Source organism: Ruegeria sp. HKCCA4633 (assembly GCF_013034605.1).
GTDB lineage: Bacteria > Pseudomonadota > Alphaproteobacteria > Rhodobacterales > Rhodobacteraceae > Ruegeria.
In genome coordinates this window covers 1-225,390 of sequence record NZ_WQGJ01000001.1, presented here as the reverse complement: position 1 = coordinate 225,390, position 225,390 = coordinate 1, and the positions used below count along the sequence as shown (strand labels likewise).

The 225,390-nt window shown below is 56.2% G+C and carries 225 protein-coding genes, 8 tRNA genes, 1 other RNA gene and 1 pseudogene (1 of these 235 only partly in view); 124 read left to right on the top strand and 111 right to left on the bottom strand.

Translation table 11 applies throughout. The features are described from left to right. Both GOV85_RS01170 and GOV85_RS01165 read left to right on the top strand, forming a co-directional pair. Positions 1-524, top strand: the end of a protein-coding gene (locus GOV85_RS01170) for a cytochrome P450 (protein ID WP_171174187.1). 826 nt of this gene lie to the left of the window's left edge; the window shows 524 of its 1,350 coding nt (coding positions 827-1,350); the start codon falls outside the window, past its left edge; the stop codon is at positions 522-524. A 73-nt stretch (positions 525-597) separates the two neighbouring features. Beyond that, the gene (locus GOV85_RS01165; RefSeq protein ID WP_171174177.1) at positions 598-1,479 is read left to right on the top strand and encodes a fructose bisphosphate aldolase; all 882 of its coding nucleotides are present in this window, start codon (positions 598-600) and stop codon (positions 1,477-1,479) included. A 127-nt stretch (positions 1,480-1,606) separates the two neighbouring features. Here the strand turns inward: GOV85_RS01165 and GOV85_RS01160 are convergent, their stop codons facing one another. Continuing rightward, a complete protein-coding gene (locus tag GOV85_RS01160; RefSeq protein WP_171174175.1) occupies positions 1,607-1,954 on the bottom strand; it encodes a hypothetical protein in 348 nt (115 codons plus the stop codon). Positions 1,955-2,350: 396 nt separating this feature from the next. Between GOV85_RS01160 and GOV85_RS01155 the strand changes: the two genes are divergently transcribed. The 3 genes from GOV85_RS01155 (at position 2,351) to GOV85_RS01145 (ending at position 6,455) form a co-directional block, all read left to right on the top strand. Beyond that, a complete protein-coding gene (locus GOV85_RS01155; RefSeq protein WP_171089876.1) occupies positions 2,351-3,319 on the top strand; it encodes a TAXI family TRAP transporter solute-binding subunit in 969 nt (322 codons plus the stop codon). A gap of 98 nt (positions 3,320-3,417) precedes the next feature. Next, positions 3,418-6,027, top strand: coding sequence for a TRAP transporter permease (locus tag GOV85_RS01150; RefSeq protein WP_171174174.1), 2,610 nt, complete (start codon positions 3,418-3,420; stop codon positions 6,025-6,027). Then, complete coding sequence (locus tag GOV85_RS01145; protein WP_171174172.1) at positions 6,024-6,455, top strand: universal stress protein; 432 nt, start codon at positions 6,024-6,026, stop codon at positions 6,453-6,455. Before GOV85_RS01150 ends, GOV85_RS01145 begins: the two co-directional genes overlap by 4 nt. A 22-nt stretch (positions 6,456-6,477) precedes the next feature. Here GOV85_RS01145 and GOV85_RS01140 read toward each other — a convergent pair whose 3' ends face one another. Genes GOV85_RS01140 through GOV85_RS01130 form a run of 3 tightly spaced genes read right to left on the bottom strand, consistent with a single transcriptional unit; the run spans position 6,478 to position 10,566 of the window. Further along, the gene (locus tag GOV85_RS01140; protein WP_171174170.1) at positions 6,478-7,518 is read right to left on the bottom strand and encodes a lipocalin-like domain-containing protein; all 1,041 of its coding nucleotides are present in this window, start codon (positions 7,516-7,518) and stop codon (positions 6,478-6,480) included. Continuing rightward, positions 7,508-9,922 (bottom strand): FtsX-like permease family protein, encoded by a 2,415-nt coding sequence (locus GOV85_RS01135; RefSeq protein ID WP_171174168.1) that lies wholly within the window; start codon positions 9,920-9,922, stop codon positions 7,508-7,510. Before GOV85_RS01135 ends, GOV85_RS01140 begins: the two co-directional genes overlap by 11 nt. Further along, entirely contained in the window at positions 9,919-10,566 is a 648-nt protein-coding gene (locus GOV85_RS01130) for an ABC transporter ATP-binding protein (protein WP_171174166.1), read from the bottom strand. Before GOV85_RS01130 ends, GOV85_RS01135 begins: the two co-directional genes overlap by 4 nt. Before the next feature lie 173 nt (positions 10,567-10,739). Here GOV85_RS01130 and GOV85_RS01125 point away from each other — a divergent pair, with 173 nt between their 5' ends. Continuing rightward, the gene (locus GOV85_RS01125) at positions 10,740-11,174 is read left to right on the top strand and encodes an ion channel (protein WP_171174164.1); all 435 of its coding nucleotides are present in this window, start codon (positions 10,740-10,742) and stop codon (positions 11,172-11,174) included. Here the strand turns inward: GOV85_RS01125 and cls are convergent. The 3 genes from cls to GOV85_RS01110 all read right to left on the bottom strand — a co-directional run bounded on the left by cls (position 11,171) and on the right by GOV85_RS01110 (position 15,263). After that, the gene (gene cls, locus GOV85_RS01120) at positions 11,171-12,583 is read right to left on the bottom strand and encodes a cardiolipin synthase (RefSeq protein ID WP_171174162.1); all 1,413 of its coding nucleotides are present in this window, start codon (positions 12,581-12,583) and stop codon (positions 11,171-11,173) included. The two genes, GOV85_RS01125 and cls, sit on opposite strands and share 4 nt — an antisense overlap. A gap of 21 nt (positions 12,584-12,604) precedes the next feature. Beyond that, complete coding sequence (locus tag GOV85_RS01115; RefSeq protein WP_171174160.1) at positions 12,605-13,579, bottom strand: HAD family phosphatase; 975 nt, start codon at positions 13,577-13,579, stop codon at positions 12,605-12,607. 73 nt (positions 13,580-13,652) lie between these two features. Continuing rightward, positions 13,653-15,263: an arylsulfatase gene (locus GOV85_RS01110; protein WP_171174158.1), complete on the bottom strand. Its 1,611-nt coding sequence runs from the start codon at positions 15,261-15,263 to the stop codon at positions 13,653-13,655. Between the two features lie 199 nt (positions 15,264-15,462). Here GOV85_RS01110 and GOV85_RS01105 point away from each other — a divergent pair, with 199 nt between their 5' ends. Beyond that, entirely contained in the window at positions 15,463-16,143 is a 681-nt protein-coding gene (locus GOV85_RS01105) for a Crp/Fnr family transcriptional regulator (protein ID WP_171174155.1), read from the top strand. A gap of 2 nt (positions 16,144-16,145) precedes the next feature. Here the strand turns inward: GOV85_RS01105 and GOV85_RS01100 are convergent, their stop codons facing one another. The 8 genes from GOV85_RS01100 to GOV85_RS01065 all read right to left on the bottom strand — a co-directional run bounded on the left by GOV85_RS01100 (position 16,146) and on the right by GOV85_RS01065 (position 24,581). Next, positions 16,146-17,369: a BatD family protein gene (locus GOV85_RS01100; protein ID WP_171174153.1), complete on the bottom strand. Its 1,224-nt coding sequence runs from the start codon at positions 17,367-17,369 to the stop codon at positions 16,146-16,148. Beyond that, positions 17,366-18,754 (bottom strand): VWA domain-containing protein, encoded by a 1,389-nt coding sequence (locus tag GOV85_RS01095; RefSeq protein WP_254442945.1) that lies wholly within the window; start codon positions 18,752-18,754, stop codon positions 17,366-17,368. Before GOV85_RS01095 ends, GOV85_RS01100 begins: the two co-directional genes overlap by 4 nt. 113 nt (positions 18,755-18,867) lie before the next feature. Beyond that, complete coding sequence (locus GOV85_RS01090) at positions 18,868-19,851, bottom strand: VWA domain-containing protein (protein WP_171174149.1); 984 nt, start codon at positions 19,849-19,851, stop codon at positions 18,868-18,870. Then, the gene (locus tag GOV85_RS01085; protein ID WP_171174147.1) at positions 19,851-20,324 is read right to left on the bottom strand and encodes a DUF4381 domain-containing protein; all 474 of its coding nucleotides are present in this window, start codon (positions 20,322-20,324) and stop codon (positions 19,851-19,853) included. The genes GOV85_RS01090 and GOV85_RS01085 overlap by 1 nt, the downstream gene beginning before the upstream one ends. Next, a complete protein-coding gene (locus GOV85_RS01080; RefSeq protein WP_171174145.1) occupies positions 20,321-21,268 on the bottom strand; it encodes a DUF58 domain-containing protein in 948 nt (315 codons plus the stop codon). Before GOV85_RS01080 ends, GOV85_RS01085 begins: the two co-directional genes overlap by 4 nt. A gap of 17 nt (positions 21,269-21,285) precedes the next feature. Beyond that, positions 21,286-22,263, bottom strand: coding sequence for a MoxR family ATPase (locus tag GOV85_RS01075; protein WP_171174143.1), 978 nt, complete (start codon positions 22,261-22,263; stop codon positions 21,286-21,288). A 116-nt stretch (positions 22,264-22,379) separates the two neighbouring features. Then, complete coding sequence (locus tag GOV85_RS01070) at positions 22,380-23,492, bottom strand: acetoin utilization protein AcuC (RefSeq protein ID WP_171174141.1); 1,113 nt, start codon at positions 23,490-23,492, stop codon at positions 22,380-22,382. 3 nt (positions 23,493-23,495) lie between these two features. Beyond that, positions 23,496-24,581, bottom strand: a complete 1,086-nt coding sequence (locus GOV85_RS01065) for an AI-2E family transporter (RefSeq protein ID WP_171174139.1) — start codon at positions 24,579-24,581, stop codon at positions 23,496-23,498. Between the two features lie 170 nt (positions 24,582-24,751). Here GOV85_RS01065 and GOV85_RS01060 point away from each other — a divergent pair, with 170 nt between their 5' ends. The 3 genes from GOV85_RS01060 to GOV85_RS01050 all read left to right on the top strand — a co-directional run bounded on the left by GOV85_RS01060 (position 24,752) and on the right by GOV85_RS01050 (position 27,789). Beyond that, positions 24,752-25,618, top strand: coding sequence for a YihY/virulence factor BrkB family protein (locus GOV85_RS01060; RefSeq protein ID WP_171174138.1), 867 nt, complete (start codon positions 24,752-24,754; stop codon positions 25,616-25,618). Then, positions 25,615-27,510, top strand: coding sequence for a cytochrome c3 family protein (locus GOV85_RS01055; RefSeq protein ID WP_171174136.1), 1,896 nt, complete (start codon positions 25,615-25,617; stop codon positions 27,508-27,510). The genes GOV85_RS01060 and GOV85_RS01055 overlap by 4 nt, the downstream gene beginning before the upstream one ends. Before the next feature lie 87 nt (positions 27,511-27,597). Continuing rightward, positions 27,598-27,789, top strand: a complete 192-nt coding sequence (locus GOV85_RS01050; protein ID WP_171174134.1) for a hypothetical protein — start codon at positions 27,598-27,600, stop codon at positions 27,787-27,789. On the opposite strand, the gene GOV85_RS01045 is transcribed toward GOV85_RS01050, so the two are convergent. Then, the gene (locus GOV85_RS01045) at positions 27,786-28,508 is read right to left on the bottom strand and encodes an RlmE family RNA methyltransferase (RefSeq protein ID WP_171174132.1); all 723 of its coding nucleotides are present in this window, start codon (positions 28,506-28,508) and stop codon (positions 27,786-27,788) included. The two genes, GOV85_RS01050 and GOV85_RS01045, sit on opposite strands and share 4 nt — an antisense overlap. Continuing rightward, positions 28,508-29,620 (bottom strand): Ppx/GppA phosphatase family protein, encoded by a 1,113-nt coding sequence (locus tag GOV85_RS01040; protein WP_171174130.1) that lies wholly within the window; start codon positions 29,618-29,620, stop codon positions 28,508-28,510. Before GOV85_RS01040 ends, GOV85_RS01045 begins: the two co-directional genes overlap by 1 nt. Positions 29,621-29,801: 181 nt before the next feature. On the opposite strand from GOV85_RS01040, the gene GOV85_RS01035 reads away from it, so the two are divergent. The 6 genes from GOV85_RS01035 (at position 29,802) to GOV85_RS01010 (ending at position 35,337) form a co-directional block, all read left to right on the top strand. Beyond that, positions 29,802-31,688 carry a PhoX family phosphatase gene (locus GOV85_RS01035; protein ID WP_171174128.1) on the top strand — a complete coding sequence of 629 codons (1,887 nt, stop codon included), beginning with the start codon at positions 29,802-29,804 and terminating at the stop codon, positions 31,686-31,688. A gap of 247 nt (positions 31,689-31,935) precedes the next feature. Next, on the top strand, positions 31,936-32,232 hold the full coding sequence (locus tag GOV85_RS01030; protein ID WP_171174126.1) for a virulence factor: 297 nt from the start codon (positions 31,936-31,938) through the stop codon (positions 32,230-32,232). A gap of 24 nt (positions 32,233-32,256) precedes the next feature. After that, positions 32,257-33,183, top strand: coding sequence for a methylenetetrahydrofolate reductase (locus tag GOV85_RS01025; protein WP_171174124.1), 927 nt, complete (start codon positions 32,257-32,259; stop codon positions 33,181-33,183). A 9-nt stretch (positions 33,184-33,192) separates the two neighbouring features. Further along, complete coding sequence (locus GOV85_RS01020; protein WP_171174122.1) at positions 33,193-34,245, top strand: methyltetrahydrofolate cobalamin methyltransferase; 1,053 nt, start codon at positions 33,193-33,195, stop codon at positions 34,243-34,245. A 121-nt stretch (positions 34,246-34,366) separates the two neighbouring features. Further along, complete coding sequence (locus GOV85_RS01015; protein ID WP_171174120.1) at positions 34,367-35,194, top strand: polyphosphate kinase 2 family protein; 828 nt, start codon at positions 34,367-34,369, stop codon at positions 35,192-35,194. Between the two features lie 69 nt (positions 35,195-35,263). Next, positions 35,264-35,337, top strand: a tRNA-Gly gene (locus tag GOV85_RS01010). 163 nt (positions 35,338-35,500) lie between these two features. Here the strand turns inward: GOV85_RS01010 and GOV85_RS01005 are convergent. After that, the gene (locus tag GOV85_RS01005; protein ID WP_171174118.1) at positions 35,501-36,535 is read right to left on the bottom strand and encodes a LacI family DNA-binding transcriptional regulator; all 1,035 of its coding nucleotides are present in this window, start codon (positions 36,533-36,535) and stop codon (positions 35,501-35,503) included. 136 nt (positions 36,536-36,671) lie between these two features. On the opposite strand from GOV85_RS01005, the gene GOV85_RS01000 reads away from it, so the two are divergent. The 8 genes from GOV85_RS01000 to GOV85_RS00965 all read left to right on the top strand — a co-directional run bounded on the left by GOV85_RS01000 (position 36,672) and on the right by GOV85_RS00965 (position 43,478). Next, complete coding sequence (locus GOV85_RS01000) at positions 36,672-36,857, top strand: hypothetical protein (RefSeq protein WP_171174115.1); 186 nt, start codon at positions 36,672-36,674, stop codon at positions 36,855-36,857. 23 nt (positions 36,858-36,880) lie between these two features. Continuing rightward, positions 36,881-38,026: a TRAP transporter substrate-binding protein gene (locus GOV85_RS00995; RefSeq protein WP_171174113.1), complete on the top strand. Its 1,146-nt coding sequence runs from the start codon at positions 36,881-36,883 to the stop codon at positions 38,024-38,026. A gap of 111 nt (positions 38,027-38,137) precedes the next feature. Continuing rightward, positions 38,138-38,650, top strand: coding sequence for a TRAP transporter small permease (locus tag GOV85_RS00990; RefSeq protein WP_171174111.1), 513 nt, complete (start codon positions 38,138-38,140; stop codon positions 38,648-38,650). An 11-nt stretch (positions 38,651-38,661) separates the two neighbouring features. Beyond that, positions 38,662-39,990: a TRAP transporter large permease gene (locus GOV85_RS00985; protein ID WP_171174109.1), complete on the top strand. Its 1,329-nt coding sequence runs from the start codon at positions 38,662-38,664 to the stop codon at positions 39,988-39,990. Positions 39,991-40,002: 12 nt separating this feature from the next. After that, entirely contained in the window at positions 40,003-41,310 is a 1,308-nt protein-coding gene (gene hisD / locus GOV85_RS00980) for a histidinol dehydrogenase (RefSeq protein ID WP_171174107.1), read from the top strand. Further along, on the top strand, positions 41,303-42,064 hold the full coding sequence (locus tag GOV85_RS00975; RefSeq protein WP_171174105.1) for an SDR family NAD(P)-dependent oxidoreductase: 762 nt from the start codon (positions 41,303-41,305) through the stop codon (positions 42,062-42,064). Before hisD ends, GOV85_RS00975 begins: the two co-directional genes overlap by 8 nt. Further along, positions 42,061-43,041 (top strand): zinc-binding dehydrogenase, encoded by a 981-nt coding sequence (locus GOV85_RS00970; RefSeq protein WP_171174103.1) that lies wholly within the window; start codon positions 42,061-42,063, stop codon positions 43,039-43,041. Before GOV85_RS00975 ends, GOV85_RS00970 begins: the two co-directional genes overlap by 4 nt. 23 nt (positions 43,042-43,064) lie before the next feature. After that, positions 43,065-43,478, top strand: a complete 414-nt coding sequence (locus GOV85_RS00965) for a universal stress protein (RefSeq protein WP_171174101.1) — start codon at positions 43,065-43,067, stop codon at positions 43,476-43,478. 81 nt (positions 43,479-43,559) lie between these two features. Here GOV85_RS00965 and GOV85_RS00960 read toward each other — a convergent pair whose 3' ends face one another. Then, positions 43,560-45,608 (bottom strand): ASKHA domain-containing protein, encoded by a 2,049-nt coding sequence (locus GOV85_RS00960; RefSeq protein ID WP_171174099.1) that lies wholly within the window; start codon positions 45,606-45,608, stop codon positions 43,560-43,562. A gap of 206 nt (positions 45,609-45,814) precedes the next feature. Between GOV85_RS00960 and guaB the strand changes: the two genes are divergently transcribed. From guaB to GOV85_RS00945, 3 genes are all read left to right on the top strand, one after another. Continuing rightward, positions 45,815-47,263: an IMP dehydrogenase gene (guaB, locus tag GOV85_RS00955; RefSeq protein WP_171174097.1), complete on the top strand. Its 1,449-nt coding sequence runs from the start codon at positions 45,815-45,817 to the stop codon at positions 47,261-47,263. A gap of 74 nt (positions 47,264-47,337) precedes the next feature. Continuing rightward, positions 47,338-48,495, top strand: a complete 1,158-nt coding sequence (locus GOV85_RS00950) for an RsmB/NOP family class I SAM-dependent RNA methyltransferase (RefSeq protein WP_171174094.1) — start codon at positions 47,338-47,340, stop codon at positions 48,493-48,495. A gap of 110 nt (positions 48,496-48,605) precedes the next feature. Beyond that, the gene (locus GOV85_RS00945; protein ID WP_171174092.1) at positions 48,606-50,897 is read left to right on the top strand and encodes an ATP-binding protein; all 2,292 of its coding nucleotides are present in this window, start codon (positions 48,606-48,608) and stop codon (positions 50,895-50,897) included. On the opposite strand, the gene GOV85_RS00940 is transcribed toward GOV85_RS00945, so the two are convergent. Beyond that, positions 50,898-51,491, bottom strand: coding sequence for a sulfotransferase family 2 domain-containing protein (locus tag GOV85_RS00940; RefSeq protein ID WP_171174090.1), 594 nt, complete (start codon positions 51,489-51,491; stop codon positions 50,898-50,900). Positions 51,492-51,683: 192 nt separating this feature from the next. Between GOV85_RS00940 and recA the strand changes: the two genes are divergently transcribed. From recA to GOV85_RS00920, 4 genes are all read left to right on the top strand, one after another. Next, positions 51,684-52,751 (top strand): recombinase RecA, encoded by a 1,068-nt coding sequence (recA, locus tag GOV85_RS00935; RefSeq protein ID WP_171174088.1) that lies wholly within the window; start codon positions 51,684-51,686, stop codon positions 52,749-52,751. A 181-nt stretch (positions 52,752-52,932) separates the two neighbouring features. Continuing rightward, positions 52,933-55,605 (top strand): alanine--tRNA ligase, encoded by a 2,673-nt coding sequence (gene alaS / locus GOV85_RS00930; protein WP_171174086.1) that lies wholly within the window; start codon positions 52,933-52,935, stop codon positions 55,603-55,605. Position 55,606: 1 nt separating this feature from the next. Continuing rightward, entirely contained in the window at positions 55,607-55,894 is a 288-nt protein-coding gene (locus tag GOV85_RS00925) for a DUF1330 domain-containing protein (protein ID WP_171174084.1), read from the top strand. A 347-nt stretch (positions 55,895-56,241) separates the two neighbouring features. After that, complete coding sequence (locus GOV85_RS00920; RefSeq protein ID WP_171174082.1) at positions 56,242-56,865, top strand: transglutaminase-like cysteine peptidase; 624 nt, start codon at positions 56,242-56,244, stop codon at positions 56,863-56,865. A gap of 186 nt (positions 56,866-57,051) precedes the next feature. Here the strand turns inward: GOV85_RS00920 and GOV85_RS00915 are convergent, their stop codons facing one another. The 6 genes and pseudogenes from GOV85_RS00915 to GOV85_RS00890 all read right to left on the bottom strand — a co-directional run bounded on the left by GOV85_RS00915 (position 57,052) and on the right by GOV85_RS00890 (position 62,602). Continuing rightward, positions 57,052-57,483, bottom strand: a complete 432-nt coding sequence (locus GOV85_RS00915) for a hypothetical protein (RefSeq protein ID WP_171174080.1) — start codon at positions 57,481-57,483, stop codon at positions 57,052-57,054. A gap of 465 nt (positions 57,484-57,948) precedes the next feature. Beyond that, a complete protein-coding gene (gene typA, locus GOV85_RS00910; protein WP_171174078.1) occupies positions 57,949-59,766 on the bottom strand; it encodes a translational GTPase TypA in 1,818 nt (605 codons plus the stop codon). A 76-nt stretch (positions 59,767-59,842) separates the two neighbouring features. Then, positions 59,843-60,178: pseudogene (locus tag GOV85_RS00905) on the bottom strand (multidrug efflux SMR transporter). A 359-nt stretch (positions 60,179-60,537) separates the two neighbouring features. Continuing rightward, positions 60,538-61,707 carry an HD domain-containing protein gene (locus tag GOV85_RS00900; protein WP_171174074.1) on the bottom strand — a complete coding sequence of 390 codons (1,170 nt, stop codon included), beginning with the start codon at positions 61,705-61,707 and terminating at the stop codon, positions 60,538-60,540. Next, positions 61,704-61,949 carry a hypothetical protein gene (locus tag GOV85_RS00895; RefSeq protein ID WP_171174072.1) on the bottom strand — a complete coding sequence of 82 codons (246 nt, stop codon included), beginning with the start codon at positions 61,947-61,949 and terminating at the stop codon, positions 61,704-61,706. Before GOV85_RS00895 ends, GOV85_RS00900 begins: the two co-directional genes overlap by 4 nt. Continuing rightward, positions 61,949-62,602, bottom strand: coding sequence for an alpha/beta hydrolase (locus GOV85_RS00890; protein WP_171174070.1), 654 nt, complete (start codon positions 62,600-62,602; stop codon positions 61,949-61,951). Before GOV85_RS00890 ends, GOV85_RS00895 begins: the two co-directional genes overlap by 1 nt. A 179-nt stretch (positions 62,603-62,781) precedes the next feature. On the opposite strand from GOV85_RS00890, the gene GOV85_RS00885 reads away from it, so the two are divergent. The 11 genes from GOV85_RS00885 (at position 62,782) to GOV85_RS00835 (ending at position 71,658) form a co-directional block, all read left to right on the top strand. Beyond that, entirely contained in the window at positions 62,782-63,240 is a 459-nt protein-coding gene (locus tag GOV85_RS00885) for an Rrf2 family transcriptional regulator (RefSeq protein ID WP_171174068.1), read from the top strand. 51 nt (positions 63,241-63,291) lie between these two features. Continuing rightward, positions 63,292-64,335 carry a cysteine desulfurase family protein gene (locus tag GOV85_RS00880; protein ID WP_171174066.1) on the top strand — a complete coding sequence of 348 codons (1,044 nt, stop codon included), beginning with the start codon at positions 63,292-63,294 and terminating at the stop codon, positions 64,333-64,335. 18 nt (positions 64,336-64,353) lie between these two features. Next, entirely contained in the window at positions 64,354-65,874 is a 1,521-nt protein-coding gene (gene sufB / locus GOV85_RS00875; protein ID WP_171174064.1) for a Fe-S cluster assembly protein SufB, read from the top strand. Between the two features lie 2 nt (positions 65,875-65,876). Further along, on the top strand, positions 65,877-66,647 hold the full coding sequence (locus GOV85_RS00870; protein WP_171174062.1) for an FkbM family methyltransferase: 771 nt from the start codon (positions 65,877-65,879) through the stop codon (positions 66,645-66,647). A gap of 47 nt (positions 66,648-66,694) precedes the next feature. Beyond that, positions 66,695-67,450, top strand: a complete 756-nt coding sequence (gene sufC / locus GOV85_RS00865) for a Fe-S cluster assembly ATPase SufC (protein ID WP_171176171.1) — start codon at positions 66,695-66,697, stop codon at positions 67,448-67,450. Further along, positions 67,450-68,730, top strand: a complete 1,281-nt coding sequence (locus GOV85_RS00860; RefSeq protein WP_171174061.1) for a SufD family Fe-S cluster assembly protein — start codon at positions 67,450-67,452, stop codon at positions 68,728-68,730. Before sufC ends, GOV85_RS00860 begins: the two co-directional genes overlap by 1 nt. Further along, entirely contained in the window at positions 68,730-69,215 is a 486-nt protein-coding gene (locus tag GOV85_RS00855; RefSeq protein WP_171174059.1) for a YIP1 family protein, read from the top strand. The genes GOV85_RS00860 and GOV85_RS00855 overlap by 1 nt, the downstream gene beginning before the upstream one ends. Next, positions 69,212-69,778 (top strand): YIP1 family protein, encoded by a 567-nt coding sequence (locus GOV85_RS00850; protein WP_171174057.1) that lies wholly within the window; start codon positions 69,212-69,214, stop codon positions 69,776-69,778. The genes GOV85_RS00855 and GOV85_RS00850 overlap by 4 nt, the downstream gene beginning before the upstream one ends. A gap of 11 nt (positions 69,779-69,789) precedes the next feature. Continuing rightward, positions 69,790-71,010: a cysteine desulfurase gene (locus GOV85_RS00845; RefSeq protein ID WP_171174055.1), complete on the top strand. Its 1,221-nt coding sequence runs from the start codon at positions 69,790-69,792 to the stop codon at positions 71,008-71,010. Positions 71,011-71,087: 77 nt separating this feature from the next. After that, positions 71,088-71,164 (top strand) — tRNA-Arg (locus tag GOV85_RS00840). A 5-nt stretch (positions 71,165-71,169) separates the two neighbouring features. Then, a complete protein-coding gene (locus GOV85_RS00835) occupies positions 71,170-71,658 on the top strand; it encodes a hypothetical protein (RefSeq protein ID WP_171174053.1) in 489 nt (162 codons plus the stop codon). A 62-nt stretch (positions 71,659-71,720) separates the two neighbouring features. Here GOV85_RS00835 and GOV85_RS00830 read toward each other — a convergent pair whose 3' ends face one another. Then, the gene (locus tag GOV85_RS00830) at positions 71,721-72,290 is read right to left on the bottom strand and encodes a DUF882 domain-containing protein (RefSeq protein WP_171174052.1); all 570 of its coding nucleotides are present in this window, start codon (positions 72,288-72,290) and stop codon (positions 71,721-71,723) included. 354 nt (positions 72,291-72,644) lie between these two features. Between GOV85_RS00830 and GOV85_RS00825 the strand changes: the two genes are divergently transcribed. The 4 genes from GOV85_RS00825 to GOV85_RS00810 are packed head-to-tail and all read left to right on the top strand — an operon-like array spanning position 72,645 to position 76,886. Continuing rightward, positions 72,645-74,252, top strand: coding sequence for a murein L,D-transpeptidase (locus GOV85_RS00825; protein ID WP_171174050.1), 1,608 nt, complete (start codon positions 72,645-72,647; stop codon positions 74,250-74,252). 34 nt (positions 74,253-74,286) lie between these two features. Beyond that, positions 74,287-75,378, top strand: a complete 1,092-nt coding sequence (gene lpxD, locus GOV85_RS00820) for a UDP-3-O-(3-hydroxymyristoyl)glucosamine N-acyltransferase (protein ID WP_171174047.1) — start codon at positions 74,287-74,289, stop codon at positions 75,376-75,378. Between the two features lie 32 nt (positions 75,379-75,410). Beyond that, positions 75,411-75,668: an acyl carrier protein gene (locus GOV85_RS00815; protein ID WP_171089997.1), complete on the top strand. Its 258-nt coding sequence runs from the start codon at positions 75,411-75,413 to the stop codon at positions 75,666-75,668. A gap of 9 nt (positions 75,669-75,677) precedes the next feature. Further along, positions 75,678-76,886, top strand: a complete 1,209-nt coding sequence (locus tag GOV85_RS00810; protein ID WP_171174045.1) for a beta-ketoacyl synthase — start codon at positions 75,678-75,680, stop codon at positions 76,884-76,886. A gap of 62 nt (positions 76,887-76,948) precedes the next feature. Here the strand turns inward: GOV85_RS00810 and GOV85_RS00805 are convergent, their stop codons facing one another. Beyond that, on the bottom strand, positions 76,949-77,557 hold the full coding sequence (locus tag GOV85_RS00805) for an invasion associated locus B family protein (protein WP_171174043.1): 609 nt from the start codon (positions 77,555-77,557) through the stop codon (positions 76,949-76,951). A 446-nt stretch (positions 77,558-78,003) separates the two neighbouring features. On the opposite strand from GOV85_RS00805, the gene GOV85_RS00800 reads away from it, so the two are divergent. Continuing rightward, complete coding sequence (locus tag GOV85_RS00800) at positions 78,004-79,551, top strand: helicase HerA-like domain-containing protein (protein WP_171174041.1); 1,548 nt, start codon at positions 78,004-78,006, stop codon at positions 79,549-79,551. A gap of 468 nt (positions 79,552-80,019) precedes the next feature. Here the strand turns inward: GOV85_RS00800 and GOV85_RS00795 are convergent, their stop codons facing one another. The 6 genes from GOV85_RS00795 to GOV85_RS00770 all read right to left on the bottom strand — a co-directional run bounded on the left by GOV85_RS00795 (position 80,020) and on the right by GOV85_RS00770 (position 85,629). Beyond that, on the bottom strand, positions 80,020-81,333 hold the full coding sequence (locus GOV85_RS00795) for a branched-chain amino acid ABC transporter permease (protein ID WP_171174039.1): 1,314 nt from the start codon (positions 81,331-81,333) through the stop codon (positions 80,020-80,022). After that, complete coding sequence (locus GOV85_RS00790; protein ID WP_171174037.1) at positions 81,330-82,340, bottom strand: branched-chain amino acid ABC transporter permease; 1,011 nt, start codon at positions 82,338-82,340, stop codon at positions 81,330-81,332. Before GOV85_RS00790 ends, GOV85_RS00795 begins: the two co-directional genes overlap by 4 nt. Next, positions 82,340-82,723 (bottom strand): hypothetical protein, encoded by a 384-nt coding sequence (locus tag GOV85_RS00785; protein ID WP_171174035.1) that lies wholly within the window; start codon positions 82,721-82,723, stop codon positions 82,340-82,342. Before GOV85_RS00785 ends, GOV85_RS00790 begins: the two co-directional genes overlap by 1 nt. A gap of 2 nt (positions 82,724-82,725) precedes the next feature. Further along, on the bottom strand, positions 82,726-83,556 hold the full coding sequence (locus GOV85_RS00780) for an ABC transporter ATP-binding protein (protein ID WP_171174033.1): 831 nt from the start codon (positions 83,554-83,556) through the stop codon (positions 82,726-82,728). Beyond that, positions 83,553-84,341, bottom strand: coding sequence for an ABC transporter ATP-binding protein (locus tag GOV85_RS00775; RefSeq protein ID WP_171174031.1), 789 nt, complete (start codon positions 84,339-84,341; stop codon positions 83,553-83,555). The genes GOV85_RS00780 and GOV85_RS00775 overlap by 4 nt, the downstream gene beginning before the upstream one ends. 106 nt (positions 84,342-84,447) lie before the next feature. Then, complete coding sequence (locus tag GOV85_RS00770) at positions 84,448-85,629, bottom strand: ABC transporter substrate-binding protein (protein ID WP_171174029.1); 1,182 nt, start codon at positions 85,627-85,629, stop codon at positions 84,448-84,450. A 155-nt stretch (positions 85,630-85,784) separates the two neighbouring features. Here GOV85_RS00770 and GOV85_RS00765 point away from each other — a divergent pair, with 155 nt between their 5' ends. After that, entirely contained in the window at positions 85,785-86,882 is a 1,098-nt protein-coding gene (locus GOV85_RS00765; protein ID WP_171174027.1) for a PQQ-dependent sugar dehydrogenase, read from the top strand. Here GOV85_RS00765 and GOV85_RS00760 read toward each other — a convergent pair. Then, entirely contained in the window at positions 86,879-87,883 is a 1,005-nt protein-coding gene (locus GOV85_RS00760) for a GlxA family transcriptional regulator (protein ID WP_171174025.1), read from the bottom strand. The two genes, GOV85_RS00765 and GOV85_RS00760, sit on opposite strands and share 4 nt — an antisense overlap. Positions 87,884-88,052: 169 nt before the next feature. Here GOV85_RS00760 and GOV85_RS00755 point away from each other — a divergent pair, with 169 nt between their 5' ends. Beyond that, a complete protein-coding gene (locus tag GOV85_RS00755; protein WP_171174023.1) occupies positions 88,053-89,423 on the top strand; it encodes a class II 3-deoxy-7-phosphoheptulonate synthase in 1,371 nt (456 codons plus the stop codon). 61 nt (positions 89,424-89,484) lie between these two features. Here the strand turns inward: GOV85_RS00755 and GOV85_RS00750 are convergent, their stop codons facing one another. Continuing rightward, a complete protein-coding gene (locus GOV85_RS00750) occupies positions 89,485-90,105 on the bottom strand; it encodes a PAS domain-containing protein (protein ID WP_254442943.1) in 621 nt (206 codons plus the stop codon). Here GOV85_RS00750 and GOV85_RS00745 point away from each other — a divergent pair. The 12 genes from GOV85_RS00745 (at position 90,089) to GOV85_RS00690 (ending at position 100,852) form a co-directional block, all read left to right on the top strand. Beyond that, a complete protein-coding gene (locus GOV85_RS00745) occupies positions 90,089-90,370 on the top strand; it encodes a hypothetical protein (protein ID WP_171173781.1) in 282 nt (93 codons plus the stop codon). The genes GOV85_RS00750 and GOV85_RS00745 overlap by 17 nt on opposite strands. 34 nt (positions 90,371-90,404) lie before the next feature. Continuing rightward, complete coding sequence (locus tag GOV85_RS00740) at positions 90,405-91,295, top strand: YicC/YloC family endoribonuclease (protein ID WP_171174019.1); 891 nt, start codon at positions 90,405-90,407, stop codon at positions 91,293-91,295. A 17-nt stretch (positions 91,296-91,312) separates the two neighbouring features. Then, positions 91,313-91,954, top strand: coding sequence for a guanylate kinase (gmk, locus tag GOV85_RS00735; RefSeq protein ID WP_171090030.1), 642 nt, complete (start codon positions 91,313-91,315; stop codon positions 91,952-91,954). Further along, positions 91,951-92,475, top strand: a complete 525-nt coding sequence (locus tag GOV85_RS00730) for a gamma carbonic anhydrase family protein (RefSeq protein ID WP_171174017.1) — start codon at positions 91,951-91,953, stop codon at positions 92,473-92,475. Before gmk ends, GOV85_RS00730 begins: the two co-directional genes overlap by 4 nt. A gap of 28 nt (positions 92,476-92,503) precedes the next feature. Next, a complete protein-coding gene (locus GOV85_RS00725) occupies positions 92,504-93,550 on the top strand; it encodes an ATP-binding protein (RefSeq protein WP_171174016.1) in 1,047 nt (348 codons plus the stop codon). 193 nt (positions 93,551-93,743) lie between these two features. After that, positions 93,744-94,784, top strand: a complete 1,041-nt coding sequence (locus GOV85_RS00720; RefSeq protein ID WP_171174014.1) for a substrate-binding domain-containing protein — start codon at positions 93,744-93,746, stop codon at positions 94,782-94,784. 93 nt (positions 94,785-94,877) lie between these two features. Then, on the top strand, positions 94,878-96,350 hold the full coding sequence (gene pstC / locus GOV85_RS00715) for a phosphate ABC transporter permease subunit PstC (RefSeq protein ID WP_171174013.1): 1,473 nt from the start codon (positions 94,878-94,880) through the stop codon (positions 96,348-96,350). Further along, positions 96,347-97,678 (top strand): phosphate ABC transporter permease PstA, encoded by a 1,332-nt coding sequence (gene pstA, locus GOV85_RS00710; protein WP_171174011.1) that lies wholly within the window; start codon positions 96,347-96,349, stop codon positions 97,676-97,678. The genes pstC and pstA overlap by 4 nt, the downstream gene beginning before the upstream one ends. A 12-nt stretch (positions 97,679-97,690) precedes the next feature. Continuing rightward, positions 97,691-98,488, top strand: a complete 798-nt coding sequence (gene pstB, locus GOV85_RS00705; protein WP_171090042.1) for a phosphate ABC transporter ATP-binding protein PstB — start codon at positions 97,691-97,693, stop codon at positions 98,486-98,488. Positions 98,489-98,504: 16 nt separating this feature from the next. Continuing rightward, positions 98,505-99,206 carry a phosphate signaling complex protein PhoU gene (phoU, locus tag GOV85_RS00700; RefSeq protein ID WP_171090044.1) on the top strand — a complete coding sequence of 234 codons (702 nt, stop codon included), beginning with the start codon at positions 98,505-98,507 and terminating at the stop codon, positions 99,204-99,206. Between the two features lie 12 nt (positions 99,207-99,218). Then, positions 99,219-99,908, top strand: a complete 690-nt coding sequence (gene phoB, locus GOV85_RS00695) for a phosphate regulon transcriptional regulator PhoB (protein WP_171090046.1) — start codon at positions 99,219-99,221, stop codon at positions 99,906-99,908. A 176-nt stretch (positions 99,909-100,084) separates the two neighbouring features. Further along, positions 100,085-100,852 carry an SDR family oxidoreductase gene (locus GOV85_RS00690; RefSeq protein WP_171174008.1) on the top strand — a complete coding sequence of 256 codons (768 nt, stop codon included), beginning with the start codon at positions 100,085-100,087 and terminating at the stop codon, positions 100,850-100,852. On the opposite strand, the gene GOV85_RS00685 is transcribed toward GOV85_RS00690, so the two are convergent. Together GOV85_RS00685 and GOV85_RS00680 are read right to left on the bottom strand one after the other, a co-directional pair. Further along, a complete protein-coding gene (locus GOV85_RS00685) occupies positions 100,849-101,718 on the bottom strand; it encodes an acyl-CoA thioesterase II (RefSeq protein WP_171174006.1) in 870 nt (289 codons plus the stop codon). The two genes, GOV85_RS00690 and GOV85_RS00685, sit on opposite strands and share 4 nt — an antisense overlap. A 52-nt stretch (positions 101,719-101,770) precedes the next feature. Next, positions 101,771-103,003, bottom strand: coding sequence for a serine hydrolase (locus GOV85_RS00680; RefSeq protein ID WP_171174004.1), 1,233 nt, complete (start codon positions 103,001-103,003; stop codon positions 101,771-101,773). Between the two features lie 195 nt (positions 103,004-103,198). Between GOV85_RS00680 and GOV85_RS00675 the strand changes: the two genes are divergently transcribed. Continuing rightward, positions 103,199-103,810: a 2-hydroxychromene-2-carboxylate isomerase gene (locus tag GOV85_RS00675; RefSeq protein ID WP_171174002.1), complete on the top strand. Its 612-nt coding sequence runs from the start codon at positions 103,199-103,201 to the stop codon at positions 103,808-103,810. A gap of 18 nt (positions 103,811-103,828) precedes the next feature. On the opposite strand, the gene GOV85_RS00670 is transcribed toward GOV85_RS00675, so the two are convergent. Beyond that, positions 103,829-104,863: a phosphotransferase family protein gene (locus tag GOV85_RS00670; protein ID WP_171174000.1), complete on the bottom strand. Its 1,035-nt coding sequence runs from the start codon at positions 104,861-104,863 to the stop codon at positions 103,829-103,831. A 14-nt stretch (positions 104,864-104,877) separates the two neighbouring features. Further along, positions 104,878-105,696, bottom strand: a complete 819-nt coding sequence (locus GOV85_RS00665; RefSeq protein WP_171173998.1) for an SDR family oxidoreductase — start codon at positions 105,694-105,696, stop codon at positions 104,878-104,880. Between the two features lie 149 nt (positions 105,697-105,845). On the opposite strand from GOV85_RS00665, the gene GOV85_RS00660 reads away from it, so the two are divergent. The 3 genes from GOV85_RS00660 to GOV85_RS00650 all read left to right on the top strand — a co-directional run bounded on the left by GOV85_RS00660 (position 105,846) and on the right by GOV85_RS00650 (position 108,172). Further along, positions 105,846-106,841: an NADPH:quinone oxidoreductase family protein gene (locus GOV85_RS00660; protein ID WP_171173996.1), complete on the top strand. Its 996-nt coding sequence runs from the start codon at positions 105,846-105,848 to the stop codon at positions 106,839-106,841. 129 nt (positions 106,842-106,970) lie between these two features. Next, positions 106,971-107,420: a type II 3-dehydroquinate dehydratase gene (gene aroQ, locus GOV85_RS00655; protein WP_171173994.1), complete on the top strand. Its 450-nt coding sequence runs from the start codon at positions 106,971-106,973 to the stop codon at positions 107,418-107,420. Continuing rightward, a complete protein-coding gene (locus GOV85_RS00650; protein WP_171173992.1) occupies positions 107,417-108,172 on the top strand; it encodes an autoinducer binding domain-containing protein in 756 nt (251 codons plus the stop codon). The genes aroQ and GOV85_RS00650 overlap by 4 nt, the downstream gene beginning before the upstream one ends. 379 nt (positions 108,173-108,551) lie before the next feature. On the opposite strand, the gene tsf is transcribed toward GOV85_RS00650, so the two are convergent. From tsf to GOV85_RS00625, 5 genes are all read right to left on the bottom strand, one after another. Beyond that, on the bottom strand, positions 108,552-109,427 hold the full coding sequence (gene tsf / locus GOV85_RS00645; protein ID WP_171173990.1) for a translation elongation factor Ts: 876 nt from the start codon (positions 109,425-109,427) through the stop codon (positions 108,552-108,554). Between the two features lie 76 nt (positions 109,428-109,503). Next, the gene (rpsB, locus tag GOV85_RS00640; protein ID WP_171173989.1) at positions 109,504-110,295 is read right to left on the bottom strand and encodes a 30S ribosomal protein S2; all 792 of its coding nucleotides are present in this window, start codon (positions 110,293-110,295) and stop codon (positions 109,504-109,506) included. 166 nt (positions 110,296-110,461) lie between these two features. Then, the gene (locus GOV85_RS00635; protein ID WP_171176169.1) at positions 110,462-111,241 is read right to left on the bottom strand and encodes a 1-acyl-sn-glycerol-3-phosphate acyltransferase; all 780 of its coding nucleotides are present in this window, start codon (positions 111,239-111,241) and stop codon (positions 110,462-110,464) included. Between the two features lie 62 nt (positions 111,242-111,303). Continuing rightward, entirely contained in the window at positions 111,304-112,059 is a 756-nt protein-coding gene (locus tag GOV85_RS00630) for a GNAT family N-acetyltransferase (protein WP_171173987.1), read from the bottom strand. A 103-nt stretch (positions 112,060-112,162) separates the two neighbouring features. Further along, positions 112,163-112,345, bottom strand: coding sequence for a DUF3553 domain-containing protein (locus GOV85_RS00625; protein ID WP_050602459.1), 183 nt, complete (start codon positions 112,343-112,345; stop codon positions 112,163-112,165). A 43-nt stretch (positions 112,346-112,388) separates the two neighbouring features. Here GOV85_RS00625 and GOV85_RS00620 point away from each other — a divergent pair, with 43 nt between their 5' ends. After that, complete coding sequence (locus tag GOV85_RS00620; RefSeq protein WP_171173985.1) at positions 112,389-112,985, top strand: histidine phosphotransferase family protein; 597 nt, start codon at positions 112,389-112,391, stop codon at positions 112,983-112,985. Here GOV85_RS00620 and GOV85_RS00615 read toward each other — a convergent pair. The 9 genes from GOV85_RS00615 to GOV85_RS00575 all read right to left on the bottom strand — a co-directional run bounded on the left by GOV85_RS00615 (position 112,982) and on the right by GOV85_RS00575 (position 120,431). Beyond that, positions 112,982-114,244 (bottom strand): glutamate-5-semialdehyde dehydrogenase, encoded by a 1,263-nt coding sequence (locus tag GOV85_RS00615; RefSeq protein WP_171173983.1) that lies wholly within the window; start codon positions 114,242-114,244, stop codon positions 112,982-112,984. The two genes, GOV85_RS00620 and GOV85_RS00615, sit on opposite strands and share 4 nt — an antisense overlap. A 33-nt stretch (positions 114,245-114,277) precedes the next feature. Next, entirely contained in the window at positions 114,278-115,384 is a 1,107-nt protein-coding gene (gene proB / locus GOV85_RS00610; RefSeq protein WP_171173981.1) for a glutamate 5-kinase, read from the bottom strand. Then, on the bottom strand, positions 115,372-116,406 hold the full coding sequence (obgE, locus tag GOV85_RS00605; protein ID WP_171173979.1) for a GTPase ObgE: 1,035 nt from the start codon (positions 116,404-116,406) through the stop codon (positions 115,372-115,374). The genes proB and obgE overlap by 13 nt, the downstream gene beginning before the upstream one ends. 38 nt (positions 116,407-116,444) lie before the next feature. Next, positions 116,445-116,981, bottom strand: a complete 537-nt coding sequence (locus tag GOV85_RS00600) for a GNAT family N-acetyltransferase (RefSeq protein WP_171090081.1) — start codon at positions 116,979-116,981, stop codon at positions 116,445-116,447. Next, positions 116,978-117,586, bottom strand: coding sequence for a LysE family translocator (locus tag GOV85_RS00595; RefSeq protein WP_171173977.1), 609 nt, complete (start codon positions 117,584-117,586; stop codon positions 116,978-116,980). The genes GOV85_RS00600 and GOV85_RS00595 overlap by 4 nt, the downstream gene beginning before the upstream one ends. A gap of 96 nt (positions 117,587-117,682) precedes the next feature. Continuing rightward, on the bottom strand, positions 117,683-117,952 hold the full coding sequence (gene rpmA, locus GOV85_RS00590) for a 50S ribosomal protein L27 (protein WP_039535512.1): 270 nt from the start codon (positions 117,950-117,952) through the stop codon (positions 117,683-117,685). A gap of 11 nt (positions 117,953-117,963) precedes the next feature. Further along, the gene (locus tag GOV85_RS00585; RefSeq protein WP_171173975.1) at positions 117,964-118,578 is read right to left on the bottom strand and encodes a 50S ribosomal protein L21; all 615 of its coding nucleotides are present in this window, start codon (positions 118,576-118,578) and stop codon (positions 117,964-117,966) included. A 210-nt stretch (positions 118,579-118,788) separates the two neighbouring features. Then, positions 118,789-119,589, bottom strand: coding sequence for a DUF2059 domain-containing protein (locus GOV85_RS00580; protein WP_171173973.1), 801 nt, complete (start codon positions 119,587-119,589; stop codon positions 118,789-118,791). Further along, the gene (locus GOV85_RS00575) at positions 119,589-120,431 is read right to left on the bottom strand and encodes a DUF2059 domain-containing protein (RefSeq protein WP_171173971.1); all 843 of its coding nucleotides are present in this window, start codon (positions 120,429-120,431) and stop codon (positions 119,589-119,591) included. The genes GOV85_RS00580 and GOV85_RS00575 overlap by 1 nt, the downstream gene beginning before the upstream one ends. 123 nt (positions 120,432-120,554) lie before the next feature. On the opposite strand from GOV85_RS00575, the gene GOV85_RS00570 reads away from it, so the two are divergent. The 9 genes from GOV85_RS00570 (at position 120,555) to GOV85_RS00530 (ending at position 129,298) form a co-directional block, all read left to right on the top strand. After that, positions 120,555-120,644 (top strand) — tRNA-Ser (locus GOV85_RS00570). A 246-nt stretch (positions 120,645-120,890) separates the two neighbouring features. Then, the gene (locus tag GOV85_RS00565) at positions 120,891-121,415 is read left to right on the top strand and encodes a hypothetical protein (protein WP_171173969.1); all 525 of its coding nucleotides are present in this window, start codon (positions 120,891-120,893) and stop codon (positions 121,413-121,415) included. Between the two features lie 195 nt (positions 121,416-121,610). Beyond that, positions 121,611-122,639 (top strand): alcohol dehydrogenase catalytic domain-containing protein, encoded by a 1,029-nt coding sequence (locus GOV85_RS00560; protein ID WP_171173967.1) that lies wholly within the window; start codon positions 121,611-121,613, stop codon positions 122,637-122,639. A 73-nt stretch (positions 122,640-122,712) separates the two neighbouring features. Beyond that, positions 122,713-123,588, top strand: coding sequence for a branched-chain amino acid ABC transporter permease (locus GOV85_RS00555; RefSeq protein ID WP_171173965.1), 876 nt, complete (start codon positions 122,713-122,715; stop codon positions 123,586-123,588). A 3-nt stretch (positions 123,589-123,591) separates the two neighbouring features. Continuing rightward, entirely contained in the window at positions 123,592-124,689 is a 1,098-nt protein-coding gene (locus tag GOV85_RS00550; RefSeq protein ID WP_171173963.1) for a branched-chain amino acid ABC transporter permease, read from the top strand. Continuing rightward, positions 124,686-125,450: an ABC transporter ATP-binding protein gene (locus tag GOV85_RS00545; protein ID WP_171173961.1), complete on the top strand. Its 765-nt coding sequence runs from the start codon at positions 124,686-124,688 to the stop codon at positions 125,448-125,450. The genes GOV85_RS00550 and GOV85_RS00545 overlap by 4 nt, the downstream gene beginning before the upstream one ends. Continuing rightward, on the top strand, positions 125,447-126,220 hold the full coding sequence (locus tag GOV85_RS00540; protein WP_171173959.1) for an ABC transporter ATP-binding protein: 774 nt from the start codon (positions 125,447-125,449) through the stop codon (positions 126,218-126,220). Before GOV85_RS00545 ends, GOV85_RS00540 begins: the two co-directional genes overlap by 4 nt. Before the next feature lie 5 nt (positions 126,221-126,225). Further along, on the top strand, positions 126,226-128,112 hold the full coding sequence (locus tag GOV85_RS00535) for a long-chain fatty acid--CoA ligase (protein WP_171173957.1): 1,887 nt from the start codon (positions 126,226-126,228) through the stop codon (positions 128,110-128,112). Positions 128,113-128,137: 25 nt separating this feature from the next. Then, positions 128,138-129,298, top strand: coding sequence for an ABC transporter substrate-binding protein (locus tag GOV85_RS00530; protein ID WP_171173955.1), 1,161 nt, complete (start codon positions 128,138-128,140; stop codon positions 129,296-129,298). 66 nt (positions 129,299-129,364) lie between these two features. On the opposite strand, the gene rpsI is transcribed toward GOV85_RS00530, so the two are convergent. The 3 genes from rpsI to GOV85_RS00515 form a co-directional block, all read right to left on the bottom strand. After that, positions 129,365-129,850 carry a 30S ribosomal protein S9 gene (rpsI, locus tag GOV85_RS00525; RefSeq protein ID WP_171090107.1) on the bottom strand — a complete coding sequence of 162 codons (486 nt, stop codon included), beginning with the start codon at positions 129,848-129,850 and terminating at the stop codon, positions 129,365-129,367. Positions 129,851-129,856: 6 nt separating this feature from the next. After that, positions 129,857-130,315 carry a 50S ribosomal protein L13 gene (rplM, locus tag GOV85_RS00520; protein WP_170354147.1) on the bottom strand — a complete coding sequence of 153 codons (459 nt, stop codon included), beginning with the start codon at positions 130,313-130,315 and terminating at the stop codon, positions 129,857-129,859. Positions 130,316-130,477: 162 nt separating this feature from the next. Continuing rightward, positions 130,478-131,881, bottom strand: coding sequence for a PLP-dependent aminotransferase family protein (locus GOV85_RS00515; protein WP_171173953.1), 1,404 nt, complete (start codon positions 131,879-131,881; stop codon positions 130,478-130,480). 99 nt (positions 131,882-131,980) lie between these two features. On the opposite strand from GOV85_RS00515, the gene GOV85_RS00510 reads away from it, so the two are divergent. After that, positions 131,981-132,208, top strand: coding sequence for a DUF1127 domain-containing protein (locus GOV85_RS00510; protein WP_171173951.1), 228 nt, complete (start codon positions 131,981-131,983; stop codon positions 132,206-132,208). 61 nt (positions 132,209-132,269) lie between these two features. Here the strand turns inward: GOV85_RS00510 and GOV85_RS00505 are convergent, their stop codons facing one another. Next, positions 132,270-132,713 (bottom strand): PaaI family thioesterase, encoded by a 444-nt coding sequence (locus GOV85_RS00505; protein WP_171173949.1) that lies wholly within the window; start codon positions 132,711-132,713, stop codon positions 132,270-132,272. Positions 132,714-132,771: 58 nt separating this feature from the next. Here GOV85_RS00505 and GOV85_RS00500 point away from each other — a divergent pair, with 58 nt between their 5' ends. The 4 genes from GOV85_RS00500 to gluQRS all read left to right on the top strand — a co-directional run bounded on the left by GOV85_RS00500 (position 132,772) and on the right by gluQRS (position 136,683). Then, positions 132,772-133,557, top strand: coding sequence for an enoyl-CoA hydratase (locus GOV85_RS00500; protein WP_171173947.1), 786 nt, complete (start codon positions 132,772-132,774; stop codon positions 133,555-133,557). 255 nt (positions 133,558-133,812) lie between these two features. Beyond that, a complete protein-coding gene (gene trmFO, locus GOV85_RS00495; RefSeq protein WP_171173945.1) occupies positions 133,813-135,153 on the top strand; it encodes a methylenetetrahydrofolate--tRNA-(uracil(54)-C(5))-methyltransferase (FADH(2)-oxidizing) TrmFO in 1,341 nt (446 codons plus the stop codon). Between the two features lie 37 nt (positions 135,154-135,190). Next, positions 135,191-135,805 (top strand): class I SAM-dependent methyltransferase, encoded by a 615-nt coding sequence (locus GOV85_RS00490; RefSeq protein WP_171173943.1) that lies wholly within the window; start codon positions 135,191-135,193, stop codon positions 135,803-135,805. Further along, a complete protein-coding gene (gluQRS, locus tag GOV85_RS00485; protein ID WP_171173941.1) occupies positions 135,802-136,683 on the top strand; it encodes a tRNA glutamyl-Q(34) synthetase GluQRS in 882 nt (293 codons plus the stop codon). The genes GOV85_RS00490 and gluQRS overlap by 4 nt, the downstream gene beginning before the upstream one ends. A 10-nt stretch (positions 136,684-136,693) precedes the next feature. Here gluQRS and hisI read toward each other — a convergent pair whose 3' ends face one another. Further along, positions 136,694-137,065, bottom strand: a complete 372-nt coding sequence (gene hisI / locus GOV85_RS00480) for a phosphoribosyl-AMP cyclohydrolase (protein ID WP_171173938.1) — start codon at positions 137,063-137,065, stop codon at positions 136,694-136,696. A 67-nt stretch (positions 137,066-137,132) separates the two neighbouring features. Here hisI and GOV85_RS00475 point away from each other — a divergent pair, with 67 nt between their 5' ends. Further along, positions 137,133-137,585 (top strand): iron-sulfur cluster assembly scaffold protein, encoded by a 453-nt coding sequence (locus tag GOV85_RS00475; protein WP_171173936.1) that lies wholly within the window; start codon positions 137,133-137,135, stop codon positions 137,583-137,585. 373 nt (positions 137,586-137,958) lie between these two features. Here the strand turns inward: GOV85_RS00475 and GOV85_RS21665 are convergent, their stop codons facing one another. The 5 genes from GOV85_RS21665 to GOV85_RS00455 all read right to left on the bottom strand — a co-directional run bounded on the left by GOV85_RS21665 (position 137,959) and on the right by GOV85_RS00455 (position 143,752). Next, the gene (locus tag GOV85_RS21665) at positions 137,959-138,081 is read right to left on the bottom strand and encodes a hypothetical protein (RefSeq protein WP_256368504.1); all 123 of its coding nucleotides are present in this window, start codon (positions 138,079-138,081) and stop codon (positions 137,959-137,961) included. Positions 138,082-138,193: 112 nt separating this feature from the next. Further along, the gene (recG, locus tag GOV85_RS00470) at positions 138,194-140,284 is read right to left on the bottom strand and encodes an ATP-dependent DNA helicase RecG (RefSeq protein WP_171173934.1); all 2,091 of its coding nucleotides are present in this window, start codon (positions 140,282-140,284) and stop codon (positions 138,194-138,196) included. After that, entirely contained in the window at positions 140,281-142,533 is a 2,253-nt protein-coding gene (gene ligA, locus GOV85_RS00465; RefSeq protein WP_171173932.1) for an NAD-dependent DNA ligase LigA, read from the bottom strand. The genes recG and ligA overlap by 4 nt, the downstream gene beginning before the upstream one ends. A 123-nt stretch (positions 142,534-142,656) precedes the next feature. Further along, positions 142,657-143,373 (bottom strand): response regulator transcription factor CtrA, encoded by a 717-nt coding sequence (gene ctrA / locus GOV85_RS00460; RefSeq protein ID WP_171173930.1) that lies wholly within the window; start codon positions 143,371-143,373, stop codon positions 142,657-142,659. A gap of 70 nt (positions 143,374-143,443) precedes the next feature. After that, positions 143,444-143,752 carry a DUF1153 domain-containing protein gene (locus GOV85_RS00455; protein WP_171173928.1) on the bottom strand — a complete coding sequence of 103 codons (309 nt, stop codon included), beginning with the start codon at positions 143,750-143,752 and terminating at the stop codon, positions 143,444-143,446. 130 nt (positions 143,753-143,882) lie between these two features. Between GOV85_RS00455 and mnmA the strand changes: the two genes are divergently transcribed. Both mnmA and GOV85_RS00445 read left to right on the top strand, forming a co-directional pair. Further along, positions 143,883-145,028 carry a tRNA 2-thiouridine(34) synthase MnmA gene (mnmA, locus tag GOV85_RS00450; protein WP_171173926.1) on the top strand — a complete coding sequence of 382 codons (1,146 nt, stop codon included), beginning with the start codon at positions 143,883-143,885 and terminating at the stop codon, positions 145,026-145,028. A gap of 70 nt (positions 145,029-145,098) precedes the next feature. After that, on the top strand, positions 145,099-146,166 hold the full coding sequence (locus GOV85_RS00445; protein WP_171173924.1) for a hypothetical protein: 1,068 nt from the start codon (positions 145,099-145,101) through the stop codon (positions 146,164-146,166). On the opposite strand, the gene GOV85_RS00440 is transcribed toward GOV85_RS00445, so the two are convergent. From GOV85_RS00440 to GOV85_RS00350, 19 genes are all read right to left on the bottom strand, one after another. Beyond that, positions 146,163-146,708, bottom strand: a complete 546-nt coding sequence (locus tag GOV85_RS00440; RefSeq protein WP_171173922.1) for a carboxymuconolactone decarboxylase family protein — start codon at positions 146,706-146,708, stop codon at positions 146,163-146,165. The genes GOV85_RS00445 and GOV85_RS00440 overlap by 4 nt on opposite strands. Positions 146,709-146,805: 97 nt before the next feature. Further along, positions 146,806-147,381, bottom strand: a complete 576-nt coding sequence (locus GOV85_RS00435; RefSeq protein ID WP_216598991.1) for a hypothetical protein — start codon at positions 147,379-147,381, stop codon at positions 146,806-146,808. Then, complete coding sequence (lpxB, locus tag GOV85_RS00430) at positions 147,374-148,540, bottom strand: lipid-A-disaccharide synthase (RefSeq protein ID WP_171173920.1); 1,167 nt, start codon at positions 148,538-148,540, stop codon at positions 147,374-147,376. The genes GOV85_RS00435 and lpxB overlap by 8 nt, the downstream gene beginning before the upstream one ends. Then, positions 148,540-149,334 (bottom strand): LpxI family protein, encoded by a 795-nt coding sequence (locus GOV85_RS00425; RefSeq protein WP_171173918.1) that lies wholly within the window; start codon positions 149,332-149,334, stop codon positions 148,540-148,542. Before GOV85_RS00425 ends, lpxB begins: the two co-directional genes overlap by 1 nt. Positions 149,335-149,338: 4 nt before the next feature. Continuing rightward, complete coding sequence (lpxA, locus tag GOV85_RS00420) at positions 149,339-150,124, bottom strand: acyl-ACP--UDP-N-acetylglucosamine O-acyltransferase (protein WP_171173915.1); 786 nt, start codon at positions 150,122-150,124, stop codon at positions 149,339-149,341. Then, positions 150,121-150,594, bottom strand: coding sequence for a 3-hydroxyacyl-ACP dehydratase FabZ (gene fabZ, locus GOV85_RS00415; RefSeq protein WP_050602398.1), 474 nt, complete (start codon positions 150,592-150,594; stop codon positions 150,121-150,123). Before fabZ ends, lpxA begins: the two co-directional genes overlap by 4 nt. Positions 150,595-150,666: 72 nt before the next feature. Further along, the gene (locus tag GOV85_RS00410) at positions 150,667-151,230 is read right to left on the bottom strand and encodes an OmpH family outer membrane protein (protein WP_245223198.1); all 564 of its coding nucleotides are present in this window, start codon (positions 151,228-151,230) and stop codon (positions 150,667-150,669) included. A 21-nt stretch (positions 151,231-151,251) separates the two neighbouring features. Further along, positions 151,252-153,570, bottom strand: coding sequence for an outer membrane protein assembly factor BamA (gene bamA, locus GOV85_RS00405; protein ID WP_371813561.1), 2,319 nt, complete (start codon positions 153,568-153,570; stop codon positions 151,252-151,254). A gap of 169 nt (positions 153,571-153,739) precedes the next feature. Beyond that, the gene (locus GOV85_RS00400) at positions 153,740-153,883 is read right to left on the bottom strand and encodes a hypothetical protein (RefSeq protein WP_171173909.1); all 144 of its coding nucleotides are present in this window, start codon (positions 153,881-153,883) and stop codon (positions 153,740-153,742) included. 79 nt (positions 153,884-153,962) lie between these two features. After that, a complete protein-coding gene (gene rseP, locus GOV85_RS00395) occupies positions 153,963-155,315 on the bottom strand; it encodes an RIP metalloprotease RseP (RefSeq protein WP_171173907.1) in 1,353 nt (450 codons plus the stop codon). Between the two features lie 4 nt (positions 155,316-155,319). Beyond that, the gene (gene dxr, locus GOV85_RS00390) at positions 155,320-156,492 is read right to left on the bottom strand and encodes a 1-deoxy-D-xylulose-5-phosphate reductoisomerase (protein WP_171173905.1); all 1,173 of its coding nucleotides are present in this window, start codon (positions 156,490-156,492) and stop codon (positions 155,320-155,322) included. Beyond that, positions 156,492-157,274 (bottom strand): phosphatidate cytidylyltransferase, encoded by a 783-nt coding sequence (locus tag GOV85_RS00385; RefSeq protein ID WP_171173902.1) that lies wholly within the window; start codon positions 157,272-157,274, stop codon positions 156,492-156,494. The genes dxr and GOV85_RS00385 overlap by 1 nt, the downstream gene beginning before the upstream one ends. Then, on the bottom strand, positions 157,271-158,002 hold the full coding sequence (locus tag GOV85_RS00380; protein WP_171173900.1) for an isoprenyl transferase: 732 nt from the start codon (positions 158,000-158,002) through the stop codon (positions 157,271-157,273). Before GOV85_RS00380 ends, GOV85_RS00385 begins: the two co-directional genes overlap by 4 nt. Positions 158,003-158,011: 9 nt before the next feature. Further along, entirely contained in the window at positions 158,012-158,575 is a 564-nt protein-coding gene (gene frr / locus GOV85_RS00375; protein WP_171173898.1) for a ribosome recycling factor, read from the bottom strand. Between the two features lie 182 nt (positions 158,576-158,757). Then, positions 158,758-159,753, bottom strand: coding sequence for an acryloyl-CoA reductase (acuI, locus tag GOV85_RS00370; RefSeq protein WP_171173896.1), 996 nt, complete (start codon positions 159,751-159,753; stop codon positions 158,758-158,760). 105 nt (positions 159,754-159,858) lie between these two features. After that, positions 159,859-160,962 (bottom strand): dimethylsulfoniopropionate demethylase, encoded by a 1,104-nt coding sequence (locus tag GOV85_RS00365; protein ID WP_171173893.1) that lies wholly within the window; start codon positions 160,960-160,962, stop codon positions 159,859-159,861. Then, positions 160,963-161,463 carry a DinB family protein gene (locus tag GOV85_RS00360; protein WP_371813574.1) on the bottom strand — a complete coding sequence of 167 codons (501 nt, stop codon included), beginning with the start codon at positions 161,461-161,463 and terminating at the stop codon, positions 160,963-160,965. Positions 161,464-161,489: 26 nt separating this feature from the next. Then, positions 161,490-162,194 (bottom strand): DUF1326 domain-containing protein, encoded by a 705-nt coding sequence (locus GOV85_RS00355; RefSeq protein ID WP_171173889.1) that lies wholly within the window; start codon positions 162,192-162,194, stop codon positions 161,490-161,492. A 4-nt stretch (positions 162,195-162,198) separates the two neighbouring features. Beyond that, positions 162,199-162,963, bottom strand: coding sequence for a DUF2182 domain-containing protein (locus tag GOV85_RS00350; RefSeq protein ID WP_171176165.1), 765 nt, complete (start codon positions 162,961-162,963; stop codon positions 162,199-162,201). Between the two features lie 115 nt (positions 162,964-163,078). Between GOV85_RS00350 and GOV85_RS00345 the strand changes: the two genes are divergently transcribed. From GOV85_RS00345 to GOV85_RS00305, 9 genes are all read left to right on the top strand, one after another. Next, complete coding sequence (locus GOV85_RS00345) at positions 163,079-163,810, top strand: FadR/GntR family transcriptional regulator (protein ID WP_171173886.1); 732 nt, start codon at positions 163,079-163,081, stop codon at positions 163,808-163,810. Positions 163,811-163,927: 117 nt separating this feature from the next. After that, positions 163,928-165,328 carry a selenium-binding protein SBP56-related protein gene (locus tag GOV85_RS00340; protein ID WP_171173884.1) on the top strand — a complete coding sequence of 467 codons (1,401 nt, stop codon included), beginning with the start codon at positions 163,928-163,930 and terminating at the stop codon, positions 165,326-165,328. Positions 165,329-165,341: 13 nt separating this feature from the next. Continuing rightward, complete coding sequence (locus GOV85_RS00335) at positions 165,342-165,995, top strand: hypothetical protein (protein ID WP_171173882.1); 654 nt, start codon at positions 165,342-165,344, stop codon at positions 165,993-165,995. Between the two features lie 59 nt (positions 165,996-166,054). Further along, positions 166,055-166,705 carry a TenA family protein gene (locus tag GOV85_RS00330; RefSeq protein ID WP_171173880.1) on the top strand — a complete coding sequence of 217 codons (651 nt, stop codon included), beginning with the start codon at positions 166,055-166,057 and terminating at the stop codon, positions 166,703-166,705. 17 nt (positions 166,706-166,722) lie between these two features. After that, positions 166,723-167,085, top strand: coding sequence for a DUF4345 family protein (locus GOV85_RS00325; protein ID WP_171173878.1), 363 nt, complete (start codon positions 166,723-166,725; stop codon positions 167,083-167,085). A gap of 36 nt (positions 167,086-167,121) precedes the next feature. Next, positions 167,122-167,469: a transfer-messenger RNA gene (gene ssrA, locus GOV85_RS00320) on the top strand. Positions 167,470-167,569: 100 nt separating this feature from the next. Further along, entirely contained in the window at positions 167,570-168,001 is a 432-nt protein-coding gene (locus tag GOV85_RS00315; protein WP_171173876.1) for an ester cyclase, read from the top strand. 235 nt (positions 168,002-168,236) lie between these two features. Next, positions 168,237-169,490 carry a chromate efflux transporter gene (chrA, locus tag GOV85_RS00310; RefSeq protein ID WP_171176163.1) on the top strand — a complete coding sequence of 418 codons (1,254 nt, stop codon included), beginning with the start codon at positions 168,237-168,239 and terminating at the stop codon, positions 169,488-169,490. Positions 169,491-169,566: 76 nt separating this feature from the next. Continuing rightward, on the top strand, positions 169,567-170,025 hold the full coding sequence (locus tag GOV85_RS00305; RefSeq protein ID WP_171173874.1) for an SspB family protein: 459 nt from the start codon (positions 169,567-169,569) through the stop codon (positions 170,023-170,025). 24 nt (positions 170,026-170,049) lie between these two features. Here GOV85_RS00305 and GOV85_RS00300 read toward each other — a convergent pair whose 3' ends face one another. Continuing rightward, the gene (locus GOV85_RS00300) at positions 170,050-170,613 is read right to left on the bottom strand and encodes a hypothetical protein (RefSeq protein ID WP_171173872.1); all 564 of its coding nucleotides are present in this window, start codon (positions 170,611-170,613) and stop codon (positions 170,050-170,052) included. A gap of 206 nt (positions 170,614-170,819) precedes the next feature. On the opposite strand from GOV85_RS00300, the gene fumC reads away from it, so the two are divergent. Genes fumC through GOV85_RS00285 form a run of 3 tightly spaced genes read left to right on the top strand, consistent with a single transcriptional unit; the run spans position 170,820 to position 172,608 of the window. Then, a complete protein-coding gene (gene fumC / locus GOV85_RS00295; RefSeq protein ID WP_171173870.1) occupies positions 170,820-172,214 on the top strand; it encodes a class II fumarate hydratase in 1,395 nt (464 codons plus the stop codon). After that, positions 172,214-172,390 (top strand): DUF4169 family protein, encoded by a 177-nt coding sequence (locus GOV85_RS00290; RefSeq protein WP_171173868.1) that lies wholly within the window; start codon positions 172,214-172,216, stop codon positions 172,388-172,390. Before fumC ends, GOV85_RS00290 begins: the two co-directional genes overlap by 1 nt. Continuing rightward, positions 172,387-172,608, top strand: coding sequence for a ribbon-helix-helix domain-containing protein (locus GOV85_RS00285; RefSeq protein WP_171173865.1), 222 nt, complete (start codon positions 172,387-172,389; stop codon positions 172,606-172,608). Before GOV85_RS00290 ends, GOV85_RS00285 begins: the two co-directional genes overlap by 4 nt. A 285-nt stretch (positions 172,609-172,893) precedes the next feature. Here the strand turns inward: GOV85_RS00285 and GOV85_RS00280 are convergent. Next, positions 172,894-172,979: transfer RNA gene (locus GOV85_RS00280), tRNA-Leu, on the bottom strand. Positions 172,980-173,127: 148 nt separating this feature from the next. On the opposite strand from GOV85_RS00280, the gene GOV85_RS00275 reads away from it, so the two are divergent. Further along, positions 173,128-173,706 (top strand): YqaA family protein, encoded by a 579-nt coding sequence (locus GOV85_RS00275; protein ID WP_171090199.1) that lies wholly within the window; start codon positions 173,128-173,130, stop codon positions 173,704-173,706. Beyond that, positions 173,703-174,170 carry a disulfide bond formation protein B gene (locus GOV85_RS00270; RefSeq protein WP_171173863.1) on the top strand — a complete coding sequence of 156 codons (468 nt, stop codon included), beginning with the start codon at positions 173,703-173,705 and terminating at the stop codon, positions 174,168-174,170. Before GOV85_RS00275 ends, GOV85_RS00270 begins: the two co-directional genes overlap by 4 nt. On the opposite strand, the gene GOV85_RS00265 is transcribed toward GOV85_RS00270, so the two are convergent. Then, positions 174,167-174,754, bottom strand: coding sequence for an HNH endonuclease (locus tag GOV85_RS00265; RefSeq protein WP_171090203.1), 588 nt, complete (start codon positions 174,752-174,754; stop codon positions 174,167-174,169). The genes GOV85_RS00270 and GOV85_RS00265 overlap by 4 nt on opposite strands. A 213-nt stretch (positions 174,755-174,967) precedes the next feature. Between GOV85_RS00265 and GOV85_RS00260 the strand changes: the two genes are divergently transcribed. Together GOV85_RS00260 and GOV85_RS00255 are read left to right on the top strand one after the other, a co-directional pair. Next, on the top strand, positions 174,968-175,573 hold the full coding sequence (locus GOV85_RS00260) for an rRNA large subunit pseudouridine synthase E (protein WP_171176161.1): 606 nt from the start codon (positions 174,968-174,970) through the stop codon (positions 175,571-175,573). 32 nt (positions 175,574-175,605) lie between these two features. Then, positions 175,606-176,031, top strand: a complete 426-nt coding sequence (locus GOV85_RS00255) for a VOC family protein (protein ID WP_171173861.1) — start codon at positions 175,606-175,608, stop codon at positions 176,029-176,031. Between the two features lie 45 nt (positions 176,032-176,076). Here GOV85_RS00255 and GOV85_RS00250 read toward each other — a convergent pair whose 3' ends face one another. Together GOV85_RS00250 and GOV85_RS00245 are read right to left on the bottom strand one after the other, a co-directional pair. Beyond that, positions 176,077-176,742 (bottom strand): alpha/beta hydrolase, encoded by a 666-nt coding sequence (locus GOV85_RS00250; RefSeq protein WP_171173859.1) that lies wholly within the window; start codon positions 176,740-176,742, stop codon positions 176,077-176,079. Further along, entirely contained in the window at positions 176,739-177,371 is a 633-nt protein-coding gene (locus GOV85_RS00245) for a DNA-3-methyladenine glycosylase (RefSeq protein WP_171176158.1), read from the bottom strand. Before GOV85_RS00245 ends, GOV85_RS00250 begins: the two co-directional genes overlap by 4 nt. A 97-nt stretch (positions 177,372-177,468) precedes the next feature. Here GOV85_RS00245 and GOV85_RS00240 point away from each other — a divergent pair, with 97 nt between their 5' ends. Then, positions 177,469-178,695, top strand: a complete 1,227-nt coding sequence (locus GOV85_RS00240) for an MFS transporter (protein WP_171173857.1) — start codon at positions 177,469-177,471, stop codon at positions 178,693-178,695. Here GOV85_RS00240 and GOV85_RS00235 read toward each other — a convergent pair whose 3' ends face one another. The 4 genes from GOV85_RS00235 to GOV85_RS00220 are packed head-to-tail and all read right to left on the bottom strand — an operon-like array spanning position 178,696 to position 182,726. Beyond that, complete coding sequence (locus GOV85_RS00235) at positions 178,696-179,472, bottom strand: squalene/phytoene synthase family protein (protein WP_171176156.1); 777 nt, start codon at positions 179,470-179,472, stop codon at positions 178,696-178,698. Between the two features lie 2 nt (positions 179,473-179,474). Next, positions 179,475-181,109: a citramalate synthase gene (gene cimA / locus GOV85_RS00230; RefSeq protein WP_171173855.1), complete on the bottom strand. Its 1,635-nt coding sequence runs from the start codon at positions 181,107-181,109 to the stop codon at positions 179,475-179,477. Next, a complete protein-coding gene (cysS, locus tag GOV85_RS00225; RefSeq protein WP_171173853.1) occupies positions 181,106-182,506 on the bottom strand; it encodes a cysteine--tRNA ligase in 1,401 nt (466 codons plus the stop codon). The genes cimA and cysS overlap by 4 nt, the downstream gene beginning before the upstream one ends. After that, positions 182,439-182,726: a hypothetical protein gene (locus GOV85_RS00220; protein ID WP_171173851.1), complete on the bottom strand. Its 288-nt coding sequence runs from the start codon at positions 182,724-182,726 to the stop codon at positions 182,439-182,441. The genes cysS and GOV85_RS00220 overlap by 68 nt, the downstream gene beginning before the upstream one ends. Here GOV85_RS00220 and GOV85_RS00215 point away from each other — a divergent pair. Continuing rightward, positions 182,725-183,069 (top strand): MmcQ/YjbR family DNA-binding protein, encoded by a 345-nt coding sequence (locus GOV85_RS00215; protein ID WP_171173849.1) that lies wholly within the window; start codon positions 182,725-182,727, stop codon positions 183,067-183,069. The genes GOV85_RS00220 and GOV85_RS00215 overlap by 2 nt on opposite strands. Positions 183,070-183,126: 57 nt before the next feature. Further along, on the top strand, positions 183,127-184,314 hold the full coding sequence (locus GOV85_RS00210) for a pyridoxal phosphate-dependent aminotransferase (RefSeq protein WP_171173847.1): 1,188 nt from the start codon (positions 183,127-183,129) through the stop codon (positions 184,312-184,314). Between the two features lie 3 nt (positions 184,315-184,317). On the opposite strand, the gene GOV85_RS00205 is transcribed toward GOV85_RS00210, so the two are convergent. Then, positions 184,318-184,812, bottom strand: coding sequence for an outer membrane beta-barrel protein (locus tag GOV85_RS00205; RefSeq protein WP_348540099.1), 495 nt, complete (start codon positions 184,810-184,812; stop codon positions 184,318-184,320). 435 nt (positions 184,813-185,247) lie between these two features. On the opposite strand from GOV85_RS00205, the gene GOV85_RS00200 reads away from it, so the two are divergent. Further along, complete coding sequence (locus tag GOV85_RS00200; protein ID WP_171173845.1) at positions 185,248-186,792, top strand: trimethylamine methyltransferase family protein; 1,545 nt, start codon at positions 185,248-185,250, stop codon at positions 186,790-186,792. A 43-nt stretch (positions 186,793-186,835) separates the two neighbouring features. On the opposite strand, the gene GOV85_RS00195 is transcribed toward GOV85_RS00200, so the two are convergent. Beyond that, entirely contained in the window at positions 186,836-187,081 is a 246-nt protein-coding gene (locus GOV85_RS00195; RefSeq protein WP_171173843.1) for a hypothetical protein, read from the bottom strand. Positions 187,082-187,622: 541 nt separating this feature from the next. After that, positions 187,623-191,243 carry a vitamin B12-dependent ribonucleotide reductase gene (locus tag GOV85_RS00190; protein ID WP_171173840.1) on the bottom strand — a complete coding sequence of 1,207 codons (3,621 nt, stop codon included), beginning with the start codon at positions 191,241-191,243 and terminating at the stop codon, positions 187,623-187,625. A 542-nt stretch (positions 191,244-191,785) separates the two neighbouring features. On the opposite strand from GOV85_RS00190, the gene GOV85_RS00185 reads away from it, so the two are divergent. Beyond that, positions 191,786-192,220, top strand: coding sequence for a hypothetical protein (locus GOV85_RS00185; RefSeq protein ID WP_171173838.1), 435 nt, complete (start codon positions 191,786-191,788; stop codon positions 192,218-192,220). 11 nt (positions 192,221-192,231) lie between these two features. Here GOV85_RS00185 and GOV85_RS00180 read toward each other — a convergent pair. The 4 genes from GOV85_RS00180 to pdxH all read right to left on the bottom strand — a co-directional run bounded on the left by GOV85_RS00180 (position 192,232) and on the right by pdxH (position 194,080). Continuing rightward, a tRNA-Pro gene (locus GOV85_RS00180) sits at positions 192,232-192,308 on the bottom strand. A 43-nt stretch (positions 192,309-192,351) separates the two neighbouring features. Next, entirely contained in the window at positions 192,352-192,819 is a 468-nt protein-coding gene (locus GOV85_RS00175) for a DUF192 domain-containing protein (RefSeq protein WP_171173836.1), read from the bottom strand. Positions 192,820-192,825: 6 nt separating this feature from the next. Beyond that, complete coding sequence (locus tag GOV85_RS00170; protein WP_174836485.1) at positions 192,826-193,332, bottom strand: cold-shock protein; 507 nt, start codon at positions 193,330-193,332, stop codon at positions 192,826-192,828. 142 nt (positions 193,333-193,474) lie between these two features. Next, positions 193,475-194,080 carry a pyridoxamine 5'-phosphate oxidase gene (pdxH, locus tag GOV85_RS00165; protein WP_171173832.1) on the bottom strand — a complete coding sequence of 202 codons (606 nt, stop codon included), beginning with the start codon at positions 194,078-194,080 and terminating at the stop codon, positions 193,475-193,477. 135 nt (positions 194,081-194,215) lie between these two features. Here pdxH and fabI point away from each other — a divergent pair, with 135 nt between their 5' ends. From fabI to trpE, 5 genes are all read left to right on the top strand, one after another. Next, positions 194,216-195,022: an enoyl-ACP reductase FabI gene (gene fabI / locus GOV85_RS00160; RefSeq protein ID WP_171173830.1), complete on the top strand. Its 807-nt coding sequence runs from the start codon at positions 194,216-194,218 to the stop codon at positions 195,020-195,022. Positions 195,023-195,026: 4 nt separating this feature from the next. Next, positions 195,027-195,536 (top strand): xanthine phosphoribosyltransferase, encoded by a 510-nt coding sequence (gene gpt, locus GOV85_RS00155; protein ID WP_171173828.1) that lies wholly within the window; start codon positions 195,027-195,029, stop codon positions 195,534-195,536. 64 nt (positions 195,537-195,600) lie between these two features. After that, the gene (locus GOV85_RS00150) at positions 195,601-196,776 is read left to right on the top strand and encodes an aminotransferase (RefSeq protein ID WP_171173826.1); all 1,176 of its coding nucleotides are present in this window, start codon (positions 195,601-195,603) and stop codon (positions 196,774-196,776) included. A gap of 80 nt (positions 196,777-196,856) precedes the next feature. Next, positions 196,857-198,698, top strand: a complete 1,842-nt coding sequence (locus tag GOV85_RS00145) for a peptidylprolyl isomerase (RefSeq protein ID WP_171173824.1) — start codon at positions 196,857-196,859, stop codon at positions 198,696-198,698. Positions 198,699-198,709: 11 nt separating this feature from the next. Further along, positions 198,710-200,221 carry an anthranilate synthase component I gene (gene trpE, locus GOV85_RS00140; protein WP_171173822.1) on the top strand — a complete coding sequence of 504 codons (1,512 nt, stop codon included), beginning with the start codon at positions 198,710-198,712 and terminating at the stop codon, positions 200,219-200,221. Positions 200,222-200,277: 56 nt separating this feature from the next. Here trpE and GOV85_RS00135 read toward each other — a convergent pair whose 3' ends face one another. Then, on the bottom strand, positions 200,278-201,696 hold the full coding sequence (locus GOV85_RS00135; RefSeq protein ID WP_171173820.1) for a divergent polysaccharide deacetylase family protein: 1,419 nt from the start codon (positions 201,694-201,696) through the stop codon (positions 200,278-200,280). A gap of 199 nt (positions 201,697-201,895) precedes the next feature. Between GOV85_RS00135 and GOV85_RS00130 the strand changes: the two genes are divergently transcribed. From GOV85_RS00130 to lexA, 6 genes are all read left to right on the top strand, one after another. Beyond that, the gene (locus GOV85_RS00130; RefSeq protein ID WP_171176152.1) at positions 201,896-202,477 is read left to right on the top strand and encodes an aminodeoxychorismate/anthranilate synthase component II; all 582 of its coding nucleotides are present in this window, start codon (positions 201,896-201,898) and stop codon (positions 202,475-202,477) included. Further along, complete coding sequence (trpD, locus tag GOV85_RS00125) at positions 202,474-203,493, top strand: anthranilate phosphoribosyltransferase (RefSeq protein WP_171173818.1); 1,020 nt, start codon at positions 202,474-202,476, stop codon at positions 203,491-203,493. Before GOV85_RS00130 ends, trpD begins: the two co-directional genes overlap by 4 nt. Beyond that, on the top strand, positions 203,490-204,302 hold the full coding sequence (trpC, locus tag GOV85_RS00120) for an indole-3-glycerol phosphate synthase TrpC (protein ID WP_171173816.1): 813 nt from the start codon (positions 203,490-203,492) through the stop codon (positions 204,300-204,302). Before trpD ends, trpC begins: the two co-directional genes overlap by 4 nt. Next, positions 204,302-204,775: a cyclic pyranopterin monophosphate synthase MoaC gene (gene moaC / locus GOV85_RS00115; RefSeq protein WP_171173814.1), complete on the top strand. Its 474-nt coding sequence runs from the start codon at positions 204,302-204,304 to the stop codon at positions 204,773-204,775. The genes trpC and moaC overlap by 1 nt, the downstream gene beginning before the upstream one ends. Then, the gene (glp, locus tag GOV85_RS00110) at positions 204,772-205,944 is read left to right on the top strand and encodes a gephyrin-like molybdotransferase Glp (RefSeq protein WP_171173813.1); all 1,173 of its coding nucleotides are present in this window, start codon (positions 204,772-204,774) and stop codon (positions 205,942-205,944) included. Before moaC ends, glp begins: the two co-directional genes overlap by 4 nt. Before the next feature lie 78 nt (positions 205,945-206,022). Continuing rightward, entirely contained in the window at positions 206,023-206,721 is a 699-nt protein-coding gene (gene lexA, locus GOV85_RS00105; protein WP_171173811.1) for a transcriptional repressor LexA, read from the top strand. Here the strand turns inward: lexA and GOV85_RS00100 are convergent. Continuing rightward, positions 206,715-208,763 carry a ComEC/Rec2 family competence protein gene (locus GOV85_RS00100; RefSeq protein ID WP_171173809.1) on the bottom strand — a complete coding sequence of 683 codons (2,049 nt, stop codon included), beginning with the start codon at positions 208,761-208,763 and terminating at the stop codon, positions 206,715-206,717. The genes lexA and GOV85_RS00100 overlap by 7 nt on opposite strands. 78 nt (positions 208,764-208,841) lie before the next feature. Here GOV85_RS00100 and gltX point away from each other — a divergent pair, with 78 nt between their 5' ends. Next, on the top strand, positions 208,842-210,242 hold the full coding sequence (gene gltX, locus GOV85_RS00095) for a glutamate--tRNA ligase (RefSeq protein WP_171173806.1): 1,401 nt from the start codon (positions 208,842-208,844) through the stop codon (positions 210,240-210,242). 122 nt (positions 210,243-210,364) lie between these two features. Continuing rightward, positions 210,365-211,660 carry a citrate synthase gene (gene gltA, locus GOV85_RS00090; RefSeq protein WP_171173804.1) on the top strand — a complete coding sequence of 432 codons (1,296 nt, stop codon included), beginning with the start codon at positions 210,365-210,367 and terminating at the stop codon, positions 211,658-211,660. A 134-nt stretch (positions 211,661-211,794) separates the two neighbouring features. On the opposite strand, the gene GOV85_RS00085 is transcribed toward gltA, so the two are convergent. After that, complete coding sequence (locus tag GOV85_RS00085; RefSeq protein WP_171173802.1) at positions 211,795-212,862, bottom strand: PA0069 family radical SAM protein; 1,068 nt, start codon at positions 212,860-212,862, stop codon at positions 211,795-211,797. 275 nt (positions 212,863-213,137) lie between these two features. On the opposite strand from GOV85_RS00085, the gene GOV85_RS00080 reads away from it, so the two are divergent. After that, positions 213,138-213,836 carry a B12-binding domain-containing protein gene (locus GOV85_RS00080; RefSeq protein WP_171090262.1) on the top strand — a complete coding sequence of 233 codons (699 nt, stop codon included), beginning with the start codon at positions 213,138-213,140 and terminating at the stop codon, positions 213,834-213,836. Positions 213,837-214,074: 238 nt separating this feature from the next. Then, complete coding sequence (locus GOV85_RS00075; protein WP_171173801.1) at positions 214,075-214,734, top strand: DUF1638 domain-containing protein; 660 nt, start codon at positions 214,075-214,077, stop codon at positions 214,732-214,734. Between the two features lie 2 nt (positions 214,735-214,736). On the opposite strand, the gene GOV85_RS00070 is transcribed toward GOV85_RS00075, so the two are convergent. After that, the gene (locus GOV85_RS00070) at positions 214,737-215,147 is read right to left on the bottom strand and encodes a SufE family protein (RefSeq protein ID WP_171173799.1); all 411 of its coding nucleotides are present in this window, start codon (positions 215,145-215,147) and stop codon (positions 214,737-214,739) included. A gap of 139 nt (positions 215,148-215,286) precedes the next feature. On the opposite strand from GOV85_RS00070, the gene GOV85_RS00065 reads away from it, so the two are divergent. Next, on the top strand, positions 215,287-215,817 hold the full coding sequence (locus GOV85_RS00065) for a hypothetical protein (RefSeq protein ID WP_171173797.1): 531 nt from the start codon (positions 215,287-215,289) through the stop codon (positions 215,815-215,817). A 6-nt stretch (positions 215,818-215,823) separates the two neighbouring features. Here the strand turns inward: GOV85_RS00065 and rnd are convergent, their stop codons facing one another. The 3 genes from rnd to purM all read right to left on the bottom strand — a co-directional run bounded on the left by rnd (position 215,824) and on the right by purM (position 218,735). Then, the gene (gene rnd / locus GOV85_RS00060) at positions 215,824-216,981 is read right to left on the bottom strand and encodes a ribonuclease D (RefSeq protein ID WP_171173796.1); all 1,158 of its coding nucleotides are present in this window, start codon (positions 216,979-216,981) and stop codon (positions 215,824-215,826) included. 114 nt (positions 216,982-217,095) lie between these two features. Beyond that, complete coding sequence (gene purN, locus GOV85_RS00055; protein ID WP_171173794.1) at positions 217,096-217,692, bottom strand: phosphoribosylglycinamide formyltransferase; 597 nt, start codon at positions 217,690-217,692, stop codon at positions 217,096-217,098. Then, positions 217,689-218,735: a phosphoribosylformylglycinamidine cyclo-ligase gene (gene purM, locus GOV85_RS00050; protein WP_171176150.1), complete on the bottom strand. Its 1,047-nt coding sequence runs from the start codon at positions 218,733-218,735 to the stop codon at positions 217,689-217,691. Before purM ends, purN begins: the two co-directional genes overlap by 4 nt. Before the next feature lie 107 nt (positions 218,736-218,842). Between purM and GOV85_RS00045 the strand changes: the two genes are divergently transcribed. Next, positions 218,843-218,919 (top strand) — tRNA-Ile (locus tag GOV85_RS00045). Positions 218,920-219,270: 351 nt separating this feature from the next. Here GOV85_RS00045 and GOV85_RS00040 read toward each other — a convergent pair. From GOV85_RS00040 to GOV85_RS00025, 4 genes are all read right to left on the bottom strand, one after another. Then, a protein-coding gene (locus tag GOV85_RS00040; protein ID WP_171173792.1) for an IS5 family transposase occupies positions 219,271-220,058 on the bottom strand; the annotation gives its coding sequence in 2 pieces (ribosomal slippage) (positions 219,271-219,719 and positions 219,719-220,058; 789 coding nt in all). Positions 220,059-220,218: 160 nt separating this feature from the next. After that, positions 220,219-220,860 (bottom strand): imm11 family protein, encoded by a 642-nt coding sequence (locus tag GOV85_RS00035; protein ID WP_171173790.1) that lies wholly within the window; start codon positions 220,858-220,860, stop codon positions 220,219-220,221. 297 nt (positions 220,861-221,157) lie between these two features. Continuing rightward, complete coding sequence (locus GOV85_RS00030; RefSeq protein ID WP_171173788.1) at positions 221,158-221,694, bottom strand: hypothetical protein; 537 nt, start codon at positions 221,692-221,694, stop codon at positions 221,158-221,160. 98 nt (positions 221,695-221,792) lie between these two features. Beyond that, positions 221,793-223,112 (bottom strand): ATP-binding protein, encoded by a 1,320-nt coding sequence (locus GOV85_RS00025; RefSeq protein ID WP_171173785.1) that lies wholly within the window; start codon positions 223,110-223,112, stop codon positions 221,793-221,795. Positions 223,113-223,156: 44 nt separating this feature from the next. Here GOV85_RS00025 and GOV85_RS00020 point away from each other — a divergent pair, with 44 nt between their 5' ends. Beyond that, on the top strand, positions 223,157-224,071 hold the full coding sequence (locus tag GOV85_RS00020; protein ID WP_171173783.1) for an MBL fold metallo-hydrolase: 915 nt from the start codon (positions 223,157-223,159) through the stop codon (positions 224,069-224,071). A gap of 76 nt (positions 224,072-224,147) precedes the next feature. Next, positions 224,148-224,222: transfer RNA gene (locus GOV85_RS00015), tRNA-Asn, on the top strand. Positions 224,223-224,352: 130 nt separating this feature from the next. Here the strand turns inward: GOV85_RS00015 and GOV85_RS00010 are convergent. After that, positions 224,353-224,946 carry a hypothetical protein gene (locus tag GOV85_RS00010; protein WP_348540097.1) on the bottom strand — a complete coding sequence of 198 codons (594 nt, stop codon included), beginning with the start codon at positions 224,944-224,946 and terminating at the stop codon, positions 224,353-224,355. 369 nt (positions 224,947-225,315) lie between these two features. Here GOV85_RS00010 and GOV85_RS00005 point away from each other — a divergent pair. Next, positions 225,316-225,390, top strand: a tRNA-Asn gene (locus tag GOV85_RS00005).

Sequence of the window (225,390 nt, the reverse complement as noted above, 5' to 3'; positions counted from 1 at the left end):
CGCTTTATCTGCTGGCGCTGTACCCCGACTGGCAAGAGATGGTCGCGGAAGAGGCACAGGCAAACCTGGACCCGTCCTTTTCGACCATGTCCAGGCTGAATGTCATCCGAGATGTGTTTCGCGAAGCGTTGCGACTTTATCCACCGGTGCCAATGATGGTTCGAGAAACGCAATGTCCTGAACAGTTTCGCGATCGAGAGGTTCCGAAGGGTGCACAAATTGTAGTCAGCCCGTGGCACCTGCATCGGCAAGAAAGGCTTTGGGACAATCCCGACGGGTTCGATCCCTCGCGCTGGAAGACAGAGAACGGCAAAACATGTCAACGCAATGCCTACATTCCGTTCTCTGCCGGACCAAGAGTGTGCACTGGGGCGGGGTTTGCGATGGTTGAGGGGCCCTTGATCCTGTCGATGCTGTTGCGCCAATTCAAATTCGAAACAATCCCCGGAAAAACACCGGTTCCGGTGGCGCATCTGACCGTTCGGTCCAAGGACGGGATATGGTTGAGGTTGGTTGAGCGCTAACAAACTACCATCGTCCATCGCCGTGCTGTATGCGAGGAATGAAATCGGAATCATTCTTGAACGGGAAATCATTATGTCCAAAGCAGAACAGCGCGCGCAGATGTCCAACGGAGCAGGCTTTATCGCCGCACTGGATCAAAGCGGTGGATCGACCCCAAAGGCGCTGGCGCTTTATGGGGTGGACGCGTCGGCTTACGCGTCGGAAGAAGAGATGTTCGGCGAAATCCAGAACATGCGCGCGCGGATCATTCTGGCGGACGATTTCACCAAGGACAAAGTGATCGGTGCGATCCTGTTCGAACGTACGCTGGGTGAAGAAATCGACGGCCGCAAGGTTGCAGATTACCTTTGGTCGGTCAAAGGCATCGTTCCGTTCCTGAAAATCGACAAAGGTCTGGAAGAGACTGCCAATGGCGTCCAGATGATGAAACCGATCCCGGGTCTGGCCGAAACGCTGGCCAAGGCAGAGGGTGTGTTTGGCACCAAGGAACGTTCGGTAATTCATGAAGCCAACGCCGAAGGCATCGCTGCCGTTGTGGCACAGCAATTTGACGTGGCCCGCGAGGTTGTTGCGGCAGGGATGGTTCCGATTGTCGAGCCCGAGGTCAACATCAACTCGGAAACCAAGGCCGAGGCGGAAGAGATCCTGAAGGTAGAAATCCTGAATAACCTGGATCAGTTGACCGAGGGGCAGGACGTCATGTTGAAACTGACGATCCCGAGCACGGCAAACCTTTATGATGAAGTGGCTGATCACCCGCGTGTCGTGCGCGTCGTTGCTTTGTCAGGTGGGTATTCGACCGAACAAGCGTGTGATCTGCTGGGTCAGAACGGCAAGATGATCGCGTCGTTTTCGCGTGCGCTGACTGAAGGTCTGTCGAAACAGCAATCTGATGCCGAGTTCAATACAGCTTTGGGTAGCAACATAGATAAAATCTTTAAGGCATCGGCCTAACATTCAGAAATAAAAGATAAAAGCGGCGCAGTTGCGCCGCTTTTTCTGTTTCAACCGTGCGTCTGAATTCCACCAGTTGAAATCAACACAGTGTAAGAGAAGTATAGACTTCGGCCTTGTGCGTGCTTCAGGACGCGGGGCAGGTGCCGCGATCAAATTTCTGGGCCGCACCTTTGACCATCATATCGTATTTCAAACTGTCGTAGTTCACCACAAATGTGACGACCTGTCCGTCCTGCATCAGCAGAAATGTCATCGATTCTCCGACAGGGTAAATTGCAGCCTCGCCTTCAAGATCACCTGTGGAAATGAAACCTTTGTCCGAACCGCCTGACCTTTTCAATGTAACGTTGCTGCCATCTACATCCGAGACACATTCCAACGAAAAATCATCGTTGTGTAGTGTGCTCTTGGCCAAAGCCGGAGTGGCCGCCATCGCTGTTATTGCGAGCACGCAGAGGTATTTCTTTGCCATTTCGAGTTCCAAATTTGGGGGTTTTCTGTTCACTCGGTCCGGCAAAATGGGCAATCATTATGACCGAACCTGGCGTGCAGGTGCCTGTTATTTGCGCCAGGAATGAGGCGTATGTTTGAACTTAAAGTGTTGCCAGGAAAACAGGATGGTTTCTGGCAGGCCGAAGGGGAAACTTTGGAAATTAAGCTCATATATGCGGATTGGCGGGATCAATCTTGGCGCTGGCCTTGACAATCGGTGTCTCTGAATGAAACCTCTTAAGGGTTGGGAGACAATGGAAAATTCAAAGAGTTGTACCTGTTGCGGGACGGGCCGGTTTGTATTATCGGCACGCTTCCCTGAGCAGGACGACTTATTTGGGTTCCAACTGCCAGATAAAAAAGTGGGAGTTAACACATGAAAAACAGCAGCAAACTGAGCCTCGGCGCGTTTGTGACCGCAGCCATGATGGCGCCGGCCGCATATGCGGAAGAGTTCATCACAATCGGCACCGGTGGCGTAACCGGCGTGTATTACCCGACAGGGGGCGCAATCTGCCGTCTGGTGAACAAGGGCCGCAAGGAACATGGCGTGCGCTGCTCGGTCGAATCGACCGGTGGTTCGGTCTACAACATCAACACCATCCGCGAAGGCGAGCTGGAGTTTGGTGTGGCGCAGTCCGACTGGCAGTACCATGCCTATAACGGCACCTCGAAGTTTGAAGAGGCTGGCCCGTTCGAAAACCTGCGTGCGGTATTCTCGGTTCACCCCGAGCCGTTCACCGTTGTGGCCCGCGCAGATTCCGGCATCACCAATTTCGAAGATCTGAAAGGTAAGCGCGTCAACATCGGCAACCCCGGTTCCGGTCAGCGGGGCACAATGGAGGTTCTGCTGGGTGAAATGGGCTGGACCACGGGCGATTTCGAACTGGCGACCGAACTGAAGGCGGCTGAACAGTCGGCCGCACTGTGCGACAACCAGATCGATGCGATGGTTTACACCGTCGGTCACCCTTCGGGTTCGATTCAAGAAGCCACCACCGCGTGTGACTCGGTTCTGGTGAATGTCAGCGGGGAAGCTGTGGACAAACTGGTCAACGACAACTCGTTCTACCGCACCGCAACCATTCCCGGTGGCATGTACCGTGGATCTGACGGCGACACGTCGACCTTTGGTGTGGGCGCAACCTTTGTGACTTCGGCGGACGTGTCGGAAGACGCTGTGTACGCGGTTGTCAGCTCGGTCTTCGAGAACTTCGATGACTTCAAAAAGCTGCACCCTGCATTTGCCAACCTCAAGCCTGAAGAGATGATCGCGGACGGCCTGTCGGCACCGCTGCATCCGGGTGCCGAGAAGTACTACAAAGAAAAAGGCTGGATTCAGTAAGCCAGACCTGACGCAGGGTGCCCTCGGGCGCCCTGCACGCAACCCGTGTTAAACGGGGTTCCAAAAGGCCGAAAAAGGCCGTGACGGGGAGACATTGCATGAGTTCCGACACACAATCCAATCGTCCGCTATCCGAAGAAGAGCTTCAGGATCTGGTCGCATCTTCCGACGCCGGTGGGCGTAATCCAGTCGGGAATGTAGGGATATTTCTGGCCATCGTGGCGGCGATCTGGTCGATTTTTCAGGTTGTTCTGGCCTCGCCGATTTCGAACTATGTTCTTCCCGGAAGCGTTGTGAACAACTCGCGTCAGTTCCATCTGGCCTTTGCGATGTTCCTGGCCTTTGCGGCTTACCCGGCGTTAAAATCAAGCCCGCGCGGTTATATCCCGATCCAGGACTGGATTATGGGTCTTTTGGGCGCGTTCGTCGCACTTTACGGCTATTTCTTCTATGACAAGATCGTCAATGCGGGCGGCCTGGCCGATGATACGGACAAGTGGGTCGCTCTGGGCGGTTTGCTGTTGCTTTTTGAGGCCGCGCGTCGTGCGCTTGGCCCAGCCATGGCGATCATCGCGACGATCTTTCTGGCCTATGTTTTCTTTGGTTCATCCGAATACGTTCCCGAGGTGATCCGCTGGAAGGGCGCGAGCCTGAAAAAGGCCATGAGCCATATGTGGATCACGTCCGAAGGCGTGTTTGGCATCGCACTTGGCGTTTCCACGAAATTCGTCTTTTTGTTCGTATTGTTCGGGGCCTTGTTGGATAAGGCCGGGGCAGGGAACTATTTCATCAAGATGGCCTTCGGGGCGCTTGGCCATCTGCGTGGCGGTCCTGCGAAGGCGGCTGTTGTGGGCTCGGCTGCTACTGGCCTGATCTCGGGTTCGTCGATTGCCAATGTTGTAACCACCGGCACCTTCACCATTCCGTTGATGAAACGGGTGGGCTTTTCCAGCGAACAAGCTGGCTCGGTCGAGGTTGCGTCTTCGGTGAATGGCCAGATCATGCCACCGGTTATGGGCGCTGCGGCCTTCCTGATGGTGGAATATGTGGGCATCTCGTATGTCGAGGTCATTACCCACGCCTTCCTGCCTGCTGCGATTTCCTACATCGCTCTGGTCTATATCGTCCATCTTGAAGCGGTTAAGCGGAACATGCCAACTCTGGGCGACCGGGATGTGCATTTGGCGCGGACCGTAGTCGGCATGTTGTCTTTCTTCTTGGTGTTTGCCGGTCTGTGCTATAGCTCGCAATTTCCGGTGGATGCGGTGACCAGTTGGGCACCTTCGGCGGCGGGATTGATCCTCAGCCTGATCGTTTGCGCGATCTATGTTGTGCTGCTTTATCTGGCCGCTCAGGTGCCGGATCTTGAGCCCGACGATCCAAACGCCAAAGAAGTCACACTGCCGGTCATTGCTGACATCTACAAGGCAGGTCTGCACTATCTGTTGCCGATTATCGTGCTGGTCTACTTCCTGATGATCGAACAGAAATCTCCCGGTTTGTCGGCCTTTTGGGCAACCGCGTTACTGTTCGTGATCCTGCTGACGCAAAAACCGCTCAAGGCGATCTTCCGCGGCGAAAGCGATGTGTACAATCGCTTTATCGACGGTGTGGCTGACCTGTGGCAGGGCCTGATCGACGGGGCGCGGAACATGATCGGGATCGCTTTGGCCACCGCCACGGCGGGTGTGATCGTGGGTACGGTGACGCTGACCGGTGTAGGACAGGTTATGGCCGATCTGGTCGAGTTCCTTTCGGGCGGCAATCTGATCCTGATGCTGATCATGGTCGGTATCCTCAGCCTGATCCTGGGCATGGGCCTGCCGACCACGGCGAACTATATCGTCGTCAGTTCGCTGATGGCGGGCGTTGTGGTCGAACTGGGTGCGCAAAGCGGGCTGATCGTTCCTCTGATCGCCGTCCACCTGTTTGTCTTTTACTTCGGCATCATGGCGGACGTGACGCCGCCTGTGGGTCTGGCCAGCTTCGCGGCCGCTGCTGTCTCGGGCGGGGACGCGATCAAAACCGGCTTCACGGCGTTCTTCTACAGCTTGCGCACCGTGGCCTTGCCGTTTGTGTTCATCTTCAACACGGACCTGTTGTTGATCGATGTGACATGGGTCGAAGGCATAATCGTCGCCATATTCGCGACCATAGCCATTCTGGTCTTTACCGCCGGTACAATGGGTTACTTCCTGACGCACAGCCGGATCTATGAAAGCATCGCGCTGATCTTTGTGGCCTTTGCCTTGTTCAGGCCGGACTTCTTCATGGACCGAATTTCACCTCCGTTCCAGACGGTTGAGCCTGCTGCGTTCGAAGAAACAATCGGTCAGGTTCCACCCGGAACAGAGATGCGGCTTGTGGTGTCCGGGCCAGACTTCGATACGCTTGAAATGGTGGATACAACCGTTGTCGTCACCGTGGGCGAAGAAGAAGGTGGTGCTACACGGGTCGAGGCGATGGGCCTGCTGCTGTTCCCCGAGGACGGTCTGGTTAAGTTGGAAGAACCGCTGTTTGGCACACCTGTTGCGGACGATTTGGGCAACTTCGACTATTATGGGGATGAGGCCGTGCGTTTGACCTCGGTCAGCCTGCCATCCAGCCAGCCACCTAAGCAGCTGATTTATATTCCCGCGATGGTTCTTCTGGGCCTTATCGCGCTGTTGCAACGCGGCCGCGCCGCAAGACAAGAGGTGCTTGCATGACACGTTCGGTTTTATGTGCCATTGACATCAGCAATGGCGAGATTGATGTGCCGGTCCTCCAAAAGGCGGCCGCGCTTGCGGATTTGGAAGGTGCGCAGTTGGATGTTGTGACTGTGTTACCGGATTTCGGTGAGAGCTGGGTGTCGGGTTTCTTTGAGCCCGACTTCCACGACAAAGCACTGGAAGAGGCGCAGACCACTCTGACCGCCCTGTGTATCAAGGCTCTTGGGGCAGAGCGGAATGAGCATATTCGCCACGTCGTCGCGACAGGAACGGCCTATCAGGAGATCCTGAAAACTGCTGAAAGCGCTGGATCAGATCTGATTGTGATCGGCGCGCATAAACCGGATTTCAAAGATTACCTTCTTGGCCCCAATGCCTCGCGCGTGGTGCGACATTCGACGGTTTCGGTTTACGTCGTGCGCTGAGCCGATTGCGTAGCTTGACGTTTCAATACCCTGTCATCTCAAGGTATCCGATACCTTCTTGACTGCCGGTTACGGTGACAGGGCCTTCCCAATACTCAAAGCGGGTTCCCATCCATGCGTTGGGGGTCAGGGCTGAGACCTCGATTTCGACACCTCGATCCGGCAATACGACGCGCCACTGTGTTGGAACCTCGCGCCCTGCGACCTGATCGGTTCGCAGTGGGGTCAATTGGACAGTGCCGTTGGGGATAGCTTCGGTGCTGCCATCGGCATTGATCCATGTGGCCGAGGTGAAATCCCCACGCCCCCCACGCAACCGAAAAGCCATCATCTTGTCGCCCCCCTCGAAGCTGAGCGAAAACCAATCCCATCCGCTTTGATCTGCGGCAAGCGGCTGCGAAGACCACTCGCGGTCCAGCCACCCCTGTCCGGTGACGCGTACATCACCGCCCTGCAGTCTAAGGACACCTTCAACCGCGTAAAAGGGCTGCGAATAATAATAGCTGGCTTGACCATCGGCTGACTTCACGGAATAGCCAGCATCACCGTGAAACACTAATGGCCCTTGAGCAGTCAGTGACAGGTCATAGCCAAAATCCTCTCCGTTGGCCGTGAGAGTCAGGGTGTCGAAATCTGGACCGGCCATACGCCATTCGTCGATCCACGCCTCAAAGGGTTGAGAAATTACGCCTGCCTGACCGATCCCACCGCGCGAAAGACGTTCGGCAAAGAAATGCCCGTCGGGCGTTGTTGTGGCTGCGTGACCCATCCAGATTTGTGGACTTTGCCAGTCATCCGTCTCAAACGGCTTCAGTGCTGACCGGAACAGGGTCCACTGAATTCCATAATCGCGCCCGTCCTCACCTTTGAGGTTGGCCGTCAGATACCACCATTCAATCCGATAAGAGGGGTGAGGTCCGTGATCTTTCGGGAAATCAAACGCATACCCCGCTTTGGGCACGTCAAAGCCCTCGGCGGACCCACCCAATCCGGCATACCCCTGGGCCCAGAGCGGTAGCGGGAAAAAGGTCATCAAGCAAAGTAGAAGGGTTTTAACGTTCATTCGCGAACACTCTCAGCAAATCAGCAGGGGGTAGGCGCAGCATTCGTAATGCGGGCAGGGCGGCAGCGATAAGCGCAGCCAGCAAGGTCAGCACGAACAGCCACAGCCAGTCCCAAGGGAACAAGAACATCGGCAGACGCCAGCCAAACGCTTGTACATTGATCACCGCCAGTAGAACCCAGGCCAGAACCAGCCCCAGCGGCAGGGCCAGACAGGCGGTCAGTGCGGCCAGCAGCACGCTGCGCAATAGCTCCAGCCGCGCCAATTGCGCCCGATTCAGCCCCAAAGCCCAAACCGGGGCGATTTGCGGCAGTCGTTGGGTCCATAGGGTCAATAGGCTGGTCAGAATGGCAAAACCAGCCACGCCAAGGGTCAGAACGTTAAGCGCCGAGGTCACAACAAAGGTCTTCTCGAAAATCGCACGTGATTGCGCCTTCATCGCGGCTTGTTGCACGACCACGCGCGGCGACAGGGCAAACTGTTCCCGTACGTTTTGAGCCATCGCAGTCGCGCCCTCTGGGGGCATTCTGACGCCAAACCGCCGCATCTCGGCCCCTGGTGCGATTTGGTCCAGCTGCGCCATTGACACGATCGCCTGCCCGGTTGGGTTGCCGTAATCGGAATAGACGCCAGCAATCGGCAGAAAGTGTTTAGAGGACAGTTTCAGTTCATCACCAGGCCAAAGAGACGCGCGGCGCGCCAGTTGTTCGTTGATAAGCACCGCGTTTCCGGCCATCACATCATCCCAAACGGAGGGGGTTGCGGCAATCAATGGCCAGTGCTGCCGGTACACGGGATCATCGACCACGCCGTATAAGAAAAGAGGGCCCGCTTCATGGGACAGTTCCACGTTTCGGATCGGCAGGATGGCATCGACTTGTGGGCGTAACCAAGTGGTGATCTCTCGCGCTTGGTCTTCATCTCGCGCGGTCACGTAGAGCTCGGCCGTCAGTCGTTGGTCCAGCCAACCTACAAAGGTTAACCGGAAGCTGGAAACCATTGTGCCCACGCCTATATTCGCTGCCAGCGCCAGCAAAAGCGCCATCAAGGCCAATGACAGACCAGGCAATTGCGCCCGCATATCGGACCAGACCCATTGCGCAACAGGACCGCGTGCCGTGCGTTCCAACGCAGACAGCGCCATGGCCAAAAGCGCGGGCAGCAACAGCGCGGCACCAGTCAGCAGCCCGGCCAGCAGCACGAACCCTGCAACCAGCCCTCCGACACTGATGTAAGCCAACGCCCCGCCGACGACCAGGATCAGACCAAGCGCAGCGGTGATGTGGCGTGCGCGGGAATTGCTCTGCCACGCTTGAACGCCCGGTCCTTCGAGCAAAGGCATGTTGGACAAGCGCCATAGCGCATGGCCGCTGGCCAGCAACGTCCCAAATGCGGCCATAGCGAGCCCGGCCAAAACCCATTTAGGTTGCAGCGTAAGCTGTCCTGTTACAGGCGCACCATAAAGCCCGCGTAGGGTGGCCGCGACGTCTGGCAGCAGCGCTCCGGCCAGAAAGAAACCCAACAGCAACCCAAGGCTGCCGCCAATCAGCGCCAGCATGGTCAGTTCCGTCAGGATCAGCCAAACCAAACGCCGCATCGAAACGCCCAACGCACGCAAAGTGCGGATCATCCCACGCCGCTGGGCAAAGGCCAGACCAACGGTGCCATTCACTATGAATAGACCAACGGCAAAGGACAGTAGGCCAAAGGCTGACAAGTTCAGGTGGAAACTGTCGGTCAGCCGTGCGGTGTCAACTTGTGTTGTAGGGCTAATCCGCTTTAGCTCGGGTGCGATCTGGTTCAAGGGCAAACGATCACGCGGTTGGTTCGGCAACACGACCAGCCTCGAGATTGCGCCCGGTTGGTTCAGAAGTCGCTCGGCCACGCCTATATCCGTCAGGATAACGTCCGGGGGCAGGGCCGATGTGATTAGAACAGGCGGAAGGTTAGTTTGCCCTCTCAGCAAAGGCTGTAATTCCGGGGATGCAAGTAGGCGACCTGGAGCGGTAAGCATGTCGGCGGGCTCGGTCGCTTCTGCGCTTTGTTCCGCTTCGGTCACGGCGGGTAAGGCCGGATAGGCTAGCATGTCCACGCCCATCAGGCGCAAGGTTCGCCCACCTACGCGGTAGGGGCCTTCAAGTACGGCGGCAACCTGCCAACCCGCACGACGCAGTTCGACATAGCGGGACATCGGAATAGGCCCCGAGGGGTCACGCAGTTCGTCAAATTGCCCAACAGCCAGTTGCGCATTGGCACGGGCATAGCTTGCGCGCGCCTCAGCATTGATGGCTTGGACGGCTGACCACAAACCGGTGGCCAAAGCGATGCCGATTAGCAAAGTCGCCAATTGCAAGCGATGTACCCGCCAATGGGACAGCAACGCCTGAACAGTGGCCCATGTCATTGGATACGCCCGCCACTCAGCTTGACCTGGCGATCCAATCGACCGGCAATTTTCTGTGAGTGCGTCACCAACAGAAGCGCGGCGCCGGTATCTGCCACTAGCGACAACATCAAGTCCAACACAGTTTCGCTGGCGGTTTCGTCCAGATTACCCGTTGGTTCATCTGCTAGCAACAAATTGGGACGCGCGGCCATGGCCCGCCCGATGGCGACCCGTTGTTGTTGACCGCCCGACAGGTTTTCGGGGAATCGGCCCAGCAAATCGGACAGGCCTAACCGTTCGGCGAGATGACTGTTCCAAGTGGTATCTTCTACACCGGCAAGACGGGCGTGAAACGACAGGTTTTGCGCAACGTTCAGAGACGGGATCAAATTGAACTGCTGAAACACCAGCGACACTTGATTCCGTCGCAAACGCGCCCTGCCAGCATCATCTAGCGTGGAAAATCGTGTGTCGCCCAGCGTGATCTCACCACCGTCAAAGCTGTCTAAAGCTGCGGCAAGGTTCAAAAGGGTACTTTTCCCGCTTCCGCTTTCACCGGTCAGGGCCAGCGTTTGACCTTGATCCAGATCCAGTGAAACATCGCGTAGCACCGGTCGTCCGCCGGGATAGGTTTTCTGGACACGGTCGATGGTCAACAACATGATCTGCTTTCTTTTCTTCCAAGAATTTGCGGCGGAAATCCAAACTGTCCAGTGCAGACCATCACCCGGTTCCATTCGCCGCAGGTGAACTTGGTATTGGCCGGGGTTGTGCCTTGTAACTCAAAAGGTCATTCTGCCCTGACGATCCACTGCCGTAAATCAGGATGAAAAACATGACGTTGCTGCATCAGATCATTTGGGGCAGTACCTTTCTGGGGCTCTGCTTTGTGATCGAAATCCTGTTGCTGACCTGGTGCACCGTCACGATTATCAATTGGGACAAAAAATGGGCGGACAAAGGTGTGTATATCGGAACCGCTGCGCCCATTGCAGTATCTTTGGCGTTCATCGTCGCGACGCACACGATACAGGTCTGGATTTGGGCGATCGTGTGGGTACTGCTTGAGGTGATGCCGGATTGGAATACGGCCATTTATTTTTCATTGGTGACATTCACGACATTGGGCTACGGCGACATCGTGCTGGGTGAAGGGTTGCGTATCTTTGGCTCTTTCGCGTCGGTCGCCGGACTGTTGGCCTTTGGTCTGTCGACGGCTTACCTGGTCGCAATGATGACACGGGTCTTTCAGGAAAAGTTCTTTTCCTAAAGGATCGGTGCAAACAACCGTGCCAGGGGAGAGCCAAAGCGAATGTGAGCAGGTTGCTGGGCCAGCGTGCGCGTCAGTTCATAACTGTTCTCGAAATCTGCTTGCAGCATGTCTGCGACCCGGTTCGCGGCCCTGACATCAAAGAACAGGGCCATCGCCTCGAAATTCAGCCGGAATGAGCGGTTGTCCAGATTGGTGGTGCCTACCGCCGCAAGCGTGTCATCAACCACAAAGGCCTTTTGATGCATGAAGCCGTCAGTATAGCGAAAGATACGCGCACCGCAGTCACGGACCTCGTCAAAATAGGCGAACGCGGCCAGCCAGGGTAAGCGGTGGTCGATCATGTCCGGTACCAGAATTCGTACGTCCACGCCGCGCATTGCCGCGTGTTGCAGGGCAGTCATTACGTCGATATCCGGAACAAAATAAGGCGAAGCGATCCAGAGCCTTTCCTTGGCTGCGGCAATGGCGGCAAAAAACATCATCGCACCGGTTTCCGTTTCATCACCGGGGCCGGTGGCAACCAATAAGGCGTTCATGTCTTGGTCGGCCTCTGAGCCCGCCCAATCCAATTCGTCGATCAAATCTTCGTTACGGGCCCAGTGCCAGTCTTCGGTGAAGATCAGCTGCAGTTGGCGGACGATATGGCCGGTCATTTTCAGATGCGTATCCCGCCAATGACCGAAATGCTTGTCTTGTCCCAGGTATTCCACGCCAACGTTGTGGCCGCCTATGAAACCGGTTTCCCCATCGATGACCACGGTTTTGCGGTGGTTTCGATAGTTGAGTTGAAATCGGAAATTGGGGCCGCGCTGATCCTTCGGATTGGCCACGTCAATCCCGGCCTCCTGAAGTGTTTCAAGATAATCCGAGGGGAGGCCGTAACTGCCCACTGCGTCGGCCATGAAACGGACGCGTACGCCGCGTTTGGCCGCAGCGATCAGCTTTTCCTGCAGCCTCAGCCCCAATTCATCAGCGCGCACGATATAAAATTGAATAAGGATATAGCTTTTGGCTGAGTCAATGGCGTCAAAAATCGCATCAAATGTGGCTTGCCCATCAATCAGCAGCTCGGCCCCGTTCCCGCGTGAAACTGGTAAATGCGCCAGAACTTCGAACGGGCGCGGGTTGATCGACATGCGCGACGGATCGGGTTTTGAATAATCGGCGAAGGTTTTGATGCCTTCGACAACGCGTTCGCTTTCCTGACGTGCGATGCGGTATCCGCGAAAGCGATGGTGGCCTAGAAACAGGTAGGCAGGCACTGCGATAAAGGGGGCTGAGGCCAGAAACACGACCCACCCAACGGCACCTTGAGGGGTCCGCGCTGTTTGCGCAGCGCGGACGACAAACACCGCTGCCGTCGCATAGAGGGCAAAGACGACGGCAGAAACAAGCAATGTCCACATAGGGTTAAGGCTCCGGGTTTGTCAGTTTGCCCCAGTGTAGACCCGAGTCCAATCCTGCGCCATATCCACAATGACCCAACCCATATTCGGGCCTTTGTCCAGCCCGTCAGCCAACTTGCCAACAAGGCCTTCACGATCATAAGCCCATTCGCGGTCTGCATCTGTGTGGTGGATCAGCACGCCCAGTCGGGGGCCGTCACCAGCGGTCACCCACTCCATCATCGCAAAATCACCGTCCGAGTTGCCCCCGGCCAGAATCGGGCGCTTGCCAATTGTGCGTTCGATGTTGATGGGTTTGCCTTCTTTGTCATCAATGAACGCGATTCCCGGCGCCTTGACGATCGTCGGCTTGCCATCAATCACCTCATAGCTGGTGTTACCATAAGTGCCCAAAACCTGATTGGGTGGAATGCCATAGGCTTCTTCGGCAAAGACACGCATGAAATGCAGGCCACCGCCTGAGACGATATAGGTAGTGAACCCTTCATCTCGCAAATAGCGCAAAAGTTCTACCATTGGTTGATAGGTCATCTGGTCATAGGGCAGGCCGGTATCCGGGTGGCGCTCGGTGGCCAGCCAGTTCGACACGGAAGATTGAAACGCGTCGACGCTGTTGCCTGAGTGCGAGGCGTTTACGACTTCAATCAGGGCGTCATGGCCGCCTTGCAGAACCGTGGCCAAATCCCCTTCGGCCGCAGCTTTCAAAGCAGGCGTTGACAGGATCGATGGGTCTTGCTCGGCCATTTCTGCAAGACGGTCCATGGCATAGATGAACTGGAAATATACCGGCTGCTCGGCCCAAAGCGTTCCATCATTGTCGAACACGGCAATCCGGTCGGATGGGGTAACATAGTTGGGACTGTCTTGGCTGGTCACGCCGTCAACAAAAGCGACAATCTGATCTTTGGCATGACTATTGGTCCAACTAGGCAGCGGGTCGGCAAGCAGTGACAGCGGGGCGAAGGCAAGAACTGCGCTGAGAACTAGGTATCGCATGAATTGCTCGTTTAGTTTCAAGAAAAAAAGGGCCGCCATCGAAGTGGCGGCCCGGTTTGGATTTACACGCGACTTAGTTGTTTGTCGGTGTCGTCAGCTTCTCCATAACCTGATCCAGGTTGAAGCTTGCCGCTTTCTGGCGCGGTGGGAATTCCTCGAAGGTTGAGAGGAAATTGCCCACGTATTGCTGTGCCGGCACTAGGAAATACGCGCGATCCAGCAGCCAGTCATAGTAGGTGTTGGACGTGCGATAGGCGCGCTCATACGGGTCGCGACGCAGGTTCACGATCAGCGGGATGCGCAACTCGGTCCAAGGTTCAATCCATGCGCGTAGCGTGGCCCAAGCTTTCTGCTCAAGGAAGATCAGCTTCCAGTCGTCGTAGCGCAGCGCTGTCAGGTCGCCGTCATCCGAGAAATAGAATATCTCGGCGCGCGGGCTTTCTGTCGTCTCACCGGTCAGCAGGGGCAGGATGTTGTAGCCATCCAGATGCACTTTGTAGTCACGACCCATGCCGGACGAGCTATAACCTGCTTTCAGCTTTTCCTTGATGTCAGGATCGCCAGCAACCGCCAGATAGGTCGGCAACCAGTCCATATGGTGCACGATCTCGTTCGTAACCGATCCAGCTTCGATCTGACCGGGCCAACGGACCATTGAAGGAACGCGCCAGCCGCCTTCCCAGTTGGTGTTTTTCTCACCCCAGAACGGTGTGGCCGCGGCATCTGGCCATGTGTTCATGTGCGGGCCGTTATCGGTCGAGTAGTGAACGATGGTATTGTCGGCAATGCCAAGTTCGTCCAACAGATCAAGCAGTTGTCCGACATGCATGTCGTGCTCGATCATGCCGGCGGTGTACTCGTCCGCAACGCCACCAAAGATTTCGTTGGCCTGTTGGCGCATTTCATCTTTGACGTGGGTGCGGAAGTGCATGCGCGTACCGTTCCACCAAACATAGAAGGGTTGACCCTGCTCATGCGCACGCTTGATGAAGTCGATTGCCGCAGCAACAGTTTCATCATCCACCGTTTCCATGCGCTTGCGAGTCAGCGGACCAGTGTCCTCGATCGTGCCGTCCGCCTTGGACTTGATCACGCCACGCGGACCATACGCTTCGCGGAACGTGCGGCCATCGGCCAGAACCTGATCGCCGGGATAGTCTTCGTTTTCCGGCTCTTCCTCAGCATTCAGGTGATACAAGTTCCCGAAAAACTCATCAAAACCGTGGTTTGTCGGCAGATGCTCATCTTTGTCACCAAGGTGGTTCTTACCGAACTGACCGGTTACGTAACCATGGTCCTTCAGCAGGCCTGCAATTGTTGGATCTTCGACTTGCATACCCAGATCGGCACCGGGCAAACCCACTTTCGACAGACCTGTGCGGAACACCGACTGACCCATGATGTACGACGACCGACCGGCGGTGCAGGACTGCTCGCCATAATAGTCGGTGAAGATCATGCCCTCTTTCGCAACGCGGTCGATGTTTGGCGTCTGGTAGCCCATCAGGCCCATTGTGTAGGCCGAGATGTTCGACTGACCGATATCGTCACCCCAAATAACCAGGATGTTGGGCTTTTGATCCTGTGCCCATGCGGGCAGGGCCAGTGCAACAGCGACCGAAGCTAAAGCGAATTTGCGTATTGTGCTGCGCCAACTTTCTGTAATCGAACGAGGTGGTGACATAGTTTGCTCCTGAACTGACCGGGTTTTAATGACCCGTTGAAGTAAAAGTAATGGAAGGCGATCATTATCTTATTAGATCGTCCAACAAGGTATTGATTCCCGAAAGGAAAAATTCGCATTACGTCGAGAATCGGATAGCTTTACCTTAGGCTATGACAATGTCTTGAAACCTATCATATGATGAGATTGAAGAATACTAATGTTTGATAATCCGCATGATAGACAGCGATTGTTGGGCTCTGGCTGGTTTGGTGCGCGTGGGGCGCGGTTTCAGGCGGATCTGCTGGCCTGCGGGATAGGAAGAAACTTCAAGGCGGACGAAGCGCTTTACCTGTATGGTGATTTGGCCAATGGGGTTTATGCGGTTCTGGAAGGTGCGGTTCAAATCACGGCCCCCGCTGATGATGGTCAGGAATTCGTTGTTCACAAACAAGGCGGTGGGTTCTGGATCGGTGATCTGGCTCTGTTTGCCGAAGCCAGCAGGCTTGTGAGTGTCGTGGCCACCCAAACCACGCGAACGCTGTTTTTCCCGTCGTCACGGTTGGACAGGCTGGTCGACGACAATCCCGATTACATCCGTGATTTTTACGCTTTGTCGCATGAAAACATGCAGACTGCTTTGCGTATCATGGCCAATCTTGCCGTGACAGGAACGGAAAAGCGTCTTGTTCTGCGCTTATTGCACTTGGACGAGGGGACGGCGAAGTCCGATGGGTGGATCGTGATATCCCAGGATGAGCTGGCCGCAATGGTGGCCGTGTCCCAACCGACGTTGCATCGCAACTTGCATCGTCTCGCGGATTTGGGGCTGATCGAGCTTGGGTATGGACGCGTGCGCCTGAAGGACCGACGGCAGTTGATTGCCTCATGTCAGTGCTAAGCTCAGGGGTTGAGCGGCGGTAACGGGTTCGTTGGCGATTGCGCGGATTGCTTCAATGACGCGAGCGCCGACAACGCCGCGGCCCAATCCTCGGTCTTGGTGTCGGGGTGCGCCGAGTATCTGGCGGCTCCAATCTGGGCGAGGTGTTGGTCCAAACTGGTGGTTTGACTGGCCATATCGCTGCGGGACTTCCACATTTCCAAAGCTGTGTAAGCCGCTGCAATATCACGATTTTGCAGTGATTTCTTGAGTTCACCCAACGCATAGTCGGGCGAAGCCAGGAACGCATCCCGACGAAGCTGGCGCCAGCGATCGATCCGCGGGCGCAGGAAACGGATAGTAAGCCATAAGAACAGCGCAAAAGCCACCAACCATACGACGAACCTAATAGTGGTTTCTGTGTCTGGCGGCTTCCATTTCGGTCGGGCCAGTGTCAAGTCGACCGGGGCAATGTCGATAGTTTCGACCTGGTCGCTGTCCAGATTGTACCAGCGGATCGAGACCGGAGGCAGCTGCGTCTGACCGCCTTCCTGAGCCAGGTAAACGACCTCATCCACACGCTGCCCGGATAGAACACCCCTGTCTTCATTTTCAGTAAAGCGTGGCTCTTTGGGATAGGCTCGCAGCAGCGATTGCGGGCTGTCCGGGATCAATTCGGGCACCAGAAAAGGCGTTGTTCCAGAGATCTTGGCGGTCAGGCGGCGCGTGATTGATCCACCATTCTCCATATTTTTGTCCCCGTCGATCTGCTGATCTACCGTAAGACCGGTTGCGATGATAAGCGGATCCAGGTCGCGTGCGCCCTCTGGGACCACGGCGTTTAGGGTCAAGTCCGGCAAGGGCACGCTGACCTGAACCGGCGCATTTGTTTCGGGGTCGGCAAAGGTGACCACGACGTCCTGCGCACCAAACGCAATTTCTTCTGCGCTCAGAGGATAGAGGCGATAACTGCGTTGAACGCCGGACCAAGTTTCGCCTTCGACGGTTTCACTCACTGGTCCCGAAGCACGTTCCGGCAGGCGCACCAGCAGGTTCTCTTGCTCAAGCGATGGGAACACCGGAGGCGAGGGCATGAATGTTGGCACTAGCACCTTGATGCGCACAATTGCGGGTTGCCCAACGATAACGGGTTCCGTAGGTGTTTCGGCGGTCACCTGTGGCTGGACGCCGGTCTGGGCGAACAGTTCAGTCGGAATTAGAAGCATGAGAAGAGCGAGGTATCTCATTGCTGCTGCTCCTGATTTTCCAACAGGAACCGGTTGCGAAGAAAATCCTGCATGTCGGTATCAATTGTGCTGATCCACTGGTCAGCGGACATGGCCTGCGATCCGTCTGTCGGAGCCTGAATTGTCGTCTGTTCACCACGCCCGGCGTCGTTGTCAAAGACCGTGTCATCAGCCCCGATCCCGGCTTCTTCACCTGTATCAGACTGTTCGCGCGTGGTTTCAACATAGTCGAGGATCGCTTTCGAGACCTCGAGGTTATGCTGCGCTTCTGGCCAATCCGGCCGGCGTTCCAATGCGGTTTCAAAGGACGCGATGGCTGGACGATACTCGCGGTTTCGTATGCGCGCCATACCTTCGGAAAACGCGGCTTCGGGCGTATCCAGCTCGGCAAAGATCGCAGCAGCTTCGGGATATTGCCCGGCCTTTAGGCGTGCATAGCCTTCCTGATACGGGTCCTGAAACAACTCGGCCGCTTCAGCATAGCGCTTTTGGTTCATCGCGATTTGGTCCTGTTGGTCCGGGGTCAAGAACCAATCCCGCCAGCCATCGGCATAAGCCGGGCCAGACGGGGACCAAATGCAGAAGGTGAGCAGTATCAACCGGATCACCCAACCTCTGCGAAACCAAAGCAATGACAGAAAGGCGGTTGGCCAGGCCAGCAACCATCCTTTGTCTTGCCAGTCTAGGCGGTCTTCATCATCCAGTGAGGCTGTGTATGCTGATTGAATGTGACGCTGTAAGCGATTGATATCCCGATCATCGCTTGAGAACGGAACCACAGTTGTCCCTTTCAAGCCGTCGAGTTGCGCGATGCTGTGACCATTTGGCAGCATGGTCAGAAAGAACACTGGCATGGTGGCGGTCTCGAAACCCGACAGTTGTGAGGGGTCGAGGTCGTCCAACACAAAAAGGACAGCGCCGGGCGTTTCGCTATCGTTCAGAACCGTCTCGGCCAGCGTCAGCGCATTAGCGGCTGCATCCCCCTGTTTAGGCATAATGGTGGGGGTGAGGCCCTCTAGCAGCGGGCGCAGGATATTGGCGTCTTCGGTCAAAGGTGCGACGCGATGCGGGGTACCGGCATATGCGATCAAGGCAGTTCGGGCACCCACGCGCGCATTGATCAGATCGGTGACTTTAAACTTGGCGCGATCCAGACGGGACGGGGCCAAGTCTGGTTCTTCCATGCTGTCGGTCACCTTCAGGGCGATCACCAATGGAGCGGCGTTCGCAACCAGCGGGTTGGGTGCCCGTGACCATGTTGGCCCCGCAGCAGCCAGTGTGACCAAAATCGCCGCAATAATCGCAACGTCAATTGGATAGAGGCGTCTCGCATTGTCAGCCCCCAACTCAAGCGCAGCGGCAAGGTGCGGTGCAATACCGGACATTGCTTGAGCACGGGTTTTTGGCGTGGGGCGGATCAACCACCACAGTGCTGCAATCGGTATGAGGAGCAGAAGCCAAGCCACTCGAATAAAATGGAAATCTGCAAAAACGCCAATCATGCTGCACCTCTGCGCCGTTGGGCAACGTGTTGGAAGGCCAGTGTCATCAGCATCAAAAATACGACCAGCCCAAGTGGATAGTGCGCAAGGCTTTCACGTGGTCGGTAGCTTTGCGTTTCCACAATTCTTGGGTTGAGCTCATCAATGCGGGCGTATGTTTCGGCCAGCGCTTCCTGATCATTGGCAAAGAAATACGCTCCACCTGTTCTGTCTGCGATATCCTTTAGCGCATCCAGGTCGACCCGATCCTCGCCCGACGCGTCTGGGTCGCCTACGCCGACCGTATAGATGACAACGCCTTTTTCCGCCGCGATAGCCGCCGCATTGACTGGCGTCATGCGGCTTGAGGTGTCAGCGCCGTCGCTCAAGACGATCATCAGACGTTGGTCAACCTCGCTGGATTCAAACGTGCGGATACCCAGTCCGATGGCATCCCCAAGGGCTGTGTTCGGACCGGCCATACCTACTTGAGTTTGGCCCAGAAAGCCATTCAAACTATTGAGGTCTTCGGTAAACGGGGCTTGCACAAAGGCGCGGGTGCCAAAGATGATCAGGGCCATCCGATCGCCTTGTCGTTCCGCAATGAACTGGCGCAAAACATCCTTAACCGCAGCAAGGCGTTGGGTCGGCACACCGTCGGACGAGGTGAAATCCTTCTGGTTCATTGAACCCGAGATATCCAAGGCCAGAACCACGTCTCGGGCAGACTTTTCAATCACGATCGGCTCTCCCAGTTTTTCCGGCCGGGCCATTGCGATGATCAGAAGGCACCAGATCACAACGACGGTCACAGTCTGGAATACTGCACGGCGCGGGATGACAGACCCTGGCCGGGGCTCGACGCCAGCAGCCTTTGCAACATGGCGGAAAAAAGGAATGCGGATCGAGCTGCTTTTCTCGCGGTGAGGCGGGGCAAGCCAGTACACCAACGCGGGAAGCGGCAGCAGGACGAAAACCCAAGGCGCGGCAAAGGAGAACATTACGTACTCCTTTCGCGTTTGTGGGACCTGATCCATTGCTGTGCCAGCTTCGTCAGTTCGGGACTGGCGGGTATGGTCGTGTAGGGTGCTGCAGTAAGTACGCGAGCCTCTACATCAGAAAAATGTGTATGGTCAGAGGTTTGCGTCAGAAAACTGATCCACTCGTCTCCATGCAGGGCAGCAACCCGGCTACGTGGAAAGGCAACAAGTGCTGCGCGGCGCAGAATCTCGGCGATCTTTGCGGGATTGTCTTTCGCCACCGCCAGTTCAGTCAGCGCCTCGCGCCGATAGGCATTCATCCGTCGATGGCGAAGATACGCATGAGCACCGAAAGCGATCAGCCCTGCAACAAGGACGCCAAGAACGACCCATCCCCAAGTCTGCGGCACCATGGAAACCGGGCCCGGTGCCGGAGCGGGTTCAAGCATGTCAAGCAGATCCACCAGTGATTTGCCTTCGACGTCAACACTCATCTGCGGCCTCCGGTATGACCAAACAGCATGAGCAACTGGTCGAGAGTTGGTTGCGCGGTTGTCAAAGGCACGATGGGAAAGCCATAGCGGCGCGACCAAGTTTGCAACTGTGCCAACCGATCTTCCATCGCTTGACGGATGCGGTCCGACAAACCCGTGTCCGCGCTGTCCAGTTCGATCTGCTTGTCTCCGTCCGATACAGTCAGCCTAAGGTTGGGAACCAATTCACGAGAGCTTGGGTCTGAAATATTGAACAAAATCAGATCATTTGACGCGGAAAGTTCACGTATCAATATCTCGGAGCTGTCATCCAGCCCATCGAAATCCGAAAAGACGCAGATCAGTGTGTTGGTATGCGTAATCTGGGCGGCCTGTTTCAGCACGGCGTTCAAAGTCACGGTCGCGTAGGCGCTCTGCGAGGCGCGCAGACTACTGTTCAGCGCACCCACGGATGCCAAAAAACGCATCAGCGCGGCAGGCCGCCGTTGCGGGCGATGTTCCGCCAGATCAGTGTCGCCAAAGACGAGCCCTCCGACCCGGTCGCCTTGGCCTAGCACACTGTGGGCGGAAATTGCTGCAGCCTCAGCCGCGATGACCGACTTCATATAAACTTGCGTGCCAAAAAACATCGAAACACGCTGGTCGACCAGCAAAAGGGCCGGGCGATCGCGTTCCTCGGTATAGACCCTAACGTAGGGTTTTCCTGTGCGAGCCGTGACTTTCCAATCGATGGTGCGGATGTCGTCGCCGGGCAGATAGTTGCGTAACTCTTCAAAGTTCAAACCGCGCCCGCGCAGGCGCGAGGCGTGCCGTCCGTTGAGAATAGAACGGGCGGGTTGACGCGGCAAAAGGCTGATCGCGCGCGACTTTGGCCCCAACCTTAGAAGGTGGTTCGCATCCACATGGATGCGCGGGTCGTCGCGATATGCGGCGGTCTGTGACACGCGGCGTTCCTTAGCTATCAGGGCAGCGCAACAAGCTGCAGGACTTCCGAGATTACATCGTCGGCGGATTTCGCGCCGCCTTGCGCCTCGAAGCTTAGGGTGATGCGATGTCGGAATACGTCATGGGCGATGGCGCGTACGTCGGCTGGGTCTACATAATCACGCTGGTTCATCCAGGCATGGGCGCGTCCGCACTTGTCCAGTGCCAGCGAAGCGCGCGGGCTAGCTCCGATGTCTATCCAACTGGCCAGTTCCTCGCTCAGCGCACCGGGGGTCCGTGTGGCTTGCACCAGATCGGCCATGTAACGGTCCATCGCGTCTGAAACGTGGATCTGCCCGATCTCGGCGCGTGCGGCAAATACGGCGTCCTGAGGGATCGTCGGCGGCGCATCCTTGGCCCCGCTTTGGCCCGCCGCAATCTCTTCTCCGCGCACTAGTCGGATTACTTCTACTTCGTCTTCGACTGGGGGGTAAGTGATCTGGACATGCATCAGGAAACGGTCCATTTGCGCCTCGGGCAAGGGGTAGGTACCCTCTTGTTCGATCGGGTTCTGCGTTGCCATAACGATGAACAACGGTTCCATTTTATGTGTGGTGCCTGAGACAGTTACCTGCCGTTCTTCCATTGCCTCAAGCAGTGCTGCCTGAACCTTGGCGGGTGCGCGGTTGATCTCGTCCGCAAGAACGATATTGGCAAAGATCGGGCCAGGCTCGAACCGGAAGGTTCCGCCATCGTCGGTTTGCTGAAAGACCTCGGTGCCTGTGACGTCCGAGGGCAAAAGGTCGGGCGTGAACTGGATGCGGCTGAAACTTGCGTCCAGATTGCGGGCCATCGCCTTTACCGCGCGGGTTTTGGCCAAACCGGGCAGTCCTTCGATCAGCAAATTGCCGTTGGCCAATATCCCGATCAACAAGCGGTCGATTACGTCTGTTTGTCCGATGATGGATTGCCCCATGCGGGCCTTGAGATCATTTATCTGATTAAGTGCATTCATTTGGCTGGTCCAATTGGCGTCCACTTTCGGCGTCAGCAGCGTGGTTGTTCAGAAAAGGGCTGAGAGCAGAAAAACTGTCGTGACGCCCGTAAGTTAGCAGTGTTCCTTCGGACGATCTACCGAGAAATCCGCGCGGTTAATCGGCGCAAGTCCTGTTTCAGTTCTTCTTGGATCGGCCCGAAATTAGGAGCGTCCCGCAGCGTGTCCAACCAGTGTGGGGGTGGGTTCCGGCCTGCCGACCGGTTCCAGGTCAACGCGCGCAGAATGGTTTGGGTGTCCGTGTCTAGTCTATCGGGAATATAGAACCCGTTCAGCGTCGCCCAAACTCCGGTCCACAACCGCCCGACGGACCACGGATTGTAACCACCGCCGCCCAACACCAGAAATCGGGGTGCGAGCTCCTTCAGCGCGGCGACCGCGTTCCAGTGCGAAGAGCTGGATAAGGTCAAACGCGACAGAGGATCCTCGGTCACGGCATCCGCACCGCATTGCAGGACGATGGCCTGCGGCTTGAAGGTTGCCGTGGCAGGAAGGATCAATTCGTCCATGATCGCGCTGAATTCATCGTCGTTCAGGCCTCGGGCAACCGGAAGGTTGAAAGCGGCCCCGCCTGCGTCATCGTCTAGTGTACCGGTAAAAGGCCATCGCCGCGCTTCGTGCATGGAAATCATACGCAGGTTTGTTGAACCATGAAACGCAGCTTCGACCCCGTCACAATGATGGGCATCAATGTCGATATAAACCACGCGGTCGAGACCAGAATTCAGCAGCGTCCGGATCGCCAGCACCGGATCGTTGAGATAACAAAACCCGTTGGCCCGATCAGCCAGCCCGTGATGCGTGCCACCGGCCGGGTTGAAAACGATACCGCCATCTCGGATGAGTTCCGCTGCAAGCATAGAACCGCCAGCCGCTGTGGCTGGGCGTCGGTACATTTCGGGAAATACGGGGTTCGGCAATGTGCCCAGCGCATAGCGTTCACGAGTTTCATCCGAGACGTATTGATCCTGTTCCGCCTTTTGTAATGCGGCGATGTAGTCCGGGGTATGAAATGTCTCTAACGCGCTGGGTTTGGCGCAGGGGCTGACACGATAGTTTTCGGGCGTCAACCAGCCCAACGCGCGGCAGAGGTCAATGACGGTTGAAACTCTTGGAATGGCCAACGGGTGCTTCGATCCGTAAGCCGAGTTGCGATAAATTTCTGATCCAATGAAAATTGGGCTCTGCATGGCTTAGCGGGCAGGGACCTGTTGATCATCTTCGCCCAATCTGCCGTCCAAAGACATCATGATGGCAACCGGGCGCAGCGCTGGAATATGGCTGAAGACTATCAAAATACACACTGTCATCGGCACGCTCAGGAAAGCGCCGATCAGACCCCAAACGGTTGTCCAGAAGGTCAGGGCCAGAATAACCAGAAATGTCGACATGTTCAGCGAACGGCCCAGCATGGCGGGATCCAGAAAATTGCCGATCAGGAATTGCAATGTCCCACAACCCAAGACGATGACCAGAAACGGACCGATGGTCTCGAACTGAACCAGTGCGATCATAGCAGGAAAGAACACCGCGATGATCGACCCGATGGAAGGTATGAAGTTCAAGGCAAAGGTCAGGACAGCCCAGGTTTCTGCATATTCCAGACCCAGGGCCCGGAACACGCTATAGCTGATGCCTGCGGTAATCAGGCTGATCAGGGTTTTGACGCCAACATAGCGCTGGAGACTAATCGAGATTGCGTCCAGCATGGTTGAAAACTCAGCACCGGTTTTTGGGTCACCTGCGGCCAGTTGTATCTTTTTGCGAAAGGCCAGACGCTCGGCCATCAAGAAGGCGACATAGAGGCTGATGAGAAAGAACTGGTTCAACAGCGATGTGGCGCTGCCCAAAAGCAGGCGACCGACGAAATTCATGTCGATATTGACCAGATTGTCCCGAATGAATCGGGTTACGTCATTGCCCACCAGCCCGGTGATTCGTTCAACCGCGCCGTCGAACTGGTTCTCATATGTGCTGATCGACCGTGCAAATTGTGTTGCCTGACTGCCAAGCACGTACATAATCATGAACAAACCGGCCAAAACCACAGTGACACCGGCAATATTGGCCACCCAAACGGGTGCGCGGGTCAGGGCCGACACCCGATCGCTGAGCGCAAGGATCAGGACGTTGATCAGCAACGCCATGGCCAACGGGATCAGAAAAGCCGCGCCCGCGTAGAGACCCACAACAATCAGCGTTGCAATGATGCATGTGTCGCGGACAACAGACAGACGTAGCCTGGGTCGAACATTGGTGTCATTATGATCCGGGGTCATTTACCTTCCTGCATGTTCGACGCTGATTGGGCCGTTTCGGTCATTAACCACACAATCCTGCACGCGGCGCTGTTCGGATGCAATGCGTTCCCGCTCGCGCCTGACTGCTTTTGTCAATTTGATACCGATGACGGGTTCTGTGTTTTATTTCGGCAGGTTAGGGTTGCAGGATGACCAATTCCGCGAATCCTCTGTTTGGCCGTCCTGTCCAGGCCCTGTGGCTGGCGCTCCGCCGCTTTGGCAACAAGAACGGAGCCGTCATGAGCAGTCATGTCGCCATGTCACTGATGATGGCGCTGTTTCCGTTTGTACTGTTTACAGTTGCCTTGGCCGGTTCTCTGTCGCAGGGCTATGTGACTGATGAGTTGATCGAGTTGATTTTTGGCGCTTGGCCCAAGGACGTCGCTGACCCCATTGTGGCCGAGCTGCGCGCGGTTCTGGCCGGGTCGGGCACGGGTGTCATTACTTTGGGTGGTCTTCTGGCAATCTACTTTGCCTCGAACGGCGTGGCAGCAGTGCGCGCCGCCATGAATCAAGCCTACCACGATCAGGACAGCTGGCCGTTTTGGAAAACCCGGCTGTTGTGTCTGGTGCTGGTTATCCTAGGGGGTGCAGCAATTCTGGTCATCGCCGCCGTGGAGGTGATACTGCCAGTCTATACCAACTTGGTGGCTGCACATACTGATGTGGCAGTGACGCAGTGGCTATCGGTCGATCGCCTGCGCTGGACTTTTACCGTGGGCGTTCCTGCAGGCACGGTCCTTTTGGCGCATCTCATACTGCCGACCCGTCGGCACAGACTGACGCAAATCCTGCCCGGTGTGATCCTGACGCTGACCTTGTGGGCTGCCGGAGGATGGGCGTTTTCGATCTATATCAGCCAGTTCGCCACCTATAGCGCCACATATGCAGGGTTGGTGGGTGCCATGACCGCGTTGATCTTTTTGTATCTTTGCTCGGCGTTGCTGATCCTTGGTGCTGAATTCAATGGTGCGTTGATGGATCTGAAAAACGCAGCAGATGGGGCCGTGACATGAGGCGTGTAGCTCTTTCAATTTGCCTGATGCTGGCAAGCGAGGCACAGGCCCAAAACTATGTTGGTTCGGAACAATGTGCTGACTGCCATCAAGCAGAAGCCGCAGCCTGGGCAAGTTCGCACCACGCGCTGGCCTGGACAGATGTGGATCACGGCGCGCTGGATGCAGATTTTGACGGTACGCGATTTGACCTTGATGGGATGACAGTCGCGTTCGCGGAAGATGCTGGCAGATATTCGGCCCGTGTCACCGAAAAGGACGGCGTAACAAAAGGCTATGACGTGCATTCTGTCGTCGGGATCGAACCGTTGCAGCAATACCTGTTCGAAACCGAAGCTGGGCGTCTGCAGAGCTTTGACGTGGTTTGGGATACCGAGCGCAAGCAATGGTATCATCTGTATCCTGATCAGGATTTGCCGCCCGATGACGGGTTGCATTGGACGGGCCCTTACAAGAATTGGAACAGCCGCTGCGCCGAGTGCCACGCCACGGGGTTTGAAAAGAACTATTCCGCGGAAACAAAATCCTATTCGTCGCAACAAGTTGAAATCGGCGTCGGGTGCGAGGCCTGTCACGGTCCCGGCTCAGCCCACATCGATTGGGTGAAGGGGCAGGGCGCTTCCGAAAATCTTGGACCTTCTGGTTTTTTGATCAGCTGGGGCAAAGGCCAGACCGAGGCAGAAATTCAGCAATGTGCCGGGTGCCATTCCCGGCGTGAAGCGCATGGCGATGGAAACCCTTTGCCCGGCACACCCTTTCACGACGCCTATAATCTAGCGCTGTTGAGACCCGGATCGTACCACCCGGACGGGCAGATATTGGATGAGGTCTATGTTTACGGCTCGTTCCTGCAATCCAAGATGTACGCGCAAGGCGTCGGTTGTATGAACTGTCATGAACCCCACAGCGCAAAACTGAAGGCGGAAGGAAACGGTGTTTGCACACAGTGTCATTCCCCGGCAGGGAACCCGGACTTTCCGACGCTTACAGCAAAGGAATATGATACGCCTGCACATCATAATCATCCTGAAAACAGTGACGGTGCACAGTGCAAAAGCTGCCATATGATCGAAAGGGTCTATATGGGCGTCGATGGGCGACGCGATCACAGCTTCCGCATCCCACGGCCTGATCTGGGGCTTGGCGTAGATGCCTGCACCGATTGTCATGAAGATCGGGATCAGGACTGGGCGGCCAAACTGATCGAAGGGTGGTTCCCGGATGACACTCATCGTGGCCCGCATTTTGGGACAGTTTTCAATGCCGCGGCTGAAGGCGGATTGGACACGCCCGAAGGTTTGCTGGCCGTTGCGATGGACCCCTCCAATGCCGGAATCGTGCGGGCGACAGCGGCCTACTTGCTGCAACCCTTCGCTTCCCCGGACTTGGCCACGGCGACTGCGTCATTGCTGCAAGACGACGACCCCCTTATCCGCGCCAACGCAGCCGCCCTGCAGCGTCAGGCCAACCCGGTTGAGCAGGTTCAGAGATTGGAGCCTTTGTTGTCGGACCCTCTGCGCAATGTACGTATTGCTGCTGCGAAAGAGTTTCTGACGATACCACCGCAAGCACTTACACCTCGGCAACAATCGCTGGCCGGGCAGGGCATGTCAGAATGGCAGCAGGCGATTGCGAACCGATTGGATTTCCCGGAAACCCACCTTGTTCTGGGGGGCATGGCTTTGACACTGCGCAATGCGCCTGCCGCCGAACAGGCCTTTCGCGAAGTCGTAACTTTGGATCCGCAAAGGGGCGAGGCGTGGCCCATGTTGGTGCAACTAGCGCATATCAACCGCGGTTCCGGCGCCGCGCGCGCTGTTCTGCGTGAGGCGCTAGAGCTGTTGCCCAACGACCCGAACCTTCAACAATTGTCGCAACAGCTTGGTCCCTGAGCCGGCACATCCCCGCCCGAATTGCTCCATTTTCACGGCAAAATTTCACGCTACGGACGGGATGAATGTGCTGTTCAGAGGTGAAACATGTCTAAAAATGCGAAAAAGCGACCAACTGCGGGTGTCAACTCGGTTACACTTGCCCAACGCATAGAAGAGCTGCGCGGGCGGGCACCGGTATACGTGTCACATGGTGAAGCGTTAATGTTGCAGGGTATGGCAAACGCCTCTTTCCGCGTTCAGTGCCTGACCGAAGAACGCATTCGTCTAGAGGATTAATCTCCGCCGCGAAACCCTGTTGCTACAACAAATTTTTCGGAACTGTCCGAGCGTGAAGCAGGCGGTTTCACGTTGGCGACTTTCTGGAATTTCTGCTTCAACAGCTTTTGCAAATCGCCCTCGGCGCCTCCGGCCAGAACCTTGGCTACGAAGGTGCCGCCGTCTTCCAACACATCAAACGCAAAGTAAGCCGCCGTTTCGCACAAGGCCATAATGCGCAAATGGTCCGTCTGTTTGTGACCCGAAGACGCGGCGGCCATGTCTGACATCACAACATCGGCCTTGCCACCCAGCCACTCTTTGACCTTTACGTCGGCGTCGTCTTCCATGAAGTCCAGAACATGGGCGGTTGCACCAGCAACGGGTTCGACCTCTTGCAAGTCTACGCCCAAAACTGTGCCGATCCGTTTACCGCTTTTCTCGCCCAGCGCGTTTACGCGTTTAACCGCGACTTGCAGCCAGCCTCCGGGCGCACAGCCCAAATCTACGACCCGCGCTCCCGGTACGAGAAACCTGAATTTATCGTCCAGTTCCAGTATCTTAAATGCAGCGCGACCGCGATACCCTTCGGCCTGTGCACGTTTCACATACGGATCGTTCAATTGCCGCTCAAGCCACCGGGTCGAGCTGAGCTTGCGCCCGCGCGCGGTTTTGACTTTGACCTTCAGGTCGCGCTGGCCGCGGCCTGAGGTGTTTTTTCCACTCGGTGTCTTCGCCATCAAAACGGTCCGTCTTCCAATACCCCGTCCGCGCTCATCTGCGCATAGAGCAGACCTTCACGCAGCCCACGATCCGCCACGGAAAGGCGGTCGGTGGGCCAGCATCTAAGTAAAGCCTGCAAAATGGCCGAGCCGGACATGATCAGAGCTTGCCGGTCATCTCCAATTCTGGGGTCCCGGCGTCGCCCGTGAGGGCCGAGTTCTAAATACCCGCGGATAACTTTGTCAATCTGATCGCTGGTCATGCGCAGACCGTCCACTTTAGTCCGGTCATACCGCTTGAGCCCAAGGTGCGAGGCTGCGACGGTCGTCACAGTGCCGCTGGTGCCGACGATCTGAAACCCCTCACGTGTCTGTTCGTCTTTGTAGGGTGCGAAGTCAGCAAGGTTTTCTTCAAAAAACCAACTCATCAGTGCGAAACGGGCCGCGTCGTCTTCAACGTCGTTGAATTGATCTCGTAGGGTGGCGACACCCAAGGGAACGCTGATCCAATCCACGACTTTCGCCGCTGGAAAAGGGCTGTCGGCTGTATGAAAACCATTGTGAAGCCGCATAATCGCCGCCGGACGATCACGGCGTGGGACGGACGAAATGTCGATCCAAACAAGCTCGGTCGAGCCACCACCAATGTCCACGACCAACAATTGTTCAGTCTTGGTCGAGACCAACGGAGCACAGGAAATCACCGCCAGGCGTGCTTCTTCTTCGGGTTGGATGATCTCAAGCGTCAACCCGGTTTCCCGCTTCACCTGCCGGATGAAGTCGCGCGAGTTCTTAGCGCGACGGCAGGCTTCGGTTGCGATCAAACGCATTCGATTGACCTTGTTGCGTTTCAGCTTTTGCTGGCAGATTCTCAATGCTTGTACGGTGCGAGCCATCGACGCCCGCGACAGCCGTCCGGTGCGTTCCAGACCCGCGCCCAACTGCACGGATTTGGAGAAGCTGTCGACCACATGGAACCCGCTCCCCTTGGGTTGGGCTATCAACATGCGGCAACTATTTGTCCCCAGATCCAGTGCTGCATAAAGGGCATCCGGATCGGGTCTTGCCGGCGCGGGGCTTTCGACCGCCTTCGGGAACGCGCCCGCACCTTTGGGACGCTTGGGCGCCATTCGTCACGCCCTCCGATTTTCGAGTTAACTTGACCCTAGGCGGGGGATTGCCGACGTGCAAGTGATTTCAATTTTGAAATTAACGTCAGTGTCACATGTCGTTCATACTGAAATGCGATTTGAGTGCCCGATCCCGATTTTGGGATTCTTTACTAGCTTACAGCCAGATACGGAGTCTGCCATGAATGATGAGCGTCCCCTTTCCTTTGACGAATTCGATGAAGTCGTAAATCCACGCCCTGAAGAATGCGAATTTGATCGTGTTGTCGAACGCGCATTGTCGCGTCGCGGTTTTCTGGGCGGCGTTCTTGCCATGGGAAGTTTTACGGCTGTTGGCGGTGCACTGATTCCTACGGGCGCACGCGCGGCAGCCGACCGGTTCTCGTTTGAAGCGATTCCGGTTTCCACTGCAGACGATGTTGTTGTTCCTGCAGGCTACAAAGCCGAGGTTATGGTGCGTTGGGGCGACCCGCTGTGGTCTGACGCGCCCGAGTTCGATCACGCGACCCGTGGCACCGCTGCCAGCCAAGAGCGTGCATTTGGCGACAACACTGACGGTCAGGACGTGTTCTTCCACGATGGCCACGTGCTGCTGGTCGTAAACAACGAATATACCAACCGTGACATCCTTTGGGGCAACAACCCTGATGCCAAGGCGGCCTCGGACGACGATGTGGCCAAGGGTATGATGGCGCACGGCGTGACTGTGGTCGAGATTGCCAACACGGACGGTACATGGGGCATCGTCAAAGACAGCCCGTACAACCGTCGTATTACACCGCAGACCGATATGACGATCACCGGCCCTGCGGCTGCTCATGACTTGATGAAAACCGCTGCGGACCCGACAGGCACCACCTCGAAAGGGACCTGGAACAACTGCGGCAATGGCATGACGCCGTGGGGCACCTACCTGGCCTGTGAAGAAAACTTTAACGGCTACTTTTCGGCAGAAGATGAAAACCACGAGGTTAGTGCAGAACTGAAGCGCTATGGCGTCTCGTCGAAAGATTGGGGCTATGGCTGGGCCAAGATCGATGATCGGTTCGACGTCTCGAAAAACCCCAACGAACCGAACCGCGCCGGTTATGTGGTCGAAATCGACCCGACCGACCCAACCTCGACCCCGCGCAAGCTGACCGCCCTTGGCCGTTTCAAGCACGAAAACGCCGAGTCGGTGGTGAACAATGACGGTCGTGTTGTCGTTTATATGGGCGATGACGAACGGGGTGAGTTCCTGTATCGCTTTGTTTCGGATGGCGTTTACGCCGCTGGCGTTGACACCGATGCCTTGCTGGAAAACGGCACCTTGTCTGTCGCCAAGTTCAACGATGATGGTACTGGTGAATGGCTCGATCTGACGCCGGAAACCACTGGTATGGCGTCACAGGCCGAGGTCAGCATCCACACCCGTCAGGCCGCTTCTGCTGTGGGCGCTACTACGATGGACCGCCCGGAGTGGGTTGCTGCAAACCCGAACGTAGCCGAGGTGTATTGCTGCCTGACCAACAACAAAAACCGTGGCGTGAAACCGAACGCGGGCGGTGATGATACTTCGATCAACGGCCCGAACCCGCGCGAGGCCAACAACTACGGCCAAATCGTACGCTGGCGTCCGGAAGGCGGAGATCACACCGCGTCGGGCTTTGCATGGGATCTGTACGTTCTAGCAGGTAACCCGACCGTGCATCAGGATGGGTATGGCGGATCTGACAATGTCAATGCAGACAACATGTTCAACTCGCCCGATGGTCTGAAATTCGACAGCAATGGCCTGCTGTGGATCCAGACCGACGGCAACTATGGCAACGAAGGTGACTTTGCCGGTCAGGGCAACAACCAGATGTTGGCCGGTGACCCGGTTACCGGTGAAATCCGCCGCTTCCTGGTCGGCCCGAATGAGTGTGAGATCACCGGCCTCAGCTGGTCACCGGATCGCCGTACCATGTTCGTGGGCATTCAGCACCCGGGTGAGGATGGCAACAGCCACTGGCCCGAAGGCGGTGATGCAGTTCCGCGTTCGGCGATCATCGCGGTGACTCGCGAAGATGGTGGTTTGGTCGGCTAAACCGCACTGACCTTTGAAATACCGCCCTGGACGGATAACTCCGTCCAGGGTTTTTGCGTTTTATGCAGCGCTTTCATAGTGACGTTGAGAATTATGATATGCGCGTCTGACGTTTGTTTGTGTAAAAGCGCCCTTGGCTAGCTTTGGTAAAAAGGTCGCTGGAAAAGCGTCGTGTGTCGAAAACCGACCGACCAAAGCTAAGTTTGAAGTTTAGAACCGGCCCATCGGGTTAGGAGGAATCACAGCAATGCCTGACGTCACAATCGTGTATTGGCGCGACATTCCCGCTCAGGTCATCGTCGGCAAAGGCCGTCGTGGCGCAAAGCGGCAGTTGGAAGAACGGTTCGAGCAAGCCATCGACCGGGCTGCCATGAAGGTGAACGCCAAGGACAGTGATGCCTACCTGGCCGAATGGCGCAAAGCCGCACCCTTTGCAGTAGATGGCGATCCCGCCGAGATTGCCGAGACCGAGGCGGTGCGTCTGGAAACAGAATACGATCAGGACCGCGTCAAAGCGCTGATCGCCAATGACGGTTGGGCGTAAGCCCAGATTTTAAGGGAGGCCGAAATGGCTTTGCTGAACTTCAAAAAACGTGATGCGGTCGAAACCGGCCCTGTGAACCCAACCGTCGAAGCCTTTTTGCAGGGCTATTCGATCGAGGTGATGCCGCGTACCGCTGAAAAGGTCGACGATTTCCGCGCTTTGCTGCCTGAAGGCACACGCGTCTATATCGCTCATATCGAGGGCACCCCGATTGAGGACATGGTCAAGACCGCCAAGCGCATCGCGGCCGACGGCTATCAGGTGATGCCGCACTTCCCGGCGCGGATCATCAAAGACGCGGCGACGCTGGAAAACTGGATTTCCATGTACCAGGGCGAAGCGGGCGTTGATCAGGCGTTGCTGCTGGCCGGTGGCGTTACCAACCCGCATGGCGACTTCGACAGCTCGATGCAATTGTTGGAAACCGGCCTGTTCGACAAGGCTGGCTTCAAGCGCCTGCACGTGGCCGGTCACCCGGAAGGCAACAAGGACATCGACCCCGATGGCTCGACCAAGAACGTGGACGATGCTCTGCGGTGGAAGCAGAAGTTCAACGAAACCACCGATGCCGAAATGGCGCTGGCAACCCAGTTTGCCTTTGACTCTAAGCCGATTATCGCATGGGCTGACAGCCTGAAAGGGGCGGGTATCGATCTGCCGATCCATATCGGCATCGCGGGTCCGGCAAAGCTGCAAACGCTGATTAAGTTTGCCATCGCGTGTGGCGTTGGCCCGTCGCTGAAGGTTCTACAGAAACGCGCTATGGACGTGTCCAAGTTGCTGCTTCCTTATGAGCCGACTGACGTGATTACGGAACTGGCCGAGCACAAAGCGGCCAACCCGGATTTCAACATCACCAACGTGCATTTCTTCCCGCTGGGTGGAATCAAAACCAATGCCAACTGGGCGATCAATAACGGCGGCGCTTCGGCAAAGCCTGTAAACTCCTAAGGAACGGACATGACCCGTACAGTCGTAGAATCAAAAACAAAAACCGCCGTTCTGGGCTTTGACGAACCGTTCTGTGTGATCGGTGAGCGGATCAACCCGACCGGCCGCAAAAAGCTGGCGGCCGAACTGGAAGCGGGCGATTTCTCGACCGTTGAGAAAGACGCGCTGGCGCAGGTGATGGCGGGCGCAACCGTTCTGGATATCAACGCAGGCGTTGTCTACAACTCGAACCCCAACCCGAACGAGACCGAGCCGCCGCTGATGCGCAAGATCGTTGAACTGGTGCAGGGTCTGGTCGAAGTGCCGCTGTGCATCGACTCGTCGGTTCCGGGTGCCTTGGAGGCCGGTCTTGAGGCGGCTGAGGGTCGTCCGCTGCTGAACTCGGTCACTGGTGAAGAAGAGCGGCTGGAACTGGTTCTGCCGCTGGTCAAAAAGTACAACGTACCGGTTGTGGCGATCTCGAACGATGACACCGGTATCTCGGAAGACCCCGATGTACGCTTTGACGTTGCCAAAAAAATCGTTGAGCGTGCTGCTGACTTCGGCATCCCGGCACATGACATCGTGGTAGACCCACTGGTTATGCCGATTGGAGCTATGGCGACTGCCGGTCAACAGGTGTTTGCTCTGGTCCGTCGTCTGCGCGAAGAGCTGGGCGTGAACACCACCTGCGGTGCCTCGAACATCTCGTTTGGTCTGCCAAACCGTCACGGCATCAACAACGCCTTCCTGCCGATGGCAATGGGCGCTGGCATGACCTCGGCCATCATGAACCCGGTCGCGTTGCCGGTGACACAGAAAAAGATTGCCGAGAAGAAAGAAGCCGTGGCCGCAGCTGGCATCATTCTGCCTGAAGGCATGGATGACGAAGCATTTGTACAGATGTTCGGTTTGGGTTCGACCAAGCCGCGCGCTGGCAAAGAGATGGAGGCCATTCGGGCCGCCAACCTGCTGACCAACAACGACCCGCATGGCGGCGAGTGGATCCGGTTCAACAAAGCGCCTGACGAAGCCGGTGCCGCCGGTGGCCGTCGCGGTGGTGGCCGTCGCCGCCGCGCCTGATCGGATCTAATTTGACACCAAAGGCCGGGCCCAGTGCCCGGCCTTTTTGACTCTGATCAATGTCGATTGCGCAGAAGGTTTCACAATAGCCAGATCATTCGCACAAAGATCAGGTGGCACCATGAGTAAACATCATCCCCCGAAACTTTCGGATGCAGACCTGACTAAGCGTCTAAACAAGAAGAATTATTTTGATCAACTGATCGATTTACAAGCCAAGCTTGCCAGAATTCAACAAGCTTATCTTTTTCATGGCCTCAAGGGCGTTTTGGTTTTTGAAGGGTGGGATGCTGCAGGAAAAGGGGGAACTATTCGCCGGATCAGCCAAGCGCTGGACCCGCGAAGTTTCAAGGTTTGGCCCATCGGTGCCCCGCGAAACTACTACCTCAACCGGCACTATCTTTTGCGATTTTGGGAACGTTTGCCGCCTGCGGGCGCGATCTCGGCTTTTGACCGCAGCTGGTACGGTCGGGTTCTGGTCGAGCGGATTGAAAAACTGACACCGGAAGAACGGTGGCGCGCGGCCTATCAGGAAATCAATGATTTTGAACGCATGCTCGTCGATGACGGCACGCGGATCGTGAAGCTGTTCTTTCACATCTCACAAGAAGAACAGATGCGTCGCTTTACCGAGCGGCTGACAAACCCTTTGAAACGCTGGAAGCTGACGTACGAAGACTTTCGAAATCGCGAAAAGTGGGATGTTGCTGAGGTTGCCGTTGACGAAATGCTGGCGCGCACCTCGACCGAGTTGGCCCCATGGCACGTCATACCTGCGAACAACAAGAAACACGCTCGTATCAAGGCGATGCAAGCCATTGTTGAAGCGTTTTCTGATGGTGTTGACCTGAACCCTCAGCACTTGGACAAACGGACCTTGGAAGCTGCCGGAGAAGCGCTTGACGTAGACCAATCGTTGATCGACAGCCTGCGCGCCCGGACTGAGTGATAATTTCGCCTGATCTGTCTCGCGCCGGCTTGAACCTCTGTCATTACTGGTGATATCTCAAAAGGCGCGGCGGGTATGATGTAATGGTAGCCTGTCAGCTTCCCAAGCTCTTGTTACGGGTTCGATTCCCGTTACCCGCTCCAACTTTTGCAGGCGCCTACAAACTGCCTACAGCAACGGGTTAGAATGGGCGCGAACCACTTGAAAATAAAGCGGGAAAGTGGATTCTACCGTCAGCTTCCCAAGCTGAACGCGCGGGTTCGATTCCCGCTACCCGCTCCAGAGCACGCCACGGCCATGCGGAGTCTAACGGATCTGGTTTTCCTTTGCCCCGGTCAAAGAATCTCGCGCAACCAAGCGGGTGGACAGTTCAACGGAACGTCCGGGCGCGCTTGTTTCAATCATATGTATCAATTCCAATGCTGCTTTTTGACCCATTTTACGATGGGGGACATGAACCGTTGTCAAAGTAGGTGAAACTATACAGGCCAATTCGATGTCATCGAACCCGGTGATCGAGATTTCTTCAGGCACGCTTAGTCCCATCTCTTGCGCTTGGCGCATTGCGCCCACGGCCAGAACATCATTGCCACACAGAACCGCCGTCGGGGCAGGGGTTTGAGACATGAGATTCTTGAAAGCGTCGGCACCGCTTTCGATTTCATAAGTGGTTTCCACTACGATCAGGTCGTCTGGCAGCAGTCCGCTTTCCGCCATCGCGTCTTTGATGCCCGCGATTCTCAACCGAGCACGGTCGTTGCCTTTGCTGATGCCTGAAATCGTGGCGAGACGTCGATGCCCAAGCGCGATAACTTGTTGTGCCAGGGTTTTCATCGCTTGCCGGTTGTCGAATCCGACCGAAGGTGTGCGGTTGCTTGGGTTGAAAGACCAAGCAACCAGCGCTGGTATCTTTTGCCGTTCCAGATAGTCATAGATCCGTTCTTCACGGTCATGACCGATCAGCAAAAGCCCGTCAGCGCCGCGCGCAACCAGAGTTCTGATCTGCTCTTCCTCGGCTTCGGGTTTGTAGGCAGAGCTTGAGACAAGCAGCGTGTAACCGCGTTTGTGAATCTCTTCTTGAAACGCCTGCAAACCGCGCGCAAAAATGGAGTTTTCCATCGTTGGAATGATTGCACCGATTGTGAAAGACCGCTTTGCCGCCATCACTCGGGCTGCAAAGTTTGGCGTATATCCCAGTTCATCAACCGCGCACAAAACACGCTGGCGCGTCGTTTCAACAACGCGTTGCGGATTGTTCAGACAGCGCGACACCGTGGCGGTGGAAACACCCGCCGCCTTGGCAACGTCATCCAGCGTCGGTGCGGATCGGTGCTTTGACATTTTCAAACTCTTAGTTCCGTTTGCCCTAAGTTATGCGTTTTTTGGGTGTGATGAAAGTGGTTATGTAAGCGCTTGCATTTATCATGTAAGCGCTTACAAATGAATTTGAGAGCCGATTCTATTGGGAGCCCCGAATATGTTTGTCGCTGCATCTGCTGTCGTTTTTGCGATCTACTTCGCCAACGTCGCCCTTGGTGCCTATGCGAACAGCGCGTTTCTTGGGGACGTTGGAGAGATGTTGGTTCTGTTCGCGGCGTCGATCTTGTTCGTTGTCGCAATTCTGAAAAAGGAAGCTGACCGCGACGCAACAAACGGTAGCTGAATTTTTGCTTGGGAGGGCAATTCATGAACAACGACAAGACCGAACTGGCGTCAGCCGAACGCCGTAATTTTCTAAAGCTGAGCGCAAGTGGTGCGTTCACAGCTGCCTTGGTAGCCGGGGCAGGCGGGGTGTTGTGGTCGTCGGAGGCCGCAGCGCAGACCGCTAAGGAAGAGCGCGAGCGCGAGCAAGCTGCAGACCATGTGATGACGGTCGCCACGGCCTACGTTCTGGGCGCCTCACGCAGCTATCCAATCATGCAGCTGGACCTGAAAGAGAACATCCAGAACGCCACTAATGGCAAAGTCTATGTCAAACTGGCACCGGGCGGGCAGTTGGGTGCTGGCGGTTCCCTCGTTCAGAAAGTGCAGGGCGGGACCATTCAGGCGGCGCAGCATTCGCTTTCGAACTTCGCGCCTTTTGCGTCGACTGTTGACCTGATCAACATGCCGTATCTGTGCGGTTCGAACCAGCGTTTTACCAATCTTGTCCATTCTGACACGTGGAAGAACGAAGTTCATCCCAAGGTCGAAGCTGCGGGCTTCAAGGCCCTGTTCTACGTTAACATTGACCCGCGTGTTGTCGCGGTTCGGCAGGGTGGCAATGCGGTCATCACGCCGGGCGATATGAGTGGCATAAAGTTCCGCGTTCCCGGCTCTAAGATGCTCCAGCAGTATTACCGTATGGTTGGTGCCAACCCGACGCCTGTTGCCTGGGGTGAGACGCCTTCGGCCATCAAGCAGGGTGTCGCGGATGCGCTTGACCCCTCGGTCGGGGCGCTGTTTGTCTTTGGCTTCAAGGACATCCTGAGCCATGTAACCTTCACACAGGCGGTTCCGGACAGTCAGGTTTATTCCTGTAACCTCGAGTGGTTCAACTCGATGCCCGCTGATGTTCAGGAAGGCATCATGTGGGGGTCTGAAATGACTGCGCATCAGAACCTCTCCAAAGTTCCGTCAGCACGTGCATACGCCATGGCCGAGTTGAACAAGGCAGGCGTCCAATTCCACGCGCTCAGCGAAGACCAACTGGCCGAATGGCAGGATGCGGGCGGCTATCAGAACGCCGATTGGGATCCGTTCAAGACCGAACTGGCCGGGTCGATGGAAAACTTCGAAAAGCTGGTCGAAGCCGCCGGAACGCAGGGCAAATACTACGTTCACGACGCCTAAGGCGCTATCCGTGGACGCCATCCGGGCGTCCACGATTGTTTTCTGCAGTCAGTCCGTTATCGGCCCGCCACGACGGGCGAGGGTCTGGCTGTGCTGTCGCCGGAGGATCAGATGGCCATTCTTCATAACATAGACCGAAACGCAGAGCGCTGGTTGCTGTTGGTGTTCTACGTGATGCTGGTGATCACCATGGCGATCGAAGTGCTGCGGCGTGAGATCTTCGCTTACTCCTCGATCTGGGGCGAAGAGATCGTACGCTATTCCTTCATCTACCTCGCCTGGATCGGGGCCGCCGCTGCGGTCAAGGAACGTGCGCATATCCGCATTGATGTCATCATGCATTACCTTGGACCGCGCCCCAAGGCGTTACTGTATATTTTCGGCGATCTGGTGATGTTCGTCGTGGCCGTGATCGCGCTCTATTGGTCTTACGAGGCGGTTCACGTCTCGGCCAAATTCGGCTCGGTGACGGATGGTCTGCGGGTTTCCAAAGTCTGGTTCCTCATGGCCGTTCCAACTGGGTTTGCGCTGATGATCTGGCGGCTGATCCAATCCCTGATACGCGATCTGAAATGTCTGCGAGACGGCACCCCCGTCTTCGAAGGCGACAAGCTGTTTGACTGAGGAGAAATTGAATGCTTTGGAATTCCCTCAATCAAACCGTTGAACTCGGCTGGGATTTCTATGTCCCTGTAATTCTTTTCGTTGCTTTGATCGCCATGGCCGTGCCTGTATGGGCCGCTATTGGGTCGGCAGCTATTGTAATGCTGATCATGTCTGGCGACTTGCCGCTAAGCTTGGTGGGCGAAAGCCTTTTCACCGGTATCGATGCATTCGCGCTGACCGCTGTGCCCCTGTTCATCCTGACCGGAGACGTTCTGGTTCGTACAGGATTGTCGCGCAAGTTTTTGGACGTGGCCGAGGCGCTGACCTGCTTCGCCAAGGGCGGGTTCGGCTCGGCCACCGTGCTTGTCTGCGGCATGTTCGCGGCGATCTCGGGTTCGGACGCGGCGGGCGCTGCTGCCGTGGGTCGGATGACCATCAACCGTCTGGTCGAAAGCGGGTATCCGCGCCCATATGCCTGTGCGCTGGTCGCAGCCGGGGCCTGTACCGGCATTCTGATCCCGCCGTCGATTGCCTATATCATCATCGGGCTTGTGCTGGGTATTTCCGCCTCGACACTGTTTCTGGCCGCTCTGATCCCAGGACTGGCCATTCTGGTATCGATCCTGATCACCAACATCATCATGAATCGTCTATACGCCTATGAGGGCGGCGGCATGATGACTATGAGCGAATGGCTGTCCAACTTGGGCAAAGCCCTCAAATCAGGCTGGTACGCTTTTATCGTGCCGGGCATCATTTTCTACGGCATCTTTTCGGGCCGACTGACGCCGACCGAGGCCGGTGCGACCGCCGTGGTGGTCACCATCATCATGGGGTTCATTCTGCGCACGCTGACGCTGGCTGACTTCCCGTCCATGTTGGTCAGCTCGGCGAAAGTGAACGGGGTGATCCTGCCCATCATCGCTTTTTCCGCGCCGTTGGCCGAAGCGCTGGCAATCATGGGCGTGCCCCAGGGGTTCGTGGCCTCGGTAACGTCGCTGACGGATGATCCTTATCTGCTGATCCTGTTGATGATCGGCATTCTGATCGCTGCGGGGTGCGTGATGGAAACGACGCCCAACATCGTGATCCTGGCACCGATCCTGAAACCCTTGGCCGACAATATCGGTATGAACGAGATCCAGTTCTGCATCATGATGATCACCGCGCTGGGTGTTGGTTTCATCACGCCACCGCTGGGTCTGAACCTGTTCGTTGTGTCTGGCATTACCGGCGAGTCGATTCTGAAGATTGCCGCCCGGGCCGTGCCTTTCGTATTGACTATGCTGATCGTGGTGCTCTTGATCGCCTACGTACCAGCTGTCTCGACCACCTTGCTTCCTGAAATCTACCAATAGGACCTTTGCAACATGCCCCGTGACTATCTGAAAAAGGCAACCCTGACGGCGCAGTCTCATGCGACCGAGGTGCATGATACGGTCAAGACAATCCTGTCTGATATCGAGACCGGAGGCGACGCCAAGGCATTGGAATACGCCGCCAAATTCGACAAGTTCGACGGAAATGTCCTGATGACCCAGGACGAGATCGACGCGGCCATAGCGTTGGTGCCCGAGAAACTAAAAGCCGATATCCGCTTTGCCCATGACAATGTGCGTCGCTTTGCCGAAACACAAAAAGCCACTGTGTCGGACGTTCAGACCGAGATCGTGCCCGGAGTTGTGGCGGGACAAAAGGCCATACCCGTAGATGCGGCAGGGTGCTACGTGCCCGGCGGGCGCTACAGCCATATCGCCAGTGCGATCATGACTGTAACCACGGCCAAGGTTGCCGGGTGCCGCCACATCACCGCCTGCTCTCCGCCCCGTCCGGGCGAAGGGGTCGCGCCAGCGATCGTCTATGCGGCCCATATTTGCGGGGCCGACAGTATTCTGGCGATGGGCGGCGTGCAGGGCGTGGCCGCAATGACCTATGGTCTATTCGGCCTTCCACGCGCAAACATCCTTGTTGGGCCGGGCAACCAGTTCGTGGCCGAGGCCAAGCGCATTCTTTACGGCAAAGTCGGTATCGATATGATCGCAGGACCAACTGACTCCCTGATTCTGGCCGATAGCAGCGCAGATGCACATGTGGTCGCCACAGACTTGGTCAGTCAGGCCGAGCATGGGTATAACTCTCCGGTTTGGCTGGTGACGGATGATCGTGCTCTGGCTCAGAAAGTCATGGACCTGGTGCCGCAGCTGATCGACGATTTGCCCGAATTGAATAAGGAAAACGCTGCAGCCGCGTGGAGGGACTATGCAGAAGTCATCGTCTGCGATAATCGCGAAGACATGGCTGCGTGTTCCGATGAATACGCCCCCGAACACCTGACCGTGCAGGCCGAGGATCTGGATTGGTGGCTGGACCGGCTGACTTGTTATGGTTCGCTGTTTTTGGGTGAGGAAACTACTGTATCCTACGGCGACAAAGCCACCGGAACCAATCATGTTCTGCCGACCTCTGGCGCGGCCAGCTATACCGGTGGTCTGAGTGTCCACAAATATATGAAGATCGTGACGTGGCAGCGGGCAACACGCGAAGGGTCCAAGCCCATTGCCGTCGCCACCGCGCGGATTTCTCGGTTGGAAGGGATGGAAGGGCATGCACGCGCCGCAGATGTGCGTTTGGCCAAGTATTTCCCGGATGAGCAGTTCGATCTGACCGCAGATGGATGACCCGCGCGCCTTGTTTGACCTGACGGGCAGGGTGGCTTGTGTCACCGGCGCAAGCTCGGGGCTGGGGCGGCAAGTGGCACACGCGCTTGCAGCCGCAGGCGCGCAGGTTGTTGGCGTGGCTCGACGCCAAGATGCGTTGGCGCAGCTGCAAGCCGAGATTGGCTCTCGGGCCGCTTCGGTGGAAGCCGATGTTGCTGATCGTGACGGAATTGAGCACGTGGCGGAAGCCGTCAGTGCCAAGTTCGGCGCGCCCGACATTTTGGTACATGCGGCTGGGCTAAACACGCGTGAGGTCGCCGATGATGTGACGCCAGAAGGGTGGGACGCCACGCTGGCGGTGAACCTCAGCGCACCGTTTTTTCTAAGTCAGGCCATGGTGCCTGCGATGAAAGAAAAGGGGTGGGGGCGCATTGTCAATTTTGCTTCGCTGCAAACAACGCGCGCCTTTCCCGGCGGTATCGCCTATGGCGCAACCAAGGCGGGGATCGGGCAATTGACCCGGGCGATGGCCGAGGCATGGTCGCCCTTTGGCATTACTGCAAATGCCATCGGACCGGGGTTCTTCCCCACAGAACTGACGCAGGCCGTGTTCGATGACCCCGAGCGTGCCAAGCGGAATGCGGCGCAAACCTGCATCGGACGCAATGGTCGGATGCAGGATATCGACGGACCGATTCTTTTCCTGTGTTCACGGGCCTCGGACTATGTGACCGGGCAGGTTTTGATGGTGGATGGGGGGTTCACAGCCAAATGAAAGCACTGGTTTACAAAGGTGTAGAGCAGATGGAGTTCGGGGATGTGCCGAATGCAGTACCCGATGCATCTGAACATCTGATCCGGATTGAAGCCGTAGGCATCTGTGGATCAGACATGCACGCGTATCTTGGCCATGATGCGCGGCGACCGGCTCCTTTGATCCTTGGCCATGAGGCCGCCGGGGTGATTGTCGAGGGTCTTCGCGCAGGAGATCGCGTGACGATCAATCCGCTGGTGAGCTGCGGTCAATGTCCAGCCTGCGTGGCAGGTCGTGAAAATCTGTGCCCGGATCGTCAGATCATTTCAATGCCACCACGCGAAGGGGCCTTTGCGCAGTTTGTCTCGATGCAGGACAGAAATCTGGTTGTTGTACCGGATCATGTCTCGTTTGCGAAGGCCGCTTTGGCCGAACCACTGGCCGTCAGTTGGCATGCGGCGCGGCTGGCGCTGGAAGCGTTGCACCCGGCGATGCCCCGTCGCGCTCTGGTCATTGGCGGCGGCGCGATCGGGCTTGCCGCCGCATTGGCCTTGCGTGCGATGGAGGTCGAAGATGTCACAATTGCAGAACCCAATGCCTTGCGCCGGACTTATCTGCAGAAGGTTGAGGACTTCAAAATCGCGGACGCTGCGATTGGAAACTTCCCGCTCGTTATCGACGCTGTGGGATATGCGGCAACACGATCCGTCGCATCAGCTGTCGCAGACCCCGGCGGCGTGATTGCGCATGTTGGTCTTGGCGAAGACACCGGCGGTCTGGACGTGCGTCGCATGACGTTGCAAGAAATCACCTTCATCGGCACATACACCTATACGGCTAAGGATTTCCGCCAAACGGCAGAAGCGATCTTTGACGGACGGCTTGGTGCGTTGGACTGGGCAGAGGAACGTGCCCTGGCCGACGGAGCGCAGGCATTTCGTGATATCCGCTCTGGTGCTGTGGCCGCTCCCAAGATTATCCTGAGACCCTGGGCATAGTCCCGCCAGATTTGGAGGCCTCGATGTATAAAAAAGTTCTTGTCCCTATGGCATTGGATCACGGCATATCGCAGCACACGCTGGAAGTTGCACGTGCATTGTCGGAAAACGGGTCCGACATAATCGCGTTGCACGTTTATGAAATGCCGCAGGGGTCTGTCAGTGCCTATCTGGACAAATCCCTTGTCGCAGAAGGTTTTGAACGAGCGCGACTGAAATTGCTTGAAAAAGTCGAGGGCCTTGAAGGGGTGAAGTCCGAAATCGTCAAAGGCCATACGGCCCGAACGATCATTGATTATGCCACAAGCCAGGGTGTCGATTGTATCGTCATTGGTTCTCACCAACCGGGGTTGAGCGACTATTTCCTAGGATCGACAGCTTCACGCGTTGTTCGTCACGCGCCGTGCGCCGTGCATGTGCACCGCGGTTTGACTTGATTTCTGGCATTGACGGCCATTGAACTTGGAAGTTCTGCAAGGAACGACCGGCTAACGTAAGCCGGTCGCTCCAATGCATGATTACCCGCGACGCCGACGGCGACGACCACCACCGGCTTCGGCGTCGGCACCGCCGGTGTTGAAGCTTGGGTTGGGCAGCCTGACAACCTGCGCCAGTTCCGGGAATGGATCAGTTTTGTGTGGAATCGCGTTGGCCGCGACAAAATGATCCTGGAACTTGGGTTCAATGGCGGTTTCAATTTTCGTGATCTTGCGTACGACGCGTTCAATCTCAGTCCGCGCTGCGATATTGCACAGTGCAATACGTGCGCCGGTTCCTGCGGCGTTGCCCGCGCTTGAGACTTTCTCAAGCGGCGCATCCGGTATCATGCCTAGTACCATTGCGTGTTTGGTTGAGATATGCGCCCCAAACGCGCCGGCCAAAACCACACGGTCCACACGGTCGACATCCATTTCATCCATCAGCAGGCGTGCACCGGCATAAAGAGCCGATTTTGCCAGCTGGATCGCGCGGATGTCGCCTTGGGTGACGGTGATACGCGGGCCACCTTCGGCGCTGGCATCGTGGATCAGATAGGCATGGGTTCGGCCTTCGGGGACACAGCGTGCTGTGCCAGTCTGCTCGGCCGAGCCAATCAACCCGCTTTCGTCCAGCAAGCCTGCAATGCGCATTTCGGCAACGGCTTCGATGATGCCGGAACCACAGATGCCGGTGATTCCTGTGGTTGCGATATCAAGGTCAAACCCGTCCTCATCCGACCATTTCTCGGATCCGATCACGCGAAAGCGGGGTTCTTTTGTGACTGGGTCGATCTCAATCCGCTCAATTGCGCCGGGGGCTGCGCGCTGGCCCGAGCTGATCTGAGCGCCTTCGAATGCAGGTCCGGTGGGCGACGAACAGGCCAGAACGCGGCTGGTGTTGCCCAACAGGATTTCCGCGTTGGTGCCGACGTCCACAATCAATACCAGATCTTCGGATTTGCCTGGTTCTTCTGACAGCGCCACGGCGGCGCAATCCGCGCCCACATGGCCTGCAATACAAGGAAGGATATAAACCTGCGCGCGTGGATTCATGGTCGTCAGATCCATGTCACGCGCGGGCAGGGACATGCTCTCCGAAGTTGCCAGCGCAAAAGGTGCTTGCCCAAGCTCAACCGGATCCAGCCCCAACAGCAAGTGGTGCATGACCGGGTTACAAACAAATACGGTTTCCACGATCAGGGATGCGTCGATCTCGGCCTCTTGGGCAATTGAGGTCGTCAGATCGTTGATCGCTTCGCGTACGGCCTTGGTCATTTCCTGATCGCCACCAGGATTCATCATCGAATATGAAACGCGGCTCATCAGGTCTTCGCCAAACCGGATCTGCGGGTTCATCAGACCCGAGGACGCCTTGACCTCGCCGGTTTCCAGGTCGGTCAGGTGGGCCGCAATGGTGGTCGAGCCGAGGTCGATCGCCAAGCCATAGAGCCCGCCTTCATGCAGGCCCGGCCAGATTTCGACAATTCGGGCAACGCTGTCGTTGTGGCCCTTGTGAACGGCCACTGTGACCTCCCATTTGCCTTTGCGCAGAACGGGCTGAAGCTTGGACAATAGCGATAGATCGGCTGTGACAGCTTCGATCTTCCATTGTTCGCGCAGGGTACGTTCCAAACGCTCAAGATCCCCGGTGGGCGAGTGCATGTCGGGTTCTTCGACGACCACGAAATACAAGCGTGTCGCGGGATCCATGGTGATAGCACGCGCCGCCGCAGCCTTGCGTACAACTTGACGATGCACCTGGCTTTCGGGCGGGACGTCGATCACCACATCGCCTTGCACCGACGCCTGACACCCCAGACGACGACCCGGTTTCAGACCACGTTTATCGTCATAGCGCTGTTCAACCGCGTTCCACTCGCTCAGCGCGTTTTCGGATACGGTGACACCATGCTTGGGAAATTCGCCATAGCTGGGTGTGATCTGGCATTTAGAGCAGATCCCACGCCCGCCACAGACCGAATCCAGATCCACACCCAACTGGCGGGCCGCAGTGAGAATCGGGGTCCCGACGGGGAAGTGTCCGCGTTTGCCAGAAGGCGTAAAGACTACAAGAGGATCGGTGGTCATCAGTGACATACCTTTTCATATTCGCGCGTATGGGGCGCAAGATATGATGTTGAGCGCAAAGGGAAAGGGCTATCAGCGGCACGATTTGCTCAGCTAGCGGCGTTTTCTGCACAGCGATGGCTCAGAGTTGCGCTGGGGGGCTTTCCCTTTGGTTAAATCCATGCGATAGGGTCGCCGTCAAACGGGCTTTTGCATGGGGTTTTCAGATGCAGATTCGTGAGGCACTCACCTTTGACGACGTTCTCCTGGTTCCGGGCGCATCTTCTGTGCTGCCGGCAACGGCGGATACCACCACGCGGGTGACGCGTGAAATCACAATGAACATCCCGCTGCTAAGCTCAGCTATGGATACTGTGACCGAAGCCCGCATGGCCATCGCCATGGCACAGGCAGGTGGCATCGGGGTCATCCACAAGAACCTTTCGGTCGAAGAGCAGGCCCGTGAAGTGCGGCGTGTCAAACGGTTTGAATCGGGCATTGTTTATAACCCGGTGACATTGCGCGCGGATCAGACGCTGGCGGATGCACAGGCCTTGGTGGAACGCTATAACTTCACCGGCTTCCCTGTTGTGGATGCGGAAGGTCGTGTCGTGGGTATCGTGACCAACCGTGACATGCGCTTTGCAACATCGGACGATACTCCGATCAAGGCGATGATGACGGCTGACAATTTGGCCATGCTGCAAGAACCCGCTGATCTGGAAGAAGCCAAAAGCCTTATGCGGGCACGACGCATCGAAAAGCTGCTTGTGGTTGACGGCCAGGGGAAACTAACTGGCCTTCTGACGCTGAAGGACACAGAACAGGCCGTCCTGAACCCCACCGCTTGCAAAGATCGGCTTGGTCGTTTGCGAGTGGCTGCTGCAACTTCGGTGGGTGATGCAGGATTTGAGCGGTCCGAACAGCTGGTTGATTCCGGCGTCGACATCATTGTGGTCGATACGGCGCATGGTCATTCTCAGGGTGTTCTGGACGCCGTCAAACGCGCGAAAACCCTGTCGAATGAGGTTCAAATCATTGCAGGAAACGTCGCCACGGGCGAGGCGACCAAAGCGTTGATCGATGCGGGTGCTGATGCCATCAAGGTAGGTATCGGCCCTGGGTCGATCTGTACGACGCGCATGGTGGCGGGTGTTGGCGTGCCTCAGTTGACTGCTATCGGAGATTGCGCCGCCGCAGCGGGTGACGTTCCGGTCATTGCAGATGGGGGCATCAAATTCTCGGGCGATTTTGCCAAGGCAATTGCGGCGGGGGCCTCCTGCGCCATGGTCGGCTCGATGATTGCAGGCACCGATGAAAGCCCGGGCGAAGTGATTCTGTATCAGGGTCGTTCGTTCAAATCCTATCGTGGGATGGGCAGTCTGGGTGCCATGGCACGTGGATCGGCTGATCGTTACTTTCAGAAGGACGCAGCCAACGACAAACTGGTACCGGAAGGCATCGAAGGGCAGGTGCCCTACAAAGGGTCGGCCAGCGCTGTGATTCATCAACTTGTGGGCGGTTTGCGCGCAGCGATGGGGTACACGGGGTGTGCGACCGTTGAAGAGATGCGCAAAAACTGCAACTTTGTCAAAATCACCGGTGCAGGTCTGAAGGAAAGCCATGTGCATGACGTTCAGATCACCCGCGAAAGCCCGAACTATCGGGTGATGTAATCTGTGGACCTGTTGCATGCGGCGCCCAGATACGGGCGCCGTTTTGCGTTCACCAACACCTTAAGGAAGTCGACATGACCCCGGCAGCTCGTGTTCAGGCCGCGATTGAAATCCTCAACGAGATTCTGGACGGTGCTCCGGTTGAAAAAGCGTTGACCGGATGGGCCCGTCGCAGCCGTTTTGCGGGCTCAAAGGATCGCGCGGCAGTACGGGATCACGTTTTTGACGCCCTGCGATGTCAGCGGTCCTTTGCAGCACTTGGTGGCGCCGACACCGGACGCGGTTTGATGATCGGAGCGATCCGGGCACAGGGTGGTGATGTTTCCGAAGTGTTCACCGGCGACCGTCACGCGCCTGAGCCGGTGCTACCCACAGAGTCGCCACGCGCCTTCCGGTCCGACGCCGAACGGCTTGATATTCCCGAATGGCTTTGGCCTCGATTTTCCGCCTCGTTAGGGCCTGACACACAGGCGTCGGCCGAGGCCTTGCAGTCTCGCGCGCAGGTACACCTGCGGGTGAACCTGCTGAAAGCTGATCCGGCGTCTGCGATTGCCGCACTCCGGGCGGATGGCGTTACGGTCCAGCCGCATGCGTTTTGCACAACAGCTTTGGAAGTGACTGATGGCGCGCGTAAGATCGCGCAATGCCGCGCCTATCAAGATGGGTTGGTGGAGTTGCAGGATGCGGCCAGTCAGGGGGTTGTTGCAGCGCTGGATCTTCAGCCAGGCATGCGTGTTCTTGACTATTGCGCCGGGGGCGGCGGCAAAGCGCTGGCTATGGCCGCGCATGAGGGGGTAGAGGTCTTCGCCCACGATGTAAATGCGGGGCGCATGCGTGACCTTCCCGCGCGAGCAGAACGCGCGGGAGCCAACGTCAAGATATTGACTTCAAAAGATATTGCTGAACACGAGCCCTATGGCATCGTGCTGGCTGATGCACCCTGTTCCGGCAGCGGATCATGGCGGCGTGCACCTGCTGGAAAGTGGTCGTTGACCGAAGAACGCTTGCATGACCTCACGCTTGTTCAGGCAGGTATTCTGGAAAGCATTTCCCCCTTGATCCGATCAGGCGGCGTTTTGGCTTACGCTACTTGCTCGGTCCTGGCTGACGAAAACGGGGCTGTAGTCGATGACTTTTTGCAGCAAAACCCCGAATGGACAGAAACGTTCCGCAAATCATGGCAGGTCACACACGGGTCTGATGGTTTTTTCACCGCGCACTTGACGCGCTGACCTTTCGGCAAATAACAACCTTAGGTAGAAGTTCGCTTTTCGCGTTTTGTTAAGCGCGCGTTAACCATTTGTGCTGTTACTGCCGATACCTTTGCCCTTGAGCCTTTTTAATGCCTGATACTGCCGCTTTGTTACGCGACCCTACTGCTGCCCATCAACCCTCAGCGATGCGCGTAGGATCGTTGCTGGTGTTGGCTTTATTAATCACGATAGCACCTTTCACAGATTTGGTGCCGCCCAACTGGGGCGCAGGCCTGAAAGTGGCGGGTCTCTCTCTGCTAGGTGTTCTGCTTTGTTTCGTAGCCAAAAAACAGGTGGAGCTCAGATTCGAACTGCGTAGCATTTCCATTATGCGCTTATTTTCGGAACTAGAAGATGCTCCGGTTCTAGTTGCTAACGGGTATGGTGATATTCTGCTTGCCAATACGCACGCACAAAGGCGGTTTGGTGCCGAAGCCGAAAAACCACTGACCTTGTGCCTGCGGTCGACATTTTCGAACCCGCAAGCAGTTTTGTTCAGGCTGCAATCTCAGGCACATTTGAGCGGCCGTGCATACGAGGAATTTCCCAGCAATGCCAACATGATGGCTGTAACAGTTTTCCGATTGAGACCCGAGGTATACTGCTGGCGCTTTCAGGAATGCGACGACAAAAGCTGCCGAGAGTTAACCATCCCGGTTCTCTCCGTTGGACGCAAAGGTGAAATCCTGCAGTTCAATTCTGTCGCCGAAAAGATGTTTGGGGCTGATCTTGGCGATTTTCAGGACCTGTTTTGTGGTGGGGCGCCAAGTGTGGGGGCGATCAACCAGGTTCGAACTCGAAATGGTGTGGATTCGGTTGCCGTTGCCGAATTGTCCTCATCCGGGTCGCATCGGCGATTGGGATTGATCCCTATACAACTGTCTTCACCTCCCGGGGCAGGCGCGTCGATTGAGGATCTGCCAGTGCCAATCCTTAACTTGTCTTCGGATGGCACAATTCTTGACACTAACAGGCTGGCTGCAAAGCTCTTGGGGAAAGACAGCCTCAAGGGAACCTGCATCAATGAAATTATGCGGGGGCTGCGCATACCACTTCGCGATTGGCTGGCGCAAACGGCTTCGGACGAAGACGTGCCGCGATCAGAGTTCCTGCAGTTGATCCGGGATGACAAAGAGGTCTTTGTGCAAGTCACTTTGAGCAAAGCTGCCATAGAGGGCAAGGCGGGTCTGATCGCCGTCTTGAATGATGCCACCGAGCTGAAAACACTGGAGGCGCAGTTTGTCCAGGGCCAGAAAATGCAAGCCGTGGGACAGTTGGCCGGCGGCGTCGCGCATGATTTCAACAACCTGTTGACGGCAATCTCGGGTCATTGCGACTTGTTGCTGCTGCGGCATGATCAAAATGACCCAGACTATGGAGATCTGGTGCAGATCAATCAGAACGCCAACCGCGCAGCAGCATTGGTCAGCCAGCTCTTGGCGTTTTCCCGGAAACAAACGCTAAGGCCCGAAGTTCTTGATCTGCGCGACACGATTTCGGACCTCATTCACCTTTTGAACAGATTGGTGGGCGAAAAGGTTCAGTTGACGCTCAGCCACGATCCAGTTCTCAAACCGGTGCGCGCTGACAAGCGGCAATTGGAACAGGTTTTGATGAACCTTGTGGTCAATGCCCGAGACGCGATGCCTGAAGGTGGCGAGATTCGCATTGAGACTGAGGTCATGCGTCTGTCACACCCTCTCAGCCGAGATCGTGCAACGGTGCATCCCGAAGAATATGTAACGGTAAAGGTGGTGGACAGCGGGTCAGGTATACCGGCTGACAAGCTGCAAAAAGTGTTTGAGTCTTTCTATACAACGAAACGCACGGGTGAAGGCACTGGGTTAGGGCTTTCGACCGTTTATGGCATTGTGAAACAAACCGGAGGTTTTATCTTTGTCGACAGTGTGATGGGGCGTGGTACAGAGTTCACGGTCATTTTGCCGATTTGCACCGCCGCTGACGAGGTCGAAGAAAAAACTTCTGACCAACCCGACCCACAACGCACGCGGCAAGGCGAAGGGGTTGTGCTTTTGGTCGAAGACGAAGCGCCGGTACGCGCCTTTGCAACGCGCGCATTGCGTTTGAAAGGGTATACGGTGCTTGAGGCGGACTCGGCGGAAGAGGCGCTCAGGTTGCTTGAGGATACCACTTTGAATGTGGATGTCTTTGTAACCGACGTGGTTATGCCGGGTATGGACGGGCCAACCTGGGTGCGCAAAGCGCACGAAACACGCCCGGACGCGCGGGTCGTGTTTGTCTCGGGCTATACCGAGGGCGCGTTCGGCGAATCTGGACCGGGTATCGCTAATTCGACATTCCTGCCCAAACCGTTCTCACTTAATCAACTGACCGAGGCCGTTTTTCAACAATTGAACTGATTACAACGCCGCATCGTGGATCGCAAATTCGGCGGCGAACCTGTTGCGGAATCGGCTTTCCGTATCTTTTGACAAGTTCAGGTTTGCGGCAGGCGACACGTTTTCAAGCGGCAAGTCGATTTCCATGTTTAGCCGTGTCTGCAGGAATTCCAGAATCCGGGTTTGGTTTTCGTATTTGAAGATATGCGTAGCACCACGACCGTTGCTGCGGGTGCGGAAGAACTGGCTTTGGCTGCCAACATCGGCGAACTCGGGACGCTTGTCTTGCATATAAGCTTGGACGAAAGCGTCGAAACTAACATCATGTGTGGAATGAGGGTGTCCAATCAGGTCATCGCGGTTGCGAAACCGATACCAGCTGCCCAGCCAATCGATGGGTTCACGGACGACAGCCATTATTTCCATTTCTGTATCGTACATTTTCAGGAAGATGTTCTGAAAAAAACGATCAAATCGGCGCACCGGCGCATGTTTCAACTCAGGAGGATGTGTCACAACAAAATCCGCTCGGTCACGCAATGCACTGTGATACGCCGTGCTGCCGGTTTTTGGAACGGCAAGAAAAGCCAGACGTTCTTCATAAAAAACAAGCATATATCGCGTTCCGCTTCAATCTGATCCTCTGAGCAGATTGTCGTAAACGACTCTTTAACACAATTGCAGAAGAGTGAGTTCTGTAAGTTTTAGTTGAAATGTTCTCTTTTTGGTCCCATAAGGAACAAGAGGCGAACAAAGCAGCGATTGCCGCCCGATCAAGGGTGTGACAAAAGGGAAGGCGACAGGACAATGGCGGATCTTCTGACAATGAGCGACAAGAAAAACGCAGACAAGCAAAAGGCGCTCGACAGCGCACTGGCCCAGATCGAACGGCAATTCGGTAAGGGTTCGATCATGAAGCTGGGCGAAGGTGCCAAGCAGGATATCGAAGCAAGCTCGACCGGCTCTCTGGGACTGGATATCGCGCTGGGAATCGGTGGTCTGCCAATGGGGCGGATTGTTGAAATTTATGGCCCGGAAAGCTCGGGCAAAACGACTCTGACGCTGCACTGTATTGCCGAACAACAAAAACGTGGAGGTGTGTGCGCCTTTGTTGATGCAGAGCACGCATTGGACCCGCAATATGCTCGCAAACTGGGCGTCGATTTGGATGAGTTGCTGATCTCGCAGCCGGACACTGGTGAACAGGCACTGGAAATCACCGATACGCTGGTGCGTTCGGGGGCGGTCAACATGGTCGTGGTCGACTCGGTGGCCGCTCTGACGCCGAAATCCGAGCTGGAAGGCGATATGGGCGACAGTAATGTTGGCGTTCAGGCCCGTCTAATGAGCCAGGCGATGCGTAAGCTGACGGGTTCGATCAGTCGTTCGAACTGCATGGTGATCTTCATCAACCAGATCCGGATGAAAATCGGCGTGATGTTCGGCAGCCCGGAAACCACCACCGGTGGTAACGCGCTGAAATTCTACAGCTCGGTGCGTCTGGATATCCGCCGCATCGGTGCGATCAAGGATCGGGATGAGGTTGTCGGCAACCAGACCCGCGTCAAAGTCGTCAAGAACAAGGTTGCGCCGCCGTTCAAACAGGTCGAATTCGACATCATGTACGGCGAAGGCATCTCAAAAATGGGTGAGCTGCTGGACCTCGGTGTCAAAGCAGGCGTGGTTGAAAAGTCAGGCTCATGGTTCAGCTATGGCGATGAACGGATCGGGCAGGGGCGTGAAAATGCCAAGCAATACTTGCGCGACAACAACCGGATCGCATTTGAGATCGAAGATAAGATCCGCGCCGCGCATGGGTTGGATTTCGATATGCCTCCGGGTGCTGCTGAGGATGACGATATCCTGGAAGCTTAAAGGCCGCAGAACGGAGCAAGATCATTCGGTGGGTTTCGTTTCAAACAGAATAGGAAACTCCTGTAACAAGGCGGTCCATAGGATCGCCTTGCCGCATTCTGGCACACCTCTGCTGTGGACACTTTTCTGACAGGGGGATAAACCTGCGGAGACCAAGATTTATGTGCGCCGAGAGAGCCCAATGCCAACCCTGAACGATATCCGATCGACCTTTCTGAATTACTTTGAAAAACAGGGGCATGAGGTTGTGGCATCCAGCCCGCTGGTTCCACGCAACGACCCAACGCTGATGTTCGTGAATTCTGGCATGGTCCAGTTCAAGAACCTGTTCACTGGTTTGGAAACCCGCGACTACACACGTGCCACAACCGCCCAGAAATGTGTGCGGGCCGGTGGCAAACATAACGACCTCGACAATGTGGGCTATACCGCGCGTCACCACACGTTTTTCGAGATGCTGGGTAACTTTTCCTTTGGCGACTATTTCAAGCATGAAGCAATCCCGTTCGCTTGGAACCTGATTACCAAGGAATTCGGCATAGACAAAAACCGCCTGCTGACCACCGTCTATCACACCGATGACGAAGCGTTTGAGATCTGGAAAAAGGTCGGTGTTCCCGAGGACCGCATCATCCGCATCGCCACCAATGATAATTTTTGGCAGATGGGCCCGACCGGTCCCTGCGGACCGTGCACCGAGATTTTCTATGACCATGGCGATCACATCTGGGGAGGCCCTCCGGGATCGGCCGAAGAAGATGGTGATCGTTTCATCGAAATCTGGAACGTCGTCTTCATGCAGAACGAGCAGTTCGAAGATGGTTCGATGGTCGAACTGGACATGCAGTCCATTGACACTGGCATGGGGCTGGAGCGGATCGGTGCGTTGTTGCAGGGCAGCCATGACAACTATGACACTGATCTATTCAAAACCCTGATCGAGGCGTCTGCAGATGCGACCGGCGTGGATCCCTATGGGAATCAAAACGTGCATCACCGCGTCATTGCGGACCACCTGCGATCGACCTCGTTCCTGATTGCCGATGGCGTCATGCCCAGCAATGATGGGCGCGGTTACGTTCTGCGGCGGATCATGCGCCGTGCCATGCGCCATGCGCACCTATTGGGGGCCAAGGATCCGGTGATGCACCGCCTTGTTCCAACGCTGGTGCAGCAGATGGGCGGGCATTACGCGGAACTGACGCAGGCCCAGCCCCTGATTGAAGAGACTTTGTTGCTTGAAGAAACTAAGTTCAAGCAAACACTGGATCGCGGCTTGAAGCTGTTGGATGACGAGGTAGCCGGGCTTGCCGAAGGCGCGCCTTTGCCAGGGGCTGCGGCCTTCAAACTCTATGACACCTATGGCTTCCCGTTGGACTTGACGCAGGATGCGCTGCGCGAGAAGGGTCGCGCCGTGGATACCCACGGGTTTGATTCTGCGATGGCAGAGCAAAAAGCCAAGGCGCGGGCGGCTTGGGCCGGGTCCGGCGAAGCTGCAGATCAGGCCGTGTGGTTTGATGTCTTAGATACGGCAGGTGCGACAGATTTCTTGGGCTACGAGACCGAGAAGGCCGAAGCGCAGGTTGCCGCGTTGGTCGTGGAAGGCACTCTCGTCGATGCGATCAAGGCCGGTGGCAGCGGCTGGGTTGTCGTGAACCAGACCCCGTTTTATGGCGAGGCCGGTGGTCAAATCGGTGACACCGGAGAATTGCGCCGCGTTGATGATCGCGACGACCTAAGCCGCGTGGATGACACCAAAAAGTTTGCCGATGGCAAAGTCTATGCGCATAAGGTTACAGTCGAAAACGGCACACTCTCCAAAGGGGACGCGGTCGAGCTTGAGGTCGATCACGCCCGCCGATCCGCCATTCGGGCCAACCATTCGGCCACACACCTGCTGCACGAAGCGTTGCGGGAGGCGCTGGGGGATCATGTGGCGCAGCGCGGCTCGCTGAATGCGGCGGATCGCTTGCGGTTTGACTTCAGCCATTCCAAAGCACTGAGCCTTGAGGAAATCCAAAAGGTCGAACGCGAAGTGAACAGCTTCATTCGCCAGAACTCAACCGTCGAAACCCGGGTCATGACACCCGACGACGCGCGCGAACTGGGGGCGCAGGCGCTGTTTGGAGAGAAATACGGCGACGAAGTACGTGTTGTCTCGATGGGCAAGGCCCCGACCGGCAAGGGACAGGATGGTGAAACATGGTCGATAGAACTGTGCGGCGGTACTCATGTGCGCCAGACAGGGGATATCGGCACTTTTGTGGTACTGGGCGACAGCGCCAGCAGTGCCGGTGTACGCCGGATCGAAGCGCTGACCGGGGACGAGGCCAACCGTTACCTCTCGGCCCAAGATCACCGGCTTGCTCAGGTGGCGCTGGAACTGAAAGCGCAGCCAGATGACGTGGTCGCCCGTGTGAAAGGACTGTTGGACGAACGCAAATCCTTGCAGAACGAAGTAGCTCAACTGCGTCGCGATCTGGCAATGGCCGGAGGCGCCGGACAGGGCGGCGGGGCTGATGCGCGTGACGTCAACGGTGTAAAATTCCTGGCCCAAACGCTCAGCGGAGTTTCGGGTAAGGATCTTCCCGCGCTGATCGACGAACACAAGGCCCGCCTGGGGTCGGGTGCAGTCCTTCTTATTGCAGATACGGGAGGCAAGGCAGCGGTTGCAGCCGGTGTAACGGAAGACCTGACCGGGACCGTTTCGGCGGTAGATCTGGTCAAAGCTGCTGTCGTCGAATTGGGCGGCAAGGGCGGTGGTGGCCGACCGGATATGGCCCAAGGCGGCGGCAAGGACGCATCGAATGCAGAAGCCGCAATTAAGGCCGCGGAACAAGTAATGGGAGGTTAAGATGGCAGCACTCTGGATCGCGCATGTAACGGTAACGGACGCCGAGGCATACGGAAAATACGCTGAACTGGCCGGACCAGCCATTGCCAAGCACGGTGGTGAATTCATAGCGCGCGCCGCACGGTATGTTCAGCTGGAAGGAAAAGAGCGGCCCCGCAACGTGGTCGCCCGATTCCCTTCTTTGGAGGCAGCGGTCGAGTGCTACAACTCAGACGAGTACCAACAGGCGCTGAATCACGCCCGAACCGCCAGTGAACGAGAGTTGGTCGTGGTCGAGATCACCGAATAAGTGTAGAACATAACGCTGTTTTGCTGGTTTCAGCAGTTTTCAGCTTAATGTTGGGTATCGAGCCCTTAGAGCAGCCTGCATTTGCAGGCTGTTTTTTTATTCTACTTTATTACAAAATCTTACGTCGCCTTCTTAATGTTTTTTTCCGCGTGAGTTTTCCAGAATTGTGGCGACTCTATCCAATTTCCCACCCGAAATTGTCAAATTGTAGAACGAATTTTCGCCCTTTTTCTTTTGCAGGTTCTCTATGATTGCGACTGAGGCCCGTTCAGCGATAGGTTCAAGAAGTGGAATATAGTCCTGCGGTATCGGCAATCATACGAATGATACTGAACCAGGGAATAGGCATGACATCATTGATCAAAACGACCAACGAACAGATTGCAAAGGTTTTGACCGCTGCCGCGTGTGTCATTGGCCTTGGGGTCGTGTTCCTGGCTTCGCCTATTAGCACAACAGATGCCCAGGCGTCGGAAGGGCGCTTTATTCCTGCTGTTGCTTCTTCACCGCCACCGTCCGGAGCGATAAACCTGTGTGATCAGTACCGTTGGGCATGTACGGCGAAACGTTCGGCGGCCCTGTCCAGTCAACAAGAACTAAAGGTTGTCGAACAAATAAACCGGCGGGTGAACAGATCCACCCGTGAAATTACTGATCAATCTCAATATAAAACTCGCGAACGGTGGGCGCTGCCGACGGCCCTTGGGGGTGACTGCGAGGATTTTGCGCTTCTGAAAAAGCGAGAGCTGGTTCATGCCGGTGTCGATCCAAACAAACTTTTGATCGCCACAGTTTTGGACACGCGCCGTATCCCACATGCGGTTCTGGTTTACCGGTCGGATCAAGGAGATCTTATCCTGGACAACCAAACCAATCGCATCAAACCCTGGGCAGCTACACGTTACCTGTTTCTGCGGATGCAAGACCCGAAACGGCCCAGTGGATGGGTCGGCATCTACGGGCACAGCTAAGGCTAGTGTGTATTTTTAACTTTGGGTATTTGATTCACGGGCGCAAGGTTATTACGCGCCCGTAATCTCTTCTTAGCTCACCTTGGTACTTCGAAATTTTGCACCAACCAAACCGGCAACGACAAATATTTATTCGTCAAAAAAGCAGGCCTTCGAATAAGGTTCAGCGACCAAGTTAGCTTGCGATCACCGCAACTCTTCGCCGGGTTCTTCGCCACCGGGTTCTTCGCCACCGGGTTCTTCGCCACCAGGCTCTTCACCACCAGGCTCTTCGCCACCGGGCTCTTCACCACCGGGCTCTTCACCACCGGGCTCTTCGCCACCGGGCTGTTCACCACCGGGCTGTTCGCCATCTGGCTCGCCCCCACGTGGTCCTTCTCCTCCTGGAGTTTCTCCTCCGGTGGTTTCCGGACTTCCGCTCGGACCAGATGGGCCCGGCCCGCCAGTAAGGCCTGTATCTTGGCCTTCATTTGCTGGACCATCCCCCGCTCTCTGATCGGAAGCGCCGATTGATGCTGTGGGAAGGTCAGTCAGCAAATCCGCAAGCGGCGAGCACTCTGCGCCCAAGCGTGCAACGATCTCCTGAAAATCAGCCCGACGCTGGATATAGCGCAGCATCCCGGATGTAACTGAATCGCATTCGCAAAGCACTCCAGGAGAACCAGCAGACTGGCGCGCCGTTTTGACAGTACACGCCCCACTTGCAAAAGCTTCGGTTACAGGAGCGACCACAAAAGTCGTGGCGGCTAAAAAAACTGGTAACTTAAGGGAACGAAAAACCATCATTAACTCCTTGGAACTCGGTACCTATCACGTGCATCCCTATGCACCATTATTTTGGTCGTGTGAGTGAAGATCATCACACTTCGGGCACATTTACACCTTGAGATCGACTTAATCGCAATATGTGGGAAGGGAGAATGGGGCAAAATTAATACAATTTAAGGTAGAAAAGCACATGTTTTCAAGAAAAAGCCGGGCGTTTTGCCCGGCTCTCCGAATTTCGTTTTTTGACCCATAGGAAGCAAAAATGCCACAGTATCGCCATTGTTTCCCATTTGGGTCGATACAGGCGCAGGTTGATCAGGCCGATTTCGCCATTCGTTTGCGTTCGTGCGGATCCAAAAAGCGTTTGCGCAGCCGCACAGCGTTCGGCGTCACCTCGACCAATTCGTCGTCATCGATATAGGCGATGGCTTCTTCCAACGAAAATTGAACGTGAGGCGTCAGGCGTACTGCATCGTCCGAACCGCTTGCGCGGACGTTGGTGAGTTTCTTGCCCTTGAGCGGATTGACTTCCAGGTCGTTGTCGCGCGAATGCTCTCCGATCACCATGCCCTGATAGACGTCGGTCTGAGGGCCAACGAACATGCGGCCGCGCTCTTCCAGATTCCAGAGCGCATAAGCCACGGCCTGGCCGTTTTCCATCGAGATCAGAACGCCCGCGCGACGGCCCGGGATTTGACCTTTATGTGGGGCCCAGTCGTGGAACACTCGGTTTAGAACACCTGTGCCACGTGTATCCGTCAAAAACTCGCCGTGATACCCGATCAGACCGCGCGAAGGTACATGCGCGATGATGCGTGTTTTGCCAGCACCGGCAGGGCGCATTTCGACCAACTCACCTTTTCGCGCACCTGTAATCTTTTCGATGACCGAGCCAGAATACTCATCATCCACGTCGATTGTGACTTCCTCGATCGGTTCCAGCCGCTGGCCGTTTTCTTCGCGGAACAAAACCTGTGGGCGCGAGATACTAAGTTCGAAACCCTCGCGGCGCATGTTCTCGATCAGAACACCCATTTGCAGTTCGCCGCGGCCGGCAACTTCGAACGCTTCACCGCCCGGCGTGTCGGTAATCCGGATCGCAACGTTCGACTCGGCTTCTTTCATGAGCCGGTCGCGGATGACGCGGGACTGAACCTTTTTACCGTCGCGGCCAGCCAACGGAGAGTCGTTGATACCAAAGGTCACGGTGATGGTTGGCGGGTCGATGGGCTGCGCGGGCAGCGCCTCTTCGACCTGCGGCGAAACCAGCGAATCCGCCACGGTTGCCTTACTCATGCCTGCAATGGTTACGATGTCACCAGCTTCGGCTACGTCGATGGGCTGTTGCGCCAAGCCGCGGAATGCCAGGATCTTCGAGGCTCGGAAGTTTTCGATCAGCGTGCCGTCGCGGCTAAGGGCCTTCAGGCTGTCACCCGCCTTCAAAGTTCCGCTTTCGACGCGACCGGTCAGAATGCGGCCGATGAACGGGTCGCTGCCAAGGGTCGTGGCCAGCATCCGGAACGGTTGGTCTTTTTGATCGACCTGCTTGGGGGCAGGGACGTGATCGACGATCAGATCGAACAGTGCGCTCAGATCCTTGCGGGGACCGTCCAGTTCCATATCCGCCCAGCCAGAACGGCCCGAAGCATACATGGCCGGAAAATCCAGCTGGTCGTCATCGGCGCCAAGGTTGGCAAACAGGTCGAAACATTCGTCCAGAGCGCGGTCAGGCTCGGCATCGGGTTTGTCGACCTTGTTCAGAACTACGATCGGGCGCAGACCTAACGCTAGCGCCTTGGAGGTCACAAACTTGGTCTGCGGCATAGGGCCTTCCGCGGCATCGACCAGCAGAACCACGCCGTCGACCATGCTGAGAATCCGTTCAACCTCGCCACCGAAATCGGCGTGACCGGGGGTGTCGACGATGTTAATGCGGGTGCCATTCCATTCGACGGATGTTGCCTTAGCCAGAATGGTTATTCCGCGTTCGCGTTCCAGGTCATTACTGTCCATGGCTCGTTCTGCCACAGCTTGGTTTTCCCGGAACGCACCGGATTGTTTGAGAAGCTCATCCACCAGGGTCGTTTTGCCGTGGTCCACGTGAGCGATGATTGCGATGTTGCGCAGGTCCATGAGAGGTCAGCCTTTGAACGGGAAGTTGTCGCGCGCATAACGCGGCGCGGCAAAATATACCAGCCCTAACCGCAGATCAGTGGCCAGCAGTCTTCGAAAACAAGTGAATGATCAGAATTCCGGCCAGAATCATGGTCAGTCAAAGTATTGCAGGCCAATCCAGCTTTTGACCGAAAACCACAAACCCGATGAGCGCGATCAGAACAATGCCCAGGCCGGACCAGATTGCATAGACAATGCCCACGGGCATGGATTTCAGGGTTAGTCCCAGCAAGTAGAAAGCAACACCATACCCCAAAATGACAAGAACGGACGGCCAAAACCGGGTGAACTGCTGGCTCGCCTGTAGGGCGGTTGTGCCAATGGTTTCCGCCATAACGGCCAATAACAAAAACAGATAGGCTTGAGGCATTGCAGTCTCGCGGGGCTATAGGTTTTCAGCACCTCGAACACAGAATGTGTGGACAAGGCAAGGTCAGTCTCAAAGTTTAACTTCCGTCGGGTCAGGTATACCTTACTGTTATCAGCCTAGAATAAGTGTAAGATACTCCACATATTTTATTAATTGTTAATGAGTTTTGTTCGATGACGACATTCGCAAAGTCGATCGTTTTTGTTTCTGGTCTGATAGTGGCAGTTGGGTGGCTTGCTGACGGGGGGTCCGTCGATAATGAAGCAGCCGGTGTGGTTCAACAGTTTGATGGTAGTCGTGTTTTTTAACGCCACTCAGAACTAAGAAGGGAAAAGGAGCCTTTGGGCTCCTTTTTTCTGTTATGCGTCTAACGGCGTCGCTTCGAAACTTTGGAAAAATGCCGCAAGTTGCGGGTGAAGCCAGTTCCATAGTTCAGGTGCTCCGGCTGTAATGGAGGGTTCAACCCGCGCTTTGAGCTGGGCGAGGGTAACGTTGTAGTCCGCCCACGACCCACCACCGTTTTCCAGATTGGCTATCGGTGTTTGAAAACGATCTACAGCCTTTGCGAACCTTGCGTCTGTACTCTTGGCGGCTTCGAACTCGAGCCACATATCCGTGAAATGCGCCTGCTGCATGTCCGGTAATAAGCCAAACAATCGCTGAGCTGCGGCCTGTTCCATAGCTTCTTGTTCGGCGTGATTCACCTGTCCGTGAATAGGGTGATCTCCGGCGTCGATTTCGACGATATCGTGCAGAAGAAGCATCTGAAGCACACGATCCACGTTAATTTCCGATTGCGCGTGCTCAGCCAAAACCCAAGCGTAGAGCATGATATGCCACGAATGCTCGGCAGAGTTCTCAAACCGATCCCCGGCCATCAGACGCGACGCGCGGACAACTGATTTCAGTTTGTCCGCCTCGGCCAAAAACGCGATGCGCGTTGAGAATGCGTTTTCTTCGGTTGGTGATCCGGCCAACAAGGCCGTGGCATGGTGATAAGCAAGCGGGAAAACCTGTGAAAGATAGGCCGCGCGACCGCCATCCAGATTGGCCCGTGCAATTTTCACATGGTCCGGGTGAGGGTCCGAAGCGCACAGAACCTGAAACAGCGGCTGACACCGATCCAGGATTTTGGCAAATTGCGCGTCCGGTGTCTGATCCGATTCGAATTCCTGCCACAAAGACAGGAATGTCTGTGCTTGATCCCGGGGCAGTAACCCAAACAGTTCTGAGGCGGCGGCCTGTTCCGCCTCAGCCAGATGATCCCAGTCGGTTTCCAAGTGAATAGGATGGTCGCCAACCACGATCTCGACCAGATCGTGTAACAGCAACATACGGATGACTCGATCAATTGATACATCTGGCCCCGCCAAGGGGGCCATGACCAAGGCCCAAAGCGCCAGATGCCAGCTGTGTTCGGCAGAGTTTTCAGGCCGGGACTGATTGAGCAGGACATTTGCCCGCTCAACCATCTTCAACATGTCGGCCCGTTTTAAAAACGCAATTTGTGCCGACAACCGTTCCGTCATTGTTTTTCGATCGCTTTTTGTTTCGAGCGATGCGCAGCCAGGCGTTTGATGACAAACTGCCTGGCTTTGCGTTCCGCCAAGCGCACGCGGATTTCGGTCAAGTAGGCCTCTTCCAGCGATTGTGAAGCGGCCCCAAGAACTTCGCCGACCTCGACAAAGAAACGGTCTTCGCCAGTTTCGTCCATAACCTTCATCGTGTCTTCGGCCAGTTTGGCCGCAAGAGTTGTGATGGTGTCGGACATTAGCGGGTGTTCTCGGTCAGGCGACGTTTCACATAGTCACTGACATCGGTGATCAACGTGTCCATGTGGCGATCCTGGAAGAAGTGGTCTGCGCCCTCGACCTCGGTGTGGGTGATCGTGATGCCTTTTTGTTCGTGCAACTTGTTCACCAGTGACGTGGTATCCGCCGGTGGGGCCACGCGGTCGGCTGATCCGTTAATGATCAGGCCCGAAGACGGGCAGGGCGCCAAGAACGAAAAGTCGTACATGTTGGCTGGGGGCGATACACTGATAAAGCCGGTAATCTCGGGACGGCGCATCAGCAATTGCATGCCGATCCATGCCCCAAACGAAAACCCTGCGACCCAGCAGTGTTTCGAATTGTTGTTCATGGATTGCAGATAATCCAGCGCCGAGGCCGCATCGCTCAGCTCACCTACACCCTGATCATACTCGCCCTGACTGCGGCCAACGCCACGGAAGTTGAAGCGAAGCACGGTGAAGCCCATGTTGTAGAAGGCATAGTGCAGGTTATAGACCACCTTGTTGTTCATGGTCCCGCCAAATTGTGGATGCGGGTGAAGCACGATTGCGATCGGTGCGTCTTTTTCCTTTTGCGGGTGGTAGCGGCCTTCCAGGCGGCCTTCGGGTCCGGGAAAAATCACCTCGGGCATGTGTGCTTTGGTCCTGTCTTTTTCGTACGGGCGCCCGGATATACTTGACGATAATCGTCGGACACCTTAGAACGGTTCTAATTACATAACGTTGCGCGTCAGCGCTGTCAGTCGGAGATACGCACTGGCAGCGTCGGCGTCAATGATTTCGCGCAAATCCTGCTGAGAAGGGGCTAAATATGAAGCTGTCGACCAAAGGCCGATATGCGATGGTTGCCTTGGCGGATATTGCGTTGCAGCCAAAAGACCGGCTTGTAACCCTTGGCGAGATCTCAGAGCGCCAGGATGTGTCGCTGCCTTATCTGGAACAGCTCTTTGTCAAACTTCGTCGCGCCGAGCTGGTGTCTTCAGTCCGTGGCCCGGGCGGCGGGTATCGTCTTGCGCGTCCCGCGTCGGAAATCCGTGTGGTCGAAATTTTGGCAGCAGTGGACGAAACGGTAGATGCTTTGCAGAAAGGGGCCGGGGCCTCTGGTGCGTCTTCAGGCAGCCGGGCGCAATCCCTGACCAACCGCCTTTGGGAAAGCCTGAGCGCGCATGTCTATGTGTTTTTGCATCAGACGCGCCTGTCTGACGTGATCAAGAACGACCTGGCTCCATGCCCCGCAGTGCCGAGCCTGTTCTCGGTGGTGGACGAGTAAGACGAAAAGGCGGCACCGTCATATGAAATCTGCTGGCAAAAAGATGCATCCATGAATCGTGTTTATCTGGATCATAACGCAACAACACCACTGCGCCCTGAGGCACGAGAGGCGATGATTGCCGCTATGGAAGTCTGCGGAAATCCGTCCTCTGTTCATGCCGAGGGCCGAGCTGCAAAGGCACTTGTCGAACGGGCGCGTGCACAGGTTGCAGCTGCTTTCGGTGCTGATGGTGCGGATATCGTTTTCACTTCGGGTTCGACCGAGGGCGCGGCATTAACTTTGGCCGGGCGCAATTTGCATGGTGCCGCAGTTGAACATGATGCGGTAAGGGCTTGGATCCATGAGGATCTTCCGGTTTCTGCGGCCGGAGAGGTTCTGGTTGAGACACCAGAGGCTTCAACCGTTCAACTGGCAAATTCCGAGACTGGTATCGTTCAGACATTACCGCCCGGATTGGCTGTGACAGATGCCACGCAGGCATTTGGAAAGCTGCCGATTGCGTTTAATTGGATGTATGCCCAGATGGCTTTGGTCTCGGCGCATAAACTTGGCGGACCCAAGGGTGTTGGTGCCGTTGTGATGAAGCGCGGTACCGACCTGCCAGCTCTGATTAAGGGCGGAGGCCAGGAAATGGGGCGCCGCTCCGGCACTGAAAATGTCATTGGAATCGCTGGTTTCGGAGCCGCAGCTGAAGCCGCGGCACGTGACTTGGCGGATGGCGTTTGGGAGCAAATCGAAGAATTTAGAAATATTCTAGAAAACGCTCTTGAGGCCGCTGTAAAATCACCTATTTTTGTCGGGAAAGGGCGGCAACGCCTGCCGAACACCCTGTGTTTTGCCGCCCCGGGATGGAAGGGTGAAACCCAGGTCATGCAGATGGATCTGTCGGGTTTTGCGGTCAGTGCGGGCTCTGCCTGTTCCAGCGGCAAGGTTCGTGCCAGCGCGGTGCTCACCGCAATGGGTTTTGACGAGGTGACAGCCAGCAGCGCAATCCGCGTTTCGCTGGGCCCTCGGACAACGAAAGAAGATGTGCTGCGTTTCGCCGAAACGTGGCTTGAAAAAGAGAAAAAGCATCGCGCGCGGGCCGCGTGATCTGACGGAGGGTAAGTTATGGCCGCTTTGGACCAGACCCAGGTGAAAGAGGGTGTCGATCAGGAAACCGTGGATGCGGTACGCGAGGTCGGAACCTACAAGTACGGCTGGGACACTGATATTGAGATGGAGTACGCGCCGAAAGGTGTGAACCCGGATATCGTCCGTCTGATCTCGGAGAAGAACGAAGAGCCAGAGTGGATGACCGAATGGCGCTTGGCCGCGTTCGAGCGCTGGACCAAGATGAACGAACCAAAATGGGCGATGGTCAACTACCCTGAAATCGATTTCCAGAACCAGTATTACTATGCGCGTCCGAAATCGATGGAAGAAAAGCCAAAGTCTCTGGATGAGGTCGATCCCAAGCTGCTGGCCACATATGAAAAGCTTGGTATCCCACTGAAAGAACAGATTATTCTGGCTGGTGTCGAAGGCGCTGAAGACGCGCCTGCCGAAGGGCGCAAGGTTGCTGTGGACGCGGTGTTCGACTCGGTTTCTGTAGGTACGACCTTTCAGGCCGAACTGAAAAAGGCCGGGGTGATCTTCTGCTCGATCTCGGAAGCGATCAAAGAACACCCCGAGTTGGTCAAGAAATATCTTGGGACTGTCGTCCCAGTTTCGGACAACTTTTATGCGACACTGAACTCGGCTGTGTTTTCGGATGGGTCTTTTGTCTACATCCCGCCGGGCGTTCGGTGCCCGATGGAGCTGAGCACCTATTTCCGCATCAACGCCGAAAACACTGGCCAGTTCGAACGCACGCTGATCATCGCTGACAAGGGCTCGTACGTCTCTTATCTGGAAGGCTGCACTGCGCCCCAGCGTGATACGGCGCAGCTGCACGCGGCTGTTGTCGAGATCATCGTCGAAGAAGACGCCGAGGTGAAGTATTCGACCGTGCAAAACTGGTTCCCAGGGGATGAGAATGGCAAGGGTGGCATCTATAACTTTGTGACCAAACGCGCCGATTGCCGGGGCGATCGTTCCAAAGTCATGTGGACACAGGTGGAAACTGGGTCTGCCGTGACCTGGAAATACCCGTCCTGCATCCTCCGCGGCAATGAAAGCCAAGGCGAGTTCTACTCGATTGCGATTGCCAACAACTATCAGCAGGCCGACACCGGCACCAAGATGGTTCATCTGGGCAAGAACACCAAATCGCGCATTGTGTCCAAAGGCATCAGCGCAGGTAAAGCGCAGAACACCTATCGCGGTCTGGTCTCGATGCATCCGAAAGCTAAAGACAGCCGGAACTACACGCAGTGTGACAGTCTGTTGATCGGAGATAAATGCGGCGCGCATACGGTTCCGTATATTGAGGTCAAGAACAACTCGTCCCGCGTTGAGCATGAGGCGACGACGTCGAAAGTGGATGACGATCAACTGTTCTATTGCCGTCAGCGCGGCATGGACGAGGAAGAGGCCGTTGCGCTGGTTGTGAACGGGTTCTGCAAGGACGTATTGCAGGCGCTGCCGATGGAATTTGCCATGGAAGCGCAGCAGCTGGTGGCGATCTCGCTTGAGGGGAGCGTCGGCTAACAATGCGCCCGCGTTCCAAGATCAAACGGTTTGTTGACCGCACGGTTGCCAAACTATTTGTCAGCTTATGCGGCCCGTTCGTGCGGTATTGCGATGCCGGCGGTCAATTTCTGTTGTTCGAAGTGTCCAATCCACGTGATGTGATCCAAGGACGTCATTTTTGGGGTGATGTGTATGAGTTGGGTCTGCTCCAAGACATATCGCGCTATCTGCCGAAAAACGCGCAAATCGCTGATATTGGAGCCAATATTGGTAACCATGCAGTGTATTGGGGGCGCGTGTGTGCAACTAAGATCGTACGTGTGATCGAAGTTAACCCGGACGCTATCGCCATCTTGAAGCGCAACATCAAGCTTAACGGCCTGGAAGATGTTGTTGACAGTTCGAAACTGGGTGTTGGAGCAGGGCGCGAGGCTGCGTCTGGCTTTGAGCTTAAGCCAGAGGCGGGCAATCTAGGCGGCACGCAATTGACACTGGGATCTGGAAATCTGCGGGTAGAGCCCGGTGATACGCTTTTAGAAGGTATGACACCGGATCTGATCAAGATCGACGTTGAGGGCATGGAGCTGGACGTGTTGGCAGGGTTGTCCCGCACGGTGGCTGCGACGCGCCCCATCATCTTTGTCGAGGTAGATCACAAAAACCGCGCGTTCTTTCAGAAATGGATGGCCGAGCAAAACTACGAAACTCTTCGGAGCTTTGGGCAAGACCGCGACAATGAAAACTTCCTGATCGTTCCGGCCGAAAAGGCCGACACGTTCAAATCGAAATGACACCCGCGCAAGATGACGCGCGAATAGAGATGAGAGCCGAGGAAAATATGCTGGAAATCAAGAATCTGCACGTGCAGCTTGAAGAAGAAGACAAGCAAATTCTCAAAGGTGTGGACCTGACGGTTGAGGCCGGCAAGGTGCATGCGATCATGGGGCCCAATGGGTCGGGTAAGTCGACGCTCAGCTATGTTCTGTCCGGTCGCGACGGTTACGAGGTGACCGAAGGCTCGGCCACGCTGGACGGCGAAGACCTGTTGGAAATGGAACCGGAAGAGCGCGCCGCTGCGGGTGTATTCCTGGCGTTCCAGTACCCGGTGGAAATTCCGGGCGTTGGCAATATGACCTTCCTGCGGACTGCAGTGAATGCGCAACGCAAGGCACGTGGCGAAGAAGAGCTGTCGGCCGCCGACTTCCTGAAAGAAGTGCGCGCGAAGGCGAAAACTCTGAAGATCGACGCTGACATGTTGAAGCGTCCGGTCAATGTTGGCTTTTCGGGCGGTGAGAAAAAGCGCAACGAAATACTTCAGATGGCCATGCTGGAACCTAAGATGTGCATCATGGACGAGACAGACTCGGGCCTTGACGTGGATGCGATGAAGCTGGTGGCCGAAGGTGTGAATGCCCTGCGCGATGAAGGCCGTGGTTTCCTGGTGATCACGCACTACCAGCGTCTTTTGGATCACATCAAACCGGACGTTGTGCACATTATGGCCAATGGTCGTATCGTCAAGACCGGCGGTCCGGACCTCGCGCTTGAGGTCGAAAACAACGGTTATGCTGACATTCTTGCCGAGGTGAACTGATGGCCTTGCCCGAAGCAAAACAAACCGCAACCGAGGCGCGGCTATCTGCGCTGACCATGCCTGACGCAGGATGCACGCGTGCCGCGCGCGAAGACGCTCTGGCACGTGTGCTTGAAACTGGCCTGCCTAACCGTCGCGACGAATACTGGAAATACACCCAACCTGACACTTTGGTGTCGCCCGAAGCGATGCCTGCTGCTGTCTTCTCAGATGATGAGCCGTTGGTATTCAGTGAGTTCGACCGGCTGAATATCGTTTTCGTGGACGGTGTATTCAGTGCCGAGGAATCGGATGATCTGTCGATGGAAGGTGTAAGCATCGACCGGCTTGAAGACATCTGCTGCAAAGACATTCACTGGGCCAAGGACCTGTATGGCGTTCTGGAAGCCCGCGGTCAGGTACCGGTCCAGCGCCCGCTGGCAGCGCTGAACACGGCATTTGCGTCGGATGGTGTTGCCATTCACGTGACAGGCAAACCGTCCAAACCGATCAACCTGATCTATCGCCACGCTTCGCCGACGTCAGACGCGATCCTGCATCACGTGGTTCGGGTGGAAAGCGGGGCCGAGGCGACCATCCTTGAAACAGGTCCAGCAGCCTCGCGCTTTAACAAATGCATGGAAATCGACATTGCCGACAAGGGTACGCTGCATCATGTCCGTGCACAGGGCAGGGACCATGAGCGTCGCGCGGCGACCCATATGTTCACACGTCTGGGCACGGAATCGGTCTATAAATCCTTCACTTTGACGGTGAATGGCGTTCTGACCCGCAATGAACAGGTTGTAGAACTAACCGGCGACGATGCGGTTGCGCATGTGGCGGGGGCCTGCGTTGGCGATGGCGAGTTTCACCATGACGACACAGTCTTCATCACGCATGACGCAGTGAATTGTGAAAGCCGTCAGGTGTTCAAGAAAGTGCTGCGCAACGGTGCGACCGGCGTGTTCCAAGGCAAGATTCTTGTGAAGGAAGGGGCTCAGAAAACCGACGGCTACCAGATCAGCCAGTCGCTGCTTCTGGATGACGACAGCCAGTTCCTAGCCAAACCCGAGCTTGAGATTTACGCCGATGATGTGGCGTGTTCGCATGGCTCGACTTCGGGCGCGATTGATGAAACTGCGCTGTTTTACCTGCGTTCGCGCGGAGTTCCGACCAAGGACGCGACCAATATGCTGACACTTGCATTCCTGGCCGAAGCGGTGGACGAAATCGAAGACAGCGCGTTGGCAGAAGCGATTGTCAGCCGTCTGGAGGGGTGGCTCGCCCGCCGCAGCTGATGGCTCTTTCGTCAGATATATTGGCAACATACCGGGGGCCGGGGCGCGTTGTGCGTCGGCTTCTGGATTTGGGGCCTCGTGAAGACCGGGCGCTAGTGTTTGTCATGGGCTTTTGCATCGTCGCGTTTATTGCGCAGATGCCAGGGCTCGCACGGCAGGCTCATCTGGAAGGTGTTGAACTGAATATGTTGCTGGGCGGTGCGCTGCTGGGCACCGTGTTCATCTTGCCGTTGTTCTTCTACACGCTGGCTTTGGTCTCGCATTGGGCCGCGCGCCTTGTTGGCGGAAAGGGCTCTGCTTATGGGGCAAGGCTGGCCCTGTTCTGGGCGCTGCTTTCGTCTGCACCGCTGGTTTTGCTCAACGGTCTGGTGGCCGGGTTCATCGGACCCGGACCTGCTTTGTCAATTGTAGGCTTCCTGTGGGTTGCTGTTTTTGTCTGGTTCTGGTTATCCGGTCTCAGGCAAGTACAAAGGGCGGCTGAATGACTATTCCACCACTAGGTCCACTGGCTGTTCTGACGCTCAGACGGCCTGCCGAAGCGGCCCGTCAGATTTTGGCCCTGGATATGGGGCGAGAAGCAGTCTGGCTAAGCTTTTTCCTTGTGGTGGTCTTCAATTGCCTGATCCAACTCAGCACTGATCTGATCATCCCGACACCGGACGCCCAACTGACCCCCGAGGCAGAAAGCATCCCATTCATCCTGATCCGATCAGCCGGTGCGATGCTATTGAGCGTTGTCGCCTTTCTGTTGGTCGGGCGGGTGCTTGGGGGAAATGCAACGCTTTCCGGCCTGTTGACCCTCATGATCTGGCTGAGTTTTCTACAAAGCGGTGCTTTGCTGGCTATGGTCATCACCAGCGTGACAATACCCGCCCTGACGCTTTTGTTGCTGCTGGCGACCCTGGGGTGGAGCCTGTACATAACGCTCCATTTTTTAAACGAGGCGCATCAGTTCGGCTCACTCGGCAAGGCTTTTGCCGTGGTCCTGCTGGCCGCGATCGTCGCCTTGCCCATTGTTCTGATGTTCACCCCAACCGGACCTGTCTAGGAAATACGCTTATGTATGATGTGCAGAAAATCCGCTCTGACTTTCCGATCCTGTCGCGTCAGGTCAATGGCAAGCCTTTGACCTATCTGGATAATGGCGCTTCGGCTCAGAAGCCACGGGTCGTCATAGACGCTGTGACGCGGGCGTATGCCGAGGAATATTCCAACGTCCATCGCGGTCTGCACTACCTGTCCAACCTTGCGACCGAGAAATACGAATCCGTGCGCGGCACCATCGCCCGCTTTCTTGGCGCATCTAATGAAGTCGAAATCGTCCTGAACTCGGGCACGACCGAAGGGATCAACCTTGTCGCTTACGGCTGGGCAATGCCGCGCCTTGAAGCCGGGGATGAGATCGTTCTGAGCGTCATGGAACATCACGCCAACATCGTGCCCTGGCATTTTCTGCGGGAACGGCAAGGCGTTGTTCTGAAATGGGTTGATGTGGATACAGAGGGTGGGCTGGACCCTCAGGCCGTGATTGATGCGATTGGCCCAAAGACCAAGCTGGTCGCGGTGACCCAGTGTTCAAACGTGCTGGGTACTGTCGTGGATGTCAAAGCCATCACAGATGGCGCCCATGCCAAAGGCGTTCCGGTTCTGGTCGATGGCAGCCAGGGTGCAGTCCATATGCCGGTGAATGTCGAAGAGATCGGCTGTGATTTCTACGCGATCACAGGTCACAAGCTCTATGGTCCCTCAGGTTCCGGAGCGATCTTTATCAAATCTGAACGCATGCAAGAAATGCGCCCCTTTATTGGCGGCGGGGACATGATCAAAGAGGTCAGCAAAGATCAGGTCATTTATAACGATCCACCAATGAAGTTCGAAGCTGGCACGCCGGGTATCGTTCAGACGATAGGTTTGGGCGTGGCCTTGGACTACATGATGGATCTGGGAATGGCGAACATTGCAGCTCATGAATCCAGCCTTCGCGATTATGCCATGCAGCGATTGATGGGCTTGAACTGGTTGCAGGTTCAAGGCACGCGCCCCGACAAGGCCGCTATCTTCAGCTTTAGACTGGACGGGGCGGGGCATGCCCATGATGTGTCGACCATCCTGGACAAAAAAGGCGTCGCTGTTCGCGCAGGTCATCACTGCGCCGGGCCACTGATGGACCACCTGGGTGTAACTGCAACATGCCGCGCCAGTTTCGGTCTGTATAACACCACGGAAGAGGTCGACATTCTGATCGATGCCCTTGAATTGGCACATGATCTTTTCGCCTGACTTTGATCCGAAACTGGGCGCAACGGGCACGATTTCCAGTTGCACCCAAGTCGGATCAAGGTTAGCTAACGACCAACGCACCTGTAGCTCAGCTGGATAGAGCGCTGCCCTCCGAAGGCAGAGGCCAGAGGTTCGAATCCTCTCAGGTGCGCCACTTTCTTGCATGTTCTCAACCACTTTGAACGGATTCTAAGTACAGTTTCGTCGGATATTGAGAACGCCCGCAGGCACACTCTTCGAAGTGTAATTTTTTATCAGCACATTTTGCTATACACTTTCCCGATGGGGTTGGTTCGCGTCACCTTTGATGGAGGAAAGAACGTGCAAGTCATCTCTTCAAAAAAATTGTTTTTCGTTGTGGTCGTAACAGTAGCGGTTTTGGGCTGTACTGTTATTTCGGGTTATTCCCTCCCCAGCGTTATAAGCTGGATAATAGTCGGAGTGGTGCTTGCATTCATCCTTGGCAAGCTGACCGACGACGATCCAAACAGCGACGATGAAGCAGAGAGCAGCGATGTGTCTGTGTCTAATGTTTATTCTGATGTCGAAAAGGAAAAGGCGCGTGAGTCTGGCAGCTCGACCGCCGAGGCTGCATCCAGTAGCGACTCGGGTGACGCAGGCGGAGGAGGTGGAGATGCGGGGATATAGCAGGTAAAACCAGTTTTCCTGCTAAAGCGTTTCAGAAACGCGAAAACCGTTTGGTGTGCGCTTTAACCACGCCAGCTGCGAACGACTCCGCAATCCATATGAACGAAATTGGAACCGTAGTATTGGCCGACACCACCTGCGCGGCACGAGATAGCTGCTTTGGCCATCTGCGAGACCGAGCGCGAAGCTAGACGCAGGTCAGCAGCCTGACCTTCCATATGGAGCGATTTGCGCGCTACGCGACGCGACCGGGAACGCAACATAGCGTTGGTCTGCGGAGAGCGATAGCCGGACAGCAGCATATAAGGTTCGTTCACATCCAAAAGGTTGTGTGATGCTGCCATGATATCAATCGCGCGTAAATCGATGGATTTTACCTGATCTGTACGCCAATCACGCATGAAGTGGTTCACTTCTTTGACAGCGTCCTTGATATACTTACCATCGACCCAATAAATCATATCCAACCGTTCGCCCGTGCGACCGGAATACATACGAATGCGACGAATATCGCCGCCGCCACGCAAAAAGCCCGTTGCATTGGAGTAGGTGGGAGCTGCCGCGACTGCGGTTGCTGCAAACGCGCCCAATAGGGCACGCCGGGTCAAGCCCGAGGAACTGCTCTTTGTCATTTTTGGTTCGTCCCGTACTGTTCCTGCCTGCGCACGATGTTACGCGCGCCGTATTAATTTTTCCCATCCCAGATGCGATTTTTATGACACAATCGAAATCGGTGGCCAAGAAGTGTTTCAGATTCACCATTTCAAGGGGGAAATTTCGGCAGTTTTTTGCGCAAATGACACAGTACTTCTTAGAAACTGTGCAACTGCGAAGCTTTCGCCGACAGGCCGATGCAAACACGCATCAGCCACCAACAGAAGCGATTGAATAAGGTATTTGTGAATAGACAAACTTTGCCGCCCAAATCCATAGTTGTTTGACGCACATATCCCAAGTCCAAGCTATTGAATACTCAAGGCCCTATAATGTTTTCTGTTTTCCGCACCAGTACCAGTATCCTTCTCACCGCGTGTTTTACCGCGACGGCAAGCTTTGCGAACACGGCTTCTGACCCCGCGCCGAACACCGCGTTTCAAATGGCAGTTGCGGAACACACTCCGCAGACCTCGAACATAGCCGAGTTCTATCGCACGAATGGGTTTTCACCCATTTGGGTCGGTGAAACGGTTGAGCATGCAAGTCGTCGTACCGCGCTGATAAATGCGTTGTCCAAGGCCCAAATGCACGGTCTGCCACAGGCGGATGCAACAGTCGCAGCCTTGATAGAGAAAATGGAGCAGGCCCGTTCAGTTCGTGATCTTGGTGCGGTTGAGGCAGAACTCAGCCGGGCTTTTATCGAATATGCTGACGCGCTTTACTCGGGAACTGTTGAGCCCGGACGTGTGGACGATGGCCTTGTTCGGACATTGAAACGTCGGAGCGCGGCCGAGCATTTGGCCGGTTTGGCTGATCAAGGCGCGCAATATCTGGAACAATTGCCGCCCCAAACGCGTCAGTACCGAGCACTGATGAAGCAAAAGCTGCTGCTGGAGGACCTGGTGAATCAGGGAGGTTGGGGCGCAACTGTGCCCGTTTCCAAACTGGAATTCGGTGACACAGGACCGAATGTTGTTAAACTGCGCAATCGTCTGGTGATGATGGGTTACATGAAGCCATCGGCCAGCCCGTCTTTTGACGACGCACTGCTGGCTGGCGTTCAGTCGTTTCAAACTGCACATGGGTTGGAGCCTGACGGCGTTGCGGGCAAGGGAACAATCACCGAGTTGAACCGGCCAGCATCGGACCGTTTGAAAGCTGTTCACGTAGCGCTCGAACGCGAACGCTGGTTGCCAAGGGAACGTGGCACGCGCCATATCCTTGTGAATCAGGCGGACTTTTCAGCCAAAATTGTCGATGACGGGCAAGTCACGTTTGAAACCCGTGCGGTGATTGGCAAAAACACCCATGATCGCCGCAGCCCCGAGTTTTCGGATGTGATGGAGCATATGGTGATCAACCCCAGCTGGTATGTGCCGCGCTCGATCATAACGAAGGAATATCTGCCGAAACTGCAATCCAATCCAAATGCGGTGGGTCACATAGAAATCACCGACCGCAGCGGTCGTCAGGTTAATCGCGGGGCGGTGGATTTCACTCAGTTCACGGCGCGAAACTTCCCGTTTGCGATGCGCCAACCCCCCAGCAAAAGCAATGCGCTGGGTTTGGTGAAGTTCATGTTTCCCAACAAGCACAACATCTATCTGCATGATACGCCTCAGAAAAGTTTGTTTGCGCGTGAAGTGCGGGCGTTCTCACATGGCTGTATCCGTTTGGCGCAGCCTTTCGAGTTTGCGTATGCGCTGCTGGCAAAACAAGAGGAAGACCCCAAGGCGTTCTTTCACCGTGTTCTCAAGACCGGCAAGGAAACCAAAGTTGAACTGGATCAACATGTGCCGGTGCATCTGATCTATCGGACGGCCTATATCGGCCCCAAGGGTCAAGTGCAGTATCGTCGCGACGTCTATAACCGCGATGCCAAGATTTGGGACGCTCTGCAAAAGGCAGGGGTGGCCCTGCAAGACGTTCAGGGGTAAGCACGGGTCAAATCCTGCCAAAAGGAAACCCGTCATGCAGTTTACCGTTCAACACATTGCTGAAGCTCTGGGTGCAGAATGTCAGGGCGATGGCGGCCTTACAATTTTGCGTGCCGCCGAACCCGGAGACGCGGGTCCAACAGATTTGGCGATGGCGATGTCTCCGAAATATGCCGAGGCACTTTCGGGTGGAGAGGCACGTGCTGCGGTTCTTTGGGAAGGGGCCGATTGGCAAGCGTTGGGTCTGCGCGCGGCCATCTTTGTCACGCGCCCTCGCATGGCCATGGCAGGCATTACTTCGATGCTTGATCGCGGGCAGGGGGCCGAGCCGGGCATTCATCCGTCAGCCGTTATTGATCCAACGGCAGAGATTGGTGCTAACGTTTCTATCGGGCCTCTGACAGTTGTTGGTGCGCGCGCACGGATTGGCGAAGGTTCCGAAATCGGCGCGCATTGCACGATAGGCATCGATGCCACGCTAGGAAAGCGTGCGTTACTGCGCGAAATGGTCAGTATTGGGGCCCGCGCGCAGATCGGAGACCGTTTTATTGCACAACCTGGTGCGCGGATCGGGGGCGATGGCTTCAGCTATGTCACCCCCGAAGTTTCGGGTGCTGAGAATGCGCGAAAAACAATGGGCGATCAGGGCGAAGCCAAGGCACAAAGCTGGCTGCGCATTCACTCTCTGGGGGCGGTTGAGATCGGAGATGACGTCGAGGTTGGCTCGAACTGCACGGTCGATAACGGCACGATCAGAAACACCCGGATCGGGGACGGCTCGAAACTGGATAATCTTGTCCATGTCGGTCACAACACCCGAGTCGGACGGGATTGTCTGCTATGTGGGCAAACCGGCGTGTCCGGGTCTGTAGAGATTGGGAACAATGTTGTCCTTGGTGGCCAAACCGGGGTCGCCGACAACATTTTCATAGGCGACGGCGTGATCGCCGGTGGGGGTACCAAAATCCTGTCTAATGTCCCTGCTGGAAGGGTTATTATGGGCTATCCGGCGGTCAAGATGGACACCCACACCAATATCTATAAATCCCAGCGCCGACTGCCTCGTCTGGCCCGCGACGTCGAGGCACTCAAAAAGGCTGTTTTCAAACAGTCCTCAAGCGACTAAATCATCGACAGATTGAAAATCAGGGGATCGACATGAGCATCAGCGACCGCGTCATCGCAATCATTGCAGAGCAGGCCGTGCTGGAGCCATCGGATGTGACGCCCGAAAGCACGCTGGAAGATCTGGGCATCGATAGTCTGGGTCTGGTCGAAAGCATCTTTGCAATCGAGGAAGAGTTCGACATTTCAGTCCCGTTCAATGCGAACGAACCAGAAGCTAACGATTTCGACATTTCCAATGTGGCTGCGATCATCGCCGGGATCGAACAGCTTGTGTCGGAAAAGGTCTGACCTGCTCTCATGAAACGTGTTGTCATTACCGGCGCAGGTACGATCAACTCTCTGGGCCATTCGGTTCCCGACACTTTGGAGGCCATGCGCGAAGGGCGCTGTGGCATTTCGGAACTGGAGTTTCGCGACGTCGAACGTCTGGCCATCAAGATCGGTGGTCAAGTTCGGGGGTTCGAGGCGGAAGGGCGGTTCAATCGTCAGCAGATGTCCTTGTACGACCGGTTCACTCAGTTCACTCTGACTGCTGCCAAAGAAGCGATTGACCAGTCGGGTATTGAGTTTCACGGCGAATTGGCCGCCAGATCCGGTGTTGTACTTGGCACGGCGGGCGGGGGCGTTTCGACCTGGGATGACAATTACCGTTCGGTCTATGAGGATGGTAAGAACCGGGTTCACCCGTTTGTTGTTCCAAAGCTGATGAACAATGCGGCTGCCAGCCACGTGTCCATGGAGCATAACCTCAAAGGCCCCAGCTTTACGGTCTCGACCGCCTGTGCCTCTTCCAACCACGCCATGGCGCAGGCCTTTCAGATGGTACGCAGCGGGGCCGCCCCGGCGATGATCACAGGCGGGTCTGAATCCATGCTGTGTTTCGGCGGGATCAAAGCGTGGGAAGGTTTGCGCGTGATGTCCAAGGACGCCTGCCGCCCGTTCAGCGCCAACCGCAACGGAATGGTTCAGGGCGAAGGGGCTGGTATCTTTGTTTTCGAAGAATATGAGCACGCGCGCGCGCGCGGCGCGGAGATACTGTGTGAAGTTGTCGGTTTTGCGATGTCGTCGGATGCAGCAGATATTGTGATGCCAAGCAAGCAAGGGGCTGCACGTGCAATGGCGGGCGCTCTGGCGGATGCAAGGCTGAACGCCAGCGATGTCTGTTATATCAACGCCCACGGCACAGGCACTGCAGCCAATGACAAAACCGAATGTGCAGCAGTCGCAGATGTGTTCGGACCGCACGCGGATGATCTGATGATCTCGTCCACCAAATCCATGCATGGACATTTGATTGGCGGCACCGGAGCGGTAGAGCTTCTGGCCTGTATCATGGCGCTGCGGGACGGTGTCATTGCACCAACAATCGGCTATGAAGAGCCGGACCCGGAATGTGCGTTGGACGTGGTGCCGAATGAAGCTCGTGAAGCAAAGGTTGACGTTGCTTTAAGCAACGCGTTTGCGTTCGGTGGGCTGAATGCCGTCTTGGCTTTGAAGCGCGTCTGAGAATACCTGACGCTCAGTTTTGAAAGGCCGCTTTGTGACAAAGCGGCCCTTGTTGCATTAAATCAGTTTTGCAAGACTTCCAACTGATCATATCCACTGGTGAAACCGGCCAGCGACATTTCGATTTGCAACAGTTGATTGGGGGCGAGGATGGACACCATAGATATGGTGGCCGTGCTGCCCGCCTTCATTGCGTCGATGTCACCTTGCGTGAAACCCAACTGAGCAACGCAGCCAACCGGGTTACAGTGATGATAGTTGTATCGTTTGCTTGGTGCCCCATCGATGGATACGGCGATCTGCGCTTGCAGCAAGGTCTCCAACGGCACGATCAGGCTGGCACCAGCCACGGCTGCAGCACCCTCGGGAAGCTTGTTGATCGAGATTTCCGCAATGGGTTGACCCTCGGCACCCGAAAGAATTTGACGCAACAAACAAGGGTCATTGTCTGCTTCGGTCTTAAGGCAGGTAATGTTCCAGTCGCCACTTGTTTCCTTAACGTATTGCTCGCCAACACGGGGGCCAGTTTCCCCCAGGTCTAGCTCTTGCGCCGCTTCGGTCTGAGGTGTCTCGGCCTGTTGTTGGGTTTCGTCAGTGGATTCTTGAGCGTTGACCGCACTGCTCAGAAAGACGGCGGCCAGTACGTTCGCAGAAAGAAGGTGCTTGATCATGAATGCCTCGGTTTGATGATTGCGCTTTTTGCCTCATGTAGCATTGTTCTGAACCGGTGTCAGGCACTAACAGACCCGCCCTGATCAACGTGAACAAATTCTTGCTCTTACGGCGGAAAAGGGTCCTTCGACCATAAAGAAAGGGAGCCGTTTGATCAGCTCCCTCCCTCAAAAGGTTCTCCCCGTCGGACTGGCCGACTTATTTATGCGCAAACCCTACGAGAGCGGCGCTGGTGGGTCAACAGCTATCCTGAAAATTTAATCTGCCAATCAGCACATACACATGTATTGGCGCAGACAAAAAAGCCGTGCCCGAAGGCACGGCCAGTCGACAGGGAGGAAGTCTGCCCCACGTGATCCGAACCTCCGCAGGGCAAAATGACTATCGCAGTCAAAGGTTAACTTTGTATGCTGGACACGGATCGGTGAACTATAAGGCAGTGTTAATGGGCAAAATTATTTTTTTGGGCGGCGGTGGCGAAGGGTATGGCACTCCGCAGGAATTGACGTTGAACTACGCAAACCGCCACGGCTTGATTGCCGGAGCCACCGGAACGGGCAAAACCGTAACGCTGCAAATCCTGGCTGAAGGGTTCTCGCAAGCCGGCGTTCCGGTTTTCCTTTCGGACATCAAGGGCGACCTGTCTGGTCTGGCCTTGGCCGGAAGTCCGACACATAAACTGCATCAGGCCTTTCTGGACCGCGCTGACCGTATCGGGTTTTCGGATTTCAACTATTCTGCCTGCCCGGTGACCTTCTGGGACCTGTTTGGCGAACAAGGCCATCCGGTGCGCACGACGGTCACGGAAATGGGGCCGCTGCTGCTGTCGCGTTTGATGGAACTTAGCGAAGCGCAAGAAGGTATTTTGAACATCGCGTTCCGTGTGGCCGATGAAGAAGGGATGCCGTTGCTGGATCTGAAGGACCTTCAGGCGTTGCTGGTCTGGATCGGAGAGAACCGTGCGCAGCTATCCTTGCGCTATGGCAACGTGTCGACATCCTCGATTGGCGCAATCCAAAGACGTTTGCTGGTGCTGGAAAACCAAGGTGGCTCGAAACTGTTTGGCGAACCTGCCCTGGATCTGGCCGACCTTATGCGCACGGATGATAACGGGCAGGGCATGGTGAACATCCTCGCCTCTGACAAATTGATGGGCTCGCCCCGGCTCTATGCCACTTTCCTGCTCTGGCTGTTGAGTGAATTGTTCGAAGAACTGCCCGAGGTCGGCGACCCCGAGAAACCAAAGCTGGTCTTTTTCTTCGACGAAGCGCATTTGCTGTTTGACGATGCCCCCAAGGTTTTGGTGGACAAGGTAGAACAGGTGGCGCGTCTGATCAGATCGAAGGGCGTCGGGGTATATTTCATCACGCAAAACCCGGCGGATATTCCTGAAGACATTCTGGGCCAACTGGGCAATCGCGTCCAACACGCCTTGCGCGCCTTCACAGCGCGAGACCGCAAGAACCTGCGTATGGCCGCCGAAACGTACCGAGAGAACCCGGCTTTCGACACCGAAGCCGCGATCCGAGAGGTCGGGGTCGGAGAGGCCGTGACCTCGATGCTGCAAAAGAAGGGCGTTCCGGGCATTGTCCAACGCACCTTGATTCGTCCTCCGGGATCTCAGCTGGGGCCGATTTCTGGCGCTGATCGCAAAGCGATTTTGGCGGCGTCCCCGATGGCAGGCAAGTATGACAAAGGTGTGGACCGAAAGTCTGCATTTGAAATCCTGCAGGCTCGTGCCGATGCGGCGGCAAAATCTGCGGAACAGGCAGAAGCAGACGAGGTGCTAGAGGCTCAATCACCAATGGAGCGGGAGTTTTCTGCAGCTCGCAGATACTCAGGCAGCAGGGTGGGGCGATCGTCTTCTCGTGTGCAGCGCAAGAAAGACACGTTTGCGACGGCGATGACCGAAGCCGTCATCAAGGAGCTAAAAGGAACAACCGGGCGACGTATCGTGCGCGGTATTCTGGGTGGTTTGTTCAAAAACAGATAGCGGCGCGGCGCCCAAAATGGGCGCCGACACAGTTATTTCAGGCGACGTTGACCCTCTTGTCGGCAATAGGCATCTGCTTGGGGTACCGACATCTTCGTCGCTGGAAAATCGATGGCGCGATCCCAGGTGACTCTATCCTGGCGATACAGCTGACAAGTCACTACGCCCTGGGGCGTCTGTACCTTAACAGGTGCTGTTTCCAGGTCTTCTGGTCTGGGGATGCAGGCGGCTGTTGTAACGACAACAACCGAAAGTAGGAAAACAGTTCCGAAGCGTGGTGCTTTCATTTTTTACTCTTATCAACACGTTTGAATGATCGTTTTAGATCGGCTTGAGCGGGTGTGAGTGCCAGCAACAGACCGCAGAAGAAAAACACTGCGGTGGGTCCGTTTATTCAAAAAAACGCCAAGAATCAAGAAACCGCGCCGAAGTGCCGGCGCGGCTTCACGAAATGGTTATGGATCAGTCCTATTTTTCGGGGATCAGGCCCCTTGGGCTGAATCTGAGAACAATCAACAGGATAAGACCCATAGTGAACAAGCGCATATGGGCAGCGCTTTCGACCAGATGCGCTTTCAACCAACTTCCATCCGGCATACCTGCGGTGATCAGGTTCATCAGCCATAGGCCGATTGGTTCAACCTGAACCCATAAAAACCAGATCAGAAACGCGCCAAGAACGGACCCGAAGTTGTTTCCCGATCCGCCAACAATCACCATCACCCAAACCAGAAAGGTAAAGCGCAGAGGCTGGTAGGCGCTTGGCGTCAACTGACCGTCCAGCGTTGTCATCATCGCCCCTGCGATCCCGCAGATGGCCGACCCCAGAACAAAGATTTGCAGATGGCGGCGGGTCACGTCCTTGCCCATCGCCTCGGCCGCGACCTCATTGTCGCGGATCGCGCGCATCATACGGCCCCACGGGCTTTTCAACGCCATCTGGGCCATCCACAGCAGCGCCAGCAAGACGATCAGGAACAGTAGCGAATAACCCAACTTGACCGAAAGGGTAGAGGCCGTGACCGGATCAAGTCCAAACCACTCTGCACGGGCCAGGAACGTGGGGTCTTGCTGCAACTCAACTTCGTAACCGACGACAGGAGACGGGCGCGGGATACCGTAGACGTTTTTCACACCCCGGGCCAACCAGTCTTCGTTCTTCATGACGGCGATGATGATCTCGGCAATGCCCAGCGTCGCAATGGCCAGGTAATCCGACCGCAGACCCAACGCCGTCTTACCGATCAGCCATGCAGCGCCCGCCGCAAGCAATCCACCGGCAGGCCAGGCCAGCAGAACCGGAAGGTTCAGACCGCCGATATTGCCTGCAATCGCGGGATCAATGGCTTCGACAGCTGCAACATTGGGATCAAAAACTGCGCGGTAGACAAAGAATCCCACGACCAGAACAGCGATGATGGTAAGGGTTTGCGTCCGGCCTTTTGGCATCTTGGTCGCCACCAGAACAGCAGCCACAACGGTCGCGGCCCCCATCAGCAGTGACAAAACAATCCCGTAACCGCCAGCGCTCCAGGCCCCCGGGGTGGGCGGTGTTGACACCAGAACCACGGCCAGACCGCCTAGCGCGACAAAGCCCATCACACCCACATTAAATAGGCCCGCAAAGCCCCATTGCAGGTTGACCCCAATGGCCATGATGGCCGAGATCAGCCCCATGTTCAGGATCAGGATGGCGGTGTTCCAGCTTTGAGTGAACCCTGTCAGTAGGATCAAACCGGCGACAACAGCAAAAAGCAGCGTGTTTTTGACAGACTCGGTCATACCGCTTTCCCCTTGAACAGGCCCGTGGGCTTAAACAGAAGCACAATCAGCAGAATGACGAAGCTGACGGCAAATTTGTAGTCGGTGGACAGGAACTGGACCAAGCTTGAGGGTTCCAAGTTTTCTGGAGCCAGGTAGGTCAGCACCTTCTTCCACGCATAGGTGATGGTCACCTCGGAAAACGCGATGATGAAACCACCTGCGATGGCACCCAGAGGATTACCAAGTCCGCCCACGATGGCCGAGGCAAATATCGGCAGCAGAAGCTGGAAATAGACGAAGGGTTTAAAGCTCTTGTCGAGACCGTAGAGCACCCCGGCCGTAGTCGCTAATGCAGCGACGATGATCCATGTGATCATCACAACACGCTCGGGGTTGATGCCGGACAACAACGCCAGATCTTCATTATCCGAATAGGCTCGCATGGACTTGCCTGTGCGGGTCTTGTTGAGGAACCAGAACAGCAACGCCACGGCGACAACAGCCACAATCACGGTGATGCCCTGAGAGGTCTTGATCGCAAGCCCCTCACGCAGCCCAGTCAGTGCCTTGAAATCGCGCGCCGAGATAATGAACCGCGCACCGTCCGAGAATCTCTGATCATCTGGCCCAATGACAAAGCGGACAAGGCCGTTCATGATGAACATAACGCCCATCGAGACGATCACGAGGATCACCGGTTTGGCCTTTTGTTCCCGGTAGAACCTGTAAACCAGCCGGTCGGTGATCAACACCAGAACGATACAGCCCAGAATGGCAAAGGGCAGGGCCAGCAGAGCAGTTGGCAGAGGTCCAAAACTGACCCCGGCGGCCTGTAAGCCCCACGTGACCAGAACAGCGATCATTGCACCAAAGGCCATCGTGTCGCCATGGGCAAAGTTCGAAAACCGCAAGATGCCGTAGATCAGCGTTACCCCCAAAGCACCCAGCGCCAATTGGCTGCCATAGGCGATTGCGGGAACAAGGACGAAGTTGGAGAGCGCCACAAGGGCGTTGAGGAAGTCCATTAGCTATTTACCTCGCAGCGGCCAAGGCCGGTCAGGCTTATACCTTTGCCTACAAAGACGTGGGTCGTGTACGCGACAATCCCATCAGCGAACAAGCTGAAGGTGTAAGATGCTGATCGATCAGAATCCCAGCCGTGTGCGGTCATCAAGTCATCTGTCACTTGCTGGACCTTCAGCAACGGCAACCTGTCATCTCCAAGGTCAATACGAAGCTGGTTGTCTGGCAAGGTTACAAAGTCGAAATCAACTCCGAGACCCGTTTTGGTTGTCTGACATGCATCGACATTAACACACGTGTATTCCAGCTTACATCTCGTGACGTCTTGTGCGGTGGCCGCACCGGTAGTGGCAGAAAGAACTGCTACGAGGGCTAAAACTTTCATCCTCACCCCCCCAAAAAACTCTTACGAACCTCAGGATCGGCCAGCAGTTCTTTGCCCGTGCCGCTATACGCATTCCGTCCTTGAACCAGAACATAACCCTTGTCCGCAATCTCCAGCGCCTGACGGGCGTTCTGTTCGACCATCAAGATCGGCAGCCCGGTGCGCGATACCTCGATGATCCGGTCGAACAGCTCATCCATCACGATGGGCGAGACACCGGCAGTGGGTTCGTCCAGCATCAAAACCTTCGGCTGAGTCATCAGCGCGCGACCCACGGCGACCTGTTGGCGTTGACCGCCTGACAGCTCTCCGGCGGCCTGATTGCGTTTGTCGCGCAGGATGGGGAAGAGATCATAGACCTGTTCCATCGTCTCGGTGATATCGTCACGGCGGATGAAGGCCCCCATTTCAAGGTTCTCTTCCACCGTCATGGACGTGAAGATGTTCGAGGTCTGCGGCACAAAACCCATACCTTTGATCACCCGGTCCTGCGGTGACAGCTTGGTGATGTCTTCACCGTCCAGCCGCACCGAACCGGCACGTACGTCCAGCATGCCGAACACAGCCTTCATCGCCGTGGACTTGCCCGCACCGTTGGGGCCAACGATCACCGCGATCTCACCCTTGTCGACGGCAATGGTGCAGTCATGCAGGATGTCCGGACCTTTGCCGTAACCGCCGGTCATTGTGTCGCCGATCAGAAAAGGGCCGCCGCCAACGTAACGCGCTTCACCGCTTGCTGAATTCGCTGGCATCATCGTACCAGCCCCGTGCGTATTGGTGATAGAGGCGTCCTTGTTCCCCTTGTCGTCGTGATAAGGATTGTCGCTCACGCGCCTGCCTCCAGCTTGTCTTTATTCTTCAGGCCGGTGCCCAGATAAGCTTCGATCACGTGCTCGTTTGCCTTGATCTCGTCCAAAGTGCCTTCGGCCAGAACCTTGCCCTCGGCCATACAGATGACCGGGTCACAGATTTTGCCGATGAAATCCATGTCATGTTCGATGACCACGAAGGTGTAGCCGCGTTCCTTGTTCAGGCGCAGGATGGTGTCGGCGATGGTCATCAGCAGGGTACGGTTCACGCCTGCGCCGACCTCGTCCAGGAACACGATCTTGGCGTCGACCATCATGGTGCGGCCAAGCTCCAGCAGTTTCTTCTGTCCGCCCGAAACCTGACCGGCCTTGTGATCGGCCAGATGCTCGATGGTCAGAAACTCTAGCACCTCGTCTGCCTTAGCACGCAGCGCGCGTTCTTCATCCGCGATGCGCTTACGGCCAAACCAGGTGTTCCACAGCGATTCACCCGATTGCGCACCGGGCACCATCATCAGGTTCTCGCGACAGCTCATCGATGAAAACTCATGCGCGATCTGGAAGGTGCGCAACAGACCTTTGTGAAACAACTCATGAGGGGGCAGGCCGGTGATATCCTCACCATCCATAAAGACCTTGCCGCTGGTTGGCGGCAAAACGCCCGCGATCACATTGAACAGAGTGGTTTTTCCTGCACCGTTCGGCCCGATCAGGCCGGTGATCGACCCTTTTTGGATTTCCAGCGATGCCCCGTCCACCGCGTGAAACCCGCCGAAATGCTTATGCACGTCTTCGACGACGATCATGTTATCCCCTTGCCTTTGCCCCGTGAAACGAGGTGCAGCCTTTTGTCATTGAAACAGCCCGGACACAAGGACCGGGCTGCTTGTTTTTATGGTTTTTAACGTTGGATCAACGGAAGTTGACGGTCTTGTTTTCGCCGTCGGTCACTTCGATTTCGCGATAGGAACCCGCGCTTTCACCGGGGCCGATCAGCTCAACGCCAGACGCGCCGACATAGTCGATGTCTTGACCAGCAGCCAGCAGTTCCAAACCCTTGGCCAGCTCACCCGGATAGATCTTTTCACCCGGAGCGTTAGCGACGTCCAAGACTTTTGAACCATAATCGGCCGGGTTGGTTGACCCTGCGGCCTGCATCGCCAGCATGAACAGCGCGGCCGCGTCATAGCTTTCGGGCGAGTAAGGTGACGAGCCGTCGAAGCCAGCGGCTTCTGCCATGGCAAAGTACTTCTCGGCACCTTCACCGCCGGATCCGGCGATCTGACCGAACGAACCATTCAGGTCGGGGCCAACATTTGCAGGCAGCGAGTCACCGATCATACCGCCTGGCAGGCCGAATGTATCAAAGGCACCGCTGTCCAGTGCAGACTGGATGATGCCCAGACCACCCTGGTCCAGATAGCCTGCAACGACCAGAATGTCACCACCGGCCGAGGCCAGCGCGCCCACTTCAGCCGAATAGTCGGCCTTACCGTCTTCGTGTGCCGCAACAATCGTCACTTCGCCGCCCGATGCCTCGAAAGACGACTGAATCGCGTCCGCGAGACCCTTGCCATAGTCGTTGTTGGTGTAGGTCAGAGCAATCGAGCTGATGCCGCGGTCATTCAGGATGTCCGCCATAACCTGACCTTCACGCGCATCCGACGGAGCGGTGCGGAAGAACAGGCCGTTATCCTCCATGGTCGACAGGCCGGGCGAGGTGGCCGACGGCGAGATCATAACCATACCATTCGGAATCGCGACGTTCTGTAGAATCGCACCGGTCACGCCCGAGCAGTCACCACCGATGATACCGGCGACACCATCCGCAATCATGCGCTCACCGTTCGAGGTGGCCAGACCGTTGTCGATACAGCCTGTATCGGCACGCATTCCGGTGACGGTTGCACCATCCAGCAGCTTGCCGGACTCGGTGACTTCGGCCATCGCCATTTCGGCGCCAGAGCCCATTGCCGGTGCCAGCGATTCGATTGGGCCGGTAAAGCCAAACAGCACGCCCAGCTTCACATCCTCGGCCATGGCAGTTCCCGCAAGCAAGGCGGTGGCTGCAGTAGCAGTCAGCAGCTTTTTCATATGTTTACTCCCTGTATTGAACGTCTTTGTTCTGGCCTCGACCCTAGGCAAGCTGTTTGGAAAAGAAAAGTCCTAACGCAAACGTGTTTTTACCGTTTGGGAAACTAACTGTTTTGTTAGAAACTCTTCCGTGATTGCCGCCGAAAGGGGCCGACATGCTTCGCATTGTTACACTTCTGTTTTTCACGCTCAATGCGTTCTCAGTTGCCGCACAAACCCTGTCAACGTCCGCCGGAGGCATTGAACTGACCAAGATGGTAAGCGGTCTCGATACGCCCTGGGCCGTCGGAGTCTTGCCGGATGGGGCGTTCCTGATCACCGAGCGGGACGGAGATTTGCTGTTTGTTCAGAATGGTAAGGCGACCACTGTGCGGGGCGTTCCGAAAGTTGCCGCCAGAGGACAAGGTGGGTTGCTTGATGTGACGGTTCCACGCGATTTTCGACAAAGCCGCGAGGTATTTCTGAGCTTCTCAAAGCCTCAAAACGGGGGCGCTGGCACTGCCATTGCCGTTGGGCGGCTGTCGGAGAACGGTAAACGTCTGACCAACGTTCGGGTGATCTACGAAGCAACACCCGGCGGTTCCGGCGGGCGGCATTTTGGCAGCCGCATCGTCGAAGCACAGGATGGAACGTTTTTTGTAACCATTGGCGATCGCGGCCAGCCCGACAACGCACAGGACCGGTCTTCTCCGATGGGGTCGGTCATTCGGATAAACCGGAATGGATCGATCCCTGTAGACAACCCTTTTGTCGGGCAATCAAACATCAAACCTGAAATCTGGTCCTTCGGCCACCGCAACCCGCAGGGAGCTGCACTGGACGCGCAGGGGAGGCTGTGGGTTTCGGAACACGGCGCTCGCGGAGGCGATGAGATCAACCAACCCCGCGCGGGCCGCAATTACGGGTGGCCGGTCATTTCTTACGGCACGCATTATTCCGGCCAAAAAATTGGCGAAGGTACGTCCAAAGCCGGCATGGAGCAGCCCGAGTTGTATTGGGATCCGTCCATCGCGCCTTCGGGTTTGTTGGTGTATTCCGGCAAACTCTGGCCCCAATGGAAGGGGAATATCTTTGTCGGGTCTCTGAAATTCGACTATATCGCGCGACTTGCCGGAAAGTCTCTGCGTGAGGTCGAACAGATCAAAGGGCCGGAAACCGAACGTGTGCGCGATATCGTTGAAGCACCGGATGGTTCGATCTGGTTCATTTCAGTCGGGCAGGGCGCGGTGTACCGCATGACCCCGCAGGGCTAAACCGACAATCGCGTGCTCTGCGCGCCACGTTCCCGGTAGGGTGTCGTATTATAATGTGCCCTGTAGCATTTCGAGAAATGCGAAGGGCTGGCGAACCCACATGCAAGCGCAACGTTGATGACGCTCATATCCGTCTGCATAAGAAGATTCCGCGCTTTGTGCAGTCGCAGTTCCATGTAGTAGCGTTTAGGGGAACGGCTGAGGTACCTGCGGAATAGACGCTCTAGCTGGCGGGTCGACATGCCGACATCTTTGGCCAAAATAGAAGGCGAGATTGGCTCTTCGATGTTTTTTTCCATCATCAAAATGACCTGGCTCAGCTTTGGATGTCGCACGCCGATCCGCGTCGGTGTCGACAAACGTTGCGTGTCCTGATCAGTACGGATGGACGAATAGATCATCTGGTCCGCTACGGCATTGGCCAATTCTTCGCCAAAATCATCCGCAATCAGTTTAAGCGACAAGTCTATCGAGGATGTGCCGCCAGCAGTTGTCATGCGGTTGCCGTCAACCTGAAAAACCGATTTCGTCAGTTCGACCTCATCGAATTCCTCGATAAAACTGTCAGAGTTTTCCCAGTGAATCGTCGCCTTCTTGTTGTCCAGCAACCCTGCCTTGGCAAGCGTATACGCGGCAGTACACAGACCACCGATTCGAAGGCCGCGCCGCGCCTCGCGACGAACCCAGTTCAGGACGCGTTTTGTGGTCGCTGTTTGAACGTTTACGCCTCCGCAGATGAGGACGACATCATCGCGCTGCAGTTCTTCTAGATCCGTGTCGAGTTTGAACTCGGTTCCAGCCGAGCATTTGACCGTGCCGCCGCCTTCTCCAGACAGTGTCCAAGTATACAATTCCTGGTCCGCCATGCGGTTTGCGATCCGCAAACTATCAAGAGCCGAAGCAAATGATAGCAACGAGAACTTGTCCAGAAGAACAAAAACATAATGGCGCGGGATGGCCTCAGCGTTTTCCACTGTGACTGCCTGGCGTTGCACTTGCATGGCGGGTTGTCCTTACTTTGGCACTGAATACAGCCTTATCCAGCGACATATTTAGAGTTCACCATGATCAAAGCTTGTTTGCGCCGTCAAGAGGCGCAAATGGGATATGGTCACTCTTCAAAGCATTTTGTATAGAGGCCACCTGAACACTTCAGCGGAGATCAAAGCTATGACCGAATGGCAAAAATCGAACTGGCGCAACAAGCCCCGGGTTCAGATGCCAGACTATACCGACTCGGCCGCTCTGGCCAAGGTCGAGGCCCAGCTTTCACAGTATCCCCCGCTGGTCTTTGCCGGTGAGGCGCGGCGTCTCAAACAACATCTGGGTGCCGCCGGTCGCGGCGAGGCCTTCCTGCTGCAAGGTGGGGATTGTGCTGAAAGCTTTGAACAATTCAGCGCGGATGCGATCCGTGACACCTTTAAGGTGATGCTGCAGATGGCAATGGTTCTGACCTATGGCGCAAAAGTCCCGGTGATCAAAGTCGGCCGCATGGCCGGTCAGTTCGCCAAGCCGCGCAGTGCACCAACCGAAGTTGTGGATGGTGTGGAACTGCCCAGCTATCGTGGTGACATCATCAACGAATTGGCATTCACACCAGAAGCGCGCATCCCGAATCCTCAGAAGATGCTGCAAGCCTATACACAGGCTGCTGCCACTCTGAACCTGCTGCGGGCTTTTTCGACCGGTGGATTCGCGGACATGAGCCGCGTTCATTCGTGGACCCTTGGGTTCACAGATGAACAGGACGTGCAGAAGTACTCCGAGATTGCCGATCGTATTCAGGACACCATCGACTTCATGGAAGCGGCCGGGATCACGGCAGATACCACACATGAATTCTCGACCGTCGAATTCTATACCAGCCACGAAGGGCTGCTGCTGGAATATGAAGAGGCGCTGACGCGCCTGGATTCGACCTCGGGCAACTGGCTGGCTGGTTCTGGTCACATGATCTGGATCGGCGACCGTACACGTCAGCCCGACGGTGCGCATGTTGAATTCTGCAGCGGAGTTTTGAACCCGATTGGTCTGAAATGTGGTCCGACAACGACCGTGGAAGACCTTAAGGTTCTGATGTCCAAACTGAACCCCGAAAACGAAGAGGGTCGCCTGACCCTGATCGCGCGCTTTGGTGCGGGTAAAGCAGGTGAGCACCTGCCGCGTCTGGTCAAAGCTGTGAAGGAAGAAGGGGCCAAGGTCACCTGGGTTTGTGATCCGATGCACGGCAACACGATCAAATCGGCGACCGGTTACAAGACCCGTCCGTTCGACTCAGTCTTGCGTGAGGTGCGCGACTTCTTTGGCGTACATCAGGCCGAAGGCACCATCCCCGGTGGCGTGCATTTTGAGATGACCGGTCTGGATGTGACCGAATGCACCGGCGGCGTGCGCGCGGTGACCGAAGAAGATCTGTCAGATCGCTATCACACCGCCTGCGACCCGCGCCTGAACGCGTCACAGTCGCTGGAACTGGCCTTCCTGGTGGCAGAAGAACTGACAAATCTGCGCCGCAACGGCAGCAAGCGCGTCGCTAGTTAAGCGCGTAAAAACAGATTTAAACAGCGGGCCTTTGGTCCGCTGTTTTTCGTTTCAGGAAACGCTAATCGTCCCGTGACACGATCAATCGCAAATGCTTGGCAGGGTGTTTGAATTTTCCCTCGACTTCCGCAAACCCATGGGCCGGCGTTGGTTTCACTGGGATTTGGACGTGAATGTCAGACACCATTTTGATCCGCGTATCCGAGATTGAAAACCGCCGCGGCGTTTTTCCAATTGCCCCGTCAGCGATCATGACGCCCAGAACGCGGCTGACATCGCCCAGATCACTTTTCAGCGGCAGCAATATCATTCGGGCTTGCATAGGCGTGCGACCAAGTACTCCACCCGAAGTCATGCCCAACTCGGCAACAGCAGGGGCCGCGAACACTTGTTCCAGAACATCCTTAATGCCTGCGCGGTCATCAGGCTGGAAGAACGCAGTCAACGGCATACCCCGCACTTCCATACCCGCAAGCGCGTTCAAATGGCTTCCGGCTAGACGAAAACGGGCCAAGCCAGGCGCAATGCGCTCGAGTATAAACGTGTATTCCAGGATATTTTCCAGACCGCGCGGGTCAATCTGGGACCGCATCGGGACACTGTCACGATTCAGTAATGCGGTCCAATACGCCTCGGCCTGGCGGATCGGCGAAAGGCTGCGCCCATTGTCAAAGCGATCCATTGCGACGATCTTTCCAAATTCTGACCCGGAACCAATCCCGAAAAAGGTTTTCATCTTCTTTACCCTTACGCCAAAAGGCTGCCATTTTTCTAAAATGCAACACATCGGGAACAGCGGCAGCCTGCAAACCATTGCTCTGGGCAGTTTGACTCGGGTTAAATCAATTTTGGAGCAATTCTTTAACGAATGGTTAACTCGAACCAAACAATTGCGCTTTCAGCAAATACTTGCCCTGCACCGGTCAATGGCATTAGGTGCGACATGAGTGAGACGCATCAGGGCCAAATGAAGGGGCGGGTATGATCAGATCCATGACCGGGTTTGCCTCGGCACAGGGGCAGCACGGGCCACATAGCTGGACGTGGGAACTGCGCAGTGTGAACGGCAAGGGGCTCGACATGCGCCTGCGCGTGCCGGATTGGCTGACCGGGCTTGAGGCCGCGCTGCGGGCAAAACTGTCCAAATCCCTCAGCCGCGGGAATGTTACTCTGTCGATGCGCCTGAACCGCGAGGACTCGGCCCCAGAACTGGCTCTGAACGAGACAGCCATGAACGCTGCGCTGACCGCTCTTGAGCAGGCAGAACAGATGGCCTCGGCGCGTGGCATAACTCTGGCCCCATCGCGGGCCTCAGACCTGTTGGCGTTAAAGGGAATGCTGGATGCGGGATCGGATTCAGATGATCCGGGGCCACTGGTTGCCCACCTCACGGCTGAATTTGACGCTCTTGTCGACGCGTTCTTGGATATGCGCCGAACAGAGGGCGCCGCGTTGGCAGCGGTTCTGAACACGCAACTGGATCAGGTCGCCACGCTGACCGCGAAAGCGGCAGAACTGGCCGAACATCGCAGGGATAATATGGCACAGGCCTTGCGGGAAAATCTGGCGCGGGTGCTGGACAATTCACAAGGCGCCGACCCGGAACGAGTTGCGCAGGAATTGGCCCTGATCGCAGTTAAGGCCGATATCACGGAAGAAATCGACCGATTAACAGCACATGTCAAAGCCGCGCGCGATCTGTTGGGGAAAAACAGTGCCGTCGGCCGCAAGCTGGATTTCCTGATGCAGGAGTTCAACCGCGAAGCCAACACACTGTGTTCCAAAGCCCAAAGCTCGGATCTGACAGCTGTTGGGCTTGAGCTAAAAGCGGTGATCGATCAAATGCGCGAGCAAGTGCAGAACGTAGAATAAGAATGGGAACATCTGACATGGCGGATCGCCGCGGCCTTTTAATCATCCTGTCTTCTCCGTCCGGGGCAGGCAAATCCACGTTGGCCAAACGGCTGATGGCCTGGGACACAGATCTGGAATTCTCGATCTCGGCCACGACCCGCGCACCGCGTCCCGGTGAAGAACATGGGCGCGAGTATTTCTTTCTGTCAGAGGACGAGTTCAAGCAACAAGTGGCCGAAGGGCAGATGCTGGAGCACGCCCATGTTTTCGGGAACTTCTACGGTTCACCGGCGGAACCCGTGCGCAATTCGATCAACACTGGCAAGGATGTTCTGTTCGACGTTGATTGGCAAGGTGAGGTGCAGATCAGAAACTCTGACCTTGGCAAACATGCCCTGTCGATCTTCATTCTACCACCGTCGATCCCCGAACTGCGCCGCCGTCTTGAGACACGTGGTCAGGACAGCGATGACGTCATTGGCAAGCGCATGCTCAAAAGCTGGGATGAGATCAGCCACTGGGGCTATTACGACTATGTCCTGATTAATGATGATCTTGAGGCAACCGAAGAAAAGCTGAAGACCATTGTCAGCGCCGAGCGAATGCGCCGTATCCAGCAACCAAAGCTGCAACAGCATGTGCGCAAATTGCAAAATGAGTTCGAGGGCCTGTCATGACCGTTTACGCCTTGGGAGATCACGCACCGGACTTACACGAGGACACATGGGTCGCGCCCGACGCCAACCTGATTGGCAAAGTGGTGTTGGAGCAGGGTGCCTCGGTTTGGTTTGGCTGTACGATACGCGCCGATCACGAAGAAATCCGCGTAGGCGCGGGAAGCAACGTGCAGGAGAATTGCGTCATGCATATCGATGCGGGCTTTCCTTTGACCATCGGGGCAAACTGCACGATCGGGCATAAGGTCATGCTTCATGGTTGTACAATTGGAGACAACTCACTGATCGGTATGGGCGCGATCATTTTGAACGGCGCAAAGATCGGGCGAAATTGTCTGATTGGGGCAGGGGCCCTGATCACCGAGGGCAAAGAAATTCCAGACAATTCGCTGGTCATGGGTGCGCCGGGCAAAGTTGTGCGACAGTTGGACGAGGCATCGGCGCAACGCATCACACTCAGCGCACTTCACTATCAGGAAAACATGCGCAAGTTTCGCAAAACTTTAAAACCTGTCTCGTAAGGCGTTCGGGCCAATTGAGTTTTAAGTCATGTCCACCGAGCTGTTAGACGAATTTGTCCAAGCGATTCCGATGCCCGCGCTGATGGTGGATCAGACGGAACGGATCATTGCCGCCAATACCGATGCAAAGACTCTGCTTGGTCAGAATATCGTCGGACGCCACTTCGCCACGATCCTGCGGCAACCGCAGGTATTGGAAGCCATTGAACAAAGCCTCCAAACCAAAAGCACAAAAAAGACGCGCCACCTGTCCAATGACGGCGCGCAGGATACGACGTTTGAGGTTGATTGCCGCTATATGAACGGTGTTGGCGCGGTATCAGGTGGGGCTGTTTTGGCCTCATTTCAGGACATCACCCATCTGGAACACGCCAGCCAGATGCGGCGGGATTTTGTGGCCAATGTCAGCCACGAGTTGCGCACCCCGCTGACCGCGTTGATGGGCTTTATCGAAACCTTACGTGGCCCGGCGCGCGATGATCCAGGCGCGCGGGAGAGGTTTCTTCAGATCATGACGGATGAAGCCAACAGAATGAACCGATTGGTTGGCGATCTTCTGTCTCTCAATCGGGTCGAAAGCGAAGAACGCGTCCGACCCATTGAACAGCTAGAACTAACGGGGCTGTTACAATCCATTCTGAACTCAGTGCGCCCTCTGGCCGAGGACGCAGGCGTGGCCTTGGTACTCGAAGCGCAGGACGGACCGGTGTCGGTCACCGGCGACAGCGACCAGTTGCGTCAGGTTTTCACCAACCTCGTCGAAAACGGCATAAAATACGGGGGCAGCGGCGGCAACGTGACAGTAAGCGTTTTGTCCATGGAACGAGACACTGCGCTGAGGGGGCCGTCGGTGCGGGTTCAGGTCATCGACAAAGGCCCCGGCATAGATCCGATTCATCTGCCACGTCTGACAGAGCGATTCTATCGCGCGGACAGCCACAGATCCCGGCAACTGGGGGGAACAGGGCTTGGGCTTGCCATTGTCAAACACATCGTCAACCGGCACCGGGGACGGCTAAGAGTTGAGAGCGAATTGGGAAAAGGCTCTGTTTTTACGGTGATTTTGCCACGGTGACGCGTTGCCAGAGCGGACTTTAAAAACCGCCGCTTCGCCCAGTCGGATCACTTTACGACAAGTAAAGCGTTACAAAACGCATGTTGTCATAAAACCGTTACACACTTGTCACAAAAGGCTTACGCATGCGGCCTAGGGGTTCGCGCAGGATCATCATGGGGGTGATCAAACATACCTTTTCAGGGAGACTGAAATGTCCTTTGTAAAACTGTCGGCTTCTGCGCTGGCGATTGCTGCCGTCTCGGCAACCACTGCTGCTGCCCGTGACAACGTACAGGTTGCCGGTTCGTCGACCGTTCTGCCTTATGCTTCGATTGTTGCTGAACTGTTCGGTGAAAACACCGACTTCCCGACCCCGGTTGTAGAATCCGGCGGCTCTTCGGCCGGTCTGAAGCGTTTCTGTGAGGGTGTTGGCGAAAACACCATCGACGTTGCAAACGCATCGCGTAAAATCCGCGAAAAAGAAATCAAAGCCTGTGCCGAAAACGGCGTGACCGACATCATGGAAGTCCGCATCGGTTATGACGGCATCGTATTTGCCAGCCAGCAGTCGGGCCCTGCCTTCACTGCGTTCGAGCCTGCCGACATTTACAACGCCATCGGTTCGAAAGTCATGAAAGACGGCGCATTGGTCGACAACAGCTTCAACAGCTGGGCCGAGTTCAACGCCGATCTGCCGGACGTTGAAATCGCAATGCTCATCCCGGGCACCAAGCACGGCACCCGTGAAGTGTTCGAAGACAAAGTTTTGCTGGAAGGCTGCGAAGCCACTGGTGCCATGGAAGCCATGGTTGCAGGCGGCATGAGCGAGGATGACGCCGAAGACGCATGCCTGGACGTCCGCACCGACGGTAAGTCGGTCGACATCGACGGTGACTACACCGAAACTCTGGCGCGTATCGACACCAACCCCAACGGCATCGGCGTGTTCGGTCTGGCGTTCTATGAGAACAACACCGACAAGCTGAAAGTGGCCACCATGGGCGGTATCGCACCGTCGACCGAGACCATCGCGTCGGGTGAATACCCTGTGTCGCGTCCGCTGTTCTTCTACGTCAAGAAAGCGCATATCGGCGTGATCCCTGGCCTGAAAGAATACGCACAGTTCTTTACTGCTGACGAAATCGCAGGCGGTTCCGGCCCTCTGGCCAACTACGGCCTGGTTGCAGATCCTGAGCTGGCCAAGACCCAGGACGCCATCGCTAACGAAGTTACCATGGGTTCGGGAAGCTAATCCCGCCTTTGGCTTGAATAACCGGGGGCGGCAACTTATGCCGCCCCCAACTGTGTTTTCCGAAATTCCCAGCCAAGACCTTACGGGGGTGTCATGCCGATACTATGGCTCTTTCTGATCGTGCTTGCGATCGCCGCAGTCGGTTATGTGTCAGGACGCGCACGCGCCTTGCAAAGCGCCGGTGGAGACAGCAGGAACCTGCACTCGCTGCCAACTTACTACGGTGCAAATGTAGCCCTCAAGGCCGTTGTCCCCGCCTTTGGTCTACTGATCATTTGGCTGCTGGCACAGCCACTTTACGTGTCGTCTCAGGTTTCCGAAATGATCCCAGAGACTTCCGTCAAAGAAGGCTCGTCACTAAGCCTGGTTATGGCTGAAGTACGCCGCACGGCGGACGGGCTGAACAACGCTGTGGCCGCCGGCGTACTTTCGGAAGATCAGGCCCGCAACGCGCGCGCGGACGTAACCGACGTGACGCAACGCCTGAAAGATGCCGGGCAGGTGGTGACGTCCGAGATCACTCAGCCAGTTCTGCGAGCTGCACAAAGCTACCGCGCCATGAACTCCACCGGTTACGCGATCATGACGGGTGCGGTCATTCTGGTGGCTCTGATTGGAGCCGCAATCAGTTGGTTTCAGACACATTCCGACTACCGTGCCCGCAACGTGGTCGAGCAGGGGATACGCTTTCTGCTTCTGGCTGCGGCATCTATCGCGATTCTGACGACCATCGGAATCGTTCTGTCGCTGGTCTTCAACACGTGGGAGTTCTTCAAGCTCTATCCCGCGTCTGACTTCTTCTTTGGGACAACCTGGGCGCCCAGCTTTTCGGGCCGCGGCGGCGCATCGGATCTAGGGATCATTCCTCTGCTGTGGGGCACGTTCTATATCTCGCTGGTGGCTCTGCTGGTGGCTGTTCCTATCGGACTGTTTGCCGCGATTTACCTCAGCGAATACGCCTCATCCCGCGTGCGCTCTGTCGCAAAGCCGCTGCTTGAGGTTCTGGCCGGGATCCCGACCATCGTTTACGGTCTGTTTGCCCTGTTGACTGTCGGCCCGCTTTTGCTGGACGTGTTCGGCGATAACGGTTTGGGCTGGATGAAGGCAGGTACAGCCGTAATGACCGCCGGTATTGTGATGGGGATCATGCTGATCCCATTTGTTTCGTCTCTGTCTGACGACATCATCAACGCGGTACCTCAGGCGATGCGCGACGGATCTTACGGTTTGGGTGCGACCCAATCCGAGACCATTCGCCAAGTTGTTCTGCCAGCCGCATTGCCCGGTATCGTGGGTGCGATCCTGCTGGCGGCATCGCGGGCGATCGGTGAAACCATGATCGTGGTTTTGGGGGCAGGGGCCGCCGCCCGGCTCAGCCTCAATCCTTTTGAAGCAATGACAACCGTCACCGCCAAAATCGTCAGTCAGTTGACCGGCGACGCGGACTTCGCCTCGCCCGAGGCGCTAGTCGCCTTTGCCCTTGGCATGACCCTTTTCATCCTCACGCTGGGGCTCAACGTTTTTGCCCTCTACATCGTGCGTAAGTATCGGGAGCAGTACGAATGACCGACGCAAGCATGGACAGCCCGAACACGACCCGCCACGCGACTTCTTTGATGGCCACGGAAGCACGGACAAAGAAGCGAGCGAATGCAGAAAAACGCTTTCGGGTCTACGGCATCGTTGCAATCGCGACCGGGCTTTTCTTTCTGATCGTGCTGTTCGCTTCGATTTTGTCGCAGGGCATCCCGGCCTTTCAGCGTACCGTCGTGAGCGTCGAGTTCACTCTGTCGCCGGCACAACGCGACGAAGCGGAAGGCACTCTGTTCAAGACCAAAGCTTATTCCGACCTGTTTATCGGTGCGCTGAACGATAAGTTGACCGAAAGCGGTGTCACCGTCGATTTCGATCAGGACGCGATTGAGCGTCTTTTGGGTAAAGTGGGTGGCACGATCCGCACCTTTTACGCGGACAACCCAGACAAACTGGGGGAAGCGGTACAGTTCGATCTGGCCGCCTCAAGCCGGGTTGACGGATACTTCAAGGGTCGCGTTTCACGTGACACCCTGCAAGACAGCCGCTTTCTGCAACTGAGCGACTTGGATCTGGTTGATGCGCTGAAAGAGGCGGGGATCATCAAACAGGCATTTAACTGGCCCTTCATTACAGGTGCAGACTCGGGCGTGGACAACCCCGGAGGGGCGGGCATCGGCGCTTCGGTTGTTGGTTCGTTCTTCATGATGCTGGTGGTTTTGGCGCTGTCATTGCCCATCGGTGTCGCGGCTTCGATTTACCTTGAGGAATTCGCACCGCAGAACCGATTTACTGACCTGATTGAGGTGAACATCTCGAACCTCGCCGCTGTTCCGTCGATTGTGTTCGGTATTCTGGGTCTGGCCGTGTTCATCCAGTTTATGCATCTGCCGCAATCGGCGCCCTTGGTCGGTGGTCTGGTGCTGACCCTGATGACGTTGCCGACAATCATCATCTCGACCCGCGCTTCGCTGAAGGCAGTTCCCCCGTCGATCCGTGACGCGGCGTTGGGGGTAGGGGCCTCGAAAATGCAGGCCGTGTTCCACCACGTTCTGCCGCTGGCCGCACCGGGTATTCTGACCGGCACCATCATTGGTCTGGCGCAAGCCCTGGGCGAGACCGCACCGTTGCTTCTGATCGGCATGGTGGGCTTTGTTGCCCGCGGATATCCCGATGGCTTCGTCGCTGGCTTCACCGAGCCGAACTCGGCCATGCCAGCGCAGATCTACACCTGGGCCGCGCGCGCCGATGTTGGGTTTTATGAGAAAGCCTGGGGCGGCATTATCATCCTTTTGATGTTCCTGCTGACCATGAATATCATCGCAATCATCCTGCGCCGCCGCTTTGAACGCCGCTGGTAAGAGGGGGCAACAATGAACGATATGACACGAGTGGAGAGAGCCGTGGACTCCAAAGACATCAAGATCAACGCCAAAAAGGTTCAGGTCTATTACGGCGACACCCATGCCATCAAAGACGTGGATGTTGCGATTGAAGACAAGACTGTGACCGCCTTTATCGGCCCGTCGGGCTGCGGCAAATCCACGTTTCTGCGCTGTCTGAACCGGATGAACGACACCATCGACATCTGCCGGGTCGAAGGCGATATCCTGCTGGATGGCGAAGACATCTACGACAAACGCGTTGACCCGGTTCAGCTGCGCGCCAAGGTGGGCATGGTGTTCCAAAAGCCGAACCCGTTCCCAAAATCGATCTACGATAACGTGGCCTATGGTCCACGCATTCACGGTCTTGCAAAGAACAAGGCAGAACTGGATGAAATCGTTGAAAAATCCCTGCGTCGTGGCGCGATCTGGGATGAGGTAAAAGACCGCTTGGACGCGCCCGGCACAGGTCTGTCGGGTGGTCAGCAACAGCGTCTGTGCATAGCACGCGCCGTTGCGACTGAACCCGAAGTTCTGCTGATGGACGAGCCATGCTCGGCGTTGGACCCAATTGCGACTGCGCAAGTTGAAGAACTGATTGACGAACTGCGCTCGCGCTATTCGGTGGTGATCGTGACCCACTCGATGCAGCAGGCTGCACGGGTCAGCCAGAAAACCGCCTTCTTCCATCTGGGAAATCTGGTCGAGTTCGGGGAAACCGGACAAATCTTTACCAACCCTGTAGATCCGCGCACGGAAAGCTACATCACCGGCCGTATCGGCTGAGTTCAGGTATTTGACAATGAGCGAACAACATATTGCATCCGTATTCGATCGCGATCTCGAGGCGATCCAAGCGCATATCATGAAGATGGGCGGCCTTGTCGAAGCCGCCATCATGAGCGCCGCGCGCTCGTTAGAGACCCGCGATGTGGAACTGGCGCAGCAAGTGCGGCAAGGCGACAAAGCCATCGATGCGCTGGAAGATATCATCGACGAAGAAACCGCGCGCCTGATCGCACTGCGTGCGCCCACAGCCAGCGATTTGCGGTTGGTTCTGTCTGTCCTGAAAGTCTCGGGCAATCTTGAGCGGATCGGTGATTATGCCAAGAACATCGCCAAACGCACCACGGTCCTGGTCGATGCGGGCGAGATCAACGGAAGTGCCGCAGCCCTGCGCCGCATGGCGCGCGAAGTCGAGCGGATGCTGCGCGATGCGCTGGATGCCTATATTCAACGCGATGCGGAACTGGCGACCGATGTCATCAACCGCGATGAAGATGTCGACCAGATGTATAATGGGCTGTTCCGAGAGTTTCTGACCTTCATGGCCGAGGATCCGCGCAATATCTCGTCCTGTATGCACCTGCATTTTATCGCCAAGAACATCGAGCGTATGGGCGATCACGTCACCTCGATTGCCGAGCAGGTGGTCTATCTGGTCACCGGAGAACGCCCAACCGAGGCACGGCCCAAGGCCGACACAACGTCGCAAACCGTGTAGGAGACGACCGAGATGTCCGCAGATCAACCGACAGTTCTGGTGGTTGAGGATGAACTGGCGCAACGCGAAGTGCTGGCCTACAACCTCGAAGCAGAAGGGTTTCGCGTCTCGAAAGCCGCCAGCGGCGATGAGGCCATGCTGCTGGTAGACGAAGATTGTCCGGATATCATCGTTCTGGATTGGATGATGCCGAACCTCAGCGGGATCGAAGTTTGTCGTCGCCTGAAAAGTCGTCCCGAGACACGTTCGATCCCGATTATCATGCTGTCGGCGCGCACTGAAGAAGTCGACAAAGTGCGTGGTCTGGAAACCGGTGCGGACGACTACGTGGTGAAACCGTACTCTGTTGTCGAATTGATGGCGCGCGTTCGCACACAGCTACGCCGGGTTCGTCCGGCAACGGTTGGGATACGTCTGGAGTTTGACGACATCGTTCTGGATTCTGAGACACACAAAGTCAGCCGAGACAGCAAACCTTTGAAACTCGGTCCAACAGAGTTCCGTCTGCTTAGCACCTTCATGGAAAAGCCGGGCAGGGTCTGGAGCCGCGAACAATTGCTGGACCGCGTTTGGGGCCGAGACATCTATGTGGATACCCGAACTGTTGATGTCCACATTGGACGGCTGCGCAAAGCGTTGACGCAACATGGCGGTGAAGATCCAGTGCGGACCGTACGCGGCGCAGGGTACGCACTCGGATGAGCTGAAAGGCTTTTAAACCAAGAGCTTGCGAGCACTTGTTGACGGGATGACAGCATCTAAATACCTTTCATAAATAATGCGTGTAATAGGTATTATGGTAAATAGTCACTAAGGTTGCTTAACCGTACGCATGTATTCAATGTCGATGTATTCCAACCGAGCGTATAGGAACGAAAATGGACCTTAGAAACAAAACAGTTGTCGTAACCGGTGCTGCGCATGGCATCGGTCGTGGACTGGCCAAACGTTTTGCCGATGAAGGTGCGCTTGTCGTGTGTTCCGATGTCGACGATGCCGGCGCGCAATCTGTGGCGGATCAGATCGATGGCCATGCATTTCCCTGCGATGTGTCCAACGAGGATCAAATCAAAGCACTGATAGAGTTCTCAGAAGACACAGTGGGTCCGATTGATTTGTTTTGCGCAAATGCCGGAATTCTGACGCTTGGCGGATTCGACGTTCCAGATGAAGACTGGGAGCGGATTTGGAAAATCAATGTGATGTCACATGTTTGGACAGCGCGGCATCTGGTTCCACGTATGATCGCTCGCGGTGGCGGATACATTCTGACAACCGCCTCAGCGGCCGGCTTGCTGAACCAACCAGGAGCCGCTCCGTATGCTGTAAGCAAACACGCTGCCGTCGGTTTCGCAGAATGGCTTGCACTGACATACAGATCACAAGGTTTACGGGTCTCGGTATTGTGCCCACAAGGTGTCCGGTCAAAAATGACCGAAGGACATGACGTGTCGGTTGCATCCATTGACGGTATGCTCGATCCCAGTGACGTCGCCGGAGCTTGCGTCAGAGCTATTGAGCAAGAACAATTCTTGGTCCTGCCGCATCCGCAAGTTCTGGATTACATGCAGCACAAATCAGCCGATTATGACAGGTGGTTATCGGGAATGGGTAAACTAAATCAAAAATTTACCAGCGACCTTTAGCCTTTTTTCTGAACCCTGCGCATTAACCCTTCCTGAGCTACAGAGGCGATCAACGTTCCGTCCTCGGAATAGATAGAGCCGCGGTTAAAACTTCGTCCCTGCCCCGTCCAGGGCGAATCCATTACATAGAGATGCCAATTCTGAAACTGAACAGGCGCATGAAACCAAAGCGCGTGATCCAGACTTGCGCCGTTGAACTCTCCGGTAAACCAGCTCAATCCATGTGGGCGCAAGCCTGAGGACATTAGGTTCATGTCAGAGGCATAGGCCAGCAATAGGTGCTGCGTAATTGCGTCCGCCGAAGCCGCAGCAGCCATGCGAAACCAGGTTTGGTTCCGATCATCCGACACCTTCGGCGTGAACGGATCCAAATGGTCCACATCGCGCACTTCGATCGGACGTTCTCGCAACAACTCGCCGCGTAGGCGCTCGGGCACTCGGTCAACATAAGACTGTCGCAACTCGGAACGGGACGGATAGCTTTCCGGCGCGTTCATAGTTGGCATCGGGTGCTGATGATCCCAGCCTTCGTCCTGCACGTGAAACGAAGCTGACATGTTCAGGATCTGCTTTCCGTGCTGAATGGCAACCACGCGGCGGGTTGTAAAAGAACCTCCATCTCGCGCCCTATCAACTTGATAAATAACGGGCTTTTCAGGATCTCCCGGACGAATGAAATACGCATGGAGGGAATGACACAGACGGTCTTCCACAGTTCGATATGCAGCGGCCAGCGCCTGTGCAATGACCTGTCCGCCGAAAATGCGTGTTGGTGTTTCACCCCCGGACCCCGTACCACGGAACAAATCGACTTCGAGTCGTTCAATGTCCAGAAGATCCAGTAAGATGCGTTCTGCTTCGGTCATGTTGTACTCGCATGATCAGTTGCTCGACCACCGGGTATCAGGCAGACAGAAATCATTCAATCATGGCCGCATGAACCAGCGCTTTAAGCTCGGCCCGCGATGGGTACGAACTGGATGGCGACAATTGCGTAAAGAAAACGGCTGTCAGGTCAATCTGCCAATCAATCCAGAAGTAGGTCGAGGCCATACCGCCCCAACTGAAATCCCCAATCGAACCGGGAACCCGCACACGTCCGGGGTTCAATACAACTGACCCCGCCAGGCCAAAGCCCATCCCCTCCATCGGCTGTTCCGCAAAACTTTTTGGACCCATCGATGCGATATCACCCGGTAAGTGATTGCGCATCATGAACTCTACAGTCTTGGGCCCAATCACACGATGGCCGTTCCCCGCGCCGCGATTGCGCAACATATCTGCAAACTTGGCGTAATCATCCAGTGTCGAAATCAAACCGCCGCCGCCTGATAAAGTCGTCGTGCTATTGAACGGCGATCCGTCATAGCTGTCGACCAATCGCAAGCTGTCGCCGCCCTGATCTGCTGAATTAAGCGCCATCGCGTCCCCTGCCAACGGTGTATAGAGCGACGCAAATCGGTCCCCTGCCCCAGGTGGCACCGAAAACCCGGTCTCACGCATGTCCAGCGGTTCAAATACGTGCTGTTGAAAGAATTGATCCAGCGTCTGACCTGATACCACCTCGATCACACGACCCAAAACATCTGTGCCGACCGAATACTCCCAACGCGCACCGGGCTGAAAGGCCAAAGGAAACCGTGCCAGATCCCGGACGCGATCTTCCAAAAGCCCTTGATCAGGCTTGAACATAAGATCCTGTTCATCCATGGCTTGGGGCAGAATTCCGGGGTTGAAGGGATAGCTAAAACCACTGGTATGAGTCATCATCTGATGCAAGCTTGGCGATGGAGCGTCTTCCGTCTGCTCCAAAGTTTCAGCTCCTGCAACAAGCGCGCGCATTTCTTTGAATTCAGGAAGGAAATCAGACAGCGGAGCGTCCAGATGAAATAACCCGCGCTCAGCCAGAATCATCAGGGCAACCGATGTAATCGGCTTGGTCATGGAATAGATGCGCACCAGTGTATCGCGTTGAAATGGCAGGTTGACTTCCCGATTGCGCAGACCGCTTGCGTGATAAAAGGCTTCGGACCCGCTTTGCCGCAACAGAAAAGACGACCCTGCGTATTTTCGTTGCTCAACATAGCGGTCCATCCAGGCCCGAATATGATCCAATCGCGACGGATCAAAACTTACGTTTTGGTGGGGCATTCGACCTCTTCCATCTGGTTTCCGTGCTGAGTGTGTCGGTTTAAGGGGCGAGTTAACAGAGAATTTTTTTACTAGTAGGTAGCTTCCCCAAAGACTTCGCAAGCCCGCGTTGCGATGAAGTGTTAAACTGAGGCTGGCCTGGATTCGAAAGGGCTGACAGAGTCAGGTATCACCAGACCACTGGAAAGGAACACCATGACGCAAAGCATAGATTTTGTTTATGATTTTTGCAGCCCAAATGCCTTTTTGGCGCATAAAACGTTGCCAGAGCTTTCGGCACGGTATGATGTTAAGTTCACTTATGTCCCTGTCCTACTACCTATCGTGTTCAAAGCGACCCATAACCAAAGCCCGTTTCAAGCCTTTTCCGAGAACCGCCAGAAAACAGCGTATCTCACGCATGACCTGCACCGCTTTGCGCGTCGGCGTGGATTGAGTTTTCACATGAGTCCGCATTTTCCGATGAACACAAAATTCGCGATGCGCGGCGCGCATTTTGCAAGGGGAAAATCTTGGGAAAGTAAATACATAAGCGCGGTTTTTGATGCGATTTGGGTGCACGGGCAAAAGGTCGATGAGCTCGCCGTGCTGATCGACATCTTGCAAGAGAACGAACTGCCCGTTCGCAAGATCCGCGAGGCAATGAGCGATCCTGACGTCAAACAGGACTTGAAAGATCAAACCAAAGCCAACGTGCGACGCGGAGTATTTGGTGTTCCAAGCCTGTTCGTCGGGCCCGAGATGTTCTTTGGCAAGAACAGTCTGCCCAATGTCGAAGTTGAGCTTCTAAGGTTAAACGGCGTGTAAAACCGGTAACTTACAGGTTTATGTGAAAGTGCCGTGAAGCGCTTTCAGACCGTGCTGTGCGAACAGGGGAACATAAGCGCCGTATGCCTTGGCTCGCTCTGGGTCAGAGGCATTTCCATCCAGCGCGCGTTTATAGACACCTTGCAAAATTCCAGCCATGCGAAAGAAATTGAAAGCCAGGTAAAAACCGAAATTTTCAATTCCATCCAAACCGCGCCGCTTGCAGTATTGGGCGACAAAGGCCTGATCACTGGGCAAGCCCAGATTGTCCCGATCAATTCCGGCCAAGCCGCGCCCTTGTTTTCCCGGAGGCAGCTGCCACTGCATGATCACGGCTGCCAGATCCGCATAGGGATGCCCGATCGTGGACAGTTCCCAATCCAATACGCCGATACAGTTGGCGCTTTCAGCTGCGAACATCAGATTGTCTATACGATAGTCACCATGCACCAGTGTTCGCTGCCCGTCATCTTGCGGTACAGAGTTTTCAAGCTCGGAGGCCAAGGCATCCATGTCTTCGATCACCGAAGTTTCTGACGCACGATACTGTTTGGTCCAGCGCGAGATCTGACGCTCATAGTAATTGCCTGTCGGCCCATAATCGGACAACCCCACGGCATCGATGTCGACCATGTGCAACTGGGCAAGAACCCTGTTCATCTCATTCATCACGGCCGCGCGCGTTTCGTTGGTTTCGCCCTGCAGCGTTGGTTCGGGAAAAATTCTGCCGTGCAGACGCTCCATCACGTAGAAGGCCGAGCCTATGATGCTGTCGTCCTCGCACAGAAGAAACATCTCGGGCACAGGCACATGGCTGCCTGCCAGCGCGCTTTGAACTCTGAACTCGCGGTCTACGGCATGTGCCGATTTCAGAAGAACGCCAGGTGGCTTTCGCCTTAGCACATAGGTTTTGCCCGGCGTTCTAAGCTCAAATGTTGGATTGGACTGCCCAACTGAAAACTTTGTCGCCTCTAACGGACCTTCGTAACCAGAGAGATTTGCGCTGAGATACCTGTCTACCGCCGCAAGATCCAGATGGATGTCATTGCTCATGGCTTGCCTTCCAGTCACAGGGCTTCTGCAAAGATATTTCCGGCTGTTACCACATTGATTCCACCCGAAACCGGGATCACCGCACCGGTTACGTAGCTGCCGCCACGCCCGCACAGAAACAGCATACATCCTGCAATGTCTTCGTCGCGCCCGACCCGGCCCAATGGAACCGATTTGCCAACCTTTTCGCGTGTACCCTCGTCCGCCGTGGCAAACGCCGTCATACGAGAGACAAACGGTCCCGGCGCCAGCGCGTTAACCGTGATGTGGTATGGCGAAAGCTCTTTGGCCATGATCTTGGTCAGATGCAGAACCGCAGCCTTTGAAGCCGAATAGCTGTACGCTCCGTCCCCCATGGGCACTTCACCCATCACAGACCCCACATTGACTATTCGGGCAGGATCATCGGCCGTTCCCGACTTCATCAGTATAGGCAAAAGCCGTTGGGTCAGCTCGAAAATCCCCGTCACATTGACGGACATCACCTTGCCCCACGCGTCATAAGGAAACTGGCCCAGCGGAGCACCCCACGACACACCGGAGTTATTCATAAGAATATCAAGTCGTTCGGTTCGGTCTTGAATGTCAGAAACAAGGCTGGCGATCCCTTCCTCGCTTCCGATATCTCCGCTAAACCCCTCGGCGCTGCCTGGCGCATCCAATGCGTTCTGTTCAGCGGCCACTTCGGCGCAGGCATCCCCTTTGCGCGACGCGATCAGAACACGCGCCCCCGCCCTGACCAGCGCCTCGGCCGCCATGCGCCCGATCCCTGTCGCGCCACCTGTGACCAGTGCAGTCTTGCCCTCAAGAGAAAACAGGGTGTCTGGCGTCATGATCGTGCTCCTCGTTTTTGTTCCCGCCTGTTAGAGCCTGCGCTGACCCGCTTAATGCCGTTACGGCAGTCAGCGGTCGTTCACGTTGACAAACCCATGTTCGGCACCAAAAGTTCCTAATCACAAGTTACAGGCAGAACAGAGGTCTTATGCAAGCGTTACTCAGCGTCGCACCGGGCGGACCCGAAACACTGAAGCTTACCACCCTGCCCGATCCGCAGCCCGGTAAAGGGCAGCTGTTGGTAGACGTAAAAGCGGCCGGCGTGAACTTCCCGGATACGCTGATCATCCGGGATCTGTATCAGATTAAACCGCCCCGCCCATTTGCACCCGGCGGCGAAATCGCAGGTAAAGTGCTAGCCCTTGGTGAAAACGTCACGGGGTTCAAGATTGGCGACCGCATTTTGGCGCTTACAGGGCATGATGGGTTCGCGACCCACGCAACGATCCGTGCCGACAGCGCCATCAAGATACCTGATGCGATACCGTATGATGAGGCCGCTTGTTTCATTTTCACCTATGGTACGTCCTATCACGCACTGAAGGATCGGGCGAACCTGAAGGCTAACGAAACTCTATTGGTTCTGGGGGCATCTGGTGGCGTCGGATCCGCGGCTATCGAACTTGGAAAAGCCATGGGCGCCAGAGTGATTGCCGGCGTCTCCTCTGCCGAAAAGGCCGAGTTTTGTCGCCAGATTGGCGCGGATGAGGTTGTCATCTACCCACGCGATTTGAACAAAGACGCGCAGAAAGCCTTTTCAGCCGAGGTCAAGAAGATCGCCGGTCCCAACGGCGTGGATGTGGTGTATGATGCTGTGGGCGGTGCATTGGCTGAACCGTCCTTACGCTGCATGGCCTGGAATGGACGCTATCTTGTGGTCGGTTTTCCCGCAGGTATTCCGCAGATCCCTTTAAACCTTCCGCTTTTGAAGGGCTGTCAAATCGTCGGCGTTTTCTGGGGCGCTTCTGTCTTCCGTGACCCCAAAGGCCATGCCCAGAACGTCGCGGATCTGTTCGCCTTTTATGCTTCAGGACAAATAAAGCCTCGTATCAGCGCGCGGTTCCCACTCGAACGCGCGCATGAGGCGCTCGAGCAGATGTCGCAGCGCGCGGTTCTCGGAAAACTGGTTGTCACAATGGGTTGAGCTGAACGCGAAACAACCACCTTGCGCGAGGGTTTGCACCAAAGTCGCAAATTGGAATTTGTAATGTAATGTCAGGTGGACAATCCGGCCTTTTGCTGTCTATGAACCATTAATGGGGATTTTATAGATATGCATAAAGTTCTGGTATTAAACGGACCTAACCTCAATCTGCTTGGCACACGTCAGCCTGAGGTCTACGGCAGTACGACTTTACATATGATCGAGGAACGCTGCCGTCAGCATGGCGCGTCCGTTGGGCTGGACGTGTCGCATTTGCAGTCCAACCACGAGGGCGTCTTACTTGACGCAATCCATGCCGCGCGCGGTGTGCAGTCTGGACTGATCCTGAATGCGGGCGCTTATACGCACACGTCGATTGCCCTGATGGATGCCGTTGCCTCGGTTGAGTTGCCTTTGGTCGAAGTGCACCTGTCCAACATTCATGCCCGCGAACCCTTCAGGCACAAGTCTTATATCGCTCCGGTGGCACTGGGTCAGATTTGTGGTTTCGGCGCCGAGAGCTATATCCTGGCGTTGGACGCGCTGGCCGCGCATTTGAAGGCAGGTGACGCCGTATGACTTTGAAGGAATACCTGCGTTTTGTCAGCTATACCAAAACCATGGAAGACCTGTGGGATGCTCATTGTCGCCAGATGTCCCAGTATGGGTTCGAACGTCTTATCTATGGATATACACTTTACAGAACTGCGACGTCTTTGGGCGATCCCGAAGACTTTGTAATTCTGACCAATCACAAGCGCGCCTATGTCGACGGATTTCTAAAGGACGGCCTGTACTTTCACGCCCCAATGTTGAAATGGGCATTGGACAACGAAGGCGCTGCAAGCTGGAAGATGCTCCAGGACATGAACTCCAGCGGCACTTTGACGAACGAAGAACGCAAAGTGTACGAGTTCAACAAGTCCATGGGCGTTGTGGCTGGCTATACGGTCAGTTTCAACTCGGTGTCCATGCGATCGAAAGGCGCGATTTCCCTTTCGGCCAAAACCGGCTTGAGCCAGGAAGAAATTGACTCGGTCTGGGAAGAGCATGGCGAAGACATTCTGTTGATGAACAACGTCGCACACCTGAAAATTCTTACATTGCCGTTCAACCCGCCAAACCGCGCGCTGACAAAACGACAGCGGGAAGCTTTACAGTGGGTGGGCGATGGCAAGACAACGCAAGACATCGCTTTGCTGATGGGGCTGACATCGGCCACGGTCGAAAAGCACCTGCGACTCGCGCGCGAAGCGTTGTCGGTCGAAACAACGGCGCAAGCCGTTCTCAAGGCATCGCTACACAATCAGATGTTCATAATGGAAGCCTGAACGCTAGATTTTGACGCCATCCCGCGTCAGTTTACCCTAGGTAAGGAAATCAGTACTTTTCAGATCTATCCTAAAAGTTGCAAAGTGAGAGTGTTCCGTGAGTGGTGGCTTTAGCCAGGGAACATTCGATTGGATCTTTGCAATAACAGAGCTCTCCAATCACTCTGACAAAGGGGCGTTTATTCTTCCGCGTACCAGTGTCGGAATTTTGGGGGGCCCCGACCATCCCCATCAAGCGGGGCCCTCCATTTCATTCTCAGACAACAGAAAAACGTTCATCGCGACTGATTTTGCGCGAACAAAAAAGGGTTACGCACAGCGTAACCCTTTCGTTTTGCAAAGATAAGGCCCTCAAGCAGAACCTTTCTCAATAACGTGCTTAGCCTTGAGCGGCTTTGGCAACCTCGGCTGCGAAGTTTTCTTTTTCGACCACGATGCCCTCGCCAACTTCCAGACGGATAAAGCCAGTGATGGTTGCGCCCGCTTCTTTGGCCGCTGCTTCAACGGTCAGGTCAGGGTTCACAACGAACGACTGGTTCAGCAGGGTCGATTCGGCGACGAATTTCTTCATACGGCCTTCGATCATCTTCTCGATCACCTGCTCCGGCTTGCCGGATTCGCGGGCGATGTCCATCTGAACCTGCTTTTCTTTTTCGACAACAGCCGGATCCATGTCGGCCTCAGACAGAGCAGCGGGGTTCACAGCTGCGATGTGCATCGCAACCTGCTTGCCGATGGCTTCGTCGCCGCCCGACAGCGCAACCAGAACGCCGATTTTGCCCATGCCGTTGGTGGCCGCGTTGTGAACGTAGGACACAACGGTGTCGCCCGACAGTTTCGCCATACGACGCACCGACATGTTTTCACCAATGGTGGCGATCTTGTCGGTCAGGGTGTCGGCAACGTTCTTGCCACCCAGATCAGCGGCCAGCAGTGCCTCGACATTGTCGACGCCTTCCGCGGCGTATGCGATCTTGCCAACCATTTCCTGGAACTCAGCGTTCTTCGCAACGAAGTCGGTTTCCGAGTTCACTTCGACAGCAACACCGTTGCCACCGTTCACGTGAACTGCAACCAGACCTTCTGCTGCGGTACGGCCCGATTTCTTGGCCGCTTTGGCCAGGCCCTTGGTGCGCAGCCAGTCAACGGCTTCGTCCATGTTGCCGCCGGTTTCGGTCAGCGCTTTTTTCGCGTCCATCATGCCTGCGCCGGTCGAGTCGCGCAGTTCTTTAACCATTGCTGCTGTGATTGCCATCTTTGGCTCTCCTCAATTCAAACGGAATTGGGGCAGGTCATACCCTGCCCCATATGTCATTTACGTGACGGGCAGCTTACGCTTCGGCAGGTGTTTCTGCTTCGGCGGGGGCTTCTTCTGCAACGGTTTCTTCAACCGGAGCTTCTTCGAAGGCACCCAGATCAACGCCAGCAGCACCCATCTGAGCGGTCATACCGTCCAGAGCGGCACGTGCGGCTAGATCACAGTACAGCGCGATTGCGCGGGCTGCGTCGTCGTTGCCGGGGATGATATAGTCAACGCCGTCGGGCGAGCAGTTGGTGTCGACAACAGCCACAACCGGGATGCCCAGCTTGTTGGCTTCGGCAATGGCCAGCGCTTCTTTCTTGACGTCGATGACGAACAGCAGATCCGGTACGCCGCCCATCTCGCGGATACCGCCCAGCGAAGCTTGCAGCTTGGCCTGGTCACGTTCCATGCCCAGACGCTCTTTCTTGGTCAGGCCTTCGGCGCCCGATTCCATTGCTTCGTCGATCTGGTTCAGACGGTTGATCGACTGGGAAACGGTTTTCCAGTTGGTCAGCGTGCCGCCCAGCCAGCGGTGGTTCATGTAGTACTGAGCCGACTTTTCAGCAGCATCTGCGATCGGCTGAGCTGCCTGACGCTTGGTACCAACGAACAGAACGCGGCCGCCTTTGGCAACGGTGTCACGAACAGCTTGCAGAGCCTGGTCCAGCATCGGAACGGTCTGGGTCAGGTCCATGATGTGGATGCCATTGCGCGAGCCGTAGATAAACGGGCCCATGCGGGGATTCCAACGCTGTGTCTGGTGACCAAAGTGAACGCCAGCTTCCAACAGCTGACGCATGGAGAACTCGGGAAGAGCCATGCTATTTTCCTTTTCCGGTTTACGCCTGGGCGGGGGTGAAAGAAGCGGATGCTCCAACCGGCGGTCTTGATGAGGATGTCTCCCTCAAAAAGCCCAAACCCCGCCTGCGGGTTTGAATGGCGCGCGTATACGGCAGGTTTGGAAGCAACGCAAGGGCCAATTGCCCTTATTTCTCAAGCAAAGCCAGCGCATGGGCGTGCCTGATCGCCTCTTCACAATGCGCTGCCAACGCTTTGCGGTTCTCAAAGTCACTGACCTTTGCCGGAGCGTGATAAATCAGTTCAACAGAACCCTGCCTGCGCGCGCCAAGTGTCTTGAGCAAATGCGGGCCGAACTCCATATCGCCCCACCAGCCGTAAAACCGTTTGGGCTGCCCTTTGGGCGCATGAAAGACGACGGAAACCGGTTGGATATACATGAAGTCGCGCAGCTCATCCGTAAAGAACGCAGCGAAAAGCGTTGTTTTAAATGGCAAAACACGCAATCCATCCGTCGAAGTGCCTTCGGGAAAGAACAGCAGCTTGTGTCCCGCTTTCAGGCGGGTTTCGAACAGTTTGGTCTGTTCTTTGGCTTTTGCACGGTCCCGTTGGATGAACACGGTGCCGGTGGCGCGGGCCAACCATCCGATTCCGGGCCATTTCGCGACTTCGGCCTTCGACACAAAATAGACCCTCTTACGCGCGTTCAGGGCAAAAATGTCCAGCCAAGAGGTATGATTGGCCACCACCGCCCCCTGCTCTTTCATTAACACGCCAGAGGATCGGAACCCAATGCCGAGTATCCGAAACGCACTGCGGCACACAAATTGCGTGATGAACGGCGTGACGGGTCTGCGCACTCCGCACAACGGATACTCAACCATTCGCACGGTTAAAAGCACGATCAAACCACCAAAGACCAGAACGGCCAGCGGCAGCCCTCGAAGGATTACCAGCAGCCACCCCATCACTCCAAGTTCGATCGGATCGGGTGCGTCCTCACTGTTCCAGAGTGCGTCGTTCACGGGTGTCAGGCTCCACCATAGATGCGACGCTGCCGGTCGTTCATACGAGCAGTGTCTAGGATCAGGCACACATCGGTGGTGTTGAATTTGTGATCGATAAAGGCGCCCTCGCCTACGAAACCGCCAAGTCTCAGGTAAGCTTTGATCAAAGCAGGCACCTGAACCATGGCCGCCCGTCGGTCCAAGGCGTCCTTGGCAACCAAATCCATGGATTGAAAAACGTCAGGCTGCGCCCGCACCCGCAACTCGGGAGGGGCCAGATGGTTGTGATGCAACATGGATAAAGGTTGCGCCAATGCGGTGACATCCGTGCCGTGGAAACTTGCGACCCCAAACAGCACTTCGATCTCACGTTCAGTGACATAGGCCGCTAGCCCGTTCCAAAGATGATACATGGCGGTGCCGCCACGATAGTCGGGATGCACGCAGGACCGACCCAGCTCCAGCAACTTGCGGCCACTGCTTTTCAACACCGTCAGATCATATTCATCTTCTGAATAAAACTGGCCCACTTCCGCGGCACGTTCACCCGGCAACATCCTGTAAACACCAATGATTTCACCAGTGTTGTCGTCATATGCCAACATGTGATCGAAATAGGGATCAAACCGGTCTTTCTCTAACCCTGCCTCGTGATCGACCAAGTCGCCACCACCACCCAGTTCGCGCACGAAGACGTCATAGCGCAGGCGTTGCGCAGCTTTTAACTCCGCCTCGGTCTCGGCCAGCTTGACGGTAAAGGTTGGGCCTGTATCCGGCATAAAGGTGGTATCCGCTTTCTTTTCGCCGCTGATACCTCAGTTGATCAACCGAAGGCAACAACCGGTGGTTTGCCCCATGTTGTTAACCTTTCCTAAACCAGTTTCACGGATCAAAGACCGGCATCAGGGCGATGCGCGTTCCGTCGATTACCACTTTCCCCTGCTCGCGAAAGTTCACGGTGATCTTGCCTGCGATGTTGGATTGAACCTGTCCAACGCCCCATTCGGGAAAATCCGGGTGGCGGACAAACATGCCCGGTGCAAGAATGGCATTCATGTCTGTCATGCTGGGCTCCTGAATCCGGCGGCAGATACAGCAGGAGGTACGCATGGGCGCTTCGGACGTCAACCTGGCCGAGTTGATCGGCTCTCGGATCTGCCATGATCTGATCAGCCCAATCGGGGCCATCACCAACGGGCTTGAGCTGTTGGATATGGTTGGCGCTGTGCAAGGCCCCGAGATGGAGCTGATCTCGGGCAGTGTGGGCAGTGCGGGCGCACGTATTCGCTTTTTCCGGGTGGCGTTCGGGTCGGCCAGCGAGCAACCACTTGGGAGAGCCGAAATCACTGAACTGCTCAATGATGTCGAACGCGCAGGTCGTGTGCGGGTCAACTGGAACCTGACCGAACCTGTGCCACGCAATCAGGTCAAACTCGCCTTTTTGGCACTGATGTGTTGCGAAAGCGCGATGCCGTTGGGTGGCACCGTCGATATCACAAGTCTGGGCGCGAATTTGACGGTGACCGGCACGGCAGACAAGCTGAACGTGGACGGCGACCTATGGAAAAACGTGGTCACAGGACGTTTTCCAAACAAGCTTACGCCCGCGCAGGTACAGTTTGCCCTGCTGCCGGAAACAGCCAAGGCGATTGGACGGCGCGTCGCGGTAGAAACCACCGCAACGCGCGTTTCGCTCAGGTTTTAAGCCCGGGTCGTTCCGTCCCCACGGACCAGATACTTGAAACTGGTCAGTTGCGCCGCGCCCACCGGGCCGCGCGCATGCATTTTGCCTGTGGCGATCCCGATTTCCGCGCCCATTCCGAACTCACCGCCATCTGCAAACTGGGTGGAGGCATTGTGCATCAGTATCGCACTGTCGAGACGTTCAAAGAAACGGGCCACCGCCGCATCGTCTTCGGTCATGATGCAATCAGTGTGGTTGGACCCAAATTGCTGGATATGCGCAATCGCTGCGTCAATATCTGCCACGGGTTTGGCTGCAATCACGCTATCAAGGAATTCCTTTCCCCAATCGTCTGACGTCGCGGCCTGTGCACCATCTACCGCCAAAGCGCCTTCGGCGTGAACCTCGACTCCAGCGGCCAGCAGCGCCTCGATCACATCGCGCCCCAGTGTTTCAACAACGTCCTGATGGATCAGCAAACATTCGGCGGCCCCGCAGATGCCTGTGCGGCGGGTCTTTGCGTTCAACACAACATCGAGCGTCTTTTGCGGATCAGCAGCTTTGTCGATGTAAATATGAACAATGCCTTCGAGGTGAGCAAAGACCGGCACACGGGCCTCGCGCTGAACCAGACCCACCAGCCCCTTGCCACCGCGCGGAACGATGACATCGACACAGTCGGTCAGGGTCAACAACTCCTGCACCGCCGCGCGATCCCGAGTGGGCACCAGTTGAATGGCGTCCTCGGGCAAGTTGGCCGCTTTCAACCCTTCGACCAGACACGCATGGATCGCGGTCGAGGAATGAAAACTCTCGGACCCACCGCGCAAGATGACAGCGTTGCCGGACTTCAAACACAGAGCACCGGCATCAGCAGTCACATTGGGACGGCTCTCATAGATCACGCCAATGACGCCCAAAGGTGTACGGACCCGCTGAATTTTCAATCCAGTGGGGCGCTCCCATTCAGCCAGAACTTCGCCCACCGGGTCCGCCTGATCCGCTACGGTGCGCAGCCCGTCGACCATATCCTGAATACGGGCCTCATCCAGCATCAGCCGATCCATCATCGCCGGGCTCAGGCCCTTTTCACGGCCAAACTCCAGATCTTTTTGGTTCTCTTCGATTATCTTCGCACGATTGGCCCAAACCGCATCCGCAGCGGCAATCAAGGCAGCGTGTTTACGCTCGGCGCTTGCAAAAGCCAGATCACGCGATGCGTCTTTGGCGCGTTTCCCAAGATCGGCCATCAATGCGGGAATGTTGTCGAAATCTTTCATATCGCGTGCCTTTCAGGTCATCTTTTACAGTGCTTACAGGGCCAGATCATCCCGGTGGATCAAAGCTGCGCGACCCGGGTACCCCAAAGTCGCTTCAATTTCAGACGACTTGCGCCCCTTGATCGCGTCGGCTTCCTGCGCGGTATAGCGGCTGATCCCTTGCGCCAATCGGCGGGCATTTGGATCAAGAACGGCAACAGGGTCACCGCGCCCGAAATCGCCAGTAACTTCTAGAATACCCGCAGGCAGCAGGCTTTTGCCATTGGCCAGAGCGTTGGCAGCCCCGTCATCCACGGTGATCTCTCCGCGTGGTTTCATCGCAGATATCCAACGTTTGCGGGCGGCATGCGGGTCCAAGGTGGCAGTAAACCAGGTTGAACTTGCTCCATTTTCAAGCATTTTCAAGGGGTTCAAAACCGATCCTTCAGTGATGGCCATTGTGCAGCCACCTGCGGTGGCCATCTTGGCGGCCATCAGTTTTGTCTTCATCCCGCCCTTGGACAGGCCTGAGCCCGCATCGCCTGCCATGGCCTCAATCTCGGGCGTAATGCGATCAATTTTCTCGAAGCGCGTGGCCGAGGAATCCTCGCTCGGATTGCCCGAATAGAACCCGTCTACATCGGACAGCAGAATCAGTTGATCGGCCCCAACCGTCACTGCAATCTGAGCGGCCAGGCGATCATTGTCACCATAACGGATTTCGTCCGTAGCAACGGTGTCGTTTTCGTTCACGATCGGAACCACACCAAGGTTCAACAAGGTCTTCAATGTGGCACGTGAGTTCAGATAGCGGCGGCGGTTCTCGCTGTCTTCCAGCGTCACAAGCACCTGCGCCGTCGTTATCTGGTGCGGCGTCAAAGCCTCCTCATAGGCCCGCGCCAGACGGATCTGTCCCACTGCGGCAGCCGCCTGTGATTTCTCCAAAGGCAACGTAGCCATCGGCAAGCCCAGCACACCGCGACCCAACGCAATCGATCCGGAAGAGACCAGGATTACATCTGTCCCCTGCCCCTTAAGCCAGGCCACGTCCTGCGCCAACGAATTCAACCAGTCAGACCGAAGCAACCCGGTATCGCGATCCACCAACAAAGCAGATCCGATTTTTACAACAAGACGGCGGGCTGAGGTCAGGGTTGCCAAGGCTGCGCCTCCTCAGCGGGTTTCCGGCGCACGCGATTGTCGTCAATCTGTGCCCTCAACGCACGCAGAACCTCGGTCACGCCTAGATGCGCGACGCCCGACATGGTCATGACAGGGCCACCCACGGCCTCTTCCAGTTCGGCTTTGACCAGTTCACGCTCTTCGTCGTCCAGAGCATCGACCTTGTTCAATACGGTGATCCGGGGTTTTTCAGCCAGCTCACCGCCATATGCTTCGAGCTCGTGAATAATAGTCCGGTAATCGTCAGCGACTGTTTCAGAGGTGCCATCAACCAGATGCAACAGCACAGCGCAGCGTTCGACATGGCCAAGGAACCGGTCCCCGATGCCGCGCCCTTCATGTGCGCCTTCGATCAGGCCGGGAATGTCGGCAACCACGAATTCAACGTTGTCGACCCCAACAACACCCAGATTGGGGTGCAGCGTGGTGAAGGGATAATCCGCAATCTTCGGGCGCGCATTCGATGTGGCTGCCAGAAAGGTCGACTTGCCCGCATTGGGCATACCCAGCAACCCCACATCCGCGATCAGCTTGAGCCGCAGCCAGATGGTTCTGTCGATACCGGCCTGTCCCGGATTAGCCCGGCGTGGTGCCTGATTGGTAGCGGACTTGAAATGCAGGTTTCCGAAACCGCCATTGCCGCCCTTGGCCAGCAGAACTCGTTGCCCAACTTTGGTCAGATCACAGATTACGGTTTCTTCGTCTTCATCCAGAATTTCGGTACCAACGGGCACGCGCAGAAGGATATCGTCTCCGTCCTTACCGGTACGCTGCTGGCCCCGGCCTGGCTGGCCATTCTTAGCAAAGAAATGCTGCTGATACCGAAAGTCGATCAGGGTGTTCAACCCGTCCACAACTTCAGCCCACACAGACCCGCCTTTGCCGCCGTCCCCGCCATCAGGTCCGCCGTATTCGATGTATTTTTCGCGTCGGAAGCTGACGCAGCCGCTACCGCCGGCCCCGGACCGGATGTAGACCTTTGCAAGATCGAGAAATTTCATGGTCTGTCCCCTACTGCAAAGGCCCCATCGGCCACAAGTCAGAGTTTTTTACTGTATGTCCAGGTGGGCACATTCGCATCACGCGCCACCGAATAGCTTTCCGCATCGCCCAGATACTGGAATCCGCAATGGGTCAGCACCCGAGCCGAGGCGGGATTGTCCTGAAAAACACTGGCAAACATGGTCGCGTTCTGCAGAGGGTTGGCATTGACCAATGCTTCAACGGCCAAAGATGCAATGCCCGTGTTCCAATAAATAGGCGCAACCCAATATCCAACCTCGGACTGGTTCCGATCCAGTCGTTTCAGTGTGATCAGACCGATCAGTTCCGGGCCACCGTCTTTTATTGCATCCATAACCCAAACATCTTCGTCCCGGTCTTCTGCCATCGAACGCGTCACAAAAGCCTCGGTCGAGCCGGGCGCCAGCGGGTGCGCGATGCTTGTGGTCATGCGTGCCACGCGCTCGTCCCCCGCGTAGTGCTCGATCAGTCCCATGTCCGAACGGCGCAGCGGGCGCAGATCGAACCGCTCGGTTTCTATGACCGGCTGATTTATTATTGCTTCAAGCTTCATTGGTGTGTTCCTCCTCCGAACAACACAAAAAGGACGGACGCAACCGTAAGCCCGGCCAACGTCCACATTAGATATTTTTCCGCAGGGCGACCTTCAACCGCATGAGCAATTCTATCGCCTGCGAAGGTCCAGATCGGGTGCAAGACGACCTGGCAGATAAACAAACAAAGAGCGATCGTGAACGTTGCGTCCAAACTGGACGTGCCAGCCGCGACGAAACCAGTAAACCCAGCAATGATCATGGCCCAGGCCTTGGGGTTCAGCGGATGCACGATCAGTCCGGCCCAAAAACCCGGCACCGAACCACTTGCTCCATTTCGCGACAAGCGAAGATTGGCGATCTTCCAGGCCAACCAGCACACATAACCAGCAGAGGCGTATTTCAGCGCGGAAAACACAAAGGGCGCTTGTTCCGCAATTTGCATGAGACCAAAACCCACCGGCCAGATAATCAACTGCTTGCCTAGCACGACACCTGCAACAAACGGCAGGGCCGCCCGGAAACCATAGCGCGCACCTGTTCCCAGCAGAACCATATTGGCCGGTCCCGGCGTGCCCACCTGTGAGGCGGCGAAGATTAGAAAACTGGTGGTTGCGACGGGCATCGGTTTTTTGGGATCACAACTGCGTTAAAACGAAAAAGGGACCGGCATTTTCTGCCGGTCCCCCATGAATTTTTTATTAACCTTCTGGGTCTCGGCTTACTCTGCGGCCTCCGCCACTGGCAGGACCGAAATGAAGGTGCGGTTTTTGAGTCCCTTATGGAACTTCACGGCGCCATCGGTGGTTGCAAAGATGGTGTGATCTTTGCCCATGCCTACGCCTTCGCCCGGCCAGAACTTAGTGCCGCGCTGACGTACGATGATGTTGCCTGCGATGGCTGCCTGGCCACCATACAGTTTCACGCCAAGGCGGCGACCAGCTGAGTCGCGACCGTTACGGGAGGAACCGCCAGCTTTTTTATGTGCCATTCTCTCTCTCCTTAGCCTTGAGCCAGCTCTTTGGCTTGCTCAACCCATTCGGGTTTCACTTTGATGGTGTCGATAGCAGCAATCTGCTCGTCCGACAAGGCGGCCAGAGCGGCAAAGCTCTCGATACCGGCCTCAACCAGCTTTTTGGCGGCGGCAGGACCGACACCGTTCAGCTTGGTCAGATCGTCAGCGGCAGCAGCAGCGGCGGGTGCCTCTGCTTTGACTTCTGCTTTCTTGGCAGGCTTTGCAGCAGGTGCCGCTTCGCCAGCCGGAGCAGACCCGGTTGCAGCTTTGATGCCCGACTTGTCAGCGCCCGACGACAGGATGTCGGTGATCTTGACCAGTGTCAGTTTCTGACGGTGGCCAACGGTACGCTTCGAGCTGTGCTTACGACGGCGCTTGACGAATTTGATGACCTTGTCACCTTTGATCTGTTCGATCACTTCGGCCTGTACGCCCGCGCCTTCAACGAAAGGTGCACCAACAACCGGAGCGTCGCCGCCCAGCATCAGAACATCGTTGAATTGAACTTTTTCACCTGCGTCGGCAGCCAGTTTTTCAACGCGGAGCACATCGCCCGCCTGAACCTTGTACTGCTTGCCGCCAGTCTTGAGGACCGCAAACATGCGTCTTTCCTTTTCATACCCGCGTTCTGTGGTCCCCTTTTCGGGTGTTGCTGGCTTAAGCCACCTCGAACAGCGCGCCCTTCTCAGGCTGTGTGACTGACCCTTTCGACATATCTTAAGGGTCAAATAATAACGATACCCGGCGCGGATGACCGGCCGGGATGCGCGCTTATCCATAGAATAGGCGGGAAAGTCAACACCAAAGCAGCATCACAACTCAGAGGCCCTGAGAGTGCGCGCAACCGCTTGCCCCAATTGGTAAGAAATATCGTTGAACATGCGGTCAAAGCCCTCAAAAAGCGCGTCGTTCAGAGCTTGCCCAGTTTCCGTTCTTGAAAAGGCGATGTTCTCACGCATCTGCGCCTCGTCCAACGGACGATAGGCCAGCAACAAAAACGCATAAAGCCAGGCTTCGGTGTCTTCGGTCCGGCTGTCCTTTTGCGACAAAAGCTCGGCCAACAGGCCCTGCGTGTCGGCGCTTGAATCAACATCAAGCCCGCGAAAAAAGTTGTAGTCCGATGTCAAAGAGCCCTGAACGTTCTTTTCAATCAGTTCGTTCACTTCGATATATTCCTCAACCAAAGCAAACCTAGCTGTTGCGCGCTCGGTTGCTGCAAACGCATCACGGGCCATTTCTTCGATCGTGGGATCCGACATGGCCTGGCGGGCCGAGTTTTCAAGCGTCACTATGGTCCGACCAAGGTCGCTTTCAAAAAACACAATGGCCTGATCAAGTTGCGTGTCCGACATGCCGGTCTCAAACGCTTCGGTCAAATGGTCCTGCATCCAGATCGGGTCATAGATGTCTTGCACTTGGGCCTCAAAGAACGCACCCCCCGCATTGTTCAAAAGCGTTTCATCGAGATTTTTTCGGTGCTCCTGTCCTTCAAGCACCAAAATCTCCATCACCTCAGCCAAATGCATTGCCTGCGCCAACCGATCGATCTTTTCGTTAGCCGATGCAGGCAATCCTAAAACGGCAAGGGCCAAAGCAAGCAAAAGACGCCGCATCAAATATCCTGAGCGGGATGCAGATCAGCCATCCGCGCGGCAAGAACCTCGAAGCGCCGGGCCATGATCTCGAATTGAATGACATTCAAAAGCTCATAGACTTCCTGCATCAACGGCTGTTCCAGCGCTTCGACATATGCGTTGACATCCTCGTCCGAAAAGTCCTGGTACGTATAAGCCGCGCCTGCAAGGCTGGAGAGTTGCAGAGACTGGCGCATCGCAGGTTCATTTCTTTTCAAAAGCTCCCGCAAGCCTTCCGCATCCGTCTGCAATTCGATCACGCCCGATGCGCTGGCGGCCAGAAGGAAGCGCAGCTGTATTTCCTGCCACGCCCGAAGCGCTGTGCCGGTCGAATCAATCGCCGCATTCATACGCTTGAAGCTTTCGACCCTCTGAGACCCGTCCTTGATCAAATCCGAAATGATCTGCTGGCCTTCCAATTGCTTGGCCTCGTCGTCTTCATTCATGTGCGAGTCGTTTTCGACCGCAACCAGACGCTGCCCCAGATCGGACGCATAGAATTCAACCGCATGTGCCAAGGCCTTATCGGTTAGCGTTTCCTCAAGAATGGAAACAGCTGTCTCATGCATGGCATCGACATCGAATACTTCATCTGTCAGGCGTGCCCAATCCGAGCCGAACCCGTCCGGGTCAATGCCAAGCATCTCAGGCGCAGAACGAGAGCTGAGCGTGATGCTTTCCAGCGCCACATCAAATCCGGTTGTGGTCAGAAACGCCTCGATCCGGTCCCGGTTGGCCGCAAACAGGGGCGCGACCGCCAAAACAAGCGTCAAGGCTGCCAAGAAAAGCAGAGATGTTACGCGATGTGCAAGCTGTGTCATGGCAATTAGAGTAGGCGTTTTCCGCCCGCAGGCAACGGAAAAACCCGGCTTTGACAATTTCTGGAATTTTCTGCTTGCACCCCTGCCCGTTCCTTACTAAATCCCCCCCTCACAGACCCCCGCGGAGAGGTGCCGGAGTGGTCGAACGGGGCGGTCTCGAAAACCGTTGTGGGTGCAAGCCCACCCAGGGTTCGAATCCCTGTCTCTCCGCCACTCCCCGGCTTGGCCTTGAATTCAAAAGTTGTGCAGAGAATTGCTCTGGCTTTTAGTGGGGCAAGCGGATGGCTGCGCAATTGCAATGCGCGATTTCCCAAAGCAGCGTGATGTTGCCGTATGCAATGCCTTGTATCAGCGTAGGCTGGCTCAAACCTCTATTCTGCTGAGAATTCAAAGGAATTCCCCTTTGTCATTGCGTTAGTCTTCAGGCATCCCGGCGACACAAATTCAAAGGAGATTCATATGTCGCGCACTCTTATTTTGGCCGTCATCATCGCTGTAATCGGCGTTGGCGGCTACTATTACCTCAACCAACCCGAACCTACTCCGGCAGAGCGTTTGCAAACAGCCGCAGAGGAAGCTGGCGATGCCTTGACCGACGCTGCCTCTGACGCTCAAGACGCTGTGTCAGAGGCCGTTAAAACCGCAACGGAACAAGCCTCTGAGGCGGCTGCATCAGTGGCCGATCAGGCAGCCGAAGCGGCATCGTCGGTCGCGGATCAGGCGTCAGAAGCTGCGCAACAGGCGGGCGATCAGGTCGCCGCGCTGACCGATCAAGGGCAGGAGTTGCTGAATTCCTGGATTCAGGAAGGCAAGCTAAACCCAGCCAATTTCGACTATGACGGGATCATGGCTTCGCTGGAAGAAAGCACTCTGGCGGCCGACCTGAAAAAGCAGGCGATCCAGATCGTAAACGATATCAAAGCGTCGCCTGAGACCATCGCTCAGAAAATCCAGGAACTGACCAACCTGTTGACACAACAATAAAATACTTGGGGTCGACCTTGTGGTTTGGCCCCACCCTATGGGCGCATCTTAGGTGCCCCCACGTTATTTCGGCATTGAATTGACGCCCCGAGCGGCTTTTGATTGGCTCATTCCAAAGCTCGGCACGCGCCACGCCTGTTAAGGGTACGTGTTTAATACGGCGATTTCGACTTCAGATTTGTTGAGGATGACCAAATGACAGAACTGCCACAGACCATGTTTGCCACTCTATTAAAACATGAAGGATATTCTGGCACATCCAGCGGGCCAGCCATATCTGACGCAGCCGAATGGTTGGAACCCGCAGAGATACCCGTGCCACAGCCTGGCCCTGGTCAGGTTCTGATCAGATTGAGAACCGCATCGGTCAACCCGTCCGACTTGCATTTCATCAAGGGCGAGTACGGCCAACCTCGCGTAAAGGGATCCCCTGCAGGTTTCGAAGGATGCGGTGATGTTGTGGCCACCGGAAACGGTGCCGAAGCCCTGCAAGGTCAGCGGGTTGCCTTTGTTGCTGCCGGATCGGGGGCCTGGGCGGAATATGTTGTCACGCAGATGCAAATGTGCATTCCGTTAAGGCCGGATATCTCGGACGATGACGGGGCCGCGCAGATCGTCAATCCGCTGACCGCGATGGCGATGGTAGACATGGCCAAGGCCGACGGCGACGCGTTTGTCGTGTCTGCCGCAACCAGCCAGCTTGGAAAACTGATGTGCAGCCTTGGGCGTGATCTTGGGCTGAAACCCATTGCGCTCGTGCGGCGCGCGGAGACCGTTGAGACGTTGAAAAGCCTCGGCGCTGCCGAAGTCCTGGTGACGACAGATTCAGATGTTGTTGAGCAATTTGCCGGACTGAGCACGTCCATGAAGCCACGCGTTTTCCTTGACGCCGTGACTGACCAACTGTCGGAACAATTATTCTGCGCCATGCCAAACCGAGCGCGTTGGATCACCTATGGCAAGCTTTCGACCGAAGCGCCGACGCTCACCCAAACCGGCCAGTTGATCTTTATGGGCAAGCGGATCGAAGGTTTTTGGCTGACGCAATGGATGATGTCGACGCCACCGGCCGATCAGATGCGGGTGGTGGCCGAGGTTCAGGCGCGTTTTGCAGACGGGCGCTGGAAAACAGATGTTTCTGAACACCTTACACTCAGAGATCTGGTGCCAAATTTAGCCAATGCGCTGAAAAAGAGTGACGGAAAGGTGATAATCACGCCATAGTAGAAGAACCCCACGCACCCCGAAGACTTGCGTGAGGCTGACGGCACCTGTTGCTCGTTGGAGGGAGGACAGTTTGGATAACGCACAGCTGCTGATCAGCGGACTGGCGAATGGCTGCGTCTATGGCCTGATCGCACTTGGCTTTGTTCTGATCTACAAGGCGACCGAAGCGGTGAATTTCGCGCAGGGTGATTTCATGATGCTGGGGGCCTTTGTGACTATCGGCCTGACGAATACTGAATATATGGGCCTGCCCTTCTGGCTCGCCCTGCCGATCTCACTGGGGATTATGGGTGCCTTAGGCTATCTGCTGGATCGGCTGATTATCCGTCGATTGTTCGGTGAAAGCCAGACCGCAGTCGTCATCCTGACCATCGCTTTGGGGTTCGTGATCCGCTTTGTTGCGGGGTTGATCTGGGGGCACGAGCCGCAAACGCTGCAAAACCCGCTTGCCGGTAAAGAGGTCCGCTTTGGCGGTCTGGTTCTGGGGATGGAAGATGTGGCGGTGATTGTTGTTACGATCCTTCTGACCGGGGCGCTTTATGTCTTCTTCAGCCGCACAAAACTAGGCCTTGCAATGCAGGGCGCGTCGCAAAACCAATTGGCGGCCTATTACATGGGCATTCCGGTCAAACGCGTTCAGGGCTTTATCTGGGCACTGGCCGGGATCGTTGCCGGGATCGCCGGTATCCTGTTTGCCGCCAAGGGAGCGGTGGACCCGACCACCGGTTTGCTGGGCATCAAGGCCTTTGCAGCAGCGGTCATTGGCGGCTTTGGCAGTCTGCCGGGCGCATTGGCCGGAGGGCTGATCGTCGGTGTGATTGAACCCTTTGCCAGCCGCTATATTGCCGCGGGTTACAGCCAGGTCGCGCCCTATGCTCTGCTGCTGGCCGTGCTGATTTTCCGGCCCAACGGGCTGTTCAGTCAGGTTCGGGTTAAAAAGGTCTGACTCATGCGGATCGTGTTTAAAACCAACTACATGCAGGATATCCGGCCTTGGAAAGACCGGTATCAACTGTGTCTTTATCTGATCCTTCTGGCCGTCGTTGCAGCGGCCCCATGGTGGCTGGACGCATTCTATCTGGGTGAACTGACAAATGTTTTAATCTGGACCATTGCTGGGCTGGGCCTGATGATCCTGACCGGCCATACCGGGCAAGTCAGTCTGGGACATGCCGCTTTTCTGGCTTTTGGCTGCTATGCCAACGTTGCACTGATCGAAGCAGGGGTTCCCTTTCTGGTCGCTTTCCCACTGGCAGGAATACTGACTGGCATCGCGGGCGTGACAGTTGCCATCCCTGCCTTGCGCCTTCACGGTATCTACCTGGCCATCTTCACCATGGCCCTTTCGATCCTGATGGATGACATCATCGTTCTGTCTGAACCCATCACTGGAGGCGTCGCAGGCAAGTATGTCGGCGGGGTCGAGATCTTTGGCCATTTGGTAGATCGCTGGGGTACGCCGGATCTGTTCTTTTGGCTGGTTCTAACCGTAACGGTTCTAGTCACCTTGGGCTATATCAACCTGCTGCGAGCACCGCTGGGGCGCAGTTTTATCGCTGTGCGTGACTCAGAGGTTTCGGCTCAGGCGATGGGCATCGACATTGCGCGCACCAAAATGATCTCATTTGCCTTGTCCTGTACTGTGACGGGCTGGGCCGGGGCTTTGATGGGGCTTTTTGCCGGTGCCTTCAACAATGAAACCTTCAGTGTTCTGATCTCGATCCAGTTGCTGATGATGATCGTGATTGGCGGACTGGGGTCGATCCACGGGGCATTTCTGGGTGCGATCGTGATCGGGTTCCTGCCGCAATTCCTTTCGATCTCTAAAGAATATGTCGGAGCCTTGTTCGGAGGAAACACAGTCGCCATTCCAGGCCTGGAATTCGGAATCTTTGGCATGATCCTGATTGCCTTCATCCTGTTCGAACCCATGGGCCTTTATGGTCGCTGGCTAAAGATCCGCACTTGGTTCGAGTTGTTCCCCTTCTACCGCAAGGACATGTTCAAACGGCAAAAATCTTATCTAAAGACAGAGCGTCTAAGATGAGCCTGCTGGAGTTTGAAAACGTAACCCTGAAGTTCGGCGGCCTCACTGCGGTCGATAACCTATCGTTCGAAGTGCTGGAGGGCGAGGTTTTTGCCATCGTCGGCCCCAACGGTGCTGGCAAATCGACTGTATTCAACCTGATCTCGCGGTTCTACGAGCCCTACGCCGGGTCGATCCGGTTCGACAGCCATGATCTGCTACGTGTCAAACCCTCGGGCGTTGCAACCTTTGGCGTGGCACGGACGTTCCAGAACATCGAACTGTTCGAGCACGCAACCGTTCTGCAAAACCTTCTGGTTGGGCGGCATAGGCATCGACAAACAAATCTGCTTTCCGAGCTTTTGTTCCTTCCGTCCGCCCGACGGCAGGAAATCGAAAACCGCGAGAAGGTCGAAGAGATCATCGATTTCCTCGATCTTCAGGCCTATCGCGACAAGATGATCGCAGGGCTGCCCTATGGCGTGCGAAAAGTGGTTGAGGTCGCGCGCGCACTGGCAACTGATCCCAAACTGCTGTTGCTGGACGAACCCGCCTCAGGCCTGTCGGTCGAAGAAACCAGTGACATGCGGTGGTGGATCGATGACATCCGGCGTCAGATGGGCATCACCGTGCTGATGGTGGAACATGACATGGGCCTGGTCTCGGGCGTGTCAGATCGGGTTTTGGCCATGGCAGACGGCGCTGAACTGGCATTGGGCTCTCCGGCGCAGGTGCAGGCCCACCCGGCTGTTATCGAAGCGTATCTGGGAAAAGCTTCATGACCGAGCCGATCCTGAAAATACGCAATGTCGAAAGCTTTTATGGCCCCATCATGGCCATTCGCGGGGTTTCATTGGATGTGCACAAGGGGCAGATCGTGTCGATCCTCGGGGCCAATGGCGCGGGAAAGACGACGCTGATGAAAACCGTGTCGGGCGTGATGGACCCGGAAAAGGGACAAATCACCTTTGATGGTCAAGACATTCAGGGGGCCGAACCACATAAGGTCGTGCAACGCGGGATCGTGCATATCCCCGAAGGGCGCGAGGTCTTTCCCCTTCTGACTGTTGATGAAAACCTCAGCCTTGGTGCCTATTCCCGCAAGGACAAAGACCAGATCGAGCAGGATCGTGAACTGGTCTTTAGCTATTTCCCCGTCCTCAAAGATCGACGCGGGCAAGAGGCTGGCACACTGTCAGGCGGTCAGCAGCAAATGTTGGCGATCGGACGTGGGCTGATGGCCCGTCCTCGCATCATGTTGCTGGATGAGCCATCACTGGGCCTGTCGCCGATGCTGGTGCAAGAGATTTTTGAGATCCTCAGGCGCCTCAACCAAGAACAGAAGATGACCATGATGCTGGTCGAACAGAACGCTCATGCGGCACTGGATCTGGCCCATCATGGCTATGTGATGGAGGTTGGACGCATCGTCATGGACGGTAGCGCCGAGGCTTTGTTGAAATCCGAGGACATTCAGAACTTCTATCTTGGTGTGCGTGAAGACGGCGCGCGGGAAAACCGGCGCTGGAAACGGAAAAAGACGTGGAGGTAAGACGGATGGATGCCAGCCCCCTGCCCCCGCAGACCACAATCAACGGCGTGCGCTTTAACGCAACAACAGGTCAAAGGCCGCTGCGGGTGGACGGCTGCATCACCATAAGCGAGCTGTTTCAACACCGCTGCGCCGAGCTGGGCGAACGCACCGCGCATCGGGAAAAAGATCTAGGCATTTGGAGATCCTATTCATGGGCCGATTACTGGCAACACGCCAAATGGATTGGTTTGGCGCTACGGAAACTGGGGCTGGAACGGGGCGATGTGGTCTCGATCCTATCCGAGGATCGCAAGGAATGGGCGTGGTTCGACATGGGTATTCAGGGCGTCGGGGGGATAGCCTCGGGCGTTTACACCACCGATTCCGCCAGTCAGTTGCAATACCTGATCAATGACAGTGGCAGCAAATTCCTGATTGTCGAAGATGAAGAACATCTGGACAAGTTCCTGGAAATCGAATCCGAAGTTCCGGACCTGATCAAGGTGATCATTCTGGAAGACGAAGGTCTGCACGACCTCAAGCACCCACGCTGCATGATGATCGACGACCTTTACGCGCTTGGCCGAGAGGCAGAAACAGCCGATCACGGGCGGTTCGAGGCCGAAATCGCGCTGGCGAAACCGCAGGATACGGCGCTGCTTGTCTATACCTCTGGCACCACAGGACAGCCCAAGGGCGCGATGCTGAGCCACGAGAATATCCTTGCTGCCATTGAATCCGGCGCGCGGGCCTTACCGGTTCTTGCCAGTGATGAGCAGCTTTGCTTCCTGCCGCTGTGTCATATTCTGGAACGGGACGTGTCGGTCTATTTCCCGCTTGCGGCCCGCTGCACTGTGAATTTCGCGGAAAGCCCGGAAACCGTATTTGCGAACCTGCAGGAGGTCTCGCCCTCGACCTTCACGGCTGTGCCGCGCGTGTGGGAAAAGATTTATGCGCATGTGCAAATTCTGACGCAGGAGGCCACACCGTTGGGGCGCGCGGCCTTTGGGATAGCATTGAAAGCAGGCGCTCGCCGCGCCGAATACAGGGCGGCAGGGAAACACGTTCCGATCGGTATCGCGGTGCAGTTCTGGATATGGGATCAACTGGTTCTGAAGAACCTGCGCCGTATGCTGGGCATGGACCAACTGCGTCGTGGCGGCACCGGAGCTGCGCCGATTTCGACTGACTTGCTGAAATGGTACTGGGCCATCGGAGTACCTTTGGTCGAAGGTTTTGGGATGACTGAAACCGCCGGGTTGGCCACGCTCAACACCGTTGAAAGCAACAGGATCGGGACCATCGGCCAAGCCGTCGAAGGCTGCGACATCCGTATCTCAGAAGACGGTGAAATCCAGCTGAAAGGCATGAACATTTTTCAGGGATATTGGCGCAACAATGCCAAGACGGCTGAGACATTTACCGCTGACGGCTGGCTGCGCACGGGGGATATGGGGCATGTCGACAAGAACGGTTACGTCACCATAACGGGCCGCCTTAAAGACATTATCATCACCGCGGGTGGTAAGAACATTACCCCAGCCGAGATCGAAAGCCGGTTGAAGTTCAGTCATTATATTTCTGACGCGATCCTGATTGGTGACAGGCGCAAATACCTTACGGCTCTGATCATGATTGATCAGGAGAATGTCGAGAAATTTGCACAAGACCGCAAAATTCCTTTTTCGAATTTCGCCTCACTCTGTGCCGCGCCCGAAATCCGCGATCTGATCGGCGCCGAAGTTGCGGCTGTGAATACCCAATTTGCACGGGTCGAACAGATCAAGGATTTCCGGCTGATCGACGTGCTTTTAACAGCCGAAGACGATGAACTGACCGCTACGATGAAGCTGAAACGGGGTTTGGTGGAAAAGAAACACGGACATCTGATTGAAGACATGTACAGTTAGACAAGGGAATTTCGGGAGGAGAGAAATGAGAGAGTCATTCAAACTATTGGCTGTCGCCACGGCCTTGACCGCCTCGGCGACCATAGGTTTGGCGCAAACCCAAGGCGTAACCGACGATGAAATCGTGATCGGGTCGGTCAACGATCTGAGTGGTATCTTCGCAGCCGTGGGCGTTCCGGCCACCAAAGGCGCAAATGTTGTGTTTGACCGTGTCAATGCAGCCGGAGGCGTGCACGGGCGACAAATCCGCTTTGTCGTCGAAGACAATGGCTATCAGATGCCGCGTGCAATGCAGGGTTACAACAAACTGCTGAACCGGGACAAAGTGTTTGCGATGCTGCAATCACTGGGCACACCGATGAACATGGCCGGCTTCAAACTGCTGGATCCAAAGGGAATTCCGAACGTTGCCCCCCTGACGGCGGCGCGGCAGATGTTGCAAGAGCCTATGCGCAACAAGTTCACCTCATTCTCGACTTACTATGATCAAGCCCGCATTGGCGTGAAATACCTCGCAGGTGAATTTGGATCACAAACCGTTTGCACGATGTACCTGCCTACCGATTTCGGCGAAGAAATTCTTGAGGGCAGCCAGGCCGGGGCTGAAGAGGCCGGGATCACATTTGGATCCGAGACCACTCATAAACCAGATGAGACCGATTTCGTGGGTTCGCTCAGTAAACTCAAGGAAGAAGGTTGTGACATTGTCACGATGGCGCTGGGCGTTCGTCAGGCGATCACTGTGGTGGGTACTGCCAAGAAGATGGGCCTGACGGATATGAAATTCCTGGGCACCTCGGCCAGCTTCCTGACAGTCGTGGCGCAGGTTCCCGGAGGCGTGACCGACGGCTTCTATGCCGCCGCCTCGTGGCAGGATCTGTGGGCCCGCGCCGATGAGCCCGCCCCCGCCGCGTTCATCGAAGAGTACAAGGCCGCCACGGGTGAAGATCCGGTTGGGTTTGCAATGCTGGGCTATTCCGCCGCCGAGATGATGGTCAAAGCGCTGGAGGCCGCAGGTCCTGATCTGACCCATGACAGTTTCATCGAGGCCATGGAATCGCTGGACTATCAGGACGATCTGGTCGGCAACCACATCACCTATGGGCCGGATGATCATCAAGGCGCGGATACCGTGTTCGTCAATGTTGTTGAAAACGGCGCGTGGAAGCTCGTCTACGAAGAATAAGTCGCAGTAAATGCAACGAAAAAGGGCTCGCAGATGCGAGCCCTTTCTTTTGGATTGTCCCGGCGATTAACGCTTCGAGAACTGGAACGAACGGCGGGCTTTGCGCTTACCGAATTTCTTACGTTCCACAACGCGGCTGTCGCGGGTCAGGAAGCCTGCGGCTTTCAGAGCGCCACGCAGGTTCGGATCGTACAGTTGCAGCGCTTTCGAGATGCCGTGCTTGACCGCACCCGCCTGACCGGTCAGGCCCCCGCCTTTGACGGTTGCGACAACGTCGAATTCACCTTCAACACCAGCAACCTGGAACGGCTGGCGCAGGATCAGCTGCAGAACCGGACGCGCAAAATACTTGTCCTGGTCTTTGCCGTTTACGGTGACCTTGCCGGAACCCGGCTTGATCCAAACGCGCGCAACAGCGTCTTTACGCTTACCGGTGGCGTAGGAGCGGCCCAGCTCGTCACGTACGGGTTCACGCACGATGACTTCTTCGGCCACGGTTTCAACGCCTGCGACGGCGCTCAGCTCTTCGAGAGTATTGATCTGATCAGCCATCGGTCATTAGCTCCGGGTGTTTTTCTTGTTCATGGACTTAACGTCCAGAACTTCAGGGGCCTGGGCTTCGTGCGGGTGCTCGGCACCAGCATAAACGCGCAGGTTGGTCATCTGCTTGCGCGCCAGACGGTTGCCCGGCAGCATGCGCTTGACCGCTTGGGTCACGACGCGCTCGGGGTGTGCACCCTCAAGGATCTGCTGTTTGGTGCGCGACTTGATGCCGCCCGGGTGGCCAGTGTGCCAGTAGAAGTTTTCTTCGCGCTTCTTGCCGGTCATCTGGATTTTGTCAGCGTTGATCACGATGACATTGTCGCCCATGTCCATGTTCGGGGTGAACGACGCTTTGTGCTTGCCACGCAGGCGCATGGCGACGATCGAGGCAAGACGGCCCAGAACAACGCCCTCGGCGTCGATCAGGATCCACTTCTTGTCGATGTCTGCAGGTGTTGCAGAAAAGGTTTTCATGGCAGGATAGTCCTGTTTGATGTGAAAGACCGCCCCAAGACAGAGCGGCCCGAATTCGATGGTGGGGTTCTATGGGGTGGCCGTGCGCACGTCAAGCGCAGTAAATCAGTTTTTCACAAGTAAAAACAATGTCTTGCAAAATAGGTATTATTTTACCCCAATCTAAACGCTGATTTGCTCGGGTGGATTGTCCAGTAACGCACGCAGCCGAAGCATTGCGTCCTCGAACCGTTGCAACGAGACATGCCCGTTCATTGCAATGCGAACCGCATTTGGTGCACGGCCATCGCGCAAAGCGAATTCGTCCGCCGAACGCAATTGTATTCCTTCACGCTCTGCCGCCCGGCTGAAGGCCGCTGCCCGCCACCCAGATGGCAGGTTTAGCCAGACAAACGGTACGTCTGGTGCCCACGTGAGGTCAAAACCACCCAACGCGTTCACCGTAACGCGTACATATTCGCCCATTCGGGTTCTGACATCTTTGGCGATCTGCCGCGTACGGGGATCAGACAAAAGCAATCGGGTGAGCTCTGCCAACGGCTGCGCCAGCCCAAAATACCCGTACTCTGCCGAGCGTCTCAGATCCACACTTCGCTCTTTCGGGGCAATGGCAAACCCGACGCGCAGTGATGGCGTCAGCACTTTTGAGATCGACGATACATGCCAGCCCCGCTCGGGCGCCAAGGCACGATAGCTGGGCTCTTTAGCCTCACCCATTCGGTAACAATCATCTTCAACGATCTGCAAATCGAATTTTCGCGCGACTTCAACTACCTCTTTGCGACGCTCGAGCGGAGTGTGCAGCGCGGTCGGGTTCTGCACCTCGGGTGAAACGCAAATCGCCTGCGCGGGTGTCTGCCGCAAAACATGTTCCATCGCGGTGGGGTCGATACCCCATTTATCCATCCGAATGCCAACCACCTCAGCCCGCATCAATTCACCCGCACGTCGAAAGCCGGCGTAAGACAGGTCTTCGACCAAAACGACCGGCTTGGGACCTTGAAGGATGCTTTGAAACACAAGACACAATCCGTTCTGCCCCCCATGAGTCAGTACAATGTCGTCATCCGTCAGCGGACCCAGCGGTAAATCCGACAGCCACTCGACCACCGCCTGGCGCATTGGCTTATAGGCATCGCGGGTTGGATAGTTCATAAATAATGCGGGATCGGACTGCGCAACTTTCTGCAAACACTCCCGTATCAACGACACCTGCCCCATATCCGCCAATCTTGGACTGAACAGGCTGACGTGATTGGCATTCTGTGCTTCGGCCAAATGCAACTGACGTGACCAGACATCATCCAGAATCGGGGATTTCGGAGGGGCTACAAATGTACCACGTCCGACCTCTGCTTGTAACAAGCCTTCATCCGTCAAAATCGTATAGGCCCGTGCAACAGTACCCGGTGTGATCTGCAATCGATACGCCAGTTCGCGCACCGGCGGCAGCTTAGATCCGATGTCTAACGCTTTGCTCTCAATTGCTTTTCGTATTGTGTCAGCAACCAAAGTATACTTTGGCCCCTTGGCTTTCGGCAACTCTTCCGGCCAAATTGTATCCATTACAATTCTTCCTTTGATTTTGACACAATATTGAATGTATCAACATCTTGTACCGAATATCACTGCTTTGTGTCAATACAATTTGAAAGGAACTCTGAGATGACACGCACAATGCACAACCCCGCCCTTATACTGCTGAACGCCAGCCCTCGGCTGCCGCTGATCGCTGTGCTGGCCGTGCGGTTTGCGGCTGCGGTCACTCAATGGGAACGCCGCCGTCGCAGTCGCGTCAATCTGGGCAATCTGGATGATCGGCTGTTGAAAGATGTTGGCCTGACCCGCACGCAGGCGGACCGTGAAGTAAAACGGTACTTCTGGCAGATCTGAATCATCCCCAGTCCCAATTATTGGGACCTCTTCCTGGGCCGGGGCCAGTCCCCGGCCTTTTTTAGCCGAACCGCGCCGCGGCCGAGCCTGCCGGTGGAATGGAATACGTCATGCTGGCCCGCGCAACCGGCTCGTCCATGCCTTCGGAATAGATCAAAACATCGCCGACGGCCAATGTTCGACCTAACTTAAGCAATCGGCAAGTCGCAATCAGATCGGCGCCACCTGCGGGTTTGCGAAGAAAATCCAGCGAACTGCTGGTCGTCACCGCCAGGGATTGCCGCCCTTTTCGCGCCAAAACCATAGCGTACACACTGACATCCGCCAGACCAAACATGGACGGGCCAGACACTGTGCCCCCGGGGCGCAGGTGCCGGTCCTGGACCACAAGGCGCATGGTAATGTTTTCTTCGGCCAGTTCTTCGACAACAAAATCCTCATGAACCTGAGGAAACACCTCTTTTAGGTATTGCGACAGTTCATCCCTGTTCATTGCCAAAGCCATACTTTCCCTCCTGCTCTTCCCGACCTAGAGTTGGCCCAACTTGGGATCGGAGGGCAAGATGGCAATTCTGGAACGTAACGACACTGGCGCGGTGGCACGGCTTACAATGAACGCGCCCGAGCGGTTGAACGCGCTGAGCGAAGAGATGCTGGCTGCGCTTCAGGATGAACTTGACGCTTTGCGCGATGACAGGTCCATCCGCGCAGTGATCTTATCAGGCGCTGGAAAGGCTTTTTGTGCCGGGCACGATCTGAAGCAAATGACAGCCGGACGTCAGTCCGAAGATGGGGGCAAAGCCTATTTCCAGGATTTGTTTGCGCGCTGCGCCCGGATGATGATGTCAATCCAGTCGCTTCCTCAACCCGTTATCGCTCAGGTCCATGGCATTGCCACCGCCGCCGGGTGTCAGCTGGTTGCGACCTGCGACATGGCTGTTGCAGCCGAGGGTACGCGCTTTGGCGTGAACGGGGTCAATATCGGGTTGTTCTGCTCGACACCAATGGTGGCGCTCAGCCGCAATATTCCTAGAAAGCAAGCTTTTGAGATGCTGACGACAGGCGCGTTCATTTCAGCCGAAAGGGCCGCAGAACTTGGGCTGATCAACCGCGTCGTTTCGGAATCGCAGCTGGACCATGAAGCCAATGCATTGGCTGAGCTTGTAGCCTCAAAGCTTGGCGTTGCCGTGAAAATCGGAAAAGAGGCGTTTTATCAACAACTTCAGATGCCCCTGGATCAGGCCTACACCTATACCGGAGAGGTAATGGCGCAGAATATGTTGCACCGGGACACAGAAGAAGGCATTTCCGCCTTTATTGAAAAGCGCCCCCCCAATTGGACCCAATGAGGCAATTGTTTTGCACATTTTTTGCCACTGTTTTGATTTTTGCACTTTTCAAAACGGCGACTCTGTGGCAAAGCTGGGTCGAGGCTGAGGCCTCAGGACACTTTTGGGTCGCCGTGGGCGGAAGGTCCCTCCAGCTGGTCTCTCTCACCAGCGCTGACATTCCCGCACCGGCGACCCCAAGACCCCCCTTTAAAATTAGCGAAACTGGCGCTGGCTGAGTTGCGCCCGATTGTGGTCTGTCCTATGTGGCAGCGCATGACACAAGTTTTGCACATTGTAGGCGGCGGCATGGCCGGATCCGAGGCGGCGTGGCAAGCGGCGGAAATGGGCGTTGACGTGGTGATTCACGAAATGCGCCCAACCGTTGGTACCTTTGCCCATCAAACCGGCAATCTGGCTGAAATGGTCTGCTCGAACTCGTTCCGGTCAGATGATGACGAACAGAATGCTGTGGGCCTGCTGCATTGGGAAATGCGGGCTGCCAACGGGCTGATCATGACAACGGCCGACGCCCATCGCCTGCCCGCAGGAGGGGCGCTTGCGGTGGATCGTGACCCTTTTGCCGAAAGCGTCACCGCAAAACTCCGCGCCCACCCACGCGTTTCGGTCACGGATGAAGAAGTGACCACCCTACCCGATGACGGCCAATGGATTTTTGCAACAGGGCCCTTGACCTCGCCAGCACTGGGCGAAGCGATCCGCTCGGAAACTGGTGCCGAGGCGCTGGCCTTCTTTGATGCCATTGCGCCCATCGTTTATGCCGAGAGCATCGACATGTCGAAGGCCTGGATGCAGTCGCGGTACGACAAAGGCGAAACAGAAGAAGAGCGCACAGCCTATCTGAACTGCCCGATGGACCGTGATCAGTACGAGGCGTTCATCGACGCACTTCTGGCTGCTGACAAGACCGAGTTCCACGAGGGCGAAACAGCCGGTTACTTTGACGGCTGCCTGCCCATCGAGGTCATGGCAGAACGCGGGCGCGAAACCTTGCGCCATGGTCCTATGAAACCGGTCGGCCTGACCAATTCACATGCACCGGACGTCAAACCTCATGCCGTGGTGCAGCTGCGCCGCGACAATGCACTGGGCACGTTGTTCAACATCGTGGGTTTCCAAACCAAGATGAAATACGGTGCCCAGACCGAGGTGTTCCGAATGATCCCCGGCCTGGAAAGCGCCAGCTTTGCTCGCTTGGGCGGCATTCACCGCAACACATTCATCAACTCACCCACGTTGCTTGACGCGCAGATGCGACTGAAATCCAAGCCGAATATCCGGTTCGCCGGGCAGATCACGGGCGTCGAGGGCTATGTCGAAAGCGCCGCAATGGGTTTGCTGGCAGGGCGTCTGGCAGCTGCAGAGATACTTGGGCGTGATCTGCCGGACGTGCCGCAGGACAGCGCAATGGGCGCTTTGATTCATCACATTACCGGCGGGGCCGAGGCCAAGACCTTTCAGCCGATGAATGTGAATTTTGGTCTATTCCGTCCGGTGGATGGTCTGAAAGGTGGGCGGCGAGGCCGGAAGGACCGGTACAAAGCCTATACAGACCGCGCCAAGTTGGAATGGAGCACCTGGTTGGAGCATTGCTGACTGGACGCACAATACGGTCTCGGCCTAGCATGCAGGTATGACCGACAAGTTCCTAGACAGCACCTACAACCTCGACACACCACAAGAAACAGAATCGCACTACAAGAACTGGGCGGCGACCTATGATAAAGAGGTCGAAGATCATGGATATGTCACGCCAGGTCGCGTGGCGGCGGCGTTGTGGTCTGCCCACCCCCACCCTGAAACCCCGGTGCTGGACTTTGGATGTGGAACCGGAATGTCCGGTCAGGCTTTGCGCTCAGTCGGGTTCGAGACTATCGATGGCATGGATCCCACTCCCAAAATGCTGGAAGAGGCAAATGCTAAGGGTGTGTACAGAAAGCTGACCGGCTTCGATATCACCAAGCCAGCTCCGCTCAAACGTGGTGCATATTCGATTGTCACAGCCATCGGTGTCATCGGTAAGGGCGCTGCCCCGGCAGAGACAATCGACGCTTTGATGCATGCTTTACCCAAAGGAGGGCTGTTTGCGTTTTCTTTGAATGATCACGCGCTGGCAGATCACACTTTCACCTGCCGCGTTACGGATTGGGTCGACATGGGGGCCGCACGTTTGCTATTTCGTGAACATGGGCCGCATCTACCCGGAATCAACCTTAACGCTGACGTGTATATAATAGAAAAAGCGTGACTTTCCTGACGCGCTTTGCGCCATCTCCAACCGGGCCACTTCATCTGGGCCACGCTTATTCCGCATTGATGGCCAACGACATGGCCAAAGCTGAAAGTGGTCAGTTCCTGCTGCGGATCGAGGATATCGACCAATCCCGTTCGCGACGGCATTGGGAGGATCAGATATATGATGATCTGACCTGGCTGGGCCTGAATTGGCCACGTCCTGTTATGCGCCAATCGGATCGCATGGCGGTTTACGATGCCGCCCTGGATCAACTCTGGGCGCGGGGCTTTCTGTATCCCTGCACCTGCAACCGCAAAGATATTGCCGCTGCAGCCAGCGCTCCGCAGGAAGGCGCACCGCTGCACGGGCCTGACGGAATAATCTATCCCGGGACCTGTCGTAAATCCAATGCAAGCAAAGATTTAACCCAACACCTTCGCCCAAAACACGAAGCTGTACGGCTGGACATTTCCAAGGCTTGTCAAGCGATTCAGGAGAGGTCCAGACTTCAGTTCACTGAACTCGGTTCCGGCCCCGACGGGGAAACAGGTGTAATCACCTTCACTCCGGATGAGATGGAAACAACCGTCGGAGATGTTGTTCTCTCCCGCCGCGACATGGGCACGTCTTACCATCTGTCCGTTGTCCTGGACGACGCGGCGCAAGGAATCACGCGTGTTGTTCGGGGTCGGGATCTGTTCGAAGCGACCCGCATCCATGTTCTGCTTCAGGTTCTATTGGATTTACCAACGCCCGAGTATTTTCACCACGATCTGATCCGTGATGATGCAGGCAAACGATTGGCCAAGCGCGACGATGCGCGTGCGATCGCAAAATATCGCGCTGAAGGCGCCAGCCCCGCTGACATTCGGCGTATGGTCGGGCTTTGATCCGGCGCGCTTATTCCATCGGAGCCATCAATTCTGTCTCGGCCCCGTCACGAACTGCAGTATAAAAGCAGGTCCGGCGATTTGTGTGGCAAGCAGCCCCGGTCTGACGCACCAGTACCAGAAGGCAATCGCGGTCACAATCGATCCGAAAATCCACAAGCTCTTGTGTGTGGCCTGATGTTTCGCCCTTGATCCAGAAAGACTGACGAGACCGCGACCAATAGGTCACCCTGCCCGTTTCCAGCGTCTTTTCAACGGCCTGAGCATTCATCCAGGCCATCATCAGAACCTCGCCAGACGCGTCATCCTGTGCGATTGCGGGGATCAGGCCCGCCTCATTATATTTTAATGTCGATGGGTCAAATATGACAGGCTCAGTCATCTCGAAAAACCTTTTGCATCCGGTGGGCTGGCCACTATGTATGAGGAACACACGACGAGGGAAAGCCATGAGCGGCGAGAACGACCTGATAAAGCTGTATTCCGGGCGCATTCTAGCGCTGGCGGCAGATATTCCGCATCTTGACCGTCTGGACGACCCAGATGCAACGGTCAAGAAACGGTCACCGCTGTGCGGCTCGACCGTGACAGTGGATGTCAAGGTTCAGAACGGCCGGGTGCGTGCCTTTGGTCAGGACGTCAAAGCCTGCGCCTTGGGTCAAGCTTCTGCCGCGGTCGTGGGGGATGCGATCATTGGCGCGACGCGTGCTCAGGTCGAAGCTGCTCGCGATCAGTTGGCTGCAATGCTGAAAAAAGATGGACCTGCCCCAGATGCTCCCTTCGACGGGCTCGAAGTCCTTATGCCGGCACGGGATTATAAGAACCGGCACGCCTCGATCCTTCTGGCACTGGATGCCACAGCCGAGGCCATGGCACAGGCCGAACAGGCCCATTGCGCATAAACTTGGCAAATTGAAGTAAACCTATTCCGCCTCAAGTCAGATTTCAGGAGGAATGGGTTAGAACAATCTGCGAGAGCATTTCGTCACGCTTTGGGTTGTTATTGACCCGATCGGGATAATAGCTGTGTTTGTCGCGCTCAACTCTGTCCTGTCCGCGCTGCTTGGGATCTTCAAAACTGGTCTGCTGTAAAAAAACCGCCGCTCCTTCCGGGCGAAAGGGCGGCGGCAGGCATTGCGTGTCTCGTGTGGGGTCCGGTTCACCGCGCGGGGCCGAGGCATGGCCCCTCAAGGGGTTTAGGACAGGCAGGTCACCCTTGACTGAAATGGGGATGACAGCGCGGTTTTTTCGGCACGAGATCGCAGGCAGAAAGGCTTAGAAACCAACCGGCAGGTGCAAAGCTACCATCAGGATCACGACCAAAGACATCACGCCAACCGCATCCTGAAAAATGGTCGATTGCGCGCGGGTGAAAGCGGTCTTGATCTGGGTCAGCATAGGGTCACCTCCGGTCAGAACTTTAATCCTTTGTTGACCTTTTGTTCTCATATTTAACCGAGTCGGTAAAGAACTTTTTAAGAACATTTGTGAACTTTTTAGAACACTTCACCTAACCCACTGAAATTAAACGGATAGCCTGATCTTGTTTCATCAACCACAAAAGAACACGCGCGGCACGGCCCCGTTCCGACGTCAGTTTCGGGTCTGCATTCAGCAATGCGCGCGCATCTGATTGGGCGACAGCCATCAACCCGGCCTGACGTTCAAGATCGGCGATATGGAACTTAGGAAGGCCGGATTGTGCGGTCCCGATCAGATCCCCGGCCCCGCGCATTTCAAGATCGGTTTCGGAAATGCGGAACCCATCCTCGGTTTCACGCAAAACCTCCAGCCGTCTGCGCCCACCTTCGCTGAGCGGCGGTTGGTACATTAGCAGGCAGGTTGAGTCCGCATCGCCACGCCCCACACGCCCTCGCAATTGGTGTAACTGCGCAAGCCCGAAAATCTCGGCCCTTTCAATCACCATGATCGTGGCATTGGGAACATTGACCCCAACCTCGATCACAGTTGTCGCCACCAGAACCTTGGTGTCACCGTTCTGAAACGCGCTCATCGCCGCGTCTTTGTCAGTGGGCGGCATCTGCCCATGGACCAGCCCCACAACGCCTTCCCCCAGAATAGCGCGCAGACGTTTGAACCGTTCTTCGGCAGCGGTCAGGTCTGAAACCTCGGATTCATCAACCAATGGACAGACCCAGTAACACTGTCGCCCCTCTTCAATCGCGCGGCGAAGATGCGACACGACCTCATCCATACGCTGCGTGCTGACAATCGCCGTTTTGATCGGTTTTCGCCCGGGCGGTTTTTCGTCCAGAACCGAGACATCCATATCCCCATATTGCGCAAGCGCCAGGCTTCGCGGGATTGGAGTTGCCGTCATCACAAGAACGTCGGCACCCTGCCCTTTTTCCGACAGTTCCATCCGTTGCCGAACACCAAAGCGGTGCTGTTCATCGACGATGGCCAAGCGCAGAGCCTTGAACTCCACGTCACTTTGAAACACCGCATGGGTGCCGACCAGTATCTGAATACTACCTTGTTTCAGCGCCTCAAGCTTGGCACGACGCTCAGCACCCTTATCTCGCCCCGTGAGCAGTTCCAAAACCACCCCGGCCTCTTCGGCCAGCGGGCGCAACCCTTCCAGATGTTGGCGCGCCAGTATCTCGGTCGGGGCCATCATCACACCCTGCCCGCCTGCTTCAACAGCGATCAAAAGCGCCATGAAAGCCACCAGGGTCTTGCCTGCACCCACATCGCCCTGAAGTAGACGGTTCATCCGAGCGTCCGAAGCCATATCCGCCGCGATCTCTTCGATCGCGCGGCTTTGGGCCCCGGTCGGATGATAAGGAAGGCTGGCCAACACCTTGGATTGCAACCTCCCGGTCGCGACACTAACAATTCCACGAGATTTACGTTCCCGTTGGCGGGCCAATGCCAGGGTCAACTGATGCGCAAATAATTCGTCATAGGCCAAACGCTGCCGCGCGGGTGCAAAGGGAGCGACATCATCTGCCCCCTGCGGATTGTGACCGGCGCGAATGGCTGAAGCCCAATCCGGCCAATTTTGTTGCGCCACCTGAGCGGGGTCGATCCATTCCTCAAGCTCAGGCGCCCGCGCCAACGCGCTGCGACTGGCCTTGAACGCGGTTTTCTGGGTCAGCCCTTGTGTCAGATGGTAAACAGGTTCAAATTCCGGGATCTCTCGGGCCTTTTCTACTGGCAGCATATGATCCGGATGCACCATTTGGGTCATACCGTCGAACAATTCCAACTTACCGGAAATCACCCGGCGCGATCCCTCAGGCAGCACCTTTTTCAGATAATCTCCGCGCGCATGAAAGAAGACCAACTGAAAATCGGCCTGACTGTCTTCGACATGAACACGATAGGCCCCACCCTTACTGCGTGGCGGGCGATGCGTGCCCACAGTGACCTCAACTGTCAACGTGGAAGGCAAATCAGCGCCTTGGATCGTATCACGCCTACGACGGTCAACCACTGCGTAGGGCAAACCAAACAAAACATCGCGCGGACTTTCCACGCCGGTCTGCGCCATGACTTGCGCGGTTTTGGGACCGACACCATCGAGCGTCTCCAAATCCGCAAAAAGCGGAAAAAGCTGTTCCGGCCGTCCGCTCATGCGCCTTCGATCAGCTGCAACCAGCCATCCTCGTCCAAGGTTTCGATACCCAGTTCTGCGGCCTTTTTGGCTTTCGATCCGGCACCCGGTCCTGCAACCAAAATATCAGTTTTCTTGCTGACAGATCCCGAAACTTTCGCACCCAATGCCTCGGCCCGAGCCTTAGCTTCAGCTCGCGTCATCTTTTCCAGCGTCCCGGTAAACACCACGGTTTTTCCTGCCACCGGGCTGTCCGATGCGGGTGCATCCGGAGCAATGACGGTCAACTCCTGTCGTAGCGTATCAAATGCGCGCCTCTCTTCCTCATTTGCAAAAGCATCTGAAAGGGAAAGGCCAAGCGTCGCGCCGATCCCATCAATCCCGATCAGATCAGCCCAGGCTGCATTGGCCTCTGAAGAAACGCAGGCCGTTGCGATAGCCGCATCACGCACTTCCTTGACGCGGGCACGACGGCCCTCGGTCGCCGCTGTCGCTCGTTCCGCATCTTCGGCCTCATCGGCTTGCCGCTGCGCCAAAGCCGCCGGGCGAGCAGCATCCAACGCCTGCGCCATGGCATCCCACTCACGGTAATACAACGCCAAATCGCGCGCGCCAACTTCGCCCACATGCCGAATACCCAAGGCAAACAGTAGGCGCGCAAATGGAATTTTGCGTTTTTCGTCAATCGCAGCAAACAGATTTCCGGCCGAGGTCTCGCCCCATCCATCCCGGTTTTTCAACCGGGCCAGATTACCGTTGTCGCGCTGTTCCAATGTGAAGATGTCAGCAGGGGTGTTAATCGGAAGGACCGGGTCATCGTAAAACATTTCAATCTGTTTTGCGCCCAAGCCTTCGATATCAAACGCCTTGCGAGACACAAAATGTTTTAATTTTTCTACCGCTTGCGCCGGACAAATCAAACCGCCCGTACAGCGGCGCACGGCATCGCCTTCCTCGCGAATAGCCGCACTACCGCATTCAGGACATTCTTGCGGAAACGGAAATGTCTCAGTGTTCTCAGGGCGTTTGGTCAGATCGACATCGGCAACTTTCGGGATCACGTCACCCGCGCGATAAACCTGTACCCAGTCCCCGACACGTATATCCTTGCCTTCTCGGATCGTACTGCCCTTGGCATCGCGCCCGGCAATGTAGTCTTCGTTATGCAAAGTGGCATTCGAAACCACAACGCCGCCAACTGTCACTGGATGCAAACGGGCCACGGGGCTGAGCGCACCAGTGCGGCCAACTTGAATGTCGATTGCCTCTAGCCTCGTCCAGGCCAGTTCGGCGGGGAACTTATGCGCAATTGCCCATCGCGGCGTAGTAGAGCGAAACCCCAAACGCGCCTGAAGCGACAAATTGTTGACCTTGTAGACAACCCCGTCAATGTCATATCCCAAGGTGGACCGTTGCGCCTCGATTTCCCGATAGTGCGCGATCATCTCTTGGGTCGTCTGACATAGGCGCGTCAGTGTATTTGTCGAAAACCCAAGAGATTGCAGTCGCTCAATCGCACCCAATTGTGTGTCTGCCAAGGGTTCGGACACCTCACCCCACGCATAGGCAAAAAACTTTAGGGGTCGGGATCGCGTGATTTCCGCATCTATTTGCCGTAAAGACCCGGCCGCTGCGTTACGTGGATTGGCAAAGGGCTTTCCACCTCGTTCTGCTTGCCGCGCATTCAGCGCCTCGAAATCGGCATGAGACATATAGACCTCGCCACGGACCTCAAGCACTTCGGGCGCGCCATTCAACTGCTGAGGAACATCCGAGACGGTACGCGCATTCGCCGTCACATTCTCGCCGACCTCACCGTCCCCTCGCGTCGCGGCCTGAACAAGTTGGCCGTTTTCATAGCGCAAGGACAGCGACAGACCGTCGATCTTTGGTTCAGCCGTGAAAGACAATGGCTCATCGGAGCCCAGACCCAGGTACTTTCGAATCGATCTGTCAAAATCGGCCACGTCCTCGTCATCGAAGGCATTGCCCAGCGACATCATTCGAACAGCATGCGTTACCTTCGAAAACCCGTCCGCTGCCTTGGCGCCGACTTGGTCCGACGGGCTGTCGTCACGTTTGAGGTTGGGAAATCGCGCCTCAATCTCAGAGTTTCGGCGCTTCAACGCATCGTATTCCGCATCCGAAATTTCAGGCGCGTCTGACCCATGATACAGCGTGTTTGCCCGAGACAGCACAGCCGCAAGGCGCGCCAATTCGGCGCGCGCTTGGTCTTCGGTCAGATCAGATATGGAATTGGAGTTGCTCATGGCCTCGCCCTGTCACGCGTTCTTGGACCTCAGTGATAGGGCGAGGCCATGGCCAGGTCCAGACGTGCTGAGCCGTGAGTGTAAAGTGCCGCCCTGGACCACCAGCGGCACGGGTGGTTCCAATCAGAGGCCGACAGCCATCCGCGTCTCGTCGAGAGTATTGCTTTGCGGATCGCGCAGCACATAGCCACGCCCCCAGACGGTTTCGACATAATTCTCGCCGCCGGTCGCATTGCTGAGCTTTTTGCGCAGTTTGCAGATGAACACGTCGATGATCTTCAGTTCAGGTTCATCCATGCCGCCATAGAGGTGATTCAGGAACATCTCTTTGGTAAGGGTCGTGCCCTTACGCAAGCTAAGCAGTTCAAGCATTTGATATTCCTTGCCGGTCAGATGAACAGTCTTTCCGTCCACCTCAACGGTTTTGGCATCCAGGTTTACCGCAACTCGACCGGTGTGAATGATGGACTGCGAATGCCCCTTCGACCGGCGGATAATGGCGTGAATACGCGCTACCAGTTCTTCGCGGTGGAAGGGTTTGGTCAGGTAATCATCCGCTCCAAAACCAAAGCCTTTGATCTTGCTTTCAGTGTCATCGGCCCCTGACAGAATCAGAATCGGTGTCTCAACCCGTGCGATACGTAACTGGCGCAGCACCTCGTGCCCGTTCATGTCCGGCAAGTTCAGATCCAGCAAAATTAGATCGTAATCATAGAGTTTCGCCAGATCGATTCCTTCCTCGCCAAGATCCGTTGCATAGACGTTGAGGTTTGCATGCGTCAGCATGAGCTCAATGCTTTTAGACGTGGTCGGATCATCCTCGACAAGAAGTACGCGCATTTTTTACTGCTCCAATTCGGTCAACAATTCCAATTAAAAATAAACCTGAACAAGAATGGTTAATCTGACGTTACCGTTGAATCAGTTTTTCACACTCTCCCTTAGGTTGTCGATATTTTTTTAGGGCTGTGGCTTTCAGTGCTTCGGCACCATGTTCCGCAACAAGAGACACCCAGCCATTGAACTCCTCATCACTGATCCCGTAATTTTTCTTGGCATCAGACAAGCTGATCAGGCCGTAAAGCACGCCACGCACAACCAAAATCTTGCGTGAGGCCACCCAACGCCGTGTATCAGAAGGTGGCAGATCAGCGCGTGTCAGAATGGTACCGTCAGGCAATGTCACAGACCGAGGGCCTTCCACTTTGTGCAAAAACATCTTTCAACCCTTTTCTTACTGCATCACAGCTGACATCAGGCTACTTAAGAGCGCGTGAAACCGCCCCTTGAGAATGTTTAGAATTTTCTTATATTCCGGCGGTCTTCCTTAACCCGAAACGGAACTGATCATGGCCCTCGATACCGAGACCCCGCTGAACTCGCTTGGTTTTGCAAAGCCGCCTTCGGAAACGCGGGTGGTCGTTGCGATGTCGGGTGGCGTCGACAGCTCGGTTGTGGCGGCCTATCTAGCGGATCAGGGCTATGACGTTGTGGGGGTTACGTTGCAGCTTTATGACCACGGAGCGGCGCTGGCCAAGAAAGGCGCGTGTTGCGCTGGGATCGATATCCACGACGCGCGTCGTGTGGCCGAAGAACGTGGTTTTCCGCATTACGTTCTGGATTATGAGAACATCTTCAAAGATGCTGTGATCGACGAATTCGCCGACAGCTATCTGGCGGGAGCTACCCCTGTGCCCTGCATTCGCTGCAATGAACGGGTGAAGTTCAAGGATTTGCTGGAAACCGCCAAAGATCTTGAGGCCGACTGCATGGCCACCGGCCACTATATCCAACGCAAGATGGGTCCCAACGGACCCGAGTTGCACAGCGCCGAGGATGCGAACCGCGATCAATCTTATTTCCTGTTTTCGACCACACCGGAACAGTTGGATTTCCTGCGTTTTCCTCTGGGCCACCTGCCGTCCAAGGACGCAACGCGTGAAATGGCGGCGCAATACGGGTTGTCCGTTGCGGACAAACCCGACAGTCAGGACATTTGCTTTGTGCCAAATGGCAACTACGCCAGCGTGATCGAAAAGCTGCGTCCCGGTGCGGCAGAGCCGGGCGAGATCGTTCACGCGGATGGCCGCGTTCTGGCACAGCATGATGGCGTGATTCACTACACGATCGGTCAACGGCGCGGTCTTGGCATCGGCGGCCTGACTGAGCCGCTTTATGTCATCAAACTGGACGTCGACAAGAAACAGGTCGTTGTCGGCCCCAAGGAGATGCTGGCCACCCGTGTCGTTCCGGTACGCGAGATCAACTGGCTGGGCGATGAACCTTTCACCTCGCGCGACGAATGGCATCTGTCAGTCAAAGTCCGCTCGACCCGTCCCCCGCGTGAGGCGATTGTTAGGCCCCTGTCCGACACCACAGCCGAGGTCGAACTGCTGACACCCGAGGAAGGTATTTCACCAGGTCAGGCATGTGTGTTTTATGCAAGTGAAGGCAGCCGCATTTTTGGCGGCGGCTGGATCTGGCGTGGATACTGAACAAGTTATTGAAATAGCAGATCGCACAGGATATTTCGGTTTCAAAGTAATACCTTAACCGGAATACACAATGCTTAGACTCTACCGTTTTCTTATTTTGTTCCTGGCTATTCCAGCAATATCGCTGGCTGAGAATGCAGAAGAATGGACCCTGAAAGCGCTGCTTGATGAAGCAGACGGCTGGCAGGCAAGAATACAATGGCGCGATTTCTATGTCAGCCTACGCCTTGAGGACGACCGGGATACACGGTGGTGGTTCAGGTTGGACCACCCGGAGCCGGTCGGCATTGATTCAAACCACTTTCAAACCAACCCGGGGCTACAGTTCGGCACCGGGCTGTTTGGGTCCGAACCTGCGAACGCTTACGATCATGATTTTTTGAATAAACTTGCAGACAGCGACATGCTCGACCAGGCCAATCCCGAGGCTATTGCCAGCTTTGATCGACTTGCTTTTTTTGATGAATACGACACCGAAATACTGACCATCCCTGCAAGCGTCTGCGGTGGATGCGCTCGACCTGACGCCTACACCGGAGCCGTCACGATCAGGGTTCCGTTGAGCGATGAGCAGATCCAAATCCTGCGTCACTCGACATATGCAAAATTTTATTACTACAAAGTGAAATCCAAGTTGGAATGGGATGGAGGAAAGACCAGCTTCACTGTTGATCTCGTCGAAGAAGATGGCGATCTGCCTGATGCGATCGACCATCTTTTGCGGATCGCGGACGATCCCAGCCAAGCACCGGAAAAAGATCAACGAGGTTTCTTCGACTCACTGGACGATCAGTATGACGACACTCCGGATGCCACCCCCATCACTGCGGCCAATGGCGTTGCTCATCCTCCAGAAGACGGAATTTATACCCTTCACCCCGGCACATTTGCCTTATGCGAAACTTCGGATTGGGTATCGCATTTTCAGTCTTCAATCGAACTGCAACTCGGTGCCGACGGGCAAAAGGATCGCCATTCAAAGCTTGCTGAACTGGCGACAGCAAATGAATGCAATATCCTGACGACCTATGACCAGATCACCGTGTCCGCCATCGACCATGATGGGGACAGCGTGGCCATTGCGTCTGGAACATTGGAAGGTTGGGTTTTCAGGGAAATCCTTGCAACCGCGAATTAGGCTGAGACCGGTTCGACCTCTGCTTCGATCTGGATCTGAAGGGCATCGTTGAAGCGGTTGAACGCTCCACAAAGGGCGATGCGCCAGGTCAGCTCAACGATCTGCGCATCACTGAACCACTCCCGCAGGTCCGATACTTCGGCGTCCCGCATCCGACCGGATCGTGTTGTCACGGCCTCTGCATAGCGCACCACGGCTTTGTCACAAGCGTCCAGTTCTGGATGATCCTCAACGTCCGGCAGACGCGCAGCACCCTCGGGACTTAGGCCCGCGACGGTCAGCATCGGTGTATGATGTGAAACACAATAGTCGCAGGCGTTTAGCTTGGATACCGTCACCATCGCCAGTTCAAGCGCGCGCTGGGGCAGATTCTGTTGTTCGCGCAATGTGGTCAGCATTCCCGTCACATGTTCCAGAATCGAAGGGCAATAGGCCGCAACACGAGCCCAATTATCGAACGGCCCATATGCGCCCAAAGCCGAATGAGACGCGCGTGCCTCTTCGGTCATTTCTTGATCCGACAATGGGGGAATGCGGGTCATAGCAAAGCTCCTTTTTCGACGAGGATATCGCAGCCCCGTGTCGGTGCACCACCCGGATAAGGATCACATATGCGATATACGGCGTATCCTCTCTCTGTCACATAACATCCGTGGGCGAATTAAAGAGAATATAGAGACCAACACAGACCATGATGTACGGCGCGATCCGATCCAGACGTGCGACGCGAGGGCCGAGGCTTTTGGCGCGGGGCGCACCCCACGTCGCAACGGCGACCAGACCGGTGGCAGCCACTACTGCGCCAACCAGCGCAGCAACGCGAAAAGTGGGCGCAGAGTCCGCCAGCAGAGGGGTCATGACCGCGAAACTGTCAATCGAAAGACTTAGGAAAAGCGTCACTACCGAAGTCACGGCCGCATTGGAATCCGCGTCCTGCGCTTCGGCGTCACGATACTGTTTCCAGATACCGCGGAAACCAAAAACCAGGGGCACGATGCCCAGATACCCGATCCAGAACGGGACACCGCTTTGGTTCAGACCAAGCGCGACGGTCATCGCCAGGGTCAGAACAAGGGTTTGAGCAACCGCAAAGCCAATGATGGCGCGGCGCTGTTCCATCACCAAAATCAGACCCAACAAGACGGCCAAATTGTCGAGATTGGTGGATACCATTGCGATCCCGGCAGACACCGCGAACAGCGCATGGTCAAGCATAATCGACCTGCATTCTATCCAACACAGCCCGCGCGGCACGCAAACCGGGGGCTTCGCCACTTCGGCCCAATCGGTCCATGGTCAGACCCATGGCAAGCTGCTGCGCATCCGGGGCGTTGATCACATTGCGCAAGGCGTCGGCGATCTTTGCTGGTTCGCAGTCATCCAGCAGACATTCCGGCACAGCGCGCGTATCTGACACCAGATTAACCAGAGTTACGGTGTCCAGTTTGACCATCCGTTCGGCCATCTTCTGTGTCAGCCAGTTGAGTTTGTAGGCAATGACCATCGGCGTATTCTGCGCAGCAAGCTCAAGTGACACGGTTCCCGACGCCGCAAGCGCCAAACTGGCCGCGCCAAACGCGGAACGCTTATTGGCAAGCGTTTGATCCGCGCCTTCATAGCGCGGGTCCAACACTACCGGGTCTCCGGGCCAGCCCGCGACCCGCTCTTTAACAAGCTCGGTTGTCGCGCCAACGGTCGGGATCACCACGCGGTAGCCCGGATGAGCCTCGATAAACAGCCGCAATGCACCGCCAAAGGACTCTGCCAGCCGTTCAATCTCGCCCCGACGTGATCCGGGCAAGGCCAACAAGATCGGCGCATCCCCCAGATCAAAGCGGTTCCGAAACGCGGCGATCTCTTCCGGCGTGGCAACAGGCTCGCTGGCCACGGGGTGACCGACAAAATCGCACTCCATCCCTGCCCGTTCCATATACGGCGGCTCAAAAGGAAGCAGCGCCAGCACATGGTCAATAACCTTGGCCATCTTATCGGCCCGCCCCGGCCGCCAGGCCCAGACACTAGGGGCGACATAGTGAACTGTGCGGATGTTGCTTGCGGCCTTTACAATCTTGGCAACACGCAGGCTGAAATCCGGACTGTCGATGGTGATCAACACATCCGGTTTCGTATCCAGCACGGCCTGCGCGGTCTCGGAGATTCGGCGCTTGAGGTGAAAGAACTTCGGCAGAACTTCGACAAGGCCCATGACTGAAAGCTCGGACATGGGAAACCGGCTGGTCAGACCCTGCGCCTCCATCAGCGGGCCACCGACCCCGTCAAATTCCACATCGGGGATCAGAGTTTTCAAGCCTGCCATCAACGCGCCACCCAGCCGGTCGCCCGAAGGTTCTCCGGCGACCAGAAAGACACGCATCAGGCCGCCCGCTCGCGGATGTATAGGAACAGACCCAGACGGTTACATTCTGCGATGACCTGCTCTTGCCGCAGTACAAGCACGCCGCCTTTTTCCAATACGATTCCAGACAACCCGGCCGCAACCGCATCGGTGACGGTATCGGGTCCGATGGCCGGTAGATCGGCGCGCCGGTCCTGATCGGGTTTGGGCCCTTTGAACAGTATTCCTCCGCCCGCATCTGGTCGTTGGGTCAAAGATTTCAGCATCCAAGCGGTGCCGAATATCCCTTCAATCGCCAGGGCCTGGCCATTTAACACAGCGCAGGCTTGCCCTGTATCTGCGGCCCCCATTGCACGCAGAATACCTGAAGCACGGACCGCATCGGCCATGTCGGCCTCGGAGGGTTGCGCATCCGTCAGACAGCCCAATGGAGGAAGCAACCCGGGCGCAATTTCGTGTGCGGCCCGCATTTGCAGCCCTGCATCTTCAAGGATCCCGATGACCGCACGCAACGCGCCGTCATCTCCGGACATGATTGCCTTTTGGATCACCGGAACCAATGGTAGCGTCGCGGCGTCAATGCGGCTTGGGTCGATAGGCGGGCGCTGAACCGCACCGGCCAGACAAATCTGCGTCACGCCCCGCGCCTTCAGATCGGCGATGAAGCTGCCCAGCTGTTCCAGCGGAAACACAATATCCGCCGTCAAATCGTCAGGTAGAAACCCTTCCATTGCGCAGATCAAAGGTCGTTCGGTCAACTGTGCCACCACTTCGGTCGGCAATGCCCCTGTTCCCGCAATCAACGCCAGCATGGGTTTATTTCCCCGGTGTCAGGAATGAGCGATCACTGTGGCCGGTGACAAAATCGACGATCCGCTGCACGTAATCGCTTTCATTGCCTTCGCCGATCCGGCTGGCGCGGTCCATAAAGGTTCCATCGCCTTCGGACAGTTCCTTGAAGGCCGCGCGCAGCGCCGAGATATCCTCGCGCGAAACACCCTTGCGTTTCAGACCAACAAGGTTCAAGCCGTCCAGCTCACCACGTGAGGCCTGCACCAGACCGTAGGGAATAACGTCCTTGGGCACCATGGTCAGCGCACCAATGATTGCTCCGCGCCCGACGCGCACCCATTGATGCAGCCCTGAAATGCCGCCGACAATCACATCGTCTTCCACGATACAGTGACCAGCTGCCCCTGCGTGGTTGACCATGATGACGCGGTTGCCGATCTGCACGTCGTGGGCCACGTGAACGCCTGCCATCAACAGACAATCATCCCCGATGCGCGTGACGCCGCCGCCACCGTCGGTGCCGGTGTTAATCGTCACATGTTCCCGAATCCGGTTACGTTGACCGATTTCCAGGCGGGTGTTTTCGCCACCGAACTTCAGATCCTGCGGGATTTCACCAATCACCGAGAAATTGAAAATGACGGTGTCTTCGCCAACCGATGTATCTCCGGTCACAACCACATGAGATTTAAGCTCGACCCGATCCGCCAGTTTAACCTGCGCGCCGACATAGCAGAATGGACCAATCGTACAGCCCTGCCCGATCTGAGCGCCCTCTTCAACAATTGCGCTGGGATGGATTCCACTCATGTTGTTTTTTCCATATCCCAATCAACATAGGCCGAAAACTCGGCCTCGGCTGCTACTTCTCCTTCAACCGTGGCCCGACCGCTGAATTTGAACAGCTTGCCGCCTTTTTTACCGCGCACTGTTTCCACATGCATTTCCAGAACGTCACCTGGCACTACCTTGCGGCGAAACTTGCACTTGTCGATGCTCATGAAATAGATCAGCAATTCAGTATCGATGACATCCATGCCAACACCCAGCATCACACCCGCAGTCTGAGCCATGGCTTCGACGATTGTGACGCCCGGCATGATCGGTGTGCCGGGGAAATGCCCCTGAAAGTGCGGCTCGTTCATAGTCACGTTCTTGATGCCGCGCGCCGACTGATAGCCCGAGATGTCCACCACCTTGTCGACCAGCAAAAACGGATAGCGATGTGGCAAGATCCTCTGGATCAGCTGAATGTCGGCGCTTTTGGTTTCCGTGGTCATTGATCAGATATCCCGTTTTGGATGTTTCTTTTCCGCGTGGTTAGCAATACAGCAACCCAAGGGCAAGCAACCCTATTCGCCGTTGCCCTCTTGGAGGGAACTGCCATCCCCGATTGCAGCGTCGATACGGGCGATGGCTGCGTCAGTGATGTCGGTGGTGCTGACGACCACATTGGATCGTTCGATCATTACGCTGGCTCCAAATTCGCGCAGCAAGTCCACAAGGATGGGGCGGACGATCTCGAAAAAGGTCTGTTGCGCTTCTTCACTGCGCCGCGCCAAGGCATCCAGCTTGGCGCGCTGGCCTTCGCGATGAGACTGAACCTTGGAGTCAAAAGCCTCGGCCAATGGGCGGAATTCCTCAGCCGGCAAGGTCGCGCGCTGTTCCGTCAGTTCTTTTTCTTCCTGGCTGAGCTCAACCACAATCCGTTCGTTTTCTTCCGCAAGCAGGGCACTTTCTTTTTCGACCTCTCGCCGCACACGCTGACCGAAGGCCGACTTGGAAAACAGTTCTTCGCTGGACAAGGTAACGACACTGGCTTGCGGTACGCCGAGTTGTTGTGCCGAAACCAACGGTGCAGTCAAAACAACCGACAAAAGACACAGGGCCCCGAAAGGGCCCAGTGCTGTTCTCATTATCTTATCCAACATGTCTGATCAGAACCGAGCCTGAATCGTAAAGTCAAAGTTCTGTTCCTTGTCGAAGCTCTCTTTTTTCAGAGCCTGCGAGAAGTTGAACCGCAACGGTCCGAACGGTGTGTCCCAGAGAACAGCGATGCCAATCACGTGGCGGATCGAGCCGTTTGCACCGACGATATTCGCACCGGCGGTGTTGACGTTGTCGATGTCATAGAGGTTACCGACGTCGTAAAAGACACCGCCGCGCAGACCCAATTCTTCGGGCAGGCCAAGCGGGAAATCGCTTTCAAAGCGTGCAACCCAGTAATAGTTACCACCGATGGCGTCATCCTGACCGTTGGACAGATCCCGTGGGCCAAGACCTGCAGGCTCGAATCCGCGGAACGTATTGGGCCCCAGCACAAAGCGGTCAATCGTACGGCTGAAATCGTTCCCCCGCCAGTGCAGCGCACCCAGCTCCATCGACGCCCGCAGCACGACCTCTTCGTTCCAAACGCGGGTTTGTGCGATGCCGCGTGCGGTGGTTTTGAAGTATTTGTTGTCGCCACCAAGACCCGCAGCATCAACGCCAACCTCGAACAGAACGCCGGAATTCGGGTCCAAACCACCGCGACGGCTGTCATACACGTAAGACACACCCAAAGAGCTGGACGTTCGCTTACCCTGAGCGATTTCCGACGAAATAACCGCACCGTTCACTTCGTTGTCCTGCTGGGTCATTTCACTGCGATCCCAACCATAGCGCAACCGCAGCGACGACAGTTCCCCGATGGCATAGGTCAGTTGTGGGGTGAAGAACAGCGAGCTGGTATCATAGCTGGCAAAGCCCGAGTTTGTTCCCGACAGCCCCAGCCCCAAGTCAAAACGCAGCTTACGGCCCAGCAGATACGGCTCTGTAAAGCTGATCGAATACTGCTCGGAGTCCTGGGCGGTCGAAATCGTCAGACCTAGGTTCTGACCACGACCCAGGAAGTTGGATTCATTCAGACCAATCGCGATCCCGAAACCGTCCGTTACCGAGTAGCTACCACCAAGACTAAGCGAGCCTGTGGGTTGTTCTTCTACATCCACATCCAAGATCACCTGGCTGGGCGAAGACCCTTCGCGCGGCTCGACATCTGCGGTGGCGAAGAAACCCAGAGCATTGATCCGCTCAGCCGCCTGACGAATTTCGCGCGGGTTGAATGGGTCACCCTCGACCGTGTCAAACTGACGGCGGATGACGCGGTCCAGCGTGGTGGTGTTGCCTTCAATGTCAATCCGTTCAACAAATATGCGCGGACCTTTTGTCAGGACAAACTCCACATCCAGTGTCAGGTCGCGATCATTGCGGGTGATGCGCGGCTCGACCCGCAGGAAGTCCACGCCCTTCTTGACGCCCAAACGTTCTTGCCGGGCAATCGAGTTTTCAATCAGCGTGGGCGTATAAGTCACGCCAGGTTTGATCTTCAGCGCATCTTGATATTCTGCGGCGTTGACGCCGGGGATTTCACTGACCGTAGTGATCTTGCCGAACGAGAACTTTTGCCCTTCTGTGACGTTCATAACCAGAAAGAACGCATCCCGTTCACGCGTGAATTCGACATTGGCGCTGTTCACCCGGAAATCGACGTAGCCACGCGACAGGTAGAAATCGCGAATGACCTGTTTGTCGAACTCGATGCGGTCGCCAATAAACGTATCGTTACGGAAGAAGGTCCGAAGGAACGTTGCTTGCTTGGTCTCGAGAACCCGGCGCAAACGGCGGTCCGAGAATGCCCGGTTGCCAACAAAGCTGACACGCTCAACTTCGATGGTTGTGCCTTCCGCGACTTCAAAAACCAGATCGACCCGGTTGTCACTGCGGCGGATGATCCGTGGAATGACCGTTGCGGCGACCCTGCCCTGCGCTGAGTAAACTTCGGCAATCAAATCCGCGTCTGCTTCTGCCACCTGAGGGGTAAAGACACGGCGCGGTTCGGATTGGATGACGTCCAACAAAACGTCATCTTTAACCCGAGCGTTTCCTTCGATGCTGATCTGGTTGATCGTGGGGTATTCCTGAACTTCGATCACCAAAGTAGTGCCACGCGGCGTCAGCTCGACTGTTTCAAATACACCACTGTCAAGCAATCGCTGATAGGCATCATTAATCTGTCCGGCGGTGACTGTTTGGCCCGGTTCGATTCCGGTTCGGGCTATAATTGTGCCGGTTTCGATCCGACGGTTGCCCTCAACCTGGAAGGAGTTGATCGTGAAGTTTTGCGCCTGCGCCGCGTTCGGAAAAGCCGTCAAACTCGCTGCAACAAAAAGGAAAAGAACCGTTAGCGCCTGCCACAAAATATTGTTTGTCGGCATTTGCCCCCCGCAGGATGTGCCCGCGTTTCGCCTGTCAGTCATTTTGTGCTCTACCCAGAATTTTAGAACTTTATTGCTGAGTAACGGGATTAAATGAGCTTGTCAAAAGGCGAAATAGAAGCATTCCACTACGAGGGTGGACCAGAAGCTGCCAGCATTTCGGTAAGAATCAGAATCCCGCCAGATAGATCCCGGCCAGATAGGCTGCACCTGCCAGCGCCAGCGCTGTCATCGCAAAGCTCAACAACACGTCACGGTTCAGCATGAAAAGCAAGCTGAACCCCTGGTACGATTTTTTAAGCGCTTTGGTCATGGTGATACCCTTTCGACGCAAAGAGCATAGTCCCGAAATAAGGCAGGAATGCGGCCCAAATTAGCGCCTAACGCCACAATCAGCAGAACAGATCGTTGCTAACCGAAAACAGCATCAGAGTCAGGATAATAGTGATGCCCAGCCCCATGAGAATTCTCAATGCGCCGTCGCTGGGTGGTTTACCTACGACGGCTTCGTAGGCGTAGAAAACCAAGTGGCCGCCATCCAGTGCCGGAATCGGGAACAGGTTCAACAAACCAACGGCTGTCGACAGCACTGCGATAAAGAAGATAAAGTTCTGCGCCCCCTGGCTGGCCATCGCACCCGAGGTTTCGGCGATTCCGATTGGCCCGGAAATGTTGCAGGTGCTGATCGCTCCCGTCACCATGTGCCACATACCGGACAAAGACCCTTCGATGATCCGACCTGTTTGAATGACACCGCCGCGCAGTGAATCCACAAGACCGGCGGGTTCAGTAGCGGGTTCTAACATCATTCCACCGATGATGCCGATCCGCCAATGGGTGACAAACCCACCTTCCGGTTGAGGCTCGTCCGTGCGTCGAGGCGCAAGTGCAAACTCCAGATCGGATCCGTCTCGCCATACGTTCAAAAGTAGAACGCGGCCATCCGAGCTTTCGACAAAGTCCTTCAATTGATCAAAGGCAAAGATCGGCTCGCCATTCACGGCAGTGATAACATCGCCCTGCTCAAGCTGGATATCCATTGCGGCGCTGCGCGGGGCGACCTGCCGGATGAGCGGTGGGAACATCCAGGGCGCCTGAACGTCCAGCGTTTCGCCGTCTCGGATTACTGTATAATCCAGAACTGGTTGCACCGGCAGTGCATCGATGAAATCCTGCCATGCCCCTTCTTCATCATAGTCCGGCGTAGTTATGCCCGAGATCGCGGTGATCACATCACCTTCACGCAGCTCTTGCACCGTCCCCGGCAGAGGCTGCAATGAACCCACGGTCAACGGTTCGCGCGAAACACCCTGCGACCAGAAAATCATGCCAAAAACCAGAATGGACATCGCAAAGTTAAATGCCGGGCCTGCCGCCACTGTAGCAGCCCGCGCCCACAAGGGTGCCCCGTGCATTGTGCGCCGCAACTCTTCGGGGCTTTGAGCGGCGATTTCGCCCATCGCCTCTTCATCTTTGCCTGACGCGGCATTGGCATCACCCAGGAACTTCACGTATCCGCCAAACGGCAACAAAGCGATCTGCCAGCGGGTACCGCGTTTGTCTACGCGGCTCCAAAGTACAGGGCCAAACCCGATCGAGAACACCTCGGCATGGATACCAGACCAGCGCCCCACAATGTAGTGGCCGTATTCATGCACGGCCACGATAACGGACAACGCGATGACAAAAGCCACAATCGTCCAAAGAAGATTGCCAAATTGAGGTATCAGCGAAAGTACGTCCAAAATTCTATCCTGCTCGTTCCACCACGGTGTCATCGACCCATTGACGTGCCAAATGGTCCGTTTGATGCACGTTATCAAGGGTCATCGGGGCATCAATAAGGCCGTCTGATGCGTCAAATCGGTCAAGAACGGCGGCCACGGCATCTGCCATATCCAGAAATGAGATCCGGCGCGCAATAAAATGATCCAGCGCTCGTTCCTTGGCTGCATTGAACACCGCCCCCGCCAGACCACCGCGCTCCATTACATCCCACGCCAGTTTCAAAGCCGGGTATCGCTTCAGATCAGGCGCTTTGAAGTTCAATTGTCCGATCTTCGCCAGGTCAAGCCGATCCACTGGAAGATCGCGTCGTTCTGGCCAATGCAAGGCATAGCCGATGGCATGGCGCATATCCGGTGCTCCCATATGGGCCATCACAGCCCCATCGCGGTACCCGACCATTGCATGTACGATGGATTCAGGGTGCACCAAAACCTCGATCTGCGCAGGCGAAACAGAGAAGAATTCCCTTGTTTCAATCACTTCTAAGGCTTTATTGAACATCGAAGCACTGTCGATTGTAATGCGCTGTCCCATGTCCCAGTTCGGATGGCTGGACGCTTGTTCCACCGTGGCATTGACCAAATCTTCCATCGGCCAGTCCCGGAATGCTCCACCGCTGGCCGTAATGATCACGCGCTCAACGGCAGTGATGTCTTCTCCGACCAAAGCTTGAAAAACGGCTGAATGCTCGCTGTCGACCGGCAGCAGTCGCGCATCATGAGCCTTGGCCGTCTCCATGACCAGAGACCCTGCGCAGACCAGCGTTTCTTTGTTGGCCAGCGCCAGCGTTGAACCTTGTTTCAGCGCCTCAATCCCCGGCGCAAGCCCTGCTGAGCCCACAATGGCTGACATGATCCAATCCGCTGGGCGCGTTGCAGCCTCGGCAATGGCGTTTGCGCCAGCCGCTGCTTCGACCTCGCTGCCAGTAAGCGCGGCGCGCAGATCGTCCAACTTGTCTTCATGTGCCGTCACCGCCAGATCGGCCCCTAAACGGCGCGCGTCATTGGCCAGTTTCTGAATATTCGCCCCACCTGTCAGAGCCACGACATCATAGTCGCTTGGCGCGCGTGAGATCAGATCGATCGTGTTTTGCCCAATCGATCCTGTGGCCCCAAAAATAGAAACCCTGCGCATTACATCCCACCCGGCGCGTAAAACAGCCCAGCTATAAGGACAAACAAGGCAGCGCCCATCATGCCGTCAAAGCGATCCAGAAAGCCGCCATGGCCTGGGATCAGGTTTGAACTGTCCTTGACCCCAAACTTTCGTTTGACTGCACTTTCGATAATATCACCAGCTTGACTGGCCATTGAAGCCAATATCGAAACAACAACAAACGCGAATCCGAAACCGGCATGGGCCGCAAAGGCCACCCCGACGCAGGCGGCGGCAGCCCATCCACCCACTGTTCCCGACCATGTTTTCTTAGGGCTAACTTTGGGCCAGAACTTAGGTCCGCCGATCATTTTTCCAACAAAGTACCCTGCGACATCCGTGGCGACGACCACGGCAATCAGCCAAACCATCCAACTAAAGCCAAAATTCTCGCGGACCGAGATGAACCCCAACCCGGCGCCGACAATCCAGACAGCAAACAGCCCATAAAGGATCTTGGATCGGCTCACCTGCCCCATTCCCACCAAGGCGGGCGCGACAATGACAGGTAATGTGTACAGAGGTGGCAGATGGTAACTCAGCAAAACCGCAGCGCTTGTCAGGACGCCAAGCTGAATGGCCGTACCCTGGCTTTTTGGATCGATCATCCGAACCAGTTCCCAGGTCATCAAACCGCAAGCTGCAGCGATAAAAGTTTCAAACCAAACACCGCCCAGCCACACCTCGACCGCGCCCACCATAACCAGCACGGCTGCAGAAAGAACCCGTGCTGTCAGGTCAGACCATCGGCCTTCGCTCATGCCAGCACCGCTCCGAACCGGCGCTCTCTCGAGCCATAGTTGCGGCATAGCGCTTCCAGTTCGGCGGCCGTAAAGTCTGGCCACAAAGTATCGATAAACTCGTATTCCGAATAGGCCGACTGCCACAAAAGAAAGTTTGAAATACGCGCTTCGCCACTGGTGCGAATAACAAGGTCCGGATCAGGAAGAACACGCGTATCCAGATACTTAGGAAGAGTTTCTTCGTCCACCTCTTCAGGCTTCAATCGCCCCTCGGCAACATCACGCGCCAACCGTTTGGTGGCGCGCGCCACCTCATCACGGCCACCGTAGTTCAACGCCACCGTCAAATGCACGAGGTCGTTGTCCTTGGTTTCCTGTTCCAAAGCATCCATCAAATCGGTCAGCTTCGAATCCAACCGGACGCGATCACCGATGAACCGAACGCGGATTCCGTTGTCCGCAAGTGTCCGGGTTTCTTTGATGATGTAGCGACGAAACAGGCTCATTAGACCTGCAACCTCAACCTGCGTCCGCTTCCAGTTCTCGGTCGAAAAGGCGAAAACAGTCAGATACTTGATCCCAAGGCCAGGACAGGCCTCAACCACCTCTCGCACACGCCGCGCGCCCGCATGATGACCATACAGTCTGGGGCGGCCACGCGCCTGTGCCCAACGACCATTGCCGTCCATGATGATAGCCACGTGGCGTGGGCCGGAAACCGGATCGATTTGGGGATCTTTGGGCATCAGTCCAGCTCAGACCTGCATGATTTCAGCTTGCTTGGTCTCAAGCGCAACATCAACGGCCTTGATCATTTCATCCGTCAAATCCTGAACTTCGCTTTCCCAAAGCTTCTGGTCATCTTCCGACATTCCATCCGCCTTGGCTTTTTTGATCTGGTCCATACCGTCGCGGCGCACGTTGCGGATCGAAACCCGCGCGCTTTCCGCATATTGCCCGGCAACTTTACCCAGCTCGCGGCGGCGTTCTTCATTTAGCTCGGGAATCGGCAACATGATGATGGTGCCGTTCAGCTGAGGATTGATGCCAAGTCCGCTTTCTCGAATGGCTTTTTCCACCTTTCCCACCAGTGACTTGTCCCAGACATTTACAGTCACCATACGCGGTTCGGGCACGTTCACTGTGCCCACTTGGTTGATCGGCGTCATCGAGCCATACGCGTCAACCATGATAGGTTCCAGCATGGAAGCCGATGCGCGCCCCGTGCGCAGCGAGGCAAATTCGGTTTTCAGATTGGCCATGGCGCCATCCATGCGGCGCTTGAGATCGTCGGTGTCCAGTTCGAAGTCGTCAGACATGCTGCTCACTCCCCGTATTCAGGTACTCTTTCGATGGGTCTTACGCCATCGCAAATGGGATGTATAGCAATCATGATCGGGAATTGTATCAATGGCCAGAGGCGCTGCGACCATTTTGTACCAAACCTGCGACCTCAGACCTGGTCGGAATCATCCGTCCAGGTCTGCTGGAAAGCTCGAACCTAAGCGTTTACATCCACTACGACGCGACCCTTGACCTGTCCTTTCAGGATATCGGCACCCAGTTGAGGTAAATCTGACAACACAGCGGGTTGGATCATCGCGTCCAACTTGTCCATCGGCAGATCCGTGGCGATCCGTTTCCAGGCGCGCAGCCGATTGTCAAAGGGCTGCATTACACTGTCGATGCCCAGCAGGTTCACCCCACGCAGCAAGAATGGAATCACTGTCGCCGGCAATCCAGCCCCGCCAGCCAAACCAACTGCCGCAACAGAACAGCCGTATTTCATCTGACCCAGAACACGCGCCAACATATCGCCACCCACTGCATCCACACAGCCAGCCCAGGTTTCACTTTCCAGCGGGCGTTTGGTGGTCTCATTCAGGTCTTCGCGCGGCACAATGGTCGTCGCGCCCAAGGATTTCAGATAGTCCCCGGTTTCGGGCCGCCCGGTTACTGCGGCGACCTCATATCCCAGCTTGCCCAGAATTGCCGTGGCCACCGATCCAACACCACCTGCAGCGCCTGTCACCAGAACCGGTCCCCGATCCGGGGTCAGTCCATGATCCTCCAGCGCCATCACCGCAAGCATCGCCGTAAACCCGGCGGTACCCACAGCCATGGCCTGCCGCGTGTCCAACCCGTCAGGTAGTGGGACCAACCAATCGGCCCGCGCATTGGCTTTCTGAGAATAACCGCCCCAATGCGCCTCACCCACACGCCAACCGGTTAGAACGACCTTGTCCCCTGGCTTGTAGCGATCATCTGACGAAGCCTCTACCGTACCGGCATAGTCAATGCCCGGAACGTGCGGGTAGGACCGGACCAGCCCGCCGCCTTTAGGAGACAGGCAGAGCCCGTCCTTGTAGTTGACCGTCGAATACTCGACAGCAACGGTGACTTCACCATGCGGCAGATCATCTTCCGACAACTGCTTGACCGATGGGCTCGCCAAACCGATTTCTTCGTCCTTCTCCATCACAAGAGCATTGAACATATCTCAATTCCTTTCGTGTTTCTGCGCCCGGACCAGTTCTTCACCTGGCCCAAAATACCTCGGGGGAGTCGCGCAGCGACGGGGGCAGCGCCCCCAACCCCCGTGTCAAATCCAGAAATGTGACTGCACGGTTGCGTGACGCATCCCGTCCGGTGTCTCAACATCCAGTTCCGTTCCCGCGTCCCAATGGCTCAATCGCACCATGCCAATGGCTACGTTGGTCTTGAAGTCAGGGGACCAGGTCGCCGAAGTCACCTGCCCGACCCATTTTCCATCCGCGTAGAGACCCCAGGGCCTATCGCAGCCCGGCACAGGATCGCCCGCGATGGCAATAGGCCGGATTTGCTGAATGGGCCCCTCTTTGGCCACACGCAGCAATGCATCGCGGCCAATGCAGCCGATTGCGGTATGCGTGTTGCAGAACTTGCCCAAGCCACACTCGTGCGGAGTGTTATCATCCGTCATGTCATTGCCATAGGACAGCAAGCCACCCTCGATCCGTTCGATCAGGTTTGGACAGCCGGCACGCACCTCAAGGTCTTCTCCTGCAGCGAATAATGCATTCCAGAGGGGCATACCAATGTCGCTGCCCTCAACATAAATCTCGAATCCGCCCTGTTTGGAATAACCCGAGCGCGCCACGGCCAGATCGCGTCCCTCAAACTCGAACATGTCAAACTTGAAAAACCGGATATCCCGCACGCGGTCGCCAAATACGCGGGCCATGAGTTCGTCCGCCTTGGGGCCCTGAACAGCAAGCGGCGACACATCCGGCTCGTCCACGAGAACATCCAGACGGTATCCCACAGCGATCCCTTTGACCCAAAGCAACAGGTCACTGTCCGCAATCGAAATCCACCAACGATCTTCGGACAGCTTCACAGCCACCGGGTCGTTTAGCATTCCACCTGTTTCATCGACGATCGGCACATAGAAACACTGCCCCGGCAACATCCCACGCAAATCGCGCGGAGTGAGCATCTGCATCAGGCGTGCGGCATCCGGCCCGCGTAGTTCGACCTGTCGCTCACACGAGACGTCCCACACCTGCACATGGGTCTTCAAATGCCGATAGTCGGCCTCAACGCTTTCGAAAACAGTAGGCAATAACATACGGTTATATACCGTATATCCTTTGACCCCAGCAGCTTCGACCCCATCCGAGAATGGCGTGCGCCTCAAACGGCGCGAAGGAGATATTTGCGGCATTCAATCCTCCTGCGGCATGAAGACAAGATCACTGACCGGCGCTTCAGATCCCGCCTCAGTCAGCATCTTGTGCACTTGTCCCCGGTGGTGGGTTTGATGATTGAACATGTGGATGACGCACCGCGCATAGGGCAAAGTAATGTCAGCCTCCTTCGCGGCTGAATACCACGTGAACGGACCCGTCAGAGGTTCGTCGCCCAAGCTGTCAGCCCATCGGATGATGCGGGCGTCAATCTTTTCTCGCAGGGGCAGCCATGCAGACAGGTCGGGGCACAGATACACACTTTCATGAATACCGCCGCCCGCGCGGTGAATGTTGCTTTCTGGCCCGTCCCCCTTGTCAAAGCGGGACATCCAGATCCAGTCCCCCCAGAGCAGATGGTTGGCGGTACCTAGGATCGAACCAAAAAACGCTCCGCGTTCAAGGATCAGCTCCTCGTGACTCAAAGCTTGCATAAACTCCGACAACTGCTTGTTTTGCCAATGATTATACTGCGCCATCTCACGTGCATAAGCGCCGGTGATCATTACTTAGGCCCATGCCAGTCAATCGGACAAATCTCGGCTGACTTACCGCCAAAATCCCAAACCCGGCCGTAATCACGCACTTTCGACTTCGTGCCCCGCGCCACGATAATATCAGGGCCCATCCAGTATTTCGAGTTCGAAACCATGACAGGATGCTCTGGGTCCTTGCCTCCAAGCATTTCGATCTCGCCCTGTATCTTGCGGCCAATCATGATGCGGCGCTTGGTCCCGTCGCGTTCGATCTGCACAGGGGCACGCTCGGCCCCGATGATCTCACTCACCAGCATGGTAAACAGCCCGGTGGTTCCCCCGGCCTGCCCGCTGAAAATCTGAAGCAAACCGTTATACGCCTTTCCGCTGGCGCGCTCGTCGACATAGGCCGCCACTTTCCACTGGCCTTCGCCCATACGGCCCGGGATATCGACCAACAGACCGACCTTCAGCCCAGACAGATCTTCGCCCTCATAGTGCCCTTCATCGATGATGACGCCCATCCAAGCATGGCAATGGCCCTCGGTCGGAGGATGCGCACCCAACGACACAACACAGGGGCAGAATACATCGCACGAGCAGTTCAGGATCAATTCGCCCTTGATCGACCATTCCGTTGGGCTCATTTCGCGCCGTTTCGGGTTTGGCATCCGGCTGTCAATCCGCTGACTGATGGGCAACCGATCGGCTTCTGGTTTTCTGTTTTTTGCCATTGGCTTAACCTCCGTAGCTAATTGGATAGACGAGCAGGACGAGACCGCCCGTAATTAATACAAACCCCATGGGCCGCGTGATCGCGTGCCCGATTTGGGGGAGTTTCTCCAAAACCATGAACAGTGTCGCGAGACCCATCCACAACAAGCTCATGACACCGCCCACAAATCCCAGCGCCATAAAACCCCAGCAGCAGCCGACGCAAAACGCGCCCAGGCTCAAACCCATGCGGACCCCGCCCGCGAAGCCGGTTTTCCAATGGCCCAGAAAATAGGTCATCGGGGCATGACAAACGCCGTGGCAGACCTCTTTAGCGCGGGTGAACTGAAAGGCCCCCACTGCAATCATCAATCCGCCCGCAATCCAGCCGGACTTGGCGATGCCCAGCATATCGACCGCACCGCCAAACAGCAAAGCCAGCTGAATCCCGGCGATCAGAGCCGCAAACCCAACCCACACGATCGAGTACCCCGCCAGAACACCCAGCCAACCCGCACGGCTGCCATTGGCGCTGCGGATCAGGTCGTCATAGCTGCGCAGGGTTGGTACAAGCGTGGGCAGCATCATAGCCGCCATCATGATCGCCCACATTGAAAACAGCGGCCCAAACTCGGCCATGGGCATATACATGTCCATGCGCGGATCCATGGCCGCCATGGCCTGCCCCATGGGTCCGGGGCGACCGATCAGATCAAGGTCCATGTCCCGGCTCATCGAGAACATGACCCACCACGCCCACAGGATCAGAACATAAAAGCCCAACCACATTCCGCTGCGCAGCCAAGTACGACTCACTTCAGCCTCCCGACTCAACTCCCTTGCTTTTCAAATGTCAGACTTTTAAATGTCAGACAAATAAAAATTTGCCCAAGGTCCTCTGAACATGAAAGCCGCCCCCCGAAAAACCGCTGACCTGTCCGCCCAGATCGCTCAAGCCATTCGGGATGCGATTGTGTCGGGTGAGCTTATCGGGGACGCCCGCTTGCCGTCAGAGGCTGAGTTGTCCGATCAGTTTCAGGTCTCGCGCCCTACCGTGCGAGAAGCGTTAAAACGGCTGGCGGCTCAGTCTTTGATCCGCACACAACGTGGCGCATCGGGTGGCGCGTTTGTAAACCGTTTGAGTTTTGAGGACGCCTATTCACAGCAAGTTACAACCTCGACCCTGTTGCTATCGATGAACGCCGTCAGCTTCGATACCGCATGCGAGGCGCGCTATGCACTGGAAAGGGCCTGTGCGCCTTTGTCCGCCCAGCGACGCACAGCGGATCAACTGGCCACCATGCGGGCGGAGATCTTTCGCCAGTCGCAACCTGGCCTTACGGATGAAGCGTTTTGCGCCTCGGATGTCACATTCCACCGTGCGTTGGTGGATGGTGCGGAAAATCCCGTTTTGTCTTACCAACTGGCCGGAGCTGTAGAAGCGATGCAACCGTTGATGAACATGATCACATTCACCGCGCGGTCTCGAGAGGCGATAATAGGACTGCATACAAGAATAGTGGACGCGCTTGAGGCCCAGAATGCGGATGCCGTAGACGCCGCGTTGGTGGATCTGGAGCATTACACCCGACAACTGGCCCAGGACGTGGCCGATCGCAAACGTAAACCGGCCTAAAGGCCAAACTTGCAACGCAACCAGAACGAAAGGCAGACGAGCAGGTAGAATGTCACCCGGCGACAAGACCGGAACTCTCAATATGAATTGAAGACCAATGACTTACGGGAGGACGTTATGAATACAAGACCGGACCCAACCTTTTATCCATCCGCCAAACTGGCAATGGAGGGCCCCACCGAAACGCTTGCTTTCACCTTGATGCTAAGCCCTGATTTTTCGCAACCAGACGGGCTGGCGGTTGTGAATGTCGATCCGACATCTGACGACTTCGGAAAGATCGTGCATCAGGTAATAATGCCTGAGAAAGGTGATGAGTTTCACCATTTCGGTTGGAATGCATGTTCGTCCGCCCTGTCGCCGCTGACCGGGCACGCGTTTCTAGAGCGACGTTATCTAATCATCCCCGGCATTCGGTCCAGCAGGATTTACGTCATTGACGTCAAAAACCCGCTTGAGGCGAAGATCCACAAGATTATCGAACCCGAAGAAGTCTTTGCAAAGACTGGATATTCACGCCCGCATACGATCCATTGCGGGCCTGAGGGCATCTATGTCAGTACTCTGGGCGGCGGTGGCGCGGATGGTACCGACGGACCTCCGGGCATCTTCATTATGGATTGCGAAAGCTTCGAGATCATCGGGCGTTATGAGATCGAGCGTGGCGTGCAGGACAAGCACTATGATTTCTGGTGGAATCTACCGCGCGACTACATGGTCAGTTCCGAATGGGGTCTGCCGCCGCAATTCGAGAACGGTATCGTGGCTGAGGACCTGCTGTCGAATAAATACGGCCATCGCATACATTTCTGGAACCTGCGCAACCGGACCAATATCCAAACCATCGATCTGGGAGAAAATCACCAGATGGCGCTGGAAATCCGCCCGGCCCATGATCCGATCAAGCAATACGGGTTCTGCGGGGTTGTTGTCGATACCACCAATCTGCAAGGTGCGATCTTTACATGGTGGCGCAATGACGACGGCACATTCGAGGCCAAGAAAACCATTACAATCGATCCGCAACCGGCCGACCCGGACGATCTGCCAGACCTGCTCAAGGGTTTTTCAGCTGTTCCGCCATTGGTCACCGATATCGACCTAAGTCTCGACGACAAATACCTCTATGTTGCTTGCTGGGGTACCGGAGAGATGCACCAATATGATGTCTCGGACCCAATGAACCCGACTCTGGCTGGCAAAGTAGAGATTGGTGGTATCGTCAAGAAAACCAAGCACCCGAACGGTCAGGATTTCGGCTATGGTCCGCAAATGGTTGAAATCAGCCGTGACGGAAAACGCGTCTACTGGACCAATTCGCTTTATTCCACATGGGATGATCAGTTCTATCCGGGCGAGCGCGGCGCGGCGATGGTCAAGGCTGATGTTGGAGAGAACGGAGGGCTGACGCTGGATCCGAATTTCTGGGTGGAGTTCCCCAAAGGCTATCGCAGCCATCAGATAAGGTTAGAGGGCGGAGACTGTTCAACCGACAGCTTCTGTTACCCGTCGGTCTGAATTGGAGGTCTTGATGACATCAACGGCTGGCCTCTGGCTGGCCGTTGTTCTCAGCGGCGCCTATCACGGGTTGAATCCGGGCATGGGCTGGCCGCTGGCTGTTTCTTCCGCCTTGATGGAGCAACGCCCGTCTGCGCTCTGGCAAGCGCTGGCGGCTTTGGCAGGCGGGCATTTTGTGGCCATGCTGGGGGTCTTGCTGCCTTTCGCCCTGATGGCGGTTCTGGTCGACTATCAGAAAGAAATCCGAATTGGTGCCGCGTTGATCGTGATCGGGATGGGTTTATACATCGCGATCACCCGTCGTCACCCCCGTTTCCTGTCACGGATTCCCCCCAGCAAGCTGGCTCTTTGGTCCTTCCTTGTGGCCCTCGCGCATGGGGCCGCGCTTATGCTGGTTCCAATCTATCTGGGGCTGTGTGCCGTAGATGAACTGGATGCTGGCCATCAAGCGATTTCTCAGATCATGACAACAAACACCCTGCTGGTTCTGGGCGTCGCCGCGCTGCACACTGCTGCCATGGTTCTGGGCGGCGGTCTGCTGGCCTTTGCTGTCTATCGCTGGCTGGGCCTGCAGGTTCTGTCGCGCAGTTGGTTTAACCTCGAACTCATCTGGGCGATAAGTCTGATATTGGTGGGCGGTCTTGGTCTTTGGTCGGCGCTTGGTTGATCTTGTACTTTGATTTGAAACGCGCTTTGTCTGCGGAAAGACAAATACGGAGCTTCAGAATGCAGGACCAAACCCGCCCAACCGAAATGCTGCGTCTCGGCAGAAGTGACGATTGGCAAGCCGCCACCACCCATGCCTTTACGCGCGAACTGTCGGACGGCACCCTGCCCGAGGACAAGATGCGCTGGTACCTTCAGCAGGATTATCAGTTCGTCGACGGCTTTGTGCGCCTGCTTGCAAGTGCAATTGCGCATGCCCCGACCCTGGGCGACAGCGTGCCTGCCGCTCAGTTTCTCGCGGTGATCACAGGCCCCGAGAACACTTATTTCCTGCGTGCGATGGAGGCTTTGGGCACAGAACCCAGCACCCAGCCTGCCCCTGCCACACGGGCGTTTCAGGACCTGATGGCCGAGGCCGTGGCCTCGGGCCGTTATCAGAACATGCTGGCGGTGCTGGTCGTTGCAGAATGGGTTTACCTTAGCTGGGCCAGCCCGGAAAACCCACCCAAAGACGACCTGCCCTTCTGGTTTGCCGAATGGATCACGCTACATGCAGGTGAAGGATTCGAAAGCGTGGTCGAATACCTGCGTGGACAGCTGGATAAGGTTTGGCAAACGCTGAATACGGCAGAACAGGCCGAGGTCACGCGTTTGTTCCATCGTGCGGTCGAACTGGAACGCGATTTCTTCGACGCCGCCTACGCGGCCTGAATCACAAGGGGGCTGGTATGGTCACAACATTGAACGTCATCGCTGCCTTGCTGACCGTTGGGTTCGGCGCGTTTGGATTTCTGGCCCCGGCCCACACTGCGTCGGCCCTTGATCTGGCCCCGACCAACAGCACGATGGGCTTATCTGAGATGCGCGCCTCGGTCGGAGGGCTGTTTGTCGTCACCGGACTTGCCGTGATCTGGCTGAATAACCCGATGGCCTATGTGATGCTGGGCGTTGTTTATGCTGGGGCGGCATTGGGCCGGTTCGTGTCGATTGCACTTGATAACCCACCTCTGACCAAGGCGTTGATCTTTGGGGGAATCGAGCTGGTTCTAGCCGTTTGGCTGATAGCTGCAAACATTAACAAGACAACTTAACCAATTGGGGTTACTACATAGATCTGGATGCAATCGGAGTTTGCATCTCTCCATCTCCTCACCTATATATGGGATGTCCTTCGGGACTATGGACATAAACGCGCTCGTAATAAGCGGATCGGACCCGGGGGCGGTACCCGGCGGCTCCACCAACCATCCTTCGTTTGGGGATTTTGGGGCCGAAATAGGATCGACGAACGTCTAAAGGGGTTAGCTTTGTCTCGGCTGTCTGCCACCGTTATCGGCGAAACTAGTACAATTGCAAACGACAATCGTGCTCCGGTTGCAGTTGCTGCGTAAGCAGTAACAAGACCGAAATCTAAGCCCTTGCGCCTAGCCGCGTAAGGCGGGGTTCGCAGGTACCTGGCAACAGAAACCTGCATTATTCCCCGAAATGTCTGACGTTATTTCCCTTTTTAGGGCGCATTCAGAGTTTGTTCATTTCTGAGTGTCATCGTGCCCTCACTTGGACAGGAGAGCTGGAATGACAAATTCAGAGATACTCAGAAAGTGGTATTCCGAAGTTTGGGAACACGGAAACACCGAGGCAATCGATCAGTATTTTGCACCTGAAACAATGGCCGAAGGGTTGATTCCCGAAATGCAGGTCGGGGCTGATGACTTCCGCGATCTGGTCACTGCTTTCCGCCATATTCTGGGCGACATCAAGGTCGAGCTGCCCAAGATCATTGAAAATGGGGATTGGGTGTCAGCCATTTTGAATGTTCGCACTTTCCGCGCCGATAACGGCGCGCCTTTGGAGGTCACCGGTCAGGTGATGGCTCGGTTCAAAGGCGACAAGATGGTTGAAGCCTATAATCACTTTGATTTCATCTCGTTCTTTGAAGAGTTGGGCCAGTTCCCATCCGACACCCTGCCCGTGTGCATGACAGGGCAGCGTCTGGACTGGGCCTGACCCCAAACCAATCTTGACCCCAATCGCGCTTGCACGTTAGCAAGCGCCATGGGGTCCAAGTGCGAACACCCAAGGCGGTGCCGCAAGTTTCGCATCTTTCGACACTTGCAGGATTTCATGTTGTGACTTGGCCGCCCGATACTACACAGCAGATCCTGATAGCCTTGAGTGTTTTCAACGGCTCCAGTTTCGGGATCGGGTCAAAGATTTCGGATCTTGCGACGTGAGCAAGACCATGACGCCGTCGATTAAAGACCTCATCCGGGTTTTTGGCAGGATCGGGCTGCTGTCCTTTGGGGGTCCGGCTGCGCAAATATCCCTGATGCATCAGGAACTTGTCGAGCGCCGACCATGGCTTGATGAACAGACCTACCTGCGCGCCCTGTCACTTTGCATGTTGCTACCGGGTCCGGAGGCGATGCAACTGGCCACCTATGCCGGTTGGCGCCTGCGCGGCGTAACAGGCGGGCTGATCGCCGGCAGTTTGTTTGTCTTGCCCGGCGCTTTGGTTATTGCGGTATTGGTCGCGCTATATTCCACGTTTGGCGATGTTCCGTTGGTCCAATCCGCCTTTGTTGGCATCAAAGCAACGGTTATTATGATCGTCTTGCAGGCGCTGCGCAATCTCTCGCGTAAAGCCTTAATGGACAAAGACCACCGCATAATCGCCGCACTGTCTTTCGCTTCCATTTTTCTGCTGAACCTGCCTTTTCCCTTGATCATTCTTGCCGCTGCGCTTTGGGGATATGCGACGTTTCGTGGCCCAACGGAACCGCCTGGCCCAGTTCAGCCATCGCACCTGAAACGATCACTCAAAACAGTTGCTATCTGGTTGCCGCTTTGGCTTGGACCATTGTTCGCGCTGACCCTCAGCGGGCATCAACTGCTCAGCGATTTGGGCTGGTTCTTTGCGCGACTGGCCGTCGTCACCTTTGGCGGCGCTTATGCGGTGCTGGCCTATATGACGCAGACGGTTGTGGATCAGTACCACTGGATCAGCACAGATCAAATGATCGACGGATTGGGTCTTGCGGAAACGACACCCGGCCCCCTGATCCTTGTCACCCAATTTGTTGCAATGCTTGCCGGTGAACTTAGCGGAGGCTTCAGCTTGGCGTTGGCGGCCGGTGCAGTTGCGCTCTGGGCGACTTTTGCGCCCTGTTTTCTATGGATCTTCCTGGCCGCCCCGTATCTGGACCGGCTTGCCACGCGCCCGCGCCTGTCTGCGGCCCTTCACGGCATCACTGCTGCCGTTGTCGGCGTGATTCTCAACCTTTCCGTGTGGTTCGCCCTGAACGTTCTATTCGAATCAGTGCCAAACATATCCTGGGGACCGCTGGCAATACCTGCCCCACAGCTTTCCCAGTTAAATTTTGCTGCGTTGGGCTTAACCGCTCTGGCTGGGGTCTTGATATTTCGACTAAAATTGGGGATGGGCACGGTGTTGGCCCTGATGTCCATCGCGGGGCTGGTCACTCACAATATCTGATCAATCCGGTCATACCCGCTCTTTCGTTTCCGAACAAAAGCCCTATGCTGGGCATAACCACTTTTGAGGATCACACATGTCGCAAGGCATCGATTACGGCAACCTGATGCACTCCGCCATGCGCGGGCTTATCAAGAAAGTGCTGACAGATGTTTCCGAAACCGGATTACCCGGTGCACATCATTTCTTCATTACCTTCGACACGCGCGAGGACGGTGTGGATATCGCCGACTGGTTGCGCGAACGTTATCCGGAAGAAATGACGATTGTCATGCAGCATTGGTTCGAAAACCTCGAGGTTGGTGAAACCGGCTTTGCCATCACTCTGAATTTCGGTGATGCGCCCGAACCGCTTTATATCCCCTACGCCGCGATCAAGACGTTTGTTGACCCCTCTGTGGAGTTCGGCCTGCGCTTTGAGAGCCCTGAGGACGATATGGATGACGATCATATCGCAGAAGAGACGATTGAAGTCGAAGAAGAAGAACCACACCACGACGCAGACGTTGTGTCACTGGACAGCTTCCGCAAATAGACCTCAACCCCGCCACGCGCGGGGTTATTTCTTTTGTAGGAAAGTCTCGACCGACCGTGATTTCACACCTTCGATGAAGCGAGAGAACGACAAGTTCAACCCGCCTTCTGCAAGCGTACGATCGTATTGCTGCAATTCGTACCCGCCATCCAAATCAATGAACAAGGAATAAACTGTCAACGTATCACCAACGATTCGACCCCAAACAAAAGGCTCCCCTTTCATCGGGTCCAACGGCACTTCGTGGCCAAACACATTGCGCTTCATTGCGGCTGAAAACAAATCCCCACGCCCCGAAGGCACAAAGTCGATTGAGAACTTTTGGTTCTTTACACGCCCGTCCAGCTTATAGGTTGTGGTACGCCAGCTCACATTAAAACCGTCTTCGGTTTCGAAAATAGAAACGCTCATATCCCGCGGGGTAGAGGTGCCATCAGCATCCACAACGTTTGCAGACCCAATGTAATCCCCGACAAACGGCGCAATGTCCGCCGCGCGCGCGGACACGCTGAACACGGACAACCAAACCATGCACACCGCAAAGACCGCGACGGCTTTGGCTAGTGCAAATCTATGGAAATTTGGCATTTTGTCCTCCACGGGATTCACCTTTCTATTGTAGCTCAGAGGGGGCTGCGCACAATGGCACAATCCATCTCTTTCTCATTAAAGTGACGCACCCCGGCACCTATACCTTTGGTACGCCTGAGTTTAAGGTGCGCCCAACTGGCCGATTGCGTCATGGCTTTGCTGCGGCTAAACGGCATACAACTGCATACCAGACGGAGTGACAGATGTCTCAGACCCGCACCGAATCCGACAGCTTTGGCCCGCTAGAGGTCCCTGCCGACAAGTATTGGGGCGCACAAACGCAGCGTTCGATCATGAATTTCCCTATTGGCTGGGAAAAACAGCCCGTCGCTATCGTACGCGCGCTGGGCGTGATCAAAAAAGCCTGCGCCATGCAGAACAAGGCCACTGGCAAGCTGGACGCCAAGATCGCCGACGCAATCATACAAGCCGCAGGTGAAGTGATCGAAGGCAAGTTTGACGACAACTTCCCGCTGGTTGTCTGGCAGACGGGTTCGGGCACGCAATCAAATATGAACTCGAACGAGGTCATCGCAAACCGCGCCATCGAAATTTTGGGTGGTGTGATTGGTTCAAAAGACCCAGTGCATCCGAACGATCACTGCAACATGGGTCAATCTTCGAACGACACCTTCCCCACCGCCATGCATGTGGCAACCGCGACCAGCGTGCGTGACGTGCTGCTTCCGGGGCTCGAGAGACTTGCCTCGGGGCTGGAACAGAAGGCCGAAGAGTTCAAAGACATCATCAAGATCGGTCGGACCCACACGCAGGACGCGACGCCTCTGACGCTGGGACAGGAATTCAGCGGTTACGCTCATCAAATCCGTCAGGGAATTGCCCGCGTTCACGCGGCGATGCCTGGGATTTACGAACTGGCGCAAGGCGGTACCGCTGTTGGCACAGGACTGAACACCCAGCACGGTTGGGGCGAGGCCGTCGCAGGACATATGGCCGATATCACCGGCCTGCCCTTCGTCACCGCGCCAAACAAGTTCGAAGCATTGGCGGCCCATGACGCCATGGTCTTCCTGTCCGGTGCTTTGGCGACGATTGCAGGCAGCTGCTACAAAATCGCCAATGATATCCGTTTCCTGGGCTCCGGCCCGCGGTCGGGTCTGGGCGAATTGATCTTGCCCGAGAACGAACCCGGTTCGTCGATCATGCCCGGCAAGGTGAACCCGACACAGGCCGAAGCGTTGACCCAAGTCGCCGCCCACGTGATGGGCAACAACGCTGCGATGACTTTCGCAGGCAGCCAAGGTCATTTCGAGCTGAACGTCTACAACCCGATGATGTCCTACAACTTGTTGCAATCGATCCAACTGCTGGGTGATGCCTCTGACAGCTTTACCGAGCGGATGTTGATGGGAATCAAGGCCAACGAGCCACGCATAGACAAGCTGATGAAGGAATCGCTGATGCTGGTGACAGCGCTGGCACCGACTATCGGTTACGACAACGCCACCACCGTGGCCAAGACCGCGCATAAGAATGGCACAACACTCAAGGAAGAGGCCATCGCGCTGGGTTTTGTGGATGAGGCGACCTTTGACGCCGTCGTCCGCCCGGAACAGATGATCGGTCCGAAAGACTAATGGGCAAGCCGGTTAACCTGAACCGGTATCGTAAAGAAAAAGCGCGGGCTGAAAAGAAAGCCCGCGCAGATCAGAATGCTGTCGCTTTCGGACGCACCAAGGCCGAGAAAGAAATCGTCAAGTTCGAACGGGACAAGCTGAAGCGTGAACTCGACAAGCGCGAGTTAGACGAATGAGCGGCCGCCCAATCAAACGCTCTCTGACACTCAAGGGTCACCGAACATCCGTGTCGCTTGAAGATGAATTCTGGCGAGCTTTCCGCGACATAGCTGCTGAAAAAAGTATTCCGATCAATGTTTTGGCCGCTGAAATTGATGTTGCACGCGATCCTACAACCGGTCTTGCATCGGCTATTCGGGTCTTCATTCTGAAATGGTATCAGAACAAGGTCTGAAGCATATGTCCAGCTTCGCCTTTGACCATGAAGTTAAAACGTGCGGTGCACAATTGAAGCACAGCGCCGTAATTGTTTCCTTGTTCCCCTGACTCGTTTTCTTGGACCGCTCAGATTTTAGGCGTTGAAGAAAACCACACCAAATCGTTGCCGCTTCGTTTTTTGCACCCAAGTTTTCGCATGGCAGATCAATCGCGCGTTTCAAGGCAGCGCATCAAAAGCCATGACAACAAAGCGACGCAACTATCTGATCACGAGAAACAAATAGCAGGTTAAAAGAAAATGTGGTGCCCAAGGAGAGACTCGAACTCTCACGCCCGTGAAGGCGGGGGATTTTGAATCCCCTGCGTCTACCATTCCGCCACTTGGGCCACGGACACTGGATTAGCGCCCAAGCGCGGGAAGGTCCAGAGGCAAAAAACATCCCATATTCCATTTGTTTCAATCTGGGCGGTTGACGGTCCGTCAGGTGCATGGTTTGCCTTCTTGGGGCCGCTAAACGGGATTTGAGTACTGTATATGTTACGATCGCTTTATGACTGGACCATTCGTCTGGCCGAACACCCTCATGCCCTGTGGGCCTTGGCCATCGTCGCCTTTATCGAAAGCTCTTTTTTTCCGATTCCTCCTGACGTCCTGATGATTCCGATGATTCTAGCGCGTCCATCGCGCGCCTGGTTGATTGCGACCGTCGCGTTGGTGGCTTCGGTGTTGGGCGGGATGCTGGGATATGCGATTGGAGCGTTTTTCTATGAAAGCATCGGCCAGCCCATTCTGGAATCCATGGGCAAGGCACACGCGATGGAAGAATTTAACACCCGATTTAACGATTTCGGGTTCTGGGCTGTGCTGGCTGCGGGCGTCACGCCCTTCCCCTACAAGGTCATCACCATCATGTCCGGCTGGACCGGAATGCCGCTGGGCACCTTCATCGCCACATCGATTCTGGCGCGTGCCATGCGATTCTTTCTGGTTGCCGGCCTGCTTTGGGGCTTTGGCGAACCGATCCGGGACTTTATCGAAAAGCGTCTGGGTCTTATGTTCACGCTGTTCATCATCCTACTCTTTGGCGGATTCGTGGCGGTTAAATATTTATGACAAAACAATCCGGACTTGTGGCTCTGGCCACGATTGGTTCAGCAACCCTTTTGTTGGCGGCGTTCGGCTTTCAGCATTTGGGCGGGCTTGCACCGTGCAAGATGTGCATCTGGCAGCGCTACCCGCACGCAGTGGCTATCGCGATCGGTGCGGTTGCGCTGGCATTGCCAAGATTTAGTATCCTGCCGTTGCTGGGTGCAGCTGCGGCTGCAACAACCGCGGCCATCGGCGTTTTTCACGCTGGCGTAGAACAAGGCTGGTGGGAAGGCCCCAGCAGCTGCACCTCGGGCGATATCAGTGGGTTGAGCACCGATGACCTGTTCGATCAGATCATGAATGCGCCGCTGGTGCGCTGTGACGATATCCCGTGGGAGATGTTCGGTATCTCGATGGCAGGGTGGAACGCCATCGCTTCGGCAGTGCTGATGCTGATCTGGATCGCGGCCTGGCGGGCGCGCGCTTAAAACTCGTCCAGTTCCGCATCCCAATACAGGAAGTCGATCCAGCTTTCGTGCAGGTGGTTCGGCGGGAACTTCCGACCGATATTGCGCAGAGCCTCAGCATCAGGCTGACGCGGTGGTTTGCGCAATGTCATCCCCGCCTGACGCAGCGATTTGGACCCTTTGCGCAGGTTGCAGGGGCTACAGGCCGCCACCACGTTCTGCCAGCTGGTCACGCCGCCTGCCGCGCGTGGGACCACGTGGTCAAATGTCAGGTTGTCGCGGCTGCCGCAGTACTGGCAGCGGAATTCATCCCGCAAAAATAAATTAAAGCGCGTGAAGGCCACGCGCTTTCTGGGTTTTACATAGTCTTTCAAAACAACGACCGAGGGTATTCGGATCTCGGTGCTCGGGCTTCGGACGACCTCGTCATATTCGGCCACGATGTCGACCCGATCCAGCCAGGCCGCTTTGATCGCCTCTTGCCAGGGCCACAATGACAGCGGGTAGTAGGACAAGGGGCGGTAATCGGCGTTCAAAACCAGGGCCGGGTGTTGTTTGAGCATACCCGGCTCTCTTACAAATTCGGTCCTGAAATCTCCGTCCATCACAGAATCGCTCCTCGCTCTCGGCTGCCCGTTTGTGACACCAGAGCGGAGAGCACCCGCCCCGGCCTTAAGATAACTATATATCGTGTTAAAACTCTGACAAGCCCTGATTTTCCACAATATGTCGCAGACTGGGTAAGCCGAATCTGTGACAGTCACATGACAGTTATCCACAACTTGCACCGGGTGCGTCCTTCGGGCTATGGGCGGGTCATGTCTTGGTTCATTCGCTTCAACAAACCATATGACGTGCTGCCGCAGTTTACCGACCGCGCCAATGCCGAAAGCCCGCGCAGCACGCTGTCCGATTTCATCGACCTGCCTGGCGTTTATCCCGCTGGTCGTTTGGATCGTGACAGCGAAGGTTTGATGCTGCTGACTGATCACGGAAAACTTCAGGCTCAGATATCAGATCCAAAGCACAAGATGGCAAAGACCTATTGGGTTCAGGTCGAAGGCATCCCTGATGAGGCCGCTTTGAAAGCGTTACGGAACGGGGTTGAGTTGAAGGACGGCCAGACGCGCCCCGCAAAGGTACGGCAGATTGATGAGCCCGAGGGGCTCTGGCCTCGCATCCCACCTATCCGAGAACGAAAAAGCGTACCCGACAGTTGGCTGGAACTGACCATCCGAGAGGGCAAGAACCGGCAGGTGCGGCGCATGACGGCGGCAGTGGGTCTGCCAACCCTGCGCCTGATCCGCTATCGTATCGGAGACTGGACACTGGATGATCTGGGGCCCGGTCAATGGGACAGCCTGCCGATGCCCACCTTGAACACCGCTCCGCAACGCAAACGTGACCGACGTCCGCGCCGGTGACAAAACCCGCCCTTTTCTGTTATACTTGGGGCATGAAACTCACGCCAGATATCCCGGCCCCTTCGGCCATTCTGGAGGCCGCGCTTTACGCAGACAATCTGGATGCGGCGGAACAGTTTTATAGCGAGGTTTTAGGGCTTGAGCGTATTCAGCGCATCAACAACCGCCATGTATTTTACCGCATCGGCGGATCTGTTCTGCTTATCTTTAACCCCAACCAAACAGAACAGCCGCCCCTCAACCCTGACATGCCTGTCCCACCTCATGGTGCGCGCGGCCCCGGACATGTGTGTCTTGTTTTGTCACGCGATGAAATCACAGTGATGCGCAAACACCTGCTGGATTGGAACATCCCCGTGGATGCCGAGTTTGACTGGCCCGGCGGTGCACGGTCTTTGTACGTGCGCGACCCGGCGGGAAACTCGATCGAGTTTGCCGAAGCGCATCTTTGGTCTTGATCTTGCACGGAACACCAAGGCGTTCCGCTGATCTGGATGGTAAAGTTAAAGGCTCAGCTTGTCGCGCATGAAAGCCAGCGCGACGCTCAAACCATCGGGGGCAATGCCATGGCCGGTGCCTTTCATGACATGCGCGTATATCTCTTTGAAATCCGCAGCCTGCAGGGCTTCAGCGGCCTCGGGCAGCGATTGCGGTGGCACGACGTCGTCCGCATCACCATGCACAAGTAGGACCGGCATCCGGCTGACAGTTTCGTCGGGCAGAAGATCGGGTTCCAACAACCGGCCAGAAAAGGCGACGATCCCAGCCACGGGGTCTTCGCGGCGCGGCGCAACGTGCAGGCTCATCATAGTGCCCTGGCTGAAGCCAAACAGCACAACCTGCTCGGGCAGTACATCTTCGTCCACCATCAGGGCGTCCAGAAAGGCGTTGAAGTCCTCAACCGCCATTTCCATACCCCGGCGCGACTCTTCTTCGGACGACCCATCGATCCAAGGAATCGGGAACCACTGAAAGCCGTTCGGCATCCCCGGAATCTGCTCGGGTGCATCTGGGGCTACAAACAGAGTATCGGGCAAATGCTCGCCCAACGGATCGGCCAACCCCAGCAGGTCGGCGCCGTTTGCGCCATAGCCATGCACGAACACCACGACTGATCGCGTGTCACCAGAAACAGGCTCTTTCCTAAGCGCATTCAAAACCCGTGTCATCTGATCCCTTCTCTTTGTTTATCAACCCGGTAATAGGCCCACAGCACCCGCGCCGCAACCGAGCGCCACGGCGACCACGCTTCGGCCATTTGGCGCAGTTCCTTGTCCGTGGGGCGTTTGGGCAGGTCATAGAGGACACGCGCGGCCTCTTGCAGCGCCAGATCACCGGGTGCGATCACATCGGCGCGGCCCAGGGAAAACATCGCATAAATCTCGGCCGTCCAGACGCCGATCCCGGACACCTGCGTCAAAGTTTTAACCACCTCGTCGTCAGGCGCGTCGCGCAATGCTTTGAAGTCAATGCGCGCCTCAGCCAACGCCCGTGCATAGCGGATCTTCTGACGGCTTAGACCCACGGCGCGCAGATCTTCATCTGTGGCCCACATAATCTTGCGTGGACCGGTCAGTTTCGCGTCCTGCAACCGTTTCCAGATTGCACGCGCGGCAGCTACGCTGACCTGCTGGCTGACAATAGCGCTGAGCAGTTGTGCGAAACCATCGGGGCGGCGGCGCAGAGGCAAAGGGCCAGTTTGTTCGATGGCATAGGCCATGCGCGGGCAAGTTTGCGCCAGCCATTCGGCGCCTTCGGCCACGCAATCTGGCGTTTCGATGATGCGGCCTACGGACATGCGGCCTCCCTGCTCGGTGTTCATGGGCACGTTAGGCGCATGTGCCGCAGATGCAAGCCGCTTGTACCCCAAAGGCTTAGCCGATAACCATTCGCCCATGACAATGACCTCAACCCTTCCAGACGACCGTCAGGCCAAGCGCAACGTAGCTGTTTTGGTGGCCGCACAGGCCATTCTGGGTGCACAGATGCCCATGATGTTCATTGTCGGGGGGCTGGCAGGCCAATCGTTGGCCTCAAACCCTTGCCTTGCGACATTGCCCATTTCCTTGATTGTTCTGGGTTCCATGCTAGCGGCCACGCCGATCTCGGCGATCATGCAGCGCTGGGGCCGTCGTGCCGGATTCCTTGTTGGAGCAACCGCTGGCGCGTTAGGTGGGCTGATCGGAGCTTACGGCTTGTTCCTTGGCTCTTTCCCTATCTTCCTTGTTGGCAGCCTGCTGACAGGTATCTACATGAGCGCACACGGGTTCTATAGGTTCGCTGCGGCGGACACAGCGTCAGACGCGTACCGCCCTAAGGCCATTTCATACGTGATGGCCGGGGGACTGGCTGCGGCGATTATCGGCCCACAAATCGTGAAACTCACCTCTCAGGCCTATGTCATTCCGTTTCTAGGCACCTATCTGGCTGTGATCGGGATTAACGTTCTGGGCTCTGGCCTGTTCTTCTTTCTCGACATCCCAACACCACCAAAACCCACAGAGAACGAACCCAAAGGACGTTCACGGCTTGAGTTGCTGAAAACACCACGTATCGCAGTCGCGGTCATCTGTGCGATGGTGTCTTACGCCCTGATGAATCTTGTAATGACCTCGACCCCGCTGGCCGTCGTTGGGTGCGGATTCTCGGCCAACGACGCAGCGGATATCGTTACAAGCCACGTGTTGGCCATGTACATCCCTAGTTTCTTTACCGGCCATCTGATCGCCCGCTTCGGGGTAGAGAAGATCGTGGCACTAGGCCTTGCCATTTTAGCAAGCGCCGGGGTTGTTGCTTTGCAAGCGGTTGAACTTGGGAACTTCTTCCTCGCCCTTGTTCTGCTGGGCATCGGGTGGAACTTTGGCTTTATCGGCGCGACTTCGATGCTGGCAGACTCGCATGACCCGCAAGAGCGTGGCCGGATGCAGGGTCTGAACGACCTGCTGGTTTTCGGAGGTGTCACATTGGCGTCGCTGGCGTCGGGCGGGTTGATGAACTGCTCGGGCGGCTCTGCGATCGAAGGCTGGACAGCGGTTAACCTGGCCATGGTTCCGTTGCTAACATTAGCGGGTGGCGCGTTGCTGTGGCTGGTGCTGCGTCCCGCCGACCCGGAACGGGCCTGATCACCAGCGCCCACTGCTGACCGTCCACATCAGGGACAAGCGTTGCCGCATTTCGCCCGGTATCAAACTGCCAGAAGCAACACGTTCAGGCCGCGCAACAGCCTCTTTCAACGCCCATTCAGCCAACCACCCTGCCGCAAGCGCTGGACGGGCTTCGACAGAGATCGCAACCCGGTTTGCCCGGGCCTTGTTAAGACGCTCCAGCGCAGATTGCGCAAGGGTTTGCACACCTTCCGGGGTGCCGTCCAACAAAGGTATCCGACCCCTGTTTTCCAGCTCGGGGGTCGCGCGAAGCCAGTTTGCAACACCAACGGCATAACCAAAATCGCGCAACACATCCTCGTCCGCGACACCCAGCGCTTGAGCAGAGGCCACAAACAAAGACCCCGCGCTATGGTTGATATAAGCGTCAAAGTGTTCCTGGCCTTCAAACGGATCCCGATAAATATCCCAACGCCTTACAGCCACATATTCATCCAGAACACCGGCCAGATGAGGCGAAAGCACACGCGATAAGGGCGTTACAACTTCATGCCGTCGCACAGTGGCGCCTTCGGCAATCTCTTGCAAAGCGTCGCGCCACCATTGCAGCCGCATCTCGGCAATCATCGGTTCTTGCGTGACCCAGGGCGCGCGCGCCACTTCGACGTTCAACGCGTATAACGGGAACAGAACGGCACGGGCCGCCACCGGGGCTGCCATTGCGGCACGGAACCGGTCAGGATCAGCCCGTTGCACCAGTGCGGCACAGGCTTTGACGTCGTCGTCAAAGACCACGCTCACTCAGCTGCTGCCTTCTGCGGATCGCAATCGCGCACCAGTTTCCACTGAATCGCATCCAGCAAAGCCTCGAACGATGCATCGACTATGTTCGCGCTGACGCCCACGGTAGACCAGTGCCGCCCCTGCCCGTCTTCGCTGTCGATGATGACACGCGTGACCGCTTCGGTCCCGCCTTGTGTGATCCGCACCTTGAAGTCGACCAGTCGCATATCTGACAGGACTTGCGAATACCGCCCCAAATCTTTGGCCAAGGCTTTGGCCAGAGCGTTCACAGGCCCCCGGTCACTGCCGGAATCGTCCATGGACTCGCTGACGGACAGCTTCTTTTCACCGTCCACTTTCACGACCACAACAGCCTCGGACAGGCTGACCATCTTGTTGTACTTGTTCTTCCGCCGCTCAACCGTGACCTTGTAGCGTTTGACTTCAAAGAACTCGGGCAGTTGTCCCAGCTCGTCCCGCGCCAACAGTTCGAAACTGGCTTGCGCAGTATCATAGGAATACCCATCCGCTTCACGCAGTTTGATCCGTTCAAGGATCCGACCGAGCGCGGGATCACCCGCCTCGACGCTCAACCCGGCTTCGGTCAGACGTTTGCGCAGGTTCGACTGCCCGGCCTGGTTCGACATTGGAATGATGCGTGAGTTGCCCACACTTGCAGGCTCGACATGTTCATAGGTCGATGGGTCCTTGAGGATCGCACTGGCATGCAGTCCGGCCTTATGCGCAAAGGCAGACGCCCCCACATAGGCCGCCTGCTTGCTGGGAACCCGGTTCAGAACGTCATCCAACATCCGGCTGATACGGGTCAGCCCCGCCAGAGCATCCAGGCTGACGCCGGTTTCAAACTGCGAAGCATAGGGTTCCTTCAGCAGCAGCGTCGGGATCAAAGCGGTTAGGTTGGCATTCCCGCAACGCTCGCCCAAACCGTTCAGGGTGCCCTGAATTTGGCGCGCACCTGCTTCTACGGCCGCCAGGGAACAGGCCACCGCGTTCTCGGTGTCGTTATGTGTGTGAATACCCAACCGATCACCGGGCAGACCTGCTGCGATCACGTCTGATACGATCCGCCCAACGTCCGACGGCAAAGCGCCTCCATTTGTGTCGCACAGGACCACCCAACGCGCGCCAGCGTCCAGCGCGGCGCGGCAGACCGCGACCGCATAATCCGGGTTGTCCTTGTAGCCGTCAAAGAAATGTTCGGCATCAAACAGCGCTTCGCGACCCTGCGCCACGATATGTGCGACCGAGGCACGGACGTTCTCGACATTGTCCTCAAGCGAGATCCCCAGCGCATGGGTCACGTGATAGTCGTGCGATTTGCCCACCAGACAGACGGCCTGCGTGCCCGCATTCATCACGGCTGCAAGCACATCATCATTCTCGGCCGAGCGCCCTGCCCGCTTGGTCATTCCAAACGCCGTCAGACGGGCTGAGGTCTTCGGAGCAACCTCGAAAAACGCGCTGTCGGTGGGGTTCGCACCGGGCCAGCCGCCTTCGATATAATCCACTCCCAAAGTATCCAGAGCCTGAGCGATCTGCACCTTTTCGGCGGTGGAGAACTGAACGCCCTGCGTTTGTTGCCCATCGCGCAGGGTGGTGTCGTAGAGGTAGAGGCGTTCTTTGGTCATAAGACCTCCTCCAACTTGGAGGCATCAAACCCGGCACCGGGCACCAGTTCCACACCTTCCTTGCTCATGCGCACTTCAAGCCCTGCCGCGATATACGCGGCCTTGAGGCGGTCAACTTCCGAGAAGTCCTTGTTCTGCATGGCGGACGCCCGTGCGTTGGCCAAACGGTCAGCATGTGCAGTCAAGTCAACAGATGCCGTATCCGCCCACGCGCCCATCTCTGGCAGCAACAGCCCCAGCAACTGCGCGCTCGCCAACAGACCCTCTGCGTCACCGTCCGATGCAAGACGGTACAACTCGGTCATTGCACCTGCAGTGTTCAGATCATCGCTCAGTGCCACCACCACCGCAGGTGCCGCGCTGGCGGCGGGCTCGACGCCCGCTGTCAGCGCCCGCCACTTGCGCAACGTCGCCTCAGCCTCACGCGCCTTTTTCTCAGTCCAGTCCATCGGCTTGCGATAGTGGGTCTGCAGAAACACAAACCGGATCACCTCACCCGGCACGCCTTGTTCCAACAGATCGTGCACGGTGAAGAAATTGCCCAGCGATTTGGACATTTTCTTCCCTTCGACCTGCAGCATCTCATTGTGCAGCCAAACCCGCGCAAACTCACCTTGCGGGTGCGCGCAGCAGCTTTGGGCGATCTCGTTCTCGTGGTGCGGGAACATCAGGTCGTTGCCGCCGCCGTGAATGTCAAAGCTCTCGCCCAGCAACTCATAGCTCATGGCCGAGCATTCAATGTGCCAACCAGGACGCCCCCGACCCCACGGGCTGTCCCAACCCGGCAGTTCGTCGGTTGACGGCTTCCACAACACGAAATCCATCGGGTTCTTTTTGTAGGGTGCCACCTCGACCCGAGCGCCTGCGATCATGTCATCGACCGAGCGGCCCGACAGCTTGCCATAGCCCTCTTTCCAACTGTCGACGGCAAACAGCACGTGGCCCTCGGCGGCATAGGCATGGCCCTTAACGATCAGATCCTCGATCATTGCAATCATCTGGTCAATGTATTGGGTCGCACGCGGCATCTCGTTGGGTTCAAGAGTTCCCAAAGCGCCCATATCGTGCAGATACCAGCCGATGGTTTCGTCAGATCGTTCCTGTACCAACTGCTCTAACGAGCCTTCCGCGCCCGCCTTTTTACGCGCCAGCGCGGTGGCGTTGATCTTGTCGTCGACGTCGGTGAAATTGCGCACATAAGTCACGTGATCCGCGCCATAGACATGACGCAGCAGGCGGTACAGCACATCAAACACCACCACCGGGCGGGCATTGCCCAGATGCGCGCGGTCATAGACCGTCGGACCACAGACATACATCCGCACATTTTCAGGGTCGATCGGAGCGAAGTCTTCCTTCGTCCGCGTCCGTGTGTTGTGCAGCTTGATCGTCGTCATCGGTCGGGCTCCTCAGAAACAGCATGTGCTTGCGCGTTGGCGCGGGCTTAGCAACTTGTCTCAGGGATGAAAACGAAAGAAACCGGCCCGCTTGATAAATCAGCAGGTAGTGCAGCAGATAATGATGCAGGTCATCGGGTTCATGTCCTTCGGTTAGCACGGGTTGATCCTCAAGCCAAGTATTGAGTTTGCGCGCCGCCTCAGTCACCGTGCGGACCATGGACCGAGATTACGTCAATGCGATTTGCAAGGAATTCCCCGGGGCCGCGTTGTCGGACCCCTGGGGCGGCGGGCACGGTGCGTGGAAAATCGGTGGCAAGATGTTTGCCTGCATCGGTACGGCAAATGACGGGGTTTCTGTCAAAACGCCCGACGCGGAAACGGCCCAGATGGTGATTGATGCCGGTGTGGGGGTGAAAGCCCCCTATTTCCACCGCAGTTGGGTGCGCCTTCCGTTTGATGCTGATCCTGAGGAACTGCGCCACCGCCTGACGGTGTCATACGACATTGTCCGGGCATCGCTGACTAAAAAGCTGCAAGCGACATTGCCGCCGCGAAGCTGATTGACAAAGCTCTGCCGCTCTGTCCCATTCAGCCAAAAGCTATCCCGGAGCAGTGGTATGAAACTCTCTAAACGCATCACGCAGATTACAGGCGGCGGCAGCGACGGCTGGGACGTGTTCTATCGGGCCCGTCGGATGCTGAGCGAAGGTCAGGCCGTGACCGAGTTGACCATCGGCGAACATGACATCCGAACCGATCCATCGATCCTGCATGCCATGGACCTGTCCGCCCGCGAAGGACATACGGGTTATGCCATGGTGCCCGGAACAGATCTTCTGCGCGACACAGTGGCGGCACGGGTGCAAACGCGGACGGGCGTCCCAACAACGCGCAACAACGTTATGATCACACCCGGCGGCCAGTCTGCGCTGTTTGCGGCCCATATGGCAGTTTGTGATCCCGGTGATGTGGGGCTGTTCCTAGATCCCTATTACGCCACCTATCCCGGAACGATTCGCGGGGTCGGAGCAGTTGCCCGCGCAATTCAGACCGCAGCAGAAGACGCCTTTCAGCCCTGCGCCGAACGGATCGATGCTGCGGCTGACGGTGCTGTTTCACTTTTGATCAACACACCAAACAATCCAACCGGGGTTGTTTATTCCCGCCAATCGCTTGAAGACGTTTCCGAAATTTGCCAGCGACGCGACCTGTGGCTGATCTCGGATGAAGTCTATGACACGCAGGTTTGGCAGGGAGAACACCTGTCGCCGCGCGCTCTACCCGGTATGGAGGATCGGACGCTTGTCATTGGTTCCATGTCCAAATCCCATGCCATGACGGGATCGCGCTGTGGTTGGATTGTCGGCCCCGAAGAGGTCATCGCCCATCTGATCAATCTGGCCACCCACACAACCTATGGCGTACCAGGCTTCATACAGGTCGCGTCCAGTTATGCTCTGACCGCAGGACACGAGCTGGAGGAAAAGATCGCCGCCCCGTTTCGTCGTCGACGTTCACAGGCCGTGGCGATTCTTCAGGATCAATCCACCGTTGGCCTGGTGCCCGCACAGGGGGCGATGTACCTGATGCTGGACGTGCGCAAGACCGGGTTGTCCGGGGAAAGTTTTGCCAATGCTTTGTTGGACACGCACAACATTGCCGTCATGCCCGGAGAAAGCTTTGGCTCAGCCGCCGCCGGGCATGTTCGGGTGGCCATGACTGTTGAAGACAACCGTTTCGCTAGCGCACTGAAAACGCTGTGCTCTTTTGCCGAACAGCTCGCGCAGCGTCACGCTGCGGAATAGTATTCAAAAACGAAACGTTGTTCGTAAATTGAAAACGTTGGAATCCAGACTGCCGCTGGAACGGGTGACATCGTCGAAATTTTGCCGCAACGCCTCGCCGCTGATCACAAAGTTTTCTCCAATCGGGTACGCCACGCCGATGCCGTAAACCGCTGCCGTGTCGCTGTCGACCGAGGTTTCAGCCCGCGCCGCCCCGACAACCACATAGCCAAGCGCGTTGCCGAAATCATATCCACCGCGCAGCTTCAGACGAGTCATGCTGTCCAAACTGCCTTGGGACGAGCCCAAATCCAACGAGAGCCGGTTGTATTCCAGCTCACCACCCAGGACAAAATTCCCAAAGTCCTGATCATAACCAATATGCGCACCAAAAGCGGTGTCATCACCGCTGGAGCCGCCCGGACCATCCGCATCCGCATATCCAAAGCTGAGGCCCACATAACCACCTGTCCAATCTTCGGCAAAAACCGGGCCTGCGCTGGCGAGACAGGTCGCCACGAACAGGACAGAAAGAGGTTTTTTGCACGGGTACAAAATTATGTCGCTCTTGTTTCGATCTAAAGACGCAAACTTATTCTAATCTGCGTTTCGCTTCATCAGAATTCAATTCTAGGGTCACAAAACTCAAAAGTAAGTGAATGCAGTATAACAGAATTCTTCCAAAACGGGAGAAAATCTGCCCGATCCTCCTTTATCCGGCAGCAAACCGTCACGATGAGCTGCAAAAACCAACAAAGGTCGTAAACAGGACAGATTGTGTCGTAGTGTTTTGGAAGGCTAAGGCCAGAAGTTGAGAACCCGAATGACAGACCACGACTGGAAAATCAGCCTGATCAGCCGCACCATTGGTGCGGATCGTGGACGTGCCGCTCGGGGACGGCCGTAAGGGGATATTCCGCACCCCAAAGCATCACTCAACAACCGGATCAAGACATGAACGACCAATCCCGCAACACGTCACGCAGCGGAGGCCGCGCTGCACGCCGTGCCGCCCGCGCAACGGCCCTGCCCGACCATCTTCGCCCCGTGCGCCCTGGAATGAAGGGCGGAGTTCTAAATGTTCTGACGCAGGCACAAATTGAACGTATTCACGAGGCCGCACTGACCGCGCTGGAAACCATCGGTCTGGCTGACGCCCCGCAAAGCGGTATCGACTACCTTGTAAATGCAGGCTGCACCCTTGGGGACGATGGACGCATTAGATTTCCACGCGCTTTGGTCGAGGACACTATCGCCAAAGCTAACCGCGCGGTTACATTGTACAGCCGTGATGGCAAAACCGATCTTGAGCTGTCAGGCACCAAAGTTCACTACGGCACTGCCGGCGCTGCCGTGTCCATGGTCGACGTGCATGGGCGGGAATACCGCGATTCAACTGTGCAGGACCTACACGATGCCGCGCGAATCTGCCAGCAACTTGATAACATTCACTTTGTTCAACGCCCTATGGTTTGCCGCGACATCGCCGACAACCTGGAAATGGACCTGAACACGATCTATGCTAGCTGTTCCGGCACTTTCAAACACATCGGGACATCGTTCACGGAACCCAGCCACGTCGCGCCCGCGATGGAGATGATCTACATGATCGCGGGTGGTGAGGATAAGTACCGCGAGCGGCCATTTGTATCGAATTCGAACTGCTTTGTGGTTCCCCCCATGAAGTTCGCCACTGAAAGCTGCGAAGTGATGGAGGAGTGCATCAAGGCCGGAATGCCTGTCCTGCTTCTTTCAGCCGGGATGGCCGGTGCCACAGCGCCGTCGACCATAGCCGGAGCCATCACTCAAGCGACCGCCGAATGCCTTGCCGGACTGGTTTACGTAAACGCCGTAAGTCCCGGAGCACCAGCCGTTTTTGGCACCTGGCCCTTTGGCTTGGACCTTCGGACAGGTGCGATGTCCATTGGGTCGGGCGAACAGGCGTTGCTGACGGCTGGATGCGCACAGATGCACCGGTTCTACAACCTACCCGGCGGAGCAGCAGCCGGAGCGTCGGATTCCAAACTTCCCGACATGCAGGCCGGGTGGGAACAGATGTGCTCGAACGTAATGGCGGGTCTGTCCGGTCTCAACATGGTCTACGAAGCGGCGGGCATGCACGCCTCTTTGTTGGGTTTCTGCTTTGAAAGCCTGATCCTCAGCGATGACCTGATCGGTCAGGCGCAGCGCTGCGTGCGGGGCATCGAAGTGAACGATGAAACCCTAGCTCTGGACCAGATGGCCGAGGTCTGCATGGGCGGCCCTGGTCACTATCTTGGAACGGAAGCTACGCTCAGCCGGATGCAAGCTGACTATGTCTATCCGGTTTTCGGCGACCGGTCTTCGCCAAAAGAATGGGTTGAGCTGGGCAAGCCCGATCTGATCGACAAGGCAACGGCGCGCAAGGAAGAAATTCTGTCTGCGCCATCCGAGGCCAAGTTCGATCCGCTGCTGGACATGGAACTGCGCGAAAAGTTCAAAATTCATCTGCCCACTTAGTGAGCGGAAGGGCGGCCCGAAACCAATCGGGCCACCCACGGATTTATCCATCGCTTGACGGAAGCAGCCCTGCCTCTTGCGCAACGGCCACTTCGTCAGCGTCCAACGCGCCATCACCATTGGCGTCCATCGCCGAGAAGGTATCGGCGTCTACATTCGGTGCGACAGCCTGAACTTCCTCGATGGTCAGAACGCCATCGCCATTGGCATCGGCTGTAGATTGGGCCGAGACCAGTCCCGGCAAGGTCAGAGCAGCGATGTAAATTCCAATCAAATACTGCGGTTTCATTTTTGGTGCCTCCTGATAGGTTGGTTTTGTTTTTGTCCGGACAAGCCCCAGAAACAACAAAGCCTCGCACCACGTCACCCCGCATAGCGCGACCAGCAGGGATTCGCGCCAATCCTTGCGTGTTTGACCGAGTCGGCATCGCAAAGTGCCGCCGAGCAAAATTCCGCCAGACCTGTATCGGCAGGTCTTGCCACACGCGCCGCGCACGATCTGGCGAAACACCGCTTAGAACAGCGACCGCGCGAAAAAAGAAAGGGGGCCGAAGCCCCCTGTCAGTTTCGCCTTCCAGGCTCATATCGTTGACCGCCCGGTGTTTTTTTGCCTGCGGCCTGGACTGCGCATGGGACGAGCGCACCCGCCCCGTGAAAGAGTGGGAGGGAGCAAATATTCCGCCCCACCCTGTTCCCGGCCAACACGGGCATGTCAGCCGAGTGGAGAAAGGTCATCAGGTAAGTCTTACGTCCTTTCTCCGTATTCGTCGGGGTCGGTTACCTAGGGCAGCGTCCGACCCCTACGCCCCGGGGTGCCAGGGCGTTAAAACTTAGCTACACCCGCTTGTCGCGCCGCAGGTGTTGCACTTCATGCAGGTGCCGTTGCGGACAAGCGTGTAGTTTCCGCATTCACCGCAGGGGTCACCTTCGTAACCCTGCATCTTGGCTTTGGTGCGGGCGTCCATTCCCGTGGCCACAGCATTTTCCGCAACGGGTGCCTCGAAAGCAGCGGCCGTTTCAGCCATACCGCCCAAGTCTGCCTGACCCGCATTGAACACGGCCAGATCCTGAGGCAGACGTTTGCGCAGATAGCCGGTCGAGCTGATTTGTTTCAGCACTTCCAACGACTTGGACGCAGCGCTTTCACTGATTTCCGAGATGTTCGATACACCTTCCTCTTCGCCCCGACCCAGATCGTCAAAGGTCGCGCCTTCTGGCTTCACATGGGCCAGATCGGTGCGGTCCAGGTAGGACACGGCCAATTCGCGGAAGATGTAATCAAGGATCGACGTCGCATTTTTGATCGAGTCGTTGCCCTGCACCATCCCTGCCGGTTCGAACTTGGTGAAGGTGAAGGCATCGACGAACTCTTCTAGCGGCACACCGTATTGAAGGCCGACCGACACGGCGATGGCGAAGTTGTTCATCATCGCCCGGAAGCCAGCGCCTTCCTTGTGCATGTCGATGAAGATCTCGCCCAGCTTGCCGTCTTCGAACTCACCAGTCCGCAGATAGACCTTGTGGCCGCCCACGATTGCCTTTTGGGTATAGCCCTTGCGGCGATGAGGAAGTTTTTCGCGATGGCTGCGGATCATTTCTTTGACCACAACCTTCTCGATCACTTTCTCGGCCAGAACAACGGCTTTTTCCTGCGTCGAGCCGCTTTCCAGCACCTCAGCCGCCTCGTCGTCATCCTCGACCAGCGCCGCTGCCAGAGGCTGCGACAGTTTCGAGCCGTCACGATAAAGCGCGTTGGCTTTCACACCCAGCGACCAGCTGAGTTCGTATGCCTTCTGGCAGTCCTCGATGGTCGCATCATTCGGCATGTTGATCGTCTTCGAGATCGCGCCCGAGATGAAGCTTTGCGCCGCCGCCATCATGGTGATGTGGCTATCAACCCCAAGGAAACGCTTGCCTTTCTTGCCGCACGGGTTGGCGCAGTCGAAGATCGCGTAGTGCTCTTCCTTCAGGTGCGGCGCGCCTTCCAGTGTCATGGTTCCGCAAACGTGGTCGTTGGCCGCGTCGATATCCGCTTTGGTGAAACCCAGATGGCGCAATAGGTCGAAGGTCGGGTCATTCAGCTTGGTCGCTGGAATGCCCAGAACGCCGGTGCAGAAATCCTCGCCCAGCGTCCACTGGTTAAAGACAAAGCGGATGTCGAAGGCGCTTTCCAGCGCGGCGTCCACCTTGGCCAGTTCATTGGGGCCAAAGCCATGACCGGTCAGCGAGGTGTGGTTGATCCCCGGCGCGTTGCCGATGGTGCCATGGCCGACTGCGTAGCCCACGATCTCTTCGATCTGAGATGACGAATACCCCAGCTTTTCCAGCGCCGACGGCACCGAGCGGTTGATGATCTTGAAGTAGCCGCCGCCCGCGAGCTTCTTGAACTTGACCAGAGCAAAGTCCGGCTCGATCCCGGTTGTGTCGCAATCCATCACCAGACCGATGGTGCCGGTGGGCGCAATCACAGTGGCCTGTGCGTTGCGATAGCCGTTCTTCTCACCCAGGCTCAGCGCTTCATCCCAGGCCGACATGGCCAGATCGACCAAACGCTTGTCCGGGCAGTTACCGTGATCCAAAGGCACTGGCTTCACGGCCAGTTTTTCATAACCCTCGGTAACCCCCTGCGACGCGCGGCGGTGGTTGCGGATGACGCGCTGCATGTGGTCGGCATTGCGCTCGTACCCCTTGAACGGTCCCAGCTCACCAGCAATCTCGGCTGAGGTTGCATAAGCCACTCCAGTCATAATCGCGGTCAGCGCACCGCAGATCGCACGGCCTTCATCCGAGTCGTAGCTGTAGCCCATGTTCATCAGCAAGCCGCCGATATTGGCGTAGCCAAGACCCAGCGTACGGAAATCATAGGACAATTGTGCGATTTCCTTCGACGGGAACTGCGCCATCGTTACCGATATTTCCAGCGTCAGGGTCCACAGACGCGAGGCATGCATGTAATCCGCCGCCTGGAACTCACCATCCTTCAGAAAGGTCAGCAGGTTCATCGACGCCAGGTTACAAGCCGTATCGTCCAGGAACATATATTCCGAGCACGGGTTCGAGCCGCGAATCTCGCCGTCCTCGGGGCATGTGTGCCATTCGTTTACTGTGTCGTGAAACTGGATGCCTGGATCGGCACAGGCCCATGCGGCGTGACCGACCTTTTCCCACAGGTCACGTGCTTTGACGGTGCGGGCGACCTTGCCGTCGGTGCGGTTGATCAGTTCCCAATCGGCGTCCTTTTCGACAGCGGTCAGGAACGCATTGGTGACGCGGATCGAGTTGTTCGAGTTCTGACCCGAGACCGAGCTGTAAGCTTCGGAATCCCAATCTGTATCGTAGGTCGGGAATTCAATACTGTCATGGCCCTGCTTGGCGTAATCCAGAACACGCTTGATGTAAGTTTCTGGGATTGCAACCTTTTTCGCTTCGCGCACCGCCTTTTTCAAGGCGTCGTTTGCGTTCGGATCATATGCGTCGTCAGCAGATCCGTCCCACGAACGAATGGCCTCGAAAATACCGTTCAGCATCTTCTCGTGCATCTTCGATCCGGCAACAATCGAAGCCACTTTCTGCTCTTCGATCACCTTCCATTCGATGAACTGCTCGATGTCCGGGTGATCCGCATCAACGATCACCATCTTTGCTGCTCGACGGGTTGTCCCGCCTGATTTGATCGCGCCAGCAGCGCGGTCGCCTATCTTGAGGAAGCCCATCAAGCCCGAAGATTTGCCGCCACCTGACAGCGCTTCGCCTTCTGCGCGCAGATGGCTGAAGTTGGTACCGGTGCCCGAGCCGTACTTGAACAGGCGCGCCTCGCGCACCCACAGGTCCATGATGCCGCCTTCGTTCACCAGATCATCGTCGACAGACTGGATGAAGCACGCGTGCGGCTGCGGATGTTCGTAGGCGGATTTCGATTTCGTCAGCTTGCCGGTTTTGTAGTCGACATAGTGGTGCCCCTGCGCCGGACCGTCGATCCCATAGGCCCAATGCAGACCAGTGTTGAACCACTGCGGGCTGTTCGGAGCAGCACGCTGGGTCGCCAGCATGTAACGCATCTCGTCAAAATAGGCGCGCGCGTCTTCTTCATCCGAGAAATAGCCGCCTTTCCAGCCCCAATAGGCCCATGCACCTGCCAGACGGTCGAACACCTGCTTGGACGAAATTTCTCCGTCAAACTCCGCACCTTCGGCAGGTACCGAACGCCACAGGAATTCTGGAACGTCCCTTTCTTTGACCTTTTTCAGCTTGCTGGGAACACCTGCCTTGCGGAAGTATTTCTGAGCAATCACATCACTTGCCACCTGCGACCAGCTTGCGGGCACTTCGATGTTGTCCAGACGGAAAACAATCGTTCCATCCGGATTGCGGATTTCAGACGTTGCAGACACAAAATCCAGGTCCGAGTAGGCATCCTGATCTGGTTTGGTGAATTTTCTTTCAATCTTCATGTCCGCAGCCCTGGTTAAATTCCGCCCAATGTTCAGTTCCCGACACCAAATCTTGTGTTGCAGGGTGCCGCCCACAACGCCCAGAGTCTTACGGACAAGGGTATCGTTCGCTGTCAAAGACAGCGGAAAAACCGCAAAAACGGCGCACTTAAATTAGATGTGCTTTCCGACCCTCGCCTGCTGCCTCTTCCAGTTTGAACACCAGATATTGTGGCAATCTCTTCGGCTCATACAATTTGACGTATGAACCCATAGAAGGTCAACGCCCTTTTTCCGTCTTTTTTGAAATCTTTTTTGTTGACCTGAGAACGTTTCAAGTCCGCCACCCAATTTCGCGCGATTCCTCCACAGGATCATCCACGGCAAAATTCCGCCGAAACCTTTAAGTCTCAAAACGAATTCCCGTTTTTACCAGCATAGTTATCCGTGTTTGATCAACCAAGACGGTGCCGATTAAGCTGGCTGGGAATCAATTGCATTTCCTCGCAACCCATCGCGTTCACGAGTCGCCAGTTCGTTCAATTTTAAAAAGGTCCAACCCGATGAAGCTGTTAGCCTATAGCCTGATCCTGATCTGTATCGTGGCCTGCGCACCACAAGATGTGCCCATTGCATCACGCAGCGCACAGTTTGACACCTATCCCCAAAGATTGTTCGAAAGCTTCGAAACCAGTTGTACCGGGCCGGGGGAATCTTTTGAGAAAACAGGTAACCAGAAGTTCGAGTGTTACGAAATTCTGCCTGCAAAAGCATCCGCCTTTTTGATTCTGAACTATGACGGCAATCCACAGGACCTGCCGCAAAGCGTCACGCGCTTAACCTCGACCAAGAACACAGCGGGATACCGCGTGGATGCAAACGTGTTCTTTGAAGTTCCGCAGAAAGACGGATCCGTGATCGAAGTGCCTTTGGAAAGCCCCACCCTGGATCAATCGATCAGCAGGCTGTTTCAAGCCATGGGCGGATTGCCCTCATGATATTGAGGAAGTGGTCGGGGCGGCAGGATTCGAACCTACGACCCCCTGTACCCAAAACAGGTGCGCTACCAGACTGCGCCACGCCCCGGACCGTGCGCCTTCCTAACGATGCCAATCTGATTTGAAAAGCCCTAACAGGGCCAAATTGCAGGACCTTGCGAAAAAATTTCATGCTGCAACTGCGTGCCCGGCGTAATTGAATAGCGAGCGGACAGTCCGGCGTTGATTTCCAGCACTGCAAATACGGAATCTCCGCCTTCGATTGGGGTCAGATCACCGGGAATCGCCCCCTCATGCACCCGAGTAACTGTGCCAGTTCGATCCACGAAGATCATATCCAGCGGAATCAGTGTGTTCTTCATCCAGAAAGCTACGGGTTGCGGCGGGTTAAAAACAAACAGCATCCCGGATCGATTCGGAAGTGACTCGCGAAACATTAACCCTCGCGAACGCTCTTGCGGTGTCACCGCCAGTTCGATGTCAAATCGTACCGTCGCCGCGTCATTCCGCAAAGAAACCTGATCAGCGCGACACGCGGCAAACGCCCCACCTGCCCAAAGCGTAAAGAACAGGGTCAGAAGCGTCAGAAACCGTCTCATGAGAAATCAGCCGTCCAGCGCGGCTTCCCAAGCCAGCACCTGAGCTGCCATCCGGCCTCTTTTGCCATCGATTACACGCATGGCCAACGCTTCGCCCGGTTGAAGGTCAGCGAGGCCTGACCGGCGCAGAACTTCTATATGAAGGAAGACATCTTCGCCCCGACCAAAGACGTTCGCAAAACCGAAACCCTTGCCTTTGTCGAACCACTTAACCCGTGCCGCTTCCAACGGGGCCTCGGCAATAACCACCGGGTCCAGTTCGGCAAAATCGGCCAACATCATCGAGTCGGTTCGTTCCGGAGGATCAATCGCAACGACCTCAACCGCCTGAACACCACGGTCCGTGCGATGAGTCATGATTTCAATCCCCGCGCCATCGGCGACAGAACTCTGGCCGAAATTGCGCAACACATTCACGTGCAAAAGGATGTCCGGACCACCTTCGTCGGACACGACAAATCCGTACCCCTTGGCGGGATCGAACCATTTAACGTGTCCACGGACGCGATACATATTGTTCAGGTCTTCTGGCACGGTTTTCCCATCGCGAATTTTAGCCGTTCGTTAAGGGTTTGTTGTTTATGGGAATGGCAGGCAATTTCAAGCTGAAAAAACTGTTTATTTTCGGTCTGTTGCATTTCACGACACGTGAACGTCATGGATTCAACCTTTCCACATGCCATACCGATCCCGGCTCATTACGCTTCCATCTGAACCGGTCATGAAGGCGGAATGCCCCGTCGGCCCAGAATTCAATTTCAGTAGGCGTCAATCGGTACCCGCCCCAAAACGGTGGGCGGGGGGGATTCGGACCCAGCTTAGCAGTCACCTTGGCCACCTCAGCCATCAAGGCTGTACGGCTTGATAGGGGTTGAGATTGCTTCGACGCCCAGGCCCCCAAACGGCTCTTCAGCGACCTCGATGCGTAATATTCATCCGCCTGAGGCCCATCTTCGCGGGTGATTGTACCACGAACACGCAATTGTCGCCGCAAAGATTTCCAATGCATGACAAATGCGGCCTTCCCGGCGGCATCCAGTTCGGTGGCCTTTGCGCTTTCGTAGTTCGTATAAAACACAAACGAATCCGCTTCGATTTCCTTGAGCAGAACCATACGAGCGTTCGGCAAACCATCCGAGTCGACGGTGGCCAGCGCGATCGCATTGGGATCGTTCAATTCTGTCTTTTCAGCCTCGGCAAGCCACCGGCCCGCTATTTCAAACGGATCGGAGCCAGCAAATATGCCATCACGCTCGGTCATTTCCATCCCCTGGAAAGTATTAAAGACGAACCTAAGGCGAGAACCCGCTGCGAGCAAGAGCGCACGGCCTTGAAGCAACGCTACCAATGGCATAAACCAACTCAACACATCGCGAAGACAGGCGGAGAACCACACATGTCAAATCAGTTGATGGCCGGCAAACGCGGCCTCATCATGGGACTGGCCAATGACAAATCAATCGCATGGGGAATCGCCCGCGCCTTGTCCGATGCCGGGGCCGAGCTTGCTTTTTCCTATCAGGGCGATGCTTTGAAAAAGCGCGTCGACCCGCTGGCCGCCCAATTGGGCAGTGAAATCGTTCTGCCCTGTGATGTCAGCGACGAGGCGTCGATCGATGCGCTATTCACCGCGCTGGAAGAAAAATGGGGCAAACTGGACTTTGTGGTTCATGCCATCGGCTTCTCTGACAAAAATGAGTTGCGCGGACGTTATGTCGATACCAGCCGGGCGAACTTCAAACTGACCATGGATGTGTCGGTCTATTCGTTCACCGCCGTGATGCAACGCGCCGAAAAGATGATGGGCGAAGGCGGCAGCGCCGTCACCCTGACCTACTATGGTGCCGAGCAAGTCATGCCGCATTACAATGTAATGGGCGTCGCCAAAGCCGCACTTGAAGCGTCGGTAAAGTATCTGGGCGAGGATCTGGGCAAAGACGGCATCCGAGTCAACTCGATCTCTGCCGGTCCGATCAAGACGCTGGCGGCCAGCGGCATCGGCGATTTCCGCTATATCATGAAGTGGAACGAATATAACTCGCCCCTGCGTCGCAACGTGACCATCGACGATGTGGGCAAGTCAGCCCTTTACCTGCTGTCGGATCTGTCCAGCGGCGTGACCGGAGAAAACCTGCACGTGGATTCGGGCTATCACATTGTCGGCATGAAGGCCGTCGATGCACCCGACGTGGAAAAGGGCTGATATCATGAGTGCCAAAGACCGCCTGCCCCACGAAAAAGGCTTTCACATCAGCTGGGATCAAATCCATCGCGATTCGCGCGCTTTGGCTTGGCGGCTTGACGGGCAAGGCCCTGAAAATGGTGCCTGGCGCGCAGTGGTGGCTATCACGCGCGGCGGTATGGCCCCCGCGATGATCGTCAGCCGCGAATTGGACATCCGCACCGTCGATACGATCAGCGTGCGGTCTTATCACCATCAAGAACAAGGCGAGGCCGAAGTTTTGAAGGCACCCGACGCGGATCTGATGGGCGACGGAACTGGCGTTCTGATCATCGACGACCTGGTAGACAGCGGTAAAACACTGGAACTGGTCCGCAAAATGTACCCCAACGCGCATTTCGCGACGGTTTATTCGAAACCCAAGGGCCGCCCGATGGTAGATACGTTCATCACCGAGGTCAGTCAGGACACGTGGATCTTCTTCCCCTGGGACATGGCGTTGCAATATGTCGAACCCTATCGTGGGACAGACTAACCTCTTTTCTGCTCTCAAATACTTAGAAGCGTGAGGCGGAGCCTCGCATAAAGACTGGCACACCATGACCCAGACTCGCACAAGCGCCACTTTCCCTCCTCCGGTGATGGAGGCGCGACGATGGGTCGAAGGTGTCAACTTTCCTGCAGACCGCCCACTGATCAATGTCAGCCAGGCCGCGCCGGTTGACCCGCCTCCGCTTACTCTGCGACAGGCAATGGCAGATTTTGCCGTGCAGGAAGACAGCGCACATTTATATGGGCCGGTCTTGGGGAACGACGATCTTCGCACAGAATTGGCGGCCCAGATCAGCGCGCACTACGCCGGGCGCGTTGACGCGTCTCAGACCGCCATCACCTCGGGCTGTAATCAGGCATTCTCGGCCGTGATCTCGGCAATCACCGATGAGGATGATGAAGTGATTCTGCCAACGCCATGGTATTTCAACCATAAAATGTGGTTGGACATGGCTGGGGTGAAGGCTGTGGACCTCCCAACCGGAGATGACCTGCTACCCGATCCAGAGAAGGCGCGCGCTCTGATTACCGAAAAAACACGCGCCATCGCCCTGGTCACGCCGAACAACCCCGGCGGCGTGGAATACCCTTCCGATCTGGTCCGCGCGTTTTTTGACCTTGCACGCGACTGCGGTCTTCGCCTCATTGTCGACGAGACATATCGCGATTTCGACAGCCGCAGCGGCCCGCCCCACGATCTGTTCCAACAACCGGCTTGGGATGAGACGCTTGTTCATCTCTATTCCTTCTCTAAAGCCTATCGCCTGACAGGCCACCGAGTTGGTGCGATAGCCACAAGCCGTTCTCTTCTGGCCGAGGTCGAGAAATTCCTCGACACTGTTGCCATTTGCCCTGGCCAAATCGGCCAGTTTGCAGCCCTTTGGGGGATGCAGAACCTATCACAATGGCTTGCGGGTGAACGAGACGAAATTCTCGACCGCAGAGCCGCAATTAAAGATGGAATGCCCGCCCTTGAGGCCCAAGGATGGCGTCTTTTGGGACTTGGGGCGTATTTTGCTTACCTCGAACACCCTTTCGATATGCCGTCAGACGAATTGGCACGCCGTTTGGTGACTGAGGCAGGCGTGCTGCTGTTGCCCGGCACCATGTTCATGCCCGCCCATGACCCCGCCGGAAAACGGCAAGTCCGTGTAGCATTCGCCAATCTGGACCGTGCGGGATTGGGTCAATTGTTCGACCGGTTGCAGGGCCTGTCCTTCTAAGCTTGCCCCTCGGCGGTGTGCGTCGTATTCAGGGCCGCAACCGACAGGGCAGAACGCTGCCGCAATAACAAGAGGGCACCATGGCCGCAGGCGCTAAAAGTCTTTCTAAAACCTTTGTCTGGATTCTGATGGGCCTGCTGATGCTGGGCCTTGCGGGATTTGGCGCCACCAATCTCAGCGGTACGGTCCGAACCGTCGCACATGTGGGTGACGAAAGCATCTCGGTCGATGAGTATGTGCGCGAGTTGCAGCGCGAAATCCGCGCGGTTGAGGCACAAACCGGCCAGCCATTGCAGATGTCGCAGGCACGCGAGTTGGGGCTTGATCAGAATGCCCTCGCCCGTCTGACGGCATTGGCGGCATTGGACAACGAAGTCGGCCAACTGGGTATTTCCATCGGGGACGAGAACCTACAGCAAGACATCGTCGCGATCCCGGCCTTCCAGGGTGTGGACGGCAGCTTTGACCGTGAAGCCTATCGTTTTCAGCTGGAACAGATCGGCATGACCGATTCCGAGTTCGAAACAGATTTGCGCAAGGAATCGGCGCGTACGATCGTTCAGGGCGCGATCATGGGCGGCGTCGAAATGCCAGCCACTCTGACGGATACGATGACGGATTACATCGGCGCCCGGCGCAGCTTTACGGTGGCCACCGTCGGGACCGAAGCATTGGAATCCTCGATTGCCGATCCGACCGAGGCGCAGATTCAGGCTTATTATGATGAAAACGGTGCTCTGTTCACACTGCCCCGCACCAAGCAACTGACCTATGCGATCCTGTCCCCTGCGATGCTGATCGACAGTGTCGAGGTGGATCAGGACGCCCTGCGCGCGCTCTATGATAGCCGGTCTGCTGAGTTCAACCAGCCCGCACGCCGCTTGGTTGAGCGCTTGAATTTCCCGGACGAGGCAGCTGCAAGCGAAGCTAAGGCCCAGCTTGAGGTGGGTGGCACTACCTTTGAACAGCTGGTCCGCGACCGCGATCTCGAATTGAACGACATCGATCTGGGCGACGTGACGCGTGAGGATCTGGGCGAAGCTGCGGATGCTGTATTTGCGGCCGATCTGGATGCTGTTGTTGGCCCGTTGCCGTCGGTATTTGGTCCGGCCCTTTTCCGGATCAACGGATCTCTGGCAGCCAACAATGTGCCCTTCGAAGAAGCTGAACCGGCCTTGCGGGAAGAGCTGGCGGCCGAGCGTGCGCGCCGCCTGATCGAGGCGCAGTCCGAAGATATCAACGACATGCTTGCTGGCGGCGCTACACTGGAAGAACTGGCGGATGAGACCGAAATGGAGCTGGGTCAGATCGACTGGACCCGCGAAAGTTCAGATGAAATCGCCGCCTATGACGGGTTCCGCGTCGCAGCCGAAGCTGTGCAGGAAGGTGATTTCCCGGAAATCGCATTCCTCGAAGATGGGTCGATCTTTGCCCTGCGCCTGAACGAGGTTCTGCCGCGTCGCCCCGAGCCGCTGGACAGCGCGCGTGATCGCGTGGCCGCCGCGTGGCTTCAAGCCGAAACAAACAAGGCGCTGGAAGAACGGGCCAATGCGGTTCTGACACAGCTTGCAACAGATGGTGACTTTACCGCCACCGGCCTGCCCTTCCGTGTTGAAAATGCCCTGACCCGCACGGCGTTTCTGGATGACGTTCCTGCGGATTTCATGAACGAAGTGTTTCAGATGGAACCTGGCGAATTGCGTGTCATTGGTGGCAACGGCGCAGCGTTGCTGGTGCGCCTGGATGAAGTTCTGCCTCCGGCAGATACAGACGAGCTTCGCCAACTGCGTGAAGCCCTTTCCGCTCAGATGAATCAGGCCCTGTCACAGAATATTTTCAACGCTTATGTGCGCGATGCACAGACACGCGCGCGTCCGGTCGTCGACCAACAGGCGCTGAATGCCGTGCAATCGAGCTTTTAAACGAGACCGAAATGGCACTGACACCCGAATTCGACACCTTCGCGCGCGCTTATGAAGCGGGCGAAAATCAGGTGGTCTACACACGTCTTGCCGCTGATCTTGACACGCCCGTGTCACTGATGCTCAAGCTGACGGGCGCACAGAAAGATGCGTTCATGCTGGAATCCGTAACCGGCGGCGAAGTTCGTGGCCGTTACTCGATCATCGGTATGAAACCCGACCTGATCTGGCGGTGTCGCGGTGAAGCGTCCGAGTTGAACCGCTCTGCCCGGTTCGATTCCGAGGCGTTCTCGGCCCAAGACGGCAACCCGATGGACAACTTGCGCGCTTTGCTGGCCGAAAGCCGCATCGACCTGCCGGATGACCTGCCTCAGGCTGCAGCCGGGCTGTTTGGATATTTGGGCTATGACATGGTCCGGCTGGTGGAATACCTGCCAGGCGTAAATCCTGACCCTCTGGGCCTGCCCGATGCGATTATGCTGCGCCCTTCCGTCATCGCCGTGTTAGATGGTGTTAAAGGCGAAGTGACCGTGGTTTCACCAGCTTGGGCCAGCGACGGTCAATCCGCCAAGGCTGCTTATGCACAAGCCGCCGAACGTGTGATGGATGCGGTTCGCGATCTGGAACGTGCGATGCCTGCGGAAACCCGCGATCTTGGGGACGCGCGCGAAGTTTCACCGCCCGTGTCGAACTTTACCAAGTCCGGCTATATGGAAGCCGTTGAAAAGGCCAAGGAATACATCCGCGCGGGTGATATTTTCCAGGTTGTCCCCGCGCAGCGCTGGACGCAGGAATTTCCTCTCCCACCCTTTGCGCTCTATCGATCGTTGCGGCGCACCAACCCGTCGCCTTTCATGTTCTATTTTAATTTCGGTGGTTTTCAGGTCGTCGGTGCCAGCCCCGAGATTTTGGTACGCGTGTTCGGCAGTGAAGTCACCATTCGTCCCATCGCCGGAACCCGTCCCCGTGGCGCGACGCCGGAAGAAGACAAGGCAAACGAACTGGATCTGCTGGCCGACAAGAAAGAGCTGGCCGAGCACCTGATGCTGCTGGATCTGGGTCGCAACGATACCGGACGCGTGGCCAAGATTGGCACGGTGCGCCCGACTGAAGAGTTCATCATAGAACGTTACAGCCACGTAATGCATATTGTGTCAAACGTGGTGGGTGAACTTGCCGAAGACAAAGACGCGCTGGACGCGTTCTTTGCCGGGATGCCAGCGGGCACAGTGTCTGGCGCGCCCAAAGTGCGCGCGATGGAAATCATCGACGAGCTGGAGCCCGAAAAACGCGGCGTCTATGGCGGTGGCGTGGGGTATTTCAGCGCGGGCGGCGACATGGACATGTGTATCGCGCTGCGCACCGCAATTGTGAAAGATCAAAAGCTTTATATTCAGGCAGGCGGCGGCGTTGTTTATGACAGCGATCCAGAAGCCGAATTCATGGAAACCGTCCATAAATCCAACGCGATACGACGCGCTGCGGCGGATGCCGCGCGTTTCACCGGAAATGGAAACAGCTAAACGCAAAAGGGCGGCAGATCAAAAGATCGCCGCCCTTTTTTTCTGTTTTATGCCAGTCACTGTACCTGTTTCATCATGACCGCAGAAATCGGCGCCATGGCGACGCGGCTGCCCCGGTCTTCCAACCCCCAAAGCAACAATGCTGAAATCGTTTCGGGGCGGACCCGCCCCAACATGACCACAGCACCTTCCTGCCCGGCGCGGAACGCGGCCTGATCCAGGAAACGACGCATGACCTTCGGATCCTGACGCGCACCATCGATGTCACGGAACACAACACCTGAAGGGGTTCCATTTCGGGCCGCGAGTTTCTGAACGGTGTTCAATCCATTGTCCTGCGTGATCAATCCCCTGCCAGTTCCGGCAGCAATTTCCGCAACTTGATCGGCCAACTTGCGATTGCCGTGAATGCCGCTGTTTACCCCTTCCAGAATACCAACGGTTTCGGGCAGAGTATCCAGCCAGACCGACAGGGATACCTCGGCGTCCTGAGCGGTTGCGGCCTCAGGCAAATCAGCAAGCGCCATGACTTCGAACCCGGCCGCGCGGTGCCGCGCCATTTTTTCCGCCGCATCAGGATCGGACGGGTTAACGGCAAAGCTGATTGGATAGGGAAAGTCTTGCAGCGCTTCGACACCAAACGCGCCCTCATCATCGATCAGAATGATGGACATCAAGGGCTTGGCCTCGGGGTTTTCGAACTTCGCGGCATAGCGTTCGATCGGCTTGCCCGCTGGTGCCGCTTCTTCTGCCGAGGCTTGCTCGACCACTGGCTCATCATCCCGTTCGGTCAAAGGAACAACGCGTTTTCCAATCGTTGAGCTGACAGGTACTTCCTGTTCGCCGCCGATCTGCGGCAATGCCGCGATACGCGGCAACTTGCGCGGAAGAATTTCTTCATCCCCCTCCACCGCAATCGGACTACTTTCAAACGGATTTACCTCTTCAGTGTCCACCGTCGTTTGAGGCAATGGGTCTTGTTTCGGCTCGACAAGCGCGACTTCGGTTGTCTGGGGCTCTTCCACGGGCGGGGTCGGCGTATCGTCGATTACGGCTGGCTCTGCCTCGTCCTGCGGAGCCGCAGGTGCAAGGCTGGGTTCTGGCGGCGCTGCAGGCGCTTCGGTCACAACTGACACTTCAGTCGCAACCGCGGCCTCTGGTTGGTCCACGGCCTCAGCCGCTGCGCCCACTTCTGGTTGCGTGTCCGAAGACGATTCAAGCCCGGACAAGTCAGCCAGATCCTCGGTTGAGTCATCGGCGGCTTCCAGCCCACGCGGAGCCAATTCCACCACATCGGCATCGGAAACCGCTTCGGCCACCTCAGTCGGTGCTTCAGGTGCTTCGGAAATTACCGGAGCCGGTGCTTCGGTTACAACAACCGGCGTATTGACCATCGGCGTCTTGAGCGACACGATCACGCCCAGGATCAAAACAACGATCGCCCCGGCGACCATTCCTCCGAAAAATCCGCCCATTTTTTCTGCCTTTCGCCTCTTTTCTCTGCCTCGTCCAGCTCTGCGCCATCTGGTGTGGCGCTCGGCCAATTGAACGCGTCAGAAACGGTATGTCCTCTTGACGCTGCCGCCCAAGCCTGAGCATGTATGTGCGGACATTATACCGTGGCCCGGGGCTGCATCGCCAGCCTGAAATGCCCAAGTGAAGATAAGTGCCCATATGCTGCTGCTGATCGACAACTACGACTCGTTTACCTACAATTTGGTACATTATTTAGGCGAACTTGGTGCCGAAATGGTTATTCGCCGAAATGATGCGCTTGATGTACAGGAAGCGATGGCTATGAACCCCGCCGGTATCCTGCTAAGCCCCGGCCCCTGCGACCCGGATCAGGCCGGGATTTGCTTGGCGCTGACTGAAGCCGCCGCAGAAACCAAAACACCATTGCTGGGGGTTTGTTTGGGGCATCAGACCATCGGTCAGGTTTTTGGCGGCAAAGTAGTGCGCTGTCACGAGATTGTTCATGGCAAGATGGGCACGATGCAACACACCGGAAAAGGTGTTTTTGCTGGTCTGCCCTCACCCTTTGAAGCGACCCGCTATCATTCGCTGATTGTTGAGCGTGAATCCCTGCCCGACTGTCTTGAGATCACGGCTGAATTGGAAGACGGCACCATCATGGGGCTGCAGCACAAGGAACTGCCCATACATGGCGTTCAATTCCACCCGGAATCCATCGCCTCCGAGCATGGCCACGCCCTGCTCAAGAACTTCCTACAAGAACTGAAAGTCCCCGCATGAGCGACGCGCTGAAACCGCTGATCGGAGCTTCGGCCGATCGTCCATTGACTCGTGACGAAGCTGAAAAAGCCTTTGCCATCCTGTTTGATGGCGAAGCCACGCCCAGCCAGATCGGTGGGCTTTTGATGGCCATGCGCACACGTGGTGAAACCGTCGATGAATACGCCGCTGCCGCCGCTGTGATGCGGGCAAAGTGCAACGCCGTCAAAGCTCCGGACGGAGCGATGGACATCGTGGGCACAGGCGGCGACGGCAAAGGCACACTGAACATCTCGACCGCGACGGCTTTTGTGGTTGCCGGTGCCGGTGTCACCGTTGCCAAGCATGGCAATCGGAACCTCAGTTCGAAATCAGGAGCAGCCGATGCCCTGGGTCAGATGGGCATCAACGTCATGGTTGGCCCCCAAGTTGTTGAAGATGCTCTAAAAGAAGTTGGAATTGGGTTCATGATGGCACCGATGCATCACCCGGCCATTGCCCACGTAATGCCATCACGCCAGGAACTGGGCACGCGTACAATCTTTAACATCCTTGGCCCCCTGACCAACCCCGCAGGCGTCAAGCGGCAATTGACCGGCGCGTTCAGTCGCGACCTGATCCGACCAATGGCCGAAACGCTTGGTCTGCTGGGCTCAGACCGCGCGTGGCTGGTGCATGGATCGGACGGGACGGATGAACTCACGATCACGGGAATCAGCTGGGTCGCTGCGCTGGAAGATGACACGATCAAAGAGGTCGAACTGCACCCCGAAGACGCAGGTCTGCCGGTACATCCGTTCGAAGACATTATCGGCGGCACACCAGAAGAGAACGCCGTCGCATTCCGCGCTCTGTTGGACGGTGCCCCATCCGCTTATCGCGATGCAGTACTGTTGAATTCGGCTGCCGCTTTGGTCGTCGCCGAAGCGGCAAGCGATCTGCGCGACGGTGTCGCCATGGCCGCCCAAAGCATCGACAGCGGCAAAGCCAAAGAAAAAATCGCCGCTCTGGCACGCAAGACACAGGAAGCCGCATGACCGAAACCGTTCTGGACAAGATCAAAGCCTACAAACTGGAAGAGGTCGCAGCCGACAAAGCACAGAAATCCCTGGAAACACTGGAGAGCGAAGCACGGGCCGCATCGGAAACCCGTGGCTTTGCCACAGCTTTGCAATCCGCGTCGCGGCAAGGCTATGGCCTGATTGCCGAGGTCAAGAAAGCCAGCCCGTCCAAGGGTCTGATCCGTCCGGATTTCGACCCGCCTGTACTGGCCAAAGCCTATGAGGATGGTGGTGCTGCGTGTTTGTCCGTGCTGACCGACACCCCAAGCTTTCAGGGCGCAAAGGAATATCTGACGCAGGCACGCGAGGCGACTTCGCTGCCCGCTTTGCGCAAGGATTTCATGTATGACCCCTATCAGGTGATCGAAGCCCGCGCCTTGGGCGCCGATTGCATTTTGATCATCATGGCTTCGGTCAGTGATGATCAGGCGGCTGAACTGGAACAAACTGCCTTTGATTGGGGTATGGATGTTCTGATCGAAGTGCATGACGAAGCGGAACTGGAAAGAGCCACCCAGTTGAAAAGCCCGTTGATCGGCATCAACAACCGCAATCTCAAGACCTTCGAGACAACATTGGACACCACGCGACGCCTGTCCAAGCTGGTACCAGCGAACCGCACAATTGTTTGCGAAAGCGGCCTGGGAACACCGGATGATCTGAAGGACATTGCGCGCTATGGTGCACGGTGCTTCCTGATTGGTGAAAGCCTGATGCGGCAGGATGATGTTGAAGCCGCCACGCGTCATATCCTGTCCAACCCTCTGATCCCCGGAGTGATGTGATGCCGCTGACCCATTTTGACGCTCAAGGTCAGGCGCATATGGTCGATGTGTCGGACAAAGACGTGACAGACCGTGTCGCCGTTGCTGCCGGGCACATTAGGATGGCGCCGGAAACCTTTGAAATCATTTCTGAAGGCCGCGCGAAAAAGGGCGACGTTCTGGGCATCGCCCGTCTGGCGGGCATCATGGGCGCAAAGAAGACGCCCGACTTGATCCCGTTGTGTCACCCTCTTCCAATCACCAAAGTGGCGGTTGAACTGACCCTTGATCCTGATTTGCCGGGTGTTCAGATCGAGGCCACGGTCAAGACCTCGGGACAGACCGGTGTTGAGATGGAAGCCCTAACCGCAGTCTCAACCGCGGCTTTGACAGTGTATGACATGACAAAGGCCGTCGATAAGGCGATGGAGATTGGCGGAATCCGCGTTCTCTTGAAAGATGGCGGTAAATCAGGGCGTTACGAGGCGAAATGATCACAGTCGAAGAGGCGCGCGCCCTGCTGTTCGATCTGGTGGGGGTTTTACCTTCGGAAGAGGTTCCTCTGGCACAGTCCGCCGGGCGTGTATTGGCGCGGGATGTTGTGGCGGGGCGGAACCAACCGCCCTTCGCGGCATCGTCGATGGATGGATATGCCGTAAAGGCCGCCGAAGTTGAGCTGCACGCCATGTTCAAGGTGGTCGGAGAATCCGCGGCTGGCCATCGCTTTGATGGCCAGGTCGGTCCCGGTCAGGCGGTGCGCATTTTCACCGGTGCGCCAGTGCCCGAGGGCGCGGATTTTGTGATCATTCAGGAAGACACAGATCGACGTGGTGACCTGATCACGATCACCGACGAACCCGGCCCCAAAACCAATATCCGGCCAGCTGGCGTAGATTTTGAAATCGGCACATCCATTTCAGCACCACGTTTGATCCGGGCCGAAGATGTGGCTCTTATGGCCGCAATGAACACTCCCCGCGTTACGGTTGCGCGCAAACCGGTGATTGCACTTATCTCCACCGGCGACGAGTTGGTGATGCCCGGAGAAGAGCCGGGCCCAGATCAGATCATTGCCTCCAACACATTCGGTTTGCAGGCGCTGCTTGAAGGTCTGGGTGCATCGGTACGCGTTCTGCCCATTGCGCGCGATACCGTTCCCTCGCTTGAAACTGCATTTGGCTTGGCGCACGGGGCCGATCTTGTCGTCACAATCGGTGGCGCTTCGGTTGGTGACTATGACCTTGTCGCAGATGTCTCGCAGGGTTTGGGGATGGAGCGGTCGTTCTACAAGATCCGAATGCGTCCCGGAAAACCACTGATGGCCGGTCGTATCGGCGAAACGGCAATGGTTGGCTTGCCCGGCAACCCGGTCAGCGCCATGGTGTGCGGGTATCTGTTTCTAGCACCGATGGTGCGCCGGATGCTTGGCCTGGACGACGTGGTTCCGACTTTCCGTACAGCGCAGCTCACGGCTCCCTTGTCGGAAAACGGACCGCGAGAGCACTACATGCGCGCAGTTCTAAGCGACACGGGCATCGAAGCCTCTGCAGATCAAGACAGCTCGCTTCTCAGCGTTCTGGCTCAAGCAAATGCGCTTTTGGTCCGACAACCGCACGATCCCACCCGTGAAATCGGGGAAACGGTTCAGTACCTGCCGATCTGAGATGTTCTCAAATCCGTTGACACAAAACGTGAACATGCGTAGAACAAAAGAAAACGCATGAGCGACGAGGTGTGAGCGATGCTGACCAAGAAGCAATTGGATTTGCTGGAATTCATCCACAAACGCGTGCAGGCGGACGGTGTTCCGCCCAGTTTCGACGAAATGAAGGCCGCGCTTGATCTGCGGTCGAAATCCGGCATCCACAGATTGATCACCGCTCTGGAAGAACGCGGGTTTATCCGCCGCCTTGCCCATCGCGCCCGCGCGATTGAGATCGTGAAACTTCCCGAAAGCCTAGGTGGCGAACCCACAGCCGGGTTTACGCCGCGGGTTATCGAAGGTGACAAACCGGAAGGTCGCCGCCCCGCGAATGTGGAACCCGTTTCAGTCGACGCGCTGGAACTGCCGGTCATGGGTCGGATTGCGGCTGGTGTTCCCATTGAGGCCATCAGCCATGTCTCGCACCATGTCGCCGTCCCCGGCCCCATGGTCTCCGGCAAGGGCGAGCATTACGCGTTAGAGGTTCGTGGAGACTCGATGATCGACGCGGGTATCAACGACGGTGATGTAGTGGTGATCCGGGAAACGTCGACAGCAGATAACGGCGACATCGTGGTTGCCTTGGTCGAGGATCAGGAAGCGACGTTGAAGCGGTATTTCCGCCGGGGCAATGCCATCGCGCTTGAAGCTGCCAACCCGGTCTACGAAACGCGCGTTCTGCCCGAAGAAAAGGTCAAGGTTCAAGGCCGCCTTGTTGGCTTGATCCGGACTTACTGATCCTGCTTGGACGGAAGGTCCCCGGTCGCGTTTGGGGACCAAAGCCTTTGCCCCGTTAGCTCGGCACTTGATATCAGCTTTCCGTTCAGAACAGACAAGCTGCCGGTTTCGTACAAGCGATCGGGGTCAAAGACCCCGCACGGCCCCTGCAAATTCAGAGCCACAGCAGAGACGATGATCTGGTTTGCCTTGCATTCGTCAAACCCGTTTGCAGCCCTTTTGCCAGTCAGGTGGATAATCTCCTGATCTTTCATCAGGTAGCGCTGGATTGCGTTCGTCTCGGGCCATCTGAGCGCGGCCTGAACCTGATCGACACCATCCCCGTCATTCTCAAGCCAAACAGTTGCGACAAACCCGCTGCCTTTGCCTTTGCTCAACGCGCGCCCCTGTTCCGTCATCACGCCGACCAAACCTCCGGTTTCGGCGATCAGGGCGTCGGGGCGTTGCCCCGCAGTCCACAGCAGAAAGCCCGCCAAAATCGGGCACATCCCAATCCACTTTGCGTGTCCCTGCCACAGCGCGATCCACAAAACGCCCAGGGCGATAACAGGCAGAACGTACCACGGCGGGCTGACCACATAACCTTGTGCGCCATGCAGATTCGAAACCCAATGTGACACCGTCAAAATCCACTGCAATGCCCACCCCATCACTGTCAGGGGAATCGTCTCAAGCCCCAGAGGAGCCAATAGCGCGGCGACAACCGCCGCTGGAACAACACACAAACCCATAACCGGAACAGAGAGCAGATTTGCCAAAAGACCGTAGTGCGACATGGTATTGAAATGCGCGGCACCGATCGGAGCCGTCGCAAGCCCGGCAATGGCCGAGGACATCAGCACGCCAACCACCGGCTTAATCCATTTCGGTCCAGGCAAGGGACCCACTTCGCGCAGCGCCCCGAACACGGCGACCAGAGCTGTGGTTGCTGCAAATGACATCTGGAATCCCGGACTTAACAGGGATTCCGGCCTGAGGAGCAGAACGATCACCGCCGCAACCGCCACGGCGCGGAGAGAGATCGCCCGGCGGTCGATCAGCACCGCTCCCAGCATGACCGTAACCATGACAAAGGCACGTTCGGTCGCGACATTTCCGCCGGACAACATCAGGTAGACAGTCGCCGCGCACAAGGCGCAGACAGCGGCAACTTTTCGCACAGGCAAGCGCAGCGCAAGCGCCGGGAGTAACGACAGACAGATGCGGCAAGCCACAAATACGAATCCCGTCAGCAGCCCCATATGCAGCCCCGAGATTGCCAGCAGATGTGCAAGGTTCGATGCGCGCAGCGACGATAGCGTATCTTGCCCCATACCACTGCGATCCCCGGTGGTGACTGCTGCTGCAAAGCCACCAATTTCACCAGGTAGTATTTCCTTCACGCGCTGCGATATGGCCATTCGGATTGCGGTTATCCGAACGCCCTCGATCCCGTCCGAAGCTGGTGCGATGGTAAGAACAGGAACGCGGGTGTACCCCACCGCGCCTAAACTCTGGAACCAGGCGTGACGGCGGAAATCGAACCCGCCGGGTTCTACGGGCCCTTGTGGTGGAGACAGATGCGCCGTCGTCATAATCCTCTGCCCCGGTGCAATAGGTCCGGTTGGGGCATGAACAGAAAGACGGACGCGCTGCGGCCTTCGCTCCTGCGGCACGTCCCCTATGCGCACCTGATCAAGCGTCAACCGCAACGCATCCGAGGCAGACCGATCCATGGCGACGACCCTCCCCTCGATAGGGCCATAATACCGCCATGACAGAACCGGTTCTGCCACCATATGGGCGCGAACACCTGCCAGGCAGAAACCAGCAGCGATCAACGCCCCCCCGATGGCCAACGACCCCACCCCCGGCGCAAGCCAGCGGCGCGCAAAGACGAAAGCCAAGCATAGACAAACCAGACCAGCGTAGGCCGGCATGGCAGGTTCTGCCCGGATGCCGAAATACAGGCCAATCCCGGTTGCCAGCATCACCGGCGTCCATGGGAACATGTACCCAGTCTGGTGCAGCAGCGCGGCCTCAACCCGTGCAAGAACACGCATGGTTGCCCCCGTCCTTCGGGCTCGTTAGACAGGCGTCAAACTATGCCAGATACGGTTACCAAAAGGTTAATCCCCACCATGTCCGACCAGGTCGTCACCCGTTTTGCCCCTTCACCTACAGGTTTTCTGCATATTGGCGGCGCGCGTACCGCGTTGTTTAACTGGCTTTATGCACGGGGTCGTGGCGGCAAGTTCCTGCTGCGGATTGAAGACACCGACCGCGAACGCTCGACACCTGAAGCGACTGCCGCAATCCTTCAAGGTATGGCATGGCTGGGACTGGACCACGATGGTGACGTGATCAGCCAGTTCGAGGGCGCAAACCGGCACGCTGAGGTTGCGCATCAACTGTTGGCCGAAGGCAAGGCATACAAGTGCTTCTCAACTCAGGAAGAAATCGCCGCCTTCCGCGAACAGGCGCGGGCCGAAGGTAAATCAACCCTGTTCCGCAGCCCGTGGCGCGACGCTGATCCGGCAACACATCCCGATGCGCCATTTGTCATTCGCATCAAAGCGCCACAAGACGGTGCGACCGTGATCCGCGATCAGGTTCAAGGCGATGTCACCATCCGCAATGATCAACTGGACGATATGATCCTGCTGCGTTCGGACGGCACACCCGTCTACATGCTGGCGGTGGTGGTCGACGATTACGACATGGGCGTCACCCACGTTATTCGCGGCGACGATCACTTGAACAACGCCGCGCGTCAGATGATGATCTATGAGGCAATGGGCTGGGACGTTCCGGTCTGGGCACATATCCCGCTGATTCACGGGCCCGACGGCAAGAAATTGTCGAAACGTCATGGCGCACTGGGCGCGCAGGAATACCAGGCCATGGGCTATCCCGCGGCTGGAATGCGCAATTACCTGGCGCGTTTAGGCTGGAGTCACGGTGATGACGAATTCTTCACGGATGCGCAGGCAAAAGAGTGGTTCGATCTGGACGGAATCGGTAAAAGCCCGGCCCGTTTCGATCTGAAAAAGCTGGAAAATCTCTGCGGACAGCATATTGCAATCTCAGATGATGCTGCGCTGCGGCGGGAAATTGAAGATTACCTCGCGGCAGCGAACCTTCCTGCTCTCACTTCGACACAATCCAGTGATCTGGAACGTGCGATGTATTGCCTCAAGGATCGGGCGCGTACTTTCCCAGAACTCCTTGAAAAAGCGCATTTTGTGCTAACCCAACGCCCAATTGTCCCGGATGAGAAGGCGGAGAAGGCGCTGTCATCTGTATCCGATGGTATACTGTCGGAATTGACGCCGCAGCTGCAAAATGCTAGCTGGTCCCGGAACGAGCTGGAGGAGGCCCTGAATTCCTTTGCCGAGTCAAAGGAGCTCAAGTTCGGCAAGCTGGCGGGTCCGCTACGGGCCGCACTGGCAGGCCGGGCCGTTACACCTTCGGTTTTTGACATGATGCTGGTGCTGGGGCGGGATGAAACCTTGGCGCGGCTTTCTGAGGCAGCGAAATAAACCCAATCTTCATAGTCGGGTAACGCTGCTCCGCTAACACCCGGATTGCGCGTTCGCGCGCAATCGTTGCCCGTATCGCCGGAGGTCTGTCCGGCGTGCGCATGATTGAAGAAGGGACGACTATGACTGACAGCAACAAAACAGCCACTCTGACTGTTCACGGCAAAGAATACGAGTTGCCAGTTCATTCCCCGACCGCCGGCCCTGATGTTGTTGATATTCGCAAGCTATACGGACAAGCCGGGGTTTTCACCTACGATCCAGGCTTCACCTCGACCGCTAGCTGCGACAGCACCATCACCTATATCGACGGCGAAAAAGGTGAGCTGCTGCATCGGGGTTATCCGATCGACCAATTGGCCGAGAAATCGCACTTTCTCGAAGTTTGCTATTTGTTGCTTTATGGGGAACTACCTGCGGCAAAGGATCTGGAAAAGTTCGAAACCACGATCACCCGTCACACCATGCTGCACGAGCAGATGCAGTATTTCTATCGCGGTTTCCGCCGAGATGCGCATCCGATGGCCATCATGGTCGGTGTTGTCGGGGCAATGTCGGCCTTCTATCACGATTCGACCGATATCTCGGACCCGCACCAGCGCGAGGTTGCCTCGCACCGTCTGATCGCCAAGATGCCGACAATTGCGGCCTGGGCCTACAAATACCACATCGGTCAGCCGTTCGTTTACCCGCGCAACGACCTGGACTACGCGTCGAATTTCCTGCGCATGTGTTTTGCCGTTCCCGCCGAGGATTATGAGGTCAACCCGATCCTCAGCCGCGCGATGGACCGGATTTTGACTCTGCACGCGGATCACGAACAGAACGCTTCGACCTCGACCGTGCGTCTGGCATCGTCCTCGGGTGCGAACCCGTTCGCTTGCATCGCAGCCGGTGTTGCGTGCTTGTGGGGTCCTGCCCACGGGGGCGCCAACCAGGCATGTCTTGAAATGCTGGAAGAGATCGGCACCGTTGATCGCATTCCCGAATATATCGCCCGCGCCAAGGATAAAGACGATCCGTTCCGTCTTATGGGCTTTGGTCACCGTGTCTACAAAAATTTCGACCCGCGTGCCAAAGTGATGAAACAGTCGGCAGACGAAGTTCTTGACCTGTTGGGCATTGACGACAATCCCAAGCTTCAGGTCGCTAAAGAACTGGAAAAAGAAGCGCTGGAAGATCCGTATTTCGCCGAAAAGAAACTGTTCCCGAATGTCGATTTCTATTCTGGGATCATTCTTGAGGCGATGGGCTTCCCAACATCCATGTTTACGCCGATCTTTGCTCTGTCGCGCACAGTAGGCTGGGTCAGCCAGTGGAAAGAGATGATTGCCGATCCTCAGAACAAGATCGGTCGCCCGCGTCAGCTGTATCTGGGCGAGACACTGCGGGATTACGTGGATATCGAAAACCGCTGATTCTCCAAACTTCGACAAATATTTAAGACCCTGGTTTAACCAGGGTCTTTTTTGCAATCGGGCATTTCGAAATCAGTATAAGAAATTGCTTTTGCGATATTATTCAGCGGTCAGCCCAGGGGTGTATTTAGGCTTTAGAACAAGCTCATTTGATCCCCGGGTTGCGGCGGAATTTCAAAAAGATCGCAACGTAGAGGGGCAGATTTCACAGAAAGCCCTAACCGCTTGCAAGCTTTGGAAAACCTTTGGGCAATAATTCCGGCGTACTCACCCTCACCCCGCATTCTGTGGCCCCAGCGCGGGTCATAGTCCCGCCCACCGTGCATGTCGCGCAGCTTGGACATCACTTTTTCCGCCCGTGCCGGTTGGTGTTCGGCCAGCCAATCCTGCCACAACTGCGACACCTCACGCGGCAATCGCAGCATGATCCAACTGGCGGCATCTGCTCCTGCCTCCTGTCCCGCCTCAAGCAGGTTCTCTAGTTCATGATCCGTCAGGCCGGGCACAATCGGAGATGTCATCATACGCACCGGAACCCCGGCCTCGGTCAGTGTGCGGATCATGCGCAGACGCCGCTGCGGTGACGGTGCACGAGGTTCCATCCGACGCGACAAAGCGGGATCCAAAGTGGTCAGCGAGATCCCTACGCGCACCAATCCACGGCTGGCCATTTCAGTCAGAATGTCCAGATCCCGCTCGATCAAAGCGCCCTTGGTGACAATTGCAACCGGATGGTTGAACTCGTGCAACACCTTAAGGCAGGACCTTGTAATCAGGCGATCTTTCTCGATCGGCTGATACGGGTCCGTGTTTGTACCTATAGCCAGCGGAGCGACCTTATAAGACTTGGACGACAATTCATTTTGCAGAACACAGCTCATGTTGGGACGCGCTGTCAGGCGGGTTTCGAAATCCAGCCCTGCGGACAATCCCAGATAGGCATGACTGGGCCGGGCAAAACAATAGACACAGCCATGTTCACAACCGCGATATGGATTGATGGATCGATCAAACGGCAAATCCGGAGACCGATTGTACGTAATCGCACTGCGCGCCACCTCGTCCCTTGTTTCGGTGCGCAAAGGCGGTGGGGATTCGTCAATCTCCCACCCATCATCGGTGGCTACGGTTGCAAAACGCTCGAACCGACCAGTGGCGTTCGAATTAGTTCCTCTGGCCTTTATGGTTGGTACAACAGTCATTTTGGCGCTTTGTTCTATTTTTGTTCCCACCTGGAACATAAACCTGCGCCCGGGTTTGTACAAGTCTCCTCATGAAAGCGCCCCAAACAGCCGCGATCAAACCGAATGCACGATTATCATGCGGATTTTTCATTCGAGCCACGTGATTTTTTGACATATAGGTCGGTCCCGAAACGACCGACGTCGCAATCGTCACAGTCAGAATGCGACGTTTTGGCCAAAACGGAAAAAATGCCACCACGGGCCGATGGCCCGCCCAGCACAGGGAATACCCCATGTCCGACGAAGAAGACATCATCCTGTCCGAACTGAACGACGACGAACTTGTCGAGCAGATGTTCGACGATCTCTACGATGGTCTGAAAGAAGAGATCGAAGAAGGAACCAACATCCTGCTGGAGCGTGGATGGACCCCCTATGACATTCTGACCAAAGCTCTGGTCGGTGGCATGACCATTGTGGGCCATGACTTCCGCGACGGCATCCTGTTTGTACCCGAAGTTCTGCTGGCCGCCAACGCCATGAAGGGTGGCATGGCGATCCTGAAGCCGTTGCTGGCAGAAACCGGCGCGCCACGCGTTGGCAAGATGGTCATCGGCACCGTCAAAGGCGACATTCACGACATCGGCAAGAACCTCGTGTCGATGATGATGGAAGGCGCAGGGTTTGAAGTTGTTGATATCGGTATCAACAACCCAGTCGAAAACTACCTGGAAGCGCTGGAAACCGAACAGCCTGACATTCTTGGCATGTCCGCGCTGCTGACGACCACAATGCCTTACATGAAAGTGGTTATCGACACGTTGGTCGAACAAGGTGTGCGTGACGACTATATCGTTCTGGTTGGCGGTGCCCCGCTGAACGAAGAGTTTGGCAAAGCCATCGGCGCAGACGCTTACTGCCGTGACGCGGCTGTTGCAGTGGAAACTGCAAAAGACTTTGTAGGCCGCAAGCACAACCAACTGGCTGGCTAATCCGCCTTACATTTTCACAAAAGGGCCGCCCGATTGGGGCGGCCCTTTTTCATTTAGAAGCTCGGGCTTATATCTTTGGAACAAGCGCGACCGCTAAGTTGCGCAGGTCTCTGACCACAACCTATTTTGGCGGGACCAAACCGAAGACGTCGGCAGTTTACGATCAGAGGTCGGAACAAGGCTTGCCGGCAGGTCAAATTCATCCTCTTCTGTGAGCAACCCCAGAGGACGCCACACAATGTCAAACGACGCTCTGCCTGATGATGCCAGCCTAACGACCAAAGGCTACACCGACACCGAATCTGGCCGTATCCTGCTGATCGCATGTGGGGCGTTGGCCAAAGAGATTCTGGATATCAAATCGCGTAACGGCTGGGATCACATGGCGCTGACATGCCTGCCTGCGATTCTTCATGTCCACCCGGAACGGATCACGCAAGCTGTGGAAGACGCTGTGGCCAAGCACCGGGACCAATTCGACAAAATCTATGTGGTCTACGCAGATTGCGGGACCGGCGGCCTGCTTCAACAAGCCTGTGAAAAGCTGGGGGTCGAGATGGTCAAGGGCCCGCATTGTTACTCGTTCTTCGAAGGCAACCAAGCCTTTGAGGCGCGCGGCGAGGATGAGACCACGGCCTTTTACCTGACCGACTTTTTGGCCCGGCAATTTGACGCCTTTGTCTGGAAACCCTTGGGTCTGGATCGACACCCAGAGCTGCGGGATATGTATTTCGGCAACTACACCAAACTGATCTATCAAGCGCAGATCGACGATCCGGACCTCACGGAACGTGCGCGAGAATGCGCGGACAGGATGGGTTTGGAGTTCGAGCGGCGCTTTACCGGCTATGGCGATTTGGAAACCACGCTGTCAGATTGGGCAAACCGTCCGACCTGACCTTACGCGTTTTCCTGGGCCACCTGCCGTATGCGTTCGATCATGGCACGAAGGCCGTTGGACCGTTGTGCAGACAGATGATCATTCAGCCCCAAACGCGCCAGTTCTGCTCCAGCATCAACCTTGGGCACTTCGGCTACGGGCAGACCATTATACAAGGAGCGCAGGACAGCAATGAGCCCTCGCACGATCAGCGCGTCGCTGTCGCCATCGAATTTGAAAACACCGGACTCGATCATCGGATGCAGCCAGACTTGGCTGGCACACCCGTTCACTTTTGTTGCTGGAACTTTGAACGCGTCATCCAATGGGTCCATCGCCTTGCCCTGTTCGATGACATGGCGATACCGGTCTTCCCAGTCCTCCAGAAACTCGAAATCCTCGACAATGTCTTCAAAGGCGGGCGTGGCCATGGTGCGGCGATCCTTTTGGTTTCGGTACCAACTGTGACCTATGCCGACGACCACCTGCTGTCCAGCCCCGCGGTGGCTTTTCAACGCGAGGAATTTGCGCTAACCCATTGCCTGTATTCGTGTGAAAAGCTGTGGGTCCATGCAAAAATCTCTGTCCGTTCTTATCATCGCCACGCTGACCTTGACTGCATGCAGCGGCTGGCGTGATTCTCGGGTGAACCCGTCGAATTGGTTTGGCTCAAGCAGATCGGTAGAAGCTGAAACGCCGCCGGACCCTAACGCAGCTGACGCTTTGGTTCCTCAGCAAAGACAAGGCACGGGCCTGTTTTCGCGCCCGAATATCGCGGACACCAGCATTCCAATCGGTCAGATTGACGAGCTGCGCATCGATCCCACCCCAACCGGTGCCATCATTTATGCGTCGGGAACGGCTGTCCGTCAGGGCGCATACAATGCCCGCCTGGTTCGTGTGAACTCGGAAGAGAACGAGAAAAACGGCACAATGGAATTTGAGTTCCTCGTGAACTATCCCAGCGCGCAAACACCTCAAGGATCCGAACGTACCCGCATGGTGTCGGACGCTGTGAATGTCAGTCGTCAGGATCTTGAAGGCATTCGACTGGTGCGTGTGGTTGGACAGCAGAACGCGTTAGAGTCGCGACGGCGCTAAAACCTTCTAAAGCGACACAACCTTGACCGCCTGCCCTTTAGCAGCCAAAGCGATCTTGCCTTCGCATAGCTTCAGCGCGTCTTCGCCGAATACTTCGAACCGCCAGCCAGACATCGCGGGCAAGTCGCGCTCGCCAGCGGCGATCTGATCCAGTTCAGAGCTGGTGGCGATCAGTTTAGCGGCTACGCCGGAGCTCTCTGTCTTGGATTTCAGAAGAACCCGCAGCAAGTCGGCCAATGCCGGGTTGACCTTCAGCTTATCGCGCGACGTATCGACCTTTGGCAGCTTATCCGCCGGGCAATTCACCCCGCGTTTTACAGCCGCCAAAATACCTTCGGCAATCGCGCCCTTTCTTGCCTCGCGCAGCAACAGCCGCGATCCGCCCAGATCCGAGGGCGTTTTGGGTTTGGTTGACGCCAATTCGATCAGTGCATCATCCTTGAAAACCCGATTCCGAGGAACGTTGTTTTCCTGCGCATAAGCTTCGCGGAACTGGGCCAATTCCCGCACCACGGCCAGGAACTTGGCCGAGTTTGTCCGCGTCTTTACCCGTTTCCAAGCCTCTTCCGGGCGGATGTCATAGGTGGTGGGTTGCGTCAACGTCCGCAGTTCTTCCCCTACCCAATGGCTGCGCTTTGTCTTTTCAAGTTCAGCCGCCAGGTGTTCATAAATCTTGCGAAGATGGGTGACATCAGCCAACGCATAAGATTTCTGCGCGTCTGTCAGCGGACGCCTAGACCAGTCCGTAAACCGAGAGGTCTTGTCGACGCCCTGTTTGCAGATTTTGCGCACCAATGTCTCATACCCGACTTGTTCACCAAAGCCGCAAACCATCGCTGCGACTTGTGTGTCGAACAAAGGATTGGGGAACACACCTGCCTCAACCCAGAAAATCTCAAGATCCTGTCGAGCGGCGTGGAATACCTTGACGACATCTTCGTTGCGGAACAGCTTGTACAGCGGTTCCAGCGATAGCTCATCAGCCAAGGGATCCACCAGAACCGCGCTGTCTTCGTCTTCGGAAGGGACCGCCAATTGCACGAGGCAGAGTTTGGAATAATACGTCCGCTCGCGCAGGAATTCAGTGTCGACAGTGATATAAGGATAGCTTGCGGCGGCCTTACAGAAGTCGGCCAGCTCTTGCGTCGTCGTCAGGGTTTTCATGCGCCGTACTAGTATCGCTCTTGGTTTTGTGACTGCCCGTTATTTTCTTCGTCCCGAGCGTTACCGACGACCATAGGCCGAATATCGGGCGGGTGTAAATCACCCAGAGCGGGTTCAGGGCAACAGGACGGGCGACCTGTTGCCTTCTGCGTAACGGCGCAACACTTCGGGGTAGAGCACATGCTCCTGAACCAGGACTCGCGCAGCCAGCGTATCCGGCGTGTCACCCTGCTCAACAGGCACACGAGCCTGGCCTAAAATCGGGCCATCATCCAGCGCTGCGGTGACTTCATGAACCGAGCAACCATGCTCGGCGTCCCCGGCCTCAATTGCACGAGCGTGCGTATGTAAGCCTTTGTACTTCGGCAATAAAGAAGGGTGGATGTTCAGCATCCGCCCCTGAAACCTGGAAACAAAATCCCCCGTCAGCACGCGCATGAAACCCGCCAGACACACAATGTCCGGCTGTGCCTCCTGCAAGGGCTTCAAAAGCTCGGCCTCAAACGCGGCGCGGTCCCCTTTGAACGGGCGGTGATCGACCACTGCGGTCGGAATGCCACGGTCTGCAGCTTTTTTCAGCCCGCCCGCCTGCGCATCATTAGACAGCACCAAACAAGGCCGCGCCGGATGGTCACCGATCATGCTATCGACCAGCGACACCATGTTCGACCCGCCCCCGGAAATCAGGATCGCGACGCGCTTGTGGCTCACAGCAGTTTGCCCGAATAGGCAACGCCGGGCGTCTCAGTCACGGTGCCGATCCGTGCAACGGTCTCACCGGCGTCTTTTAGCAAGATCGACAGCTCATCCGCTTTGTCTGCTTCGCACACGACAATCAGGCCAACACCGCAATTGAAGGTCTTGAGCATTTCGGCTTCGACAATACCGCCAGTTTCCGCCATCCAGCTGAAGACGGGCGGCAATTGCCAGCTGTCCAGATCGATCTCGGCCCCCAACCCCTCGGGCAACACACGCGGCAGGTTTTCGGTCAGACCACCGCCTGTAATGTGCGCCAGCGCGTGAACACCACCGGCGCGGACAGCAGCCAACGCCGGTTTGACATAGAGGCGTGTGGGCGTGAGCAAAGCCTCACCCAAGGTGCCAGCGCTGAAGGGCGACGGCGCGTCCCAGCCCAGCCCAGACAGCTCAACCAGTTTACGCACCAGCGAATAACCGTTGGAATGCACCCCGTTCGAGGCCAGGCCCAGCAGCACATCACCCGACTGAACACCAGCGGGCAAATCCGCACCACGTTCCATCGCACCAACCGAGAACCCGGCCAGATCAAAGTCACCATCGGGATACATGCCCGGCATCTCAGCCGTCTCGCCCCCGATCAACGCACAGCCGGATTGCGCGCAACCCTCGGCAATGCCTTCGATGATCCGCGCTGCCGTGTCGGTATCCAGCTTTCCGGTGGCGAAATAGTCCAGGAAGAACAGCGGTTCGGCCCCCTGACAGATCAGGTCGTTGACGCACATGGCCACCAAATCAATGCCAACCCCATCCACAACGCCAGTATCAATTGCAATCCGCAGCTTGGTGCCCACGCCATCGGTTGCCCCAACCAGAATGGGATCCTGATACCCCGCTGCTTTCAGATCGAACAATGCGCCAAAGCCACCCAGCCCGCTCATCACGCCGGGGCGGTTGGTCCGTTTGGCGGCGGGCTTGATCCGATCGACCAGAGCATTGCCCGCGTCAATATCCACGCCTGCATCGGCATAGGTGATTCCGTTCTTACCCGCTGTCATGGTCGGTCCCTCATGAATGCTTTGCGGGCGGGTTAGTCGATTGTGCATCATGTTGCAACGGTCAGGCTTGACGCGGGCGTTCACCGTGATAGGCAAGACGCCGTGGCGGGCCTGTAGCTCAATTGGTTAGAGCAGAGCGCTCATAACGCTTTGGTTGCGGGTTCAAGTCCTGCCGGGCCTACCAAGATCACCGCTACGTTATTGTTTTATATAAATAATACACCGGCGGGGTACGATATGCGGCTCAAAATGAAGCAGCCACATATATAATGTACTACCCAACGAACTCAGTAGTTTTTATCGAATCCACCTCAAACCACCCTGGCCGTTTTTCCAGTGCCGGAATGTCATTTCTCTCCAGCCACTCTTTGATAGCCGCCCTATGGTTTTGGGGTTTCGCCACGCATCGGCGAGAACGCAGATCCACGAGCTGAGCTTTGTAATCTTGAATACCACTGGATTCTTCGATTCAACCCGTGGGCTTTTGCCCAAACATGCGCTGCCGCTTCCCAATCTGGAAGCGACCGTGACTAGGTCATGTTGACAAATGGCGGAGCCATATGCGGATTGACGTGATATCGACGAAGCCGAGGAAGCTTTCAGCAGTTTTGTCGTAACGTGTCGCGACACGGCGGGCATTCTTCAGCTTGTTGAAGCATCTCTCAACCAGGTTCCGTAGTCGATACAGTGGGCGATCAACACCGACGCGCTTCTTTCGCGACTTCCGCATTGGGATCACAGGTTGGATATATCGGCTGCGCATTTGGTCGCGAGTGCTGTCGGCATCGTACCCCTTGTCCGCCAGCAGTACTAAAGGTTCCGGCAGATTGTCGTCCATGATGAGATCGAAGCCAAGATAATCGGACGTCTGGCCAGGTGTGATGTCAGTTCTCATCGGCAGACCGACCGCATTCACCCGGAGATGGATCTTGGTCGTAAAGCCACCCTTTGAGCGACCAAAACCCTGTCGCGGAGTCCCCCTTTAGCGCCCGCTGCCTGATGATGGGCGCGAACCACGGTACTGTCGACCATTTGTAGGGCATCTGGAACGATCCTGCTCTCGATCAGCGCCTCCAGGATCTGTTCCCAGAGGCCGGCAAGTGTCCAACGCCGGAACTGTTGATAGACACTCGACCATTTCCCGAACTCTTCAGGAAGGTCCCGCCACGGCGCGCCGGTACGTGCTATCCAGAAAACGCCGTCAAGAACAAGGCGGTGGTTGGTAGGTTTTCGCCCATTCGGGGCGCGAACGGAAAGAATGAACTGTTCAAAGAACGCCCACTCCTCGTCCGACATCAAATCTCGTGCCAAGCTGGTCTCCATCGCAGATGTTAGCTTGAATCATGCCCAAAGCCCGATGTGAATCCCTTTTGTCAACACGACCTAAACACTTTGCGGGGAATAATATGATGGACATTAAAAGTGTATTCACCCATGGATAAATGCCTTCTGGTTCAAATATTCTAGAGAATTAAGTCAGATATCAGAGCGTGCCGACACGGCAGCGAACAAGACCCCAGCCCTTGTCGACGCCCGCAGCTTTCAAACCGGCAACGAGATGGTCAGACAAAAACAAGAGCTTGGGTACCAGCGGATCAACCCAAATATCAGGACCATCCATTGCCTCCGGCACAACGACGAGTTCAGATTCGCGACTGCTTCTGGGCAGATACCGGATTCCGTTTCCGATGTTATCGAGAGGCGAACGAATATCACCTTCTGGCCCTAGAGCATCGTAGTTGCCCATGGAGCGTTTGTTGCCCACGTTCAGAAAATAATATGGCTCGGATGTGGTCAGATGGGACTCGGTCGAATCCATCAGCTTCAATGGGTGAAAAACAGTATTGCCCAGATCAAACTGCTCCAATACCGCCTTTGTGAATTCAGACACCAAGGGATAGCCACCGCCACTAATGAACGGTGCGGTGTAATATTCAGCTTTGGAGTTAAAGTACCAAACCTCGCCAACCTGTTCTTTTGTCAGGATATCCCCCCGCTTCCAACCAAGAGCGGACTCCTGAACCATCCTTTTTGACCATTCAACATGGTCCGCCGAGCGCTTTTCCCTCCAGCTTAACCCAAACTCCTTGCGAAGGATGGACTGGATCACACCGCTGCGATTCATTGTCGTCGCAATCCACACACAGGGCTCGCCATCTGTTTGTCTGGTTTAATTTGACATCGTTACCTCACTTCCTGTTGCGTGGTTTTTATTCTCGGACAGCATTATTCTTAAAGAGAATTTCTGAACCGTTGCATCCACGCTGTCACACTCAAACTGCCTATCAAAGCGGCGATCAAGTAGCGACTTCCATACCGTCACGGTTGTGGGGTGTTGGTATGGGTATTAGGTGACACATCCTAAGCCCAGCCCCACAATTCGGAGCAACCTGCGGCCTGTCTGCAAGTTAAACCTCGGGCGCTAGTATTTAAGAAACTCTTCTACACTATCAGCCAGCCACCAAGGACTCTGCGTTTCATAGAACGCGTGTGTCCCGGCTGAATTTGGCAGGTTTCGGATCGTGACCAGATAGTCTTCAAAGTCGATCGGAACGGACCAATGTGATGCGTCATACAGCATGGCCAAGTATTCGTCAGCAGTTGGTTCGAAATAGTCCTGATCCGGATCTGGCGGGCCATAAACTTTCGCAAACTCGGCCTGGAAGTAATCTAGAACATATGAGCAATAGATCACCTGATTTGCTCTGACCTGAACTGGAATTGGTGCGAATTCGTCTGCGTCTTCTTTGACAAAATGCTTTAACTCAAACGCCATACCCTGGATCACTTCTTCCTGCATCCAACTGCTGCAGGTGTCGCCAAGCGCAATGAAGCTGGCCATACGTTCGAATTTTCGGTCTTCGGCTTCCCGCGCGAATTGCGTAATCGGAACAAGAGCAAACAATGAAGTGACGGTAACGACTATTTTCTCGATATTGCTGAGAGCTGCTTTAATCATTTTCTCTGAACCCCACGTCGTTGGAAAACTGGGGTCAGAATGACATGCTTATACAAAAGCACAAAATTGCATGCATTTTTTAGCAACAAGGCGTGTTGCTATCGACCTATGATAATATCCGCGCAAAGACCGCCCAAACGCTCGCTTTTTGCCAGGCGCAATGTACCGCCATGCGCACGGGCAATGTCCGCCACAATCGCCAAACCAAGACCTACTCCGCTGCCCTTGTTCTGATTCCGTGCCGGATCAAGCCGCGTGAAAGGCTTGACCGCTTCGGTGCGTTCCTCGACTGGAATACCCGGGCCATCATCTTCGACACGGATACGCATGGACTTGGGATTCAGTGTCAAGCTGACGTCAGCCCGTGATCCATAGCGCACCGCATTTCCGATCAAATTTTCAACGGCCCTGCGAATGGCCATAGGGCGCAGCAGCACTGCCCCCTGCCCCTCAACCCCAATCAGCTCGGCCTGATGCCCGGCGCGTTTGGCATCCTCCACGATCTGGCGAATGAAAACATCTGGCTGCACCTCTTCTGGGGAGCCTTCCGCAGCTCCGCGCGTGAAATCCAGAAACGCGTCAAGCAGGGACTGCATTTCCGTCACATCCTGCTGCAAAGGCGCGGCCTCGTCTTCGGGCAGCATAGACAGTCCAAGTTTTAATCGCGTCAGCGGTGTGCGCAGATCATGGCTGACACCCGACAGCATTAGCGTCCGCTGTTCGATTTGACGTTCGATCCGGGCGCGCATGTCCAGGAACGCATTTCCTGCCGCACGAACCTCGATGGCGCCGCCGGGTGTATAGGGCACGACCCTTCCACGCCCAAAGGCCTGCGCCGCATCGGCCAGACGTGTGATCGGCCGCAATTGATTGCGCATATATAGAAAGGAAATCGAAGTCATGATCACGGCGAAAAATACCATTGTCACGATCAACTGATGCGGCGCGACTGGGGACAACCTGCGCCGATCAAAGGTCAGCTGCAATACCCCAAGATGTGTCTGCAAATACACCCGCGCTTCGCGACTTGTCGGCAAGGCGACAGCCACTAGATCGGGCAGGTTTGACTGAAGGTCGGACTGGACCTGTAGCGCGATGAAATCATACCAGCGCCGCGCCCCAATCATCGGTTCTTCGTTCACGTCAAGAAAACGCGCCTGCATTTCAAGGGCCCGCAAATCGGGGCGCACAACGGCCAGAGCGTCCTGCTGCGTTTCGGCATCGGCGATCATCGTCGTGATCAAAGTCACTTCGCGTGACGCCGCGCGGGTCATCTGCCCGGTAACGTCTTCCAGATGCTTTTGGATAAAGGCAATACCCACCACCAGCAGCAGCACGATCACCGGAAGAACCAGAATCAGGGCTGCCCGGGCGTAGAGGCTGCGAGGCAGATAGGGTTTGAGCCATTGCGAAGACATAGGCTAAACCTAGCGGGCCGTCCGGATAAGAGAAAGAGCACAGAATGCAGGCACCTGACGATTTCAACCCACCCGCAGGTGTTGCGGTCGATCTGCAACCCGGGTTGAGACGTATTCTGGCCCCGAATCCCTCAGCCATGACCTATCGTGGCACCAACACCTACTTGCTGGGAGACCGAGACATCGCGGTGATCGACCCTGGCCCCAAAGACGAGGCGCATCTGAACGCTATTCTGGATGCTCTGACTCCTGGGCAGAGAATCAGCCACATCATCGTGACGCACACGCATCTGGATCATTCACCGCTTGCCGCCCCACTGGCGAAGCGGACAGGCGCAGCGATCTATGCCTTCGGCGGACCAGAGGCCGGGCGAAGCGATGTCATGACCCGTTTGGTCGCGCAAGGTATGACAGGGGGCGGCGAAGGGATCGACACCACGTTTCGTCCTGATGTTGAGGTTGCAGACGGCGAAGTCATTGACGGAAATGACTGGCAGTTGGAGGTCATCCACACCCCGGGTCACTTGGGAAATCATATTGCGCTCGGCTGGCAGGACACCTGTTTCACAGCTGACCATGTGATGGGTTGGGCCAGTTCTTTGGTCTCACCCCCGGACGGAGATTTAACGGACTTCATGGCGGCCTGCGACCGCCTGCGCGCCCGCGCCTGGTCAGTTTTTCATGCAGGGCACGGCGCGCCAATCACAGACCCTGCCGGACGTCTGGATTGGTTGATCCAACACAGACAATCCCGTGAGGCACAGATTTTGGCGGCTCTGGAACAGGCAGATGGCACGGCCCGGCAGTTGGCCGAGCGTATCTATACCGAAACACCCGCCGCCCTGCTGCCCGCCGCGGAACGCAACGTCTTTGCGCACCTTGTTGATCTGAATGGGAAAAACAGGGTCCTTTCGCGCGGTAGAATGTTTGCCTCGGCGGTTTTTCATCGCGTCGCATAACAGGTCAAAATTTTTTCATGCTTCGCGCGCTTCCCCTCTGGACGCCGGGAATCCGGGTTGCTATACGCGCCTCAGTTCCGGCGTAGCTCAGCGGTAGAGCAGTTGACTGTTAATCAATTGGTCGTAGGTTCGATCCCTACCGCCGGAGCCAATAATCCTGACAATCCAAGCAGTTGACAAATAGATCGGTCGAGAGCCCGTACTTTCGTCCACTGCTATATCAGTATGCGTTTTCCGGCGCTCTTTGGATTATCCAATCAATTTCCACTTCAGTCGTCGCTTCAGGGTACCGTTAGCAGGCGAATAACCCGAATAAGGCGATCCGCCGGGATTTGCATGGGCTCTATCCTAAATATAGCCATGCGGCCGACAAGTTCTGGTGCATCTAGAAATTCTTCCGCTGCTTGCATTCGCGGTCGATCTCCATAGTCGTCAAAAAGAAGGGTCACGGGCCGTGTAATATTGAATGCGGTGGCCAAAGCACAGCCGACTCGAAACCGGCCATCGACGAGCACAACATCCGGATGCTTGAACCCCTCGCTCTGCCAGATTGACAAAGGATATCTGGGATACCGTCCTGATTTGTCTTGATTTGCCGGAAACCCCCATTTCTTGGTGTCACCGATATCAACCCAGGATATATTAACTTCGGTCCCGGTGTTGGGTGGGTTTTCGCGAAACCAGCGCCTCATTTTTCGGGTCCAGCTTCGGTCACTTTCTACGCTGAACACAGTTTTGTTTTGCATTTCTGAGGCCAAAACAGTCGATCCGCCAGAGCCGTATTCTAGAATCACAGAGGCCGCTTCGTAGTTTTCGCGCAGCACATTTTGCGCGTCTTCCGGCATGGTTAGAACAGGTTTTTCAAGTTCGTTCACTTTCAATGCGTTCTCCTGTTGAATTCCACGATTCAAGCCTAAAGTCCGACAGTTTCAGCGAGTGGGATCAACCGTACTAAGGCGGATTAACACGTATTCCCGTGCAAGTTTCGCTGTAGCGACCGCAACGAGACCTTTTTCGGGAACATGCTATGCCCAGACAGAAGCCACACCAGATTTTGGCGGCATGGCGCTCTTCAAAACACAAAAACGCGCAATTTGATAGCAGCATTTGCACAGTCTCAGCGCCGCCCTGATCCCTCCTGTTTGACAAGTTTTTGGACCCCGCTTTGTTGCTGCTGAATTTTTCGAAAAAACTTGCGGCCTGCACTGGACGACCGGGAATTCGATTGCTATACGCGCCTCAGTTCCGGCGTAGCTCAGCGGTAGAGCAGTTGACTGTTAATCAATTGGTCGTAGGTTCGATCCCTACCGCCGGAGCCA

Excerpts from the sequence above, each read along its gene's own strand:
- GOV85_RS01135 (WP_171174168.1), bottom strand. The coding sequence starts at position 9,922 with ATGACATGGGCCACTGTTCAGGCGTTGCTGTCCCATTGGCGGGTACAT.
- recG (WP_171173934.1), bottom strand. The coding sequence starts at position 140,284 with ATGAGCGGACGGCCGGAACAGCTTTTTCCGCTTTTTGCGGATTTGGAG.
- GOV85_RS00545 (WP_171173961.1), top strand. The coding sequence starts at position 124,686 with ATGAGCCTGCTGGAGTTTGAAAACGTAACCCTGAAGTTCGGCGGCCTC.
- GOV85_RS00630 (WP_171173987.1), bottom strand. The coding sequence starts at position 112,059 with ATGCCGGATACAGGCCCAACCTTTACCGTCAAGCTGGCCGAGACCGAG.
- GOV85_RS00285 (WP_171173865.1), top strand. The coding sequence starts at position 172,387 with ATGAGCGGCCGCCCAATCAAACGCTCTCTGACACTCAAGGGTCACCGA.
- rpsB (WP_171173989.1), bottom strand. The coding sequence starts at position 110,295 with ATGGCTCTTCCCGAGTTCTCCATGCGTCAGCTGTTGGAAGCTGGCGTT.
- GOV85_RS00900 (WP_171174074.1), bottom strand. The coding sequence starts at position 61,707 with ATGACGGAACGGTTGTCGGCACAAATTGCGTTTTTAAAACGGGCCGAC.
- GOV85_RS00725 (WP_171174016.1), top strand. The coding sequence starts at position 92,504 with ATGTCCACCGAGCTGTTAGACGAATTTGTCCAAGCGATTCCGATGCCC.
- cls (WP_171174162.1), bottom strand. The coding sequence starts at position 12,583 with ATGTGGACATTGCTTGTTTCTGCCGTCGTCTTTGCCCTCTATGCGACG.
- GOV85_RS00360 (WP_371813574.1), bottom strand. The coding sequence starts at position 161,463 with ATGGCGCAGTATAATCATTGGCAAAACAAGCAGTTGTCGGAGTTTATG.
- GOV85_RS00350 (WP_171176165.1), bottom strand. The coding sequence starts at position 162,963 with ATGTGGTTGGGCTTTTATGTTCTGATCCTGTGGGCGTGGTGGGTCATG.
- GOV85_RS00030 (WP_171173788.1), bottom strand. The coding sequence starts at position 221,694 with ATGATTAAAGCAGCTCTCAGCAATATCGAGAAAATAGTCGTTACCGTC.
- GOV85_RS00490 (WP_171173943.1), top strand. The coding sequence starts at position 135,191 with ATGACCGACAAGTTCCTAGACAGCACCTACAACCTCGACACACCACAA.
- GOV85_RS00145 (WP_171173824.1), top strand. The coding sequence starts at position 196,857 with ATGGCCGCAGGCGCTAAAAGTCTTTCTAAAACCTTTGTCTGGATTCTG.
- GOV85_RS00575 (WP_171173971.1), bottom strand. The coding sequence starts at position 120,431 with ATGACACAGCTTGCACATCGCGTAACATCTCTGCTTTTCTTGGCAGCC.
- GOV85_RS00300 (WP_171173872.1), bottom strand. The coding sequence starts at position 170,613 with ATGCCAAATTTCCATAGATTTGCACTAGCCAAAGCCGTCGCGGTCTTT.
- GOV85_RS00535 (WP_171173957.1), top strand. The coding sequence starts at position 126,226 with ATGGATGCCAGCCCCCTGCCCCCGCAGACCACAATCAACGGCGTGCGC.
- GOV85_RS00790 (WP_171174037.1), bottom strand. The coding sequence starts at position 82,340 with ATGGACTTCCTCAACGCCCTTGTGGCGCTCTCCAACTTCGTCCTTGTT.
- GOV85_RS00020 (WP_171173783.1), top strand. The coding sequence starts at position 223,157 with ATGCAGGCACCTGACGATTTCAACCCACCCGCAGGTGTTGCGGTCGAT.
- GOV85_RS01110 (WP_171174158.1), bottom strand. The coding sequence starts at position 15,263 with ATGTCACCACCTCGTTCGATTACAGAAAGTTGGCGCAGCACAATACGC.
- GOV85_RS00190 (WP_171173840.1), bottom strand. The coding sequence starts at position 191,243 with ATGAAGATTGAAAGAAAATTCACCAAACCAGATCAGGATGCCTACTCG.
- GOV85_RS00925 (WP_171174084.1), top strand. The coding sequence starts at position 55,607 with ATGGCAGCACTCTGGATCGCGCATGTAACGGTAACGGACGCCGAGGCA.
- pstB (WP_171090042.1), top strand. The coding sequence starts at position 97,691 with ATGAACGATATGACACGAGTGGAGAGAGCCGTGGACTCCAAAGACATC.
- pstA (WP_171174011.1), top strand. The coding sequence starts at position 96,347 with ATGACCGACGCAAGCATGGACAGCCCGAACACGACCCGCCACGCGACT.
- GOV85_RS00200 (WP_171173845.1), top strand. The coding sequence starts at position 185,248 with ATGAACGACCAATCCCGCAACACGTCACGCAGCGGAGGCCGCGCTGCA.
- GOV85_RS00940 (WP_171174090.1), bottom strand. The coding sequence starts at position 51,491 with ATGCTTGTTTTTTATGAAGAACGTCTGGCTTTTCTTGCCGTTCCAAAA.
- GOV85_RS00540 (WP_171173959.1), top strand. The coding sequence starts at position 125,447 with ATGACCGAGCCGATCCTGAAAATACGCAATGTCGAAAGCTTTTATGGC.
- GOV85_RS00635 (WP_171176169.1), bottom strand. The coding sequence starts at position 111,241 with ATGGGGTGGCTGCTGGTAATCCTTCGAGGGCTGCCGCTGGCCGTTCTG.
- GOV85_RS00720 (WP_171174014.1), top strand. The coding sequence starts at position 93,744 with ATGTCCTTTGTAAAACTGTCGGCTTCTGCGCTGGCGATTGCTGCCGTC.
- GOV85_RS01150 (WP_171174174.1), top strand. The coding sequence starts at position 3,418 with ATGAGTTCCGACACACAATCCAATCGTCCGCTATCCGAAGAAGAGCTT.
- trpC (WP_171173816.1), top strand. The coding sequence starts at position 203,490 with ATGACCGAAACCGTTCTGGACAAGATCAAAGCCTACAAACTGGAAGAG.
- GOV85_RS00355 (WP_171173889.1), bottom strand. The coding sequence starts at position 162,194 with ATGGCAAAAAACAGAAAACCAGAAGCCGATCGGTTGCCCATCAGTCAG.
- dxr (WP_171173905.1), bottom strand. The coding sequence starts at position 156,492 with ATGCGCAGGGTTTCTATTTTTGGGGCCACAGGATCGATTGGGCAAAAC.
- GOV85_RS01100 (WP_171174153.1), bottom strand. The coding sequence starts at position 17,369 with ATGAGATACCTCGCTCTTCTCATGCTTCTAATTCCGACTGAACTGTTC.
- glp (WP_171173813.1), top strand. The coding sequence starts at position 204,772 with ATGATCACAGTCGAAGAGGCGCGCGCCCTGCTGTTCGATCTGGTGGGG.
- GOV85_RS00860 (WP_171174061.1), top strand. The coding sequence starts at position 67,450 with ATGGCCTTGCCCGAAGCAAAACAAACCGCAACCGAGGCGCGGCTATCT.
- GOV85_RS00650 (WP_171173992.1), top strand. The coding sequence starts at position 107,417 with ATGACTTTGAAGGAATACCTGCGTTTTGTCAGCTATACCAAAACCATG.
- hisI (WP_171173938.1), bottom strand. The coding sequence starts at position 137,065 with ATGACTGAGCCTGTCATATTTGACCCATCGACATTAAAATATAATGAG.
- pdxH (WP_171173832.1), bottom strand. The coding sequence starts at position 194,080 with ATGACCGAGCGTGATGGCATATTTGCTGGCTCCGATCCGTTTGAAATA.
- GOV85_RS00755 (WP_171174023.1), top strand. The coding sequence starts at position 88,053 with ATGACCGAATGGCAAAAATCGAACTGGCGCAACAAGCCCCGGGTTCAG.
- mnmA (WP_171173926.1), top strand. The coding sequence starts at position 143,883 with ATGGCCCTCGATACCGAGACCCCGCTGAACTCGCTTGGTTTTGCAAAG.
- GOV85_RS00810 (WP_171174045.1), top strand. The coding sequence starts at position 75,678 with ATGAAACGTGTTGTCATTACCGGCGCAGGTACGATCAACTCTCTGGGC.
- GOV85_RS01000 (WP_171174115.1), top strand. The coding sequence starts at position 36,672 with ATGTTTGTCGCTGCATCTGCTGTCGTTTTTGCGATCTACTTCGCCAAC.
- ctrA (WP_171173930.1), bottom strand. The coding sequence starts at position 143,373 with ATGCGCGTACTTCTTGTCGAGGATGATCCGACCACGTCTAAAAGCATT.
- GOV85_RS00750 (WP_254442943.1), bottom strand. The coding sequence starts at position 90,105 with ATGGATCGCTTTGACAATGGGCGCAGCCTTTCGCCGATCCGCCAGGCC.
- lpxB (WP_171173920.1), bottom strand. The coding sequence starts at position 148,540 with ATGCGTGTCTTTCTGGTCGCCGGAGAACCTTCGGGCGACCGGCTGGGT.
- GOV85_RS00365 (WP_171173893.1), bottom strand. The coding sequence starts at position 160,962 with ATGCCGCAAATATCTCCTTCGCGCCGTTTGAGGCGCACGCCATTCTCG.
- GOV85_RS00855 (WP_171174059.1), top strand. The coding sequence starts at position 68,730 with ATGGCTCTTTCGTCAGATATATTGGCAACATACCGGGGGCCGGGGCGC.
- GOV85_RS00600 (WP_171090081.1), bottom strand. The coding sequence starts at position 116,981 with ATGAAGCTTGAAGCAATAATAAATCAGCCGGTCATAGAAACCGAGCGG.
- GOV85_RS00340 (WP_171173884.1), top strand. The coding sequence starts at position 163,928 with ATGAATACAAGACCGGACCCAACCTTTTATCCATCCGCCAAACTGGCA.
- GOV85_RS00130 (WP_171176152.1), top strand. The coding sequence starts at position 201,896 with ATGCTGCTGCTGATCGACAACTACGACTCGTTTACCTACAATTTGGTA.
- fabZ (WP_050602398.1), bottom strand. The coding sequence starts at position 150,594 with ATGACCACGGAAACCAAAAGCGCCGACATTCAGCTGATCCAGAGGATC.
- GOV85_RS00990 (WP_171174111.1), top strand. The coding sequence starts at position 38,138 with ATGGCCATTCTTCATAACATAGACCGAAACGCAGAGCGCTGGTTGCTG.
- GOV85_RS00760 (WP_171174025.1), bottom strand. The coding sequence starts at position 87,883 with ATGCAAGTGCAACGCCAGGCAGTCACAGTGGAAAACGCTGAGGCCATC.
- purM (WP_171176150.1), bottom strand. The coding sequence starts at position 218,735 with ATGACAGCGGGTAAGAACGGAATCACCTATGCCGATGCAGGCGTGGAT.
- GOV85_RS00250 (WP_171173859.1), bottom strand. The coding sequence starts at position 176,742 with ATGACACGGGTTTTGAATGCGCTTAGGAAAGAGCCTGTTTCTGGTGAC.
- GOV85_RS00585 (WP_171173975.1), bottom strand. The coding sequence starts at position 118,578 with ATGTTTGCGGTCCTCAAGACTGGCGGCAAGCAGTACAAGGTTCAGGCG.
- alaS (WP_171174086.1), top strand. The coding sequence starts at position 52,933 with ATGCCAACCCTGAACGATATCCGATCGACCTTTCTGAATTACTTTGAA.
- GOV85_RS01045 (WP_171174132.1), bottom strand. The coding sequence starts at position 28,508 with ATGGCGAAGACACCGAGTGGAAAAAACACCTCAGGCCGCGGCCAGCGC.
- rpsI (WP_171090107.1), bottom strand. The coding sequence starts at position 129,850 with ATGGCTGATCAGATCAATACTCTCGAAGAGCTGAGCGCCGTCGCAGGC.
- GOV85_RS00775 (WP_171174031.1), bottom strand. The coding sequence starts at position 84,341 with ATGATCGTCGTCGAAGACGTGCATAAGCATTTCGGCGGGTTTCACGCG.
- GOV85_RS00240 (WP_171173857.1), top strand. The coding sequence starts at position 177,469 with ATGACAATGACCTCAACCCTTCCAGACGACCGTCAGGCCAAGCGCAAC.
- tsf (WP_171173990.1), bottom strand. The coding sequence starts at position 109,427 with ATGGCAATCACAGCAGCAATGGTTAAAGAACTGCGCGACTCGACCGGC.
- GOV85_RS00985 (WP_171174109.1), top strand. The coding sequence starts at position 38,662 with ATGCTTTGGAATTCCCTCAATCAAACCGTTGAACTCGGCTGGGATTTC.
- cimA (WP_171173855.1), bottom strand. The coding sequence starts at position 181,109 with ATGACCAAAGAACGCCTCTACCTCTACGACACCACCCTGCGCGATGGG.
- GOV85_RS00220 (WP_171173851.1), bottom strand. The coding sequence starts at position 182,726 with ATGGTCCGCACGGTGACTGAGGCGGCGCGCAAACTCAATACTTGGCTT.
- GOV85_RS00245 (WP_171176158.1), bottom strand. The coding sequence starts at position 177,371 with ATGTCCGTAGGCCGCATCATCGAAACGCCAGATTGCGTGGCCGAAGGC.
- gmk (WP_171090030.1), top strand. The coding sequence starts at position 91,313 with ATGGCGGATCGCCGCGGCCTTTTAATCATCCTGTCTTCTCCGTCCGGG.
- GOV85_RS00550 (WP_171173963.1), top strand. The coding sequence starts at position 123,592 with ATGCGGATCGTGTTTAAAACCAACTACATGCAGGATATCCGGCCTTGG.
- GOV85_RS01060 (WP_171174138.1), top strand. The coding sequence starts at position 24,752 with ATGACCAATTCCGCGAATCCTCTGTTTGGCCGTCCTGTCCAGGCCCTG.
- acuI (WP_171173896.1), bottom strand. The coding sequence starts at position 159,753 with ATGTTCAATGCTCTTGTGATGGAGAAGGACGAAGAAATCGGTTTGGCG.
- rnd (WP_171173796.1), bottom strand. The coding sequence starts at position 216,981 with ATGAAAACCCTGACGACGACGCAAGAGCTGGCCGACTTCTGTAAGGCC.
- GOV85_RS00505 (WP_171173949.1), bottom strand. The coding sequence starts at position 132,713 with ATGGCTTTGGCAATGAACAGGGATGAACTGTCGCAATACCTAAAAGAG.
- GOV85_RS00670 (WP_171174000.1), bottom strand. The coding sequence starts at position 104,863 with ATGAGCAATGACATCCATCTGGATCTTGCGGCGGTAGACAGGTATCTC.
- bamA (WP_371813561.1), bottom strand. The coding sequence starts at position 153,570 with ATGCCGACAAACAATATTTTGTGGCAGGCGCTAACGGTTCTTTTCCTT.
- GOV85_RS01095 (WP_254442945.1), bottom strand. The coding sequence starts at position 18,754 with ATGTCCGGTATTGCACCGCACCTTGCCGCTGCGCTTGAGTTGGGGGCT.
- GOV85_RS00950 (WP_171174094.1), top strand. The coding sequence starts at position 47,338 with ATGACCCCGGCAGCTCGTGTTCAGGCCGCGATTGAAATCCTCAACGAG.
- sufB (WP_171174064.1), top strand. The coding sequence starts at position 64,354 with ATGGCCGCTTTGGACCAGACCCAGGTGAAAGAGGGTGTCGATCAGGAA.
- sufC (WP_171176171.1), top strand. The coding sequence starts at position 66,695 with ATGCTGGAAATCAAGAATCTGCACGTGCAGCTTGAAGAAGAAGACAAG.
- GOV85_RS00740 (WP_171174019.1), top strand. The coding sequence starts at position 90,405 with ATGATCAGATCCATGACCGGGTTTGCCTCGGCACAGGGGCAGCACGGG.
- GOV85_RS01155 (WP_171089876.1), top strand. The coding sequence starts at position 2,351 with ATGAAAAACAGCAGCAAACTGAGCCTCGGCGCGTTTGTGACCGCAGCC.
- phoB (WP_171090046.1), top strand. The coding sequence starts at position 99,219 with ATGTCCGCAGATCAACCGACAGTTCTGGTGGTTGAGGATGAACTGGCG.
- GOV85_RS00265 (WP_171090203.1), bottom strand. The coding sequence starts at position 174,754 with ATGGACGGAGATTTCAGGACCGAATTTGTAAGAGAGCCGGGTATGCTC.
- GOV85_RS00170 (WP_174836485.1), bottom strand. The coding sequence starts at position 193,332 with ATGTATCGCGTCCGTGGACACGTTAAATGGTTCGATCCCGCCAAGGGG.
- trmFO (WP_171173945.1), top strand. The coding sequence starts at position 133,813 with ATGACACAAGTTTTGCACATTGTAGGCGGCGGCATGGCCGGATCCGAG.
- GOV85_RS00890 (WP_171174070.1), bottom strand. The coding sequence starts at position 62,602 with ATGCCCGAGGTGATTTTTCCCGGACCCGAAGGCCGCCTGGAAGGCCGC.
- GOV85_RS00515 (WP_171173953.1), bottom strand. The coding sequence starts at position 131,881 with ATGGATACAATTTGGCCGGAAGAGTTGCCGAAAGCCAAGGGGCCAAAG.
- GOV85_RS00805 (WP_171174043.1), bottom strand. The coding sequence starts at position 77,557 with ATGATCAAGCACCTTCTTTCTGCGAACGTACTGGCCGCCGTCTTTCTG.
- fumC (WP_171173870.1), top strand. The coding sequence starts at position 170,820 with ATGTCTCAGACCCGCACCGAATCCGACAGCTTTGGCCCGCTAGAGGTC.
- GOV85_RS01065 (WP_171174139.1), bottom strand. The coding sequence starts at position 24,581 with ATGACCCCGGATCATAATGACACCAATGTTCGACCCAGGCTACGTCTG.
- GOV85_RS00995 (WP_171174113.1), top strand. The coding sequence starts at position 36,881 with ATGAACAACGACAAGACCGAACTGGCGTCAGCCGAACGCCGTAATTTT.
- GOV85_RS01090 (WP_171174149.1), bottom strand. The coding sequence starts at position 19,851 with ATGTTCTCCTTTGCCGCGCCTTGGGTTTTCGTCCTGCTGCCGCTTCCC.
- GOV85_RS00175 (WP_171173836.1), bottom strand. The coding sequence starts at position 192,819 with ATGAGACGGTTTCTGACGCTTCTGACCCTGTTCTTTACGCTTTGGGCA.
- GOV85_RS00885 (WP_171174068.1), top strand. The coding sequence starts at position 62,782 with ATGAAGCTGTCGACCAAAGGCCGATATGCGATGGTTGCCTTGGCGGAT.
- GOV85_RS00385 (WP_171173902.1), bottom strand. The coding sequence starts at position 157,274 with ATGAGCGAAGGCCGATGGTCTGACCTGACAGCACGGGTTCTTTCTGCA.
- gltX (WP_171173806.1), top strand. The coding sequence starts at position 208,842 with ATGTCCGACCAGGTCGTCACCCGTTTTGCCCCTTCACCTACAGGTTTT.
- gpt (WP_171173828.1), top strand. The coding sequence starts at position 195,027 with ATGAGTGCCAAAGACCGCCTGCCCCACGAAAAAGGCTTTCACATCAGC.
- GOV85_RS00410 (WP_245223198.1), bottom strand. The coding sequence starts at position 151,230 with ATGAGAACAGCACTGGGCCCTTTCGGGGCCCTGTGTCTTTTGTCGGTT.
- GOV85_RS00345 (WP_171173886.1), top strand. The coding sequence starts at position 163,079 with ATGAAAGCCGCCCCCCGAAAAACCGCTGACCTGTCCGCCCAGATCGCT.
- GOV85_RS00085 (WP_171173802.1), bottom strand. The coding sequence starts at position 212,862 with ATGACTGTTGTACCAACCATAAAGGCCAGAGGAACTAATTCGAACGCC.
- typA (WP_171174078.1), bottom strand. The coding sequence starts at position 59,766 with ATGGACCTGCGCAACATCGCAATCATCGCTCACGTGGACCACGGCAAA.
- GOV85_RS00565 (WP_171173969.1), top strand. The coding sequence starts at position 120,891 with ATGTCGCGCACTCTTATTTTGGCCGTCATCATCGCTGTAATCGGCGTT.
- guaB (WP_171174097.1), top strand. The coding sequence starts at position 45,815 with ATGCAGATTCGTGAGGCACTCACCTTTGACGACGTTCTCCTGGTTCCG.
- rplM (WP_170354147.1), bottom strand. The coding sequence starts at position 130,315 with ATGAAAACCTTTTCTGCAACACCTGCAGACATCGACAAGAAGTGGATC.
- GOV85_RS00150 (WP_171173826.1), top strand. The coding sequence starts at position 195,601 with ATGACCCAGACTCGCACAAGCGCCACTTTCCCTCCTCCGGTGATGGAG.
- aroQ (WP_171173994.1), top strand. The coding sequence starts at position 106,971 with ATGCATAAAGTTCTGGTATTAAACGGACCTAACCTCAATCTGCTTGGC.
- GOV85_RS01140 (WP_171174170.1), bottom strand. The coding sequence starts at position 7,518 with ATGAACGTTAAAACCCTTCTACTTTGCTTGATGACCTTTTTCCCGCTA.
- GOV85_RS00530 (WP_171173955.1), top strand. The coding sequence starts at position 128,138 with ATGAGAGAGTCATTCAAACTATTGGCTGTCGCCACGGCCTTGACCGCC.
- GOV85_RS00765 (WP_171174027.1), top strand. The coding sequence starts at position 85,785 with ATGCTTCGCATTGTTACACTTCTGTTTTTCACGCTCAATGCGTTCTCA.
- GOV85_RS00275 (WP_171090199.1), top strand. The coding sequence starts at position 173,128 with ATGTTACGATCGCTTTATGACTGGACCATTCGTCTGGCCGAACACCCT.
- GOV85_RS00500 (WP_171173947.1), top strand. The coding sequence starts at position 132,772 with ATGGCAATTCTGGAACGTAACGACACTGGCGCGGTGGCACGGCTTACA.
- GOV85_RS00335 (WP_171173882.1), top strand. The coding sequence starts at position 165,342 with ATGACATCAACGGCTGGCCTCTGGCTGGCCGTTGTTCTCAGCGGCGCC.
- GOV85_RS01085 (WP_171174147.1), bottom strand. The coding sequence starts at position 20,324 with ATGAGTGTTGACGTCGAAGGCAAATCACTGGTGGATCTGCTTGACATG.
- GOV85_RS00100 (WP_171173809.1), bottom strand. The coding sequence starts at position 208,763 with ATGCGTGTTCTTGCACGGGTTGAGGCCGCGCTGCTGCACCAGACTGGG.
- GOV85_RS00025 (WP_171173785.1), bottom strand. The coding sequence starts at position 223,112 with ATGTCTTCGCAATGGCTCAAACCCTATCTGCCTCGCAGCCTCTACGCC.
- GOV85_RS00510 (WP_171173951.1), top strand. The coding sequence starts at position 131,981 with ATGACACGCACAATGCACAACCCCGCCCTTATACTGCTGAACGCCAGC.
- GOV85_RS01070 (WP_171174141.1), bottom strand. The coding sequence starts at position 23,492 with ATGCAGAGCCCAATTTTCATTGGATCAGAAATTTATCGCAACTCGGCT.
- GOV85_RS01165 (WP_171174177.1), top strand. The coding sequence starts at position 598 with ATGTCCAAAGCAGAACAGCGCGCGCAGATGTCCAACGGAGCAGGCTTT.
- GOV85_RS00065 (WP_171173797.1), top strand. The coding sequence starts at position 215,287 with ATGCAAAAATCTCTGTCCGTTCTTATCATCGCCACGCTGACCTTGACT.
- GOV85_RS00625 (WP_050602459.1), bottom strand. The coding sequence starts at position 112,345 with ATGACAGACATGAATGCCATTCTTGCACCGGGCATGTTTGTCCGCCAC.
- GOV85_RS00580 (WP_171173973.1), bottom strand. The coding sequence starts at position 119,589 with ATGCGGCGTCTTTTGCTTGCTTTGGCCCTTGCCGTTTTAGGATTGCCT.
- GOV85_RS00795 (WP_171174039.1), bottom strand. The coding sequence starts at position 81,333 with ATGACCGAGTCTGTCAAAAACACGCTGCTTTTTGCTGTTGTCGCCGGT.
- GOV85_RS00305 (WP_171173874.1), top strand. The coding sequence starts at position 169,567 with ATGTCGCAAGGCATCGATTACGGCAACCTGATGCACTCCGCCATGCGC.
- ligA (WP_171173932.1), bottom strand. The coding sequence starts at position 142,533 with ATGAGCAACTCCAATTCCATATCTGATCTGACCGAAGACCAAGCGCGC.
- GOV85_RS00290 (WP_171173868.1), top strand. The coding sequence starts at position 172,214 with ATGGGCAAGCCGGTTAACCTGAACCGGTATCGTAAAGAAAAAGCGCGG.
- GOV85_RS01055 (WP_171174136.1), top strand. The coding sequence starts at position 25,615 with ATGAGGCGTGTAGCTCTTTCAATTTGCCTGATGCTGGCAAGCGAGGCA.
- GOV85_RS00080 (WP_171090262.1), top strand. The coding sequence starts at position 213,138 with ATGTCCGACGAAGAAGACATCATCCTGTCCGAACTGAACGACGACGAA.
- GOV85_RS01105 (WP_171174155.1), top strand. The coding sequence starts at position 15,463 with ATGTTTGATAATCCGCATGATAGACAGCGATTGTTGGGCTCTGGCTGG.
- GOV85_RS00675 (WP_171174002.1), top strand. The coding sequence starts at position 103,199 with ATGACGCAAAGCATAGATTTTGTTTATGATTTTTGCAGCCCAAATGCC.
- GOV85_RS00135 (WP_171173820.1), bottom strand. The coding sequence starts at position 201,696 with ATGGGCGGATTTTTCGGAGGAATGGTCGCCGGGGCGATCGTTGTTTTG.
- fabI (WP_171173830.1), top strand. The coding sequence starts at position 194,216 with ATGTCAAATCAGTTGATGGCCGGCAAACGCGGCCTCATCATGGGACTG.
- GOV85_RS00960 (WP_171174099.1), bottom strand. The coding sequence starts at position 45,608 with ATGACCACCGATCCTCTTGTAGTCTTTACGCCTTCTGGCAAACGCGGA.
- GOV85_RS00445 (WP_171173924.1), top strand. The coding sequence starts at position 145,099 with ATGCTTAGACTCTACCGTTTTCTTATTTTGTTCCTGGCTATTCCAGCA.
- GOV85_RS00770 (WP_171174029.1), bottom strand. The coding sequence starts at position 85,629 with ATGAAAAAGCTGCTGACTGCTACTGCAGCCACCGCCTTGCTTGCGGGA.
- GOV85_RS00690 (WP_171174008.1), top strand. The coding sequence starts at position 100,085 with ATGGACCTTAGAAACAAAACAGTTGTCGTAACCGGTGCTGCGCATGGC.
- GOV85_RS00440 (WP_171173922.1), bottom strand. The coding sequence starts at position 146,708 with ATGACCCGCATTCCCCCATTGTCGGATCAAGAAATGACCGAAGAGGCA.
- GOV85_RS01015 (WP_171174120.1), top strand. The coding sequence starts at position 34,367 with ATGAGTAAACATCATCCCCCGAAACTTTCGGATGCAGACCTGACTAAG.
- GOV85_RS00680 (WP_171174004.1), bottom strand. The coding sequence starts at position 103,003 with ATGCCCCACCAAAACGTAAGTTTTGATCCGTCGCGATTGGATCATATT.
- GOV85_RS00315 (WP_171173876.1), top strand. The coding sequence starts at position 167,570 with ATGACAAATTCAGAGATACTCAGAAAGTGGTATTCCGAAGTTTGGGAA.
- GOV85_RS00260 (WP_171176161.1), top strand. The coding sequence starts at position 174,968 with ATGTCTTGGTTCATTCGCTTCAACAAACCATATGACGTGCTGCCGCAG.
- cysS (WP_171173853.1), bottom strand. The coding sequence starts at position 182,506 with ATGACGACGATCAAGCTGCACAACACACGGACGCGGACGAAGGAAGAC.
- GOV85_RS00210 (WP_171173847.1), top strand. The coding sequence starts at position 183,127 with ATGAAACTCTCTAAACGCATCACGCAGATTACAGGCGGCGGCAGCGAC.
- GOV85_RS00830 (WP_171174052.1), bottom strand. The coding sequence starts at position 72,290 with ATGACAAAGAGCAGTTCCTCGGGCTTGACCCGGCGTGCCCTATTGGGC.
- rpmA (WP_039535512.1), bottom strand. The coding sequence starts at position 117,952 with ATGGCACATAAAAAAGCTGGCGGTTCCTCCCGTAACGGTCGCGACTCA.
- GOV85_RS00620 (WP_171173985.1), top strand. The coding sequence starts at position 112,389 with ATGGGCGCTTCGGACGTCAACCTGGCCGAGTTGATCGGCTCTCGGATC.
- GOV85_RS00070 (WP_171173799.1), bottom strand. The coding sequence starts at position 215,147 with ATGGCCACGCCCGCCTTTGAAGACATTGTCGAGGATTTCGAGTTTCTG.
- GOV85_RS00825 (WP_171174050.1), top strand. The coding sequence starts at position 72,645 with ATGTTTTCTGTTTTCCGCACCAGTACCAGTATCCTTCTCACCGCGTGT.
- GOV85_RS00560 (WP_171173967.1), top strand. The coding sequence starts at position 121,611 with ATGACAGAACTGCCACAGACCATGTTTGCCACTCTATTAAAACATGAA.
- GOV85_RS00270 (WP_171173863.1), top strand. The coding sequence starts at position 173,703 with ATGACAAAACAATCCGGACTTGTGGCTCTGGCCACGATTGGTTCAGCA.
- gltA (WP_171173804.1), top strand. The coding sequence starts at position 210,365 with ATGACTGACAGCAACAAAACAGCCACTCTGACTGTTCACGGCAAAGAA.
- GOV85_RS00880 (WP_171174066.1), top strand. The coding sequence starts at position 63,292 with ATGAATCGTGTTTATCTGGATCATAACGCAACAACACCACTGCGCCCT.
- obgE (WP_171173979.1), bottom strand. The coding sequence starts at position 116,406 with ATGAAATTTCTCGATCTTGCAAAGGTCTACATCCGGTCCGGGGCCGGC.
- GOV85_RS00845 (WP_171174055.1), top strand. The coding sequence starts at position 69,790 with ATGTATGATGTGCAGAAAATCCGCTCTGACTTTCCGATCCTGTCGCGT.
- GOV85_RS00380 (WP_171173900.1), bottom strand. The coding sequence starts at position 158,002 with ATGCCCAAAGATCCCCAAATCGATCCGGTTTCCGGCCCACGCCACGTG.
- GOV85_RS00920 (WP_171174082.1), top strand. The coding sequence starts at position 56,242 with ATGACATCATTGATCAAAACGACCAACGAACAGATTGCAAAGGTTTTG.
- lexA (WP_171173811.1), top strand. The coding sequence starts at position 206,023 with ATGCTGACCAAGAAGCAATTGGATTTGCTGGAATTCATCCACAAACGC.
- GOV85_RS00730 (WP_171174017.1), top strand. The coding sequence starts at position 91,951 with ATGACCGTTTACGCCTTGGGAGATCACGCACCGGACTTACACGAGGAC.
- GOV85_RS00870 (WP_171174062.1), top strand. The coding sequence starts at position 65,877 with ATGCGCCCGCGTTCCAAGATCAAACGGTTTGTTGACCGCACGGTTGCC.
- GOV85_RS00800 (WP_171174041.1), top strand. The coding sequence starts at position 78,004 with ATGGGCAAAATTATTTTTTTGGGCGGCGGTGGCGAAGGGTATGGCACT.
- trpD (WP_171173818.1), top strand. The coding sequence starts at position 202,474 with ATGAGCGACGCGCTGAAACCGCTGATCGGAGCTTCGGCCGATCGTCCA.
- GOV85_RS00975 (WP_171174105.1), top strand. The coding sequence starts at position 41,303 with ATGGATGACCCGCGCGCCTTGTTTGACCTGACGGGCAGGGTGGCTTGT.
- GOV85_RS00850 (WP_171174057.1), top strand. The coding sequence starts at position 69,212 with ATGACTATTCCACCACTAGGTCCACTGGCTGTTCTGACGCTCAGACGG.
- GOV85_RS00945 (WP_171174092.1), top strand. The coding sequence starts at position 48,606 with ATGCCTGATACTGCCGCTTTGTTACGCGACCCTACTGCTGCCCATCAA.
- GOV85_RS00215 (WP_171173849.1), top strand. The coding sequence starts at position 182,725 with ATGGACCGAGATTACGTCAATGCGATTTGCAAGGAATTCCCCGGGGCC.
- lpxA (WP_171173915.1), bottom strand. The coding sequence starts at position 150,124 with ATGAGTGGAATCCATCCCAGCGCAATTGTTGAAGAGGGCGCTCAGATC.
- GOV85_RS00965 (WP_171174101.1), top strand. The coding sequence starts at position 43,065 with ATGTATAAAAAAGTTCTTGTCCCTATGGCATTGGATCACGGCATATCG.
- GOV85_RS00195 (WP_171173843.1), bottom strand. The coding sequence starts at position 187,081 with ATGAAACCGCAGTATTTGATTGGAATTTACATCGCTGCTCTGACCTTG.
- GOV85_RS00685 (WP_171174006.1), bottom strand. The coding sequence starts at position 101,718 with ATGACCGAAGCAGAACGCATCTTACTGGATCTTCTGGACATTGAACGA.
- phoU (WP_171090044.1), top strand. The coding sequence starts at position 98,505 with ATGAGCGAACAACATATTGCATCCGTATTCGATCGCGATCTCGAGGCG.
- GOV85_RS01020 (WP_171174122.1), top strand. The coding sequence starts at position 33,193 with ATGACCCGTACAGTCGTAGAATCAAAAACAAAAACCGCCGTTCTGGGC.
- GOV85_RS01040 (WP_171174130.1), bottom strand. The coding sequence starts at position 29,620 with ATGGCGCCCAAGCGTCCCAAAGGTGCGGGCGCGTTCCCGAAGGCGGTC.
- GOV85_RS00615 (WP_171173983.1), bottom strand. The coding sequence starts at position 114,244 with ATGAAAGATTTCGACAACATTCCCGCATTGATGGCCGATCTTGGGAAA.
- GOV85_RS21665 (WP_256368504.1), bottom strand. The coding sequence starts at position 138,081 with ATGCTGACCCAGATCAAGACCGCTTTCACCCGCGCGCAATCGACCATT.
- lpxD (WP_171174047.1), top strand. The coding sequence starts at position 74,287 with ATGCAGTTTACCGTTCAACACATTGCTGAAGCTCTGGGTGCAGAATGT.
- GOV85_RS01025 (WP_171174124.1), top strand. The coding sequence starts at position 32,257 with ATGGCTTTGCTGAACTTCAAAAAACGTGATGCGGTCGAAACCGGCCCT.
- GOV85_RS00435 (WP_216598991.1), bottom strand. The coding sequence starts at position 147,381 with ATGCTTGACCATGCGCTGTTCGCGGTGTCTGCCGGGATCGCAATGGTA.
- GOV85_RS00455 (WP_171173928.1), bottom strand. The coding sequence starts at position 143,752 with ATGTTTTTGCACAAAGTGGAAGGCCCTCGGTCTGTGACATTGCCTGAC.
- GOV85_RS00895 (WP_171174072.1), bottom strand. The coding sequence starts at position 61,949 with ATGTCCGACACCATCACAACTCTTGCGGCCAAACTGGCCGAAGACACG.
- GOV85_RS01125 (WP_171174164.1), top strand. The coding sequence starts at position 10,740 with ATGACGTTGCTGCATCAGATCATTTGGGGCAGTACCTTTCTGGGGCTC.
- trpE (WP_171173822.1), top strand. The coding sequence starts at position 198,710 with ATGGCACTGACACCCGAATTCGACACCTTCGCGCGCGCTTATGAAGCG.
- GOV85_RS01130 (WP_171174166.1), bottom strand. The coding sequence starts at position 10,566 with ATGTTGTTGACCATCGACCGTGTCCAGAAAACCTATCCCGGCGGACGA.
- frr (WP_171173898.1), bottom strand. The coding sequence starts at position 158,575 with ATGTCTGACGACTTCGAACTGGACACCGACGATCTCAAGCGCCGCATG.
- GOV85_RS00325 (WP_171173878.1), top strand. The coding sequence starts at position 166,723 with ATGGTCACAACATTGAACGTCATCGCTGCCTTGCTGACCGTTGGGTTC.
- GOV85_RS00475 (WP_171173936.1), top strand. The coding sequence starts at position 137,133 with ATGAGCGGCGAGAACGACCTGATAAAGCTGTATTCCGGGCGCATTCTA.
- GOV85_RS00660 (WP_171173996.1), top strand. The coding sequence starts at position 105,846 with ATGCAAGCGTTACTCAGCGTCGCACCGGGCGGACCCGAAACACTGAAG.
- hisD (WP_171174107.1), top strand. The coding sequence starts at position 40,003 with ATGCCCCGTGACTATCTGAAAAAGGCAACCCTGACGGCGCAGTCTCAT.
- GOV85_RS00400 (WP_171173909.1), bottom strand. The coding sequence starts at position 153,883 with ATGACCAAAGCGCTTAAAAAATCGTACCAGGGGTTCAGCTTGCTTTTC.
- GOV85_RS00595 (WP_171173977.1), bottom strand. The coding sequence starts at position 117,586 with ATGCCCGTCGCAACCACCAGTTTTCTAATCTTCGCCGCCTCACAGGTG.
- GOV85_RS01145 (WP_171174172.1), top strand. The coding sequence starts at position 6,024 with ATGACACGTTCGGTTTTATGTGCCATTGACATCAGCAATGGCGAGATT.
- GOV85_RS01005 (WP_171174118.1), bottom strand. The coding sequence starts at position 36,535 with ATGTCAAAGCACCGATCCGCACCGACGCTGGATGACGTTGCCAAGGCG.
- GOV85_RS01115 (WP_171174160.1), bottom strand. The coding sequence starts at position 13,579 with ATGCGATACCTAGTTCTCAGCGCAGTTCTTGCCTTCGCCCCGCTGTCA.
- GOV85_RS01035 (WP_171174128.1), top strand. The coding sequence starts at position 29,802 with ATGAATGATGAGCGTCCCCTTTCCTTTGACGAATTCGATGAAGTCGTA.
- GOV85_RS00915 (WP_171174080.1), bottom strand. The coding sequence starts at position 57,483 with ATGCTGCGCTATATCCAGCGTCGGGCTGATTTTCAGGAGATCGTTGCA.
- GOV85_RS00330 (WP_171173880.1), top strand. The coding sequence starts at position 166,055 with ATGCAGGACCAAACCCGCCCAACCGAAATGCTGCGTCTCGGCAGAAGT.
- recA (WP_171174088.1), top strand. The coding sequence starts at position 51,684 with ATGGCGGATCTTCTGACAATGAGCGACAAGAAAAACGCAGACAAGCAA.
- GOV85_RS01075 (WP_171174143.1), bottom strand. The coding sequence starts at position 22,263 with ATGAATGCACTTAATCAGATAAATGATCTCAAGGCCCGCATGGGGCAA.
- GOV85_RS01030 (WP_171174126.1), top strand. The coding sequence starts at position 31,936 with ATGCCTGACGTCACAATCGTGTATTGGCGCGACATTCCCGCTCAGGTC.
- GOV85_RS00425 (WP_171173918.1), bottom strand. The coding sequence starts at position 149,334 with ATGCTGGCGTTGATTGCGGGAACAGGGGCATTGCCGACCGAAGTGGTG.
- GOV85_RS00970 (WP_171174103.1), top strand. The coding sequence starts at position 42,061 with ATGAAAGCACTGGTTTACAAAGGTGTAGAGCAGATGGAGTTCGGGGAT.
- pstC (WP_171174013.1), top strand. The coding sequence starts at position 94,878 with ATGCCGATACTATGGCTCTTTCTGATCGTGCTTGCGATCGCCGCAGTC.
- GOV85_RS00255 (WP_171173861.1), top strand. The coding sequence starts at position 175,606 with ATGAAACTCACGCCAGATATCCCGGCCCCTTCGGCCATTCTGGAGGCC.
- GOV85_RS00035 (WP_171173790.1), bottom strand. The coding sequence starts at position 220,860 with ATGAATCGCAGCGGTGTGATCCAGTCCATCCTTCGCAAGGAGTTTGGG.
- GOV85_RS00665 (WP_171173998.1), bottom strand. The coding sequence starts at position 105,696 with ATGACGCCAGACACCCTGTTTTCTCTTGAGGGCAAGACTGCACTGGTC.
- GOV85_RS00815 (WP_171089997.1), top strand. The coding sequence starts at position 75,411 with ATGAGCATCAGCGACCGCGTCATCGCAATCATTGCAGAGCAGGCCGTG.
- moaC (WP_171173814.1), top strand. The coding sequence starts at position 204,302 with ATGCCGCTGACCCATTTTGACGCTCAAGGTCAGGCGCATATGGTCGAT.
- GOV85_RS01050 (WP_171174134.1), top strand. The coding sequence starts at position 27,598 with ATGTCTAAAAATGCGAAAAAGCGACCAACTGCGGGTGTCAACTCGGTT.
- GOV85_RS00185 (WP_171173838.1), top strand. The coding sequence starts at position 191,786 with ATGAAGCTGTTAGCCTATAGCCTGATCCTGATCTGTATCGTGGCCTGC.
- GOV85_RS00075 (WP_171173801.1), top strand. The coding sequence starts at position 214,075 with ATGTCAAACGACGCTCTGCCTGATGATGCCAGCCTAACGACCAAAGGC.
- GOV85_RS00785 (WP_171174035.1), bottom strand. The coding sequence starts at position 82,723 with ATGAAAGTTTTAGCCCTCGTAGCAGTTCTTTCTGCCACTACCGGTGCG.
- chrA (WP_171176163.1), top strand. The coding sequence starts at position 168,237 with ATGACGCCGTCGATTAAAGACCTCATCCGGGTTTTTGGCAGGATCGGG.
- GOV85_RS01160 (WP_171174175.1), bottom strand. The coding sequence starts at position 1,954 with ATGGCAAAGAAATACCTCTGCGTGCTCGCAATAACAGCGATGGCGGCC.